The sequence below is a fragment of the Paenibacillus polysaccharolyticus genome, from assembly GCF_023714295.1.
Lineage (GTDB): Bacteria > Bacillota > Bacilli > Paenibacillales > Paenibacillaceae > Paenibacillus > Paenibacillus polysaccharolyticus_A.
In genome coordinates, this window is the sequence record NZ_JAMAUN010000001.1 from 1,384,115 (window position 1) to 1,614,800 (window position 230,686).

Consider the following 230,686-nt stretch of genomic DNA (forward strand, 5'->3'; position numbering starts at 1 on the left):
TGAGGGCGTTCACTTTGAGGGACGGGATTTGCGTTACGGCGAGTTAATTAGCTGTGTGTTCAAGCATTGCACGTTTATGAATGCCTCCATGGAAGAAGTCGAAACAAGCCATTGCCGTTTCATTGAGTGTGATTTCAAAGGGGCATCCATGAATGGTTCCATACATACGGAGTCTGCATTTGAGAATTGCCTGTTTGGGGGTGCCAACCTGTTTGCTTCCAAATTTACAGCTTGCAAGATGACGGGATCGGATTTTTCCGGTGCCCAGATGGACGGCATTACACTTCTCAAAGGAGATTGGTCTTATACCAATCTGAGATATACGCGACTTGGAAAACAGGATTTGCGAGGGATTCGTTTTTTTGAAGCGGATCTAGCTGAATCCGATTTAAGCAAAGCTGATTTGCGTGATTGTGACCTCACGAGAGTATCCATGAGTAAGGTGAAGCTACAGGGTGCGGATTTGCGGGGGGCCATTTTGGATGACATTGATCTGAAATCTCTAGATCTGAAAGGGGTGCGAATGGATCGCGAACAGGCCGTTCTAATTGCACGCTCCCATGGAGCGAAAGTGGACTAGTTTTACCTCTGATTTGAAATTGCCATTCTTCACTTATAATGAATCAGACCGAGGTGCCGTTTGAGATGAAAAATGAGAAGTTAACATTTAAGCAAAATCGAATGCTTGCCATTCTGGATGAAGCCACAAAATTACTGATCGAGAAGCCCAATGCATCGATGAACGACATTGCTGAAGCCGCGAACATCGGAATTGCCACATTACATCGATATGTGGAGAGCCGTGAGCAACTGATGATTCACTTGGCGATGCGTGCAATTGATGTTGTTAACGAGACGTTGCAACACGTCAAGCTCGATGAGGAGCGGGTTGAACACTATATCCCGGAGCTGATTGAAGCGCTAATTCCACTTGGGGATAAGATATATTTTCTGGCTCACGATGCAACCGTCAATTATAATGCCGAGATTGAAGGGGCCGATCAGAAGCTGAGACAACCGGTGCTTTATGCCATTGGTATACTTCAAGAGAAAGGCTTTTTTCGTTCGGATGTGGACAAAACGTGGATTGTAGATGTTCTGTATTCAATTCTTTTCTTGACGTGGCAACAAGTGATCCATGGCAATATCGCCAGAAATGCTGCGCCTGCACTTGTTGTGGACACGTTCTATCACGGTTTTGTTATGAAATGAGCTGAAAAAGAAGCAGAATTTCAAGCATTTTTACGTTGTTGCTTTTATGGAGTGTTAAACAAGTGCACAGCAAAAGCCGCAGATGAATCTGCGGCTTTTTTATTTCGACCTATGGCTATCTGTGGCTATGTTCTATAGAGGTGTTCCGCTTAATTTACAGTGCAATCTTTGCTTTTAATTGTTCAGATGCTGGCATGAGAGGCAGACGCAGCTGTGCAGAAGCGATAATGCCTTGCTGTGCAAGCAGATGTTTCAGCATGGCAGGCGCAGGCTCTTCGAAGAGATTTTTAATGAACGGAAGCAACTGCGTATAGAGACGGTAGGCATCTTCTTTTTCATCAGCCACGAAACGGTTATATACTTCCAGGAAACGCTCTGGATTAATACTAGCCGATGCCATCATGCCGCCGGCTGCACCTCTCGTTAACATATCGAAGAAGAAGGTATCATCTCCACACAAAATGGGCTTCGAGCCGCAACGTACCAGTTCGGTCATAAGATCGAGGTTATTTGTGCTATCCTTAAGACCAATAACACCATCGATGTTCATAATTTTTTTCATCATATCTATGGAAACTCTAACCCCTGTACGGGCTGGAATTTCGTATACCATCACGGGTATGCCCACGCTGGCTGCCATGCGGAAGTGCTCGTAAATGCCCTCTTCCGTGGGTCTGTTATAGTATGGAGTAACGACAAGAACAGCATCGGCTCCGAGTGCGGCAGCTTTCTTTGTTCTTGCCACCGTTGAAGCGGTATCATTGGTTCCAGTTCCAACCATAATGGGTACGGAGGAGTTGATGCTGCTCAGAGTTTCCTTCGCGGCCTTCACAAGCTGTTCCACTTCATCCCATGTCACGGTAGGTGACTCTCCAGTCGTACCATTAATCACCAAGCCATGAATGCCACTGTTAGCCATAACTTTGATGTAGTTTTGGAACGAAGGAAGATCAAGTTCGCGTTCTTTGGTAAAAGGTGTGATTACAGGTATATAAATACCTTGAATCTGTTGTTCGGTTAACATCGTATTACCCCCAAATGTATGTTGGAATTCCATTTCATTCACTTTACCATGGGAAAATGTATCATAGTTAGCTATAATAGATGATAGGTGTTATCAATAATTTCGATGATGTGAGGGAATAAATAATGGATTTGAATTATTTTCAAACCTTTCGTGAGGTGGCATTGAGGCAAAGCTTTACCAAAGCAGCCGAAGAGCTTGGTTACGCGCAGTCAAGTGTAACAACCCAGATTCAAAAGCTGGAGAAAATTTATCAGGTCAAACTATTCGAACGTTTTAATAACAATAAAATCCGGCTGACTTCGGCTGGAGAAGAGCTGTTTAAGTTGTCTGGACAGCTTCTGGAGATATTTGAACATTCTCAGGAGAAGCTGACCAAACAGGGCGGCGGATCACTTACCATTGCTACGATGGACTCGCTTGCTTCTTATTATCTGCCGGTGCCCATTCAAACGACACGTAAACAATATCCCGAGCTCGGCATTCGGCTACAGACCGATCGGGAAGATCTGATTCTACAAAAAGTCAGAGAAGGGGAGGCAGACGTGGGTCTTATTCTGGCCAATGCTTCACCGGAATCCGGATTACAATGGATTACGATTCGCGAGGAACCGCTGGTGCTTATCGTGAATTCAGACCATCCACTTACAGCTAAATCCGAGGTAACATTGAGTGATTTGGCGGACGAAGAATGGATCATGCCGGAGGACTCGTGCAATTACAGGCAGTTGCTGGAGAAAGTACTCCGAACGAATGGAATCCCTTATAAAGTAGGGCTGGAGCTGGGAAGCCCTGAGGCCATTAAACGAAGTATTATGGCTGGTCCGGGCATCTCTCTTTTACCTCGTATGATTGCCATGGATGAGATCCAAAGACAGAAGCTTACGGTACTGCCTCTAGTTCATACTGATTTTACATTGGAAATTCAGTTAGTAATTCATGCCCGCAAATGGATATCACATGCACTGCAACAATTCATCACGAATCTGGGTGCCAAAGAGTCCGATTGGTTGCCTGCAAAGGCATAAAGTTAAGCAATTATTGGCGTATTTAATAAATGAAGAGCAACTTCTAAAAACTCTTGATCGGTTTGTCGCATTAGATGCGAGGGACCCATTGAGAGTTTTTTTGATTTTTAAAGAGATTCAGATATTAATAGAGTTCAGAATTTAAGATTTAAAACTTCCAAAAAATGATATAAATTTCTATTAGGTTCAAATCATTACCAAATTAAGACAAAGTTTGAGTGGAGGAGGACGACAGAGAACAAGTAGTTATATCATGCACATATTCATAATCTTGGCCAAGGGTTCCATCAAAATTAACTTCATGAGGAGGAATAATATGCTTTATACCATTATTGTACCGGTCAATCAGGACTATAACATTCTGAACCTGTTTACAGATTCGCTGCTTCGAACAGTCGTCCCATCAACACAAATTATTTTTATCAACGACGGATCTGGCTCTGCCGTCTTCCAGCACCTGGATAAACTCAAACAAGAGGTTGGAGAAGGTGTGACCATTGATATTCTTCAGCATGACTTTCCACTTGGCTGCGCCGTATCCATTAACAGCGCCCTGAATCTTGCTAAGGGAGAATATATCTTTTTCCTCGACTCCGACACGATATTGCAGCCCCACTGGCAAACGATGATGAAGGAGACGCTCGACACGGATATTACGATCGGTATGATCGGAGGCGTGCTGTTGTATCCGCAGACTGGGGGTGTACAACATTGTGGTATCGCCTTTGCTGACTCGATTGGACGCCATCTTTTTCTGAACGCATCCCCGGATGATATCCCGAAGGAGACGTTCTCCGTGCAGCTTGTTGTATTTGCGATGTTTGGCATGAAACGGGAAGTATATGAGACGATTGGCGGCCTGGATGAAAAGTTTTTCAACGGATATGAAGATTTTGATTATCAGATGCGCGCCAGAGAAGCGGGTTATGATACGGTTATTAATCCTAATATTCAAGCCTATCACTGGGAACGCAGCAGCGGCATTCATCGCAATTTTAACCGCAAGAACAATCTGGCACGATTTTGGAAAAAGTGGGGAAGTCAGATCGAAGCCGATGTATGGCCCTTCGTATTCAGTCATCTAAAGGAGCAATTGCATCATCAACGCGAATACGAGCATCTGCCAATGATCGGTATCGATCTTGCCGAGGTTCGAAGTGATGCGGACACGTTCTGGAGCAAGCTTGACGAGGCAGGTATCGCGCCCCTTGCCGATGTGCGAGACTACTCCAACCGCTTTAACTCGAATGGAGCCATATGGCTACCCCAAGTATTAGGCAAGGAGTTAATTCATAGCGAAAATCGGTTGCTGTTTCTGGTGGACAACTTTACCCGATTGCTGGAGAACCGCTATTGGATCGAAATGAGGCATGCCCATAGAGCCAAGGATCTAATTATTGACCTCTACGGTAACGTGATTACGATGGATCGCATCTATGATGGATGTTGGCCGGGCACGAAAGTGCGATAACTTAATCATTCAGGTTGTGATATACCACTATTAAGCCTTAGGGAGGTACTTCAAAGTGAGCGATGAAAAAAGCACGCTGGATCGTGCCGCAAGATTTACTCAAAATCTGGAGTGGCTGGAGAAGGTTGAAAAAGTTATTCCGAGCGGGTGCAGTACTCTAGCCAAAGCGCCAGAACGCTTATTTCCGGGACATACCCCGGTCTGCTGTGCGGAAGCATATCATTCCCGATTCACAGATATTGACGGTAATGAATGGCTGGATTGTGAGATGGCCATGGGCACGGTTCCTTGGGGGCACGCCAGACGAGAAATTCAGCTTACGGTCATTCATCAGTTGAAAAAAGGGACAGGCTTTTCACTCCCAGCGGATATTGAACTGGAGTGTGCCGAGTTAATTCTGGAGCGATTCGAGGGACGTTATCCGTCCCTGCGCTTCACCAAGAGCGGTGCAGACGCAGTAAGTGGAGCGGTGCGGCTGGCCCGTGCGGGAAGTGGTAAAAGCAAGGTCATTGCAACAGCTTACCACGGGTGGCATGACTGGTCCGCATATGGTTATTACGGCAGCCAGACCAAAGAACGCGGCATTCCGGTGGATATTGAGCGTTCCACGATTTGGGTGAACAAGCCTTCCTATACTAACATTCGGGAACACACTTCATCTATAGATGATATCGCTTGTATTGTCTTGTGCCCCAACGAGTGGAATAAAGAAGAACTGGAGAAGGTGGTGAATTTATGCCGCTCTCTGGACATCATTATTATCTTCGACGAGGTTACTTCGGGAATACGAATGGGCAAACAGGCGACTGCAGGAGAGTATGACATCTGGCCGGACTTGCTCTGCATCTCCAAGGGTATGGCCAACGGACTTCCGCTTGCAGCAGTAATGGGGCCAGAGCACCTCATGTCCCTTGCAGGACAGGTGCGATTTAGCAATGCGCATTCCAGCGAGACAACAGCGCTTGCGGCGGCTATTGCTTGCGAAAGGTTAATTAAAAATGCCAAAGTCTGGCCCACTTGGCGTGAACCCGCTACACGGATCATGAAACGACTGGAATCCGAACTTGTGCTGCTTGGTCTCACGGAACAATTAGTCTTAAAGGGAACCTACGCGAGCTTTTACATCCAATCTTTGGATGAGCAAAATTTTCAGACGGACCCGTTCCGCGAATTTATGGTGAAGAAGATGGCTCATTACGGCATTTTCACCAAAGGTTACTTTATTTTCTCGGATACGCATACGCGGGAGGAATTGATTTGGGTGGAGGATGCACTGCTTCAGATTTTGTCGGACTGGAAAGAAAGGCAGAAGATTGAACATCTGAAATATGCCAATATGTAAAAAATAACATCAAAACTCATTACATGACCAGGAGGAGTTCGCATGAAAGCACTCGTATATCAAGATTTGAAACAGGTGGAGCTACAAGAGATTGAGGAGCCCAGCATTCAAAGACCGAATCAGGTCAAAGTGAAAATCTATGGATCAGGGATCTGTGGAACAGATTTGAACATTGTTAAAGGTAAAGTCTCAGCAAATAAAGGAACCGTTATCGGTCACGAAGGTGTAGGGACTGTGGTCGAGGTGGGAGATGAAGTACGGGGTATTCGCGTAGGAGATCGGGTTCTCGTGGACCCGACGCAATCTTGCGGACACTGCTCGTATTGCCGTGAAGGCTTGTTCATTTACTGTGAAAATTTCGATGACTACCAAGTAGGAATGACCACACACGGAACGTTTGCCGAATACTTTGTGGGAGATGAAAAATATATCTATCCGATTCCCGATTCCATGAGCTGGGAAGCGGCCATGATGATTGAACCTCTGGGTTGTGTGTTGCAAACATTCATGAAAGCAGGCGTGAAGCCAAGTGATTCTGTACTCGTGCTGGGGTCAGGCGCCATTGGTTCGCTGTGCCAGCTGGTGAGCAAACGACTGGCAAGACTTACGGTGGGAACTGAGATTGATCCTTATCGCAAACAATTCGCAGAAGGGATCGCTGACTATGTCTACTATCCGCAGGATCTAACACTGGACAACGTATATGAGATCAACAATAACAAAAAGTTTGATATTGTTGTCGATGCTGTAGGGAATCAGCTTCATGTCGGGTTTGAGATGATTGCTAAAGGCGGCCGGATCATCCCAATGGGGTATGACGACAGTTACGAAGTGACTTTTAAATCAACCCATGTCATTAACGATGGACTCAGTATTATTGGTGCGGTAGCTGTACACTCCATGATCAGCACGGCGTTGAAATTCGCGCAAAGCATTCCTGAGCTAGAGCAGATGGTAACAGCCAAAGAATTTTTGACGGACTATGAGCAAGCTTTCAATGGCACCATCGGTTATGACCTGCGAAGCGGGGAGAAGCTGCCGATGAATTCGGTGAAGACCGCATTGATTCTGTAATAATGTAGATATTGTGGGGTTCTCCGCTGTGACCAGTGAGGTATAAGGCGTTAAGCGCAAGTGAGATGTGTTTTCGATTGGATCTTGCAGGTTACAGCGGAGCGATCCGCAGAGAGAAAGAAGGGATATGGAGTGAAACTGCTTCGGGATTTGCCGAGAAATCCGCGGTATTCTATTTTACTTGAGCCGGTGTGGGCCATTCCGGGAACGATTGTTTTGTTTTACGCTCCTTTGTATATGAAAGAGGCCGGTTTGTCCGACATTGAGATAGGCATCATTAATTCGGTGAATCTGTATTTTGCCTTCATTTTTCAACTATTTGCAGGGTCAGTGACCAATAAGCTGGGACGTAAACGAACGACACTGATCTTTGATTTACTCGCCTGGAGTGTACCCATGTTCATCTGGGCATTTTCACAAAATTTCTGGCTGTTTCTCATGGCTTATTTGCTTAATGCGACATCAAAGTTTGTCACGGTGTCTTTCAATTGTCTGATCATTGAAGACGTAGAAGAACATAAACGATCCAAGGTGTTCGCCATGCTGAACATGATTATTACCGGTGCGGGAGTGCTTACACCGATTGCGGGAGTTGTGATTGCAGATTTTGGCATCGCGCCTACGCTAGCAAGCATTTATTTTGTGGGCGGGCTGTTGATGACAGCGATGTTTTTTATTCGTAATCGCTACACGGAAGAGACTGAGGTTGGCAAGGAATTGATGGGCATACACAGCAAAACGCATGTATTTCGCAGCCTCGTCACCAGCCTTCGTCTGTTTGGAAGGTCGTTCTACAAGCGCAGGTTATTTCCGATCATTTTAATTACGGTATTGTCCAATCTGGTTCTACAGTTAAACTTCTTTCAGGTCATCTATTTTAAAGAGCAGTTAAGCTTTGGTGATCGAGTGATCTCGTTTGTTCCCGTCGTGACAGCGGTTACCGTCATGCTGCTCTATCTAGTTATTCTTCCGCGCTTGAAGCAGAGATCGGAAGAAAAGTATGTTAGCTTCTCCATTGTGCTTAGTACCGCGGGTGCTGTGTTATTTCTTCTGATTCCGGCCGGTAATATAGCGATGCTGTTTCTTACCCTTATTGTACTTGCTGCCGGGAACTTCATTCTGCAAACGTACCGTGATTCATTACTGATGAACCGACTTGGCACACATGAGAAGGCAGACATGTTCTCGGCTGTACAGACGGTTATGACTTTAACAGCAATACCTTCCGGGTATCTAACCGGGTTGCTGTATCATTATCATCCGGTCCTTCTGTTCGGCGTTATTCTTGCACTGTATATTTTCTTGATGATTATTATGTTGTTTTTACATGATCCACAGCAACGCCCCCAAGTGATAGAATCTTACAAAAATATGTAGAAGAAGGGCTTTTCTGTATGTTGCCGAATATATAAAACGGTAAAATGCAGTTAATAGTACAATCCTTGGGAGGTTTTGAATGATGAATGTAATGACAACGGAAGCAAGGGAGAAAATGAGCTGGATCAATGAGCCGCACAACTGGTCATATACGGATCAAGGTGGACTGATCATAGAGGCGCAAGCCGACTCGGATTTTTTCCAAGACCCGGCAGGCAAACATATTCGAGCGACCGCTCCATTCTTGTCGATGCCCGTCGCTGGTGATTTCGAAATGACTGCACAGCTGACGGTAGAGATGAAGCATCAGTATGATTCCGGATGTTTGATGGTGATGGTCGACGAACGTAACTGGTGCAAACTGTGTTTTGAATATGATGGTAAGGCCGCAACGATCGTATCTGTCGTTACACGAGATGGTTCATCCGATGATTGTAACTCGACAGAGGTGCCTGTGTCAGATCCTTACCTGCGTATACGAAAAGTGGAGGGATGTCTGTCCTTCTTTTACTCTCCCGATGGGGAAGAATGGAAGTTAATTCGATACTTTGGCATGCCGATGGATGGAGAGCTTCGAGCTGGAGTTGTTGCTCAGTCACCGACCGGCACGGGTTGCACTTGCCACTTTTTATCCGTAAGCATGACCCAGCCGGATTTGACTGCACGCTTCTGATCCGTTTCTCCAGCGATGGCTGAGAGAGAGGAATAGAACAATGGTACAGAAGTTAAAAGCATTTATATTTGATTTTGACGGCCTGATTGTAGATACAGAAACGCCTTGGTATTATGCTTTTCGTGATATTTATGAAGAGCATGGTGTGGAGCTGGGACTTGAGCTATGGTCTAAAAACGTAGGCACCTCCTTCGAGGAATTTCATCCGTATCGATATCTGGAGCAAATGTTGCAAAAAGAGATCAATCATGAGCAAATCCGCTTGCTTTCTGAACAGAAGTACGAATCATATTTGGGACAAGCAAGCATACTCCCAGGCGTACTTGAATTGCTGGACGCTGCCCGGGAGAGGGGAATTCGGCTTGCGGTTGCTTCGAGCTCCACTCGTGATTGGGTACACGGGTACTTGCAAAAGCTTGGGTTGTTTGATTATTTTGAAGTCATTCATACCTCGGATGATGTGAAGCGGGTGAAACCTGACCCGGAGCTGTACCTGCTCACGCTGCAGAAACTTGGTGTGGAGGCAGATGAGGCGATTGTTTTTGAGGATTCTCCCAATGGACTAAAGGCAGCAAATGCCGCAGGTATCCGTTGTTATATCGTGCCGAACGAGGTAACACGTGGTTTGGAATTCACTATGCATGAACGGCGGTTATCCTCGCTGGCTGAGATGAAGATATGATTTTTTATCTCTGAAACTTCTTGCGCAGTTCAATGGGTGAGATGCCTTCATATTTTTTGAACACGGAACCGAAATAACTGGCACTGTTAAAACCGACGGCTTTTGCAATCTCATGTGCGGTGATATCCTCTTGCTGCACAAGCATCTCCTTTGCCTTAAGCAAGCGATAGCGAACCAGGTAATCGAGTGGAGTCATATGGAACTCTTTTTTAAAGATGCGGTTCAGATGTTGCTCGGTCACATTCATCTGATCCGCGAGTAGGGAGAGGGAGAGATCTTGTTGATAGTTTTCTTTGATAAAAGCAACAAGTTCTGTCAGACGCAGCCGAGCCTCAGAGCGCTCAACCTTGCTGTAGCGTTCACTCTCAATGGTTAAACGAACCAAAAGAGTATAGAGCAGTGTAGAACCATGCCAGATATAATCCTTGTGACGGGACTGTAGCGCCAGTGTGATCTCACGTAACAGAAGGCCAAGTATGCCTTCCGGTTTGAAGGCGCGCAGTTCCCCGATCTGCAAGGAGTGCAGGAAACGCGGCAAAATGTAGCCATTAAATGACAAACAATCAAACTGTAATGTGTTACTTGAATTGTTATAACGGTAGGGAACTTCAGGAAACATGATAAGCGCTGTTCCTTTCCGAACAGAAAGCTCGAGATTTTTGGCAGCGATTCTCCCTGTTCCGCCGATGCATTGTACAATGGTGTAATCCCGTGAATGGTCGCTCCAATCCATTAATTCATTAACGGTTAACCGGTTTTGCCCAGTAATCATGAGAGGCATATCGGGCACTAGCAGATTTCCCATGTTAGGTTTCAGCATCGTTGAATAATTCCTCTTTTCGTTAAAAGGTCTTGTGCAGGTAGCATGATTAGAGCATGAAAGAAACCTGAATAGAATTATATTACATAAATGGAATTATTTTAAATGTGTTGACATCTTAGCTTTGTATTTTACCGAAAACGGTATCCGCGGTATCCAGGTGCCACAGCTTGCCAACAGAATGGCAAAAAGGGTACGCTATATAGATGAATGGACGAAGGAAAGGAATACTCGTATGAAAAAAGTCATCGTAGTCGGAGCGGGCATATTAGGAGCATCAACAGCCTATCATTTAGCAAAATCAGGAGCAGAAGTGCTTCTTATCGATCGGAAAGATGCAGGGCAGGCCACGGATGCGGCTGCTGGTATCATCTGTCCTTGGTTGTCTCAGCGTCGGAATCAGGATTGGTATCAGCTAGCCAAGGCAGGTGCTCGTTATTACCCTGAGCTTATAACTGAATTAGAATGTACTGGGGAAACCGAGACGGGGTATGCACAGACAGGCGCACTCAGCATACATACGGATCAGGAGAAGATTAACAAAATAGCGGAGCGTGCCAAGTTGCGCAGAGAAGATGCGCCTGAGATTGGTACAATCACATGTCTGGATGAAAATGAAACCCGTGAACGGTTCCCTTTACTTGGGGAAGGTTATTCATCTGTACACATCAGCGGTGCTGCGCGTGTGGATGGAAGAGCGCTGCGTGATGCATTGATCCGCTCTGCACAGCGGCACGGCGCTCGTCTGATTGAGGGAGAAGCCAGAGTGCTCTATGAGGATGAGCAAGTAACTGGCGTTGAAGTGCAATCGAAGCATTATGTCGCGGATCGGGTGGTTGTGTGTGCAGGTGCGTGGGCGAATGAGTTAATGAAACCACTGGGGATTCTTTTTAACGTCCATTATCAGAAGGGTCAGATTGTGCATTTGCGTACTTCTAATCAGCAAAATACAGAAGAGTGGCCTGTCATTATGCCGCCTACTGATCAGTATTTACTTGCGTTTGCAGAACAGAAAATAGTTATTGGCGCCACACATGAAAATGATGTTCACGGTTACGATACACGAATTACTGCCGGAGGCATGCAAGAAGTGTTGAACAAAGGACTAGAACTGGCACCTGAGCTTGCAAACAGCACACTTGATGAGGTTCGTATAGGTTTTCGCCCATTCACCCCAGGATTTTTGCCCGTTATGGGACATGTCCCGGGATGGTCAGGTCTGATCACAGCTAATGGATTGGGTGCTTCCGGTCTAACCATGGGGCCTTATATTGGTAGTCAGCTTGCCAAATTGGCGTTAGACATGGCACCGGATATCAATATAGATGCGTATGATGTAAGTAAAGCGATCGAGTCGAACGCAGAATAACAGCTACATGAATGAGGTGAGCAAATGACGTATTCACAGCGTTTATCAGGCGGAGCAAGCCTGTCGGAAGTATTGTATCTGGAACAGCAGATTGATCAAATCAAAGAAGAACATGTCGTAGCTGTTGAAAAACTGAAGCAGTATGAACAAGTCGCAGAGAACGAGCAGACAAAGGTTTTACAGAAAAAGATTGCTGACGCGAAACAACATGTGAATATGCTGTCAGCTCGGCTTGAAGAGCTGGAGAATACATTGGATGAACTAGTGGATTAGGCCGTTTTCAGATGACATGAACTGAACTTCTAAGGAGTAACTTGAGATGAAATATGAGGCGGAACGAATTTATATCAGAGCTTGGACGTTAGAAGATGCTACGTTGCTTCAGGAGTTTCAAATGGGCAATAGAGAAGATATAGAGAGGACTTCGGCTGGTCATCGAGATGAAGCATTTTATAGTCTGGATGGACAGACCCGTCTGATTGAGACATGGCTTGAGCTGAGAAAAGAAGGAAAACGACATTCTTTTGGCATTTTTCTTAAAGATACCGATGAACTGGTGGGCGAAATCTCATTATTTCGAATTGAACTGAACGGTGCAGATAAATGGGTGATAGGTTACGCAACCGATCGGCAACACCACGGTAAAGGATATATGAGCGAAGCGTTAAAACGTGTGCTTCAATATGCCAAACATGAGATGAGCATTACGCATGTTGAAGCTGGTGCTGTTCCAGACAACATCGGCTCCATTCGTGTGCTTTTGAAAGCAGGCTTCCAGGAAAGTGGCACACACGATGTACCTATTCAGGGAGTGATGAAAAAACATACGATGTTCACGATATCTCTGACGGATGTGGAATAAGCAAAGAGGATCGAATGGGATTGCAAAGAACGAGGATTCACTAAATTAACAAACTGGCGATATAAATGCATAACAATTCGTATAATGTTGCCGAAGGAGAAGCATATGGCTACCATATTAGTTGCAGACGATGATGCGAATATTCGTGAGCTGGTCTGTTTGTTTTTGCGAAATGACGGATTCGACACCGTAGAGGCTGTGGACGGCCATCAGGCGCTAACGCTATACAAGGAACGTCACATTGACCTAGTGGTACTGGATATTATGATGCCAGTGATGGACGGGTGGGCTTTGTGCAGAGAATTGAGACAGTTGAACGCAGATCTACCCTTACTTATGTTGACAGCTAGAGGTGAGACATGGGAAAAGGTAAAAGGTTTCGAACTGGGAACAGATGATTATTTAACAAAACCATTTGACCCGTTGGAGTTAACTGTACGTGTGAAAGCTCTGCTAAAACGATACAAGATTGGCTCCACGCATATGATTCAGTTTGGGGACGTGACGCTGGATCGTCAGAGTTACAAAGTTATTCTGGGTACAGAGTCGTTAACTTTGCCACTCAAGGAATTTGAATTGTTATACAAGCTGGCCGGAACACCGGGGCAGGTCTATACACGAGAGCAATTGATCGATCAGATCTGGGGGCTGGATTACACAGGGGATGATCGGACAGTGGACGTACATATCAAACGTTTGCGCGAACGTTTTGTTACGACTTCAGATTTTCAGATTGAAACGGTTCGTGGTTTAGGATATCGGTTAGAGGTCAAGCATGATTAAGTCTTTGTATATCCGGGTTGTTGTGACTTTTCTCATTTCTGTGATTGCCGGGACCGTGATTGCTTTTCTCTTATCCACCTGGATTTTTGAAGATCAGCTCAATGAGAATTCACATATCAACATACGCAATTTCGGTCAGGATGTTGTACAGATATACAAAACGCTTCCACTCTCCGAAGCGGATGCATTCGTCAACAACATGAAGCAGCTCGATTTGTACTATATTCGGATGTATGAGCCATCAGGACAGTTCCAAACGTACGGGAAGGCTATAGATCATAAACCGATTTCAGTGACGGAAGAGCAGCTTCAGAAAGTACTGGGAGGAGCCGTAGTCGAAGCGACTCCGAATGGTCTTGGTACAGTTCTACTGGGATTGCCGGTCCAGACTGCTGGCGGGACTCGAGCCATGTTTCTGGAGACGCTGTCGCCGCCTGCTGCCGCTGCTGTGATTCAATGGGGTACAATCTTTGCCACCTCATCTCTGGCCGCCGGAAGTCTGATCATTCTGATTGCTTCTATGTTCTTGGTTAGACCCATCAAAACATTGACCCAGGCAACCAAACGTATTGCAGCAGGTGATTTCAATGTGAAACTGAATATTAAGCAATCTAGTGAACTGGGCACGCTCGCTCGTAGTTTCGAAGATATGATGAAGGATCTACAGCAACTGGAGCAGATGAGAAGAGAGTTTGTAGCCAACGTCTCACACGAGGTACAATCACCGCTTACTTCCATATCAGGGTATGCCCAAGCATTGAAAAATGTAGAGTTACCAGATCAGGAACGAGGACGGTATCTCGATATTATCATTTCAGAGGCGAAACGCATGTCTAAAATGAGTGATAATTTGCTTAAGCTCAGTATGCTGGAATCACAATCTCATCAGTTGCAACTCGCCACGCGTGATCTTGATGAACAGATCCGAAGGGTTATCGTTGCATTACAGCCCCAATGGTCCGCTCGGGATATTCGTTTTGAGCTGGATTTACAGAAGGTTCAAGTCATCGCAGATCACGATCAGTTGAATCAGGTATGGACGAATATTCTCAGCAATGCGATTAAGTTTTCAGAGAATAAAGGCGTAATTCACGTCAGGATGGAACGGGATGTCAGGGCTGTAACAGCATATATAACGGATGAGGGAATTGGTATTCCTCTCGAAGATCAAAAGCGTGTATTTGAGCGCTTCTTCAAGGCCGATCGTTCCCATAGTCGGAAATATGATGGTAGCGGGATGGGGCTTGCGATCGTGAAACAGATTATTTCGTTACATAAAGGAGATATCGCGGTGGAGAGTAAAATGGGCCAAGGAACAACATTTATAGTAAGCTTGCCAATTAGTCCACCGACGACAGGATAGTCAACTTCTTTTTTGTGGTTCTTTGCTACGTTCATGTACAAGTTCGCTTGTATGTGACGTAGCTTTTTTAGTTTGTTCATGTTCCGTTCATATAGACTTCATGAAGAGTACATCTGAATCAATTAAGCTTGTTTCATATCGAGAGGTGAAGGTCTGACCACAGAACAGGAGGAGATGTGAATGATAATAACCCAAGATATCAAGATCAACAAGGGCATGATCAAAACAATAGTTAAGAAACGGACTTCAATTGTTGCGTTGAGTCTGGTGATAATCATGTTAACATCAGGTACTATTATGGCTGCACCTTCTGTCACTAAGAGCAATGACCTGATGTATGAGACTACCAAGAAAACAGTGGTGGAGAAGGCTAACCTACTTACCGAAACATACGGGGTAACCAGTGTGCAATATGCACTGATGGATCAAGGAGAGATTGTTGTTTCCGGGCAGACAGGCAAAAATGACTCCAAAGGGGAAGTTGCGCTCACATCCGATACCATCTATGGCATAGGCTCGACTAGTAAAATGTTTCTTACAGCATCTGTGATGAAGCTTGTTGACGAAGGCAAGGTAAATCTGGATCAACCAGTGACGCGTTATATTCCAGAATTCAAGATGAAAGATCAACGTTATAAACAGATTACACCACGCATGTTATTGAATCATTCGGCTGGTCTTCTTGGTACTTCAAGTCACAATGCAACCTTGTACGGGGATAATGATACGCTCTCACATGATACGTTCTTGGATCAACTAGCAACGCAGCATCTTAAGGCAGAGCCAGGTGCATATTCGGTATATTCTAACGATGCGTTTACATTAGCTGAACTTCTGGTTGAGAGAGTCAGTGGGTTGAGCTTTACGGCATATATACACCAACATTTTACAGAGCCCTTGAAAATGGAGCGTACGAAAACACCACAGGATGTGGTTAACCCGGCAAATATGGCGGGAGTCTATTCACCGCTATATAAAGGTCAGCTCCCTCAAGAGAATTATAATATCATCGCTACCGGAGGCATATATTCTACCGCTAAGGATCTTGTGAGATTTTCGCAAATCTTCACAGGTGAGGTTGAAGGTATTCTTTCCGAGAAGTCGGTAAAAGCCATGGAGCAAAAAGAATACAAGAGAGGCATGTGGCCAGAAGAGAGTGATTCCTCTATCTCTTATGGATTAGGGTGGGATAGTGTGAACTTGTTCCCATTCAATGATTATGGCATCAAGGCGGTTACAAAAGGTGGAGATACGGTGTCATTCCATTCATCCCTCATCGTGCTTCCAGAGCATAATCTGGCTGCAGCCGTTACTTCTTCAGGAGGTTCGAGCGCAATTGACCAATTGATAGCGAGCGAACTGTTACTTAGCGCACTCGAGACCAAAGGTATCATTCAAGAACGCATACCTGAAAAGTCGTTTGGCATGCCTGTAAAGGCGGATATGCCAAAAGAGATGTCTGAGTATGCGGGAATCTATGGTGGCAACAATTCGGTTATGAAGGTGGATGTAGGTTCTACTGGAGAACTGTCGATTACGCCCCAAATGGTTCCGAATAGTCCTGCGGATCAATACATCTATACGTCGGATGGAACGTTTGTTAATAAGGAAGGCACAAAAAAATTAAAATTTGTTAAAGAGTCAAATGGTCATATCTACTTGTGGTCTCGATCCTATCTGTCCATACCTGGCTTAGGGCAACTTGCTTTCTCGGAATATACGGCACAAAAGCTCGAAAACAATGAATTGCCTAAGGATATTCAGGCGGCATGGGATCAGCGTGATGGGCAGCGGTATTATTTGATGAATGAAAAATATACCTCCACGGCATATCTCCATTCTTCAGCAATCATTCCATTGGATACAGAGAATGGCCTTCCCGGCTATATGATCAACCACAAAATTGTTGGAGCCGACCATGCCCTGAACCAACTCCGGATTCCCGGCATGGCTGGCAGGGATGCGAGGGATATTTACTTTTCCAGAAAAAATGGTGTAGAGTATATTCATTTTACAGGCTATGAATACGCCAGTGAAGAGATTGTCCAGACACTTTACAGTGGCAAGCAATCCAAGATAACGATCCAGCCAGAAGGTTATAACAGATGGTTCTTCGTGCCGTCAGCTGCCGAAGGTCAGGTTATGACAGTGAAGATGCCAGCAAATGCCGCCTTTGCTGTATATGATCAGACAGGCATCTGTGTAAATCATACTGTGGTTAGTGGCAAGAATGAGGTTGTTCTACCTGAAAACGGGCGTATTGTATTCGCGGGTGAGGAAGGTTCTCGATTTGAAGTTTCATTGAAAAAATAGAAAGCATATTCGCACGTATTTACAGAATCAACATGTAAAAAGTCTTCTCTATGATATGGGGGAGGCTTTTTAGCTATCGATCAACGAGAATAGGTTTACATGTTTTGGAAGACTGTATAGAATGGTATACACTGTATAACCGAATATGAATGTGGAGAGTGAGTGTGAATCGAAATGCTTCGTCGTTTTTTTTCGTATTACCGACCGTATAAAAAACTGTTTTTGATCGATTTTGGCTGTGCTGTATTTGCGGGTTTGCTGGAGCTGGCATTTCCGCTTGCGGTTAGTAAATTTATCAATGAACTGCTACCAGGCCAAGACTGGCCGCTGATTTTACTGGCGTGTATCGTGCTGTTATCGATCTATGCATTGAATACCGTATTAAACTACGTTGTTACATACTGGGGGCATATGCTGGGCATCAACATCGAAACGAATATGCGGGAGAAAATGTTCGCTCACCTGCAGAAGCTTTCGTTCCGGTTCTTTGATAATCGTAAAACGGGGCATCTGATTGGTCATCTCACGAATGACCTCAATGATATTGGCGAAGTGGCCCACCACGGACCAGAAGATGTATTCATCGCCGTGATGACGCTGATTGGCTCATTCTGGCTGATGGCCAATATCAATCTGGAGCTGGCTTTGCTAACGTTTATCATCATTCCGATTATGGCGTGGGTGATTATTGTATTCGGCGGTCGGATGACCAAAACGTACCGGAGACTCTTCGGTGACGTCGGTAACTTCAATGCACGTATTGAAGACAACGTAGGCGGTATGCGTGTCGTTCAGTCTTTTGCCAATGAAGATCATGAGAAAAAGCTGTTTGCTGTAGATAATGCCAATTTCCGTCTAACCAAACTGCTCGCGTACAAAACGATGGCGAAAAGCATCTCGGTCAGTTATATGATGATGCGTCTGGTGACCGTGTTTGTGATGATCAGCGGAGCGTGGTTTTACATCGATGGCAGAATCAACATGGGCGATTTCATGGCGTTCCTGCTCTTGTCGAATATTTTCTTCCGCCCGATTGAGAAGATTAATGCCGTGATTGAGAGTTACCCGAAGGGGATCGCGGGGTTCAAACGTTACCTGGAGATCATTGACACCGAGCCTGAGATTGCGGATCGCAAAGAGGCGGTCGAATTGCGTGAGGTGAAGGGAGATATCCGCTTCGAAAATGTGTCGTTTGGTTACGAGTCCAGCCGGCGCATCTTGAATCAGATTAGCTTGTCGGTCCGTCCTGGGGAAACCGTTGCTTTCGTCGGGCCTTCAGGTGCAGGGAAAACGACGATCTGTAGCTTGCTTCCGCGCTTTTATGAAGTAGAAGAAGGCCGAATTACGGTGGACGGGATGGATATTCGAGACATTAAGCTGCAATCTCTACGTAAACAGATTGGGATCGTGCAGCAGGATGTATTTCTGTTCTCGGGTACGATCAAGGAAAATATCGCATATGGCGATCTGACCGCAACCGAGGATCAGATCTGGGAGGCGGCTCGCCGTGCTTCACTGGAAGAACTGATTCTGAGCTTGCCTGACGGCATGGACACAATTATTGGAGAACGTGGGGTGAAGCTGTCTGGAGGGCAAAAACAACGTTTGTCCATCGCCCGCATGTTCCTCAAAAATCCGCCGATTCTAATTTTGGATGAAGCGACATCCGCCCTGGATACGGAAACAGAAGCACTCATTCAGCAATCTCTTGCCGAATTGTCGGTAGGCAGAACAACGTTGGTCATTGCTCACCGACTGACCACGATCAAAAATGCAGATCGAATTATCGTGGTGAACACCGATGGCATCGCTGAACAAGGTAATCACGAAGAGCTGGTTGCTGCCGGAGGTATCTACAGCCGCCTGCATCAAGTTCAACACAATCACTCTTAGGCTGGTGTCTCACCAAGTTCTTTAAATTGTTTGAAGTTGCCGCGCAATGCGCGGCTTTTTTGTGTTCTTATAGAGATCCGATGTCTGGAGATGTTGAACTGGAAGAATAATGTTGACAGTGTCCACAATCCTGATTAATATAATGTTGACAATGTCCACTAAAAGGGAGGTTTCGTAATGAGCTCTCAACATATTCAACCCGAAGTTCTGGCAGACATGCGGCGGTTTAACCGTTTTTATACCAATATTCTCGGGGTGCTTGATAAGCATATTCTCGGAACCGGATATTCTTTTGCCGAGGTACGCGTCATCATCGAGATTGGCATGCGCGGCGAAAGCATTGCGAACAACCTGGTCGATACCCTCACCATTGATCGCAGCTATATGAGCCGCATCGTGAACAAGCTGACGAAGGAAGGGTTACTCATTAAGGTGGATTCCACAGAAGACAGCCGGGTTAGCCTCATTCGCCTGACGGAAAAAGGGCAGGTGCTGTTTGCTGAACTGAATGACCGATCCGACCAGCAGATTATGAAATTAATGCAGAACCTGAATGAAGAAGAGATTCAAGAGGTATATGCCTCTATGATGAACATCCAAGAGAAGCTGAACAAGAAGGCAGGAGAGAGAGCACGATGATACGATTTGAATGTGATTATAACGAAGGTGCGCACGAACGCATTTTGCAGCGATTAATGGAAACCAATATGGAGCAAACGAGTGGTTACGGCACAGATGATCATTGTGAGCGTGCGCGTATGCTGATCCGGCAGGCCTGCGATCAAGAAGAGGCAGATGTACATTTTCTCGTCGGAGGTACACAGACCAACACAACGGTAATTGCATCTATTCTTCGCCCACATCAAGGCGTCATTGCTACGGTATCTGGCCATATTGCTGTTCATGAGACAGGTGCGATCGAGGCGACAGGACACAAGGTGCTGACGGTTCCGAGTCTGGATGGCAAAATTACAGCTGCGCAAGTGAAAGCTGTTTATGATGCACATGCACAGGAATCGTCACCAGAACACAGTGTGCAACCGGGCATGGTATACATATCCCAACCGACCGAGTATGGCACAATGTATAGCAAAGCTGAACTTGAAACGCTGTATGCAGTAAGCAAGGCGTGTGGTCTGCCATTTTTTGTGGATGGAGCACGTCTCGGTTATGCTCTTGCATCCAAAGATTGTGATATGACGATGGCCGATCTTGCTCGACTCTGCGATGTATTTTATATTGGCGGAACCAAAATTGGTGCATTGATGGGTGAGGCGGTTGTTATTCTCAATGATGCGTTGAAACGCGATTTCCGTTATATTATCAAGCAAAAGGGTGGCTTATTGGCGAAAGGAAGACTTCTAGGTATTCAGTTTGAAACGTTGTTTGAAGATGGTCTATATCTCGAAATTTCCCGTCATGCCGTAAATATGGCTTTGAAAATTCATGATACCCTTAAGCAACATGGTGTGCAGTTCTTGTATGATTCTCCAACGAATCAGCAGTTCCCGATTTTGCCGGATTCCTTGTTGGCACAATTGAGCCAAGACTACACATTTACATTTTGGGAAAAGGTTGATCATTCCCGCAGTGCCGTTCGCTTCTGTACCAGTTGGGCCACTCGTCCAGAAAACGTAGAAGCACTAACGCGTGATATTGTATCACTGCTGCAGCAGAAAGAAGCTGAATTGGAAGCCGCTGAATCGGCGGAGAGAGTTGCAGTGTTACAGACAGCAGCCATGGTGTAAGGGAATTGGTGTAATTGACTGCATCAATAACATCGTAGATCGAGTTGCGAGGTGCCCTAATAAGCAGAGAAACGAGGCAATCGTAAAAAGGTGATGTACTACAGCTGGACTGTGCTTGAACTGAATTTGAATTGCATCGGGACTGACTTATTTGAACGGCAGTTGGATTACAATAGAACAGCTCTAGAAGTGCTCTAAATACGCTTTAGAACTGCAGTTGAATGAAGTGGGTTATCCGAATACAAATATGCTGTCTCTAAATTAGAGCACCTTTATGAAAGGTATGAAAGAGAGCTGAGTGAGGGTCCAAATGCTAACGATCATGACAGAGCTTATTCGGGGCATTTTAGCGAAGAAATTTTTCTAACGATCACCACAGACGTTATTTTACTCAGGATCGCGTTTGTTCAGACTAAAATGCTGGTTTATTATAAAATAAGGCTCCTGGTGATCGTTAGAATTTTATATTGCCTGATTTGAGCCAAATAGCGTTTCTCGTGATCGTTAGAAATTTCCAACTCGCCAGGAATAGTCTACTGTTTTCATCATTTAGCGCCCACTATGCAAACATCTAGGACAGAAAACAAATTGTAGGGATGAGATGTGCCTAAGATAGAAATGGAGAGTGTCTTGCAGGTGAGGTCTAACCTGTAGGGCACTTCTTTTTTAATTTTATATGTAAATGATCCAATCTGGATCTGCTAGTCTAGCAGGGGAGAGAATGTGTTAGGCCTCAGTTGTTAGACATTAGGTTGTTAAATCTTAGTTGGTAGATTAGATTGACATCATTCTCTGATTGATTTAAGTTATTATAGATACTTTATATCTTTAATATGAAGGAGAGATGTTATGAAACCGGATAAGCAATCCATTTCAACAAACACTTCACTAGGTGGGAATCAGTCTGCTTTTTCAATAATCGAATCAACTCAAGCGATCCAAGCTCTACAAGCGAAGCTTCCTATACAATCCATGCCTCTCCTAACGATGTTACAGCCCTCCCTCGGAGAACGGATTCTGGATTTGGGATGTGGGAATGGCATACTGACGGCTAAAATTGCGGCAAGCGGGGCGATCACCACCGGAATTGATTTTTCGAAAGAGAGTATTGCGCAGGCTAAGGAGAAACATCCCGGACTGGATTTTCAGATCGCAGACGCTGTTCATTATCGGACAAAGGAACGTTATGACGCTGTATTTTCTCATGCTGCATTTCACTGGATGGCTGATGCTCCAGCTGCCTTGAAAACCGTGCAATTAGCGTTAAAGAAAGGAGGACGTCTTGTTACTGAGTTTGCCGGAAGTGGTAATACGGCGATCCTTCTTCATGCGGTTCGGGACGAGTTGCTCTCAAGAGGATACACATGGGAAGGGCGGAATCCGTGGTATCATCCTACCGTAGGGGAATTTTCAAGCTTACTGGAGCAACATGGATTCCGAGTGTTATTTATACAACATACTGACACGATGAGGCCGCTGAAACAAGGAGTCCGTCAATGGCTGAGCAGCTTTGCATCCTATCTGTTCCATGATATTGAAGCAGCGGAGCAGGAGATGATTATGGGGATCGTCGAAAAGAAAGTAGAACCGCTGCTTTATCATGATGGGCAGTGGAATCTGGATATCACCAGATTGCGAGTTGTCGCTGTAAAAGGTTAACGAACGAGAATAGCCCGGCTGGCATAAACCACACAAAAATCCGAGGAGGCTCGCATGAAAATAGAGAAACCCAAGCTGACCTTGCAGTTGCTTGAATCTGAACCGACCTATACTTTGGATTCGAAGACAGAGTACAAGGACAAACTGTTCGAACATATGACACTGGACATGCTGGAGGTGAGCAAAGCATCATTCGAGAACGTGGTGTTCCGGCATGTAACCATTCTGGAGTCATCACTTGAACATTGTGAGTTTACGGATGTGCGGTTCGAGCACTGCGACTTTTCCAATGTGAATCTGCAAAATACGTTTATGCATCGCACGGAGTGGGCCAATTGCAAACTGGTCGGCACGGACTTTTCCGGTAGCAGGTGGCAGAACGTTAGCATTCTGCAGAGTATATGTGACTATAGCAATTTCCGTTTTACCCATCTTAAACAAGTGGAGTACCTCGAATGTAGTATGATCGGAGCAGATTTTGCCTATCTGAAATTACAAAAGATCGCATTCGGTGCATGTAGACTGGATCAGGTGACGTTTACCGGAACACCAATGAAGGGATTGGACCTGAGTGATAGTGAATTTGATGCCCTTTTCCTTACGCTAGAGGATCTGGCCGGGTGCGCAATCGCACCGCATCAAGCAGCAACGTTTGCCGGATTAATGGGACTGATCATCAAATAACGTTCAAAAAGATATACAGAATCGTGATTTAGTGTTATCCTTAACTGTTACGTGTGACATAAAGATTCGTTTTATGTAGAGATGTGCGTAGATGAAGGAGATAACATGACATTTCAGGAATTAAATATTATCCCTCCGATTTTGGAAGGATTGAAAAAAGCAAATTACAGTAAACCTACTCCGATTCAGGAGCAATCCATACCTGCCGTGCTTGCGGGCAGAGATTTACTTGGTTGTGCGCAGACGGGAACAGGTAAGACAGCGGCATTTTCGGTGCCCATTATCCAGTTGTTGAGTCAAGGCAGCAAGCAGAAACAAGGGTCTCCCGGTAAACAGACAGATCAAAAAGTAAAATCCGTCCGCGCGATTCGCTCACTGATCTTGTCCCCAACAAGGGAGCTAGCCATTCAAATATCCGATAATATTAAAATGTACAGCAGATACACCGACATTCGCTCTGTGGCAATTGTCGGGGGCGTATCTCAAAGAGTACAGGAACGCGCGTTGCAACAAGGAGCAGACATTATCATTGCTACACCTGGACGCCTGATGGATCTGGTGAATCAGAAGCAGATTGATCTGAGCAAAGTAGAGATTCTTGTACTCGATGAAGCTGACCGTATGCTCGATATGGGTTTTATCCACGATGTGAAGCGCATCATCGCCAAGATGCCAAACAAAAAACAGACTTTATTCTTCTCAGCAACTATGCCGCCAGAGATTGTGAAGATGGTGCAAACACTACTGGTGGACCCTGTGAAAGTGGAGATTACCCCGGTATCATCAACGGTAGATCGTATTCAACAGTCTGTATATTTGCTGGAGCAAGGCAAGAAGCAGAACATGTTAAATCATATTTTGCAAGATAAATCGATTGCTACTGCACTGGTGTTTACTCGTACGAAACGCGGAGCAGATCGGGTCACGCGAGATTTGGCCAAAATTAATGTAACGGCGCAAGCGATTCACGGCAACAAGTCACAGAACGAACGCCAACGGGCGCTGAATAATTTTAAAAGTGGTGTAACTCGTGTGCTGGTCGCAACTGATATTGCCGCGAGAGGTATCGACGTGGAGGAGTTGACTCATGTCATCAACTTCAATCTGCCGAACATCCCTGAGACGTATGTCCACCGTATTGGACGGACCGGCCGAGCGGGGAAAAGCGGGATGGCGATCTCGTTCTGTGAGAAGGATGAACTTCCTTTCCTGAAAGATATCGAGAAAGTTATCAAAAAATCGATTCCCGAAGTGAAGGATCATCCTTACCCGATGACGAACATGCCTGTGTTTGTACCAATGAATCAAACGAATCAAGGCAAACGGACAAAACCAAATTCCAGAACAGCTGACAGTAGATCTGGATTTAATCGCGCTACTGCGGATAAACCGGCGAAATCCAAAGCCAATCCGGCGCGTAAGCCAAAGTCCGAATGGTTTACCAAACGAGACAAAGTAGCATCCGGTGGTAGAAGCGAAGAGCGTAGCTCGAATGGTTCACGTTCCGGACGTAGTGACAATCCTCAAGCCAAAGTTAAGGGTGCATCGTCATCTGAGAGAGTGCGTAAAGCAGATCATAGCCGCCAAACAAACAGCCGTTCTTCCTATCAAGGTCAAGAGCGCCGGAACAAAACGCGCCGTGATAAGGTTAATTAATAGACAACAGAACGAAGCCTTCTCCTATCTATAGGAGGAGGCTTTCCATTAAAATAGAAGGTAAACGAGTTCAGTTTAGAGGAGGAAGTATTGTGAAGGATAGCATTATGAATTATTGTCTTGGCAAAAAAGGCGCTGTGAAGGAATTTCCTTTCGGGCCTGAAGCGGCTGTAATTAAGGTAGCGGATAAAATGTTTGCACTTCTGTTTGAGGGCAACGGGGAGAACAGTCGTTTGAATCTGAAATGTGATCCGATCATTGCGGAGAACCTGAGAGAGCAGCATGAGGCTGTTATTCCCGGTTACCACATGAATAAAAAGCACTGGAATACCGTTAAACTGGATGGTTCCCTACCAAATGAGGACATATATGCCATGATTGATCACTCCTATGACTTGATCGTTCAGAAGCTTCCAAAGAGGATTCAGGAGACACTCAGCGAATAGATTTAATGAAGCCAGATACGATTGTAGCATTTTTCGGTATACACAAAGATGATGAAGGAGTGAATGTGAATGGATCAACAGCAGCAGATCGCCATCGTTCAACAAATGCGTCAGCATAACTCGGGAAATGATCAGAGTCTCCAACCAAGTCTTACATATGATGTTACTGTAAAAGAATACATGATTCCTACCTCCGCCGGAGAAACCCGGGTGCTGGTGTATGTGCCGAACCGCAAGAAGAACGAACAACCCTTAACTTGGCCCGTGTTTTTTAACATGCATGGAGGCGGGTTTGTGCTGGGTCAGGCTGACGGGGACGATCCTTGGTGTCGTTTAATTGCAGATCGTGCATCTTGTCTCGTCGTGAACATTGATTACAAGTTAGCACCTGAACACAAATTTCCCACGGCTGTCCATGAGTGTTATGACGTCGTAAAATGGATGCATGCCAATGCAGATCAGTTCTCCGGGAATGCAGCTATGTTCGCTATCGGTGGTCATAGTGCGGGAGGCAATCTGGCAGCGTCGGTATGTTTGCTGAATAGGGAGCGTGGGAACGAATTCCCAGTTCTGCTACAGATTATAGATTATGCTGTGCTGGATTTGGCTACAGAACCCGGAGATAAACCTGACTTTCTGGAAGCTATCCCAGCCCATGTGGCTAGAACGTTTAATGCGATGTATTTATCAAAACCAGAGGATGCCTCGAATCCCTTAGCTTCTCCGGTGCTTGCCGAATCACTTTCTAATTTGCCTGAAGCTTTGATTATTACCGCAGAGAGAGATTCTTTAGCCCAGGAGGCACGTACATACGCAGCAAAGCTGGAAGCAGACGGTGTAAAGGTGACCTACAAAGAGTACACAGGCGCAGCACACGGTTTTACACATCATGGCGATATTGAAACGGCTGAAGATGCTTGGTACTTGATGAGTGACAAACTGAGGGACGTTTTTAGCCGTACAGAAGTTTGATATAGAACGATGAAGTTGAAGCTGCCTATGGGCGGCTTTTTTGGTGTGAAGTTATAAAGTTCCTTAAACGGGGCTTCTGAGCAAGTAATCATCTTAATAAAATATAGAATTCGAGCAGAAAACTCATCATCTTGAAACAGTGAAGTCATATTACGGCTTCAATACATTTTGCAACAAATTTATATGGATCAATATCATTTTCGGGATTACAACTTTTTCATAAAGGGTAAGAGGTGTTAATTGCAGGTAATCATAACCAAAAAACAGGAGGTTCATATGAATTCAAACAATTCTTTGAATGATATCGCCATTCTTGGCATGGGAACGGCTCTCCCTGTACACAAGGTAGCTCAGCCGTACATTGCGGAGCTTATCGCTTCTTCACTGGTTGATCGACCGGATTTGGCGAGGTTCGCCAAGCGTATTTTCAAATCTTGTGGTGTAGAGACACGGTATACCGTAGAGCCGAGTTATCTTGGCACATTGGAAGAATGCCGTTATATCCCCTCAGGTGAACAGCCAGATATTCCAACGACAAGGGAACGCATGGATACATACCAGCGGGAGGCGCTTCCTCTGGCGATCAGAGCAGCGGAAGAAGCGATGCAAGACGCGCAGATCTCTCCCGAAGCGATAACTCATATGATAACGGTTAGCTGCACCGGACAGTATCTGCCAGGACTAGATGTGCAACTGATCCAACATTTCGGACTTTCTGCTCGAGTGAACCGATTACCACTTATTTTCCAGGGTTGTGCAGCAGGATTAAAAGCAATCCAGATGGCTCGTGACGTCGTACAGGGTGCTCCAGGCTCGCAAGTGTTGGTTGTTTGCGTGGAATTATGCACGCTTCATTTCCAGCCGGTGCAAGATCGGGAGGCACTGTTTGCTGCGTCGTTCTTTGGAGATGCCGCTTCTGCATCCATCGTGGGTACGCCAGAAGCGCAGCACAGAGACTACCTGAGTCTGGGAACCGGCTATTCGGTGTTGCTACCGGATTCGACGGAGGACATGACGTGGAAAGTGGCCGATTACGGATATGATTTGCATCTGTCGCCACGCATCCCGAAGTTACTTGGCAATCATTTGCAAGAAGAACTGAGTCTTTTGCTGCAAAGTGAACAGCTCCCCGAACTATGGGCAATACACCCGGGCGGACGAGGGATCGTAGATTCTGTTCAGGAAGTGATGAATTTGAAGTCGGAACAGACGAAGTACAGTCGGGATGTTTTGAGAGATTACGGCAACTTGTCTTCGAATACGATCTTGTTTGTACTGCAAGCGATGCGCATGGATATGAAAAAGCAGGAACAATCATTGACGGAAGGCGTAGCTATGGCTTTTGGTCCCGGACTTACTGCAGAATTAATGAAATTCACGTATGTTCCGGCGTTAACATCGGTCATGGAGGAGCAGGATCATGTCCTTCTTTAGAAGATTAAGCAGTCGTGCCAGAGAAGACGAACTGATGGATGACTTTTCGATGGGTGGAGAAGAACTGCGTGAAGCGTTGCGACATTTACGGCGGTTGAACAAAATATTTGCTGCTCCGGGTCCCACCGTGTCCGGTGTGGAGAAGTTATGGAAATCCGTCGGTAAGCCGGATACCCTAACACTGCTGGACGTTGGTGCGGGTTCAGGAGATGTGAATCAGAAGCTATTACATTGGGCGAAAAAACAAGGGATAGATATGCAAATTACGCTAGTGGATCTGACCGAAGAGGCTTGTGAAGAAGCAAGACAGTTGTTTCAGAGCGAGCCTCGTGTTCGAGTACAGCGTGCCGATCTAACAGCGTTGCCTGATGATTCAGCCGATATTGTTACAGGCTCACAGTTCATTCACCATTTCGAAGGAGAACAGCTTGTGGACATGGTTGGTCATATGCTTCGTGCTTCGAGATATGGTGTGGTTATCAACGATATTCACCGTCATCCGGTGTCTTATAAAGCGGTATGGATTACAACCAGACTTATCTCGCGTAACCGTTATATTCGTCATGACGGGCCGTTGTCAGTAGCCAAGGGATTTACAGATCAGGATTGGCAGGAACTCAAGCAGCGGTTGAACCATGACACGATGACCTATGAGTGGAAACCGTTATTCCGATATTCTGTGGTGATTCCGCGAAAGGGAGGCCTCGTAACATGATGAAATCAACCTATGTAATCATTGTTGGAGCTGGCATTGCGGGCAGTAGTTGTGCGATCGAACTGGCCAGGCAAGGTCATCGAACGTTGTTACTCGATCGGCAACAGTTTCCCAGACATAAAACATGTGGGGAGTTCATGTCACCTGAAACGAAGGAGATGCTGGAGCGTCTTGGCATTCATCTATTGAATCAGGAGAAGAGCCCCAGCAGTATGGATCATGCTCGAATTACGATGCCGGATGGTGGTGAGATTGAAGCACCTTTGCCTGGATCTGCCTATGGAATAAGCCGATATGAGCTGGATCAACTACTGCATCAGCAGGCATATACCGCCGGGGCTGAAATTTTAACGAAAGTGAATATTGCTTCGATCCGGCAACTTGAAAATCAGAGTTATGAAGTCGAGGTGAAGCAGGGCAATGAACGGAGATGTTATCAAGCCAAGGCGGTTATCGGGGCATATGGCAGCAAAAAGTTGAGAGGAACAAGTAGCGAAGAAGGGGTTCGGGACGAGACGATATATGTCGGTGTCAAATCTCATTACAGAGGTATTAACATACCGGCGAGGGTAGAATTATATTTTTGTGATGGTGGTTATGTGGGCATATCCCCGATTGAAAACGACACGGTTAATGTCGCGGCATTGTTAACACTTGATTCTGTACAGGGGAGCGGCAAGTCCGTAACAGAGATTTTGCAGGCAGCCGCGATGACGAATGCAAATCTGGCGGCTCGTTTAGCAGAAGGGGAAGCCATTCAGGGAACCCAAGTCTCTGTTGCGCCTTTGCAACTGTCTAATGTTCCGGAACCGTGGTCCGATTATCCGCATATTGGGGATACGATGATGGTCATTCCACCTCTGTGCGGAGACGGGATGTCCGTTGCCCTTCGTTCTTCGATCGTGTGCGCGCGGTGGACCGATGCATACCTTAAGGACGAGATTGACTATACCACATGGCAAAGCGAGTATACACTCGAAGCGAATCGGGAGTTCGCACCATTGCTTCGAAGAGCCAGAACGATTCAGAATCTTGCCTTCGCCAAAACCAACCGCTTTTATCCTGCTCTAGCTCGAATGTTTCCAGGATTGGCAACCTACGTTGTAAAAGCGACGAGACTGTCTGAGATGAAATAAGCTGCCGAGAGCAGCTTTTTGTCGTTACTACAGGTGTTCAAAACAAGGATTCACAACATTTTGTATGAAAAAGGAGCAGGACTCTTTGGCAAATTGAAAAATGCTCGTATAATAGAGTCTAATGTATCATTAGAGCTAGAACTCAGATAGATTAGAGCCGAGAGGATGTTAGTAAAGATGAATTATACCTTTTCCAACCGGATTGCATCACTGCAACCGTCTATTATTCGTGAGATTTTGAAAGCTTCTTCAGGTCAAAATGTAATCCCATTCTCAGCAGGCAATCCTGCGCCAGAAACGTTCCCGATTGAAGCGATTCGTACCTTTACCCAGTCGATTCTGGAAGAAGACCCGGTTACCGCGTTGCAATATGGCATTACGGAAGGATATGTACCGCTTCGCGAAGCACTCCAGCGGCACCTTGAGCAGAATTTCAACACAGGTAAGCCGTCCGACCAACTCTTTATCGTGTCCGGGGCACAACAAGGGATTGAGCTTGCGTGCAAAGTCCTGTGTAACGAAGGCGATACAATTATCTGCGAAAGTCCCAGCTTTATCGGTTCTCTGAATTCCTTCCGTGCTTCCGGTGCGAAGCTGGCAGGGGTTCCGATGGAGACGGACGGTATGGACATTGATAAACTTGAGCATGCGCTGCAAACAGAGCCGAATGTTAAGATGATCTATGTTATTCCTAGTTTCCAAAATCCTACAGGTATAACCACCAGTCTGGAGAAGCGCCAAGCGATCTATGCACTGGCTAAGAAATATGGTGTTATGATTCTGGAGGATAATCCATACGGAGAGCTTCGATTTAAGGGTGAGGACGTACCAACGATTAAGTCTATGGACGAAGACGGCTTGGTCATCTATGTCGGGTCGTTCTCCAAAATTCTGTCGGCCGGACTGCGAGTAGGCTTTGTACAGGCTCCGCATGAAGTCGTGGAGAAGATGGTTGTAGCCAAGCAGGGAGAAGACGTACATACAGCGATGCTTCCACAGATTCTGGCTCATCGTTTTATGACGGAGTATGATTATGCAGGGCATATCAATCTTATTCGTGATGTCTACCTCCGAAAGGCTACACTGATGATGGACAAGCTACAAGAGCATCTAGGCGATGCTGTGACCTATACTCGTCCAGATGGTGGACTGTTCCTATGGTGTGATCTGCCTGCTCATGTACCGATGGTGGATTATGCCAAAACGGCGGCTGCGCAAGGTGTAGCTGTAGTACCAGGAAATGCGTTCCTCGTGAATGAGCAAGATCCGTGCAATGCCATTCGATTGAATTTTTCAACACCGTCAGACGAGCAAATTGCCAAAGGTGTGGAGATTCTTGGACAAGTGTTAAGGAACTCGTTTTCCTAAACCAATTGAATAAATAACGGAAGCCGCCCTCGGGGGCGGCTTTTTGCATGACTCTTTTTTATTATTTTTGTAGTTAACTAACGAGAGACTATGTCGATCATTTTTCTTTTCAGTTATTATGACATAACATAACCAGCTTAGCCTTTTAATTGTCCACCAGCGCACTCAATTCTGCCCGAAATACATTCTGCCCCTTTTGATTATATGTACTGAGCAATACCGTCACCGTGCCATTCCCGGTTCGTCTCGGACGAAGTTCGGTGACTTCAGCGATAACGTGAAGTTCATCCCCTGGATAGACAGGTTTCAAAAATTGAATATGGTTCATGCCAGTGCCAGCGATAATATGCTCACCGTACACGCCAACATCAATCCATAGTCGGAACGTGACATTCAGGGTCTGCATGCCCGATGCAATCAGACCTCCGAAGCGTCCTTTTTTTGCTTTGTCCTCATCCAGATGCATATATTGTGGATCGTAAAGTTCGGCAAAATGAATAATATCCTCCTTCGTTAAGAGAACCGACCCGGTTTCATAACGTTGTTCTATTTTAAAATCGCTGAATTTCATGTTTGACCACTCCGATTTTTTTGGATTTCCTTAGCATATATTAACATGCTTATGTTCAATCTCCCTAACCATTGAGATCAGAAATTTGGATGTTTGGTCCTATTTTAGATAGAATATGAGAAACGGGAAAGTACATTCAGGCATAAGGATAGAAACATGAGGCAGATGTGTATGGAAAAAAGAGGAGGCAAATGACATGGGTGTACCTACTTTTCTCGAAACAGGTCACATGGCCGAAGGGTTTCCCATTCGGTTAATTTATACAGGTGCAGAATTCAATTATGCGGCACATTGGCATGATGAAGTGGAACTTGTTATCGTGACTGGAAAACATGCACGAATCGGTGTAAATGAGCAAATTTTTGAACTGAACCAAGGGGATATGGTTCTAATCAAGCCGGGGGACGTGCATTATTTTATGCCAGGCACCGGAAGGCTGACGATTTTGCTGTTTCGGCTTGAATTGTTAACCGGGAGCTTCACGAGTGAAGCGGAGATGCAAGAGCTGGGAACACTTTTGAATCAAACGTCCATCATTCCGTCGGGCAGTCAGTCCAACCCGGGTCCTTATATTGATGCGATTGCCGTGGAGAAAACAAATCAGAAACCCGGTTACCGCTGGATTATGGTATCTCGGTTATATGATCTAATCGTCTTGTTACTACGTACCACGCCCCCGGCTTCACAAACGGATTCGTCGCCATGCTGGCCTTGCGTATCTTCCAAAAAGTTCGAGTTTCTCGAATCCGTATGCGAGTATTTGGAAGAGCACTATGCCGAGCCGATTAAGCTGGAGCAGGTGGCAGAACATATGAAGTTCAGTAAGTTCCATATCTGCAAACTATTCAAAGAAATCAAGGGCATAACGTTAATGGAATATTTGAATCATTTTCGCATTATTAAGTCGGAGTGGGCGCTTTTGTTTCGTCAGGAATCCATTTTGGAGATTGCGATCAGTCACGGATTCAACAATGTGAACTCCTATAATCGTCTTTTTAAAAAATACAATAACTGCACGCCGTCCGAATTTCGCAAACGTCATCGTTCCAATATCGCAAAATATCAAGGATGATTGACAATATTTGTGGAGAAAGCCATCGCTCAAATTCTTATACTCAAATAAATTGTAAGCGTTTCCTTTTCAGGGAGGGTACTTTTATGAAGAGATGGTTTAAGCGGTTTGTTGTACCAGTCACGCTGCTTGCAAGTTCAATACTCTTGCTCGTCGGTTGTCAGACAGGTGCATCCAATCAAGCGAAGCAACAGGAGATTACGGTCTGGAGTTTTACGGATGAGGCAGGCTATGCGATTGAGAAATTCGAAGAGAAGTATCCAGATATCAAAGTGAATTTCGTTAATATTCCAGGCAACTTTTACCTGACCAAGCTCAAATCAGCACTTCAGACCAGTTCCAAAGCACCCGACGTGTTTATGATTGAAAATGCAAATATTCGGGAACTCATTGATGTACCATATTTGGAAAATTTATCAGCTGCACCATACAATGCAAACGAGTTAATTAAGGAACAGTACCCTTTTGTTCAGGCTAATGAGCAGGATAGTGAGGGGAACGTTCGCGCCATTGGGTATCAAGGTACACCTGGTGGCATCTATTATCGCCGTGATCTGGCGAAGGAATATCTGGGTACCGATGATCCAGAGAAAGTCAGTGCCCAGATTGATACATGGGAGAAGGTTTTTGCTATCGGAGAAAAGGTACAAGAACAAAGTGGCAACAAGGTACATGCACTGGCGAACTGGAACGGAATAGCCAACTCGTACGGTGGCATTCCTTGGGTGAAAGATGGGAAGCTCGTCATTGATCCTACGTATATGAAGGTGCTTGATCTGGTGCGTGAGGCAAGGGAGCGCCGTGTACTTGGTGAGTACGAGGATGGAAGTGCAGGGTATGCAGCGTCCATGCAAAAAGGTGAAGTGATGTTCTATCCTGCGGCGACTTGGGGATTGCAGTTTACATTCAAAGCGAACGCACCCGATACCGAAGGGTTATGGGGTTTGGCACACGGACCTTCGTCCTTCAGTTCAGGAGGGACTTATATCGCGATGTATAACAAGAGTGATCAGAAGGATGCCGCCTGGAAATTCATTGAATTTTACAATTTTAATCATGAATTTCTGACGGGACTTGCCAAGGAGCAGGATTACTTTACGAGCAACATGGTCGTGAATGACCAGCTTGCAGACTCACTGACTTCAGCCTATCTGGGCGGACAAAAGCATTTTGAATTTTTCTCAGAGGCCGCCAAGCAGGTTCCGGTGTATGAACGCACCAAATATGACGGCATCATCAGCAATGATATCTATCGAAACTTGCTGCAGTTGTATCTGAACGGCGATATTCAGACGAAGGAAGAAGTGGTAAAACGCATCAAACGTGACGTGCGCTTAAGGTTCCCTGAACTAGAGGTGGAGTAAGTTTACTACTCCAGAACCTACGAAGATAACTAAGCGTTTACACAAACAACGGAGAGGAAAGAAGAAAGCTGGAAAAGCGAAGCGTTCGCATTTATCACTGGATTTTCTCCTTTAAAAAGGGATCAGAAAAATCCGGGGATAACAGCGATTGAAAGACTCTTCTGTCATCGGAGTGCTTGTGTAACCATCGTAGTTCGCTTTAGGTCAATTAATGATTGGAGGACAGCGTATGTTTGCCAAAACAATTCGAAAAGACCATTACGGGTACTACTTTATTGCTCCTTTTTTTATCGTGTTTACCATCTTTGGACTGTATCCGATTCTCTACTCGCTATATATCAGTTTCACGAATTTCGACGGGATCACCACGCCTGAGTTCGTCGGGATCGGTAACTATGTCGCGGTGCTTCAAGACCCGCTGTTCTACAAAACATTGTTTAATACACTCTTCATTTGGGGTGTATCGGTAGTACCGCAACTGACGGTCTCCCTTGTACTTGCTTTTATTTTGAACGACAAGTTGTTAAAAGGACGGGATATTTTCCGGGCGGTATACTTCTTCCCTAACATCGTTACGGCTGCTTCGCTCGGTTTGCTTGTCAGTCTGATCTTTGATTGGCAGTCGGGTGGACTGAATCATTTTCTCGTGCAGACAGGGTTAATTCAAGACCCGATCAATTGGAAAGATGACCCTTGGTTTATGCGGCTGATCGTGTCATCCATTCTGTTCTTCCAGTACTTTGGTTATTCAATGGTCATCTATCTGGCTGGATTACAAGGGATAGATCCAGCGCTGCAAGAAGCTGCACAAATCGATGGTGCCAAGAAAAAACATATTTTCCTGCACATCATCGTGCCGATGCTCAAACCCATTATATTGTTTCAGATTATCACCTCGATCATTGGGGGCATTCAGATCTTTGACCAGCCGTTTACGTTGACCAATGGTACAGGAGGGCCGGACCGTGCGGCAATGACCAGCATCATGTACCTATATAATGTAGCGTTCCAAAGTACACGTTTTGGTTATGGAGCTGCCATTGCATTTTGTCTGTTCATCATTATTATTCTGTTATCGGTTGCATCCTTCATCATGACCAAACGGAAGAGCCGTTCATAGAGAGGGAGAGATTGTATGCCAACTGCTAAAGTTGCCGCGCAGCGAGAAGCCGTAGTTCAACATCATGCGCTTCGTCAGCGGCTGACATTGGGGAAAATCCTCATTTATCTGTTTCTGATCGCCCTCGCTGTATTGTGTGTGATTCCGTTTTACCTGATGCTGATCTATTCTACACATAACAATGCGTCGATTGCTTCAAGCTTTACGTTTCTTCCGGGTGCGTTTCTGATAGACAATTATGTGAATATGGCTTCAAAAATCAACATTTGGCGTGGCTTTGCCAACAGTTTCTTTATCGCTGGCAGCTCTACAGTGCTGTCGCTGTATATCGGTGCTTTAACGGCTTATGGTTTTGCCAAGTTTAACTTCAAAGGGCGCACCGGATTGTTTCTGTTTCTGCTCGCCACGATGATGGTTCCGGGTCAACTGGCGCTAATCGGGGTATACCGGTTGTTCAGTACACTTGGCCTACTGGACAGTTATGCGGCGATTATTTTACCTGCGGCGGCGAATGCCTTTAACGTATTTTTTATCAAACAGTTTATGGAGAGCAGTATTCCGGATGAGATCATTGAATCTTCCCGGGTAGACGGTGCGAATGAGTTCAGGACGTTTAATCAGATTGTGCTGCCTATTCTTGGGCCAGCGATCTCGGCTCTGGGGATTTTCACCTTTATCGGGTCATGGAATAACTTCCTGACACCACTCGTACTCTTTTTCTCCCTGGATAAGTATCCGCTACCCGTGTTGGTCGCTCTCGTTCAGGGCTACTACGGTATGGATTACGGTTTGTTGTATCTGGGCGTAGCGATTTCAATATTGCCGATCATTGTTGTGTTCGCCGTATTTTCGAAGCAGATTATCGGAAGTGTTGCACTGGGTGCTGTAAAAGGATAGCTATTGCACACAATCTGCGCAGTGTTAGTGAATGTTAGTTTAGAAGAGAGTCGCTCACGGAGCGGCTCTTTTCGTCGTTCGGATTGCATATTTCTAATGAAGGAAGCAAATGATATCTTTTACTGAGAATACTTGGACGAATCGGTGGAAAGGAGGTGGAGCCCATGAGTCAAAACAGTCAAAATACAAATACCAACTCAGGAACAAACTCAAACACGAATACGAACTCAAGTACCAATACCAACACAAGCACAAATAATAATACAGACTCCAATTCCAACTCAAGCACCACGGAACAACAGGATTCGAAGCAAGAAACAGAGCAGTCAACCGAGCAAAATATGAAACAGGATACAAAAGAAGAACAGAAAGAACAAGAACAAGATCAGCAAGAAAACCAAAACGAAAACGGCGAAACTAGCAAAAAATCAAGACAGAATACGGATCAAAACGCGAAGAAAAATACGGATCAGGATTCAAACGAGAATGAGAAAGAGAAAGAGAACAAAGAGAACAAAGGCAAGTATAAATCGGATCAAGAAGGACAATCGAATCAAGAAAAACAAGAAACGCAGCAGGATTTGCCCTTAACAGGGGATCTAGTCATTGATGAAGAGACTTTACGCGCCGTATTTACGGACTGTTCCGATGTCATATTTCATTCATTCGAGACCGCGGGCTTCACCTCGGCACTATGTGTATATTGTGTGGGTTTATGTGATACGGAGCGGCTTGAGCGTCAGGTGCTAACGCCAGTTCAGGAGATTGGCATGGAGGCTGCTCAGGTTCCTCTATCCTCCGTAAAAACCGTGGAAACGTCGAAAGAGGCCGCAGAGGCGATATTGGAAGGAGAAGCACTTCTGTTACTGGAAGGTTCAAATGTCGCAACAACGTATCCGCTATATAAAGCTGCTAATCGTTCGACAGAAGAGCCTCTAGCTGAATCAACGGTCCGTGGTGCAAGGGACGGATTCACTGAATCGCTCGCAACGAATCTTTCTTTGGTTCGTAAACGGCTCAAAACACCTGCACTCAAATTCCGAACACGCACCGTTGGAGAAAGCTCCAATACCAGCATTGCACTTGCGTACGTGGAAGGTATCATTGATGCCTCACTGGTAAAAGAGGTGGAGCAGCGACTGGATCGGTTAAGAGTTCGCGACATTCTGGAAAGTCAGTATATTGAGGAAGATATCATCGATCAGCGATTCTCTCCTTTTCCTCAAATGATTGCTACAGAACGTCCGGACGTTGTGGCCTCCAATCTGATGGAAGGACGATTTGCCATACTTGTCGACGGAACACCATTCACACTGGTCGCTCCTGTAACGCTGTTTTCCATGCTGCAGTCGCCTGAAGATTACTATCAATATGTGTTTATGAGCGTATTCCTCCGCTGGCTGCGATACGTATTTTATGTTTTATCCTTGTTGTTGCCTTCGGCTTATGTCGCGATCACGACCTATCACCAGGAGATGATCCCTACAGTGCTGCTACTCAGTATCGCTAGAGCCAGAGAGGAGATTCCTTTTCCCGCACTTGTAGAGGCACTGATTATGGAAATCGCCTTTGAAGCGCTCCGGGAAGCCGGTGTTCGCCTGCCGAAACAGGTAGGTTCCGCGGTCAGTATCGTTGGCGCACTGATCATTGGACAAGCTGCAACCACGGCGGGTATCGTCTCCGCTCCGATGATTATCATCGTTGCGATCACAGGGATTGCGTCCTTTATGATTCCACGATATTCCGCAAGCATTTCGACACGATTGCTTCGTTTTCCCATTATGATTTTGGCTGGAACGCTGGGCTTAATCGGGGTTATGTTGGGCATCATTTTGATTGTCATTCATTTGAGCAGTCTTCGCTCTTTTGGTGCGCCGTATCTGTCTCCGGTTGCACCGACGAATGCCAAAGGGTTGAAGGATCTGTGGTGGCGTCCAGCACCTTGGAACAAGCCGCGATAGGGATTAGATTGCATTAATGTTGTAGGAGAGGGCGGGAAGATTCATGTTAACTGACCAAGGAAGAATATCGGAGACACAGCTGGCGTTCATGATCTTCCCGGCTGTGATTGCCACTGCGATCTTGTCTGTACCTGGAATTACAATGCATTATGCCGGACATGATATGTGGTTATCTCCCATTATTGGATCGGTTACTGGACTTGCCGCCATTGGTGTATCACTTGGACTAGCACGGATGTACCCCGGAAAATCGCTCATTGAATCTAGTGTGCTCGTGGCTGGTCTCGTTCCAGGCAAGCTAGTCGGACTTATTTATATTTTGTTCATGCCTCATCTAACCGGGCTGATTATAAGGGAATATGGTGAGTTTATCGCCAATAATGCACTTCCGCGCACACCGATGTTTGTAATCATGGGCACCATGATGCTTGTTTGTGCGATTAATGTCAGACTTGGCATAGAAGTGGTTGGCAGGACAGCACAGGTTTTTGTAACACTGGTCATGGCTATGCTGGGTCTCGTCTTCGTACTGCTCATTGGGGAATTGCACCCATCAGAATTGTTTCCTTTTATGGAAAATGGGCCGATGCCTGCCGTCAAAGGAGCACTCGCTCCTGCCGCCTGGTTCAGTGAATATATCGTAATTGCCTTTCTTCTGCCGTATGTAAATCGCAAAAAAAGAACCGCTCGTGTGATGCTCGGCTCTTTATTGACAACAACGATAGTGATGACCGTTATTAATGTGGTTTGTCTCTTTTTAACTGGAGATCTGACAGATACGTTTGTTTTCCCGGTGATGATCGCTGCCCGGTACATTACGATTGCAGACTTTCTACAACATATTGAATCCCTCATAATTGCCGTGTGGATCTTTGGTATGTTTGTGAAGGTTTCCGTATTTCTATATATATCTGTGACGTCCACAGCGGAATGGTTCGGTCTGAAGGATTACAAGCCCCTAGTGAGCCCGCTTTCCTTTCTCTGTATGATTTTTTCGTTTTGGGTAGCTTCGAGCAGTTCGGGGTTATCCAGTTTGGTAAGTCCTTCAGCCAATTTGTATACGATCGCCGTTTTACTGGTTCTTCCAGGGGTGACTTACGGGATAGCTTGGGTGAAAAAGGGGTGGGCTTATGTGCGAAAAAAACGTACGGATGGCTGATCCCATGAAAAAAAGAATGATCTCTGCATGCAATACTTGGCTTCTTATCTGTTTTTGTTGCACATTACTCACGGGATGCTGGGATCGGATTGAGATTAATGATCTCGCGATAGTACTGGCAACCGGAGTGGATTACAAAAATGATCAGATCGAACTGACATCACAGATCTTTATTCCCCGTAAAGCTGGGGGAGGAGACAGCACGGGGAGTGGAGGCAGCCCAAGCGGGGTAACACTAACTCGATCGGCTGAAGGTCATACCATTGCAGAGGCTTTGAATCGCTTGCAACGGAAAGTGCCGAGAAATATGTTTTGGGGACACTGCGAAGTTGTTGTGATTAGTGAAGACGCTGGAAAACAAGGCATACGTGAATACATCGATTTTTTTCTCCGTTACCCCCAGATCAGGGAACATGCTTACGTGTTTTCGACACCTGAACTTGCCAAGAACATGCTTGCTTTGCTTGATCCGTTGGAACGAAGCTCTGCCGAATCCTTACGTGAGATGGCCAATATGAAACTGGGTACACGGACAACCATTTTGGAACTCGCTCAATCGATTGAAGGCCCTAGCGAATCTGTCATTTTGTCCCGGATGTTGTCTCTTCCACCTGACGAGGGGCAGGATAAATTAACAACGACTCCGTATATCAGAGGACTAAGTCTCTATAAGGGCGATACGTTTAATCGAAGTGTACACGAACCATTAACCATTGGCATTTTGATGCTCGCTAATGAATTGAACAACATCATCATGCCTGTAAATGTAGAGTCGGAGAGAGGTTCTTTTTCGATCCAGCCGTTAGAGGTGAAGACTATATTAAAGCCGAAGATTTCGGCTGGACGGTGGAGCATGCAGGTGGATGTGCAGACACGGGGAGAGGTGGTTTTAAATACAACAGATGGGAACCTCACAGATCCTGCTGTGTTGAAAAAGCTGGAGGAAACCTGGGCGTCACAATTGAAAGATATGGCAGAGTCGGCCCTTCGATTATCCCAGCGAGAGATGCGAACCGATCTGTTCAAGTTCGCGGTGGAGTTCCGCAGATATTATCCGAAACAGTGGAAGGAGCAGGAGAAGAGATGGGAGCAGATCTACTCTGAGCTTGATGTGGACATCCAGATTCATGCGCAGGTTGTACGTACAGGTAAATCTGCTGGACCTCAGGGCATCCCAGATGAGCAGGGGAGATGAGCAATTAACTGTGGAAGTAATGCCATCACTAATGAGGACACGAGATATGATAGACAGAAGGTGATAAATCATGAAAATTGCTTCCATGCTAGGTATTCTGTTGTTAGCCGGAACGATCATCTATGTGGAATGGCAACGTAGCGAAGAAAAAAAAGTCCGGATAATCACAACAGGAGTCAGTGCTATCAGTGCGGTTATTGGCACGATCCTGTTATTTGATCCCCAGTTGCCGGGACCGGGTGTGATCATTAAGCTACTGTTTGGTGGTATAGATAAGGTGATGAAATGAAAAGAAAAGGTGATGGAGTACACAAAAAAGCACGTTCCTTGTACAGTCAGTCAAGGAGCGTGCTTTTTCCTGCTTATTTTGAATTAGATTATGAAGTTTAATATAGCTATGAGGAGGTAGCTTTATTATTCCTTAATTACCGATGCTTGCACAGCAGATTGCATATCAGCGCTGTACGTACGGAATAGGCCAAGCCGCCAGAAGGCTGCACCCTTCAGATCGTAACGCTTGGCAAGTCCGAGCTTATCCCCGACAGATGAAGGTGTCTCACTATTGATGTTGATGCCAAGCAAAATCTTTTCTTTGGGCACTCCTGCCTTGAGTGCGAGTGCAATTGCCTGATTGACCAGACTGTTCGGCTCTGCAACTTGAGCTTTGGTTCCTGCAGGATTATATTGGTAGGCCATAATGATTAGGTCATCCGCCAGCGTAGCCAGTGTTTTGTAATCATACCCTTTGTAGGCGCTATTGAGCGGAGGAACAGCCAGAGAGATGGCGATCTCTTGAGGTAGCGATTCCCTTAGCTGTTTCACATACTGATTCAGCAATTGTTGTTGCTCTACAGCGTCCAGTTTGAAGCCGAGTCCCTCAAAATCAAGCACAACCCCACCAAAGCCATACTCCTGAATGGCTGCTTGAATGCCTTCAATGGATTTTTGCCTTAAAGTGCTGTCACCCAGTACTTTAGTTAGCTCGCCATTTCCATCCAGCGCATACACCATCAAACTGGGCTGGATTTGTTGACTTGCCGCGTCAGCTACAATGGATTTAGGGGTTACTTCACCCGCGGCAGCAGGAACCTGATATTCTTTCCCTTCCAGTGTAAACGTACCATCTCGGTCAATGCGGCTCCATCCAAAAGCAACCGAATTCATAGAAGGTAACAGATCGATTTCATGGTAGGCTTTTACGGCATAGAACGCTCGGAGATGCATTTCACGTTGAGGTGATACCATAGAGACGGTTCGTGTAGCCTGATCCCAGCCTGTACGGACATCGAATTGGCTACTGAATGAACTCAGCGGAATAAGTACACGTCCTTCCCGTTGCACAGGTGCGGCAGGGAGATTCACTTTCTCTCCATTTACAGTAGCTGTCTTGCTTCCAACCTGAAGAACAACTTTCGTTGTTTTTCCTTTGGATGTGTTCACCGCGGTTATGGTCTGTGTTTTGTTGTTCCAGCTAATACCAATGCCGAGTGCTTCTCCGACCGTCCGGAATGGAACATAGGTTACTCCTTTATCAATCCGGGGTGCTGCATCGAAGGTTAAGGGTACATGATCCAATTGAACAGAGATCGCAGGGGCTGCTTGAAGTTTGTGGGATTGAGTTGCAGGTATACTGCCCATCATGGATATTACCATGGCGGCTGCCACAGCGATTTTCCCAGTACGTTGTATAAACATAAATAGGTGTACCTCCAGGCGTTGTGGTTTGGCGTAAATCTACCAAACTAATGAAATTTGGCAAATCTATCATAACAAAATTTTCATATTGTTCCAATACAAGAAAACATAGAATCTGCATAACACAAGCTGAATGGAAAGTATAGTGGAGTATATGGTGTGAAAGGAGTGTGACTCTTTGCCGAACTCTACAGGGTTTATCTACAATCCAACTTCAGGTCCGACACAGTCTACACAAATTATCGTCACTTGCATTAATGATTCACTGAATGCTCCTGTCAGTGTTGAATTGGAGGTATTCAGGTGGGATACAACTCAATTGACTCGGATTCCGATTGGTCATGATTTAGTTGAAATCTTGCCGCAAGCAACAAGGACTTTCATCTATCCGTTGATTAACGCTGCATTTTTTGAAGTTCAAAGTGATTTCTTTAGCGCAACGAGCACCGTTATCCATGTCTATGGCGTGGATTCTACGGGTCAGATTATACAGCGCATTCTTCAATCTGAAATGACGTTAATTGACCGATTCACCAATATCCCTTAGAAGAAAAGAGGTGAAGAGAATGGCCGTTGTAAATATTACTGGTGCTTTGGCGGGAAATCAGTTTGAACCCTCTATTGCAGTAAATATTTTAAATCCTAATATTATGTGTGTTGTTGCTGTGGACACTAGCACAGGACCAACGTTAACGGGATTTTATCGCTCCATCGACGGTGGAACGACATGGTCCACAACCGTTCTTACGCAACCCGCAGGCTATTCAGGCGCGGAAGCACCAACCATTGACTATACGTTTCCGAGCACTTTTATCGTTACGGTGCATGTGTTTAACGGGATCAATGACGGGACTATCGTAAGCTATACTTCATTTGATGATGGGGCTACGTTTCAGCCACCAGTCATTGTACAACTAGGATTTGGAACCATCGTGCATAATGATGAACCTTTCATTGCTGTAGATCGCTCTCCTGGCAGTCCATATCGAGGCCATGCGTATGTAGGTTATACACCGCTTGCAACAACTTCTTCTGCTATTTTTACTCAAAGATCTGTTGATCAAGGAATCTCGTGGGAACCCCCGGATCGCCAATCGAGTCCTCGTGGAATTCATGACCGGGCAGCTTTGGCCGTTGGCTTCTCCGGTGAAGTCTATGCAGGTTATATCATTACAGGGCCAGCCAGCCCTTCGGCATTGCTACGCATATCGTATGATGGCGGAATCAATTATCAACCGCCCATAGAACGGCAGTCTACGTTCATATCTTCCGTTGTTCCGGCGCCATCGCCGCTCCCTGTGCCGAACTATAATTTTCGAGTGCAGACCAATCTGAGCTTGGCAGCTGACATATCCATTGGACCGAACAGCGGCACCGTTTATGCCGTATGGAATGACGCTCGCGCGGGGTATACCGATGTTTTGCTTTGTGAGTCTCCAGATGGGTTGCTTTGGTCAGATCCAATAAGTATTACTAGCGCGCCGCCAGGTACGCAGAACTTTTTTCCTGCCATCACGGTGTCTCCATTTGCTGGAACCATTCGGGTAATCTATTACTCCAATCAAATTGACGGGTTCCTGCTTGATGTTTTTGTTGCCGAGTCCTTTAATGGCGGAGCAAGCTTCAGTAATCGCCGGCTAACAACGACCTCCTTTAATCCGAATGGTGTTTCTCCAGTGCCAACCGTTCTAATCGGCGACTATATTACAGCAGCTACATATGCCCCGGATAACCTGGCTGCCGTGTGGATGGCTACTACACCGCCGACAGGCAAGCTGGATGTTTATTTCGGAAATTGAGCTGGACACATAAAGGCCCCAAACCTGTAATCTACAATAGAGATGCAGATTACAGGTTTGGGGGCGCTAAGCATTACATACGAGACCTTAATCCTAAACGTTAATCCGAAACGATAAATCCGTCGAAGCTTTCAGGACCTACCCGGACCGTACCAAGCAGATTGGTGCTGATAAAAGCGGTGTAGGTGATTTGCGGAGTTACAGGCGGATTATAATCATTGGCGGAAAAAATGATGACTTCAGGTACAAGCAATCCGTTCAGACCATACGTGTGATTGGCTGAATATATGAGAGGATCTGTCGCAACCGTGCCACGGACAATCGTAATTCGGACTTGGAAGAGAGCGAGTGGAAGCTGAACTGTAATCGTTCCTTTCATAGAAACTCTTGGATTAGGACCTGCCCCAGCAGTTAGTAACCCGATTTGTGCAAATAATGTAGGTGTATTGATGACAGGAATAGGAATGGCAATGGAATTAAATGTAGCTGCATTCAATGACACCCTTGCATCAAGTAATTGGGTCATGTGATATTCCTCCTTCACATTCAGATAGAATACTATATTCAATGAGGTCACATTCGCATGGACGAGCGCTCAGGACTAGCCAAATTAGGAAAGTTAGATGGAGTATTAAAGCACTTTTGAACGTATGTTTTGACACATTAAGAACGAAATGAGAAAATACCTTTCTATGATATGAAGAAAAAACAAATAATTTGAAGTTGGAGGCATAACGAGATGAACCAGCGTTTTAAAATAACGAGATCGATGCAGGAAAACAATCCGGAACAACATATTTCTTTGGAGGAGTGCAGCGCATATTTTGCTACCAAGCCGGAGTTTACTTACTCCACAGTGCTAAATATCGTCGGTGCAGAGAGCACGATGACCATTGAGGGTGACTTTTTTATGTGGGAGCATGAAGGACAACAATACCCATTCCGATTGTATATGGGGGAGTTGTACGTTGCTATTTCGAATGAAGCGATTGTTCCGGTTATGATGGAAGCGGCATCGCAGCTGCATGCGGATATTGTAGAGGGATAGTTGTCTCGTGCTCCGAGTCGTGCGATGAGCCAAACTGAAGGAGGAGAACCTCTGTATTTCGACAAAATAATTAGCAGTAAACATCATACTCCATTGGTTAAATGAGACTAAAATACCATTTTATTTACAATTTTTAAATTGTAAAATGTGGATATTCCATTTACAGGAGGATGATCTGATTGAGAAGGTTAAGACCACTGCTAATTGTTTTGATGAGTGCGATTTTTGCTTTTGCTTTACCAGGGATTGGGCAGAGTACGACTGCTTCTGCTGCCACTGCGCGGACACCCATTGTCTTTGTACATGGATTGACAGGCTCGGACAGTAATTTTGCCTTAATTGAAAGGTATCTGCGCGGTGAAGGATGGTCGAGTAATGAGCTATTTGCCATTGATCTCCCGAGCAAAGCTGGGAATCAATTGTTGAATTCTGCGGCGATCAGCCGATTTGTGGACGATGTTCTTCGCCAAACGGGGCATTCCAAAGTTCATATCGTTGCACATAGTATGGGTGGAGCTAACAGCCTGTACTATATATTGAACCGCGGAGGCATAGATAAGGTGGATAAATTGATTACGCTGGGTGGGGCGAATCGGTTGACAACGAACAGCGCACCAAGCGGCATTAAAGTTACCTCAATCTACTCCACCAGCGACACCATTGTTTCGCCTCTTTTATCCAGACTGGACGGGGCAAACAATATTTCCGTTAGTCTGGTAACTCATATCGGATTGCTCTATAACTCAAGGGTAAATGCATTGATTAAGGCTGCACTCATCGAATAGCTGTGGTTGAAGAACTTATATACTCATCCTATATTAGCGGTATTAACAAGACTGACCACTCCTGGTCAGTCGTTTTTTTGTTCAAGAGTAAGGTGGTGCTTACAACCAAGGAAGTGGAAAGATCGAAAAACAACCAAAGGATGGAACAAGGGCGCATCATCACGATGTTGTTCTTTTTACGTTTGCCTGTAATTCAGGGTGCTTTAGATGCACTTCAACCCATTCCTGAACCACTGAGCATGATAAAATAGTATATTAAAACAAAGAGTGAAAGTGCTTGCGTTTAGGAAAGGCGGGATAAAATGTATCAGGTAGCGATATGTGACGACGACGAGCAGCAACGAGAACAGGTGAGGCATATGCTGACGGCGTTCTCGCTCAAAACCAATATCGAGTTTCATATCACCATGTTCGGTTCAGGAGAACAACTCCTGGCTCATTATAAGGATCAGAGAGAGACGTTTCACCTGCTTATTCTGGATGTAGAGATGGGTGGGTTGAATGGCATACAGACGGCACAGGAAATCAGAAAACTCAAGATCATGGATGTGCAGATCATGTTTTTGACCAGTTATCCCGAGTATATGGTTCAAAGTTTCGATGTCATGACGTTCCAATATTTGATCAAACCGATTCAAGAGGCTGTGCTGGAAGAGAAGCTGGTCAAACTGCATCAGTATTATCAAGCTATGGATAAAAAGTATCTGGTGATTAAATCAGATTATGATGATTTGATGTTGAAATATGAAGATATCTTATGGATTGAGGTGATCAAAAGCCTCACGGTTAAAAACAAACTAAAGGTAATTACTCGTGATAACGCTTATGAAACGAAAGGTATTCTATCGGCTTATGCTGCAACGCTGACAGAGCATGGTTTTATGCAAATTCACCGATCCGTGCTTATTAATCTAATGCATGTACACAAGTTCACGGGGGCACAAGTCACGATGCTGGATGGAACCTCTCTGCCGATAGGTCGTTCCAAAATCAAAGAAGTCAAGGATACGTATACCAAATATATGATCATGAGGGTTCAATAAAATGAATGTTTTGCATCTAATACCCGTCATTTTGTTGACCCTGCTCATGACCTTTCAAGCCAATTATTACTTTGATGCTGTGCTGGGCAAATCCAGACGTAAACCTCGCAGAACGATTTATTTTGTTGTGTTTGTCCTGCTCAATTTCTTTTATTTGGCTACGCGATTACCTTCTTTTCTTTCGACCTTGCTTGCATTGATTTTTATCTTCACTCTGGCACAATCCTACCGGGTAGAATTAAAACTGAAGATTATGTTTACGGTTATGTATGCAGCGCTGTTAACCACGGTAAATATCATTTCAGTTTATGTTTTTAGTGTGATTGACGGCATCGACTACCTGAAAGTGCCTGTCTATGGCCCGGAAGCGATATGGTTGTTCTCCAAAGTTCTGCTGCTAGGATGTAGCATTATGTTTGTTGTGATCCCCATTGTTCATCTCATCGCCAAACGCAGGAGTTTTAGGGTGCACCATAGGTCTTATCTTTTATTTTTGATCGTTACTGCGATTACGGTGTACCAGATCAATGTCATTTCAATATATAGCGAAAAAAATATCTTCTATATTTTTTCAGTGCTAGGCTCCCTTTTTCTAAACGTATTTATTGTGTATGTGTTTGATAATATCGTGGAGAAGGCGCATCTCGCTCATGAGAATGAACAATTGCAGCGGCAGATGGATTATCAGGATGCTAACTACGAGAAGACCGTGCACAGTTTCAAAAGCATTAAAAGTATTATCCACGATATCCATCAGCAGTTTCTATATATCGAAGAATGTGTGAAACGCAACGAACTTGCGGCAGCAACAGAGCATATGCATGTTACGATGAACACCATTGAGCATGCGTACCAACGTGTGAATAGCGGTAATCTGGTCATTGATGCTCTCGTTACAAATACGCTAACCGTCGGGCAGGCAAACGGCATTCGAATCGATACCCGCATCAATCTCCATTCTCAACACATAGGCATTGAGCGTTATGATTTGTGCGTGGTGCTCGGAAATATTCTAGACAATGCTGTTGAAGCATCCAAGAAAGTACGGGTCGCCGAGGATCGTTATATCGTAGTATCTATTCATTCTACAGCTTCTGCTCTGGTAATCCAGATTATGAATCACACCGCCCAGCCGGCAACGGATCTGAAAAGTGACAAAACGGATTCAGAATTCCATGGTTTTGGCCTGACCAATATATCCAGAATATGTAGCAAATATGGAGGACATATGACCATTGAGCAAGGACAAGGGTCTTTTAACAATATGGTCGTTCTTCCATACAACAAAAACAACGTCTGAACTGTCGTTCAGGGGTTGTTTTTTTCCATTCGGGGTTCTTTTCCGCAGGCCACGTCTTTGCCAGATATGATGAATTCATTCAAGTATATCGATCTGAAGGAGGAATTCTGAATGAAAAGGATCATTACGGTTTTATGTGCGTTTATGCTTGTCATCATGCCTGTAGCAGATGTTAAAGCTGAGGCGACAGAAAAGCAGACAACCCAAGCGAAAGCTAAACAACTCGCTGACATGCTGGTTCAGAATTATGGCGTCACAAGTATGCAATATGCGATTATGGACAAAGGTGAAATGATTTTATCGGACGGTGCTGGATTTCATGATAAGGCGAGCCAGAAAACCGTGGACAAAGATACCATGTACGGTATAGGCTCCGTAAGCAAAATGGTGGTGACAACTGCGGTCATGATGTTGGTCGATTCTGGTGAGGTTGACCTGGACCAGCCACTTACTACGTATATTACCGATTTCAAAATGGCAGACCCCCGCTATAAAGAAATCACACCGCGTATGTTAATGAATCATTCATCCGGGTTGTACGGTTCGCAGTATGGAAACAGCATTCTTTTTGATGATAACGACACACGCAATCATGATGAACTACTGATCAAACTTCAGGCCGAACGTCTCAAGTCTAAACCCGGGGAATACTCCGTTTATTGCAATGATGGCTTTCAATTGCTGGAGATTCTGGTTGAGCGCGTGAGTGGGCAAAGTTACAGTAAATATGTGGAACAGTTTATCAGCAAGCCGCTGCATCTGAATTCAACGAAGACGCCACTTGATTCGTTCAATAGAGACAAATTAGCTGGAACCTATTGGCCAACTTTTAAAGCAAAGATGCCTGTTGAAAATGCCAATATCATCGGTACGGGTGGCATTTATTCAACGGCTGAGGAGTTAACGCAATTTGCTGAGGTACTGATGGGTAACCGCCCGGATCTTCTATCCAAGGCTTCGGCTAAAGCGATGCAAAGTCCAGAATATCGCAAAGGCATATGGGTGTCTGACGAAATCAATTCGTTCAACTACGGACTCGGCTGGGATGCAGTAGAACTTGCTCCATTCAGTGAGTATGGCATTAAAGCACTGACCAAGGGCGGCGATACGATCATGTATCACGCTTCATTAATTACGATTCCAGAGCACGACATATCCATGGCTGTGTTATCTTCAGGTGGATCTTCTGTTTTTGACCAGATGTTTGCCTCTAAAGTGTTGCTGGAAGTACTGAAGGAACAGGGCATTATTGACAACATTAAACCGGATCGTAGCTTCTCTCCGCCAGTTCAGACCAAGATGCCTGCTGAGTTGCAAGATTACTCCGGTTTGTATGGAACCGTTGGTGCAACAACGGAAATTAATATTCAAGACGGAGCATTCACATTACCAGCTATGCTGGGCGGACTAATTGCTGAACAAAAGTATGTGTATACAGGTGACGGGTATTTTACCAGCAAGGACGGAAGCGTGAAGGTGAGTTTTGTAAAGGAGCGGAATGGCAAGACCTATGTTAAAGTCCAAGGATATCTTAGCTTGCCGGGGCTGGGACAGATGGGCATGAGCACGTACGATTATCAAAAGCTGGAGCCTAACAAGCTGGATGCAGTTACCCAAGAGAAGTGGGCTGCACGGAACGGTGTGAACTATTTTGCGCTGGACGAAAAAATCACATCGCTCTTCTACCTGGTTCCATCACAGCTTATTAAAAATTTTAAGGTCAACGCAGAGCATGGCTATGTAAATGGGACGCAAATCAAGGATTTCAATTATGCCGTTAATGTTGCGGAGATTCCAGTCATGAATGGCCGAGATGCATTCGACTTGGAATTAATGATGAAAAAAGATGCTGAGATTCTCACGCAGAACGGACAGCAGTACATCTCGGAAAAGGCGATTCGGCCTATTTTCAGTGGGAAATCAGGAATTGCGACTATACCAGCTAACGGTCAAGCTCGATGGTATGCGATTGACGGGAAATCAGCTGAAAAAACGATAACGGTGGATTCTCCTAAGCACGGCGGTTATGCGATTTATGATGATCAAGGTCAGGCGCTACAGTTCTCTATCGCGACTGGGGAACAGTCCACGAAGCTACCTAAGAAAGGCTTTATCGTATTTGGAGGTAACGCCGGTGATGTTTTCCACATTCGTCTGAAATAAAGAAATAGAAATGTTTTAATGTTTCAGTACATTTAAATATAAGTATATGGAAAAAGCCGCCGAATGGCGGCTTTTTTGTTCATCCTGATGGCGAATGAAGATCAATGGTGAATTTTCAGGATAGACGATTTAACGGGCATGATTTGACTTCGAGTTTACTCTAGGGTGTAGACTGATTATAGAAGTCCTAACAGGGATAAGTACTATAAGCAGTTACAAGTGCAAATATGAAGGAGCTGAGTCAGATGAACATAAACAAAGAGACAAGAAAAGTTCAGCATAACATACATTCAGGTTTTGACAAGAGCAGTACAGCAGATGAGGTTTTACGCGGAATGGATCTGTCAGGGCGTCTCGCCGTAGTGACAGGTGGATATTCCGGTCTGGGACTGGAAACAACACGTGCATTGGTTCGAGCGGGAGCATATGTTGTTGTGACAGCGCGCAGACCAGATGTTGCGCGTGAGGCTTTGGCCGATCTTGAGAACGTGGAAGTGGATGAGCTTGATTTGGCTGACCTGTCCAGTGTCGCTGCCTTTGCAGAACGTTTTCTGGCAAGTTCACGCAGTATAGATATGTTAATCCTGAATGCAGGTATCATGGCCTGTCCAGAGACCCGGATTGGTCCGGGATGGGAAGCACAGTTTGCTACGAACCATCTGGGACATTTCGCGCTAACCAATCAATTGTGGCCTGCGCTGGTCAGTGAAGGTGGAGCCCGTGTCGTTTCGCTTTCCTCTGCAGGACATCATTTCTCCCCAATCCGCTGGCATGATATTCATTTTGAACAGGGATACGAGAAGTTCCCGGCATACGGTCAGTCCAAAACAGCGATCAGCTTATTCACGGTAGAGCTCGACAGACTTGGCAAGCAGCATGGAGTTCGTGCATTTGCTGTACATCCGGGTGGAATCATGACTCCATTACAGCGTTATATGCCCAAAGATGAGATGGTTGCTCTCGGTTGGATTGATGAATCCGGCAACGTGGCTAATCCGGGCTTCAAATCACCGGAGCAGGGGGCAGCAACCCAGGTGTGGGCTGCGACTTCTCCCAAGCTTGAAGGCATGGGCGGTGTGTACTGCGAAGATTGCAATATCAGTGAGATGGCTCCCGAAGATGGGGGTTTTTACGGCGTGAAGCCATATGCGATTGATGCAGAACAGGCGGAGCGCTTATGGGCGTTATCTGCTGAATTGACGAAGACGGATATTCCAGATAACGATCGTGGATGAAGCGGACTTCTATTTAGAAGATAGAGAATGTTAAGAATATGTGGTAGAATGTTCAGGGCGCTGCGGTTGTTACTTCCGCAGCGCTATTGCTTTTTTTTGATGCCGTACAATCTGAAAATGGTTGTTCATTTATAATTTAACTTGTATTCAAGTATCTATTTAGTAAACAGGCGAATATCATTATAGTAATACATTTGAATTTCATCAGTCTGTAAAGGGAAATATAAGGATAGATTGTCATTGGAGTGTGTTTCGATTTACAATGTAGGAATCATGTTCTTTTTGAAGAACGCAGGGAGAGAAAATCATGAATATTTTTGAAAATCACATACCTAACGAAAAAGTAAAATTTAATGAACCTCTAAAAAATCATACGTTTATCCAAATTGGAGGCAAGGCCGATATTCTCGTTCATCCAACGACGGTGGAGGAGATTACTAAAGTGGTTGAAATTGCGAACAGCCATCAGCTGCCGCTGACCGTTATTGGTAAAGGCTCCAACGTTATTATTAAGGACGGAGGCATCCGGGGAGTCACGATTTCGCTTAGCCGCTTCGATCAGATCGAAGTCAGTGGAACACGCATCATGGCACAGAGCGGCTCCGATATTATTGACGTATCCAGAGCTGCTTTGGCACATAGCCTGAAGGGTATGGAATTCGCCTGTGGCATTCCTGGCAGTACAGGAGGAGCTCTTTACATGAACGCTGGCGCTTACGGTGGTCAGATCGCGGATGTCATTGAAAAGGCGACGGTCATTACCCGTGAAGGCAACGTTGTTGTTATCCCTCGTGAAGAGATGAAGCTGAGCTACCGGAACAGTCTCTTCAAGATGGATCATTATATTATTTTGGATGCCGAGTTTACGCTTAGCGAAGGCAACCAAGAGGAAATCTCCAGCAAGATGAAGGAATTAACGTTCCTGAGAGAATCAAAGCAGCCATTGGAATACCCTTCTTGCGGAAGTGTGTTCAAACGTCCAGAAGGACATTTTGCCGGTAAACTAATTCAGGATTGTCAATTGCAAGGCACTCGCATCGGAGGGGCTGAAATCTCAACCAAACACGCAGGATTTATCGTGAATGTGGATCACGCCACTGCCAAGGATTATGAGGATCTGATTCAGTTTATTCAGAAAAAGGTGTGGGACACGTTCCAGGTGGAATTAGAAACTGAAGTGATTTTCCTTGGAGAATATTAATTCAGTGAAGGCTGGAGCACTAAAGCACGTGTAAGCCATGACTAGAATATGAGTCGTTAATAAGATGGAGCCGCCATATGGCGGCTTTTTTGCTATATCTTATAAGAAGTGAAAAAACGATTATGATAATTTTGGTAATATTAGATGGGTTTATATGTTATATTGTTAATTTATCTGTTTTCAAGAAGGAGGCTCGAACATGAGTAAAGGAAAAGGAATGACTCTCAAGATTATAGTCGCAACGATAGCGCTCTTAGTACTCTCAGTGATATCCGTATACACATATATGTATTTAAAAGAAAAACCGGGTGGTCTGGCGGATCAGACATTGTCCAAAGCTATGGGGCTGGACGAAATCATGTCGATTCCGATCGGCAGTACGCCAGAGGATGCAGTTCAACAATTCAGAGCGTCGAGTCCTAATGTCCGTTTAGTTCATCAGGAGCCTGTGGACGACGGCATGATCGTGTTTACGCAGAGAACGAACAGTGAAGCATCAAGTAATATGCAGCTGGAGTACGTGCGAAAAAATAGTTTTGGGTGGAAGTGGGTATGGGGCGGAGGTTATGGAATCGGAGATGTGGATCCGTCTGAGTATGCATTGTATTATATGAACTTACCGAAGCTTGAAGGGATAGAAACTCCTTTTCCAATGGTGTTTGGTACAATCGAGCATCCGGGTATCCAGCGTGTAACTGCTGAAACAGAACAGAATGGCTCCATGTCCATTACTGAAGCCAAGTTGATCAGAACAGATATGGAAGAGTATATCTGGTTTGTGATGCTGCCTTCATCGGAGGGTACACCCTATACCATTAAAATATATGATGAAGAGGGAAAACAAGTGGGCAGCAAACAAAATGAAATGGTAAATGATAGCGGATCATTGACGCTGGGGAAAAGGTCAGCGTCAATGTGATCCGGACATGTTTTTCTTTAAATTATTTTGCTGTGCGATTGGCTTTCACGTGTTTGAGCTGAGCGACGATGATTACACTGATAATAACCAGCAGAAACCATGAACTGATCTTGCTGAAGCTTACCAGTTGCCAGCTCTCATGTTGATCCGGATATTTCCAGCCATTGAAGAAGGTAGCGATATTTTCTGCCAGCCAGATAAAGAAACCTACAATGATGAAAGCAAGAGACAATGGCATACGGTAGGTTGTATGGCGCACCCGGTAGATAATCCAGGTTTTCCAGAAGACAACAAAGACTAGTGCTGTCAACCACCAGCGAAAATCCGGGATAAAGTGGTGGGTGAAAAAATTAAGATAGATCGCTGCGCCGAGTAACATGGAGGGAACCATGCCCGGCCAGCCGGTCATATCCATACGCAGTCTTCGCCAGATCTGACACATGAAGCTGGCTACACTGGCGTACATAAATCCGCTGTACAGCGGAACGCCAAATATTTTGCTGTATGCGGGCTCCGGGTAAGACCATGATCCCATATGTACTTTGTAAATTTCGAGTAAGAGACCGATTACGTGGAATACACAAATAACCTTGATTTCGTCCAACGTTTCCAGTCCAGTTCGAAACATCAAATATTGAACAGCAAGCAGAATAAGCAGAATGGCATCATAGCGGTGGATATAGGGAAATGGAATGACCGTTGAAAGAGCCAGCGTACCAAAAATGGCTACGGGAAAAATGCAGCTCATGGCCTGATGATAGCCAAAATGCAATAACTGAATGATTGATTTCATAGGAAGTAGCTCCTTTTGACACTTCTGATCTGGAGTAAATTTGAGTGTGCATGATCACTAATATTAATCTAATCGATTTTGTCCCATTTGAAAAATAGAAAAAAATAAAGAAGAAAGTTCATATTTTTGTCTGTCATTTTATGCAACTGAGCAGCTTTAAATGTATATTCTTTGATGCATATGATAAAATGGAGTTCATACTTTACAAGAAACAAGGAGGCCGTCATGCAACTGATACAACCACAAGATATCCAGCTTCGGCTCGATCGCCTTGTTGATCAGGATGTGTATATGCATCTTGAGATGACAACGGGCGCTTACGCTCAACATTACGATAGTTCACGGCATCCGGCTTCAGCTTTTATCACCAATGCCGCCATTCGATATACGCAGGGCTCCATTTCAGGTGAGGGACCTTACCGTGTCGGTCTCAAGACGACAGATGGCTGGGTGTATGCTGAAGGGCTAACCCATATTGATGAGCAGGAACAAGATAGATTGATTATGGCCGGCCATGACACCCAGGGCAAACTGGTTGTGGCTCTGCAGCTGAGCCGAGAGAAGTTCTAATGGAAGTGGAGGAACAACATATGACAAAGAATGCACACGATGAGCATCAACGCATCCTGGTGGTTTATCCTCATCCAGACGACGAAGCATTCTCCGTATCGGGCACGTTAGCCAAATACATTGATTCTGGAGCACACGTTACATATGCTTGTCTGACGCTGGGTGAGATGGGACGTAACATGGGTATTCCGCCGTTCGCGAACCGCGTGACCCTGCCATCTATCCGCAAAGATGAGCTTATTGAAGCAGCTAGTGCGATTGGTATTCAAGATTTAAGGATGCTCGGATTTCATGATAAAATGGTAGAGTTTGAAGATCCTCAATTGCTCGATGGCAGTATTATGGCTCTTCTTGAGGAGATTAAGCCATCACTGATCTTTACATTTTATCCTGGATACAGTGTTCACCCCGATCATGATGCGACAGGAGCTGCGGTGATCAGGGTTGTTAGCCGTCTACCGCTGGAAGAGCGTCCTGTCGTTCACTGCGTAGCTTTTTCTAATAATCATGAGCAGCATATTGGCAAGCCAGATGTAACCGTAGATGTCTCCCAATTTCTGGCGCAAAAGCTGGCTTCGATTCGTGCCCATCGCTCGCAGTTTCAAGCCGCAGAGTTGCTGGGTAACCGTAAGCTGAACGATGAGGAACTTCAAGCACGCTTCGGACGTGAACGATTCTGGACCTATCCATTTGCATAATGGAACATGTCATGTCGAAAGTCGCCAATTTGGCGGCTTTTTTTCATTCAATCACAATTTGGACACAAAAGTAAGCAAGCTATAGCCTAATGGGGCTATATGGGAAATTTATCATTTTCGATACACTGTGTGAAGGACTGGGATAACGCATTAATGTAACACCAAAAAGAAGGAACGGAGGGAAGTGGTGATGAGATGGATGAAAAATGCAGAGGAATTGGGGGCTTATACATTCTGAACGTGAGAGATCGATGGAAGAACAATAACAAAAATACAATCAAAAATATGAACAGTAATAAACGATTCAATATCCGTAGGCTTGCAGCGAATACTCTGATCGTGATCGGACTGGGCCTCCTTCTAGTGTTTCAAACTACCGTGAATGCTACTGGAGTCACTGGAGATCGTGAATCCGTCCTACTTCAGCCCATTATAGACCAAGCGGATGCCGGAGCGGTTATTCATCTTGAACCTGGTCGATATGAAGGCCCCGTTCTCATCTCTAAAGCACTCACTCTAATTGGGGATGATTCGGTTACCATCCATAATGAACAGGAACAAAGTGCGATATCCATTCAGGCGGAAGGTGTGAAATTGGAAGGGTTTACAATCGAACATAACGGTCGTCAACCAGCAGCAGCTGTGCAGATTACGGGCAGCAATAACGAAATATCCGACCTTAAGATTCGTACCAAGGGGGCTGGTTTGCTTCTGCGTGATGCAGCTACTTCTGTAATACGAAATAATACGATTGAATGGGCAGGTGCAAGCACAGCATCCAGCAGTCAAAAAGGCAACGGGATCGATCTCTACAATTCGCATAACAGTAGGATTGAAGGGAATCAGATTGAGGGTGTGCTCGATAGCATCTATGTGGAGAACAGCCGAAACGTAGCGGTGAACAATAATCGTTTCATGCAAACCAGGTACGGTATTCATTGCATGTATATTGATGGATCATCTGTTACGAATAACACAGGAGAAGGTAACATGACAGGTGCCATGATCATGGGGGTTAAAAATACAGTTGTATCAGGCAATACCTTTCGCAAACAAAGTTCAAATGTTCATTCGCAAGGTATCTTGCTCTATGACGTGCATCAGTCCAAGATCCACAGCAATACAGTAGAGGGCAATCGTGTGGGTATGAATATCGCTGAATCCTCGGGCAATGAAATTGATGACAACGGCATAATCCGTAATTTCGTTGGAATTCAGATGGTGCTTGCTGAGGGAAATGAATTTAAGCAAAATCGATTTGTTTCCAACGTTATTGATGCCTCGACAATGGACAGCAAGGATAATATTTTGAAAGAAAACTATTGGGATTCCTTTCAGGGATTGGATCTGAATCAGGATGGAATCAGCGAGCTTTCCTATGCGCTCAACCCGTTTTATGAACAACTGGTGAGCCGAAATGCTGCTTATCAACTGTTTTTTCAATCCCCGGGCATGGTCTTTCTCAGTGAACTGCACTCGGTAGGGAAAAGCAACTGGACAACAGATGAATCACCGCAGATGAGCATTGTGAAAAAGCATACTGAAGTTGCTGCAACATCGGGAACATCCGAGACAGATAGAACAAATGTGGGAACCCGGTCAAGTCCGGTTACGATAATTGGTTTACTTTTACTTGGTTTGTCTGCTAGTACGATGATCTATATGGGGGTATGGAGAAAATGAATAAACGATGGATTTTGGCAATGGTGTTGCTGTTAGGGACTTTGATGTTAACGGCTTGTGGGCAGAAGTATGCGGCTGTGCCCATTAATGAGGACGTGGATATCTGTGCGATCTGTAACATGCAGGTAAAGGATGATGCGTTTGCCACACAGCTTACAACGAAGGACGGTAAAAACTTCAAGTTCGATGACCTTGGCTGCATGAATGAATGGAAAAAAGAAAACGGTACAGACAACATTGGCATGGACTATGTGCGTGATTATAACGATAAGGAATGGATCGAATTCAATAAAGCGACCTATGTATATGACCCTTCACTCAGAACACCCATGGCTTATGGCATTGTTAACTTCAAGGATAAAGCTTCTGCCGAGGCATTCGTGGCCGAGCAGGGAGTAGGAAAGGTTATGACTGCGGATGAACTTGCTTCTCATGATTGGACTCAGAATATGGATAACTTGAATATGGACGGAGACGGGCACGGGCATGGTCACGATGAGGGCGGGACGGATCAAGGCTCGAAGCATGATATGGGAGAAGATATGAGCAGAGATATGCATCAAGAAGGTGGGTCGAAAGAAGGATCAGGCAGCCACTGATGCTGATAGGGGGTGCTGAAGCCGATGTCTGATATGTTACAAATAACAAAACGAGAGTTGAAAACGGGGTTTCGTAACCCCTGGTCATATTCGTTTCTCGTTCTTTTTTGCACATTTAGCTTAAGTTTATTACTACTAAATGCACAGAATCCAGTAGAAGGATACTCGGGCACGACAGGTTCTATGCTGAACCTTATCCTCTATCTTTTGCCGCTAATGACGCTTTTTCTGGGTTCATTCTCATTGACTGCTGAAAAGGAAGACGGAAGCTGGCAGCTTCTATCGACGTATCCCATCGGTACGTTATCGTTCATTACAGGCAAATATCTCGGACTAGCCGCGGTGCTGCTACTCATCGTGACATTTGGCTACGGCCTGATGGGGCTCGTTAGCGGGTTGCTTGGCAATCCGATCGATCTACTGACCTATCTACTGTTTTTAGCGTTTTCTTGTGGACTTGTGCTGTTATTCCTAAGTGTTGCATTGCTGATCGGCTCACTGTCTCGCAATCGCTGGCAAGCTTTAACGATTTCCGTATCGATCTGGTTCTTTGCCGTTATTGGCTGGCCTACATTATTACTTGCGATATTAGGGCTAATGCCGTACCTCTGGATCAAACCGTTGCTGGTGGTGTTAACTTTTCTGAACCCGGCTGAATTGGTACGTCTATTTATTGTGATCAAGCTCGGCGGCGGTTCTATCCTGGGGCCTGAGTATTATCAATGGGTAACGTGGGTGCAACAGCCATGGGGAAGTACCCTATTTATAGGGATATGTCTGTTATGGATAAGCTTCTCCATTCTCATTGTCTACGCTATCTGGGAAAGGGGGCGCTCTCGTGCTTGAACCGGAAGTTATTGTGAACGGACTAGGCAAACAAATTAAAAGTCAAAAAATTGTAGAAGATATATCCTTTCAACTTGGTTCCGGTCAAGTATTTGCAATATGCGGCGGGAACGGTGCGGGGAAAAGTACCTTGCTACGTATGCTGGCAGGCATTCTGCGTCCAACGTCAGGGGAAATTATGGTGAATAACGTACGCTGGTCACAGGATCGCAAGCGGTATGCGAATCAGATTGGGTATATGCCGGATGACTATCAGTTCAGCCAAGGGCTTACGGCCGAGGAAACTTTATTATTCTGGGCCTCTCTGCGTAAACTTCCCCGAGATAGGGTGCAGGAAGTATTAGCGATGGTTGGACTGGACGAGCAAAAACATAAACGGGTAACGACCTTTTCCAAAGGGATGCGGCAACGTGTATTGTTTGCTCAGGCGATGCTTGCAAAGCCTGCTCTTCTGATCATGGACGAGCCTACCAATGGATTAGACCCCTTTTGGATGCAGGAGTTTGTGCATTTGCTGAGAGGGATCAAACAGGAAGGGCATATGGTTGTGTTCTCCACACATCAGCTTGAAGTGGCGAATGATATCGCAGATCAGGTGATGTTTATGAATCAGGGGTGTAATGTCGGGGAAGGCACCGTAGAAGATATTCGGAATCAGTATGGTTCACTTCATGCTGCTTTTCATCAGAGTCTGGGAATAAAGTGAAGGTGATGTGAACATGCAAAACAAGCCGCAAAGTATGGATACGAACAGTGCACAACAGGACGGACAAAAAAAGACAGGGTCGAAAATAAGACGGGTTGTTACGATGTTGATTGCACTGGCAGCATTGGCTACAGGTATATGGGCTGTGCTGACAAATTTATCGGACTCTGTTTCGAAAAGTAGGAATCCAATTCGTACAGGAGTCGAGGCTCCTGATTTTACAGCGGTTAATTCCAAAGGGGAGCAAGTCCAGTTGTCTGATTACCGGGGCAAAGCCGTGATGATTAACTTCTGGGCATCCTGGTGCACGCCATGTGTAAGAGAGATGCCCTTGGTTCACGAGCTAGCGCAGCAAAATCAAAACAACGTGGAGACACTGTTTGTTAATGTGGGGGAGAGCAAGGGCACAATTAACGAGTTTATGAAAAGTCATCAGTTCGATTTTCCAGTGATCATTGACGCAACGGGCAAAGTATCCAAGCTGTACCGTATCACTGGCCTGCCAGCCACAATGGTTATTGACCAAGCGGGACAGTTTAGCCATATTTTGCTCGGTGAAATAACGGAAGATATTCCTTTGCAGCAATGGCTGGAGGAAAGGTTGTGAATGTTGATGATTAGCCAAATGAAGCAAATACAACTCACTCTAAAATCAGCCATTGATTTGAAAGTGAGTTGTTTGCTATTCCAACATGATTTTCTCATTAACCATTTGATAATAATACTCATCCATCTGTTCTGCCGTAATATCTTCTTCAAGATGATATATCCACCACGTCACAAGTAAACTAATGACTCCTGAATGATATTCGGCTAAAAGTTCAATTGGAGCTGAAAGCTGTTTACCTCTTCGTTTTAGTTCGAGAAAATCTCTTCTGGAAATATCTCCGATATAAGTTTTGAAAAAATCAGTAAATCCTTTATCATTCTTCTGATTTTGAACAATCGGTTCTAATAAATTCTCCAACATGAATCTGGATAAGCTTTGCAAGGGCTGCCGTAGCCGATCTTCTATATTCATGTGTAAATAATCCTGAAGCACCCAGGTTAGTGTCGAGTGTAACAGTGCAAATTTATCCTCGAAATGTTTGTAAAATGTGGTACGGTGAACCATCGCTCTGTCGCATATTTCATTAATCGTGATATTACTGAATGATTGTCCTTGCTCGGATAACAGATTTTTAAAGGCAGTGGTTAACAACTTTTTAGTTCGGGCAACTCTTAAATCAACCTTTTTCTCTATAATTTCATCTACACCTCCTCGATATCGTAGTTTAACTATACAGCGTCTTTATATTGATTCTTACATAAGAGAGATTTTGATTATATATTGGTATTATAAGTAATATTTTTAGCGATCTACAACCGTACATTCAATATAATTCTGAAGAAAGGATGAAGTTGAAATGTCTGACATGAAAAAAGCGATAGTCATTGGGGCAGGGATTGCAGGGTTGATTACTGCCAGAATGTTAGCTGACTATTATGACGAGGTATGTGTGATTGAAAGGGATGAGTTCCCTTTGAATCCAGATAACAGGCAGGGTGTTCCTCAATCATTTCATCCACACCGTGTACAACCACGTGGCGCACTTATTATGGAGCATTACTTCCCGGGATACAATGATGAGTTAATCCAGATGGGAGCGATATCTTCGCATGATGAGCAGTTCCAGATTGCTAACCGATACGGCACATTAGTCAACAAGGAGGACTCTTCTTCGTTTGAAATTGCATCGTGTAGCAGAGCTTTGCTGGAATGGGTGCTGCGCAAGCGAATCCAGAATATGTCTCAGATCAGCTTTTTAACAAACAAAGAAGTGACTGGACTAATCGTATCTGAAGATCAGCGTGCCATTACCGGCGTTTATACCAAAGAAAGAAGCGGAGAAAAGAAGGAAGAGCGAATTCCAGCAAATATGGTTATTGATGCTTCTGGACGTTCCTCCAAGATCATCAGATGGCTTAATAAGATCGGATTAACAGTACCAGAGCCTGAAGTGCTTAAGGTATCTCTTGGTTACAGTACCCGGTATTACAAAATAAAAGGCTCCATTCCGAACGAATGGGTGATGTCTGACTCCGATCCTGAGCGAGGTATTCGTGCAGGTATATTTACGCGTATTGAGGATGATATTGTTGGACTCATTCTTTTTAATGCAGGAGGAGATGAATACCCGTCTACTCAGCCGGAGGAGTTTCAAGAACAAATCAAACATCTGTTTGCAGCAGATAAAATCGTCGGACTTATGGAGCAATTAGAGCCCTTGCAAGGGCCTAGAGGATACCGTATTTCCGAGTCTGTTCGTCAGCATTTTGAACTGATGGAGAATTGGCCTTCGGGCTTACTCGTTCTGGGTGACGCATTGTGTGGTTTTGATCCTATTCACGGACAAGGCATAACTGTTGCGGCGATTGAAGCCGAGACGATAGGCAAATGTCTGGAAGAACAGCGCATACAACATGAACCACAGTTTGAGCGTAAGGTGTTACAGCGTATGCAGCAGGCCATCGAACCGGCTTGGTGGCTTAGTTCTGTGGCTGACATGCGTTGGAAAGGGGTGGAACATGGAGGACCTTACGAACTGAAAGGAGTTACTTTTGGTCAGAAATATATCAACTTATTTACGAAGAAAGCGATGGAAAAAGCGGATCAGGAAAAAGACAACTATCTCTTCTCTATGCAATTCCTGATGAATGCGCTGATCCTTCCTCCAAGTGAATATTTTAATTGTGACGTGCTGAATATGATTCTGGACGATAATGGTTCAGAAGAGGAGATGGAATTAAGGGCAGAGCTTGGTGTACATGATTCTGATTTGTTCCAGCAAAGATTGGATGAGATTCTTCCATCATTTGAACTGGAGTATGATGAGCAGATTAAACAACTGCTGGAATCACTTCAGCCTGCGATGAGCTAACCCTTTCATTGTAAAGTATTACTAGCTTCCTTAACCATTGAATATGCTTTTAAGCGGAATTTGACTTATCATTAATAGTGAAAGATGAACTTAGCTTTAACCCCAAAACACAAAAAGAGTCGCTATTAGTAGCTACTTTTTTTGTGTTTTTTTGTATATTTCAAAAAAGATTCCCCTGTTCGTACTGAGAAAATTTATATTATCTCTTTGATCATTTCATGTAACCAAAATGGAAGTTGAGAGTTTTCTTTACGGATGTAATTTAGTCTTTACCAGGTCCGTGATTAAATTTAGTACCTTTTCCAATCGCATAGAATTGACCGCCAGCCACATAGTGTACTGTACGTAATTCATCAGGAGCATCATCAAAAATCCAATGTCCGTTGTTGAATACTCGATCATCACTCCAAGCAGCGACAATTTCACCCATGAAAAGATCAAGTTCTTGTTCATTTTGAGAATTGGGGATAACCTTGCATACTAGCCAGCCAGCGGAACCTTCAACTAGTGGTAAATCAAACTCTTCTTGGTAAAAGATTGGGATATGTTCAAGTTTGTTGTCCATTCCTTTAGCGCTGTGCTCACCAACATACAAGACCGTTTCCATTTGTTGAACAGTTGGAACATGTACTACATAGTAACCACTCTTTTCAACGAGTTCACGTGTGAAAGCTTGTTTGCCGATGTATGCCATCACTTTATTATTTCCCACCAGACCGACCCAAGCGGCTGCCATTACATTTTCTATCCCATCGTGTTTAGCAGAAATCATGGTTGTTGGACCTACTTGCAATAAACGGTATGCTTTCTTTAAATCAACAGGCGTAATTGCCATTATTTATTCACCTTTTCATTATTAGCTTATTTTCTTGTTGAACACTGATGTATAGTATAATGCAAGCATAAAAAAAGAATAGTATGCACTTTTTAGTGAGATACTATCCAAAAGGAGAGTATTAGATGATTCCAAGTAAAACAAAAAATGAAAAAGAAGACAGCAATGAATCATTTGTGTATACCTTATCGCTAATTAGTGGTAAATGGAAATTACATATCTTATTTTTACTACTGAAGGAAGACATTATGCGTTACGGTGAGTTGAAAAGAGCGCTTCAAGGAATTACACACAAAATGCTCAGTAATCAATTAAAAGAGCTGGAGGCTGATTCGCTCATTACACGCCATGAATACTCACAAGTACCGCCTAAAGTTGAGTATTACCTTTCAGAGCGTGGCAAGTCCCTCATCCCTGCTCTGCAAGAGCTATGCAAGTGGGGAGTAGATCATATGGATGATGAACTATAAGTTGCGAGTCATTCTGAATACAGCACTAAATAGTGAGAAACCCGGGTGAATTATAACCTTGGGTTTCTTTCATTTTCAAATGAAAACGTACAAAAAAGAAGAAGAGAAGGCATCTTTTTTAGCTATGTTTGTAGCATTAAGTACCAAACCAATAAGAGAGTGAGCTGAAAAAGTGTTGACTTCTGACTTACTTTAAGTAATATAATATCTTTGCGAATTGAAGGAGTGAATGTCTATGTCTCAACCGAATACCGGAATCAAAACGATAAAGCTAGAAATGGAATATTATGGAGAACCATTTATAGTATATCCAACATTGTTATGGGATGAACAGAATGTAGTGCTCGTTGATACGGGCATTCCTGGGCAATTGCAACAAATCCGTACGTTACTCGAAACAGAAAATTTCGGCTTAGAGAAGCTGACGCATATCATCATTACGCATCAAGATGGGGACCACATTGGCAGTCTGCCGGAACTAGTCCAGGCAAAGGAGAACGAGGTGACGGTACTTGCGCATGAGGAGACTGTACCCTATTTGACCGGAACCATTCCGCTTATCAAAAGTAAAGCTTTCGCACCGTCCGTGCACGTTCATACCGCATTAAAGGATAGAGACATTCTGCCCTTGGCAGGTGGTATTCAAGTTGTCTTTACACCAGGACACACACCAGATCATATGTCGCTATATCATATTCCAACCCAAACGTTAATTGCTGGTGACGCTTTAAATGCGGAAGATGGTCGTCTCTTGTCCTTTAATGACGAGCAAACTTTGGATCATACGACTGCGCTAGAGTCAATTGCCAAACTGTTAGAGCTTGATATTAAAAAAGTGATTACGTATCATGGTCACGAAGTTACGAATCAGATTAAGGAAAGTCTCCAGAACTTTGTAGATATGAAATAACTTATCATGGATGAAGTCGTCATTTTGGCGGCTTTTTTCTATTTTGTTACATAACTATGATGGCGTAGTTGAATGCAGTTACCCTTGAGCTTGCACGCATTAAGCTTCTGAAACGCTGTGTTACTTTTATGTTACAAATGTGAATCTCTGATACCTTGTACTAAATACGAAATAACATGTATTTTATGCACTAATCTATGTAACATAAGTTGTGAAAACAAATACAAGATAAAAAACCGATACAGCGTGATTCGTTTTATATCCAGATCCGCAGAAGGTTTAAAAGAAAGGTGGCTTACCAAATGAGTCAAGCATTTCAATTTCCTAACGGTTTTTTGTGGGGAGGTTCCGTCTCTGCAAACCAAATAGAAGGTGCATATCAAGAAGATGGAAAAGGACTTTCCATTCAGGATATCATGCCAAACGGCATTCAGACACCTCCGACGAATGAACCGACAGAGGATAATATGAAGTTATTTGCGATTGACTTCTATCACCGATATAAAGAGGATATTAAACTCCTTTCCGAAATGGGTTTCAAAGTTTTTCGTACGTCGATAGCTTGGTCCAGAATCTTCCCAAAAGGGGATGAACTTGAGCCAAACGAAAAAGGTCTCCAATTTTACGATGATCTCTTTGACGAGTGCCTGAAATACGGGATTGAACCTTTAGTTACAATCTCTCATTATGAGACTCCGTTACATCTCGTTAGAGAATACGATGGCTGGGCGAACCGAAAAATGGTCGATTTCTATGAACGATATGTGCGAACCATTTTTGAAAGATACAAAAACAAAGTGAAGTATTGGCTCACATTTAACGAGATTAATTCGATTCTTGAACACCCGTTTGCAAGTGGCGGGATTAACACCCCTAAGGATCAACTTAGCAAACAGGCCCTGTACCAAGCGGTTCACCACGAGTTTGTTGCAAGTGCACTGGCGGTTAAAATTGGGCACGAAATTAACCCGGATTTCAAAATTGGTTGTATGGTCATTGCTATGCCGATTTACCCGTTGACTCCTGACCCTAATGATATGATCAAAGTGATGGACGCGGATCATAAGAATACAGGCTTTACGGATGTTCACGTGCGTGGTTATTACCCGGGTTACATGAAACGTTATTTGAAAGATAACGGAATTACCATTCATTTCGAGCCTGGTGACGAAGAAATTTTGAAAAATACCGTTGATTTTATTTCCTTTAGCTATTATCAAAGCAGTTGCGAAACGGCTGATCCTGCCAAGCAAATTAAAGGAGAAGGAAACCTGATTGGTGGTGTTCCTAATCCGCTCTTGACTGCGAGTGATTGGGGTTGGCAGATTGACCCTCAAGGCTTAAGGTACATCATGAATGCGATGTATGATCGTTATCAGAAGCCATTGTTCATCGTTGAAAATGGATTAGGAGCCGTAGATGAACTGATTACGGACGAAAATGGTAACAAAACCGTTATTGATGACTATCGCATTAAATATTTGAAGGAGCACTTGCTTCAAGTCGCTGAAGCCATTAAAGATGGTGTTGAATTAATGGGATATGCATCATGGGGTTGCATTGACTTGGTGAGTGCAACAACTGCAGAAATGAAAAAACGGTACGGATTCATCTATGTAGATCGCCATGATGATGGTTCAGGAACATTGGAACGCTATCGTAAGAAGTCCTTCCACTGGTACAAAGATGTCATTGAAAGCAACGGGAGCAGTTTGTTTCGGGAGTAGAAGATGAGAAAAAAAAGTATATTTTTAATTATTGCATTATTTGTTGCTACATTGAATTTGCGCCCAGCTATTAATTCTATATCTCCACTGCTAGATACGATTCGGGAAGATTTGGGGATGAGCGCTGCACTAGGCAGTTTGCTAACGTCAATACCTGTATTATGTATGGGCGTATTTTCACCTTTTGCCGTCAAAGCAAGTGGGAGATGGGGAATAGAGCGAATCATTGGATATTCCCTGATTGTGGTGGGAATCGGAATAGCCACTCGGCTATTTACACAGTCTACGTCCGTTTTACTTTTATCTGCATTGATCGTAGGTATCGGGATCGCTTCGATTGGCCCGTTAACTTCAGGCTTTATTAAAAAGTATTTTCCCGATCATGTTCCATCTATGATTGCACTCTATAGTATTGCAATCACTGTAGGGGCTGCGGGCAGTTCAATGGTATCCATTCCCTTAGAGGCATATTTCAATTCTTGGCAGATCGCAGTAGGAGGGTGGGCAGTCATTGCCTTTGTAGCAGCGATCATGTGGTGGATCATGGTGAAACCGAAATCTGAATCTGCTCATGTGAGTGGAATAAAAGAACGTCCGCAAATTAAACTTCCCTGGGGAAATAGAAGAGCATGGACGATTACGCTCTCATTTGGATTAATGGCGATGTTGTTTTATTCTTTTACAGCGTGGCTCCCGTTGATGATTCAGGAAATGGGGTATAGCAAATCCTATGCAACGCTTTGTCTGACCATATTTGTTGTCATCCAAATTCCGATTAGCTTTGTACTTCCTGTATTATTGAAGAACTTTCCCTCAAGAAGAGTATGGTTGGTTGGTGAATCTCTGTTCATGATTGTTGGGTTGGTTTTATTGATGATGAATTTCATGCCGATGGTTTCTGTTGTACTCTTTGGAGTTGGGGCAGGGGGCTTGTTCACTTTAAACCTGATGTTACCGATTGATTCTACAACCAATGTGAACGATGCTACTTCCTGGTCAGAGATGCAGCAATCTGCTGGATATGTCATTGGAGCGATAGGTCCAATATTGCTAGGCTGGATTCATGATGCTTCCCATAGCTTCACACCTGCTATGATTGGAATGATGGTGATCATCATTCTAATGATCATGACACAAATTGCAGCAACACGGAAGAAAAAAGGAATGGAAAGAGCTTAAAGTAAGCATTCATTTGAGAACTATAGCAGCGTAAAAGAGAGTCGAAATGACTCTCTTTTTGTTTGCGTAAATTTAGAAAGAATGGATGCTCCACTATAACTCTTATTCTAGTTTTGCAATAAGATTGTAAACCTCTTTACCTAGCCATTCTAATAAGAAAATAACAGGTGTGTGTGTAGTGAGGTCAATACTTCCGAGATACTCTTCTTTTACATAATATGGAATGCATACATCTGAAATTTTAGCCATGGTAGATTGGCGATTATTTGTAATTGCAATAATTTTATGCTTATCCTGCTTGATCCGCTCGAGATAAGGTTGAACATATGGGTTTTCACCTCGTGTAGACAAAGCAATCGTAATACTGTCTTTTTGAATTCTCGTATGAATAGGATAATGAGGATCTTTTATGTACATAGAGAATATCCCTAAATTTGAAAATAACCTAGCTCCATATTCACCCATTACTCCAGAGCTTCCGATACCAATAAAAATGACATTACTAGCTGTAGCAATTAATTTCGCTGCTGCTGAAATTTTTTCCACCAATTCAGGAGATTGAGAATGTTCAAAAAACGCATACACGGCATGATGAGGACTTTTCAACTCTTGCTTCGTTAATTTATCTTTTTGGGAAACGAGCATCTTAAGTTTTACTTTAAATTCGGAAAATCCCTCACATTGATTCTTTCTGCAAAATCGCAGAATGGTGGCTGTAGATACATGAGTTTCATTGGCCAGTTCTCTAATACGCATGTAAGCCACTTTTTCCATGTTCTGAGAAATATAGTTGTATAAAGATAGTTCTAAATCGTTATAGGATGAGATTTGCTCACTGGTGAACATAAATATGCACTCCTTAGACCATAGTCAAAATAATAAGTAGCCTGCTTAGACAGTATATATTACCTACGATTTAGAAACAACGCGTTACACTTTTGTAACAAAAATCATTTCGTGTCAAAGCAAAATAAACACTTAAATCATATATATTTTCTTCCCTGTTCTGAGTAACATGACGTTATAACATATGTTTTGTACTTCCATTATATCTGGCCAGACGCGTCCATGGTCAGAGAATACCTTATTCTACGTCGAAGGAGCCTTACAACATGGATAAACAACAATTGTCCAAAGATATTATCAAACTGGTTGGTGGGGAAAAGAATATCGAACAAGTTACACACTGTATGACTCGACTCAGATTCAATCTGAACGATAACAATCAAGCTGACAAAACTACGTTGAAAAACACACCTGGCGTTATGGGTGTAACGGAAAACGGCGGACAGTTTCAGGTGATTATTGGCAATGAAGTTTCCGAAGTGTACAAAGCACTAATGAACAATATGAGCAATAAGCCTAGCGCAGAGAGTGCTCCAAAAAGCGAAAAGAAACAAAGGAATCCGATTAGCGCATTGTTTGATTTCATCTCGGGCATGTTCACGCCAATCCTGCCAGCCATTGCTGGCGCAGGTATGATCAAAGGGATCATATCCATTCTGGTGGCTGTTGGTTGGATGACGAATACAAGTTCAACCTATATCATTTTATCCGCCGTTGGCGATGGTGCATTCTACTTCCTGCCTATACTTCTAGCCGTTAGTGCTTCGAAGAAAATGGGTAGCAATGTTTATGTAGGAGCTGCCTTAGCTGCTGGTCTTATGCACCCTACCATTGGAGCCTTGTTTCAAGGGGGGAATACATCGTTTGCAGGGATTACAGTTATTGCTACATCCTATGCTTCATCGGTTATTCCCATCGTCATCGCAATCTGGATCACTGCTTACGTGGAGAGAGCGATAGACCGTATTACGCATGCTTCACTCAAAATGATTATTGTACCAACGGTAACGTTACTTATCATGGTACCACTAACCTTGATCGCGATCGGACCACTGGGTGGTATTATTGGAAACGGTTTATCTGGAGGTATCAGATGGTTATTTGATAACGCATCCATTTTTGCAAGTATTTTGATTGGTGGCACAATGTCTGTACTGATTATTACAGGCATGCATTATGCACTGTTGCCGCTTGCAGTGGGTTCGATTGCAACACTTGGTTACGATTTTATCGTTCCGTTGATGTTCGCAGCTAATATGGCCCAGGGTGGTGCTGCATTTGGGGTTGGCTTCAAGTCTAAAAACACCGATACCAAATCACTTTCTTATTCGACAGGACTGACCGCTCTTATGGGGATTACGGAGCCTGCCATGTACGGCATTAACATGAAATTCAAAAAACCATTTATTGCAGCGCTCATTGGGGGCGCAGTCGCTGGAGCGTTTCTGGGAGCCTTTTCGGTTAAAGCCTATTTCATTAGCACAGTAGGTCTTCCGGGAGCTGCCTCATATGTGGGTCCAGACATTAGTAACCTGCTATATGCACTGATTGCTGCTTTAATTGCATTCGTTGTAGCTAGCGTCATTACTTATATTCTGGGCTTCCAGGAAGACGTACCTGCACCATCAGCAACGTCTGGAACTATACCTGTAGTAACTGAAGAGACTAATGTAGTAGCTGAAGATATTAAATTACAGGATGAACAAATATTCAGCCCAATCAGTGGGGAGGTTAAGCCACTTAGCGCGGTTCCAGATCCTGCTTTTTCAGAAGAAATGATGGGTAAAGGATTTGCCATTCAACCTTCAGAAGGACGTGCAGTTTCCCCGGTTAACGGCATAGTATTCTCTGTTTCCAAGAGTGGTCATGCTATTGGTCTCGTAAGTGATCTTGGCGCAGAGATGCTGATTCACATCGGGATTGACACGGTAAAGCTGAAAGGCCAATTTTTCTCGCCAAAGGTACAGGCTGGAGCAAAAGTATCCGTAGGCGACCTATTGATGGAATTTGATCGTGAAGAGATCGAAAAAGCGGGTTACAGCATGATTACGCCGGTCATTATTACAAACATGCATCAATATACCGATGTGGAATCAGCTGGTCGTACCCATATTCTTGAAAAAGAATTGATGTATACAGTCAAAGTTTAATCTGGTTCCTCTGAACAGGGAGAATACTATAAAAAATCGCAATCCTGCATGATCAGGATTGCGGCTTTTTCAGTGTTGCTATTAGAACAAAACAGAGACTATGCAGATTAAGTTTATCTGTTATTAAAACTTCCATACGAATCATCAGTTGTAAGCTTATCTAGTTCAGAACAGGAGTAGCATTGTACTTCGCTCGGGCAATCCGGGTAGCATCTACCATGTTTCTTAGTGAAGCTACGGTTTCTTCCTGTCCACGGGTTTTCAGACCACAGTCCGGATTAATCCAGAACAGCTTCGGATCAAGCACACGCAAGGCACGGTCAATCATGTTGCTCATTTCTTCGACGCTTGGTACACGCGGGCTATGGATGTCGTATACGCCAAGTCCAATACCGAGCTCATACGTATTCTCTTCAAAGCTGTGAATTAACTCCCCATGGCTACGCGATGTTTCAATGGAGATGACGTCGGCATCCATTGCTTCGATAGAATCAATCATATCGTGGAATTCGCAATAGCACATATGGGTATGAATTTGGGTAGTTTCCTGTACGGTGCATGTCGTAATGCGGAACGCTTTGACCGCCGAATCCAGATAATGAGCTTGTTTGTCTTCTTTGAGTGGCAAGCCTTCACGAACGGCAGGTTCATCGACCTGGATCATGCCTATGCCTGCATTTTCAAGCGCTTCAACCTCTTGTCTGAGTGCGTACGCTAATTGATATGCGATGGTTTCCCGTTCAATATCATCCCGTACAAAGGACCAGTTCATGATGGTGATCGGGCCTGTCAGCATGCCTTTAACAGGACGGTTTGTCTTGGACTGTGCGTACTTCGTTTCCTCAACCGTCATTTCACCTACAAATTCAACATCTCCAAAAATAACAGGTGGTTTCACGCAACGTGATCCATAGGACTGTACCCATCCATATTGTGTAAAGGCAAATCCAGCCAGCTTCTCGCCAAAAAATTCAACCATATCGGTGCGTTCAAACTCACCGTGAACCAGCACGTCAATACCAATCTCTTCTTGAATGTTAATCCAGCTGTCAATCTGATCGCGGATAAAGGAATCGTATTGTTCATTGCTCAGCTCGTTTTTACGCCATTGTTGGCGAGCTTTTCTGACCTCCGTTGATTGCGGAAAGCTGCCAATCGTTGTTGTCGGGAACAAAGGCAATTGCCACTTTTCTTGCTGTGCTGCGTGACGTTCTGCAAATGCACGTGAGCGGTTAGGCTCTTGTACACGGATGGAAGCAACGGCTTCCTGCACGGCTTTGCGGTTACGATCTCCGGAGCTTTGCAATGCCTGTAGTTTTTGCTCGGCGTCTTTAATTTTAGCGGTGATGTCCGCATCAGTGCTGCGGATTGCTTGGGTCAAAATAACGATCTCATCCAGCTTTTCATCCGCAAATGCAAGTGCATCTTTGAGCTCAGCAGCAAGTTTAGCTTCACGTGCTGTTGTGACAGGTACATGCAGCAAGCTACAGGAGGATTGCACTATTAACCTTTCAGGGGTAACGAGTGAAGTAAGTGTCTGGAGTAATGTCAGCTTGTCTTGAAGGGATGCTTTCCAGATGCCGCGTCCATCAATGATACCCGCACCCAGCACTTTGTCTGCCGGAAAACCATTCGTTTGAATAGATTGCAAGTTACCTTCCAATCCATGTACGAAATCAAGACCGATACCTTGAACTGGCAAGCTGATGATTTCGTTGTAGTTTTCAACGGATTCGAAGTAGGTTTGTAACAAGATATTTAAGCCAGGAACTGCGGATGCAAAGGCTGCATAAATCTTATTCAGGCGCTGAACATCCGCATCATTCAATTTCGTTACGAGCACCGGCTCATCAATCTGTACCCACTGTACGCCAGCATCTGCAAGTTCTTGCAGCACTTGAGTGTAGAGAGGAAGTAGCTGATCCAGCCAAGTGTCTGTTTCGGAGGCATCATAGCCTTTGGAGAGCTTCAGGAAGGTCAGCGGTCCAACGATGACCGGTTTGCCTTCAATGCCGAGCTTCTCTTTGGCTTCAAGGTATGCGATCAGCGGTTTATTCTCGGTTAAAATCGGCGAAGCATCATTCAATTCAGGTACAATATAGTGATAGTTCGTATTGAACCATTTGGTCATTTCACTGGCTGCGGCATCTTTCGTTCCACGGGCGATGCCGTAATAGGTGGAGAGAGGCACAGCACCTCCGGTATAAGCAAAGCGTTTTGGCACAATACCAAACATCACGGCTGTATCCAGAATATGATCATAATAACTGAAATCGTTCACTGGAATCAGATCGATACCTTTGGCTTGTTGCTTGCGCAAATGATCTAAACGAATCTCTTGTAATCTCGCGTGGAGTTCGTTTTCTTGTAATTTTCCTGACCAGAAGGCCTCAAGTGCTTTTTTCCATTCCCGATCGGCTCCGATTCGCGGGTATCCCAATACGCTGCTTTTTGTCATTTGCCATAACCCCTCTGCAATGTGTTAACAACAAGGTATCACAGAAGTATGGTTATTAAGTAATTCCATTAAATTATATCCAGCTATAGCTATGGACTATAACAGACGGGACTAACAAGATAGAGGAGTGAGGATAAGAGAGTTAATTAGGAAAGGTTTGATAGGGAAGGTGATTTGAAGCAGTGACCTCCATTGAAGGAAGATAATCTGCTATGGAAGTAGACATAGGAGCGTTCCAATGGTTAACTAGGCTTATAGCAAGAAGGAAGGGAAGGCGGCATCCGTGAATCTATTTTATGTGCAGTCGATTGTAGGCGGAGTCAGTAAAGTGAAAAGTTTTCTGGAGGATAACTACATCGGCATCCCGTGGTCGGAGCTTGGCGATCTGGAGCAGGCGTCATCGGAGGAATTACGTGAACTGTTGGAGCAAACCTATGGAATTATTGCGGATAATTCAGGCGACGTTTTGGAGACGATCCAGCTGTTTGCAGACGCGATGAGTGATGGGGATTATGTTGTGATTAAGGATGAGGATTGGATGTATGTCGGAGACCTCGGCGATTACTATTATGACGACTCCATTGGCACAAGCGAAGACTTAATATGCCACCGCAGGGGTGTAACCTGGCTTGGACGGGTACCGCTGGAGGATATTAATGAACACATGCAAACTTTGCTGCAAGAACCCAATGTTGTTGCCCAATTTAAGTTGCCTGTAAAGCAGGCGAGGCTGGATCAAGCTCTTAGGGAGAATAGCGATACAGCGGGGAGTGTTGGGACAGCATTGAACCAAGAAACTCAGCGGGTAGCACCAGAATTATTCAAAACGTTAACACATGATCACACACTTCCACGAGTTGAGCAATCCACGATTGATAGCGCGCTGCAAGTACTTCAAGAGGCATTGCTGAGCAAAGATGAAGGACTGCGAGTACAAGCGGCTATCGCCATTTTGCAATATGCCAAACCGTAAGCTCAGCATCAAAGTGGAGTGTAGAACTAGTAAGAGTAAAAGCTATAACCGAGCGAATGAGAGGAAACCAGCGGATAAAACGAATTACAAGCACAAAGGGACAACCGCCATGGTTGTCCCTTTGCTGTGTATAGAGATCCTTTTTATAAAAAGATAAGTAACAATGTTCCTGCCGCAAAGCAGTAATATGAAAAATACTTCAGATTGCCACGGGCCATAATGCCCATAAACCATCTCATTGAGAAATAGGTAACGACCAGCGTTGTGATAAACGCGATCAGGTAAGGAATAGCCAGCTGTGCACGGTTAGGATCATGCGCTATATCTGAAGCACCCATAATCACACCGCCGATACTGATCGGGATGTAGAGCATAAAGGAGAACTTTAACGCCGTTTCCTGTTTCATACCGACCGCAATGGACGAAATAACGGTAGCACCCGAACGGCTGATGCCCGGAATAAGTGCAACGGCCTGAGCGAGTCCAACCAGCACAGCATCCTTTGTCTTTAAGTCACCGTCCTGTTTGCGGCCTCGCAGATTACGAATAAGCCAGAGCGCCACACCTGTAATTAACAGGGCAACAGCAACTGTATAGACGGATGAGAAAATTTCTTCAATCTGATCCTTGAAAAATACAGCGATAACAGCAGCCGGAATCGTTCCGATCACGATATATAAGCAAAACATAAAGTCTGCTCGATATTCCGGTTTACGAGTGGTTAAGTAACCCCATCCACCGGTAATCAGCTTCATGATGTCTTCCCGAAAAATAAAAACAATGGCAATTAATGAAGCGGTGTTCGTCAAAATTTCAAACGAAAGGCCATTTTGCTTCAGTCCCATTAGTCGCTGGGCAATAATTAAATGACCGCTGGAGGAGACCGGAATCGGCTCCGTTGCCCCTTGAACGATACCCAAAAAAAAGTACTTTAACCACAGTATAATCTGATCCATCTTGTCCTCCTTGAAACATTTCTCTACATTCTCAAAAATCATGTTCTAAAATCATTCTCTTTGTTAAATCTCTCTATCCACTCTAATGATGATAGCCTTTTAACTTACTAGATGGCAAGTTTGGAATGAAATTGTCAGTAGAAATGGGATGTATATTCTCTTTTTTCACTTAATAGACGAAGTTTGGAATGAATATATTAAACTTGTATTGTAAAAAGGCTAAAGTCGTGATATCGTTGATAACGATTATCAATATCATTTGATTTATGGAATCCAATACATTAAAGGTGGGGTTATTTTTGCGTAGTACAAAAAGAAGTTCAATTTGCATCATGATGGCGCTTGTGTTCATGCTGATCTTGAGTGCATGTGGTCAGTCTGCTTCAAATACAGCTAAAGATGGGGCGGAGAAGACTACTGTATCATCCGATGCGGGAAGCAAAACCAGTAACAATTCAGATAGTACGACAGACACAGGAGCAGGTGCAGAAGATGAGATGGTTTCATTCCAGTCTGATGCCGGTGAAGTGCAAGTGCCGAAAAATCCCAAGCGGATTGTGGATCTGACGGCCTTCTCTACGGGATACTTTGTCGCACTGGATGCTCCAGTGGTGGGAGCAACTACAGGTGCGATGAACAACAAATACATCAAAGAGCAGCTTGCTGCACAAGGAACAGCAGATTTAGGTGATCAGCCGCCAACACCGGAGCAACTGCTGGCTCTGAAACCCGAACTGTTTATTGTCTACACAGGTACAGAAGGCATCGACAAGCTGTCACAGATTGCACCTGTGGTTCAGATTGAGTACGGTAAACGTAACTACAAAGACTTAATGCTGGAGATGGGCAAACTTACAAACAGGGAAGATGCAGCTAAAGCCTGGATAAGCAAGTGGGAAACTCAAATTAACGAATTGAAACCAAAGGTAGAAGCATCTGTAGGTAATCGCACCGTATCGATCCTGAATCCGTATGATAAAGGGTTGTATGTCTTCGGTCATAACTATGGCCGCGGGGGAGAGATTATTTACGGCGAGTTTGGACTTAAAGCCCCAGCCAAGGCTCAGGCAGAAGCGATTGACAGCGGCACAGGCTGGGCTTCTATCTCGGTTGAAGTATTGCCTGATTATGCAGGGGACATTATTTTCACCAGCCCTTGGTCAGGGGACACGAGTGATTCCAAAAAGATATATGAAAATAAGTTATGGAAGAACCTCCCAGCTGTCAAAGCCAATCATGTATTTCAGCTAGATCCATCGTCTGATACTTATAACGATCCGGTATCGTTGGAAGGACAGCTTAAATTTATTACGGATAGCTTACTTTCGGCATCCAAGTAGTTTCGGGCAGGCAGACTGTATTTTAGAGCAAATGGAACGAAGAAAAAAAGAGGCTCTCACCGTTTAGGTGTGAGTCTCTTTGCGTGGAACAGGATCATTTTCTGGAGATGAAATTAGTACGTACTGCCTCTCAAACGTTTAATATCCTCCATTGGGGGACAACCAAACATGCGTGAATACTCACGGCTGAATTGTGACGGGCTCTCGTATCCAACCTGATAAGCAGCCTCTGATGCGTCTACAGCTTGAGACATTAACAGACGACGCGCTTCTTGTAGCCGCAGTTGTTTGATGAACTGAAGCGGGCTCATCGCAGTGACTGCTTTAAAATGTCGATGGAAGGAAGCCTGGCTCATATTCGCCAGCTCTGCCAGTTCTTCAATCCGGACGGGCCGACTAACATGTGTCACCATGTGTTCAATCACGTTACGAATACGGTACGCGTGAGATCCTTCTTGTGCCATCTGCTTCAGTGCACTGCCCTGAGGTCCTTTGAGTACTCTGTACAAAATCTCCTTTTTAAACAATGGAAAGAGCATGAAGATATCCTCCGCATCCCCTTCAAGCAACTGAGCTAATCGGATCACGGCATTCAGCAGCTCTGGAGAAGTTTTGCTCACATACATGGCTCGTCTAGTAATATCGTTTGTATCGTTCGAATTAGGGGAGAGACGGGTATGCTGAATTACCTCCCAAATTTCACTGCCTGTGAATTCAAGCTTTAATGCGAGATAAGGAGCGACAGGCGAAGCCTCTATGACTTGGCCGCTTACAGGCAAATCCATCGTAGCTACAATATAGCTGCCAGGTCCGTACTGGAAACGTTCCTGTCCCAGCAACATTTCCTTTTGACCCTGGACGACGATACAAAAAGAAGCTTCGTTCAACCTGAAAATCGGTTCAGTGATGTCAGATTCACGAATCAGAGAAAGGGAGGGAAGTTCGGTTGAATGGACCCCTTCATTGACCGTGTGCTGATGAATAAGTCTGGCAAGTTCATCTAACTGCTGCTGAAATGGCTTAGACATAGGATGAAATCCTTTCGTTTAACTCTAGGAGCTTGCTGCGTGCTCAGGCTTGAGAGCCAGTGTAGTTTTATGAATGTTCTCCGTTCCAGCTTCGATGGCCTGCTGATAATAACTGCGCTTATGCTCAATAACGGCCATTGTTCTTCGGAGTTCTTCCATTTGAGCCTCAACGCTGGCTTTGCGCTCGGTAAACATGTCGTACCTCTGATGCAAGGTTGCATCACCTTCCGAGCACCAGGCTATGAATTCCCGGATATCCTTGATAGGCATTCCGGTAGCTTTCAGACATTGGATTATTTTCAGAAAATCAATATCGGAGTCCTTGAATTGTCTCGTTCCGGTCGAATTACGTTCGACGAAGGGCATAAGTCCCTCTTTGTCATAATAGCGCAATGTATACACAGTCAGATCCAATTTTCTAGCGACTTCACTAATGGAATATGTCATATCGAGTTTGTTCCTTTCAGTTCTAGATCAGATCGAGATTGAACCTTGTATGGTAGAGGGCTTTCGTTGATGCGAGTGAATTCTATCATGCGGTCCGGAGTGATGTCAAAACGAGTAATTTTTTTAGAAAAAGTAAAGCAAAACATTTGACCTAGAGTTAACTATAGGGCGTAAGATAAAGAGGATTCCAAAATCATAAGGAGGTTATCATATTGATTACAGCTAAAGCCAGAGCCGTGGATGGACCCGATCAAGCCTTCCGTTCCGCAGAAATTAACCGCCGTGATCTGGATACCACGGATGTATTAATTGAGATTAAGTTTGCCGGCATCTGCCACTCGGACATTCATACCGCTCATGGGGAGTGGGGACCCGTTAATTATCCACTCGTACCGGGCCACGAAATTGCCGGGATTGTGACTGAAGTAGGCAGTGGTGTAACGAAATATAAAGTAGGCGACCGCGTAGGCGTTGGATGTATGGTCGACTCTTGCGGCGAATGTGAGAATTGCCGTAAAGGAGAAGAGCAATACTGCCTGAAAGGTAACATTCCAACGTATGCAGGAGTAGACAAATACGGTGAGCCAACCCAAGGCGGTTATTCCACACATATCGTGGTAACCGAGGATTTTGTAGTGCGCATTCCTGACAATATTGAGCTGGATGCTGCCGCACCTCTGCTATGCGCTGGAATTACCACCTATTCTCCACTACATCACTGGGGCGTTGGTCCGGGTAAGAAAGTCGCAGTCGTAGGGATGGGTGGTCTCGGTCATATGGCGGTTAAAATCGCACATGCGATGGGAGCTGAGGTTACGGTTCTTTCTCAGTCCCTGAGCAAAAAGCAAGACGGATTGCAGTTTGGCGCAGATCATTACTACGCAACGAGCGACCCGGAAACATTTGAAAAGCTCGCAGGCTCATTAGACCTGATCATTAATACGGTTAGTGCCAGCATTGATATCAATGCTTATTTCTCCCTGCTCAAGTTGGACGGCACACTCGTTAATGTAGGGGCTCCGCCAGAGCCACTGCCCGTCAATGCATTCTCACTGATCGGACATCGTCGTTCATTCGCCGGTTCCATGATTGGCGGCATACGTGAGACACAAGAAATGCTTGATTTCTGTGCCGAGCATGATATTACACCTAGCATTGAAGTCATTTCGGCAGATCAGATTGATGAAGCTTATAAACGTGTGCTCGCTTCAGATGTAAAATATCGCTTTGTTATTGATACAAGCACAATTTAACATAGCAGAGGGGAAGGGAGTTCAGTTAACGCCTTCGCCTTTGAATAAATAAAACTGATGCATCAGCAAATAGCCCCTATTTCCGCATAAGGAAAGGAGGGGCTATTGTTGTTACGATAACATTCAAAAGACCGTAAACCTTACGACCATATCGTTGACAGATCATAAATATGTTTCTTGTGCTCCATCAATGTTGTTTACTGTGCGCCCACGACAGGATGCGGAATATAAGGCTCTTCCAGAAAAGCGACATCCTCTGAATTAAGCTTCACAGACAGTGCGCCCAAGGCAACATCGAGATGTGAATGTTTGGTTGCGCCGATAATCGGAGCAGTCACGGTCTCTTTCTGTAACAGCCATGCCAGAGCAATATGTGTACGAGGCACATCATACTTCTCGGCAATAGCCGCCACCCGTTCGACAACAATGCGATCCGCGTCACTGGTGGCATTGTACTTTGATTTCTGAATCATATCCGTCTTAGAGCGGTGGGTCGTCACCGACCAATCTCTTGTTAACCTGCCGGAAGCGAGTGGGCTGTATGGTGTAACGCCGATCTTTTCCTCTTTGCAAAGTGGTAGCATCTCCCGTTCCTCTTCGCGGTAAATCAGGTTCAAATGGTTCTGCATGGAAACAAATTTGGTCCAGCCATTTTTCTCCGCTGTATATAACGCTTTCTGGAACTGCCATGCGAACATGGCGGAAGCTCCAATATATCTGGCTTTCCCGGACTTCACCACATCATGGAGTGCTTCCATTGTTTCTTCTATAGGCGTGTTATAGTCCCAGCGATGAATGATATATAGATCCACATAATCCGTTTCGAGGCGTTTGAGACTTTTGTCGATTTCACTTAAAATGGCTTTTCTGGACAACCCGGAGCCGTTGGGGCCTTCATGCATTCGTCCATGAACCTTGGTCGCAATCACGACCTGATCACGGTCTGCGTAGTCTTTCAAAGCCCGTCCCAGATATTCCTCGCTCGTACCAAGAGAGTATATATTGGCTGTATCGAAGAAATTAATACCAAGATCCAGTGCCTTGCGAATCACGGATCGGGAGTCTTCTTCGTTCAGCACCCACTCGTGAACCCATTTACTGGCGTCCCCGAATCCCATACAGCCGAGACAGAAGCGCGAGACATCGAGTCCTGTATTACCAAGTTTAACGTATTCCATCGTAATCACATTTCCTTTCTACTCAAAATTGCCACGTGATCCACATATCTAATAGGATGGCTGTTTTCTGTTCTATTATGTCATGATTCTCTAATGAAACTGTAGTTCATTTCAATCAAAAGTTTGCCTGATCCGATCAAAATGGAAGTAGCACTCTTTTACGTATATAAACGTAGAGCACCTAATCAAATAAAGCCCCTTGGAACAGACCAAAGGGCTTTAAAGAGAGTGGAGCTATCGTTTAAAATATTGAAACTTTGATATGCAGAGGTCTCATGACCGTAAATATAATAAAAAAGATTGAACGCAAAAATACGCTGTGATATAATCATAAGCGCAGTTGATTTCGTTGAATATGTAATTGATGTATCATTATTTCTCCTAAATTAATCATACATCGGATTCTTCGGTTTGTCAACGCGCTTTTTTTCTCCAAAAAAAATGGGCTGAGGAGTGTGGTTAACGATATGACAGAAACGAACGAATGGCAATTGGAAAAAGAAAGATTGGCTTACGTGCGAAATGAACTGCAGGCGAGACTTGCTGAACTTGAACCCCAAGTTGAAGGTCTTGCGGATCAGGCTACGGAAATTCGTAAACGTTTCTGGGAAGAAGTCACGATTAATACGGGTTCATACACGGATTTTGAAGAAGCCTTTTATACCATTAATCAGCAAGCGAGAGTGTTGGCTGAACGAGAACGTGGGCATAAGTTATTAGTACAGCAGTGGAAAAATGTAAATCGTTTGTTGCCTTTACCTTACTTCGGACGTATTGATTTTAAGGAAAAGGGTCTTGGTGTTACGGAGCCAATTTACATTGGGGTGTCTTCTTTTACGGACAAGGAAGGCTTGGATTTTCTCATCTATGATTGGCGTACGCCGATCGCGAGTCTCTATTATGACTATGGCTCCGGTACGGCAGATTATGAGACACCTATGGGGAAAATTGAGGGAACCGTTGAACTGAAACGTCAGTTTCAAATTCAGGATGGTCAGTTGCTGGGCATGTTTGATGCTAGTGAAACCATTGGGGATGCCATGCTCCAGGAAGTGCTCTCCAAAGGTGCGAATTCTCAGATGAAAAGCATTGTAGCAACGATACAAAAGGAACAGAATGCCATTATTCGTGATGATCGCAGCCGAATGCTGATTGTGCAAGGAGCAGCAGGTAGCGGGAAGACATCCGCTGCGCTCCAGCGAGTGGCCTATCTATTATACAAACATCGCCAGACGATCAAGGCAGATCAGATGGTTCTTTTTTCGCCAAATCCGATGTTTGCGAGTTATATCTCGACCGTTTTGCCAGAGCTAGGTGAAGAGAACATTCAACAGACGACGTTTCAGGAATACTTGAATTATTGGCTCGGATCGAGCTTGAGTCCGGAAGATCCGCTTGATCAGATCGAGTATGTACTTACTGCTGGTGCGAAACCAGGTTACACTGCTCGTATGGAAGGCATTCGCTATAAAGCATCTGCGGAATTTCTGAAAGCCTTGAAGAACTATGGGGAATGGCTAGGGCATGAAGGGTTAAACTTTATCGGCATTCGGTTCCGTGAACGTGAGTTTATTACTTCAACTCAAATGAAGGCACAATTTTCAACGTATGACGTCCATCTTCCGTTGCCAAACCGCATATTGTTATTGCAGGAATGGTTGCTGAAACAGCTGGCTGTTCTAGAGCAACAGGAACGACAAGCGGGCTGGGTGGAGGAAGAGTTGAATTATCTCGATACGGACGACTACGCAGACGCGTACGGTAAGCTGCACAAGGAAAAGGCTGTGTTCGAAGTGGCGGAGCAGTATGCGGCAAGAGAGAATGCAAGCAAGCGTGCTGATCTGGATGAAGGTGCTTTCGATTTTGGCGAGAGGGAAGAAGAATTGCTACGGCGAAAAATAGTGGAGCAAACGTTCAAGCCTCTAAGGCAGCGTGTTCGAAAGTTCAAATTCGTCAATGTACAGTCAGCCTATGAACAACTATTTGTAGATTCCGCAGCCTATCAAGAACGTACGAATGGAGCGGCAGTTCCACCTCACTGGGATGAAATCTGTATCCAAACCAAAGATATGTTGCGTCAGAACAAGCTGTTCCATGAAGATGCTACCCCGTATTTATATGTAAAAGAAATCATCGAAGGGGTACGAATCAACACGGATATCAGTCATGTGTTCGTCGACGAAGGTCAGGATTACTCGGCATTTCCATATGAATATCTCAAAAAGCTGTTCCCTCGTGCCCGCATGACGGTACTAGGTGATTTCGGGCAAGCGATCTATATGCAGGCGACAGAACTTGCCGCTACTGATTCGCCATTAATTTCGTTATATGGGGACAAAGAAACGACGCTTATTCGGCTAGTACAGAGCTATCGCTCAACTCGTGAAATTGTTGAATTCACGAAGGCGATGCTACCGGGCGGTGATGAGATTGTTGCTTTTGACAGAAGGGACCAGAAGCCGGCTTTAATCCGGGTGGAGGCAGGAGAGAACGAGCGTGATGAGTTCATTCGATCTGACGTTGAGGCGCTTCAAACAGAGGGTTTTCGTTCGATTGCGATCATAACCAAAACGGCAGCCGAGAGTCACCTTGCATATGAATGTTTGCGAGAGGTCGGTGTAGAGGGACTAAGGCTGATTACGAAAGACACGGAGCAGTTTGAAAAAGGCGTGATGGTCATTCCCGTCTACCTCGCCAAGGGTGTAGAATTCGATGCAGTGCTTGTATATGATGCCTCCGCAGTTCGATATGGGGAAGAATATGACCGCAAGCTTCTTTACACGGCTTGTACTCGCGCGATGCATCGGTTGAATCTATATACGTCGAAGGACTGGTCGCCTTTTTTGCAGGCATTGCCTGAGAACTTGTATGATGTGAAAAATGTATAAGAGCCCCTTTTTCCATAGTATAAATCCTTGACCAACGACGCATTCGGGCTTACATGCGGATGTCTATATGCAATAGTTGATTCAATGAGTTTCGTATTTAATAATGTCATAAGAGCTGCATCTAGCGGCTTTTTTTACGTTGAAATCTATTTTTTCACATGCTAACAAAGCATGTAACAGGTAAGGAAATGCAAGGTTTTGTGCATGTTGTAAAGCGGAAACTCTGATAAAATAAAACAAACTTGAATGTAAATGCCGGTACGATATAAACAACGAATGAAGCGCTGAATCCAATATAAATCAGGAGGTGGCTTGAGATGAACAAACCGATGATAGGGGTACTGCCTTTGTACGATACGGACAAAAAAAGTTACTGGATGCTTCCTCACTATATGAAGGCCATTGAAGATTCAGGGGGTATACCGGTCATGCTGCCATTAACGACAGACGAGGGCATGATCACAGCGCTAGCGCACACCTTTGACGGATTTCTGTTTACTGGTGGCCATGATGTTAATCCGGAACTTTATGATGAGCGGATGCAGAGCGTCTGTGGTGAGTTGTGTATGGAGCGGGATCAGATGGAGGTTATTCTGTTTAAAAAAGTGATTGCAATAGATAAACCTGCCTTCGGCATATGCCGCGGATTACAGCTGTTTAACGTAATATTAGGCGGTACGTTATATCAGGATATTCCTACAGATATGGAAGCAGAGCAGAAGATTGTCCATCAGCAAAAACCCCCATACACCAATCTCGTACATTCCGTACATATTAAAAAAGATAATCTGCTTCATGATATCTTGCAGACGGATCAGATTCAGGTTAACAGCTATCACCATCAGGGCATCAAAACGTTATCCGATCAATTAGTGGCTGTTGCCATTGCGGAGGATGGATTAGTTGAATCTGTCGTCATGCCAGGTTATTCGTTTGTACTCGCTGTTCAGTGGCATCCGGAGTATAGTTATGCCGTGGACGGGTACAGTCAGCAGTTATTTGCAGCTTTCGTCAGAGCATGCAGTTCAGCACGATTTAAGAGCCCTGTGCAAGACATTACGGCTTGATTTTAGTTCGATGGATATGAAAGGTTGAACACAAAAATCACTTTCGAGTATAGCTTAGAGCAAACGCTTGAAAGTGATTCTTATTTTTTATTCGAGATAACGTATGAATGGTTACATTTTAATAAAGTTATACTCCAGGGTTGACATTAGATTAAATTTAAAACAAAATATATGCTATAGCATATAGAATGCCAATGGGATTGATGGTTGTTGTTAAATGTGAGAGCTGTCAGTGCAACTAAATAACCTATTTCATAAGCAGAGTCACAGACCATATACATGGTATAGCATGTAATTGATTTGCGATCTATATGTAATAACGAATGAAAGAAGGATAGCGATGTTCATTTTTATTACGGTTTTACAGGTTCTGTTAGGCCTCTTTTTCCTGGTTACAGGAAGCAAAATTATTTCGGGGAAGATGGCCGATGAATTCAAACGTTTTGGATTGCCTTCATTCTTTAATATTTTGACCGGATCGTTTGAGATTGTTGGAGCTATGGGTATGCTTGCTGGAATATGGGTACCTGGTGTTGCATTTTGGGCAGGTTTGCTACTGGGGGGTACAATGCTTGCTGGAGCCTTTACTTTGATTGTTTTAGCTAAAGATCCCATACAAAAAGCCATTCCTGCCATTGTTCTGTTCGTTCTTAGCTTGATTGTATCAATGTATTATTTCTTCTAAGCGCTGAATAAGGAGGAGACCTAAGATGGGACTACAATCCCAACAGATTTTAATTGTTGAAGACGAGCTGAGAATTCGAAATCTTCTACGCTTGTATTTAGAGAGAGAAGGTTTCGAAGTAGATGAAGCTACCACAGGAGAGATTGGTCTGGAAAAAGCACTTCGTTATGACTATGATCTGTTGATCCTTGATGTCATGTTACCCAGCATGGATGGCTTTTTCGTAACTTCAAGAATACGTCAATATAAGACAACTCCCATCTTAATTTTAACTGCAAAAGATAGTGAAGAGGATGTTATTCAAGGTTTTGAGTCAGGAGCGGATGATTATGTCACCAAACCGTTTAGTCCACGTGAAGTCGTTCATCGTATTAGAAGTGTCGTTCGGAGAAGACAAGCGGGGAATCACGAAAACCTTACTTTTTATCGAAGATTGAAATTGCGTGATTTCATTTTGGAAGACGATCACAAATTGTCTTCTAGGGGGAAAGAGATTCATTTAACTCCTAAAGAATACGAATTGTTATTTTATTTAGCGACGTCACCAGATAAGTTGTTTTCGAGAGAGAATATACTTCAAAATGTATGGAACTATGATTATAGTGTGGATTATCGTACCGTAGACACACACATCAAACGAATTCGGGAAAAGCTGGATGACATTTCGGCGGGTTCCTCCTCTATGATCAAAACGATATGGGGATTAGGATATAAATTTGAAATCGATTAATTAAGCAAGCATCTGTTGAAAATCAGTTTAGCCGCCTCATTCCTTGATGAGTGTCGTTTGTAACATTCGTTCAGATCACCTATAATTGGGTGTAAGAAAATGATGAATGAGGGTACAACAATGGACTTATACAGTGTGACTGGTTTTTTAATTCACCGGACAGATCTCAAGCTTACGAATTATTTTATCAAACAATTGAAACCTTACGAGGTCACACCTGAACAATGGAGTATTATTTCTTATATGGATATCGATAAAGCTACGACTCAAAAAGAGTTGGCAGAGGCTATCGATCGGGATCAAACGACTGTCGTTCGAATGATTCATTCACTAGAGCGTAAAGGAATGGTTCGACGTATCGTTAATGATCAAGATAAACGTTCACACCATTTATATTTGTCTCCCAAAGGAGAAGAAGTGAAACAAAAGTTATTGTTAACGGTCCAAGACGCTCATAACTATGTTACACGAGGGATAGAACCCGAGGAACTCGAAAAATTAAAAACAATATTAGAGAAGCTGTATATGAATGTTCGAGAGGATTAAGTGAATTTAAGATAGAGATTTAATGTGCGAGAGTTGTTTGGGTTAGATAGTATTTGTGTTAGATAATAGGCTTAAAGTAGAAGACCTCCTCATGAACTGAGGAGGTCTTCTACTTTAGGATTTGTTATTGAAAGTACTTTATTGAAGATTCATTGTTAAAGGTCCGTTATGACTTGGAACCCGACTGTGATTTAACTTCGTTTTGGGCATTGAGGGAAGCAATCAGTTTTTCGCCTTCCACATCGAGATTAGGCAGGATGCGATCCAGCCATTTCGGAAGAGACCAAGCTTTATCGCCAAACATCGCCATAATGGCCGGAACCAGAGCCATGCGAATGATAAAAGCATCAACTAAAATACCTACCGCGAGTGTGAAACCGATCTGTTTAATCATGACATCATCCGTAAAGATAAAACCAGCGAATACGGAAACCATGATAACCGCAGCGGCAACAACGACACGACTAACCTGATTATAACCATGTATAACGGATTCCGTTCCACGGTGACCATGAACATAGGATTCGCGCATCGAGCTAACCAAGAATACCTGATAATCCATGGCAAGACCGTAGAGAATCCCGGTTACGATGATAGGCATGAAGCTGAGCAACGGGCCGCCTGTATCGAAACCAAAGAGGGAGTGCAACCAGCCCCATTGGAACACTGCGGTTGTCATACCGAATGTGGCTAGAATGCTAAGCAGGAAACCAATCGTTGCTTTGATCGGAACGATGATTGAACGGAACACAAGCAACAAGATGATCAATGAAAGTAGAATGATGATACCTACATAGATCGGGAAAACCTGAGCCAGCTTGGCGGACATATCAATATTTACGGCGGTAAGTCCGGTTACACCAAGTTTGACGTCATAGGTCTTAGCCATATTAGAGTCTGCTGACCGCAGGTCGTTAACCAACGTCTTAGTCAATTGATCGTTAGGACCTGTCTTGGGAATGAGACTGAAAATAGCCAAATCCTCCGTCATCCCTAAAGGAGAGACTTGAGCCACGTTATGCTGGCCCTGCAACTCCATGGCGAGTCCACCCAGAAGTTCTGGTGTCATTTTGGCAGAGGCATTACGTGGTTCAGCCACCAGGATTAGCGGCCCGTTAAAGCCTTCACCAAAACCTTTCGAAATGGCATCATAGCTCTGTCTTGCATCCGTATCCAGGTTTGCTGAGGAAGCTCCCGGAATGCCCATTTCCATTTTAGTAATCGGAGTAGCAGCAAAACCAAGGACAAGGATAATCGCAATAACGGTCGCCCAGCGATGTTTAATAACGAATTTGACCCATCTGTTGGCCACGCCATGGCTTGACGCTTCTGATGAGTTGGTAGCTTTCGCACGAGCTTTCTTCGAGCAGATTCGTTCACCAACAAGGCCGAGCAAGGCTGGCAGTAAGGTTAATGCAACAAATACGTTGATCAGTACCGTTGCCGCTGCGACGAGTGCCATCGTGGACAAGAAAGTGAGTCCGATGACGAGCATACCGCAGAGGGCAATAATGACGGTTAGGCCGGCAAAAAATACAGCACTGCCTGATGTGCCAATTGCCCGCGCTGTAGCTTCCTGTGCGCTTAGGCGCCCGTCAATAATCATCCGGCGCTGACGATTGACGATGAAAAGTGCATAGTCGATGCCGACAGCCAAACCTACCATCAGAGCCAAAACGGATGTCACACTTGGCATATCAACAAATTTGGAGATCGAGAACGCTCCCCCAACCCCAATAGCGACACCAAGAAGGGCTGTGATCAGTGGCAGGCCTGCTGCAACAACGGAACCAAGGGTAATGAGCAGTACGATTACCGCGATAATCAGCCCTACAATTTCGGCGGAACCAACCCCGATGGATACGGATTTAAGCGTTTCACCAGGCAATACCTTAATCTGTGTGCCTTCTTCAACCTTCATGACCGATTGAATAACAGAATCAAACACATCTTGCGTAATAGCAGACTGTTCAATCGTGAATTGGAACTGAAACAGTGCTGTGCTACCATCCGATGAGATTAACAAACCTGGTACGGGAACGTTGTTCACCATGAATGGTCCGTATGGAGGCGGCGAGGCTGTAGCCGACTGGGCCATGTTCATCGCTTGAGCCGCGTCCGCAGATGCCCCTGAGTTATTCGCTTGCGCAGCTGCATAGTCGGCTGGATTAATCACTTTGTCCAGCCCGTATACTTCGCTGACACCTTTCATAATGGCAGCGGTACGTTCAGGTATATCCAGCCGCTCATTGTCCTGCGCTTTGAACACAACGCTTCCTTGACCGCCGGAGGCGGCAGGCAGTTCTTTTGCAAGCTGATCCAAAACTTTCTGTGATTCTGTTCCTTCAATTTTCATTTCCGAGCTGATGTGTACGCCGTTGATACTGATCATGGAGATGACGATCCCCAGAATGATTACCCAGCCTATGATGAAATATCCGGGCTTGCGAAAAGCGGTTTTTCCTATTTTATATAATAAGGTAGACATTTCTCTTTTTTACACTCCTTCTATTATAAGTATGACAATTCTAATGGTGGATTATGATTAAAAGACGATAAAAGAAGGGGCTTAAAATCCTTTTCGCAAATGATCAAACACCGTTTCCATAAACTGCTCAAACGGGACTGCATCTGAACCTGAGCCTGCGGGGATTTGCTTACCGGGCAACAGTACGTTCAGTCTTCCTTCAATTAAGGGCAACACGGTGCCATAAATAGCGCTGATCAACAAGTAAGTATAGATTTCGTCGTTTTGGCCGTTCGACAGGTCGAGCAGGGTTTCCTGCGCCTGAGTCTGCAGCCTGTGCATCGCTGCCAAATAGTGAGGTTCAAGCACGGGATAGGTACGGGACAAGATGACAAGTTGATGCAGTCTGCCAATCAATTCGGACGTGAGTTGCATTTTAACCAGTTCATACATAATTTCCAGCAGTGAGGCATGATCCGGAATCTCTGTGATCAGATGTTCAAGCTCGGCTGTATTTGGCACAGATAGAGCTCCAAGCGCAACAGCTTCTTCCTTGCACGTAAAGTAGTTGGCAAATGTTCTACGAGAGCATCCGACCTGTTGCACGATATCTTCTACCGTAAATCCATCTAGTCCATGCTCCAGCGTCAGATTAAAAGCAACTCCGGCAAGGGCTTTCTCCGTGGCTTCTTTTTTTAAGTGTCGCAACGTTCGTTTCATAATTTATACCGCCTATGCGTTCACCTCCTCAAGATGAATTGAAGGAAAATATCCACAGTATCTCTTTTGTGAAAATAAGCATAACAACAATTTGCCCAATGTGCAAATTTACTCATTGTGCAAATTAATAGTGTGAATGAATATCCAATAATAGTTTATTAATATGCACCTTATTTCAATTTAAAATTTGTACTTAATAGACCCTGTACAAGCTTTGCTACTTTTTGGATTACATTCCCGTAAATTGTTTGAATTGTTCGTAAATCGCCGTCTGAGAACTATATGGACAAATGGAGAAACGTTTTTTCGAAAAAGTATGACTTCATTAGGAGCATATATCGATTAAATCTATACAGAAGGATAGAGGTTGAAGTTAAAATATAACATTCATGACTTTATCTATAATTATGTGAGAAGTGGACTTGAATAAAAGAGGGGGCATATTTATGCAGAAACATTTTATCTCTAGTGGGAATCGCTGAAGATGACTTTAGAGGTTATGACGACCTGTTGATTCCTGATCTAATAAAAATAAAAAATAAATTTTAAAATATCCCTTGATTTTTCGGGAAACGTCTGATAGTGTAATACCTGTGATTTTGGAAAGTTGATTTATCAATATGAATTAGAGCTTTCCAGCAGATAATTTTTGACCACTTCTACCAAGGAGTTAAGGCCATACGGACAGCCGGGTCAAATGCCGATTGGCAACTTCTGTTGCCTTATTGATTGAGTTCAAAGCTCAAATTTTATAAGTTGGTTACTTTACAACCAGTGCATCTGCACATCAACTTGTGAAACGGTCAATAAGAGTGGTAAAGGCGAATTATTTGCTATATAGACTCTGATCCAATATTGATATACATGAAGAAGCTTTCCGCTGAAGGGGTTCTTATGGACTTTTTTGGTCAAGGAGTCTTCACGTCTTTTTTATGATGTATATCGACAAGCAAGTGTGATGGTGTGCGCAAAAGTGCGACATTTTTCACCTTGCTTTTTTTATTGTATCAGGAGCGGGTGGACGTTGCATAATGAAACAATACAACTGCGAACGTCTTGGAATTTTACGAAAAAAACAAAAACAAAAAAACCTGATTATGGGGATAGGAGAATGAGAAAATGGGAAAAGCACTAATCATCGGCGCCGGCGGCGTGGCTTCTGTAGCAGTACACAAATGCGTTCAAAACAGCGAGGTTTTTGAAGAAATCTGTATCGCAAGCCGTACCAAATCCAAATGTGATGATCTGAAAGCAAAATTGGATGGCGGCAAAACAAAAATTACAACAGCTCAAGTGGACGCGGACAATGTAGAAGAGCTGATTGCATTGATCAACGAGTTCCAACCGGATATCGTAATGAACTTGGCATTGCCATACCAGGATCTGACGATCATGGATGCTTGCCTGGCTACGAAAACAAACTACATGGATACAGCAAACTATGAGCCGGAAGATACGGCGAAATTCGAATATAGCTGGCAATGGGATTACAAAGAGCGTTTCGAAAAAGCAGGCATCACTGCATTGCTGGGTAGCGGATTTGACCCTGGCGTAACTGGCGTATTCTCCGCATACGCATTGAAACACTATTTTGACGAGATCGAATATATCGATATCCTCGACTGCAATGGCGGCGACCATGGTTACCCATTTGCTACGAACTTCAACCCTGAGATCAACATTCGTGAAGTTTCTGCGAACGGCAGATACTGGGAGAATGGTGAATGGATCGAAACTAAACCGATGGAAATCAAACGTGTGTACGACTTCAAAGAAGTTGGCGAAAAAGATATGTACCTGTTGTACCATGAAGAGCTGGAGTCTCTGGCGAAAAATATCCCTGGCTTGAAACGTATCCGTTTCTTCATGACATTTGGTCAAAGCTATCTGACTCACCTAAAAGCTCTGGAAAACGTAGGCATGACTTCCATCGAGCCGATCGAGTTCGAAGGAAAACAAATCATTCCTTTGCAATTCCTGAAAGCTGTTCTGCCTGATCCGGCGTCCCTCGGACCTCGTACAGTAGGTAAAACGAACATCGGTTGTATCTTCAAAGGTAAAAAAGACGGTCAAGACAAAACATATTATGTGTACAACATCTGTGATCACCAAGAGTGCTATAAGGAAGTTGGTTCCCAAGCGATCTCTTACACAACTGGTGTACCGGCAATGATCGGTGCGGCTATGGTGATGACAGGAAAATGGAACAAACCAGGCGTATACAACGTGGAAGAGTTCAACCCGGATCCATTCATGGAAGAACTGAACAAATGGGGACTTCCTTGGGTAGAAGACTTCAATCCGGTTCTCGTGGATGAGCTGCCAGAAGAGTCCAAAGCAAAAGAATCGGAGCTTGTTCGCTAACATGCGGTTCGAGCAATTACCGACACCCTGCTTTGTTGTTGACGAAGGTCTGATTGAGAAAAACTTGAAAATCCTGAACGGTGTAATGCAGCGTACAGGAGCGAAAATCGTGCTTGCGCAGAAGGCGTTCTCCATGACGGCGATGTATCCGCTTATTGGAGAATACTTGAGCGGTGCGACTGCGAGCGGTTTGTATGAAGCGCGTCTTGGTCACGAAGAGATGGGCAAAGAGAATCATGTCTTTGCTCCGGCTTTTCGTGAGGAAGAGATGGATGAGATTGTTGCGATCTGTGATCACATCATTTTTAATTCCTTTTCCCAACTGGCAAAATTCAAGGATAAAGCACTGCAAGCGGGCTGTAAGGTTGGTTTGCGTGTAAACCCGGAATGCTCCACTCAGGAAGGACATGAGATCTATGATCCGTGTGCTCCAGGTTCACGTTTCGGCGCGAAGCAGGAGGATTTCCGTGCAGAGTTGCTTGAAGGGGTATCTGGACTGCACTTCCACACGCTGTGCCAGCAAAACTCGGACGACTTGGAAACAACGTTGAATGCATTTGTTGAGAAGTTCGGACAATGGTTGCCGCAGATGGAATGGATTAACTTCGGCGGAGGACACCATATTACCCGTGAAGATTACGACATCCCAAGACTCGAAGCTTGCATTAAACGGATGCAAAATGATTATGGTCTGGAAGTGTACCTGGAGCCGGGAGAAGCGGTTGCACTTAATGCAGGTTATCTGGTGACTTCCGTACTGGACTTCCACAAGAATGGCATGGATATTGCCATTTTGGATACTTCAGCAACTTGTCATATGCCAGATGTTCTGGAGATGCCGTATCGTCCGCCATTGATTGGATCGGGTGAAGTGGGCGAGAAAGCTCACCTGTATCGTCTGGGTGGTCAAACATGTCTGTCTGGTGACGTGATTGGCGACTATTCATTCGATGAGCCTTTGAAAGAAGGCGACCGTCTCGTATTTGAAGACATGGCGATCTACTCCATGGTTAAAACCAATACGTTCAACGGCATGCCGCTTCCTGCCATTGCGGTTAAACGCAAAGATGGAGATTGCGAAGTTGTACGTGAATTCGGATATCAGGATTTTAAAATGCGATTGGCATAATACTTTATTATATATCGGAGCAATATAGAGATATTACAATAGAGAGCAATAATAGTGCAGTACAAGTAAAAAGGCTGTCCAAGGTCACAGGCTTCGTGTGACCAGAGGACAGCCTTTTTTTGGCTACTTCTATTATTCGTTAGAATCGACAGGTTTGCTTGCAGCTCTTGCGGCATAGGGGAAGATTGGGTCTTTCAGTTCGAATTCATACGTTAGACCATTCACAATACCTACAACATGTTTGCTGTCATAGAGATCGAGTAAAAATCCAGCCATTTGCTCGGCTGTATGGAACTTGGGCACACGGCCTTCATACTGGAACTGATCCAGATCAAAGGCACGTTCAGCAAACTCAGTTTCTGTGGCCGCAGGTGCCAGCACTTTGGCTTGCATTGGAGCGCCTTTGCTTTGGAGTTCTTGTGCTAGCCCTTCGGTAAAGGCACTGACATAAAACTTCGTGGCACAATAGGTCACCGCATCTGGAACGATAGTGTAGCCGCCCCCTGAAGAGATGTTGATGATCCGCGTGCCCGGAGTATTGGCATAATCCCGAACATACAGAGTGGAGAGAATCGTCAGTGCTTCAATATTCAGATGAAGCATTTGCTCAATTTTAGGCAAATTTTGCTCACCGACCGAAGCAAAGTTGCCAAAGCCTGCGTTGTTGATCCATGTTTCAATGGAGTAACCTTTCAAGCTTTCATAGAAAGCATGTACATCTGCGGCAATGGACAAATCCACTGTACGAACAACAACATCGAGTTCCGGGTTCAGTTCGTTAATCTTATTTTTTAACAAATCCAAAGCTTCGGTTCTACGCGCAGCTAAAATGAGATGTTTGCCTCTGGCTGCAAAAGCCAAAGCGGCTTCATATCCAATGCCTGAGCTGGCACCGGTAATAACGGTATATTTCATTTGAATTCCTCCTGGGATCAATGCTAAGCATTATTGTGGGATGACCACGAATTGATTATACTGATTAGAGTTTACTCTAAGTCAAGCCATCCGAAGGAGGAGGTGAAACAACCATGCATACGATCGGAGAAGTCGCCGAGATGCTGGGCATCAGTGCACATACGTTGCGTTATTATGAGAAGGAACAAATTATCATCCCATTGCGTGACTCCAGTGGGGACAGGCGTTATAATGAGTCGCATCTTAAATGGCTTCAGTTTGTCATCAAACTAAAAGAAACACAAATGCCAATCGCGAAGATTAAGCAGTATGCTTCTTTATTTCAGGAAGGAGAGCATACCGCTACAGAACGTTTGAAGTTGCTCGAGAACCATAAAAAAGCCGTTGAAGATCAGATGAATACCCTTCATGCGGCGAATGAAATGCTTGAACTTAAAATCACAGCATATCGATCCTTTATCGGGAAATAATGTAACGTAGAAAGAATGCGATCGGAAGACTGAACTAACTTTTGGATTGCCCTTCTATTGCCAAATGTGTGATTTTTGTTATAGACTATTTTTTATGTTTGTTAAAATTTATCGTGTTTATCGTTTATCAAGGGGGAAATGGAATGCATCAACACAAACCACACAAGTCGAACCAGCTCAAAATCCTTTCCAAAGCGCTACTCATCATTATCGGGGGATTCATCACGGCCTATGGTCTGGAGGCCATATTGATTCCTAACCAGGTATCCGATGGTGGCGTAACCGGTCTCAGTATCGTCGGCTCGAATTTGTTCGGCTTGCCACTCGGATTACTCATTGGATTGCTGAACATTCCGTTTGTGTGGCTCGGTTACAAGCAAATTGGTAAAAGCTTTGCACTATACTCCGTCATCGGAATCGCTTCACTGGCGATTAGTGCTAGTCTGATGCATCATGTGCCCACGATTATTAAAGGGGACACGTTGCTGGTAACGGTTGTGGGTGGTATCATTATCGGTTTTGGTATGGGTCTTGCACTACGTAACGGCGGAGCACTTGATGGGATTGATATGCTTGCCGTATTGTTATCTCGTAAGCTTCCGTTCGGAACGAGTGACCTGATTCTATTCCTGAACATGTTTGTATTTATCGTTGTTTCGACCGTATTTGGTCTGCAAGGCGCGATTTTGTCAGGACTCGCTTATTTCATTGCCTCTAAAGTGATACATATTGTCGAAGAAGGTTTGAGCGGTTCGAAGACATTCAAAATTATTACGACACAACCGGAAGTCATGGTGGAGACTATTCGTGATCGACTCGGACGCGGAGCAACGTACACCGAGGCATATGGTGGATACTCCAACGAGCAGTTCAAGGAAATCACTTGTGTCATCAACCGGATGGAAGAGAGTAAAATCAAAGAAATCATTAACGAGATTGACCCTACAGCCTTTGTTGTTGTCTACGATGTAGCCGAAGTGAAGGGCGGAAATTTCAAGAAGAAAGACATTCACTAAGAACAAGCGTTGATAAGAGCAGCCCTCTTGTCGGCGCTTTTTCTTATCTTTTTTTCACAAAACCATAATCATTCCGCTAGCCAGCCTTAATCTTCCGTAAAAACAGTAGCAAAGCTGCTGTCGACGCCTTCGATGTACAGAGGGATCGCGTAGACCCTAGAGATGTGGGAAAGATCCTGATTCAGATTCAGATCTTCAATGACGAGAATGTACTTGCCATCAACCCGACCTTTGCCCAGAATAATCTGGTGAAAAGCAATGGCTTCGTCTGGATGATTCGCTGCACCAGCGGATATCATATCGATACCAATAGCACGCAAGGAGTTGAAAATCATCAGGTACTGTGCTGCCGAGGCGGATAAACCCGGGTTATGATTGGCGTATCTGTCAGGATCAGATGAGCGAATTCTGCCAAATCCCGTGCGAATCAGCAGCAGGTCAGCTCCAGCGATCTGATGCTCATAAGGCTGCAGATCAGCTTTGGTGATCAACCCATCATCACTTTTGGGAATATCAATCACCACGGGGTGTGTAAAAATAAAATCATCTATCGGAATCTCACTGATCTTTTTGCCTTGAGGATTAAAATGCCACGGCGCATCAATATGTGTACCATTATGATTAAGGCTTGAGACAATAAACTGGTTGTAGGCATCACCTTGAGCGATACTGGATTGCTGTTGTATCACGACGGGAGGATTGCCTTTGTACACCGGGGTGTTCACACCCAGCGGATAAGATAAGAGAAGTCGAGCCATGATTAGACCTATCTCCTTTCCTTTGCGTTATCCTGGATTACTTGCATTTACTTGCATAAGCAGAGCTTCTGTATGGAAAGCTTTTGTATATAAGTTGAACTGGATTGGTGTGCACAAAAACGGAGAGGACAGAAAAAACCTGAAAAAGCGAAGCGGTTGCCTAAAAGCTTTCTGCAAGAAAGCTACATCGGAAGCATACGCTTCACCGGATTTTCCCCTCGAGAAAAGGGAATTAAAAAAATCTGGGGGTAATAGCGATTGGAAGGTTATTCTGTCATCGAAGTGTTGTGCAAATTCTCTTTAGTTCGATTTATGTAGTGAAAAGACGTACAAGACATTTCAATATGGAGGTTAGTGCGATGACGAAGCAAGACCCGCAGGAACTTTTGAAACAGAAGCACGAACAGGACGAGCACAAAAGACAATTTACCAATTTCTCCCGCAACGTATCCGGTCATGGTGAGATGGAGGCAGGGCAGGAATTTAGTCAGGATCACGTAACGGATGACCAGAATCGTATGAAATCGGTTGAGAATAGACGATCTTATCCAAATTAGCGTGCGAATATGATATTAAGGTTATTAGCTGGTCCAGTTATGGATCGGCTTTTTGCCATTTGAATTGCAATATCTGGCCTGACGAAATTAACATTTAATCAAACTAGTCAACAGGTTCAAAAGGTCGTATAGTAGTATATGTCGTAGGGAAGAGAAGTATATTTCACGAAGTGCTCTTCGTGGCACGAACAAAACAATTTTACATATAAGGATGGGGAAATATGGACTTTAAACCGGTTGCTTCATTAATTGATCGCTTAACCTCATGGAGAGTTCCATGGGCAGAAGTGCTAATTATGCATCAAAACGAAACCGTTTTCCAGTATCGCAATGGATTCGAAAATTTGGAGGAGAAGACGCCAATTCGCGACAACGCAATCTTTAATCTCTACTCCATGACCAAGATTATGACTTGTGTGGCTGCGTTGCAACTAGTTGAAAAAGGGGATATCCTTTTACTTGACCCGCTGTCTCAGTATTTACCTGAATTTGCAGAAATGCAGGTGAAAAAGGCACTTCCGAATGGCGAGGTGTATTACGAGAAAGCGAAAAGACCAATAACGGTACGTGATCTATTTACGATGACTGCTGGTTTTTCATATGATATCCATTCGCCAAGTATCAAGGAAGCGGTGGAACGTACCAACGGAACACTGCCTACGCGGGAGTTTGCGAGAGCTGTTGCGAAGGAACCGCTGATGTTTGAGCCGGGCACACACTGGAATTACAGCATGTGTCATGATGTACTTGGTGCACTGGTCGAAGTTGTAAGTGGGAAACGATTCGGCACGTATTTGCAAGATGAGATCATTAAACCACTTGGTATGCATGATACCACCTTTGACCTGAATGAAGCTCAACAATCTCGCTTAATTCCGCAATATCTTTTTGATGAGGAGCAAGATAAAGCGGTACGAATGGACGGCAACGGTTTCCGTGTAGGTACAGAACTGGATAGTGGCGGTGCCGGATTGTTATCTACCGTGAACGATTACGCCAAGTTCCTGAATGCACTGACCGGATTTGGAACAAGCCCTGAAGGCGTGCGGATTTTGTCCCGAGCTTCCGTGGAGCTCATGAGAGCCGATCATCTGAATGACATGACACGACCAGACTTTTCATGGGATCATATGTATGGATACGGTTATGGTCTCGGAGTTCGTACACATATCTCCCCAGCAGGCAGTGGATCACTGAGTCCGGTTGGTGAATTTGGATGGGCCGGTGCGGCAGGCTGTATGGCGATTATCGATCCGGATTCTGGACTGACGGTGATGTATGCGCAACATCTGTTGAACAGTCAGGAGCATTATGTGCAGCGCCGCTTGCGTAATGTAGTGTACTCTTGCCTATAAAAAAGCTGTATGCTCGAAAGCTATTCTGATTAATATTAACTTATTTTGGACCCTGCCAAGGAAAAACAGCAGGGTTTTTGTTTGTTTTAATGGTATAAGGAGTGGGCCACGTATTCCTTATTATTTACATTTTTCTGTGGGAGAAAGTGTGTTATTATGGTTTAGGTCATTGGAACTAGAGGGAGATGTTTCCTCCAGATCAAATTATAAGAGAATACGTAAGGAGAGATGAAACACGCGAGAGTTTAGATTAAGTTGGATCCAATTAAAAGCATTAATCTAAAGCAGTCTAAGTTCATAAGAAGTACTCGGGTTGAAAAGAAATAAATTAAATACATAAGGGAGTTCACATCATGACTTATATGAAACATCATACCAAATGGGCATTTCTGATGATTATAACTTTAATTGTCTCTGTACTAAGTTCTTTGTTTTTCGTTTCAAGCACGGCCGGAGCAAGCGGAGAGCAAATTGCTGCCGACCAGCTCAAGCAACAGAGCAGGCTTTCGTTTACACTACGAGATGCGAAACAGAATGCATATACGGTTTATATTTTAGCTGAAGACGAGGAAGTTAGCACACTAACTGAACTTGATAGCTGGGGAGATAACAAAGCAGGAGACGTAATCTACACAGGAACATATCGTGCAGCACTTCTCAAATCGGGAGAAGCATTCGGCTCGGTGCAGCATGTTGATTTGGAACTGGATACAATTATTTTACGTCAAAATTTGAATTTTGTCGTGGACAGCAAGGAGCCTAGTATCCCGGATCTGTTAATGATCACGGAGTGGGGTTCATCAAATGTGAATATGATTAAAACGTTTGTGATTCAATCCGGTGAGTTGAAGCGCGTGAGTTATGTGCTACATGATGGAAAAACCGGTGGGGACTCTACGGTTGCTATGAGGGATCAGGGAATTCGGACATTGTCAGATGGTCGGGTACAATTCAGGTATTATAATAATGTACAGGGTATTTACGAATTCAATACCTTTAAAATGAATGCAAACCAATTACAGATGCGTCTCGATGATACTCGAAATCAAAAGACTGCAGTTTGGCCTAATTCGGGCGATGGGAATCGGGCTTACTTGAAGAGTCTCAAGGATGCTGCCTCCAAAGGACAGTTACCGGGACGGACAGATATTAAAACAGGCCTGACGTTGAAAACAGTGCAAAAGAAACTGGGCAAACCTAAATCCAAATCGAATGGAGAGTGGGGTGCTGTTTACAAATATGCCAACTTTGGTATCGGATTTGATGCCTACCTGCATGAATTGAAGAGCAAATCTCGCGTTTCCGTTATTGAGCTTTACAATGAGAAGCAGTATCTTTCCCCTGATGATATAAAGTTGTGGCTTGGAAAACCGTCTTCGGAATATTACAATGAAGCCGTTGGCGGATACGAGATGATATATAAATGGGGTAAACATGGTATTATGTTCAATACTGAAGAGGAAGATGATCTGATTGACTTCACTGTGATTTACTAATCTAGTCCACAGTACAAGGTAAAATCAACATAGTATCTTATTTTCAAATTCGAGCTTGACTGATCATATTATCGTATTATAAACAACAAAAGCCGCTGATTAGCGGCTTTTTGTCATTCGAAGTGCGTTTACACGGTTGACCAGATAAATGCCAACAGATACCAATATTAACGCAACAAGATTTTTTAGTTCCCAGATCGTTTCTCCAAGAAACAATGCGGATAGCAGGGCACCAAAGATGGGGATTAAGAAATTATAAACCGATACTTTGCCCACTTTGTTGTACTTCAGAAGCAGATTCCACAGGCAAAAGGCCACGGATGACAGCAAAGCCAGATACACCAGATTCAGTGTGGATTCCCATGTAAAATGAGTAACTTGACCTCCGAGTGACAGACCGAGCAGAGTCAGCACCAATCCGCCAACTAGAAGACTCACACCGGTGATCACCATAACATCAATTGTTCCAGTTAAACGCTTCGCGTAAATGGCTGTTACCGAGAAAACGAGAGCGGCCATAATGATAAATCCTTCTCCTGTGAAAGAGAATGAAAAGGTAAGCAAGTCTGCATGAAAGTTGACGATAATGACTCCAATAAACCCGATTACACAGCCGATGATTTTGTTACGGCTCAGCTTATCATTTTTATAGATAAAATGGGCCAATACAACACTGAAAAACGTCGTTGTTGCATTCATGATGGACCCTTTGACACCGGTGGTGTTGGCTACGCCTACATAAAAAAACATATATTGCAGTCCTGTCTGCAGTACGCCGAGCATGCTTAAACCTGCCCATTCACGTCCGTTAAGCTTGGGCTTGCGTCTGAAACCAACGCGATATAGAAGTAGCAGCAATATACCTGCCAAACTGAATCGATACCCGGCAAAAACGTATTTTGAAGCGATGTCTTCGGGCAAAATGTGAAAAGCAACATAGCCGAGTTTGATGGAAGGATAGGCACTCCCCCATAATAAGCAGCATAAGCCTGCAACGAGCATCACAATGAATGGATCGCTTAATTTGCTCCGATGTTCCTGTTCGCCTTTATTTTTGTTTTCTCGTGCTTTACTTTCACTTTGCATATGTTCTGTTGCCTTTGGACTAATGAGTGTTGAATCTCTCTCGATCACGCTTAATCTTCTCCTCGCTTGTTGTGCACATCTGTATGTAAGAATAAACAATCATGCCTTATAGACCATATCATAAAAACCTGCTTTTGTGTTGGAAGAAAAATGGCTTGGAGCAGGCAACCTTGTTATGAGGTGATGAGAGAAATTACAGAGATGATCGCGAGAAAAGCGTGTGTGGATTTTATTTCCAACAAGAGAGCGCTTGCCAAATGAAAAATAATGTGATAATTTATGTCTGTAACCGGTTACACATAAGGAGAACATTCCATGACAACAATTAAAGACGTAGCAAATCTGGCCGGTGTATCCGTAGCCACGGTATCCAGAGTGATTAATGACAGGGGCTATGTGCACGCAGATACTCGCAAGAAAGTTGAAGAGGCTGTCAAGGCACTTCACTTTTCACCGAATGAAGTGGCACGTTCACTATACACACGCAAGTCGAAACTGATTGGTCTACTGCTTCCAGACATTGCGAATCCTTATTTCCCTCAGCTTGCGCGGGGGGTGGAGGATCGGATGCAAGAGCAGGATTACCGCTTAATATTTGGAAACAGTGATGAGGATGAACGGAAGGAGCAGGATTACATCCAGACGTTTATCCAGAATAACGTAGTGGGTGTGATCTCATCCACCAATTACCCTCACTCTTCGATATATGAAAAGCTGAAGATTCCCGTTGTCTTTCTGGACAGAACTTCACTGGATCGACCTTCGGTCTACGCCGATGGCAGAGAAGGCGGAAGGCTTGCTGCCAAAGAAATCATCAAACGGGGCAGTAAAAGAATTACCGTTATGCAAGGACCATCCCATATTCGGCCGTCTCAAGATCGGTTTGAAGGAGCGATTGAAGTCATCCGACAAGCAGGACTGAATCATGAGGTCATTCAAACCACCTCGTTTTCATTTAATGAGGCAGGTGTATGGGCGGAGGAACTGTTCAGAAAATTTCCGGACACGGACGGCGTTATTGCCAGTAATGACATCGCCGCAATGGCGGTTTTGCATGAAGCTTATCGGATTGGGAGGAACGTCCCGAATGATGTACAGGTTATCGGGTTTGACGACATTCCGATGAGTGGTTTATTGTCACCTGCATTGTCTACAATTCGTCAGCCAGCATATGAAATGGGCAGAGAAGCGGCAGGATTACTTATTCAGTTAGTAGAGCAAAATAAGATCGAGAATAAAAACATACAGTTGCCCGTGTCTTTCATTGAACGGGGAACAACGAGAAAGGTGAGATCCGATGGCTAACATTTGTGTGATTGGAAGCAGTTCAATGGACTTGGTTGTGACATCCTCCAGAAGACCGGGCGCGGGAGAAACCGTGCTTGGTGAAAGTTTTAAGACAGTACCGGGCGGGAAAGGCGCCAACCAAGCTGTGGCGGCAGCTCGTTTGGGAGCCGAGGTTGTCATGATCGGCCGTGTTGGAGATGATACATTCGGTACAGACATTTTAGAAAACTTCAAAGCAAATCGTGTAAATACAAGCAATGTGAAACCGGTTACACATTCGGAGAGTGGTACAGCTCATATCATCTTGGCAGAGGGAGATAATAGCATTGTGGTGGTCGAAGCGGCCAATCGCGAAGTGACACCTGCTTATGTGGATGAAGCTGCTGAAGCGATTCGTAACGCGGATATTGTGCTGATCCAGCAAGAGATTCCAGAAGAAACGGTGATTCATGTCAGCCAATTATGTGCCAAATACAAGACACCCTTACTGCTCAATCCGGCTCCTGCCCGTGCGGTTCCGCAAGAGGTGATCGACAATGCATCTTATATTACACCTAATGAGCATGAGGCCGAAATTTTGTTCAAAGGCATGAAGCCTGCGGAAGCGCTACGCCAGCATCCAAACAAATTATTCATTACGGAAGGCAGTAAGGGTGTTCGATATTATGACGGTAATGAAGAGGTACTTGTGCCAACCTATAAAGTTGAAGCTGTAGATACAACCGGAGCTGGCGATACATTTAATGCAGCATTTGCAGTCGCTCTGGCTGAGGGTAAGTCGATTCAGGACAGTGTGCGTTTTGCCAATCGGGCGGCATCGTTATCCGTAACCAAGTTTGGTGCACAGGGCGGTATGCCAACCAGGGACGAAGTAGAGGAGAGCTTGTAATGAAAAGAAACGGCATCTTGAACAGTCACATCTCTAAAATCTTGTCTGATCTGGGTCACACGGATCAAATTGCCATTGCGGATGCGGGCTTGCCCGTTCCGGATGGTGTGCCCAAGATTGATCTGGCACTCAAACTTGGTACACCAAGCTTTCGTGAAGTGCTGGACGTCATTGCGGAAGACATGGTCATTGAAAAAGTGATCATCGCTAGTGAAATCCATGAAGGGAATCCGCAGACACTTGCGTACCTGAATGAGAAATTTGATACGCAGATCATCGATGATAGCCAGAACCATGAGCGGTTTAAAGCGTTAACCCGGCAAGTGAAGGCCGTTATTCGTACAGGCGAGGCTACACCGTATGCCAATTGCATTTTACAATCGGGAGTTCATTTCGGTTAAAAGGAGGCAGCACCATGCACATTCAGATGCATAATATCCATAAAGCGTTTGGCACAAATCAAGTGTTAAGCGGTGTGGATTTCGAATTAAAAGAAGGCGAGGTTCATGCCCTGATGGGGGAGAATGGCGCCGGGAAATCAACGCTGATGAACATTTTGATCGGTCTGCACCAACGGGATCAAGGAACCATAGAGATTGATGGCAAAGAGACGTACTTCGGTAGTCCAAAAGAAGCAGAGCAGCTTGGGCTTACGTTTATTCACCAAGAATTGAATGTCTGGCCTGAGATGACGGTACTGGATAACCTGTTTATCGGTAAAGAGATATCGTCCTCCATGGGGTTGCTGAACACAAAACAAATGAAAGCGCTTGCTAGTGAACAATTCGCCAAACTTTCGGTGGACATTCCGCTAGAACGCCCTGCAGGAGAGTGCTCTGTCGGACAGCAGCAGATGATTGAGATAGCTAAAGCGCTTATGACCGAGGCCAAAGTCATTATTATGGACGAGCCTACAGCGGCTTTGACTGAACGTGAAATTCAGAAATTGTTTGAGGTCATTCGTTCTGTGCAAAAAAATGGCGTATCCGTTGTTTACATCTCTCACCGAATGGAGGAAATTTTCACGATCTGTGATCGCATCACCATCATGCGTGACGGGAGAACCGTGGATACCAAAGCCATTCCCGAGACAAACTTTGATGAAGTTGTACGCAAGATGGTAGGTCGTGAACTGACGGAGCGTTATCCGTCCCGTCATCCGAAATATGGTGAAGTCGTGCTTGAGGTGAGGGAAGCGAATCGGAAGGGATTATTCAAAAATGTCAGCTTTGACGTGAAAGCCGGTGAAGTCCTCGGTTTCTCTGGTCTTATGGGATCAGGGCGTACAGAGATTATGAGAGCGATCTTTGGTCTGGATCGATTGGATAGCGGAGAGATTAAGATACGTGGCAAAAAAGTAAATATTCGCAAACCGGCGGATGCGGTGAAGCACGGCATCGGTTTTATAACAGAAGACCGGAAGGATGAAGGGCTGGTGCTCGACTTTTCCATCCGTGAAAATATGGCACTGACGAACCTATTCAGTTTCTCCAGCAAAGGTTTCATCTCGAATGGGAAAGAACAGGAGTTTGTAGACACACTCATCAAACGGTTGCAGATCAAAACCCAGTCCTCGGAAACCGCAGCCCGGAATTTGTCCGGTGGGAACCAGCAGAAGGTTGTCATTGCCAAATGGGTAGGTATCGGTCCAAACGTGCTCATTCTGGACGAGCCTACACGCGGGGTAGACGTTGGAGCGAAGCGTGAGATCTATCAGCTCATGAACGAACTGACGGATCGCGGGGTTGCGATTATCATGGTTTCATCCGAACTGCCTGAAGTGCTGGGTATGAGCGACCGCATTGCCGTTGTGCATGAAGGTCACATTACCGGCGTTCTACCGAAGGAACAAGCGACACAAGAACACATTATGACTCTAGCTACAGGGGGACAGTAACATGACAACGATGCAGGATACTAAAACAGCCAAAAGCGGGTTCCGCTTGTCTAGCGTAACACAAAAACTCGGCCCACTTCTCGGGTTAATCATTCTAATTGTGATTGTTTCCGTGCTCAATCCAAGCTTTTTGGAACCACTTAATATTCTAAATTTGCTACGTCAGGTTTCCATTAATGCTTTAATTGCATTTGGCATGACGTTTGTTATTCTTACTGGCGGGATTGACTTGTCGGTTGGTTCTATACTTGCGCTATCAAGTGCCTTCGTAGCCAATATGATGTTATCCGGTCTTGATCCAATCCTGTCCATCATCATTGGGGTAGCCCTTGGTGGAGTCATGGGTATGGTGAATGGACTGATGATTACCAAGGGTAACATGGCTCCATTTATCGCAACCCTTGCAACGATGACCATTTTTAGAGGTCTGACACTGGTATATACCAATGGTAATCCGATTACAGGTTTGGGCGATAGCCTGCTGTTCCAATTGTTTGGACGCGGATACTTGCTCGGTATTCCAGTACCAGCAATTACGATGCTGATTACGTTTGTAATTCTGTGGACGATTTTGCATAAAACGGCCTTCGGCCGCAAAACGTACGCCATCGGCGGTAATGAAAAAGCTTCCATCATCTCGGGTATCAAAGTATCCCGCGTCAAAATTATGATCTACTCCCTTGCAGGTATGCTTGCTGCGCTGGCCGGCGCGATTCTGACATCGCGTCTGAACTCCGCTCAACCTACGGCAGGTACATCCTATGAGCTGGATGCCATCGCAGCGGTTGTGCTGGGCGGAACAAGCCTTTCCGGCGGCCGCGGACGCATTGTAGGTACATTGATTGGTGTGCTGATCATTGGTGTGCTGAATAACGGTCTGAACCTGCTCGGTGTGAACTCCTTCTACCAAATGGTTGTGAAGGGTGTCGTTATTGCTATCGCAGTCCTGCTGGACCGCAAGAAAATCGCTTAAGGGAGAGAAAACAACATGAAAAAATGGACACTAACGCTTGTTAGCATGATACTGATCGTTGTTCTAGCCGGATGTTCGCTGGAGCCGCCAGGCTGGGCGAAACCAAAGTCAGCCGGAGGTAAGGAACAGAAGAAAATCGGTTTGTCGATCTCGACACTGAACAACCCGTTCTTCGTTTCACTGAAAGATGGTGTCGTATCCGAAGCACAGAAACAAGGTATTCAGGTTGTTGTCGTAGATGCACAGAACGATTCTGCAAAGCAAACGAATGATGTGGACGATCTGATTCAGCAGGGCGTTGATGCTTTGCTGATTAACCCGGCAGATTCCGCTGCAATCTCTACAGCGGTTCAATCCGCTAATAGTGTGGGCATTCCAGTAATTACGCTTGACCGCTCTGCGGATAAAGGTGAAGTTGCAGCACTTGTTGCTTCCGATAATGCAAAGGGTGGACGCATGGCTGCTGAATATATCGTGAAACAGCTTGGTGAAGGTGCTAAAGTGATTGAACTTGAAGGTGTACCGGGTGCATCAGCTACCCGTGAGCGTGGCAAAGGTTTCCACGAGATTGCAGACCAAAAGCTGGACGTGGTTGCGAAACAATCCGCTGACTTTGACCGCTCCAAAGGGTTGAATGTCATGGAGAACTTATTGCAAGGTAACCCAGGAGTGCAAGCCGTGTTTGCCCATAATGACGAAATGGCTCTTGGTGCCATCGAAGCAATCCAAAGTTCGGGGAAAGATATTCCGGTGATCGGATTTGACGGTAATGATGATGCCATTAAATCGATTCAGGATGGTAAACTAACAGCAACTGTAGCTCAACAACCTGAGTTGATCGGACAGCTCGCATTGCAAGCCGCACTCGATGTGCTGAGCGGTAAACAAGTGGAGAAATCGATCCCGGCTGAGTTGAAGCTGGTAACGAAGGAAAACGTGAATCAATAGATTTATATGAAAAAGGCAACACACGAATCCCGCTCTGGCTAAAAAAGCCGGAACGGGATTTTTTACTAGGCTATAGGTAGGTTGGCCCGCAAAAAAAATCACCTCTTATGTAGTTAGAAGGACTAAGGATTCATCAAGACCATTTCAATGAAATAGACTCGAAGAAAGAATAGGTCTTAGGAGGTAAACTAGACCTACAAACTAGTTAGTCTAAAGTGAATGTACAATACATATCGTATTCCCCCGAAGTATAGACGGAGAGAAATCTATAATTAAAATTTACAGAATTACTTTTTGAAAATGAGATGAAAATCACTTCGGAATATAATTTATTGTTATATATTGTATTAAAATCCATTTATATTTTTATTCAAACAAAAGAGGTGATGGAAGATAAAACGGAACATGCGAAAGTTCCTATATTATTTATCAAACTAAAACGAAGGAGTTGTTAGTCTTGATTAGATCAGGTAAAGTTTTCTTCAAGAGTCTGGTTGTGTTTATTGTATTATTATTTACTGTTACTACGAGTAGTGGAGTTTCTTTTGCTAATCAAGTTACAGTTGTTCCACAAAATTCAAACGAATTAAGCGAAACAACGATAACTGGTCTTACTGATGTTCAAGAGATGTTTGCTCTACCGTTTCATACAGAAAGTTTTACTCCAGCACAATTAGAGAATGCTGATGCTGTAACTCCCCTTAAAATAGTAGGGCCGGTATGGGTTAACAAATCTTTTACAGTGACTAAAAGCGAAAAATCTGTAACTGCTGTGTGGACCATCTCAACAGACTCAATTATAAGATCGGTAAATGCTTCATTTAGTACAGGTGTTGGTTGGACGGAAACGGCGAGTTTTAGTGGACCCAACTCCGGCGGAGTAACTCTTTCTCAAACATGGACATACTCTAAAGCAGGAACTTACTCAATCGGCGGAGTCGCCCAAATTCATACAGATGCTGGTCCTGCATCTTGCTTTGTAGGTCCACGAACAGTGGTCATTTTCGATTGATTTCTTAGGCCTTGGGGTGATAAAAATTGAACATCGTTGAACTAGCAATTGTATTAAGTGACGATCCACGAGCCGAACATGCTGATTTGGTAGCCTTACCTTTTGTTCCAAGAAAAGATGAGTTAATTCTCTGGAATAACAAGCTCTATATTGTAACCAATGTATTGTATGCTTTTGATACTGATCCAGCCAACTACAATAATGACGCTCATCCAGAAAAACAAAGTTTAGTCGCTCTTGATATTTGTTATAAAGTTTTATTAAAGCCTGCAAGATAATGCAGTTCTTTAGGAACTCACCTTGTTGCTATATAAGTTGAATTATTCTTTTACACAATAACGGAGAGGACAGAAATAACCTGGAAAAGCGGAGCTGAAAGCTTTCTGAAAGAAAGCTACATCGGAAGCATAGTCTTCGTCTTTATCACCGGATTTTCCCCTTTGGAAAAGGGAATCAAAAAAATCTGGGGATAACCGCTACTCTCCAGGTTATTCTGTCATTGGAGTGGGCCGTGTAAAATCTTTAGTTCAACTTATATAGTTGGTGATTAAAATCAACCCTTTATACACTGGGTTGAACATTCGTTTTTAATACCCTGAGTCGCCACTGTGCGGCTCTTTTTTATTGGGAATATAAAATACTCAAAGCAAAGATTGTTGTATTCGGATTTTGGATTGCTCAAAAATCATATCTTTGGATATACGTATTCAATCCATAGATTGTTATACTGTCATTCAAATGGTGAGTGGAAAGGGGCATCCGGCTTGGATTATCCGGTTGAAGAAAATTTAAAAATGGTTAGAAAACAAATGGCACTGGCTTGCAAGGCTTCTGGACGAAATGTTAACGATGTGCAGCTGCTTTTAGCCACGAAAACGGTACCGCTGGAGAAGTTACAGATTGCCGTGCAGGCAGGTGAACATCTGTTTGGAGAAAACAAGGTGCAGGAACTGCGAGATAAATATCCTCTTATGGAGCAGTCCAAAGCGGTGGAATGGCATTTTATCGGCCATCTGCAGACAAATAAAGTTAAGGAGGTAGTTAAGTATGTGACAATGATCCATTCGGTGGATCGTCTGAAGCTCGGGCAGGTCTTGCATGACCAGCTTGTCAAAGAACAGCGGACAATGGACATTCTTGTACAAATTAATACGTCCTATGAAGAAAGTAAATTCGGTGCTTCTCCAGAGGATGCAGTGGAACTCGTTGAACAATTGTCTCAATTTGAAACGCTTCATGTAAAAGGATTAATGACGATAGGGAAGCTGCATGCATCAGCTGATGAAACACGCCAATGTTTTCGCTTGTTGAAACGGCTCAGCATGCAGATCAGAGAGAGAAACATCCCACGCGTCGAGATGGAAATGTTATCGATGGGCATGTCCGGTGATTTCAGTATGGCGATTGAAGAGGGAGCGACCATCGTTCGTGTGGGAACCAATGTGTTTGGCCCACGTTATCTGCCCGATGAATATTACTGGAACGAACATAAAAAGATAGAAGATTAGTTGAGGGGCAGGGGTTTAAATTGAAAACAGCATCTAATAAGATTCGCGTGCGCGATCTGATATCACCAGTGACCGCTGCATTAATTTCTGTAATTGTCAATTACGGAGGGACGTTCATTCTTGTGTTTCAAGCGGCCAAAGCAGCTGGATTGAGCCCGGAAATGACCGCATCCTGGATATGGTCCATTTCGATTGGCGTCGGGATCACGGGGATATGGCTTAGTTACCGCTACAAAGAACCTATCATTACTGCGTGGTCTACTCCAGCTGCAGCCTTCCTTGTCTCCATGCTGGCTGTAACTCCTTATTCAGAAGCCGTAGGTGCTTATATGATATCAGCCGTGGGTTTTATCATTTTGGGCATGTCTGGTTTGTTCGAACGGTTCGTGCGATTGATCCCGCCAGGGATCGCTTCGGGTTTACTTGCAGGTATTTTACTCCAGTTTGGTATTTCCGCGTTTGAAGGAGCCAAGGTCGAACCTGTACTGGTTATTCTGTTGTTCACCGCCTATATCGTATTAAAACGGTTTACATCTCGCTATGCCATCGTTGGTATATTGGTTCTCGGTCTGATCTACCTGGTGATTATGGGAAAAACGGATTTCAGTTCCATTCAGATCGCAGTCGCTTTACCTGTATTCACTGCGCCTGAATTCTCAATTCAAGCGTTGCTCGGTGTGACCCTGCCGTTATTTATTATTACGCTGACGGGGCAGTACATGCCAGGTATGCTGGTTCTCCGTAATGACGGTTTTCGAACGAGTGCTAACCCTATATTAACGGTAACCGGACTGGGTTCACTAATCGCTGCACCATTTGGCTCACATGCATTTAACGTGGCAGCCATTACCGCAGCCATATGCACAGGGAAAGATGCGCATGAAGATAAGTCCAAACGTTATATTGCGGGTATTGCCTGCGGAGTCTTCTACATAACTGTCGGAATTTTTGGCGTAACCTTAGCCGCATTATTTTTAATTCTTCCCGCAGCTTTTATCGCCACATTAGCAGGGCTAGCTTTACTTGGAACGATCGGCGGCAGCCTGGCTAACGCTCTGGCGGACCCGAACGGACGGGAGACGGCATTAATTACATTTTTAGCAACAGCGGCTAATGTAACTTTGTTTGGCATCGGCGGTGCATTTTGGGGACTTGTGGCTGGAGTCATGGCGCATCTACTAATTCATTATAAATTTGCCAAAAAACCACTTGGAACAAATGGCTAAGAAACCTGGAAGGGATGATGATCAGAATGTTAAAACATATAGAGAGCCAAGATGAAATTTTGGCAGCAGCAACCCGTCACGAGCTTGCAAGGCAGAGGGATACGATCGAACTGATTGCTTCAGAGAATTTTGTGAGCCAAGCCGTAATGGAGGCCACGGCCAGCGTATTAACCAATAAATATGCAGAGGGTTATTCGGGCAGAAGATATTATGGTGGATGCGAGCATGTGGATACGGTAGAGGATATTGCTAATCATCGCCTGAAACAATTATTTGGTGCTGAACATGCGAATGTGCAGCCTCATTCCGGTTCACAGGCGAATATGGCTGTATATTTTGCCTCAGTCCAGATGGGGGATACGATTCTTGGAATGAATCTTGCTCATGGCGGTCATCTGACACATGGGAATCTTGTTAATTTTTCAGGAAGATTTTATCACTTTGTTCCCTATGGTGTTGATCCACAAACAGGTCTTATTGACTTCGATGAAGTTCGAAAACTGGCTCACAAACATCGTCCACGAATGATCGTTGCAGGCGGAAGTGCATACCCGAGGCGTATTGATTTTGAGATTTTTGCTGAAATTGCTTCCGAAGTGGGAGCGTTACTATTTGTAGATATGGCACACATCGCGGGTATTGTTGCGGCAGGATTACACCCTAACCCCGTACCGCATGCACATATTGTATCAACCACGACACATAAGACGCTGCGAGGTCCGCGTGGAGGTGCTATTTTGTGTAAAGAATCCTGGGCACAGGCTATCGATAAAGCTGTATTTCCGGGAACGCAGGGTGGGCCATTTATGCATATTATCGCTGGAAAAGCAGTCGCTTTTGGAGAAGCAATGCAATCTGATTTCACTGTTTATATGGGAAACGTTCTGAATAATGCGAAAGTAATGGCGGAAACACTAATCAATGAAGGGCTTACTCTAGTTTCTGGAGGGACAGATAATCATCTCATTCTCGTTGATCTGCGCAGCGTTGGCCTCACGGGTAAAGACGCTCAAATCATGCTGGATGAAGTAGGCATCACGGCAAACAAAAATTCGATTCCTCATGATACAGCGAGTCCGTTAGTTACAAGCGGTATTCGGTTTGGAACGCCTGCCATGACAACGAGAGGACTTGGTGCCGGGGAGATGAAAGAAATTGCCGAGCTTATCGCGCTTGCTTTTAAAAATCCAGCGAACACTAAAGTAAAACAGCACATATCAGGTTGTGTGCGCGAGATCACATCACGGTTTCCCCTGTACGAAGCAGGGACATCGTTCACCTCATAAATAGATAGAGCCCGCCTGCATTCTTCTCTAATTATCCATTAACATTGCCGGAGGGCTCTATTCAATTGTTATTATAAGGTGCGAGCAAATCGGGAGATGCCTTCTTCGATTCGTGCCTCATCTACTTTTGCAAAACCTAATACCCACCCCTTACGATCACTCTCCAGGCAGTATCTACTTAGAGGATAAACACAGACACCCTGCTTGCGGGCGGCAGAGGTTATTGCTGCTTCATCACATGGCGCATCGGCTTCAAGAAGAACATGTAATCCCGTTTCTACTCCGCTTAACCTAAAACGCGAACTAAGACCGGAAGAATGGATGGCTTTAGTCATAGCCTCGTGTCTACGACGATAAATGTTACGAACCCTTCTCATATGGCGCATAAATTGCCCACGCTCAATAAAATGATTCAACGTCAGCTGCTCCATTATGGGCAGATGGCGATAAGTCAGTTCATGAATCTGGGTAAGCCGCTCGATCGCTGCTTGAGGTCCTATAATTGCGGATAAACGTATACCGGGCGCAATCATTTTGGAGAAACTCATCATATAAAGCGTATTCTGAGGCAACTGGCTGAACAGAGTAGGAATCGGGTCTCCACGATATCTGAATTCGCTATCGTAATCGTCCTCGATAATCCACATTCCACGTTTTCCGACCAACTGCAACAATTGCTGTCTTCGTGGCTCTGACAAGATGATTCCGGTGGCGCATTGGTGCGAAGGGGTGACAAACACAAGCTTCGAATCCGGATGGATGCAATCTACACATAGTCCCTGCTCATCAACGGGTACTGCATCAATCTGCATATTGCGGTAATTCATGGTGATCCAGGCAGCAGGAAAACCGGGGTCCTCCACGGACACTCTGTCTCCTTCAGTCAGAAGTGCCTGAGCAATCAAATCAATGCTGTGCTGTGCACCTGAAGTTAACAAAATCTGATCAGCTTCAATATGAATTCCTCGTTCTAATGACAAATATCGCTGGATCTGTTCCCGTAGCGGCAGGAAACCTCTGGCATCGCCATACGACCAGATATCAAGGTTGGGTTCAGCAGATACCTGTAAAAATGATTTTCTCCAGGATTGGGTGAACGTCTCATCGATGTAAGGCTCGTGCGGGTTAAAATCAATATCCACCTGCGTTGTATCTCGATCTCCAAACCAGCTCTGTAGTTTGGCAATAGATTCGTGTACTAATGGCAGTGCGGGCGGTACAGGCCCGGAAGGTGGCTCCTCTTCTAAAGAACGGAGCACTTGAATCGAGCTGCTGACTCTTGTTCCACCACGGCGTGAGGTCACCGTGTAACCCCGGCTGAATAATTCTTCGTAAACGATCTGGATTGTAGACCGTGAAACACCGATTCGCCCGGCTAACTCACGTGACGGAAGCAGCAGTTCCCCTGGAGGCCAGTTCCCGGTGATAATGTTGTGAATAGCCTGATCAAGCAGCTGCTGCCAGATCGGACGGTCATCGTTTCGGTTCACTTTTAACATCATAACAACTCCGTTGTTGTTGAATTTATGGATTGCATATTAATAGCAGGTAATGAAAATTTGAGCCTTCCATTGTAGGAAATATTATCATGACAATGGTTCAAGCTGCAATGATGAATCACGATGAATATATTTTTTCCTGTTCATCTCCAGTTCATATTCAGGACGTGGGTAGTTCATTTTCTTTGTTTATACTGCGTTAGGTAACAACTCATACACGACGACCACAGAGCAGAGCAGAAGAGGAGAAGATGAATTTGACACGAAAAAAAAGAATGTCCTTCGTTGCCATGACCTTGGCATTGGCGATGTTAACGCCCACAGCTGCATATGCAGCCGAGCTTCCAGGTAAACTAAACTACGGCTTGACTCAAAAAGCAGTCACGGCGAAAACGAAAACACTAACCGAAACCTATAGAGTTGCGAGTGTACAGTACGCACTTATCGATGGAGGGCAGATTGTTCTCTCTGGACAGACAGGAATGAATGACCCGGAGAATCGTGTGCCAATCACGTCAAACACCATGTATGGCATAGGATCAACAAGTAAAATGTTTCTCACAACCGCTGTTATGAAGCTGGTGGATGAGGGCAAAGTGAAATTGGACGATCCTGTAGTGGGCTATATTCCTGAATTTAAAATGAAGGACAAGCGTTATGCTCAGATTACAGTCCGTATGCTGTTAAATCATTCATCGGGATTGCTTGGCACATCCAGTAACAGCGCGATTCTGTTCGAAGATCCAGATACACACGCACATGATACATTACTGGAACAGCTAGCCTCACAACATTTGAAGGCAGATCCTGGAGCTTACTCGGTTTACAGTAATGACGGGTTTTCATTAGCTGAGATTCTGGTAGAACGAGTTAGCGGGTTGAGTTTTACGGAATTCATGCATCGTCATATCACCACACCTCTTGGCATGAATCATACCAAGACGCCACAAGATCCGCTCGATGTGAAACAAATGGCAACGACATACTCCGCTAAGAAGGAACAACAGCCTTTGGAGACAACCAACATGATTGCTTCAGGTGGCATCTATTCCACAGCCGAAGATTTAGTGAAGCTGTCACAAGTATTCACGAACGAGAAGAATGGTGTTCTTTCCAAAGAATCAGCGAAAGCTACCGGACAGGAAGAGTACAAGAGGGGAATGTGGCCAGAGAACGGTGATTCATCCATTGCCTATGGACTTGGGTGGGACAGCGTGAACTTGTTTCCGTTCAATCGGTATGGGATCAAGGCATGGACTAAAGGCGGAAATACAATCGCCTATCACTCGTCTCTGATTGTATTGCCTGAGTATAATATGGCTGCAGCCGTTACATCTTCGGGAGGTTCAAGTTCAACGAATCAATTGATTGCAACAGAGCTGTTGCTAAGTAGCCTGGAAGAAAAGAAGCTGATTCCGGAGCGTAAACCGGAGAAGTCACATGGAGTACCTGTGAAAGCAGAGATGCCGAAGGAAGAGATGCAACATTCAGGAATCTATGGTGGCGGAGCCAACATGTTGATGAAGCTGGATGTTCAGGAGAATGGGCAACTCACGATGTCGATGTTAGCGACACCAAATAGCCCGAAACAGACGTACACCTATATTGCTGACGGTTCTTTTGTGAATGAGGCAGGTACGGAGAAAGTGAAATTTGTTAAGGAAGATAACGGAAATACGTATCTTTGGACACGTTCGTATCAATCGGCTCCCGGGCTCGGTCAGCTTGCTTCTTCGGAGTATAAAGCTGAAAAGCTTCAAGCCAATCTATTGTCAGACGAAGCCAAAGCTGCGTGGCAAGCGCGTGTGGGTAAAGCGTATGTACTCGTGAATGAGAAACATACCTCGACTCTATATAATACAGCAATGCCGCTGATACCTATTCAGTTGTTAAGTGAGTTACCAGGTTATATTTATACGAATGCTATTACGGATGGGGATCAGGCTGTGAATCAATTGCAGATTCCGGGTGTAGCAGGTCGTGATACGATGGAATTTACCTTTTACAAACAAGACGGTGTGGAGTATGTGTCACAAGGAGGCAATATATATGCCAACCAGGATATCGTGAAACCGATCTATGCAGGTCAGCAATCCAAAACGACGATCCAGTCGAATGGTTATGCCAAATGGTTTTCGATTCCAGCTGCGGCTCGCGGGAAAGAAATGAAAGTGAATTTGCCCTCCGATGGTTCATTTGTTGTGTATGATGCGTCTGGTGCCAGTCTGAATCACAGCGTAGTCAGTGGTCAAACGACAATGGTACTGCCCGAGAGCGGCTACCTTGTCTTTGCTGGTGAAGCAGGATCAGTCTTTGAGATTACGTTAAAATAAAGCATGAACCCATCTTAAGAATTATAGTTTATCGATTGAGAATTAATGCATATCTATAAGATAGCCAAAAAGTCGCATTTTGCGGCTTTTTGGCATTTTAATGTTTCAAATTTAAAATTAAAGTTTCGACAACCTGACCTCCAGGGTAAGTATAAGAGGGCTTTTACAAGTAGATTGAAGAAATGCCATGGAAACAAAAATGAAGGTGGGTAGAAAGAGCATTGATTGGTCAAGAGCTGAGAATAATACCCTTAGCATGATTCGAAACATTCGTAGGCATGACGTCAAGACGAGGAGGACATATGAAGAATAACAGGATTACATTACTTATACTTACCATGGTACTGCTTCTGGTGTCCGGCTTTACAGGTTGGACGGGAAGTGTGCAGGCACAGTCGGATTCGGGGAAAACCTATGTGATCGGTACCGACATTACCTTTGCACCGTTTGAATTCGAGGATATAAACGGAGAACTTGTCGGCATTGACATGGATATCCTTGCTGCGATTGCAAAGGACCAGAATTTCAAATATGAGATCAAAGCGTTAGGTTTTAACGCAGCCGTGCAGGCACTGGAATCCAATCAGGTAGATGGTGTCATTGCAGGTATGAGTATTACGGACGAACGTAAAACCCAATTTGATTTTTCCGATATGTATTTTGAATCAGGCGTTGTTATGGGCATTAAAGCGAGCAATGATACAATAAAGAGCTACGAAGATCTGCGTGGTAAAAAGGTAGCCGTAAAAACGGGGACGGAAGGGTATCGTTTTGCTGAAGCGAACGCATCAAAGTATGGGTTTACCATTGTACCTTTTGATGATTCGGCACTAATGTATGAAGATGTGAAAACCGGAAATTCCGCAGCATGTTTCGACGATTATCCTGTGCTGAAATATGGGGAGAATCAGAACAACGGACTGAAAGTAGTAACTGAACCCGAAAAAGGTGCCCCTTATGGCTTTGCTGTAAGTAAAGGTAAAAACCAGGAGTTGCTGCAGAAGTTTAATGCAGGCCTTGCAAACATCAAGGAAAGCGGAGAATACAAGCGCATTGTAGATAAGTATATAGGTGACAATGCGGAGACTGCTGCAAGCCTAGGACGAATGGAGCTTGTTATCAAGTCTCTTCCGGCCCTGCTAAAAGGTTTGGGTAAAACTCTTTTATACACGATCATGTCTCTATTCTTCGCGTTTATTATCGGTTTGATCTTCGCCTTTATGAAAGTAGGGCGTAACAGAGTTTTGCGCGGCATTGCCACCGTTTTCGTTGATATTTTCCGTGGTATTCCGTTGCTTGTACTCGCGTTCTTCATTTACTTTGGTATTCCTCAGGCATTTGGCTTTACGATGCCGCTGTTCCTTGCAGCGATTCTGACGCTGAGCTTAAATGCCGGAGCATACGTTACCGAGATTATCCGCGGGGGTATTCAATCGATTGATCGCGGGCAGATGGAAGCAGCTCGTTCACTCGGACTTCCGTATCGCAAAGCGATGATGAAAATTGTCATTCCCCAGGCAATTCGTGTGATGATTCCTTCATTTATCAACCAGATGGTTATTACATTGAAGGATACATCGATCTTGTCCGTTATCGGGCTGGTTGAGCTTACGCAGTCTGGTAAAATCATTATTGCCAGATCCTTGGCCTCGTTTGACATTTGGTTAACGGTTGCGATAATGTACTTGATCGTTATTATAATACTGACTAAAATTGCCGATTATCTGGAGGTGAGAATCCGTCGTGGGTAAAATTAGAATAGAAGGTCTGAAGAAAAGTTTTGGTTCCAATCAGGTATTGAAAGGAATAGACGTGACTGTGAACGAAGGAGAGGTTGTATGTGTGATTGGCCCCTCCGGTTCGGGGAAAAGTACATTTCTGCGTTGTGTTAACTGTTTAGAGGATATCACCGCAGGCCGTGTTATTGTCGATGATCATGACTTAAACAGCAAAGATATCGATATCAATAAAGCCCGTGAGAACATTGGCATGGTATTCCAGCACTTTAATCTGTTTCCACACTTCAGCGTGCTGAAAAATATTATGTTCGCGCCAATGGAACTTGGCAAATTAAATCAAGCACAGGCACGGGACACGGCTCTTCGCTTGCTTGACCGTGTCGGTCTGGCAGATAAAGCAGACAGTTTCCCAAGCCAGCTCTCGGGTGGACAGAAGCAGCGTGTAGCTATTGCTCGCGCACTCGCGATGAACCCGGATGTGATGTTGTTCGATGAACCTACATCGGCACTTGACCCGGAGATGGTTGGGGAAGTACTTGGTGTCATGAAGGATCTCGCGAGCGAAGGCATGACGATGATGATCGTTACCCATGAGATGGGTTTTGCCCGCGAAGTTGCGGATCGGGTTATTTTTATGGATGGCGGATATATTGTTGAGGAAGGAAATCCTGAACAGATTTTCGGCAAACCACAGCACGAACGCACAATCAGCTTTTTGGAAAAGGTGCTCTAATCTCATATTAATTGTGGATAAACCAAGAAAGTCGCATATGCGACTTTTTTGGTTTGTACATTGATTCCGTAAGTGACTATAATAGGATTCCTGAAACAGTGAATATATTGTATACAACATCTACATAACACCATTTATAAATTTTATGAAAAGGAGCATTTGCCCATGATTGAATCCGTATTTGAGACTGTACAACGACAATCCATTGAAGCCTTTCAATCAGTGATCCGAAAATCGGAGAACGCTCTGAAGAAAATGGTGGGGAAAGAAGCAAATACATCGGTTATAGAGAAACGACTTCATGCACTAATTGTCAGTTTGTATATATTGGAACACACCTGGAATGGGAGAGATGATCAACATTATAGTAGCCTGGAGATATCCGAGGCACGTCAAGTGATGAATAATCTACTGCCTTCTCTTAAACGAATGATGGATAAATCCGCAGTTGGAACACCACAATATACCTTACTGGAGAGAAGAATTCGAGCTTTCCAACTTGCTGTGCAGGCGATGGAACAGAAATGAGTTGAACTACTTGACAAAGAGTGATTCAAAAGGTAGTCTTCTTTTATGACAGTGATCACTGACATTTGAGTAAAAGGAGAGCTTCATGTCCAATTCAAGTAAACGGAACACAAGAGAGAAGTTAATGTTAACGGCGATTGAGCTGATCTCGGTTAAGGGATATAAAAGTGTTACAACGCAGGAGATTGCATTAACCGCCGGCGTAAGTGAGAAGACGTTATTTCGCCACTTTGGTACGAAACTAAATCTGCTCGAGAGTGCATTTGACGAATATCATTATGCCGAGGAAATGACACGACTTTTTGAGGAAAAAGTTGTGTGGAATCTGCATTCTGACTTATTGTTAGTTAGTAAAACTTATCATGAAATCATGCATAAGAACCGTAAACTATTCATGATCAGTCTGAAGGAAATGAATCATTTGCCTGAGTTAAGAACACGAACGATAAGACATCCCCAGCAGTTACTCGAGCTTTTAACCCGATATCTGCAAACGATGTACCAGCAAGGAAAGGTGGTTCAGATCAACGCTGAATTACAGGCTTTCTCCTTCATGGCATTGAATTATGGCTTGTTTATTAACCATATGGAGGATCATGTACATTTTCCGTGGCTTTCATTAGAAGATGTGATTACCGAAAGTGTGTGGACGTTCACTAGGGCGCTAACGCCCTAGTATTTTAAGTTCTAATATGACAGTAAGTACTGACAGTCAATTTTGCGTGTTTTTTTAGTAACGTAAGGAAAAGAGGGAAACGATGAAGACCACAGAGAGTTTAGAGATCCAGTATACATCTGCAACGGGCAAAGAAACTGCACTACTTCGCGTGCTTGTCTTCACTTTGATCATCTCCGTAATGAACGGAATGATGTTTAATGTTGTCCTACCCGTCATTGGAGATCAATTCGAACGGTCGGCTTCCGAGACAAGCTGGATCGTTACCGGATATTTAATTGTATACGCCGTTGGTACAGTCACTTACGGGAAGCTAACAGATCGATATAGCATTAAACATTTAATCACATTTGGACTCTTATTGTTGGCTGCTGGCTCCGTTATAGGAATTCTTTCTACTTCCTACTTTATGATTATTTTGGCTCGTCTGATTCAGGCCGCAGGGGCTGCCGTCATTCCAGCTCTGGCCATGATTATACCAGTTCGATATTTTCCGCCAAACAAGCGTGGTCAGGCACTCGGTACTTCTGCGATCGGAATCGCCCTGGGATCTGCGTTAGGTCCTATTGTTGCCGGATTCGTATCCAGTGCACTTAATTGGAAGTTTCTATTTGCGATTCCGCTACTTTCGCTGCTGACGCTCCCCTTCTATAGAAAGTATTTGAATGATGAGAGGGGAGGGTATGAAAAGATGGACTATCTCGGAGGCATACTGCTCGCCGTAAGCATTGGAGCCATTTTGCTCGCACTGACTCAATTAAATTTGTGGTATTTGCTAATGGGCATTGTAGTTTTAGCCTTGTTTATCCTTCGTATTCTCCACGCAGCATCACCGTTTGTGCAACCAGCTGTTTTTCGCAACCGCTCCTATACATGGGGAATGATTATTTCATTTGTGTTAGTTGCATGTGGATTTAGCATTCCATTTATTATCCCGCAACTGTTAACCCATGTGTATGATGCTTATCCGGCTCTGACAGGTCTAATTATGTTACCTTCGGCCCTGATTGCAGCATTACTGGGAAGACGAGGAGGAACGTTAGCTGATGATAAAGGCAATGTCTTTTTGATTTATACAGCCTCGACGATGCTTGTTATCGGCTTCATAAGTCTATCGTTTGCTGCCGGCGTGTCATTGTTTTTCGTTTCATCCTTTCTAATCTTGGCGGTTCTTGGTCAATCATATATGCAAATTGCGCTGTCTAATACGATCGCACAGACCCTTTCCAAAGAACAGGTCGGCATTGGTATGGGACTACTGTCGATGTTTAATTTCATCGCGGCTTCTGTATCTACAACCGTTCTTGGCAAGGTCATCGACGGGGGAGCACAGCAGATGCGTTTCAATCCTTTTATCAGCCGATCATCTGCATTTGTATATAGTAATCTATTTATTGTGCTTGCCATGTTGGTTGTGGTAATGACTTTTGTGTATAGATGGCATTTTGATCGTAAGCCCGAAGGACAAATGAATGGATCATCTACATTGTTCTAACAAAGCCGAAAAAATGCTCTTCCAAGCCAATAGTTACAATCCGTTTTTTTAAAATAGAGAAGAAGAGGTCTGTCATAAACGACAGGCCCCTTCTTTATGGAACGCTTCAGGTCAAATGGCTCACGCAAAATGGTACAGGCGCACACCGTGCGAAGGCACATCCGTGCGTAAAATATCCTCGTTAACCTCTGTCACATCGCCACTCCATAACTCAGTTCCATGGCTTGTAGCAGAAAGGGATAAACCAACTGTATTGAGATTAAGTTCCACCGGGAGTGCTGACTGCTCGCCAACATTAAACACAGCTACATAAGTGGAACCATCGACATGAGATGCCGTCCATACGATCAGATCGCCTTGATGTAGCGCTTCTCTAGCACTATGGCTCTCACGATGCATACGCAGAACCTCACGGTTTGTCAGCAAGGACAGCGTCCAGTCATCGTTATCCCGCAACTCACCGCCAAAGATGAGAGGAGAACGGAAGATACTCCACAGAGACATCATCGTCAATTGCTCATCCTTAGTGAATCTTGTCCACCGATCGGCTCCGCCTCCATCCACAGAGCGAATACCAATGTGCCCCAGAGGCAACATATCACAATCCGGCCAACATCCCTCCTTAGGAAGGCCCTGCCACTTACGGCAGCGGTCGAACATATCCAGAAGAAGTGGCCACTGATCCCAGAAATCATCCGTGACCCGCCACATGTTAGCCTGTTCTGCAAAAAATTCAGCGTATTCCACGGGGGCAGGACCGGGAGACAGACTTAATACCATGGGGCGTCTGGCACGTTTGATCGCCTTCGAGATCATCTCAATCTCAGGCTGATGTGTGTCATATAATCTGGAGGCGGCGATATCATCCACTTTGACCAGATCAACACCCCATGAAGCATACAATTCAAACAATGAATCATAGTAGGCTTGCGCGCCTTCTTTGTTGTGATCTACGCCATACATATCCGTGTTCCATGGACAGATGGAGTTCGTGTGAGCGATCTCACGGGCGGTGGAGTTTGTCCCTAATAGAGCTGTGTTGGAATGAACTGCTTGCCTTGGAATTCCGCGCATAATATGAATGCCGAATTTCAGTCCCAGACTGTGAACATAATCAGCAAGCGGTTTGAAACCCTGACCGTCTGCGGCTGAAGGAAAGCGGTTTTCTGCAGGCATCAGACGGGAGTATTCATCCATAACTAGTGGAACGAAAGGGCGGTATTGCGATGAGTTAGCCAGAGGTTCGTACCATTGAATATCAACGGTGATGTAACTCCAACCAAATTCTTTCAAGTGTGTAGCCATATACTCCGCATTACCGCGAATTTCCTTTTCAGTGACGGCAGCCCCGTAGCAATCCCAGCTGTTCCAGCCAAGAGGGGGTGTTGGTGCAACAAGAGTATGATCCATTGAAAAGCTCCTTTACCTGACGTAATTTAAATTATTGCTCCAGTCACATTTATCATAATCAAGTAAAATACAATAATCTACAGTAATGTTAAGTCTTCAATAGCAATATATTGCGGTCAGTCAAAAAACAATCTGCGGTACACGAGGCTCTCGCCGCCGCTTCGGAACTCTCCTGGGGTAAATCCTGTTAACCCTCGAAAAGCTTTGATAAAATAACTTCCACTGGAGTATCCCACTTGGACCGCAATCTGTTCAATGCTTAATGTCGTGCCGCGAAGCAACTCCATCGCTTTCTCGATTCGAACGCGGGTAAGATAGGCACCTGGAGTGAGACCCGTACTAGCCGAGAATCTGCGAATGAAGTGATATTTGGAAAGAGAGACATGCTCTGCAAGCTGATCCACGCTGACCATACTGGCGTAATCGGTTTCAATGTACTTCGTAGCCTGCTGAATATGTTCCGGCCAGTTTTCCCGATTGTGACGTGTTGTCGTCTGTAAACGAACAAGTTCTGTCATGAACTGATACACACTGGATGAGGCAATTAAAGGGTCCGTTAACCTTCCTGCCGCCGCATCCGTTACAATCATTCGCAGCAGACGGATGGGAGCAGAATCCATGGGGAGAAAAGCGACCTCACCTGCTTCTCGCACAAACTTCTGCCAATGAGCCTGAATGAGATCAGGACGGAATAGTAGAAAGATGAAATACCATGGCTCATCAGACTCCGGATGATAGTAATATCGATGAGCGCTCGGGATTTCTGCAAGAAAAGCCTGTCCGGAGGACACACGGTATGTACGGTCATTAGTCTCATAAATACCTTCTCCTGCAAGGGTGTACTGAAATAAAAGAAGAGGGCCATCCATCCGTTCCAGTCCATCCCAGTAATACGACGGATCAGTAATGATATCGCTCCCCGTTGCATAAAGCTTGCATAGCTTAAGTTCACGATCTTCGGCAAATCGAAAACCATAAGTCCCTTTTATAATATCCATCGTTTTCCTCCAATCTTGGATACTCTGCTCAATGTACACTTATGTTCACTATTTAAACATCATTTAAGTTCTGGATCTGAGGGTTTGCGTGCAAACTTGCCTGGCGATGTTCCGACCATCTTGGTAAAACTGCGAATAAAGTTGGCATAATCGCCGAATCCGGAATGATAACAGGTCTCGGTAATACTCATACCTTCCGATAAACAGATTTGGGCGAGCTCGATGCGGCGGTTAAGTATATAGTTTCGAATCGTTAGTCCGGTGTGTTTTTTGAATTGACGGCTGATATAACTGCTGTTGGCAAATAGTTTTTCTGATAAGTGCTGAAGTGTGAGAGACTCGGTCAGATTCGTTTCGATATAGTCCATCGTATTACGAACCAGTTCAGGCATAATGTCGGTGGGCACAAAATCCGTATGTTTAAAAGCCAGATTGGTCATGAGAAGCAGTCGGGCGATCAGCATATTTCTCATAATATCAGCACCGTAGTCTGATGTTAGCAACATTTGCTCCACTTGGGTTGTAAGATTGAGAAATGACTCTAACTCTTCTTCATTCAAATGAATGATATTCCCCTTACCTTTAGGCCGATGATCAAAACAGGCAGAGAGGTTGGTAGATGATGTGGATAATCGATTAAGATATGATTTTTGCAGATTAATTGTGATTCGTTCATATTCATTCTTGTCGAGTGCAAAGGACCGATGCATTTCCTCTGGACTTAAAACAATAAGATCACCTCGCTCCAGATGGTAACATCGATTCTCGATATAGAAATTCACATTGCCACGAAGAAAAATATACAGCTCATACCCATTATGCCGATGGTAGAATGTGCCCATATTGTAGGTCGTGACACGATGCAGATACAGCAGATCCAACTGAATGGGATCATACTGGTACTCCTGCGATTCATTCATATCCTGAAAGCCTCCTAATCGTTTGGCGCAATAAATATCACGATCTAAGCAATGAAATTGCGAACCTGAACCTATAAAATGGTACCATCCTAGCATCTTGGTTTAAAATTTGCAAGCGTTTTCTGAAGGAGTAGGGAAAACAGAAAGGGAGGATTGTATGGGACTGATCTTTACCGCACGAAGTAGAAGGCAGGAAGGGACAGCCTATACCTGTATGAGTACGCATAATCTTCGGGCTGACGTAAATATGACTGCCGGGACAGGCAGTGCAGGTGATCCAAAGCAGGCACAGATTACCATTAAGAATGAAGGCAGTCAACGGTGGAGTGGAGTGATTCATGTAGAACTTGCTTTTGACAAACAGCAGCCCAGATTTTTTCTGCCTGCCTTTATGTATGGTCGTAATCGGGGAGAAGCCCCCCAAAATGTACCTAACGAATTTCCAAGAATTCGTGAAGAAACACCTTCCCGTCCTTCATCCCCGTGGTGGATGGTTCGAAGCGATCGTTTATCGCATCCGGCTGCACTTGTATATGATTCGGGCCGAATTGCCGGGCTCAGCGCAAGCCCATATTGGGTGGAAAGCAAGCATAGTGGACAGAAGCAGCCATGGTATCCAGGTCAAACAGGTACTTTTCTGCAATATGGAGGTTTCACATGTTCGATCGAGAAAGGCACCGTTGGTTATACCTTAGGGTATGAGAATGCTCCGTTGCTGTTTATCAAATCAAGACTTGTGCACGAGCGCTCAGCCTTGGCAGAGAGCGTCTTTGTGTTGGAAGCAGGAGAATCGGTGGCGTTCACCCTTGAATTATATGATTATGAATCCTCTTCGCCCTTGGGTATTAACCCTGCATTAGAACATGTCTACCAAAAGTACCATGAACACCCTAGACAAGGAAGCGACATCCGCACAGCCGTATCCGACATGTCCGCTGCTGTTCGAGACTACGCGTGGCTTCCAGATGACCGTCACTATTCTACTTTTGTGTACGAAGACGCAGAGAGCGGGGAGTATCGATATAACAAAATCATCTCGATCAGTTGGACCAATGGCATGACCATTGCAACCCCCATGCTGCTTGCAGCATTGCGTCAGAACGATGAACCCATGCGTCAGCAGGCTTTGTCCTGTATCACAAACATTATCGAAAATGCGATGAATTCCGAGTCAGGACTTCCGTATGATGCTTATCAGGATGGAAAATGGAGCATTAAAGGCTGGTGGTTTGACGGTATGCGTACACCGGGTCACTCATCCTATCTCGTTGCACAAGCCATGTTTTATATCCTCAAATGTTATGACTATGAATGTCGCATAAGGCAGATTAGACATGATGACTGGCTCGCCTATGTGAAGCAAGTACTTGAATGCCTGGAACGGAGCAAAAATGCGGATGGCGAATATCCGACGATATTATCCGAGCGCACGGGTGCAGGCCTGGAGTATGATGCTTTTAGCGGAGCGTGGTGTCTTGCTGCGAAAGCTTATTACAGCTGGTTGATCCATGATTTATCCGATTTGGAGGAAATGAGACGCAGTGAAACACATTATTACAATGCCTATGTGAAACAGATGGAATGTTACGGTGCTCCGCTTGATGCGGACAAAGCAGTGGATTCGGAAGGCATTCTGGCATATATCAAAGCTCTCCGTTTCCTGCATGCACTCTCCGGTGAGAAGATGTTCCTCCGTCATATGAGAGACGCCATCAGCTACGAGTTCAGTTTTAAATTTTGTTATAACTCGCCAGTGCAGATTCCGCCGCTAAGTACATTGAACTGGTCAAGTTCGGGGGGAAGCGTCACTTCGGTAGCTAATCCGCACATTCATCCCATGTCGAGCAATCTCGTCGATGAGCTTTTATATTATCTTCAGCAACGTGAGGATGACTATATCCGTCAGCGTATGAATGATACGGTCGCTTGGGGCTGTCAAACCTATAATCGTGTTGATGGTGAATATGGTTATGGCAAAAAAGGATGGATGTCCGAGCGCTTTTGTCACTCGCAAGGACTCGTTACGGAGACTTATGCCGATGGTACGCCGGCAAGCACCTGGTTCTGTCTGATGCCGTGGGCCAGCGGCTCCATCATCGAAGGTCTCGTTGGTGACTACTGGGATCAAGTCACCTCCAGCGATTGAATAGATATGATCATGCCTCCAAACGAGTTAGCATTGTGAAGGTTTAGGTTAGTTTTCTTCATTCAACCAAGCTGGGTGAACACAGTAAACTGATTATAAGCCCTTTAAGATGGGTCATAATGAGTCCTGTTCGTCATTCTGCTAGTGCAGCAGTGAATCTTGGCATCTCTCGTTGGAGGTATAATGATGAATACGAATAAAATTTGGTTTGATCACGCCGCGGAGCAGTGGGAAGAAGCATTCCCGATCGGAAACGGAACCCTCGGTGGTATGGTATTTGGAAGAACACATCTAGAGAGAGTGCAGTTAAATGAAGATAGCCTTTGGTACGGCGGACCAATGGAACGGAACAATCCGCAATCCCTTCAATCACTGGACAACATAAGGGAACTTCTGTTTCAAGGCCAGATTCGGCAGGCAGAAGAACTTGCGTTAACTTCATTCGTTGGAGTGCCAGATGGACAGCGGCATTATGAGCCGCTTGGTGATTTCTATGTGGCCATGCATCACGGAGAAGAGGAGACAGCAGACTATCAAAGATATCTTGATTTGGAACAAGGAATCGCTCGCGTTCAGTACACATCAGGCAATACACAATACAAGCGAGAATATTTTTCAAGTTATCCTGATCAGGTCATAGCAGTCCGTCTCTCTAGTAGCGTGCCAGGTGAATTATCATTGACAGCGTTGTTCGGCAGAGGTTCCGTGTTACAATGGTCGCCGTTATCGGGAGCGCTAAGACATCCGGTCGGGTTCCAATCGTTGATCGATCGAATCGAACAGCGCAGCAATGGTGAACTGATCGTCCGAGGAAGAAGCGGGGGAGAAGGTGGGATTCGTTTTTGTTGTGCGATTCGGATCATGAACGAAGCAGGCAAGCTTGAGTATTCGAGCGGTCAAATGTCACTTTTAAATGCTGATTCCGCCACCGTGCTAATCGCAGCATGCACTGATTTTCGCTATGCCAAGGAAGATTTGGAGGCGGAATGTTTACGAAGAATAGATACGGCCTCTGCCAAAACATATGATCAGTTACTTCAGGATCATATCACTGACTATCAGGCGCTGTTCAAACGAATGGATCTGCATCTGGAAGGTGGACACACAGATACCAGTTATATGACTCTGCCGATGAATCAACGACTCGAGCGTCTTAGAGCAGGCGGTGATGATCCTGAACTCGTAAGTTTGTACTTCCAGTTCGGGCGATACTTGCTAATCTCCAGCAGCCGGGCCGGTTCGTTACCTGCCAATCTGCAGGGCATATGGAACAAAGACATGCTTCCGGTATGGGATAGTAAATACACCATTAATATCAATACAGAAATGAACTATTGGCCAGCCGAGAGTTGTAATCTGCCGGAGTGTCACATCCCGTTATTTGATTTTATCGAGCGACTACAGGAACGTGGAAGGGAAACGGCCAGCAAAATGTATGGCTGTAGCGGATTTGTAGCACATCATAATTCTGACATATGGGCAGATCCTGCCCCGCAGGATGTATGTCTAACGTCGACCTTCTGGACGATGGGCGGCGCGTGGTTGTCTCTTCACCTGTGGGATCATTATGAATACGGTAGGGACAAGATTTTTTTGAAAAAAGTATATGGCACGATGAAAGAGGCAGCTTTGTTTATTCTGGATTTCCTTGTACAAGACCCGGAGGGGAATCTCACGATTTGTCCTTCATCCTCGCCGGAGAATATCTATATCCTGGATAATGGCGAGTCAGGTGCGCTTTGTTACGGGGCATCGATGGATAACCAGATTATTCGGGAGCTGTTCACGAGGTGTATTGAAGGTGCACGCATTCTGCAACAAGATCAGGAATTTGCATCACAGTTGCAAGAAGCATTAACTCGCATTCCGGATATCGCTGTGGGAAAACACGGACAGATTCAAGAATGGAGCAGGGATTATGATGAACTTGAACCAGGTCATAGACACATATCACACCTGTTCGCGCTCCATCCGGGATCGCAGATTAACCCGAAAACGACCCCTGAATTAGCAAAGGCCGCTCATGTTACGCTGGATCGCCGACTGCAACATGGTGGGGGACACACGGGCTGGAGCAGGGCTTGGATTCTGAACATGCGGGCCAGACTGGAGCAGGCTGAACAGGCATATGATAACGTTATGGAGCTGCTTCGTTCCTCGACACTGCCTAATTTATTCTGTGATCATCCTCCGTTTCAGATTGATGGAAACTTTGGAGGTACGGCGGGCATAGCCGAAATGTTGCTTCAGAGTCACGGCGGTGAGATCCGTTTACTTCCCGCACTGCCAAAGGCATGGCCAAAAGGTTCAATTCGAGGGATGCGAGCGCGCGGCGGATTTGAAGTGGATATGGAATGGAGCGAAGGGAAGTTGCTGCATGCCAGTATACGTGCAAGCGAGGCTGGTAAAGTTAGCGTTTCTTATCTGGATCAACATATGGAACTGGATTTCCAGAGTGCACAAGATTCAATTATTTTAAAAGGGGAAAAGTGGATATGACGTTCTGTTCGGCAAAAGGAACGTTATTAAAAAGTAAGGCAAGTAGACAGAGGCTTAGCTCTAATCAGAAAAACTGGCGCTGGTATTCTACCAGCGCCAGTCCGTATTCTAGTTGATTCAGGAAGAAGTCTCTTAAGAATTACCTGTGAAAAAATAATATAATATCTTGAGTAATTTGTTTTGTTATCTGTTCATTATCGAATTTGGCTTTAGTGTAATATTCAATTCCTTTATTCAGATCATAAGAAAATAATGTCCCACTAAAAGTACTGAGCGAAACAGAATAACCGATGGAGTCGAAGTTCCCAATATTTTTTTTGAACTCTGAGGGAATAACATTAACAAGATATTTCTGAGTATCATTCATGTTAGTACTGTATTTGCCAATGTAATTGGTGTTTAAGTCTTTAATTGTACTAATTAGATTAGAACTTTTGTCTAATGAACTGAAATCCTGTAGCATATCCATTTCAACTTGTTCTTCCGGGTTGTAAAGTCCTAACTTTGTATAAAAGAATTTTCCAATATTGAGTGCTTTGTCAATGTAAAAGCTCTGATTAATTGTCTGTTTTCCACCAGTAAGGGCTAGAATATAGGCATTCTTAAGATAGATATCTTCATTGTTTAAATTGTAGATGCCATTCGAAATTAAAATTTGATCAATGTAAGATTGTGGGTCATAACTAGCTTCAATATTGAAGGTTGCAAGCCCTTTACCGAGTTCAGGACTTATCCCCATGCTTTGATAATAAAATATGCCGTGATTTATGATACTATCTCTATCTTCTATACCTTCATCATAATAGTTTAAATGAATTGCATAGTCTTTGAGATTGTTCAGTTGATCCGTTGTAAGAGTTTGATTCACAGCTTGATATCCTAGATACTTTTCAATTAAACTGATCGTTGGGGTAACATTATATTGAAAATCGCTATTGTTAATGAAAGGTTTTTGCAGAGGTTCTAGAGTAGAGAGACCAAGATAACTAAAATTATCTGTAAGGAAATCATTTGGCGTAGTCCTGTAATGTGGTCTTACATAAGTTCCATCTTTTCGATAATAACCTTGAACAAAAACTAAATTACTTGTCGATATACTCTTTTCATATGTAGTACCCTTGTAGAGATTAACTACCAACATCTGATTAAAACTAGTACCTGTAACTGGCTCTGTATTTCTTCCTGGACTTGTAGAGTAACTGTAACTTGAACTCGAGGAACCGCTTCCACGCCAATATCCACTTACATAAGTCCCGTCTTTGCGGTAGTATCCTTTTACATATTTCTTTGCATCCACATGATCTGAGCAATAGAGTAGTGCTGGGGATAAGAGCACTAATACTAGTAGTATGGGTATGATTTTCTTAAGATATTTCAAAATGCTAAACCTCCTATTATTTTGTCAGAATTATTCTAACAAATAATATCAAAATTGAATATTAATTTATTTCAATTTTATGGTCTTATTATATTATGTATAAAATAAAACTATTAATTAACGTTACATCATGAAGGATACATAAGCTTAACTATTTTTACACTTGAACGGAGGACAGAAAAAAACTGGAAAAGCGAAGCGTTCGCCTTTATCACCGAATTTTTCCCTTTAGGAAAGGGAATCAAAAAATCTGGGGATAACAGCGATTGGAAGGTTATTCTGTCATCGAAATGCACAGTGTAAAAACTTTAATTCAACTAGTAATGTAAAATTCATATCCATCTCTTAAGCGAAACGTCCGGATTAAACTCGGTTCTGTTTCGCTTTTTTCTATTATGAAGCTATAGGTGGTACTTTCGCGCAATAAAATCAACGATTCGCGCAATGAATTTGCAAACGGCAAACGATAGAATGGAAACAATCTTGTGTAAATAGGTGCAGAAATGTAAGCGGTTTCTAATTATAATTGGAATATACCGTTTCTTTGTTGATTTCATTCAACGATTTTGCTTGATGGGAAGGAGCAGATCATATGTTAAAAGTACTTCTGGTCGATGATGAGATGTATATCCGTAAAGGGATGCACGAACTGATTGATTGGCACAGTCTTGGCATGGAGATTGCGGGAGAAGCAGAGAATGGGTTGGAGGCGCTGAATAAAGCGGAATGTCTACATCCCGATGTCATTATTACCGATATCCGAATGCCTATTTTGGACGGACTCGAGTTAATTCGTGCTATCGACAAGTCACTTACGCTAGATCCTGTAATTATTATCATTAGTGGTTACCATGATTTCAAATATGCACAGCAAGCGATAAGATACGGTGTCCAGGATTATATCCTCAAGCCGATTGATGACGAAGAAATGACTTCGACGTTGCAAAAAGCGGCTAACCTGATCCAGAATAAGCGAAAACATGCATTCTTGGAAGAAGGACAGGCTAGTCGAATCATGTTAAAGGATATGATCAAGGGTCAGATTCGGCAAGAAGATGAGATCCGGTATGCAGAGATGTTAGGTATCGACCATCAGACGTCATTGACCATTGTACTGTTTGAACTACAAACGGGATCAGAGCATCGAAAAGTGACTCTTCATCAGGTTAATGAAATCCTTCATTCATTGGCAGATCATCGGTTCAACCTATACGTCATTGAAGAACAGCTAGGTAGATTTGCTTTAATTGTTCTATTGAAGGAACCCTCACCAAAACAACGTGTAGTCGAGAAAATTCAATGGATTCAAAACATGCTCAGCGACCATCTTGGCGCAGATGTAGGCTTGTATGCAGGTACATTGGTAGATGACATGATTGAAGCACCTCGATCTTATGCGGAAGCAGAGGAAGCATCCAAGCATAAATTCGCGGAACCCGGAAGTGTTGTTCATTATACAGAAGTGAAGGATAGAGAGTTATATGTATTTAACATCAATCAGGAAGAGGTTGACGCTCTGATCCTAAGCCTGGAAGAGCGAAACCGCGGGACTTGTCACGACATTGTAAATGATATGTTCAACAAGTTTCACACGCATCGGTTTTCTATTCAGGCTGTTACTGGTTCTCTGTTACGCTGCATTACGGGCATACTCGCGGTTGTACATGAGATGGGAGGGACGGATGCAGGATTACAGCAACTCAAGGTATTAGCCGAACAAGGTCAGGATGGGTGGAATTTGCGTCTATTGAAAGTTGCATTTTTGTCTGCATTGGAAGAAGCGGAGAACTATATTGCTCGGCTGCGGATGGAACAGTCCAAAGGAGATATTAACAAGATTAAACGATATATTGACGCCCATTATAAAGAGAATATCAGTCTTAAAAGTATTGCAGCCCAGTTTTACATGAATCCGGTTTATCTTGGTCGGCTCTTTCGTAAGAGCTACAATCAATATTTTAATGAATATCTGCTCAATCTCCGCATTCAGGAAGCCCAGAAGCTGCTTCGCCAGACAGATCTGCGAATGTATGAGGTGGCTGCTCGTATCGGATTTCAGAATGCGGATTATTTTGTGACCCAGTTTGAGAAAATCGTCAATATGACGCCAACAACTTACCGTAATCTTCTGAAAGAGCATGAACAGCGGGGAGCGCAATGATGAGGTGGAAGTGGAACTACATGAAGCTTCGGGACAAATTGTTGCTGATGTACGTGTTATCGGTGTTCATACCGATTGTTGTAACCAATGTCGTTTTCTATCAAGTAACCACGGCTAATATCCGTAGCCAGAAAACGCGTGATGCCGGAATGGCGTTAAACAACCTGAAAAACGAATTGCGTGTAACGATTGACCAAGGGGTAGGTCTGTCTTATTCGCTCTATGCTGATCCAGTATTTAATGACACGTTATCTCGTTCGTTTGAAAGTAACTCGGAGTACATAAGGGCGTATAATTCCTATCTCAAAGGAGAGTTCTCCGGTCAACTGAGTCAAGGCATCCGCTGGTACCAAGTGTATACCGATAATCCAACGATTTTGTCCTCGGGATACATTGAACACTTAAATGAAGCGGTTCGCAGCGCGAGCTGGTATAAGCAATTACAGAATAATGTTGTACCTTATCCAACCTTGATTGCAACCGATCAGATGTTAAGCCTCGTACAGCGGTTAAACAATCAGGACACGGCCGGTATCGAACAATTACTCAAAATTGACTTTAATATGGATTTACTTCAAGAGCAATTTCTCAACAGCGGTTTTGATGGCAAAGTGTATTTGGTTGATCCAGGGGGCCACATTCGCTTTTCGAATGATTCGGGCACAGAGCATGTTTCAATTGGACAGCTTTACGGGAAAATGGAATTCCCCAATAAGACCATTCGATTTGATCGTGTTTATTCTGGGATTAACTATTTGGAAGGGTGGTCCCTTCAAGGTGTGATGGATGAGGAAATCGTGTTACAGGAAGTTCGTAAATCACGATCCTTCGTCGTCTGGCTGGCATGTATCAATTTCGTGTTGCCTTCGATTATCATTGCGGCGATGTCCCGATCCATTCATGTCAGATTGGTACGTATTCTCAAACATATGAAAAAAGTAAAAACACAAAATTTCCAGACCATTCCTCCTGAAGATGCAAGGGACGAAATTGGTCAATTGACGACTGAATTCAACCGGATGACGAATACGATTCGAAATCTCATTGATGAAGTATACCTTGCGGATATTCAAAAAAAAGACTTGGAGCTTAAACAACAGCAGGCGCAGCTTCATGCATTACATAGTCAGATTAATCCGCATTTCCTGTTTAACACGCTTGAATCGGTGCGGATGCGTAGCCTGATCAAGGGCGAGAAAGAGACGGCTAAGATTGTGCATCATATGGCAAAAATGTTCCGTAAGTCCATTAGCTGGAATCAGCATAACGTTACTGTGAAGGAGGAATTGGAGCTGATCGACAGCTTTTTGCAAATTCAGAAATATCGCTTCGGTGAAAAACTCCAGTATTACATTGAAGCTGATCCTGCCGCGTTAAAGTACCGTATTCCGAAAATGGTCATCCTGCCATTTGTGGAAAACGCCAGCATACATGGTATTGAATCTACACCGGGCGAAGGGATTATTCGGCTTTTTGTGCAATTGGAGGGTCAAAATCTTCATATCGGGCTGGAGGACAACGGCATTGGTATGTCCGAAGCCAGATTAAAAGAGTTGGTAGGATATCTGGAACAGAATATGGATATGGGTGAGCATGTAGGGATGAAAAATGCCTATAGTCGGTTGAAACTTTGTTACAGAGATCGATTCTCTTTTTCCATTCAATCGGAGGAAGACAAGGGGACGTGTATTCAGATCAGACTCCCGTTAGATGGGGATGAAACGGAAGGGAATTGATGGTTCGATATACTTTTTAAAGAACAATGTACAGTTTCGTGGGTAACTATGAAAGCGTTATCTTGATATATTGGAAATGCTTACATACATCGTTTAACTTAAAAGGGGGAACTAAACACATGTTAAAACCGCTTTTGAAAACGACAGGATTAGCCGTATTGCTGGCCTCCCTGTTGGCTGGGTGCTCATCAGGCAGCCCCTCTCCAGGGGATTCGCCTACAGCTAAAGAAGATGATAATAGCCCGGTTACATTTTCGTATTACATGTTTTCTTCGGGTAAGAAAGATACTTTGGCAAGTGAAACAACGATTGGTAAAGAACTGCAGAAGCAGACCGGCGTAGATTTTAAATTGGAATATCTGGTTGGTGACAGTGCAACGAAGGCTGGCGTTATGATTGCGTCTGGAGATTATCCTGATGTCATCGCCTCCAGTGGAGAGATGTCCAAATTGCTGGATGCTGGAGCTTACATTCCGTTAGATGATCTGATCGAAAAATACGGTCCGAATATTAAGAAAGTGTACGGCCCGTACTTCGATAAAATGAGGAACCCGGAAGACGGTAAAATCTATGCGTTACCATATACGGCTAACCAAGGAGAGTATTCAGGCAGCCCTAACATTGGCGGGGGAGCTTTCTGGATTCAACGTTCTGTATTGAAGGAATTTAATTATCCTAAAATTTCGACGCTGGATGAATATTTTGATCTGATCGAGGACTATAAGGAGAAACACCCTAAAGTGGATGGAGCCGAAACGATCGGGTTTGTATCCCTTGCTGGCGTAGCCAATAACTTCTTCACGCTGCAAAATCCAGCGATGCACCTTGCAGGATATCCAAACGATGGCGGCGTTATGGTAGATATGCAAACCCATGTCGCAAGAACTGTTTCAGGTACAGAAGAACAAAAACGTTGGATCAAAAAGCTGAATGAAATTAACGCAAAAGGCTTGCTTGATCCGGAATCATTCACCATGAACAAAGACCAGTACTTGGCGAAACTGACCTCAGGACGGGTTCTCGGTTATTTTAACTATGCTTGGCAGATTGGAGATGCAACCAAAAACTTGCTCGCAGCAGGGATTGATGAGAAGCGCTATGCACCTCTTCCCATTGTCTTCGACAAAAGCGTCAAAGATCAATACATCGATCCTCCAGGCTTCGTAAACAACTATGCAACCGGTATCACTGTGAATGCGAAAGACCCGGTACGTATTATTAAGTATTTTGATAATTTGCTCAAAGAAGAGAATCAGATCCTGATCCAGTGGGGGATCAAGGATCAGACATATAGTGTAGATGAAAACGGACGTTTTTATTATGCCAACGATGAACAACGGAAAATTCACGACGATGTCGAGCTTGGCCGTAAATTCGGATTTACCTATTTCAGTAATGACTGGCCACGTTATGGCGGAGAATCCACTCTGTCCAATGGGAACGCATTTAATCCAGGCAATCAACCTGAAGTTGTCGCAGCAACGTACACGGAAGGAGACAAAAAATTACTAGATGCCTATGGTGTTAAGACATTCAGTGAGCTATTCAATAAACCAGAGGATCGTCCTTGGTTCCCAGCGTGGTCGATTGCACTTGAACAAGGTTCGCCTGAACAAATTTTCACTACCAAATCGGATGATATTCAGCGTAAATATTTGCCTGAGATGATTCTGAGCGCACCATCCAACTTCGACAATCTGTGGAATGCTTATATGGCTGAATTTAGCAAGTTAGATAAAGCAGGCTACGAGAAAAAGATGACTGAAGTTATTCAAAATCGTGTCGCGGGTAAATGGTAATTTAGCCAATACCTTATAAAAATAAACTGTTACGTGCGCTGGAGAGAAAGGGAGAACGCTTCCTGGTGTATATCTCCGTATTTTTACTCTCTCCGCGCATGAATAACAGATAGGGAAAGGAGTAACTGCATCGTGGAGGAACCCAATGTAACTCTTCAACCGATTCCACCTACTTCGCATCGAAAAGGGAACCGCGAAACCAGCTTTTACAAACGATTGCTACAGCAGCGTACCCTGGCTTTTATGTGTATTCCCTTTGTGATTTGGGCATTTGTATTCAAATATTTGCCGCTATGGGGCTGGACGATGGCTTTCCAGAACTTCAAACCGGCAAGAGCCTTCGCGGATCAGCAGTGGGTGGGGATGAAACATTTCCAAACACTGTTTGAAGATAATACGTTCTATCGAGTGCTTCGAAATACGCTGGTGATGAGTTCTATTAAATTGGTGCTTGGGTTTGTTACAGCGATTACCTTGGCACTTCTTTTGAATGAATTGAAAAATATCATTTTCAAACGTTTTGTGCAAACCGTTAGTTACTTGCCTCACTTCATTTCCTGGGTTGTTGCTTCAAGTATCGTACTCACCGTATTGTCACCTGATGGGATCATTAACTTGATTCTTATGAAACTTCATCTAATTGACAGTCCGGTGTTATGGATGGGAAAAGGGGAGTATTTCTGGGGTATACTGGGGGCCACGGAGGTATGGAAAGACGTCGGATGGAATACGATCATCTATCTGGCGGCGATTACAGCCATCGATCCTGCTCAGTACGAAGCGGCAGAGATTGACGGAGCCAGTCGTTTTAAACGGATGTTGTATATCACATTGCCAGGTTTAAAACCGGTTATCGTCATTTTGCTCATTATGAATATGGGGAGCATTCTGGAATCCGGATTCGAACCTCAATATTTGCTGGGCAACGGAATGAACATGGACTATTCAGAAAACCTGGATATCTTTGTCTTGAAGTATGGTTTGGGAATGGGGAACTTCTCCTTGGGTACAGCAGCAGGGATTTTCAAAACTGTGGTCAGCTTCATCTTCCTCTTCACCGCCAATTATATCGCTAAAAAAATGGGAGAAAGCAGACTATTCTAAGAGGAGGCCTGAGCCATGCCAAAAGCAAAATCATCCCGCTTGCGGAACAGCAGCGCCGGGGATCGGGCGTTTGATGCGATTAATATCACATTTATGATCTGTCTGATGATTGTTACGATCTATCCGTTTATCAATATGATAGCTGTATCTCTCAATGATGCGAATGATGCCATACGTGGAGGGATCTATCTGTGGCCACGGGAGTGGACATTAGATAACTACAAATATATCTTCGGAGAATCCGACATTTACCATGCTACGCTGATCTCGGCACTTCGCACAATCATCGGAACAATTGTCTCCGTTTTCTGTACCGCGATGCTTGCCTATACACTTAGTCGGCAGGAATTCGTACTTCGTAAGTTTGTGACGATGTTTTTTGTCTTCACGATGTACTTCAGCGGAGGACTCATTCCAGGGTACCTGTTGATTCGTGATCTCGGGCTGATTGGATCTTTCTGGGTTTACATCATTCCGGGTGTCATCGGCGTGTTCAATATGATCGTTATTCGTTCTTTCATTGAAGGATTACCTGAGGGGATTCTGGAGTCGGCTCGTATTGACGGAGCGGGAGAATTTACAACGTTTATTCGAGTGGTACTGCCATTAACGATTCCAGCGATGGCAACCGTTTCTCTTTTCGTAGCCGTGGGTCAATGGAATTCCTGGTTTGATGTCTTTCTCTATAACTCATCTAACAAGGAGTTAAGCACGCTTCAATATGAATTGATGAAGATTTTGCAGACGTCAACAACAGCGGCAACATCATCGGCCAGTGATGTGTATCAGTCTGCTGAGAACAGTGGAATTGCCGTGACACCCACTTCTATTCGGGCAACGATGACTATTATTGCAAGTGTTCCAATTCTGATGGTATATCCTTTCCTGCAGAAATACTTCGTCCAAGGTATGACCATTGGAGGCGTGAAGGGATAAAGTTGGGTTAGGGTAAGATTGTTGTGTTCGAATCTGAATGGTCGGGAGATGAGACTTCGTGAATGCTTTGATCAAAAAATCACTCTGTACAATGCTTGCAGCTATGACAGCACTGCCCCTGTTTTACGTACCGGTTTCTTCCAAGGTATCTGCTGCAAACGATGCTGTAATTAATGTAACTTCATCCAAACAAGTGATTCGTGGTTTTGGTGGCATGACGCATTCCGGCTGGATTGGTGATCTCACTGCGTCTGAGCGGGAGACGGCCTTTGGCAATGGTCCTAACCAGCTTGGATTTTCTGTACTACGAATTCCGATTGATGAGAATAAGAACAACTGGCAACGGGAAGTGGATACGGCCAAAAAGGCGATTGAACATGGTGCGATCGTATTTGCATCTCCTTGGAATCCACCAACAGATATGACTGAGTTGGTCACCATCGGCACTACTTCGGGCGGTGGTTCAACGTATGAAGCTGAATCCTTGACAACGTTGACTGGTGCAGTAGCGGGGAGTTCCTTTACAGGTCATACAGGATCAGGTTATGTTTCTTTCCAAAACGCGAGTGGCTCGGCTATTCAGTGGAATACGATTCTGATTGGTAGCACTGGCACGAAAAACATTAAAATTCGATATTCACTTCCATCAGGAACGAGTAACTTGGATGTCTACGTGAACGGCACATTAGCCCTTAGTAATGTACCCTTTGAAGCTACAGGCAGTGGAAACACGTGGAAGGACAAGTCCATTCAGGTGCCAATGGTGAATGGTACAAGCACGTTGAAGCTGGTTACTACGGGAACGGGTGGGCCGAACATTGATAACATCAACGTAACTGCATATACGCAGATTACACAGGCCAAACGACTCAAGTACGACAAGTACGAGGCTTACGCTCAGTATTTGAATGAATTCGATACATTTATGAAAAATAACGGCGTTAACCTGTACGCGATTTCCGTACAAAACGAGCCTGACTACGCACATGACTGGACATGGTGGTCTCCGGAGGAAATGCTTCGTTTCATGAAAGAAAACGCGGGTTCCATCAACAATCGGGTCATTGCCCCGGAATCCTTCTCTTATGTGAAGACGATGTCGGACCCTATTTTGAATGATCCGCAAGCCCTTGCGAATATGGATATTTTGGGTGCACATACGTATGGTACGCAATATAGCGACTTTCCATATCCGCTATTTGAACAAAAGGCAGCAGGAAAAGAGCTTTGGATGACAGAGGTGTACTATCCGAACAGTGAGACCGATTCTGCAGATCGCTGGCCTGAAGCTTTGGGAGTAGCGGAGCATATGTACAATGCGATGGTCGAAGGTAATTTTCAGACGTATGTATGGTGGTATATCCGCAGACATTATGGACCAATCAAAGAGGATGGAACGATAAGTAAACGTGGCTACAGTATGGCGCATTACTCCAAATTCGTACGTCCGGGTGATGTCAGAGTAGATGCTACCAAAAATCCCGCAAACGGCGTGTATGTGTCGGCATACAAGGGAGCGAATAACAAAATCGTTATCGTTGCTATTAACAAAAATACTTCAGGCGTGAATCAGCGATTTACTGTACAGAATGGAACAGCCTCTACTGTATCCTCTTGGGTAACGGACAGCACACGTAATCTGGCGGCTGGCTCTGCGTTACAGATATCCGGCAACGGATTCTCGGCAGACCTCCCAGCCCAAAGTGTAACAACATTTGTTGTGCAACCGTAAGGGCAGATGCGAATGAAGAGAACAGGGCAAGAAGGTAAAAGAACAGGCTGCCTAAGGGCAGCCTGTTCTACTATGACCATAACTCTAATGTGAATTCGTCAACCTCTTGTTCTGCTTCGCGCATTAAATCAACCACCTGATCTGCATAATCACCGAGCTTTTCTCTGCTTATATCAAAATGACACCAGCGGATCGTCAGCGGCATGTTGACTTCACCTGTCAGGGCATCCCATAATGCATCCAGATTGTGACCATAGTGCTCATTCAATTGTAGTTTATCCTGCAACCACTGATGGAGTGATTCCCGATTAAGAAGGTAACGACCGTCGATCTGAATGATATTCATGTGTTCCTCCGTTATTTGATCTGTTGAAAGGTCTTATAATGATCGATGGTTTGATAGATTAGACCGTCACTTGAATATAGAATCCGGTCGCTTCCGCGTTTTCCACCAGTATAATGGATATCCGCCTCATACCAGATCCGACCTTTTTTATTGGGAAGCAACCCTTCACGATTTCGGAATACGTCACCGCCAATGCTCTTCCCTGGAGCCACCTGATCCAGATTGCCTTCACTGGGCTCCCATCCTAGCTTACGAGCCTCTTTTTTCGTAATGTAATTCGTCGGAAGTTCATGATGATCTTTGATATAATCGGCGACCTCCTGAAATCCCATCTCTTTGGCTGGTTGACCAGTGTAAGAACCGGTATTGGTAATGGTCTGAGAGGTACAGCCTACAACCAGCAATACGGAAAGCAAAACGAACAGAGGATACAACCATTTTCTTAAAAGCATGTTTTGATCTCCTTTTAATGATGAAAGTGCTCTTAATGGTAATCGGTTTGGGGCAACAAATCAATTCTAACCTCGGCTTGCCGATGTTTCATATATTTTCCCGGTGAAATACCAACGATTTTGGTAAAGCTTCGAATAAAGTTGGCATAGTCACTAAAGCCGGACTGGAAGCAGACATCAGTGATGCTCTTGCCATCGGTCAGAAGTAATTTGGCTAGTTCGATGCGCCGGCCTAGAATATATGAACGAAGCGTAAGTCCGGTATGTTTTTTAAACTGGCGGCTGACAGAGGTGCTGTTCATATAGAACTCCTCGGCCAGTTTGCCAAGTGTAATATTTTGAGTAATATGATTATCGATATATTCCATCGTTCTGCGTACCAAATCAGGCATAATGTCTTGAGGTACAAAGGAATTATGCTGAAACCACTGGTTGATCAGAACAAGTAGTTGTGCCATAGCAGCATTGGTCTGCACGTCTGCACCATACCTGTTAGAATCAGCGGATTCTTCAATTTGACGGGTCCAATACAGAAGTTGATTTAACTGGTTCTCATTCAAATGAATGATGTTGCCACTTCCGTCAGGGCGATGATCGAAACAAGATAATAAATTCGTCAAAACTGTGGATAGCTGACACACATAGGTTTTCTTGAGGTTAATCGTGATTCGCTCATATTCAGTCTCGTCCACAATAAGTGTCCGATGCATCTCCTCAGGAGAAATGACAAGCAAGTCGCCACGCTGCATGGGATAACAACGATGATCGACATAGAAGTGTACATTTCCTTGCAGGAATAGGTAGATTTCATACGCATTGTGGCGGTGATAACTGGAATCGTACCTGTAGCTTGTGAGGGGGTGACGGTACAAAAGCTCTGGCTGGATTGCATCATAAAAATAATCAGAAGACATATCGTTGAAAGTACCTCCTGTCATTTCACGCAATAAAACATGCAAAATACGCAATGAAATTGGGCTTAGTTTCACTTAAAATGTAATCATCCTATCATGAAAACGTTTGATTTGCAAACGCTTTCTATTTGTTATGCCCTAATATTTAGATGTCTGACTAGATTTGAGATAGTGGTAAGATCCATTCTATTCACAGGGGGAAATGAAATGAATAAAGAAACGATGGCAGAAGCTGGCCAGCAAAAGGTTGAGGCGGGCTTAACGGGTCAATTGCAGCATACACAAAAGGAGATTGGGAAGCTTCGTCCCAACGCTAATCCTCTAATGGCACACAAATTCGGAGCTGATCCATATGCACTCGTGTTTAATAACCGGGTCTACCTCTATATGACCAGTGATAAACTGGAGTATGATGCGAATGGGATTCCTCAGAAAAACAGTTATCAGTCGATTAATAAAATTACAGTTATCTCCTCGGATGATTTGATCAATTGGACAGATCATGGGGAGATCAAGGTAGCAGGTCCAGAAGGGGCGGCTACATGGGCTTCTCAATCATGGGCTCCGGCAGCTGCACATCGCAATTTGAATGGTGAAGATCGTTTTTATTTATATTTTGCCAATAATGCCAGCAGTATTGGTGTCTTGAGCGCACCAACACCTACAGGGCCTTGGACAGATCCAATCGGAAAAGCGTTGGTGACAAGAGAAACGCCGGGTGTTGAAGACGTAACCTGGTTATTTGATCCTGCTGTGCTTGTGGATGATGACCATCAAGCTTATCTTTATTTTGGTGGAGGCGTGCCTGAGGGGAAACCAGAGCGCCCGGATACGGCGCGAGTGATGAGACTTGGAAAGGATATGGTAAGTGTTGAGGGCAAAGCCAAGATTATTCCTGCTCCGTTTATGTTTGAAAATTCGGGGATACATAAATATGATAACATCTATTATTACACCTACTGCTCTAACTTTTTCCAAGTAGAACGCGACGAGGATAGCCCGCCTCCAGGAGAAATTGCGTACATGACAAGTACGCAGCCGATGGGACCATGGACGTATCAAGGAACAATCCTTAAAAACCCGGGTCACTTTTTCGGAATTGGAGGTAACAATCATCATGCCATCTTCCCGCTGGGGAACCAGTGGTATATTGCTTATCATGCTCAGACTTTGTGCCAGGCGATGGATATTCCGGAAGGATATCGTTCGACACATCTGAACAAGGTGCAATATGAAGAGGGTAGTGGAAGAATCAAAGCAATTCAAGCGGACTACGAAGGTGTAGAGCAGCTAAAATCATTCAATCCGTATCAAAAAGTCAACGGGTCAACGATCGCCTGGAATGCGGGAGTGATCACCCGTCAAATAAGTGACTCGGGTTCGGAGCAAGCGGAACAAGGCGAGTCTCCAAAACCAGATGAAGTTGCCAGTGTGATGCATGAAGGAAGCTGGATTGCGATCTCGCGTGTGGATTTTGGTCAAAAAGGGGCGGCAAGCTTCACTGCAACCGTATGCAGTCAAGGTGGATCATGTACTCTTGAACTTCGACTAGGGCGAGAAGACGGTGATTTAATTGGAAAGGTGCATATTCCTGCATCAGCGGAGGTTCAAGAATGGATGGAGGCATCGACTTCAATAACTGGCGCTAAGCATGAACACGACCTGTATCTTGTACTGAAACCTTCAGAACAAAATCAGTGCCTCCTTTTAAATCATTGGATGTTTGAAGAAGCCTAGCATCATAAAAGCATTTATCCCGTTGCTTGGAGAGCTGGAGCCATACTAGTTCGTTCTGATGCAGAACTCCAAAAGAAGAGGTGTTTTAAACGATGCATTCAAATCCGATTATATGGGCCGATTATCCCGATGTGGACGTCATTCGGGTTGAAGATACGTATTATATGGTTAGTACGACTATGCATATGATTCCTGGATGTGTTATCCTGCGCTCATATGACCTGATTCAATGGGAAACCGCTGCGTATATATATGACAGACTGGATAATACACCAGCCCAGCGGCTGGAGAACGGGCAGCAGATCTACGGAAAAGGCATGTGGGCGGCTTCACTCCGTTATCATCAAGGCAAGTTCTACGTCATTTTTGTAGCCAATGATACTCGTAAAACGTATCTGTATACTTCTGAAACGATAACCGGACCTTGGAATAAACAGATTGTAGAAGGATTCTACCATGACTGCTCGTTATTTTTTGATGATGATGAACGGGTGTATCTGGTACATGGTAATCGAGAGATTCACTTAACTGAATTAAAAACCGATCTCTCCGGCCCCAAGCCGGAAGGGAGGCATCGCATCCTAGTGACAGACCTTCAGCCGCACTACTTGGGGTATGAAGGTGCACATTTTTACAAAATTGAAGGTATCTATTATGTCTTCCTGATTCATATGACGAAGGAAGCAGGGCGACGAACGCAAGCTTGTTACAGGGCGGATACGCTGGATGGTACATTTGTTGGCGGAGAAGTGTTCAATGATGATATGGGATACTTTAATTCAGGGGTTGCTCAAGGCGGAATCGTGGATACACCGGATGGTGACTGGTACGCTGTGCTTTTTCAAGACCATGGGGCCGTAGGGCGAATTCCGGTTCTGGTCCCGATGCGTTTCGAGGAAGGCATACCTGTATTTGCAAAAGAGGCTCCGAAACAAATCAATCTGGCCAGCACAAGGCCGGGCTACCGTTACCAACCGCTGGTTGCAAGCGATCGTTTCGAATATACGCTGGATGGTCAGGGTAATGTGCGACTTCGGGATGTTTGGCAGTGGAATCATACACCGCATGATGATCTGTGGTCTGTTACGGAAGTACCGGGAGTGTACCGAATTCGAACGGGTCAACTTAGCCCTAACCTGACGTTTGCAGTGAATACACTCACTCAGCGGGCCATGGGGCCGGCTTGTGTAGCGTCAGTAACATTGGATGGCAGTGGCCTGAACGATGGTGATTATGCAGGTTTATGTTTTTTGATTGGCACGTATGGTTTGATTGCAATGACAAAAAATGAAGGCAAGTACTATCTCGTTATGCAGGCCAGAGTAAGTCAGGATAACAGCATATTTGGCAGTATGATTGACCAGGAGCCTGCCACGGAGTACGCCCGTATACCTGTAACAGGACCTGTAGTGAAGCTGCAAGCCTCAGCCAATTTTGTAGATAATCAAGATGAATGCCGCTTCGCCTATCTGGATGGGGCAGATTGGAAGAGCCTCGGGATTCCGCACAAAATGGTCTACAAGCTGGATCACTTCATGGGCTGTAGAATTGGATTGTTTCTGTTCTCCACACAAGAAATAGGGGGCATGGCCGACTTTTCGAATTTTGAATATCATATCGTTTTTTAAATCCATGCTCAGAGTTGTAAATAAAAGTCGCCAAATGGCGGCTTTTTCGTACTCAGGACAGATCAAATGTTGTACAATGATAACAATTATGGAAAAAAGAAATAGATATGTTCATTCAATCAAAATGGGGGCATGTCACCATGCATAAGCGATGGATGTACAAAACAAGATGGACGATTATTATCTTTCTAACCGTATGTATACCTGCTGGACATACGCAGGGAGACTCCGGTCACATCAACAACTTATCTAAGGATCAGCGGGTCTCATCTTCGGCGGCCTATTCTCCGCCCATTCAAGTTTCTTTTGTCAGAGAAACGGGAGAAGACTTGCAGCGCATGATTGAGCAACTGCCCGGCGAGACACTGGTCGATAACCGCTGGACTCGTTTGTACGAACAGGAGCTTGGTATTCAGATTCGGTATGACTGGATTGCAACGGGCGATGTTTATAATCAAAAGTTAGGGGTTTCCCTTGCTGCCGGCCGTTTCCCGGATGTCGTCAGAGTCAACCCATATCAGTTAAGGCAGCTGAGCAATGCCAATCTAATTGAAGATTTGACGGAAGTATATCGTGATTTCGCCACGCCACTAACCAAAAATATTTTGGAGGCCGAAGGGAAAGGGGCGTTTGATGCAGCTACCATTAACGGCAAGCTAATGGCTATTCCCGAATCTTCTTCTTCCATTGAAACGGCACAGTATTTGTGGATCAGAACAGATTGGCTGGATAAATTGGGTCTACAGGCACCTGAAACGATAGAAGACGTGCTGAAAATTTCGGAAGCGTTTACATCACGTGATCCGGATGGTAATGGAGAACAGGACACCTACGGACTTGCGCTAACGAGTTATCTATGGGACCCGGTTATGGGTGTTTCGGGATTTATGGCCGGGTATGGTGCGTTTCCGAATATCTGGATTAAAGATCCTGAGGGCGGTCTGACCTATGGAGGCATACAGCCTGAGGTACGTAAAGCGTTGGAAGTATTACAGACGATGTATCTTGAGGGTCAACTAGACCCGGACTTTGCGTACAAAAATGGAAGCAAGGAGTACCGCCTCGTTCATGAGGGGAAAATTGGCATGCTTTATGGTGAGCAGTGGACTCCTTTTGTTGTCCAATCTACCCGTGAAGAAGATCCGGAAGCAGAATGGCAAGCATATCCTCTAGTGGCCGAGGCAGGTCGAAAGAATGTCGTGCCGCTTCGTTCCAATACAGGGAATTACTTTGCTGTCAGAAAAGGGTTTGCTCATCCTGAAGTCGTCGTAAAATTAATGAATTTGCATCTGGACAAAAACTGGGGACAGAATGCGGAATATGAAACGTACTATAATGACGACTCACGGGCTGTGTGGATGTTGTCACCGGTAACTCCTTTTCCGGGAACCAAAAATTTAGATGCATATCGTGATATTCGGGATGCACGTAAGACAGGAGACTTCTCTGTACTCGAGAACGAAGCGCTTGCGATCCACAAACGAATTGATGCTTATGAATTAGAAGGCTTGAAGAGTGGATGGGGATGGAAGCAAACCTATGGGCCAACAGGTGCGTTTAGCATCGCAGATGACTACGATATGAATGGACTGCTTCTTTATGATCAATTCACAGGTGGAATTACGGAAACGATGGTAGATCGGCAGATTATCCTTCGCGATCTGCAGCTCGAAGTATTTATGAATATTATTTATGGATCACCTATTGAAGAGTTCGATCGATTTGTAGAAGACTGGCTTGAACTGGGCGGAAAAGAGATTACATCAGAAGTGAACGCATGGTATAGAATCGATGCCACCAGGGATCATCAGGCGTTCGCTTTATCCTATTGAGGCAGGTGTCTTTGATCTGAAATCAGGAGGGGAGTTCGTTGTTCAAGATACCGGCACAGTCGTGGTTTAACAGTATATTTGCACGGCTGATTATGACCTACCTGGTTTTTGTCATACCTTTAATTCTTCTGGGCGTGTATTTGTACCATTGGAGCTATGATACGGCAAGTCAGGAAATCTCTTTATCAACAGAGAGGCGGTTAAGTCAGTATGCAACCGAACTTAACCGGGAGATTGAGTGGATGGAGTTGCAGCAGTTTGACATTGCAGAGGACCGCAAGCTGAATCGGCTGGCGATCCTCTGGAACAATATGGACCAAATTGAAAAACGGGAGATACTAAACTATTTGTCCGAACGGCTTGCCTCTTTCAAAAACAGTAGTGTTTATATTAAGAACGTTTATGTACATATCCCTACAGTCAACAAGAGTATCTCCGCAGTGCAGGGCATTGATGAATTTAATAGTGCCTCATATGATTATTTCAGTTCTTTCGCTCAAGAAGAAAGCATTCGCTTCACTGTTAAAGACGATACCCTGAATCTGAGTGCTGTCCGTTTAACAGGCAGAATGGGAGACGCACCACTGTTTGTTGTTCAGGTGGAACTGGATAATGTTGCTTTTCAGAATGAATTATCTCAACTTAATCTCTACCCTGAAAGTGCTTCGCTTCTTATTGAAGACAAAACAGGCTTTGCTATTTTGGACCGGGAAGAGCGCGAGATCATTCTTGCCAACTACCGTGAATATAGTCAAAAGAACTCCCTTGGAAGCATTCGCGTAAATGTAGAGGATACAGTGTACCATGTGAACCAACATCATATGGAACCTCTTGGTTTATCCATTGCTACATATTTGCCTGAGAAGATGGTAACCAAGCCCTTGAGTAAATTTTATAAATGGGCATGGATATTTGCGATCACATCGTTTATTGCGATTTCAGCTTATCTCTATTCTACGTACAAACTGATTCACATTCCTTTATTGTTGCTGGTCAAAAGGTTCAAAAAGATGGAGGGCGGGGTGCTGGATATCCCGATTGTACATCATCGCAAAGATGAGTTCGGATTCTTGTATGGCCGCTTTAATCATATGATTGAAAATCTGCAATTGCTGATTGACCGTGATTTCAAAAAAACGATGATGATGCAGCGAGCTGAATTAAAGCAGCTTCAATCACAGATTAACCCCCATTTTCTGTACAATAGTTTCTTCATTCTAAACTCGCTTGCGAGAACCGGAGAGACGGAACGGATCGAGCAATTTACCAACATGCTTGGAGAATATTTTCGATTCATTACACGTAATGGGACAGATCATGTGCCACTGAAGGAAGAAGTACACCATTCCCGGATTTATACGGATATCCAGCAACTGCGTTTTTCCAGACGAATCAAGGTTGAATTCGGTGAGGTTCCGCTGGAAATGCAACAGATTCAGGTTCCCAGACTTGTAATCCAGCCGATTATTGAAAATGCCTATGAGCATAGCCTTGAAAAAAATACGACCGCAGGTCTGCTACGTATCCAGTTCCATATGGAGTCATCATGGGCGGAAATTACGGTGGAAGATAACGGGCATGATCTCCAGACAGAAGATATAGAGAAGTTGCAACATAACATGCATCGTGAGACAACGACAGATGACATAACGGGATTAATGAATATCCATAGGCGATTGCTTCTAACATTTGGCGAAGGAAGCGGATTGTTTCTGTCACGAAGTGAGCTACAAGGTTTAAAGGTTGTCATCCGAATCCAGTGGAAAGAGGGGGAACAGGAATGTATCGACTTCTGATTGTAGATGACGAGGAGATTATTACGGATAGTTTGTATGAAACATTTGCGAGACATATGCCGGATCGGCTGGATGTATGCAAAGCATACTCCGCCACAGAAGCACTCTCCTGGATGCGGCGCTCCAGAATTGATATTGTGTTGACGGACATTCGTATGCCGGGCATGAGCGGACTGGAGCTGACGGAAGAGATTCAAAGCCGCTGGCCACAGTGCCGTGTTATTTTTCTGACGGGTCACAGTGATTTTGAATATGCATACAAAGCCTTTCAGATGAACAACGTGCGGTACCTGCTTAAGACAGAAGGGTACGACAAAGTGATGCATATGGTGGAGCAGGTTATGGAAGAGATCAGGGAAAGTCATGATATGCATAATCTTCTGGAACAACAAAGCGAGATTACATCCCGGTTGACTGCATTTAGGCAGGATGAATACATCCGAAGGCTTCTTCAGGAAGGTTCAACTGTTGCTTCATTAATTGAACTTCAGGCTGAACTACTAGAGAGGGAGATTCATCTAAAAGCTGATTGTCCGGTGTTTCTGGTGCTTGCACGATTGAATAAGCTACATGAACCGGCAGAAGTTGAACAAGGGTGTACTGAATCATCTATTCGGATCATTGGAACATCATTGATGAGTGAATATACGGAATGTGTCAGTGCTACGGATCACTATGGTGATACGGTGTGGCTACTTCAGCCTAAAGATGGCCAACAAGATGCAGATCAGCATTTTGCGAGATACATGGAAGGTACCTTAGAGCTTGTCCAGGAGTCGTGTCTTGCTTCACTTGGCGTGTCGATTGCATGCACACTTAGTGGACGGGGGTGTGAGTGGTTTCAACTCCCGCAGCAATACGAGCGTCTGCGCTTGTTACAGTGGATGAAAGTCGGGGATGGCATGTCGATGGTTCTGACAGACAATTACAAGGAGCCTCAAGCGGGTACGCCGAAGGAATCACCGCGGATATCAAGCCGGGTAGAAGCAATGAATGGTTTTCTGGAGACAGGGCGTTTTCAGTCCTTTTATGACATCTTCGAAGAGCTTGTGGGAGAGCTCCTTCAACAGGATATGACGATGGAGCGTGCGATGGAGACATATTATCATCTGGCATTGACCTTTTATGCAGCATTTAATCGTTGGGGGCTCCAGCAGAAAACCCCGGATCAGCGAAGTTTTCTGCATTTGGAGCATTTTCCAAGCATGAAAGATGCCGTTCAATATCTCTATCTGGCAGCCGATGAACTGGTCAACTTCAAACGCTCAAACGAAGAGGAACGTGCGAATATGGTCATCCAGAGTTTGTGTAATTATATCAAAGGTAATCTGGAAAAGGATCTTACGTTGGTGCGCTTGGCGGAACTGCATCACTTTAATCCATCATATCTGTCCAGATTTTTCAAACAGGAGATGGGCATTAATTTATCTGAATTTATTGATGATACCCGAATTCGCAAGGCCAAGGAGCTGCTCATGAACCATGAGCTAATGGTACGGGAAGTTGCACTACAGGTCGGGTATGAATCTGCTCATTCGTTTACGAGGCTGTTTAAAAAACAGACGGGTATGACTCCTCAAGAGTATCGAGAAACTTTACTAACTCGTTCGGCGGGGCGGTAAGTGGTAAGAACGGAATAAAACACGCAGGAATAGCAGCTCCTGCGTGTTTTTCTTTTCATAGATTTTTCTAAACTGAGGATACGTTCCGAATACAACCGGCTCCGTTTATCGATTGTTGAATTATGCCGTGTGAGCTTTTTGCCTGCGGTAGGCATTAGGACTTGATCCAGCATAAGCTTTAAATTTTTTATAAAACCAATCGATATCTCGATATCCAACCTCCAGAGCAATTTCGTAAATCCGCAGATCAGTAGACAGGAGAAGCTGCTTCGCTTTTTTCATTCGTTCCTTCAGCATATAGTCATTAAAGGAAATCTTTTCTTCCATTTTGAACTTTTGGCCAAGATAAGCACAATTAAAATGAAGCATATCGGCAATTTTCTTTAACGTAATTTCTTCATTTAAGTGATCCCTTACATAAGCTTTCACAATCCGGATTACATGGATGGAATCCATCGCTTTGCCATTAAGCTGAATTGTAGGCTTGACGGCAGGTTTTTTTTTCATAGAGACAGGTTCGATTTTGTTCAGAAGTCCACGCAGGCTTTGAAGCAGTGCAGCTGGTCTAACCGGAGAAGGCAAATAATCATTCACTTGATAGGTCATTGCTTTGCGAACGAGTCTGAATTGATCTCTTCCTCCCAGCAAGAGAATGGGTATATCACTTTTTTTTCGAATGTGGTGACACAACCATAATCCTGCGGTATCGCACTGATCTGTGTGCACAACGACAACACTAAAGTCCCGATCAAGCAAAGCGGCGAGAGCAGCGTTGGAAGAGGAAACCGAATCTGTAATTGTAAATGGTAACCTGTTATCTTCCAGAAGCTGTTTAAGCTCTCTACACATCCGGCGACTATAATCAACAAGTAAAACACTGTACATAAAGCATGACCTCACCTTCTCCTGATATTCCGATCAACTGTTCAACTGAAATAAGGTTTAGTTTCATTATGGGAAGAAAAGAAAGCGCATACAATGTGCATTATTTTGCAGAGTGTGCATTTCTTTACCAATTGCAGTTCAAATAACGTAAATCACTCTTCAAATGAACCTGATCTATAATCTGACCGGGTAAATACCTGTATTTAAGCAGGTTGTTTGCGCTTACATTCAAGAGATACACTGTGGTAGCACACGACAATCAGGGGGGAAGACAATGAAGAAAAACAAGTTTATGCTACTGAGTCTTTTGTTTGCGGTCATGTTAATGATCAATGCTTGTAGTTCTGCACCTGCTGCTGAGCCGGCACCCGAAAAACCGGCACCACAAGAGGAGCAAGCACCAGCCGAAACAGAGCCGAAAAATGAAAATTCTACACCTGAGATGGATTTTGACATGGGTGGTAGAACGATTAAGGTTGTGGCGTGGTGGGATATGCAAATTACAGATAACAATCCGGACAATATCAAACGACTCGAGAATCTCGAAGCTTTGAAGAAAAAACACAATTTCAATATCGAATATGTATCCATCGATTTTGGTGAATATCAGGAGAAAGTTGTAGCCTCTTTAATGGCTGGCGAGCCGCTCGGCGACTTTGTTAGACTCGGTAAAAACTATGCTATTCCGGCACTGACCAAACAGGACCTGTTGTGGCCGGTGGATGATTATATCAAGAACGATCAGGTATTCAATCAAAAAACAACCAAGGAATATATGCAATATGAAGGTAAAGGTTACGGATTTACGGAAGATAAGTCTTCGTTTATCAACGGTATTTTCTACAATCGTACTCTGATGCAAGAGCTTGGCCTCAAGCCGCTGCAGGAATATGTTGATGCGGACGAATGGAATTGGGATAACTTCCTGGCTGTAGCCAAACAAGCCAACAAAGACCGGAATAATGACGGCAAGCTGGATACGTGGGGCCTCGCTCAAACGGGTTTGCTTGAACCAATCCTGTATTCCAACGAAGCTTCACTAACCAAAGAGGATAAACAGAACCTCGAAGATCCAAAAACAAAAGAAGCACTTAGTTTCTTGAACAAATTGGCTACAGAGAAAGTGGGCAGACCAACAGAAGGCGGTGACTGGACTGAACCGGCTACCTTCTTCCGTCAAGGAAATACACTCATGTATTCTGGAGCAATGTACGAGATTGAAGGCATCAAAACCGATATGCCTGACTATGATATCGGCTTCCTGCCGTATCCAAAAGGACCAAGCGCTTCGGCCTACCACTCCGGGGAGTCTCGTTATCAAGCGATCACCATCCCTAAAGCGGTAGAAAATCCAGAGCAGCTGATGTACATCTGGGAAAAAATCAACGAGATTGATTCCATCTATGACTATCCGGAACAATCCACGCTTGAAAGACATCTGACCGATGAAGCAGATATTAACAACGCCAGAGAAGTGGCAGCTGGCATGCTTGTTCTCGACCACAATACGTTCCCGTCTCTTCCTTATTGGGATTTTGACGGAGAACTGAAAGAAGGCGTATCCGTATCTACGTTGATTGAGAAATACAAGGCTCCTTTCCAGGCCGCAATTGATGAGGTATACAAATAAGCACTGCTAAATACGGGCAGAACGCGCGGGTAACAAGTGCGGTCTGCCCGGGTTAGTCAATCATTCTTTTGCTGATACGCTTATAGGAAAGGGGATACTTGCAAACATGCGGTCACGTAAGAAAAAGGTACTGATTCTGGCACTTGTTCTGGCTTTGGTGTTCTCGATCATCGTGATCTATCCATCCAAGAATCAGAGCCCCGGGACAGTACATGCACTTGAGGATTTTGAAGCTGTGGCGGGTACAAGGGATTCACGAAGTTATGAACATTATCAGGAAACGTATGCGAGCACTGCCAAACCGGACACTACCGTAAGGATTCAAGGTGAAGCCTATACGGAGGCGGATAACGAAGAGTTCGAGGTGGTGCAAGGATATGAAGGGCTGGATGGCAGTGCTGTTATTACACCCGAATCCGGAACCATTCGCTGGGATGTTCCCGTTGAAGTGAGTGGTTTATATCAGGTTCGCATTCACTATTATCCTGTCGAAGGCAAAAGCTCCGGAATCGAGCGCAAGCTGGAGTTAAACGGGGAAGTCCCTTTCCGTGAAGCAGATGTACTCCTGTTCGACAGGGTATGGGGCAATCGCGAAGATCATGTCCGTCAGGATGATCGCGGCAACGATCTCAGACCAAGACAGGTGGAGAAGCCGGAATGGCAGCTCGCTTCGTTTAGAGATAGTGCCGGATATTTTGAGGAACCGTTCCAGTTTTATTTTGAAAAAGGCAACCAGCAATTATCTTTGACTTCTCTTCGAGAGAGTATGGCGATTGATTACATTGAACTGTATCAGGAAGAGGCCGTTCCCACGTATGCCGAAATCCAGAAGACGTATGATTCGTTAGGTATTAAGGCAGCCAGCCCGATCATGCTGAAGGTGCAAGGCGAAGAAGCGATCACCAAATCTTCACCTACACTTGCGCCCATCTCGGATCGATCCAGTCCATCACTTGAACCCTACGACGTATCCAAAATTCGGATCAATGCCATCGGCGGCGTGAACTGGAAACTTCCGGGGGAATGGGTTGAATGGGAGATTGATGTGCCTGAAGATGGACTGTACCAGATTGCGTTAAAAGTGAAGCAGGATCAGCTTCGAGGCATTTATGCCACACGCAGTCTTACCCTTAACGGCAAAGTTCCGTTTGAAGAGATGAAGCGAATTCGCTTCAATTATAGTCCCTCCTGGCAGACACAAGTGCTTGGGAATGGTGAAGAAGAACCCTATCAGTTCCATCTGGAGAAGGGGAAACACCGCTTACGGATGACCGTCACGCTCGGTGATATTGCCCCGTTACTCCGAACCGTAGAATCAAGCGTACTTGAATTAAATGAGATGTACCGAAAAATTTTGATGATTACCTCCAACAAACCTGATCCACTTCGGGATTATCAGTTGGAGAAACGTATTCCAGAGATGACAGAGATTTTTGAAAAACAAGCTGTGGTACTCACATCTGTCGCTGAGTATCTCGAAAAAGCAACCGGAGAACAGAGTGATAAAGTAGCTATTCTGAATGCCATGGTTGTACAGCTCAAGGATATGGCGGCAAGACCGGAAACCGTCCCGAAACGGTTGGATACGTTCAAAATTAACGTCGGCGGTCTGGGCACGTGGATTCTGACCGTACGTGAGCAACCGATTACGATGGATTATCTAGTTGTCGCTCCTACAGGACAAGAAATTCCAAAGGCCGAAGCGTCGGCGTTCCAACAGGTGAAGCACGAACTTGGTGCTTATGTTGCTTCCTACACGGAAGACTATGACAGCATCGGTAACGTAGAGAAAAAGAAGGACTCAATCACCGTATGGATTACCACCGGACGGGATCAGGCTCAAGTGCTTAAAGGTATGATTGACGACACGTTTACACCGGATACCGATGTGTCTGTACAATTACGGCTTGTGCCGCCGAATATTTTGTTGCCCGCAACGCTGGCCGGAGAAGGTCCTGATGTAGCCATGCAGATGGGTGAAGATATTCCTGTCAACTATGCGATGAGAAATGCGGCAGCGGATCTAAGCAAGTTCCCGGATTTCAAAGAGGTGGCCAGCAGATTCCGGGAAAGCGGAATAACACCTTATGAGTATGACGGTGGAGTGTACGCACTACCGGAGCAACAGCATTTCCCCATGCTTTTTTACCGCAAGGATATATTGAATGAACTGGGTCTGGAGCCGCCAAAAACTTGGCAGGACGTGTATAATGCGATCGCTGTATTGCAAAAGCACAATATGGAGTTCTATCTGCCGATTGAAGATACGCTGAACAACGCCAACATGGTTCCTAACGCAACCTTTGCGATGCTGTTGTATCAAAATGACGGAAATTTCTACACCGAAGATGGGAAAAAAAGTGCACTTGATTCGGAAATTTCGATGGAGGCATTCAAACGGTGGACGCAATTTTATACGAATTACAAATTCCCACTGAAAGCCGATTTCCCGAACCGTTTCCGTACAGGAGAAATGCCGATCGGCATTGCCGATTACACGACCTATAACATGTTGACGGTTTTAGCACCGGAAATCCGCAACCTGTGGGACTTCACGATTGTGCCTGGCACACAGCTTCCGGATGGTTCTATAAGGCATGAGGTAGCTAGCGCGAGTAGTGCGGTCATGATGCTCGAAAATGCCAGCAACAAAGAAGCGGCATGGAAATTCATGAAGTGGTGGACAGATGAGTCAACCCAGATTGAGTACGGACGAGAAATGGAAGGTCTAATGGGGGCAGCTGCTCGTTATCCTACAGCGAACATTGAAGCTTTAGAACAATTACCTTGGCCAGTGAAGGATTACCAGAACCTGGAGAAGCAGTGGGAGTGGGTGCAAGGTATCCCGCAGATGCCAGGGGGGTATTTTACAGGCCGACATCTGGATAACGCCTTCCGCAAAGTGGTTAACGCCAATGAGAATCCGCGTGAAGCCTTGTCAGACTATGTACTGTATATTGACGATGAGATTGAACTGAAACGCAAGGAATTTAATCTGAAATAAAGGAAAGGGAGGGTAACGGTTGCAAGCTAAAACATCCAAGACAGCCGCCGCTCCTGTTATGCATACACGCCAGGTCGGCTGGTGGTCCTTATTGAAAAGGAATCTGTATCTCAGCAGGCATTATTACGTATTAATGGCACCCTTTATGCTGATCTTTTTCATGTTTACGGTTATTCCGGTCGGCATATCGCTCGGTCTCAGCTTTTTTCACTTTAATATGCTTGAATTTCCACGTTTTGTCGGTTGGCAAAACTATTCCCGGTTGTTCCTGAACGACGACGTATTCTTAATTGCACTGAAAAACACGTTGCTGTTTGCAGTGATCACGGGTCCAGTCAGTTATATTGCCTGTTTTTTATTTGCTTGGATTATCAATGAGCTGTCTCCTAAAGTCAGGGCAGTTATGACATTGGTTTTCTATGCGCCATCGATCTCAGGTAATGTATTTTTCATCTGGCTGATCATTTTCTCTGGTGACAGCTACGGATATATGAACGGTTTCCTCATGCGACTTGGCGTGATTCTGGAGCCGATTCAGTGGCTTTCTAACGAGAAGTATGTACTGGGCATCGTTATATTGGTGCAGCTATGGCTTAGTCTCGGAACCAGCTTTTTGGCTTTTATTGCCGGTTTGCAGACAATTGACCGCTCGCTGGTGGAAGCCGGAACGGTGGACGGTATCAAAAACCGCTGGCAGGAGCTCTGGTACATTACACTGCCATCCATGAGACCTCAGTTGATGTTTGGTGCAGTCATGCAGATTACAGCCTCGTTCGCAGTAGCCGAAATTTCGATTGCACTAGCTGGTTTCCCAAGTGTTAACTATGCAGCACATACCGTGGTCACCCATTTGATGGACTTTGGTACGATTCGCTTTGAGATGGGATATGCTTCAGCAATCGCAACCGTCCTGTTTGCACTGATGCTTGGAACGAACATTTTCACGCAAAAAATGCTGAGAAAGATAGGTGAATGACGATGACCAGCAAAGTACGTGCCGTCTTCGGCATGCCGAAGAGACTCAACCGGTCATTTACCGTCAGTTTCATGTTGTTTGCGCTACTGGCTGTGTTCGGATCGTTTATGGTGCTTCCGCTGATTTATGCGGTGAACAATGCCTTTAAGCCGCTGGATGAACTGTTTATCTTCCCGCCGCGCTTCTGGGTGAACAACCCGACGACAGAAAATTTCGCAGATTTGATTAATCTGATGGGTAATTCCTGGGTCCCCTTGTCTCGATATATTGCCAATACACTCCTCATTACACTGGTAGGCACGGCAGGGCACATCCTGCTTGCTTCAGCAGCAGCTTACCCCTTGGCAAAATATCGTTTTCCGGGGTCAAAAATATTATTTACCATTGTTATTCTGTCATTGATGTTCTCGCCTCACGTTACGGCAATTCCGAACTACATGGTGATGTCCTGGCTTGGTTGGATCAACACACACGCTTCCATCATTGTTCCTTCGCTGGCGTTCTCACTCGGGCTGTTTCTAATGAAACAGTTCATGGAACAGATTCCGGATGCGTTGCTGGAAGCAGCGAAGATTGATGGCGCGAATGAATACCGGATTTTCTGGAGCATTGTGATGCCTAATGTGAAGCCAGCATGGCTCACACTTATGATTTTGCAATTCCCTGCACTATGGGGAACAGACGGCGGTAGTTTTATTTACAGTGAAAATCTCAAAACGCTGCATTATGCACTCAGTCAGATCGTACAAGGCGGGATTGCCAGAGCAGGGGTTGGTGCTGCCGTAGCGCTACTGCTCATGATCGTACCGATCACGCTGTTTGTTATCTCTCAGAGCAGTGTGATGCAGACGATGGCTACTTCAGGCATGAAAGAATAGAAAGGAGGCAGCAAAGTGCAGCATAGCACGCGAAAAAGCACATGGAAAGAACGTAAATGGGTCATCATGGGCATGGTCTGCCTCCTGCTGTTCAGTTCAGCAGCACTGCCTGCAAGCGCAGACGGTGATCCAGATGCCTATCACTATTCCTATTACGGAGATACCGTTCCAGCTCCGGCTGCTTATGAAGCCACAACGATTATTACAGGCAAGAAGCTGAATATAACGCCTTTCAAGGAACCGAGTGATATGCATGTTACCGCAGATGAGCGTGTCTATGTGCTTGACTCGGGTAATGGACGAATTGTCGAGATGGATCGCAACTTCAAGCTAGTACGGACAATTGAGTCGTTCCAAAATGACGGCAAAAAAGATCAATTTAAAAACCCGCAAGGATTGTTTGTAACGGAAAAAGGGGATTTACTGGTGGCTGATTCGGATAATCAGCGGGTTGTGCACTTGGATAACAAGGGACAGCTCGTGAAGATTGTAGCTGAACCGAAGTCGGACTTGTTAAACGAGGACTTTCAATTCAAACCGATTCGGATTGTGATGGATCAGGGTGAGCGAATTTACGTAATGGCCTCAGGTGTATTTGACGGCTTCATGGAATTCAGCGCCGATGGCGAGTTTTCCTCTTTCATTGGTGCAAATCGGGTTCAGGTTGATCCGGTTGAATATCTCTGGAAACGATTCGCTACTCGGGAGCAGAGAAGTCAAATGGTCATGTTTACCCCAACCGAGTTCACCAATCTGGATATGGACAAAGAAGGATTTATCTACGCCACCAGCGGTGATCGCGGCAAAGATCCCATTAAGAAATTGAATGCCCAAGGAACAGACATTTTGCGGAGAGAAGGATATTCAGCACCTCAAGGTGATCTGAGATATACCACGGAAGCCGGACCATCACGTCTGATTGATGTCGATGTAGGTGACAGCGATATGTACTCTGTACTCGATTCGAACAGGGGCCGCATCTTTACCTATAATGGCGACGGTTATCTGCTCCATATTTTTGGCGGCATCGGGAACCGGATGGGTTTGTTTAATACACCTGTCGCGCTGGAGCGAGCGGGAGACCGGATGCTTGTACTGGACAAAGCGCTTGGCGAAATTACCGTATTCCAGACGACAGAGTATGGCCGCACACTACATGATGCCGTGCGCAGTTATTACAACGGAGAAGAAGATCAGTCTTCGGAACTGTTTGGCAAGGCTGCCGAGATGAATGCAAATCTGGAATATGCCTATGCTGGTATTGGTAAAGCGCTGCTTCGCCAGAAAGAATATGCCGAGTCGGCGCAATACTTTAAGCAAAGCATGGAGCGTCAAGGGTATTCCAAAGCTTTTCTTCTCTATCGGAAAGAACTGATGCGTGAACACTTTTCATGGGTGATGTCCGGTATATTCCTGGCTGTAGCTGCGTTCGTCACCATCGCCATCGTTCGTAGACAGAAAAGGAGGACAACGAATGCAGGCGTCAAGTAAACAATTGTACCAGTACCCGCTGCATCTTATTTTTCATCCCTTTGACGGGTATTGGGAATTGAAATATGAGCGGAATCAAAAAACGACACTGCTGATCTCTTTGATGATTATGGTGTTGCTCGTCTTCACTAAAATTTTGCAAGCCCAGTACAGCGGCTTTCTGATTAATTTTAACAATCCCAAGTACCTGAACAGCCTGCTTGAGATGGTGTACGTCGTTATTCCCGTGTTGTTCTGGTGTGTGGCCAACTGGTCGCTAACCACTTTGATGGACGGCGAGGGCAAGTTCTCTGAAATTTTCATGTCGACGTGTTTTGCCCTCGTTCCGATGTTTTTGGTGCATTTCCCGTGGATCTGGCTAAGTCTGGCTATTTCTGCGCAGGAAACGGCATTTTATTACTTTTCTAACGCGATTGCGGTTTGCTGGACCGTATACCTGCTGTTTGTGGGTAACATGACCGTGCATCAGTACAGCCCAGCCAAAACGATTCTAACGATGCTACTCACGCTTGTAGCTATGGCATTTATGGCATTTCTATGCCTGTTGTTCTTCAGTCTTGTGCAGCAGATCGTCTCTTTTGTCTACACTATCTATCAGGAATTAGTGCTTCGGGGCTAGGAAGGAGGAAATCACAATGAAATATGCCGCAGCCAAAAAAATAACCGGAATACTGCTGGTGAGTAGCTTACTTCTAAGCGGTTGTCAGTTCTCGCCATCTACGGCGGCTCGCGAGACGGCAGCAGATGTTAGTCAAGTGGAGACTCCTTCCCTGCCTCCCGGAGAAAAACTGAAATCTGCTTTTAGTGATACACGCATTCCCGGCATGATCGGCATCGCCCGAAACAACGCTTTGCAGTTGTTGATCAACGAGGAGACTGCTGAAATTGCCGTTATCCATAGTAAAAGCGGACAAATCTGGCGCAGTAACCCGGAAGAACGCGAGAAGGATGGCATTGCAGCCGGAATTAACAAGGACCTTCTGTCCTCCCAATCCAGACTGAGCTTTTTCAACAGTTCAGGCCAGAGCAGTATGGTGAATTCGTTCACGGACAGTGTTCGGCATAAACAAGTGAGTTACGAAACATTACCGAACGGGGTACGCGTTCACTATCAATTTGGCAACACGGAGCGATCTATTGAAGATCTGCCAGTGAAGATCAGCAAGGAACGTTTCGAACAATATGTGCTGGCGAAGCTCGATAAATCCGGCGAACGGGCCTTGAAAGTAGGATATGCGGAAGATAAAGATGAAGGCGTATACAATCGGATTGACAAAGCTATGCAAGGTCTGCAACTTACCCGTGCACTGAAAGCTTTCGAAGACGCCGGCTACACAGAAGAAGACCTTGCCAAAGATCACGCCGAGCATGGCATTGAGCAGGAACGAAGCGGGCCGCGTCTGTTCATGCTCACGATGGAATATGAACTGGATGGAGATCAACTGAAAGTACGAGTACCAGCATCCGGTATTCATTTTCCAGATGAGTATCCGATAAACACTCTGTCTGTGTTGGAGTATTTCGGAGCCGGTGGGTCGCAGGATGATGGATCAATTCTCGTACCAGACGGGTCAGGAGCACTCATCCACTTTAACAACGGAAAATTGCAGTACCCATCCTACCAGCAGGATATTTACGGTCCGGATTTAACGATGAAGCTACGTGAAGCAAGTTCGAATGAAAGCAAAGCGAGATTGCCTGTTTTTGGCGTGATTCGTCCCGAAGGCGCTTTCCTGGGCATCATCGAAGAAGGGGATGCGGCGGCAGTGGTAAATGCCGATATCAGCGGGAAGCTGAACAGCTACAATAACGTATATCCCAGTTTCTATGTCGTGAACAAAAGTGATATTACACTTCAGTCCAGTGACATGGTTCGCACATTGCCGAAGTTTCAGAATAAACCAACGTCATCTGACTTCGTGGTTCGTTACGCTTTTGTAGGTGCAGAGCAGGCTTCGTATTCGGGTTTGGCCTCACTGTACCGGGAGTACCTGGTACAAACTGGAGGGCTTCCCGAACTGAAAACATCTAATGAGCAGTCTGCTTTTCCGTTTTATCTCAAACTTTTTGGTGGGATGACAACGAGACAACATATGCTCGGTATACCGTATAACTCCACGGAAGCTCTGACGACGTTTGATGAAGGAAAAGAGATTCTCTCGAAGCTGATGGAAAAAAACGTGTCGAACATTCAAGTACGTTATGCCGGATGGTTCAACGATGGATTGCACCATCGATTGCCGGATTCTATTAAGGTCGACGGAGTAATCGGCGGGAAAAAAGGAATGAAAGAGTTCAGCGCTTTTACGAGTGAAGCGGGCATCGGATTTTATCCGGATGTAACCATACTGAACGTACAATCGAAGAAGGGATTCAGTCCATCGAGTGAGGCTTCCCGGTCTTTAACGCAGGAACCAGCGGTCCTGTATCCAATGGATCTGGCTTTGGAGCGACGGACGAAGGATGTATCTATTTCCTATGTCCTCTCACCGAATGAGATTGATGATGTAACAACAGATATGCTCAAGGAGATGAAACCGCTTGAGGTAAAAGGCATTTCTCTGAAAGATATGGCTGAGCAGTTGAATAGCGATATGAATCCGAAGAAATTGCTTGATCGTACGCAGGCACTGGATACGGTTCGAAAAGCTTTTGAGCAGATTAAGCAACAAACAGGCTCCATCGTGGCTGAAGGCGGGAACGCATACGCACTGCCTTATGTTACAGGTCTTACGGATGCTCCGATGAGCAGTAGTCGGTTCAAACTGGAGGACGAAGAAGTTCCGTTCTTCCAGTTGGTCGTGCACGGTAGTATTCCTTATACCGGTTCTCCATACAATCTGTCCACGTATACGGATGCGAGACAGTATGTGCTGAAGCTGATTGAATATGGAGCTAGCCCTTATTTTGCCTGGTTTAATGCTCCGAACCATGTGGTGAAAGAAACGGATTACAACCATCTCTATGCCGCGAATTACGAGCAGTGGATTGATCTGGCAGCAGACATCTATAAGGAAGTAAGCCAGGTGAACCAGTCGTTCACTGGACGTCCAATGATTGCTCATGAATCTCTGAGTGAAGGTGTATTCCGAACAACCTATGAAGGCGGAAGATATGTGATTGTCAATTACAATGACTCTCCTGTTGAAGTAGATAATCATACCGTAGAAGCCCTAAGCTATCTGACTGGTGGTGAGCAGCTCTGAAGACACTCCTGAAATTCAAATGGGGAAGTCGTACGTATGCTCAACAGAAAGCGATGTGGGGTGTTGTCTACGTACTTCCGTGGCTGATCGGATTTGTATTGTTTTTCTTCGTTCCGCTGCTGGCGTCTCTGCGATACAGCATGAGCACCATTCAAGCCAACGCAGAAGGAATTGCGATTCAATTTACGGGGTTCGCCAATTATGTTCAGGCACTTACCGTGAATACAAGCTTTAACCGGGCACTAATTGAGTCCATTACAGATGTACTTGTGAACGTACCGCTTATTGTCATTTTCAGTTTGTTCCTTGCAGTCATTCTGAATCAGAAATTCAGAGGCCGTGCTTTAGCCAGATCGATCTTTTTCTTGCCTGTTATTCTGGCATCTGGCGTTATTATGTCGCTCGAAAGCACGAGTTTGATTGAAGCTGTAAACCAGAACAGCACCGGGGGAAGTACTTTTGGCACATTGGAACTGGAAGGTCTGATGCTCAATGCGGGCGTAAGTGAATGGATTGTTACGTATTTAAGCGGGGCTGTAGACCGAATCTACCAGATCGTCAGTCAATCGGGAGTACAGATTTTGATTTTCCTGGCCGGTATTCAGACCATCTCTCCGCAGCTGTATGAAGCGTCCAAGATGGAGGGGGCGACAGGATACGAGGCATTCTGGAAAATCACGTTTCCGATGGTCAGCCCGCTGATTTTTGTGAACGCGATCTATACGATTATCGACTCCTTTGCGAATAATGCAATGACGGAATTGATCCGTGATACGGGATTTGTCAAATTTGATTTTGGTCTTAGCTCTGCGATGGCTTGGGTATATTTCGTAGCGATTGCCATCATTCTTGTGATCGTATCGATCATTTTCTCAAAACGAGTCTTCTATCAAGATTAGAAAGGAGGGCATTCCGCGTGACAACATCACGATTATTATCGCTTGAGCAATGGAAGAGCTGGCTATGGTCCATCATTCGATTTGTTCTGATCACCGGACTTTCCTTTGTCATTTTATTTCCGATATTCCAAAAAATATCCACATCGATCAAAGCCAAGGGTGATCTCTATTCGGCAGTCGTTGTATGGATTCCTCAGAACTTCTCGATCGACAATTTTAAGCAGGCTATTCGTGTCATGGATTACTGGGCTACGCTGTTCAATACGTTTGCGTTGTCTGCAACAACAACACTGTTGACTACAGCATCATGCGCGCTTGCAGGTTATGGATTCGCCAGATTGAAGTTCAAGGGTAGCAACTGGCTGTTTGCAGGCGTCATTCTGACGATTCTTGTGCCGCCTACAACGATTCTCATTCCGGTGTATTTGAATCTGAAAAGCTTTGATCTGATGGGGCTGATGACGCTGTTTTCCGGAAAACCGGTGAACTTGCTTAATACGTACTGGCCGTTTATTCTGACAGCCGTTACCGCAAATTCACTAAAGGCAGGTTTGTATATCTTCATATTCCGCCAATTCTTCAGAGGCATCCCGAAAGAAGTAGAGGAGGCGGCATACGTGGACGGCGCAGGCATCAGTCGCACATTTACCCGTATCATGCTGCCGAATGCCATCCCATCCATAGTCACCGTCATGCTGTTTTCCTTCGTATGGCAATGGAACGACAGCTTCTACACAACGACGTATCTGACTTCGAGTAAAGTCATGTCAACACAGCTATCGTCGTTGCCGTACAATCTCGCTCAACAGGTTACAGACGGTGCAGCTTCTCAGGCCGATCCGTTTTATCTGAGCATGATTCAGGATACAGGTATTCTGCTTGCGATCCTGCCGTTAATTATCATTTATTTGTTTGTGCAACGATATTTCGTGGAAAGTGTGGAGCGCACAGGTATCGTAGGATAGACGCGTAGAGCGAAGAGGTGTGCCCCTATAAAATATTCAAGTATTCCTATAAGAAAGGAGGAAAATCTCATGAATGATTCTGAGAAATATTTTAAGGACTATACCAAGGAAGCTTACCTTGATGAGGTTAATTGCAGGGAATGGCGTACAGCTAATCTTATGTGTTACAGCCCGCGTTATCATTGGATATGGAATGGCTTAAGGGAGCGCGCGCCAACCGAGTCTAGATGAGATTAAATCTTGATCTTGCTAAATATCAGGTTTGAGGGTAGCTTCCTATCGCAGTAATGTAAGCCAATTTAATCAAACAGGAGGAATAGCAGTGAAAAAGTTCATGATGTCTTGCAAGCTTTTACTCGTTCTGGCATTACTGATTACGATTGCTCAATGGGGCGGTAGCCAAGCGGATGCTTGGGTAGGTATGCCTATGGGGAAACTAAAAGTGAGTGGCAAAAACTTGGTCAACAGCAACAATCAACCTGTACTCCTTAATGGCTGGCATCAACCTTCCGGCGCATACTGGACGTATCAGGACAGCAATTATTACCTCAACCTTCATGGTAACAATCGTCATGCCGCAACATTGGCCTATCTGAAAGACATCACAGACACATTTGCAGATACCAGTCCGAAATATGGCAGCAATCATGGCTGGAAAATGAATCAGGTGCGTCTGTTCATTGACCGTCAAGACATGGGAGATGTGGCGGCAGGTACATACAACTTTGCCGGTGTGCAGACTGTGACGCAGAACGTCATCATTCCTTATATCCAGTATGCAAAAACCAAAGGGGTATATGTCGTTTTGGGACTCGACTTCACCTTGAAGGATGACCAGGCCACAACAGCTGCCAACTTGCAGAAATTCAATCAAATCTGGGGTTATCTTGCCTCCCGTCCAGAGATTAAAAGTGCAGACAACGTTCACTTCGAACTGATTAATGAGCCGGTGAAATCGTATGCCAACGGACACTGGGGTGGTTACAACGGGGAGAATGATTTTGTGGATCACTGGAATGACTTGCGTAATTTCCAAAACTCTATGATCTCCACGATTCGTAATCAGGGCGCAGATAATGTGATCTGGGCTGCGGGTCTAGGTTACAATCAGTTCTACAGCCTGACAGCAAGTCATCCGCTTACTGACCCACTGAACAACTACGGTTATGCTGTACACTGGTATCCAGGATACGGAGCGTATGACAACTTCAACATTTTGCAAGATCAATGGAATACCAACGTCAAGGCGGCTGCCGATAAATATCCAATCAACATCACAGAAGTGACATGGTTCAAAAACAAGCCAGGTGATTCAGCTTATTGGAATCTGTTCAATGGTAGTAATGAAGGTTTCGGAACGAACACCAAAAGAATTTTCAATGCGGCAGGTAATGTTAGTATCGCGGCTCATATGAATGGTTTTATCTTAGAACCTGGCGCACGCAGTTCATTCGCTGATCCAACCGCAGGACTGAAATGGGATGGAGATGCTTCACGCAGTGCGATGGGACGATTCTTGTTCACTTGGTACAATGAGCGCTCCCAGAATTATGGTAGTGGTACTCCAACCAATCCAACGAATCCGTCTACAGGTCTGGTGTCTGGTGCAACGTACAAAATTGTAGCGCGTCATTCCAATAAAGTAATTGATGTTCCTGGTGGTCAAAATCAGAACAACCTCCAATTACAACAATGGAGTGATCTGGGCGGCAATCCTCAGAAGTGGGTGCTGACTTCCATTGGTGGGGGCAACTACACGCTGACGAGTGTCAATTCACCGGATAAAGTAATCGACATTCGTAACGGTACACAGACTAATGGTGAGGCCGTGCAGCTCATGGCTAATCTGAATACAACGGCACAGCATTTTAAAGTGAATGATCTAGGCAATGGCTACTACAGCATTATTAACGTCAACAGTAATAAAGCTATTGAAGTTGAGAACGCTTCCACATCGGATGGAGCCAAACTGCAACAGAACACCTACACCGGTGCAACGAATCAGCAGTGGAAATTTGTTGCCGTTAGTAATTAACTAACATCAACATTCCCATCACTTAATTAGTGGCAACAAATAACCTTTTCAGGTCATCTAATGACTTGAGAAGGTTATTTGTATTGTATTTAGATATGGTTGCAACAAGATAGAATGAGCGAAAAAGGTTGTCATTCATTGCCTTTGTCTCGTGAAGTTGCACATTACGCTGTAGAAATCAAGTATTGTATAGCTACAGGTGTAAATGTACCATAGGGAAGAAGTTGTACCTTCACTGTTCAGAAATGCCCGTTGTATCATGAAATGATGATCATAAACCGTTAAATGTAAGCGCTTGATTAGAAAAAGGGGGGAGTACATTGAAGCTCCTATGGTCCAAATTTTCACCGATGTTCCGTCGTTATTTGATTTCGTATGTAATCATTCTAATGATTCCACAGATCGCCGGATACGCTTCTTACCGCGCATCCATAGAAGCGGCGAGGGCTAGCTCAATTGAAAATAGTCTGAAGTCTCTGAATTTGGGAAAAGAAATCATTGAACGAAATCTGCTACAGGTCGAGGCGTTTACAAGGCAACTAGCCATCAATCAGGATCTGTACCGTTTGATTGCCGATCCCAAACCACTGGATACCTACAATGTTTATGGTATAGGTAAAATGCAGCGAAGTTTATCGATGTACAGCAGTACAAACGAATACTTATCTCACTTTTTTATTTACATTCCAAACTATAACGTCATTATTACACCCAATACGGTCTATTACAGACCAGAACATTACTACGCAGCCAACGCGTTGGAGGGTATGACCTTCGAACAGTGGAGCGAACGTATTTTGAAAAAGCCACACTTTAATGAGATTATTCCACTTCAAAACTACAAACGTGAAATAAGCAGCAACTTGCGAACCACGGCACCAGCAATTACCTTTCTGCAATCCTTACCACTGAATAGTTTCAATAAACCACAGGCTACCATTGGTGTATTAATCGATGAAGATGAGATGGCTAGCCTGACCCAGCATATCGTTGATCAGTATGGCGGCTGGACTTTGGTTCGAGATGCGAACGGCGAAATTATCTTCTCACGCGGTATTGAAGAAGGAGAAGCGCAGCGTTTGGCGCAAAATGTGGGTAACGATTCGAATGAGGTACAGCCTATTGAAGATGGCCGGCTGCTCATATCCATTCATTCAGATCGAAACGGCTGGAGTTACATGGCAGGTATTCCCGAGAAAGCACTTATGACCAATGCGGATCAGATCAAGAAAGTGACATTGGCCTTTACGCTTGCAACATTGACGCTTGGTTTAGGTTTTGGACTGATCCTGGCCTATCGAAATAGTGCCCCCATCTACAAACTGTTGTCTGCCTTCCGAGAACAAGTCAGTGAACCTTCAGGTAAAAGGCGTAATGAGTATGATTTTCTAGCAAGCCATATTCATCATTTAATCGCCAATAATCAATCGCTGGAGAACGCGCTGAATGAACAAATTCCGCTCTTGCGCGATGGATTCATCAAACGTCTGCTTACGGGTGAGTTCTATACTACTCGTGAACTGGAAGCTATTTCTTCTCAGACACAACTATCCATTGAGAACAGCCAGGGGATCACTGGTTTGCTCAAGGTGAACGGTTATGCGAGTCTGGATAGCGAAGAAACGATTCAGGAGCTTGGTGTGGCGAAATTAATTATCAGACAGACAATGACAGAATGGAACGAAAGTCTGCTGATGACGGACTGGGGCACAGATCAGATTGCTTTTATATGTCCCGTAACCGAGATGCCGCTGGAAACAGCAATACGTCATTGTGAGTCTGAACTCAGCAGATTAACCGAACTCATTTATAAGGAATACCGGATATCAACAACAATCGGTACCGGAGCCGCATACGAAGTTTGGAATGATGCAGGCCGTTCATTTGATGAAGCCAAACAGGCCATGGAATATGCGATTCATATGGGAGCAGATGAGCTCGTCCGATTTGAAGATACATTGAAGGAAAATGAAATGTACTATTATCCCATTGAGTCAGAACAGCGTTTGCTGAATACGATCAAGGCAGGAGAACTGGAAGAGGCTCTTCGTATTTTGGATCAGCTGTTTGCACGCAATTTTGAAGAGCGCGAACTTTCCTATGAGATGGCACAACAATTTATTATGGAGTTAAAGGGAACATACCTGAAGCTGGATGAGCCCAAAATCAAACACGATGATTCCTTTGCAGAAGAATACAAAAATGGTGTCACCAGTATCCAGATTACCGATTCCATTGCCGCATTACGTGGTAAATTTAAGCGCTTAACCGAAGATATGTGCAAAGAAGTGCTGCGAAAAAGATCATCCACACATGCGGATACCGTGCAAGAAATTACGTGTTATATTGAAAATCATTATGGCGACGCGAATTTGACGATCTGCCGAATCTCCGAGCATATGGGGAAATCCGAAAAATTCATCTCTCAACTATTCAAGGAGCATACCGGAGAGAATCTTTCCGATTATGTGGAGCGGGTGAGAATCAATGCAGCATCTGAACTGCTTCGGGAAAGTAATCAGACCATCGATGAAATTGCACTTTCTACGGGATATAACAGTGCGCATTCTTTCCGCAGAGCATTCAAGCGTGTACGCGGTATTTCACCAAGTGTATTTCGGAAGATGGATAATTAGGTCGGTGAATGTACGCTGTAGATATAGTATCCATACGTATAATGTACGCTGATTTCCGAGATGTACCTTTACGATTCCCTCAGGCCGAACTTATGATATGAGCACAAAGAAAGCGTTACCAAAACAAGGTGACGCTCACTTCAACCATAGGGTTCACAGACTGGGGGGATGATTCTGAGAACAACAATCACAAGTGAAAGCAAGTCCGGTGTGAAGGAGCGCAAGCGATCAACGTTACAGCATGCGCTAGCCAGAAGTTTCAGGAGGCATTGGCAGTTATATCTGCTTATTTTGCCTCCGGTGGTGTACTTTATCGTTTTCAAATATGTACCCATGGTGAATACGGTCCTGGCATTTAAGGATTACAACGTCATCAAAGGAATTTGGGGTAGCCCTTGGGCTGGCACCAAGTATTTCGACCTGCTTTTCCAGAATCCCGCTTTTATGATGTTAATCAAAAATACGCTTCTCATCTCATTTTACAGTCTCATTGTCGGATTCCCGATCCCGATCTTGCTGGCACTGGCTTTGAATGAAATCAAAAACATGAAGTTTAAGAAAACCGTACAGATGGTAACCTACGCACCTTATTTCATATCCACGGTAGTTATGGTATCGATTATCATGTTATTCCTCTCACCGAGGCTTGGTATTGTCAATACTATAGCAGGCGCACTTGGATTTGAATCGGTGAATTTTCTTGGTAATCCAGATATGTTCCGCTCGATCTATGTCTTTTCCGATGTATGGCAGAGTATGGGATATTCAGCAGTCATCTATCTGGCTGCGCTTGCCGGCATTGACCCTTCATTGTATGAGGCCGCCAAAGTGGATGGAGCTAATCGGCTACAGAAGATCATTAACGTGGATTTGCCCGGCTTGTTGCCGGCAGCCGTCATTATTTTGATTCTAAGTGTCGGAAATATCATGGCGGTAGGATTTGAGAAAATATACCTTCTGCAAAATCCTTTAAACTTATCGGCATCCGAAATTATCTCCACGTATGTGTACAAAATGGGATTACTCAATGCGAACTATAGCTTCGCAACAGCAGTTGGTTTGTTCAACTCTGTCATTAATCTCATCTTATTGTTAACGGTCAATGCAGCCGCAAAACGGCTGTCCAATACAAGCCTATGGTAACCACACGGAGGGGAGGAGACTTGAAGGATGTCTAATTTACAATCACAGGCAGGTCGTTCACGAGCGAACAAAAACCCTGTCATTAGAGAATCGCTTGGGGATCGTCTGTTTATTACGGCAATCTACATCATTCTGTCACTCGTGCTGGTTGCTGTACTGTATCCATTGATCTACATTGTCAGTTCATCACTCAGCAGTCCGTCAGCCGTTTCTTCAGGCAAAGTATGGCTCTGGCCAGTTGATCTCTCATTCGAAGGATACAAAGCTGTATTGCGGAATGAACAAGTGCTGATGGGTTATGCAAACTCATTGTTCTATACAATTTGCGGTACGTTTATCAGCGTAGCGTTAACGATCATGATTGCTTATCCATTGTCCAAAAAGACTTTTGTCGGACGCAGCACGCTAATGATTTTCATTACGTTCACGATGCTCTTTGCTGGTGGTTTGATTCCAACATATCTGGTTGTTAAATCCCTGGGACTCATCGATACACGCTGGGCACTTCTAATTCCGAATGCAATCTGGGTGTGGCAAGTCATTATTGCGCGAACCTTCTTTCAAAATTCCATACCGGATGAGCTTTCAGAGGCGGCTGATATCGATGGGTGCAGTGATATTCGGTTTATCTTCAGTGTCATATTACCACTTGCCAAGCCGATTGTAGCTGTACTGTCGTTGATGTACGCGGTTGGTCAATGGAACGCTTACTTCGACGCACTCATTTATCTGAAATCGCAGTCGCTCTACCCGCTACAGCTGATTTTACGAAGTATTCTTATTCTAGGTAGCTCAGGCAATATGGATGCTTCCGAAATGATCAAACAACAGCAAATGGCTGAACTGATGAAGTACTCCTTGATTGTCATGGCCAGCTTACCGGTTCTGATCATCTATCCTTTTGTACAGCGTTATTTCGTGCAAGGTATGTTGATTGGCTCAGTTAAAGGATAAGTTCAATTACAACTTTCATGAGGGAGAGGATTTTATTGAGGAAAATAAGTGCATCGATACTTGCTTGCGTGTTGCTTCTTACGTTGGTACTTGCAGGCTGCTCGTCTTCGGAAAAAGGCAGTGGTGAAGTGGACGCGAACGGAAAAGTCCCGATGAATGTATTTGTGCACCAAGGGTCGGATATGAACCTGGCTACCAATAAATTTACCAAGAAAATGGAGGAAAAGTTCAATATCAAGTTCAACTGGACGACAGTTCCTTTTGATGGAGCAGCTGAAAAAAGACAGATATCCCTGGCTTCCGGGGACTATCCGGACCTGTACCTGCTCATCCCTTGGGTAGATCGTTTCTCACAGACTGACTTGTTGAAGTTCGGGCAACAGGGTGTGATCCTGCCGCTGAATGATCTGATTGATCAGCATGCGCCTAACATCAAGAAGGTGCTCGATAGCAATGATTACTACAAAGCAATGAATACCGCACCTGACGGTAAAATCTATGGACTGACCGGGCTAAATGAGTGTTTCCACTGTTCGTATCCAAACAAGATGTGGGTGAATACCAAATGGATGGAGCAGCTGAATATCAAAGAACCAACAACGACAGAAGAGTTCCGGGAAATGCTGAAAGCGTTTAAAACGAAAGATCCGAACGGAAACGGCAAGGCAGATGAAGTACCGCTGAGTGGTTCTACGGAGAACTTTGGTGTACACATTATTCCCTATCTGATGAATGGTTTCATCTATGACGATGACCGGAATTACCTCATCCTGAATCAAGGCAAAGTTGAAACGGTAGCGAATAAACCGGAGTGGAAAGAAGGTCTTACGTACATCAAATCCTTATATGATGAAGGGTTGATTGATCCGGGTGCTTTTACGCAGAATGTAGGTGCCTTCAAGAAAATTGGAGACAATGCTGACGCGCAGCTTCTGGGTGCAGGAGCGGCTATGCATCCATCCTTGTTCGTAACCACGGCTGAAGGGTCACCGTACGGCAATGATTACAATCCGATCCCGCCATTAAAAGGGCCAAATGCTGAATATGCTTCGTACAACTATCCGGTCGATCCTGGTGCAACATTTGTACTGACCAACAAAGCCAGTGAGCAAACGCAGATTACAGCCATAAAAATGCTGGATTACTTCTATACCCAAGAAGGAGCTATGGCTTCATATCTGGGCGAAGAAGGCTTAAGCTGGCGCAAACCGGAAGAGGGAGAAGTGGCTCTGAATGATCAGGTACAGCCGCTCTATAAAGCGATTCCGCTTCCATCCGGGGAAGAACCTCGTAATGACAGCTGGGCTGCATTAAGCCAGTACAATCATCACCGGGCATATCGCGATGCAGAAGTACAGGGAACAGACATCTATGCCGATGACGGGTATGAACGTCGTCTGTACGAAGCAACACTGTTGATGGAAGGTAAAGAACCTAAAGAGGTTTTCCCGCATTGGGCATTGTGGGTTGATCCATCCCTTGCGGATGAAACCAGCATGATGCAAACCAATATCAAAGATTATATCGACCAGAATGCACTACAATTCATCACGGGAGCAAAGAGTTTGGATAAAGACTGGGATGAATATGTGAAAGGACTGGAAGGGCTGAATATGAATCGTTATCTGGAAATTATGCAGTCCGCTTATGATGCTTCATCCGTATCATCCAAGTAAAAAACAGAAGCAAGACGGACCTTACTCGTGGAATGCGATGGGGTCCGTCTTTTGTCGTCTTCGCGTCTATATCGCAATCCGAAAGAAAGCCGATGCAGCAATTTTTTTGAAAATACTCTTAATACATCCTGTATCTTCCGCTTAATGCAAGCATGGTGAAGAAATAAAGACAGTTATCATAATAACGACGTTTACCCTGGCGGAGAGGGGTGTTCCAGAATAACCGCACAAAAGCATCGGCATGTGGGCCATCTGCTGCCAGTGAAGCCATTGCGTTCGTGGCCAGCAAACCTATAGGATGCAGTGCGGGTTCGTCAAAAGGCTCCCCTTCAATCGTATACCGGCGATAATCCGCTACGTCGATATCACTGAAAAAAGCCTGTATGCGGTTCGATTGCTGCACTTGCCAAGGGTCTTTACCAAACCATGCCCAGTCTAATGCGATATTGGCTGCTACGCGGTAGGCATCACTGTAAAAATGCCTGAAATCCCCATGCGGCTGAATCGGAGCAGGAGAGCCGTCATAATTCGCATATTCAGGCGAAAGTCCGGTTACCGGATGACAGGCTGTATGCAGATAAGCCCGGCTTGCTTCGGCAGCTTCTTTCCAGAATGTCTGATCTGCTTCATTGGCGTACTTGGCAAACAGTTCGTAGAAATGAGGAAGATGATAGGAAGGATCACTAAAAGGAGTCTCGGGTATGAACTTAATCAACTTGTTGCTCGGCTCCCACATGGGATTACCTTCTCCTTGTTCTCCTTGATGCACACACGCATGAAGGATCTTCCGGGCTTGAAATGCATAGTCATAAGGTGTAGGTCCGTCGCCCCAGCGATTACATGCAAAGAACAGAGCCATAGCAAAAAACTCTTCACCATCAGGAGCTGGTCCTGGAGAGAGCCGTGTACCGTCCGGCTTGCAATGCCATGCAAAATAATCCTTATATCGTCCTTCCGTGTGTTGCATATATGTCACTGCGTAATTCCACAAACGGTCAAATTCCTCTTTCTTGTCCATCTGTACAGCCATCATCATGCCATAGGACATACCTTCGGAACGAACATCGTCGTTACCAGTGTCCAGCATATAAGCTTTGTCTTCGCCAACAGGATAGTAAATTCGTGTATGTTCGTCTCCATAGAACAGATCATTCCAAGTCTGTTCCAGTCTTGCGTTGATTTCTTCTTCGCTATACCCCGATTGTTGAAAAAGATTGACATATGTACCGGTCTCATAAGTGCCTTTTCCTGTGATATTCATGACTTCCTCCTTCAAACATACTTATATATGCAAGTATATCATTCGTAATACTACTCAAATTAAAGCGTTTACATGGAAAATTATAGGTGTGATATACCATCTATTTCCATTTAGCGATATGGATGATATATTTAGTCAAGTCCTATAGTTTATCAGGTTGTTGTTAAATTATGTAAGCGCTACACTCGGAGAGAAGAAACCGCCTGATATCGACATCAGTCAAGTCCAGGTTTCTTCACATGGCAATACTCAGAGTGTAAATTTTCGCTGGAAGGTTGGTGAGGATGTAACATGCTTGGCGATTCAGGAGATGTAGATGAGAATCAAGGAACCCATGCGCCACGTGACCCCGTAGGAGTTACCGTTTCATCATTTGAGGCTGAATTTGATTATAACTCTCCGACTTATCTTGACATGATCGACAGATCACTACTGAATTTAGGGAACAACGTCAGATTAAAGAGAGCAATCGAAAAAGCCAAACGTGGTGAACCTGTTGTCCTTGCTTTTATTGGGGGATCGATTACTCATGGCGCTGGTGCGACACCCATTCATCTCCAAAGTTATGCCTACCACACCTATGAACATTTCAAAGAAATGTTCGCTTCGATGGACAGCGATGCAGTTCAGCTGATCAAGGCGGGTGTAGGCGGGACGCCTTCGCAACTTGGCGTCATTCGTTATGAGCGGGATGTGCTCCGGGATGGCAGCGTGCAGCCAGACATTGTCATTATCGAGTTTGCGGTAAACGATGCTGACGATGAGACACGTGGAAATTGTTACGAAAGCTTAGTGTTGAAAGCGCTTGCTTCGGGTAACGAACCAGCAGTCATCCTGCTTTTCAGTGTGTTTAAAAATGATTGGAATCTTCAGGACCGTCTCGCTCCTGTGGGCATTCATTATGATCTGCCGATGGTGAGCATGAAGGATGCTCTTGTAGAGCAATTTCAGAAGTCGAAAGATGAAGGTGGCGTTATAACTAAAGAGCAGTACTTCCATGATATCTATCATCCCACGAATGTGGGACATCGGATTATGGCGGACGCACTGGGGAATTTGTTTCGTGTTACAGATCGTTCAAATCTCGATCAGAAAGAAGATGAATTAACGGAGTTACCGATTATTGGAAATGATTATATGAATGTCAAACTGTTGGATCGGAAAAACGGGGAACAGATTGCCCGGATTGAATCAGGGAGCTTTTGTCTCATCGATACAGAGCTGCAGATGAGCGAGATGGACGATCATGATTATGGTACACCGATTTTTCCGAATAACTGGATGTATGCTCCTGGTGAAACAGCAGATGACAATGGTTTCAAGCTGCATTTGCGGTGCAGCCGGCTCATCCTGATCTTTAAAGACTCGGACAGTGATAAGTTCGGAACGGCCCACATTAAAGTGGATGGGGAACTTGTCAAAGAGGCTGATCCGCACCAAGTGAACTGGACTCACTGCCATGCCATGCTTCTATTTAGTAACAAAGAAGCGGGGAAACATGTTATCGAGATTGACATGGCGCCTGGACAGAAGGACAAGCAGTTCACGATTTTGGGGTTTGGTTACGTTGATTAGCGGAAATATGATTTGAGGTTTAGAGGACCTTGCTAACCGTGAAGGGAGTAAAACGAATGATAGCTTCAGCATCTGCTGGTTTTGACCAGTATCGTGATAACATAACACGCGGCGTAGTTGAAACGATAGAGTATGATTCCAAGACGGTTGGCAACGTGCGTAAAGCGATGGTATATACGCCGCCTGGCTTTTCTTCGGAGCTTACCTATCCTGTATTCTATCTGCTGCACGGAATTGGAGGGGATGAGAAGGAGTGGCACACCTATGGCTCTCCGGCAATCATCCTGGACAACCTCTATGCCGATCATCTCATCCAGCCAATGATTGTTGTTTGTCCTAATGGGCGTGCAATGTCTAATGATCTTGCAGAAGGCGACCTTTTTGATCCTGAGAAAATTCGGGCATTTGAACACTTTGAATCGGATCTCATTCAGGATCTTATCCCGTACGTGGAGTCCCGTTACCCGGTAGCTCAAACGAGGGACAAAAGAGCCATTGCCGGCTTGTCCATGGGTGGAGGACAGTCTTTAAACATTGGACTACGTAACCTGGATCATTTTGCATGGGTTGGTGCTTTTTCAGCAGCACCGAACACCAAAGCGCCGGATGTTCTTGTTCCAGACCCGGCTAAAGCGACATCACTTCTGTCATTGCTCTGGGTGTCTTGTGGTGATCAGGACAATCTGATTCAGATTAGTGTTGATGTTCATGAGTATATGAAACAGCATGGCGTACCTCATATTTGGTATGAAGAAAGCGGAGGGCACGACTGGCCCGTGTGGAAAAATGATCTGTATCTTTTTTCCCAGCGCCTCTTCAGGTAAGTGAATTACAAAAAATAAAAATATCAGGAGGTTTTTCCCTATGTTCAAATTCAGCAAAAAATTGTTGACGGTTGTTCTTGCAGCTTCTATGAGTTTTGGTGTATTCGCCGCTACGACAGGTGCTACAGATTACTGGCAGAACTGGACAGATGGGGGAGGCACAGTTAATTCCGTGAACGGTGCCGGCGGAAACTACAGTGTCAGCTGGCAGAATACCGGAAACTTTGTTGTAGGTAAAGGCTGGACATACGGCTCACCTAATCGCGTAGTTAACTACAACGCAGGGGTGTTCGCACCGTCCGGTAACGGATACTTGACATTCTATGGTTGGACCCGAAATGCGCTAATTGAGTACTATGTGGTAGATAACTGGGGGACATACCGTCCAACTGGAACATACAAGGGCACAGTGAACAGTGACGGTGGTACCTATGACATCTACACAACGATGAGATACAACGCTCCATCTATTGATGGGTATTCAACATTCCCGCAATACTGGAGTGTGAGACAATCCAAACGTGGAATCGGTGTGAACTCTCAGATTACGTTCAGAAACCACGTTAATGCTTGGGCGAGCAAAGGTATGAATCTGGGTAGCAGCTGGTCCTATCAAGTGATGGCGACTGAAGGATACCAAAGTAGCGGTAACGCCAACGTAACGGTTTGGTAATCGCCATTCCATTTCGTTTTCCATGCTAGATTCAAGCAAGACAGGTCTACGGATCTGTCTTGCTCTCAATTCCCGTCTTAAAGGAGACTTCCAGATGAGAAAGTGGATGGTATTTCTGCTCATCGCAGCTGTTGTTGGATTAAGTGCTTGTTCGACAGGTGGCAGTACAACCGTGAGCGATGATCTTGTATTGGTAGAGGGTGGAGCATTTAAGAGCAGTAAAACCAGTTATAGCGGCAAAGATATCACACTGTCTGACTTTTATATCGGCAAATATGAAGTAACCCAGAAACAATGGGCTGACGTTATGGGAGACAATCCCTCTGGTTTTAAAGGTGAAGACCGGCCTGTTGAAAGGGTGAGCTGGTACGATGCAATCGAATACTGTAATGCACGTAGCATGAAGGAAAATCTCAAACCGTATTACACCATTGATAAAGAAACGATGGATACGAATAATAAGAATGAAAACGATAATGTCAAATGGACTGTAACCATCAATGAAGACGCGAATGGATATCGGCTGCCAACGGCAGAAGAATGGGAATATGCCGCAAGTGGCGGACAAAAGAGTGAGAATTTTACTTATAGCGGAAGCAACAATCCAGACGAAGTGGCGTGGTACTGGATGAATGCCGGTGAAAAACCGTTAACAGGAGACTGGAACTGGCCCGCTATTGAAAACAATCGGAATCAAACCAAGCCAGTCGGTCAGCAGAAGGCCAATGAACTAGGCATTTATGATATGTCTGGTAATGTGAGAGAATGGTGCTGGGACTGGCACAGCCACCCGGAAACCCCGGATAACACTTGGAGAGTCAGCAAGGGAGGCGGCTGGGTCAGCAGTGTAAATACAGAAGAGATTTCATATCCAGGAAAATTCGATGCGAATGGCCTTGGTCCCGATCAGGGATTGCGAGTCGTACGTAGTAAATAACGAGGCCCGTTCATTTAAAATGGGCCTTTAGGCATTTCGCCTGGCAAAGGGAAACAATCTTAAAAAATGAATATGAGTTCTTTAAACTTTGCTATAGTTCGTCCATTATGTAGCATATAAAATGGAAATACCAACCAATGTAAGCGCTTTACAAAATGAGTGAATCGATTAACTGGCTGTTGAATCTAAGAACGAAAAGGAGTTGTGTTCATTTGTTTACATGGTTGGAATCAAAGGTGGAGGTGTATTGATGAAGAGGAAGACATGGTTCACATTAATGGTATCGGGAGTGGTTTCATTATTTGTTTCGGTAAGCGCTTTCGCGGGATGGGTGTTTTGGGAACCACTAACGTATCACAATGCAAGTACCTGGCAGAAGGCGGATGGGTATTCCAACGGTTCCATGTTCAATTGTACGTGGCGGGCGAATAATGCTAATTTTACGAATGATGGCAAGCTGCGGTTGAGTCTGACAAGTCCTTCAAACAACAAGTTTGATTGTGGTGAATATCGGTCAACGAATACTTACGGGTATGGTCTGTACGAAGTAAGCATGAAGCCTGCTAAAAATACAGGAATTGTATCTTCTTTTTTCACCTACACAGGTCCTGCACATGGCACACAATGGGATGAGATAGATATCGAGTTCCTTGGCAAAGACACAACGAAAGTCCAATTCAATTATTATACGAACGGCGTTGGAAATCATGAGAAAATCGTAAATCTGGGCTTTGATGCGTCCCAGGGATTCCACACGTATGCGTTTGATTGGCAGCCAGGTCACATTAAGTGGTATGTCGACGGTGTGCTTAAACATACGGCTACAACCAATATTCCGAAAACACCGGGTAAAATTATGATGAATATCTGGAATGGAACTGGTGTGGATGGCTGGCTGGGGTCATATAATGGTGCTAATCCATTACATGCCGAATATGATTGGGTGAAATATACAAGTAATTAACAGAAGCACACGGACATTTACAACTAGCGCAATAAACTGAATGAAACAGAGGAGCGGATTACTTCCGCATTCCTCTGTTTTTTATGTTTATTTTCATGCTTTACAGAACAAACGAAACGTAAGATGATGAGGGAAAAGGGTGAAAATGAACTCCGCATAGAGAGGGTGGAAAAACATGAACATGAGTAACAACAACGATACCAATAACAATCAATCACCTGAGCAGTTTATCGAACTGTTGGGTCAACCATATGATGCCAAGCAGATACAAGCCTTACTAGAACCCTTCGGTGTAAAAAGAATAGCGAAGCCAGACGGTCCTTTTCAGGATGACATCATCTGGTCTGTTAAAGCATCTGTGCGTATTGATGTGTATCGCTCCCCCAAAATCAATACGTTAACCGGACGTGATGATCTCCCTGCGGATGAGTGGATCATTGGAGCGATTTATTTTCTTGCACCGGGTTCGGACGATCGAATTAAAAAACCGTTTGCCGGGCAATTGCCCAAAGGCATAACGATGAATGCAACACCTGACGAATGGATTGAAGTATATGGTCAACCGGATATCTATGAGCAAGGTGACTGGATTGGCGGCAGTGGCCCTTATCTGGCTTGGCGTAAATCCGACATCAATATTTCAGTTGAATATGAAACGGATGAGGACAGCAGTGTGATCACATGTGTTAAGTATTGCTTAATTGGCTGTATGGGCGCTTGGAAGAGTGATTACCCGGAAGTGTTTTCCCCCTAATTAACAAGAGAGACAGAAGTAAGACATTGTACTAATGCAACATATGTATTCACTTTTTAATATCCTAAATAAATACAATAAATGTTGCAATATTAGTATGGGCATCCATATGGTTCATTCATTATGATGGACTCTGTAGACAACATCACTACATACAGGGGGACACACAAGTTGAGAACAATCAGGAAAAGAAAGATTGGCGGTTTGGCTTTGGCCGGAATGTTGGCGCTTACAGCAGTTCTGAGCGGGTGTAACAGTGGAGCAAGTAAAGAGGTCGCACCGAGCACACCGAGTACTGCACTGGAATTGAAGGACGGGAAGTATGATCCACCCGTAAAACTTACTTATTTACGTCCTTGGGGACCCGAAATCAAATTCAAATCTGGTGAAGATCAGGACAATAACGTGCACACGAAATGGGCAAAAGACAAGCTCGGCATTGAATTGAAAAATCAATGGGTGTCACCATCCACCAACAACGCGTTTGAAACGAAGCTTCGTCTTTCACTGGCTTCCAATGCAGAAATGCCGGACATCATCTCGTATCGCGGTGACTTCAATCTGGCACGTGAGCTGATTGAAACGGGCAAGTTCGTCGATGCTGGAGAATTGTTTGACAAATACGCAAGTGATACCTGGAAAGCTGCCGTGAATGAAGATCCTTCCGTATGGTATCCGTACATGCAGGATGGTAAACGGATTGGTATTCCGATTCTGGATTACTCCTACAACAGTGATCCAGTGATGTGGATTCGCGAGGATTGGATGAAGAAGTTTAATCTGAAAGCACCCGAAACGCTGGCTGATCTTGAAGTGATCATGGAAACGTTTACGAATAAAGACCCAGATGGCAATGGTAAAAAAGACACCTACGGTCTGACCATCGGTTTCAAAAACTGGCTCAGCACATGGATGTCTGATGCTGGTTGGGTCTTCGGAGCCTATGGCACGATGCCAAATCAGTGGAATCTGAACGCAGAAGGCAAACTGGAGTATGGCTCTGTAAATCCAGGAGCAAAACAAGCTTTGGCAACACTGGCTGACTGGATGAAAAAAGGATACATTCCAGAAGAAGCCGGGGTCTATGATGAAACCAAAGCAGCAGAAGAGTTTACAGCAGGTAAAGCAGGAATTGTTGTCGGACCTCACTGGATGCCGTCATGGCCGCTCGAAGATGTGAAGAAAAACAATCCGGAAGCGGAGTACAAAGCTTACCCGATTCCATCTGGACCTGATGGCAAAGCAGGCAGACGCGGTACCGCGAACGACAACGGTGTAATTCTGATTAACAAAGATATGAAGAACCCGGAAGTCTTTTTCACATATCAAAACTATCTCTTTGATCACTATGCAAATCCAAAAGCAGGTGATGAATTCGAACACGGCTTCGCTGAAGGCTACGACTGGGCAATGAAAGACGGCAAAGTAACAACGGATGCTAGTGTGACAGGCGGTTATGCACCTGAGAAATACACATTAACGTTTGACGGTGCACGTATCCCGAGTCTGAACATGACTACGCTTGCGAAGTTTGCTAACGGTGAAGAAGCTACAACACCTTTCGAGAAAAAACTCAAGTCTGGTGTACCAGCACCAATGGTGGAAGCGGCGAAGATTGTTCAGGATCAAAAAGATATCGCATTAAAACAGATGTTCACAGGTGCACCAACGATGTCCATGCAAATGAACAACGACATCTTAACCAAAATGGAGAAGGACCTGTTCTCACAAATCATCTATGGTAAAGCTCCGGTTGATGCTTTTGATACGTTTGTAGAGAAATGGAATTCTTCCGGTGGAGATCAAAATACGAAGGAAGTTAATGAGTGGTACCAATCAGTTACTAGCGGAAAGTAAGTACGAGCGTAGTGACTAAATCTTATCCGTTATTTCATTCTAACGAAGCTGCTAAGGCAGGTAGAAAACTACAAAGAAAAGGCCTTGCTGGAAACATTCCAGCGAGGCCTTTTTGCTTCACACCGGCAGATTCTCTCTATATTCCTGCGGTGTCAGATCGTAAAACTTTTTGAATACCCGAATAAAATACGCCGTGTTGTTGTAGCCCACAAGCTCCGCAATTTCGAATACCTTGGCGCTTGAGGAACGCAAATAGTAAGCTGCTTTTTCCATCCGTAAACGATAGACATAGGCTGTCAGCGCTTCTCCAGTCTCCGCCTTATACACTTTGGAAAGGTACACCGGGTGCAGGTGGACATGTTCGGCAATAGCCGGTAAGGATACATCGGAAGCCAGATGCAAATCCACAAAGCTTTTGACACTGCGAACGATGGTGCTGTGATTATCCTTAAGCTCCTGTTCTGCGTCTTCACTGATGGAATGAAGTGTGCGGATCGACCAGTCTTTCAACTGCTGGGCGGTAGCATAGCTTGGAGACTGAAAGTATTTATACGTTTCGGCAGGAAGGACAGAAGAGATCTGTTTTCCGTTCTTGTGGATGATATAAGCAAAGGCTCCAGCCAAAGCATGATAAACCTCAATCGTTGTTTCCGCGATATCATGATGTTGGGCCGATTCGAGCAATTCTTCGAAAATGATCTCAATCTTCTGTTCCACATCGTCAAAGCGACCAGCTTCGAGAAGACTAATTAGGGTTGGGGGTTTGTACAGAGAGCGGATGGCAGGAAGGGGATGTACATCCTTATCATCTGATGCCGTAATGAACAAGCCCTGAGCATGTCCCATACGCTTCCGCATGGATCTGACAGCACTCTCATAAATCTCTCCAATCTCATTAGGAAACTTGCCCCAGTGAGAGACTGCGATTGAAATAGCCCCTTTTAAGTATAACTGAACGTTTGTCTGAATTTGGGCAGCGTAATGTTCCAGCAAAGCTTGAGGTTTCTCCTCTTTGCTCACATTATGCATACCGCCTTTTTTGACACTAACCAGTACAACCAGATAATCATGGACATCCCGCGTATGCCACATATGAAAATGGTGCTGCGTCACCTCGCTGATAATGTTGCTAATGGCATACTGCATCAGCGAAAGATCATGGTCAGCCATCTCGGATAGATGCTCTTCCATTCGAATGACAAGCATGCCCAGCTCCTCACCGACCGAGTAGGGCAGATTTAGTAATTCCAGCTTGTCCGCGAGTGCGGAGGAGGTATAGGTTTTTCCTGTCAGCAATTCATGAAGCATCGTAGATTGCAATAACGGCAAGTTATCCTGGAATGCATGTAAGGCACGTTGATAGGAGGCCGCCGCTTCCCATTTTTGCTTGATCCGGTCAACGAGTCGCTGTACGGTTTCAATCAGATCTTCATCACTTACAGGTTTCAGCAAATAATCAAAGCTTTCCTGAGCCATCGCTTGTTTGGCGTATTCGAAGTCGGCAAAGCCAGAGAGTAAAATCGTCTGCACATGCGACCATTTTTCGTGAATTGCCGTGATTAATTCAATACCGGACATCTCCGGCATGCGAATGTCAGTGATTACGATATCAATATCATGATTCTCCATAATTTCCAGCGCTACGGCACCTGACAACGCTTCGTGTACAGTGCCGATTCCGCAGCTTTCCCACGGAATGGTCTCCGCCAGCGTTTCTACTACCGAACGTTCATCATCAACTAACAAAATTTGTAACATGTACTTCACCTACTCATTGATATTGTTGTCCCATGTAATGCTTACTTTAACGCCTCCGCCAGGCGTATGTTCATAGCTTAGACCCGCATCTTCACCATACAAAAAAGACAAACGCTGATGAACATTCCAAGTTCCGCATCCCATGTTGCCATCAAGCGGTTTGTTCAGATTATCAACCAATTCTTGCATCTGATTCTTGGTCATACCCAGCCCGCTGTCCTCGACGGTGATCGTACATATTTCATCCGTATGATAACCCGTTATGTTGATATGACCGTCTTCTGTACGGGGTTCAATGCCATGAATGATAGCGTTCTCAACGATAGGTTGTAAGCTTAAACGGGGTAACGTTTTATGCAACATATCTTCCGGTACATCGATGGTAAAATGCATGCGTTCCAGCCGGAGCGCCTGGATTTCCAGGTAATTTTTCACCATGTTCAACTCTTCTTTGATGGTGGCCTGATCATTCTCCGACCTGGTGATGTATCGATAATACTCACCTAAATTAAGCGCCATCGCCACAACGGCTTTCTCATTTTTCATCCTCGCCATATTTTTGATGTAGAAGAGGCAATTGTATAGGAAATGCGGGTTAATCTGTGATTGTAACTGCTTCAGTGTGGCCTCACGTCTTCGGAGTTGTTCTTCGTACACATTCTCAATCAACTCCTGAATTCGCTGTGCCATGATGTTAAATCGTGCAAACAATAAACTGAACTCATTACGTGACGAATGATGTAATCGAACAGAGAAATCTCCGGTCGACAAACGGTTCGTTCCCTTCACCAATTGAAGCAATGGAAGCTGCACACTACGATACAGCACATACAACACAACAACACTCATGGCAATTAGAACGGCTATGGAAGCGTAGAAGAGATTGCGACTATTTGTGATCGGCCCTAGAATTTGCTGCATAGGCACGTAGTCTACATAGTACCATCCCAGACTGCCTGACTCTATGTACGAAACATAGTATTCTGTGCGGTCGAGCGTCGTGGTGAATCCGCCTTTTCCCTGCAACGACATCTCTTTCAGCTTGGACTGAATCGCAGTCAATGTGCCATTTCCACTACTGTTGCTAATTAAGCCAAACTCGGGATGGAACATAAAGGGGTCACCTTTGTTATTCAATTTGTTCTGATCCAGCATATTGATCAAATGATGTACTGGAAAGCTGATCTTGGTAATCAGTCTCGACTTCCCAGGGGTGTCAATCGCTGTCGTTGGATCGGTCGTGTACCACTCGAATTGATTATGCTTATATGCCCATGATTTCGAAAGTGGCTTGGAAAATTCATCCTCCGCATACGGGATATAAGCATAATAATCCGTAGAAATGACTTTTTGCAACCTTGGAAAATAAAGGGTGATGGTGGAATGCCATTTGCTGGCTGCATTATACAGATTCATCTTTTCAAGAATAGAGCTTCCAACTTTGACACGTTCATAAGGCACATCTGTGTAATCCGGCCGCTGATATTCCTGTATGCTCGAATCTTGCCCAATGGACATTCCATAGAGAGATAATTGGTAAATATTGGATTCTACAGAATCGGCAAAAGTGGACAAATGATTCATCGTATTGTTCTGAATTTCGTGTTCGATCACCCGAACACTTTCCCGGTTCGAATAGGTGTACAGAAACAAAACCAGGACAAGCAATGCTACAAATAACAGTGTAATTTTGGTGAAGACATTCAGACGAGCGAACAATGCGTGGCCTCCTCAACTCATTAAAATATTGTTATCGTTGTTGCAATATTAGGATATAGATTGCTAATAACCGTTGCTATAATTTTAATATACAAGTTCATATCCACTTGTAAAATACAAATTTTAGAACATGGGGGATGTAGGGGTGAAGGAACATACGTTAGAAACGCCTCGCAAAGGGCGTGCCATCAAGGCAAGACAGCGCTGGAACATGCAACGGAATTGGTCCTTGCATTTGATGCTCGTACCAGCGGTTTTGCTGGCAATTGTATTTCAGTACATACCAATGGGCGGGATTGTGATTGCTTTCCAGGATTTTAAACCATACCTTGGATTTACCGAATCCAAATGGGTAGGTTGGGATAATTTCAAGTATTTATTTTTATACCCGGACGTAGGTCAGGTCATCTGGAATACACTGGTCATTGCATTTTTCAAAATTATCGCAGGTTTAGTTGCTCCATTTCTGTTTGCGATTTTGTTAAACGAAGTTCGTATATCTGCTTTTAAAAGGGTCAGTCAAACACTGGTGTATCTGCCGCATTTTCTGTCATGGGTTATCCTGGGCGGAATATTGCTCGATATTCTCTCGCCGCAGGGCGGTATGGTGAATAAACTGGTCGTTGCACTAGGCGGAGATCCGATCTTTTTCCTGGGGGATGGAACGTGGTTTCGGATAACACTGATTGTTAGTGATGTGTGGAAAGAATTTGGCTTCGGCACGATTGTATTTCTGGCTTCTCTGTCCGGTATTAACCCGGCATTGTACGAAGCTGCGGAAGTGGACGGCGCAAACCGGTTCAAACAAACACTGCACATTACGATTCCTGCTCTGATGCCGATTACAATCGTACTCATGACACTCTCGATCGGTAACATTTTGAATGCAGGGTTCGATCAGGTGTTCAACCTGTACAACCCGCTCGTTTATGACAAAGGTGATATCATCGATACCTTCGTATACCGTCTTGGTATCCTGAACGGCAAAATGAGTTTTGCAACGGCTGTAGGACTTTTCAAATCGGTCGTGGCAACCATTCTGATCGTTATCTCATATCGCATGGCTTACAAATTGGCGAATTATCGCGTGTTCTAGTAGAGAGGAGAAAAGGGCTTGTATTACAAAACAAAAGGCTATCGAATATTCAGCGTTGCGAACTATATTTTCCTGGGCGTCTTATCACTGCTTTGCATTCTGCCCATCATTCATATTTTGGCCGTTTCGTTCAGTAGCATGGCACCGGCCTCATCCAATCTGGTCGGCTTCTGGCCGATTGGCTTTACGACAGATGCATATGTCAAAACGTTCGGTAATTCCAATTTCATTAATTCCTTGCTGGTTTCAGTTAAACGAACAGTCATTGCTACCGTGATCGGTATGGTAATTATGCTTCTGACAGCTTTTCCGCTGTCGAAGGAAGATCTGAATTTCAAAGGCCGCTCGATCTACACCTGGTTCTTTGTATTTACGATTTTGTTCAGCGGAGGTCTGATTCCAAGTTACATCCTGGTACAGAAGCTGGGTCTGATGGATACGATCTGGGCGCTGGTACTGCCAGGTGCACTGTCCGTGTGGAATGTTATCCTGATGATGAACTTCTTCCGCGGTCTGCCTAAAGAGCTGGAAGAAGCGGCTTACCTGGATGGGGCAGGTCATATTAAAACGCTCGCGCTGGTTTATATACCGTTGTCCATGCCAGCGATTGCAACCTTGTCATTGTTTACCATGGTAGGTCAGTGGAACTCTTGGTTCGACGGCATGATTTATATGTCCGATGTCAAAAATTATCCGCTGGCTTCCTTGCTACAAACCATTATCGTGCAACAAGACCTCAGTAAAATCAACGTGGACCCATCCATGCTGGAGAATGTTTCCCAGCGTACGGTTCGCGCGGCACAGATTTTCATCGGGGCATTGCCGATCTTGGTCATATATCCATTCTTGCAACGCTTTTTCGTTAAAGGTATCGTCATTGGGGCAGTAAAAGAGTAGTACTGCCCTGCAAGTGACCACACATTCTAGGGAGGAATATGAGTGAAAAAAGGGTTGGCTTGTCTCGTAGCAGGAAGCATGATGGTTTCACTAGCAGCTCCGGCAGTAGTCGGGGCAGAACAGATGAAGCAACAAACGGTAACGGAGCAGGGGCAGGCATCAGGCCTGCTTCGGGCGCCGTACAAAGATTTGCAGGGACATTGGGCTGAAAATGCTGTGATGCGTATGCAGGATATGGCGCTAACCAAAGGTTATGCGGATGGCACATTCAGACCGAGTGAACGTATCAGCCGTGCCGAATTTGTTGTGATGCTTGATCGGGTGTTCGGATTCGCAGGAGGCTCAGGAGAGGCATCTTTCACAGATGTTAGTGAAAAAGACTGGTATTATGATGCGGTCACACGGGCAAGCGGATCAGGCATTATTCAGGGAACCGATGCATCACATCTGTCTCCCCAGCTTCCGATTACCCGGCAGGATGCTGTCGTGATGGCAGATCGTGCGTTTCAGTTATCGACAGGCAGTGAGAATAAAGCGCTTGATTCTACATTTAAAGACGAAAAAGATGTAGCTGATTATGCAAGAAATGCGATGAACTACTTCGTAAATAATAAAATTGTAAACGGATACAATGGAAATCTAACACCTGAATCCAACATTACGAGAGCGGAAGCTGCTACGATGATGTCTACTTTGATAGCAGATATTCATAGCAAACCCGGCACCTATGAATCCAATGTAGACGGAAATCTGATTGTCCGCTCAACCGATGTGACGCTGAAAAATACAACAGTTAACGGAAACTTGTTACTTACTGAAGCCATTGGAGAAGGTACAGTGATGCTCGACGGAGTAACGGTCACTGGAAGTGTAATCGTGAAGGGCGGAGGAAACCACTCGATCGATATTCATAACTCTAAGTTGAATCGAGTTGTGGTAGACAAAAACACAAGTCCGGTACATGTAAAGATCACAGGAACAACACAGGTTGAAGAGCTATTTGTCGAACGCAAGGCTACAGTTGAATTGTCTGCCGAGAGTACAATTAATACTTTAAAAGTAAATAGTAAAGCCCGTAATACGATGATTGACAGCAAAGGTAAAATCAAACTGTTGGAAGTAGATGCCACCAACGTATTGCTAAATGGGAAAGCGGTTGCACCCGGTCAATATAAGGATAACATTACGTCTGGGACAGGACAGTCCGAGCAACCAAACACTGCTACACCAGGTACTTCTAACGGTGGCAGTAGTTCTAGCTCAGGCGGGGGCGGCTCTTCCAATTCAGGCGGAACGACACCATCCGTTCCGGGCACTCCTTCAGGTGAAAAACCAATTCCGGCAACGACGATTCCGGATGAGCAGTGGGAAATGGTCTGGAATGATGAATTCAATGCGCCTTCTGTGGATGCATCCAAATGGACCGTTCAGGACACAGAGCTTGTGTACAACAATGAGTTACAATATTACAGCCCGAATAACACACGTATTGTGAAGGATGGCAACCGCAATGTATTGCAGATTGAAGCAAAGCGGGAGCAGAAGGGCAGTAAAAATTATACATCCGGCAAACTGATTACGAAAGAGAAGGGCGACTGGACGTACGGAAAAGTGGTTGTGAGAGCGAAGCTTCCCACTCAGCAAGGCATGTGGCCAGCAATATGGATGATGCCTACGGATGAAGCGCATTATGGTGGATGGCCTGCTTCCGGTGAGATTGACATCATGGAGCTGATCGGCGGCCAAAACAAAGATCATGAAATCTACAGCACGATCCATTACGATTCAAAGAAACCAGACGGCTCTCACGGACATGATCAGGGCAAATTTACATTGCCACAAGTTGAATCATTTGCTGATGAATATCATGATTTTCAGGTGGAATGGTTACCTGGTATGATCCGGTTCTATGTAGATGGCAAACTGCATCATCAGATTAACAACTGGCAGACAACGGCGGCTGGACAGCCGGAAAGCTACACGTTCCCTGCACCGTTTGATCGCCCGTTCTATCTCATTCTCAACCTTGCGGTTGGCGGAGACTGGCCGGGATCACCGGAGAATGATTTTGTTTCCGAGAAGATGAATGTGGATTTTGTACGCGTGTATTCATATAAAAATATGGATCAATGGCCTGACGTGACTTCCAGTCCGATTGAGCCTGAGAAACAGCGCGCACCGCAAGCGGACGGTAACCAGATTTACAATGAACGCTTCACCAAAGGTGCAGATGCAAATGGTGTTCCTGCGGACTGGAAGTTCATTACAAATGCTGGCGGAGAGGGCAAGGTTGAAGTTGTCGATGATCCGATGAAAGACAAAGTTGCCAAAGTAACGATCGCCAAAGCAGGAACGGAAACGTATTCGGTACAGCTCACTCAAATGCCGATGTATATCAAGAAAGACAAAAAATATAAAGTCGAATTTGATGCAAAAGCTTCTGCAAACCGGATTATCCGCTCCAAAGTAACTCAGTTTGAGAAAAGCTGGACGAATTACTCTGAAGAAAAAGCATTTTCAGTCACAACGGATTGGCAGCCGTATGAATACGAATTCAATATGCGTAATGGTTCCGACAACAATGCACGCTTCGAATTTAATCTGGGATTAAACGAAGGCGAAGTATCGGTAACCAACGTGAGACTGACAGAGATTGGGGAGGCTGACCCGCTTCCAGTGGAACGAAAAGCACTCCCGGATGGCAATTACGTATTCAATGGTACATTTGATCAAGGTAAACAACGGCTCGGCTTCTGGAACACTGAAATTCAGTCCGATGCTGAAGCACAGGTATCCGTCAACAACTTCTTGAAATTCCCGATCATGGAGAGACAACTCGTTGTCGATGTGAAGAAAACAAATGGTCAACCTGAGCAGGTAGCTGTTGTTCAGCCAGGTATGAAGTTAGAAGGTAACACGACCTACGGGTTCTCGTTTGATGCCAAGGCAGATACGACAGGCGTTATGGATATCGGTTTATCTACCGAGGAGGGCCATGACGTGCAAGTTAATCAAGGCCAGCAGATTCAGATTGGGTCTGATATAAAAACATACACTGGCGAAATTGTGATCGGAGAAGGTGATGCTACAGCAACATCTACATTAAAGCTTTTATTTGGCGGGGCTACTGGCAAGCTTTATGTAGATAATGTGCGGCTGACGAAACGTGGAAAACCGGTAGCGATTCAGAATTATACTCATATTCCTGCCGCCGATGCTTACGTGATGCAGGGATTACAGCTTGAGAATTCCGATGAAGGCGGCGAGCATGTTAGCTATATGGATGAAGGGGATCTACTTCAATTCAAAATTACTGCAGCGAATGAAGGTGCATATGCCTTCTCCACACGGATGGCAAGTGCAAAAGCCGATGCAAAGGTACGTTTTACAGTCAAAGATGAAGAAGGCCATACCGTTGCAAGTTCTAATCTTACGTTAGGAGATACCGGCGGCTGGCAAACATATAAAACGGTATATTTTCCGTCGGTATCTTTGAAAGCAGGAACAACGTATTACGTGAATTTTGAAGGAAACGAGTACAACACACGCTGGCTGGACATCTCTCGTAGTATAGTAAAGAATGGCGAGCTAAGTACAGCAACATCGGATTGGATGGTACCTGCTAGTGTCACTACGGCGACATATAGTAACGACCAAGGCATTAGCTTAACTGTACCTGGTACAACCCAGAATTGGTGGGATGCTATATTACAGCAAGGACAGCTAGCGCTTGAAGCAGGGAAAACGTATCGTCTAAGCTTTGATGCTTCGGCTACAGTACCGAAACCAATGCAAGTGGTTGTGTCACAAACGGGAACTGATGATGTGAAGTATTTGGAGCAGGCAGCTGAACTGGCCACAACGAAACAGCCATATGCCTATACCTTTACGATGGGAGATACTGCGGATGAGGCGGGTTTATTAAACTTCGGCCTGGGTAATTCACTGGAGCCGGCAGCCGAACATGTGGTATCCATTCAAAATGTAATGCTGTTTGAGGTCAATCCCGGCGCAGACAAGGGTGGGCAGCCTGTACATGTCAATCTGATTAAAAATGGTGACTTTACGCAAGGAACAACTGGATGGTTCCCGTATGCGGCCAGCAATAAGCCGGAAGACTTGATGCTTAGCGCGGACAATCAGAAGTTGCAAGCACGGGTTGGTCAAGTCGGAGAGAATGCGTGGGATCGGCAATTGATCCAGGAAGGCTTTGCCATGCAGCAGGGATACACATATAAACTGACGTTCAAAGCAAAAGCGGATAAAGCACGCAAGCTGGGTGTTGGGATTGGATGGGTAGACATTCCTGCAAATTATAAGTGGACTGGATTCTATGGCAATCAAATGAATCTGACGACGGAAGAACAACAATTTACGTTTACGTTCCAGGCGAGCGAGGCGAGCTATGCGAACAGCCGAATTGTGTTTGACATGGGTAAGATCGATGGTACTGAGCAAGCCGATACCACGATTACACTGTCTGATGTAAATCTGGTTAATATGGGGAAAACGCAATAAAACAGTTGCTGGACAAAGGGACGGGGCAGATTCATTCTGCCTCGTCCTTTTTTTGTACGTCCGGTTAGGGCGTCAGTGATAGGGGCTGTTATTGCTTCACTAATATGTCTGCAGCCGATCAAGGCGATGTAATGCGTACATCATCAATAAAGGCTGTATTGTCACCTTGTGTGGTTGTTGCTACAAACTTAATCGTATGCTTTCCACCGTTCGTCTCAAAAGCAGCAGTTGTGAATGTTTCGAAGCTGCCCGATTCGGGCTGATAGGAGCCGATAACTTGATCATCAAAATAAACATCAAAGGACTGAGTACCCCCGAAACTGGTTCTCTTCGCTGCTTTGAACGACATATGATATGTGCCAGGCTTGAAATGAATAGACTGGCTCAATGTACCGGACACACCGCCATCCGTTTTCAGATAACCGGTCTGTACTCCTTGAGGAGCTGTAGGTGCTTGAAACGGGCCATTATTATGCTGTACACCGGAACGGCTATCAAATACCCAACCGTTAGTCATCGGTCCCGGTTTGGCTGACGTAGTAGCGGGTTTCTCAAAACCAGCGTTGAACAATGTGACCACCGGAAGCTCAGCCGGAATAACTGGATTTACGAAGCAGCGTTTGTTTACACCTGGGATCGGATCACCCAAGAGGGCACTTGTACAAGCTATACCGTTTTCCTGAACCGAATAATTATACAATCCGTCTGCACCATAAGCAACGACCGCTTTTCCTTGGAAGTAACAGTCTCCGCCATTTTCAATCATACATAACTTATATCCGTCGGGTGCACTGCTGATCTGACCAATCTGATACAGTGAAGATACCGTGCCTGAAGGCTGCATGCCTGACTTGAAGGCTTTGGATTTGTAGAGAGCAAGAGAACCTTCGTTCAAAATGATTGGCCGGACATACAGTGTAGACTGTGCCGTTGGTTCGCTGCCGTCTGTTGTGTAGCGGATCTGAGCTCCGCTTGTCGTGCTCTCCAGATAGAGCACCTCAGAGCTTGGGAATACATGCTGATTCAGACTGAATGTTGGAACATCAACCTTACCTGTTTGTAAAGCGGGGAGCACCCTCACAAGAGCAACGCCGTATGCAGATGGATCCGCAGTACTTGTGGCACGAACCGCGATTAACTTTTCGTTGGTTACCTGAGGTGGCATATATACGCCGCTACTGTTAATGGAACCATTGTTTTGTCCAACAACGCTCCAAGTCACACCTTCGGTATGATCAATGACATTAGCAGCAAGAGTAATGGACTCGCCCGAGCGAACGGTTGGATTCACTTCGTCCAGTTTTACTTGGGTTTGCGCAGGCTGGGTGGTGTATATGATGACATTGTAGTTCCCGTCAACTTCATGATCAGTAAGTGAAGTGCCACCAGGGAACGTTGAGGTAACTGGAGGAAGCACCGCATTGCTTTCTGGCGTTACGTCATTTTGGTAAACCAGTTTGCGAAACGTTTTATTCACTGGGGTATTCCCAAAATCTAGTCTAATTTCTTTGTTAGAGCCTGCTTTGGATTCGACGAGCACCGTATAATTACCGTCCGCACCTCGGAAGGCCGCAGCACGAACATCGGCGGAACGGCCTGTATTAACCGCCAGGACTTCACTATGTTCCGGAATATAACGGTTCAGCATGCCTGCAATATAAAAGGTTTTGCGGGGGGTGAGCCCGAGTACGACCGCATCCCACATCGTATAGGTTCCATTGGTTCCTCCTGTAGGATCGTTCGTCCAGACTCCGTTTAGCTGCCACATCAAAGCTGATTTCACACCCATATTGGCCGTTTGAATCACCGAGTTGGCATAACCGGCATCCCAGTTGCTTGCCTGATCGTCCGCCCAGCCGAATTCCGTCAGATGAAGCGGTTTATTACCGACATAACCTTTGCGCAGGGTAAAAGCATTACCAAGACCTTCGTATGATTCACCATACACATGGAAACTGTATCCATCGATAGCATCATCGGCATGTTGCTTCATATATTCAATCCAGACCGGGGCGCCTGTTTCCTCAGGACCCCAAATTTCAATCCGATTGCGAAGACCGTCCGCGGTTAATCGGGCGCTAACTTTATTAACCATTTCTGCGTAGTATGCCTTCTGATCTCCCGGAGCTTCAAAGTCCCAACTGCCGTTCGGCTCATTATAAAAGGTAAGGTACTTGACGTTGTCATAACCTCTGTTCAAAATCAACTCCTCCAGCAGGGCAGAAGCAGAGACTGCATAAGCATCCAGATCCGCAGGTGCACTTGTCCAAGGATCGATGCCAGGTATGGAGAACCAATTATGTACAGAGGAGCCAACCTTCCAGCCGAAGTTCAGCTCGATTTCGGTTCCCGCTGCCTTAAACGCGTCAAGGTATTTGTAGAAAGCTTTCATTTTTGCACTGTCCCATGTATAAGTTCCTTTGGAGGGCTCCATCCAGTCGATCTGAAACCAGACTCTGGCTACTTTGGGCTGAATGGTTTGAATACGTTGTTTATCAATTTCCCAATGGGCTTCGGTATACCCGTACTGCATCTGTCCGGGCATGAGTGCTGTTGGAATGGTGTTCACACCCACGCCAAGAAAATCATCCTGAATGACGCTGTTCGTATCAATTGAAATTGTGTGACTTGTGCTAGTACTGCTTTTATTCTGGCTTTGTTCCGCGTGGACCAGGGCAGGGGTGGGGATAAGCGATGCCAGCATGGCGCTGATGAGTACAGGTAACCCCCAGCGTGAAGCAAAACGTTCGGATTTACTTTTCATCTCAGCTCTCCTTTAGAGTAGTTTACCGCCCAAAGTATTAGCGGCACCTCAAATGATAGCGTTTACAATATAATACAGAATTGAAATATCCTTCGAATCGGTTGAAAAAATGAAGATGAGGTTGAACAAAACCAAGCACGGTTGAACAATTATACGGTAAAACAGTCTTTACGAAAGCAAAAGGGCATTTTATGCTTTTCATAAGGGAACAGATCGTAAACAAACATAAGGAAAATTTCATTGTAGATTCACTTCGAGCAAAATCTTCACCACTAAGGGGGGTTCAAAATGATGTGTGCGAGTTCGCCAAATACTAATCCTGGAACAGAAATAGGAACAGAAACAAGTGATCAACCAAACCTTCATGTAAACGTCAAAAAAAATCATAATCTTACAGCTCTTCGTGTGTCTGCGAATGGACGATATCTGGAAACATCGCAGGGTGTTGCTTTTTTCTGGCTTGGGGATACAGCATGGGAGCTTTTGCATCGTTTGAACCGGGAAGAAAGCGAACATTATTTGCGTACAAGAGCTGAACAGCGTTTCACGGTCATCCAGACGGTTCTACTGGCTGAATTCAGCGGAATTACAACCGAAAATGCTTATGGCAGGCTGCCTTTTTATATGGATGAACAGGGTCTACCTGATTCAACCCGGCCGGATAGCGATGGGGTCTATTCTTACTGGCATCATGTGGATGCCATACTCGAGCTTGCTGCCAGTCAAGGGCTATATGTTGCGTTACTGCCGACTTGGGGTGACAAGTTCAATCAAAAGTGGGGGAAAGGGCCTGAAATTTTCACGCCAGAAAATGCATTTTCGTATGGAAAATGGCTAGGTGAACGATATGGCTCACACCCACAAGTCATTTGGGTGCTTGGAGGAGATCGCCCGCTGGAGACTAAGAGTCACTTTGACGTTGTTACTTCAATGGCGAGAGGATTAAAAGAAGGTGGTGCGATGCAACTGATGACCTTTCATCCACCTGGATGTGATTCATCCTCGAGACAGCTCCATGATGAGCCATGGCTAGACTTCAATATGATCCAATCGGGTCACGGCGAACGAGAGATCACCAACGATTGGCGTGTACGGCAGGACTATGAACGAAAGCCTGTGAAGCCAACACTTGATGCCGAGCCATGTTATGAAGACATTCCTATCGGATTTCGTGGAGAGCAGGGTTATTTTGATGCCACAGATGTGAGAAAGGCCGCATACTATGCGCTATTATCAGGGGCATTCGGTCACACCTACGGTCATCATTCCATATGGTCAATGTATCAGGGTACGAATGATCTTGTAGACTCCAATCGTCAAGGAGATTATTTCATAATGACTTGGCGAGAGGCGTTACATCGTCCCGGAGCAGCTCAGATGAAGCATGTACGTACGCTGCTTGAGCAGGAACTTAGCTCGGATCTGCGCCCTAACCTGGATCTGATTCATCAGAATCGGGCAGGGGAGAATCGAGCAGTGAGTCTACAGAACAAATATAGCGCTTACATTTATCTGCCCAATGGCTTGTATGTGGACGTGGTCATGGGGTATATTGAGGGCAAGCATGTGAAAGCAACATGGTTCTGTCCGAGAACAGGAGAAACCATAGAGGTTTCTTCCGATTTAGCAATACTGAATCAAGGCATTGAACGTTTTACAGCCCCAACAAGCGGAAGAGGGAATGACTGGATTTTGATATTGAAGGGGGTTTAATGCATGTATAAGGTGATGATCGTCGAAGATGAAATGCTGGTTCGGATCGGACTGAAAAATTCCGTTGAATGGAGCAAATTCGGGTTAGAGGTTACCGCCGATTTCCCCGATGGTCTTGCCGCATGGGATTATTATGAACGTGAGAAACCCGACGTGGTCATTACCGATATCAGTATGCCCAGAATGGATGGCATGGAGCTGATTACCAACATTCGTAACTTAGATAAACATACACGTATCGTTGTGCTCTCTTGTCTGGAAGAGTTTGAACTGGCCCGCAAGGCGCTCACACTGGATGTATCCAGCTATATATTAAAGTTAACGATGACGGAAGAAGAGATTGAGCAAGTACTGACGAGTGTCAGGGAAGAACTGGATCAGAAGCAGAGCCAGGTGCAGGGAAGAGTAAGTTCAACTTCACCGGATATAGAACTTATAAAAGAAAAGATGTTCAAGGACTTTATGTTTTATCGTATCTTCTCCACAGAAGAGTTCTCCCGGTTTGTGACGGAGAGTGGCCTACGTCTTTCTCCTGTTCGGCTCGTGGTCTGCGTTATGGAAGTGGATCGTTATTTTTCGCTGAAGGAACGTTTTCATGATGAGCACGGTCATCTGGTCAAGATGTCGTTGCTGAACATTTTGGGAGAGATCATGACGAGTTACAAACGGGGGGAAGCCGTTCAGATTAACGACCAGCACTACGCCCTCGTGCTGCATTTTGGCGATATATTGTCTGAGCAGGCGATCGTTCAGGAGATTCACCAATTGCTTGAACATGTGCAGGACACGATCCGTCATTATTTTAACTGTACGGTATCCTTTGGAATCAGTAGTGTGAATGGAGGATATGATTCACTTCCCAGACAATATGCTGAAGCAAAGCGTGCATTGCAACGCAAATTCATTACCGGCCCGGGCCAGCAACATCAGGGAACCGGACGTGCGGATCGTTCGAGCGTACTTGTACGAATTGAACAAATAAGAAACCATAAGGCGATAAGGGAGCTGCTCCCACCACTAAAACAAAAAGAATATGACCAGTTTTTAGAAGAGATCGAAGGCGGTTTATGTGAAGAGCGTAAAACGCTGGAGCTGACAATCTATCAATTTATCCAATGGGTTAACACACATGTATATGATCATAACAATGAGAAGACACTGCTGGTCAGCATGACGGAAGAGCTGGAAACCTGTGATACCCTGCCTGATATGCTTGATCGAATCCTCGTCTATATGAGCACACTTGTCGAGTTGATTCGCAATCGCTTACAAATGAGTGATGAAATCACCCGTGCCATCGAGTACATTAAGCGCCATTACACAGAAAATATCAGCCTTCAGATGGTCGCGGACCATGTGGGGCTAAGTCCAGGTTATCTCAGTAACCTGTTTCGTAAAGAACTGCAGATTACCTATATTGATTACGTAAACCGATATCGTATTGAGCGTGCAAAAGAACTGCTTGCGCAGAGTCAGATGCGTTCTTTTGATGTACCGGCTCTGGTCGGTTTTTCGCCCGAGTATACCTATTTCAGCAAAGTGTTCAAAAAAATTACCGGCCTGAATCCAAACGAATATCGCAGACAAACCACGCTCCGTGACAAAAGGGTGCAATAAGATGAAGAACGTCTTGCAAGCGCTGTTTGTATCCCGACAACTCAGAACCCAGCTCATTCTGTATATTATGATCATCAGCCTCGCCGTCATGGCGGGGGCTTCTTATTTTATTTATTCTTTTATGCAAAATATGGTCAAGATTCAGAATGAACGGCTACTCTACCAACAATTCCAGCAGCTGGATCACAACATTGGCGGATTGGTTAAAGAGATAGATCGGTTATCGATGCTGTTTCTGCGTGATGATCATATTCAGCAGTTTTTGTACAAAATTTCGGAGAAAACGGAAGAAGAATTTCTGGAATCCAAAAATGATGTACAGCGAGTCATTGCCGATTTCATTGATAACTACAATTACATTGATTCGATCTATATCACGGCGGACAATCTGGGCGCTGTAGGCGGAAGTCAGAAGCGGACACTTGTCTATGACCGGGAGGCATGGCAGCAGAGCTTTTTCACCTCTGAGCCTTTTCATCAGACGATTGAACAGTATCCACACCTGATCATTCATTCTGGAATCAAAAAATCATTCTACAATCCGTATCTCACGGGTAAAGATGACGGTTATTTAATCAGCCTGATGCGGGGAACACGAGCGATTTATGATCCAAACACAAGTGCTACTTTAATTTTTAATATCGATGAACGTTATCTATCCTCCATTTACGCGACTGCACTGAACCGCGAAGAAGGTGACATGTACATCGCGAGCCCTGACGGAATGGTAGTATCAGCGAGTGAAGCGGATCGGGTAGGAACTCGCAGTCACTTCAAGCCAGGGGAGGACCTTGAGAACGGTGCTTACGGAAGTCTGGATGATGAAAAGACAGGACGCAGCATGCAGGTGGTCTATTACAAGCTCCATGACGGGGGCTGGTATCTGCTCAAAGAGATCCCGCTCAGTCAGTATGCGGACCAGATTCTTGGCGTTCAACGAATGCTTATGCTGGTGTTTACCATAAGTGTACTGGCGATCTTTATCGCTTCCTACTTCTGGCTGCGCAAAATTATTAAACCACTGAACCAATTATCTGGCAAAATGAAGGACATGAGTCGCGGTGAACTTGGCGTTACCGTTGATCATGTTCCCAATAACGAACTTGGCACGGTGATCCGCCGTTTTAATGAGATGTCGCTTAGTATGGTGGAGCTTGTAGAGAAAAATAACGAGATACAAGAGAAGAAAAGAGAGCTGGAGCTAGAGGCTTTGCAGTACCAGATCAATCCGCATTTCCTCTACAATACATTGAACATGATTCGCTGGATGGCGGTCATTGTCAAGGCAGACAACATCGTGAATACGATTGTTGCTTTAGGCAATATTTTGCGTCCGGTGTTCTCCAGTAAAGATTCGATGTGCACGCTGCGTGATGAACTGTCGTATGTGGACAACTATTTAAAGATCATTAACATGCGATTTAACAATAACATTACCTTCACTATGGATGTACACGAACAATGGATGGATTGTCAGGTTCCGCGCTTTATTCTTCAGCCGCTACTGGAAAATTCGATTGCTTCTGGCAGACAGAGCGAGGAGTTTGCTATACAAATTCGCATTGAGGCTACTGGAGATGAGAATCATCTAATATTGAGCGTTACCGATTCCGGGGGAGGCATGGACACGCATGCGCTTGAAGCGTTAAATGAAAAGTTAGCCAGGGGAGAATCACCCAAGTCCACGGCTGGAGGCAGCGGTATCGGTCTGAACAATGTCAATAAACGGATTCGTTTATATTATGGGACTGAATATGGCATTCAATTTGTTCCAGCTGATCAGGGCGCAAAAGTTATGATTACTTTGCCAGCACGTCGATAAAAAGTGTTACTTATTCACTGGCTTTAGGATAATGGAACTGAAATAAGGTAGCTTCTTGGCTTCTTCGTAAAAGCTCTCATGTTCTCGCCCGAAAGGCGACTCATGAGAGCTTTTTTCAATTATATTTTTCTCATTTGTTCAAGAAACATCTTAAGATTGTTCAAGTTGACTTGAGAGACGGCATTATTTTTTTCAAGCAGATCGAGGGAAGTTTCATTCAAGCGTCTTTAAGAAAGCGCTATCATATGAATAAGCCAAAACGAAAGCACACGCACAAAGGAGAAATTCATATGCAACGAACCGAAACGCTGAAAAGCTCTGTCACCAAAAAAGCCGGCAAGCTGAATCGCAAAGACAGCATTCATCTGTTGTTGCTAGCCGCACCCTTTGTTCTATTCACACTTGCATTCAGTTACGTACCTTTATTCGGATGGATTTATGCGTTTTTTGATTACAAACCAGGCATTCCGTTGCAACAAACCCCGTTTCTGGGGCTCGAAAACTTCCGGAACATGTTTGATGATCCACGAATGGGTCCTGTACTGGCAAACACACTAGCGCTCAGCTTATTGTCCATCGCAACAGCACCGGTGCCGATGCTGCTAGCCATTTTAATCTCGGAGGTACGTGCTGGCTGGTTCAAACGGCTAGTACAGACGGTGTCCACATTACCGAATTACATCAGCTGGATCATCGTGTTTTCATTAGCCTTCAGTATGTTCAGCACGGAGGGTGCAGTCAATTCCATCATGATGAAAACAGGCATCGGCAATCCGCCCGTGGATATTCTCGGGAATTATGACCGGGTATGGACGGTGCAGACTTTGCTGTTGCTGTGGAAATCCGCAGGATGGAGTGCCATTATCTATCTGGCAGCCATCGTGGGTATAGACAGCGAGCAATACGATGCAGCAAAGGTGGATGGTGCGGGACGAATGCGTACCATCTGGCATATTACACTGCCCAGCATCATGCCTACGTTTATCGTGCTTTTACTCCTCTCCGTTAGTAACCTGCTCTCGGCAGGATTTGAACAATATCTGGTGTTCAGCAACGTCATGATCGCGGATCGAATTGAAGTATTAGATCTGTATGTATACCGGCTTGGTCTCGTAACCGGAGACTACTCATACTCCACAGCTGTGGGGATTTTCAAAACGGTGATCAGTGTTCTGCTGCTGTTCAGTGTTAACATTTTATCCAAGAAAGTTCGCGGTCAAGGCATTGTCTGACTCGCAGGGAAAGGAGCAAAACCGATATGCGAACACAACCCGCAGGACAGACGCTTCGTCCCGTCCACCATACCGATTGGAAAGACCTTACCTTCACGCTGTTTAACTACATCGTGCTGTCACTGCTAGTGATCATCACGATCTATCCGTTCTATTACATCTTCATCTATTCCATCAGTGACCCGATCGAGGTTCAGAAAGGTGTATATTTCTGGCCAGCAGGATTCTCTCTTGAAGCCTATAAAGCAACGATACAATTGCCGGGTATTATGGATGCTGCATTGGTAAGTATCTCCCGAACGGTGCTGGGTACATTGATTACCGTATTTAGCTGTTCCTTTTTTGCCTATCTGATTACCAAAGAAGAGATGCCGTATCGTAAAATCATTTACCGTTTTGTTCTTATTACCATGTATTTTAACGCTGGTTTCATCCCGTGGTATTTAACGATGAAAGCATACGGCTTACAAAATAATTTTCTGCTTTACATCATTCCTGGTGCGATGTCGGGCTTTAACATTATTTTGATCAAAACGTTCATTGAACAGCTTCCGGCTTCACTGGAGGAATCGGCGAAGATTGACGGAGCAGGATATTTCCGGATCTATCGCAGTATTATTTTCCCGCTCTCGATGCCGATCATTGCCACCATTGCCGTGTTCTCTGCCGTTGGTCAATGGAATACCTGGTTCGATAACTTTTTTCTCGTCGAAAACCCGAAGCTGCAAACGTTACAATTGGTGCTCTATAACTTCTTGAATCAATCTAGCAACCTGTCCAATATGACCACAGAGGAATTAACCCGGGGAGATGTCGTTCGAACACTCACACCTCAGTCCATCCGCATGACAATCACGATGCTGGTTACGTTGCCGATTGTTCTGGTGTATCCGATGTTGCAACGGTACTTCGTGAAAGGAATCATGATGGGGGCAGTTAAGGGATAAGGCTTGTTGGCTAAAAGGTGTTGCTACGAGGTTGGATTATCCGGCATAATGCCGATAATTATAGAAGAATAAACAGGAGGGTTATGACATGAGAACTAAAAAAACGTTCCGCCGAGTAATGGCCATGCTCATGATGACGTCTTTACTGCTTGCAGCCTGTACGAGTGGAGGAGCAGGGCAGACGGGTACTGGCGAATCGGGTTCCCCAGACAATGGCTCGAACAAAGATCTTGTTACGCTGCGTGTACTGATTATGGAGACCGGCTCCAAATGGAATACACAGCAAAATAACGAGGTCGCTAAGGCGATTGCCGAAAAAATCGGAGTTAAGATTGAATACGTTGAAGCAGACGAGAATAAATTCAATGTATTGCTTGCCGGCGGTGATCTGCCCGATCTGGTACGTACAAATGTGAATAAATATCAGAAGCAATTGATTGAAGGGGATCTGATTGTTCCGCTTGACGATATGCTCGCCAAATCCGGCCAGGATATAACAGCCAACATTCCTACCGTTGTAGACTACAGCAAAAAGAACTGGAGCAACGGAACCGGTAAACTGTATTTCCTTCCACCACAAGTACAATCCAAACCGGGGACATCCATTGCACCAATTACCATTGGCCCAACGATTCGTTGGGACTGGTACAAAGAGATTGGTACCCCTGAAATTGCAACGATGGATGATCTGCTCGACGTTGTAGGTCAAATCGTAGAAAAACATCCACAGACGGAAGACGGAAAGAAAGTATACGGCGTGTCCATGTGGCAGGATTGGGGACTGTGGCCTTATACGATTCCGCCAATTATCTTCAATGAAAGTGTCAGTGCTACAAGTGACCTGACGGCATCCAAAGTTGGCGGCAGCGAGTTCATCAGCAATCTGACCGATGAATCCTCTAACTTCTGGACAGCCCTTGACTTCTACAATAAAGCGCAGCGCAGAGGATTGCTTGATCCGGACTCTTTGACGATGAAAAACAATGATTACATGGCTAAAGCAACAGCAGGACAGATCGTTGTTGGTCCAGCGACCTGGGCAATGGGGGATTTCAATGCACAGCATGCAAGCGAAGGTAAAGGATATCTGGTTGTACCCGCAGGCAAACTGGCTTGGACAGGCGCAGTGAACCCGCTTGGCTGGCAGGATAAAGCCTACAGTATCTCCAAAACATCCAAAAATCCTGAAAAAGCGATGGAATTCCTGAATTATATTTACTCTTATGAAGGTGCACGCACCATGTACAACGGTGTTGAAGGTAAACACTGGAAAGTGGTTGACGGTAAACCGGCACTGACGGACGAAACCTTGGCTTTGAAAGCCGCAGGCGGTGCACCATACGAAGCAACAGGACTTTCACTCGATCGGAATATCATCGGTCTCGGCGGAGATATGGTTAATCCAAATGACAAAATGCCCGTTGACCTTTTTACCTCCGAGGAGTCCTTGTCAAAAGCAGCCACAACGCTTGAAAAAGACTTCGCTGAGCATTACGGCGCTTCATACTCAGGGGAGGTATTCAAAAAGCTGATTGATGAAGGCAAACTGAATACGTTCACGAGCTGGATGAATGGCATGACAGACGAGGAAATCATTAAGCGTAACACCATCCCAGGTGTAACACTGGATGACAAACTGAAAAAACAGGAGGCTGAGCTGAAAGAGCTGGCAGCGCGCGAGGCAGCCAAGATTATTCTTTCCAAGGATGAGCAAGCCTTTGAAGCAAACAAACAGGCTGCACTGGCCGCATTCAAAAAAGCCGGAGCAGACGAATTTACAGCTTGGTACAACAGTGAATACCAACGGCTTCGTCAAGCTCACGGTCTGTAAACCGACTTGACCGAAAAAGAAAGGGCAAGAAGGAGGAGCTAAAGCTATGAAGTTTTAGCTCCTTTTGTTTTGCAACCTGGAGTGTTGGGAATGGAGACGTACGTATAGCTTCAACTCAATAGTGATGGAACGGGAGTTGATTTAGATATGGATCAGACGTTACCAGCTGGCGGCTCCATCTGGAAAGCTTCCTGGATCTGGGGAGGCGATGAGGATTGGCCGCGTAATGAATGGCGAACTCTTCGAAAACAATTTATGATGCAGCATTGGAATTACGCGAGCGCAGAGGTCACAATTACGGCAGATGCCCGGTACGTGTTGTATGTAAACGGCGTCTTGTGTGGAAGAGGACCTAATCGCTCTTGGCCGTTCGAACTGAACTACCATGTACACGAAGTTGGACATTTGCTTCGCTCAGGCCATAACACGATTGCCGTTCTGGTCATCAGTTATGGGGTGGCTACGTTCAACTATTTGCCAGGTCAAGGGGGACTGCTGGCTCAACTGGAGCTGGTCTCTCCGCATACGGAAGCGCTTACCCGGCAGAGGCAGTTGATTGTTGCTACGGATGATACATGGCATACCGCTCCATATGCGGGATACGAGCGGAGGGCTTCACGTATGTCCTGTCAGCTTGGTTTTAGCGAACAGGTGGATGCAAGCCGCTCACAAGTCGATTGGTTTGGAACAAAAACAGACAACGATTTTGCTAAGGAGCACGGTTGGACTAATGCCCGGATCATCGGGAGGCCAGGTGATGCACCTTGGAAGCAGTTGATCCCGAGCGATATTCCTGAATTGACAGAGCAAGAGGTTTGGCCGGTCCGGGTCGAGTCTCTGAAAGAGGTATCTCTTGTCTCGTGGACACATGTGCTGGATGTACGTGAAGCGATGGAGCCAGGCAGCAAAATGCATGCCAACCCGGTATCCTTTGCCGGTTATGCGGTAGCAGTCATTCGTGCAAGCAGCGAAGCAGACGCTGTGATCGGATTTTTCAGTGCCTTCCATGCGCTGCGCGGAATTACTCTCAACGGAACCTATTACACTTTAGAAGAAATGGAAGGAGAACATCCGCGCCGTCTACAACGAGTCAGGCTCCAAGCCGGAGACAATCTGCTGTTGATTGAACTCGCTGGACCTGATCATGGCGGTGGCTTGCATCTTGGCATCGACTGTGACGTTTCATTTACGGTTGTTTCGCCGCTTCTCCATGAAGATCTGGTAAAAGAATCACCTTTTATGCTGATAGGCCCGTTCGCTACCCTGGTGCATATCGATCATCAGCCGAGTTCAGACCCACTGCGTGCGTACTGTGGCTTTGGCGGTAATCAGCCCCTGGATAGGAAGGCGTTTCAGGACGCCGATGTGTATGAGCAATGTCGCAGACTCGCTTCGGTTTCAGAATTGATTGCTTATCAAAAGTGGATGCGTGCTTTTCCTGCGAAGTTAAGCTCGGATGCTTCCGTCTTTACCTTCAGTATATGGAAGCGAACAGAGCGGAACTTGGCTGTACCCGCAACATTGCAGCAAGTATGTTTTGCCAATCGCAGGCCGGCCATAATACCGGCAACGGTTGAAGGTCAAGGGCTTGAGCTGATTCTGGACTTTGGACGTGAATGGTCTGGTTATTTGCGATTTGAAGTTGAGGCACCGGAAGGGACAGTCATCGACGCCTATGGATTCGAATACATGGATGGCGGATGGAGACAGGATACCTTTGGCGTAGATAACACGCTACGTTATGTATGCCTTGAAGGCAGACAAAGCTATGAATCTCCTGTGCGGCGTGGACTACGCTATCTGATGCTCACAATTCACGGGAATAGAGTGCCTGTTCGACTGTTCGGTGTGACGCTTGTGCAGAGCAATTATCCAGTGGCAGAGATCGGCCGCTTCCATAGCTCGGATTCACTCTTGAATGATATCTGGGAGATTAGCAAACATACAACCCGGTTGTGCATGGAGGATACATTTGTGGATTGTCCGACCTATGAACAGGTGTTCTGGGTAGGTGACAGCCGTAATGAAGCGCTTGTGAACTACTACGTCTTTGGTGCAACGGATATTGTAAGGCATAGCCTAGAACTGGTGCCTGGCTCAGGTCAGCAGACACCACTTTATGTAAATCAAGTGCCGAGCGGCTGGAGCAGTGTTATTCCAAACTGGACTTTTTTTTGGGTAACGGCCTGTCTTGAATATGCCCGGCATACCGGAAACAGGGAGTTTGCATCAACGATCTGGCCGAAGGTCAGGTTCACGCTGGATCATTATCTCAAAAATATAGATGATCAAGGGCTATTAACCGTTCATGCCTGGAACCTGCTCGACTGGGCACCGATTGAGCAACCGAACGACGGGACAGTTACCCATCAAAACGCCATTTTTGCACGCACGCTGGCAGATGCGGCACGTTTGTCTGAACTGGCAGGGTGCGCAGAGGAAGGCGTTTACTACGACTCTAAGTCACATCTTTTAATTCAGTCTATCAACAAGCATTTATGGAGTAGTGAGCGGCAGGCCTTCGTTGACTGTATTCATGCCAATGGTTCTTTGTCCAGCACATTTAGCATGCAGACTCAAGTGATAGCATTGATTACCAGAGTTGCAGCAGATGAGCGTGAGGAGAAGCTAACTGCCTATTTAACATCTCCGCCAGAGGACTTTGTTGCGATCGGCAGTCCGTTCATGACGTTTTTTTATTATGAAGCGCTGATGATGCACGGAGAGATTGATACGATGCTACAGGATATGCGAACGAAGTTCGGAGAGATGGTGAGACATGATGCCACAACCTGCTGGGAGATGTACCCGGGATTTACCGAGAACAGACCTAATCCGAAGGATCTGACACGTAGTCATTGCCATGCCTGGTCGGCTGCACCGGGATACTTTTTAGGAGCTGTGGTACTCGGAGTACGCCCCACGGCAGACGGCTGGACGAAGGTTCGGGTTGCGCCCCAACCTGGGGATCTGCAATGGGCCAAAGGTGCGGTGCCTCTTCCCGGGGATGGAAGAATCGATGTGCGCTGGGAGATTAGGAAGGAAGGAGACGAATCAGTATTTCAATTGGAAGTGGTTGCTCCAAAAGCAGTCTCGGTTTCAATGGAGGTACCGGAAGGTTATCGGCCCGTGCTCATTCACAGAACATGTTGAATAGACCCAAACAGAGCAAACAAAGTAAACAGAGTAAACAGAATTACAGAAATTCACCGAGACTGAATGGAGTGTTAGCGTGATGACAAACATCTCATATTACCGTTCCGAGAAAGGAAAGCGTTATCTGGACGAAGTTCAGGATGAAGCTTATTCACGTTCTTCGCTTCACGGAGACGCTTGGGTGGACGCGGACAGTCGTATTCCAATTGTCCCTTTAACGCACGAAATGAAACCGGTGATGGATCACCAGGAGTCCGAACTAGTTTACTCAGCAGCAGCTCCCACATCCGATTCGCTGTTACTATCTGGCGTATGGCGTATGAAGGGCGGAGAAGCAGCTGATCCCGGTTCCCCGGCCCCTGCCACAGGATGGTTTGGACGAAAAGCTCTCCCTAGCGAAGGTATGCGAGAGCGTTGGTACGACCCTGAGCATCCTCGCAAGGACTGGCTTGAAATGCATGTTCCTGCAACAGTACAGCAAGCTTTATTGGATCTGGGGTTAATGGATGACCCGCACTGGAACACCAATTCAATTGATGAACTTGAACAGTATGGTTCACCTCAAGACATACCTGTCTGGTTCCGGCGAACACGTGTGGAGTGTACGGAGTGGTGGTTTGCTACCACATTTGAAGTACCGCAGGAGTGGGATGGAAGGCGGATTTCTCTGGAGTTTGACGGCATTGAATACTCCGGTACCGTATTTCTCAACGGTGTTTCGCTTGGTCATCATCAAGGCATGTTTGGCGGTCCGCATCATGACGTTACACATCTGGTTCGCTGGAATGAAGCCAATGTACTCGTTGTTCGAATTGATCCGGCACCTCAGAGCTGGAATGGTCTGATGAAACCAAGTCCAGGCTTTGGCTGGCATTATGGACACCTCATCTCCCTTGGCATCTGGAAAGATGTGCGCTTAACGAGCGAACCAGACCTTGCTTTACTTGATCCTTATGTCATAACAAAGTCTGTCACTCCAGGGGAGGCGCTGCTCCAGATTGAATTTACTGTAGATAACACCCTAGTTGAGCAAGTTTCTATAACCATTGAAGGTCTGATCCGGCTGAAAACCGAGAAGGCGTGCAGGGAGTCATCAAGTAAAAACGACCCAGTCGATAGTACGAAACAAGACTCTGTTCGCTGCGAGCAGAGCCGATTTACAGCTGTTATTACAGTACCCTATGGAAAAAGCAAATTCTGTACCGATGTCAGATTGAACAATCCACAAATCTGGTGGCCTTCAGGGTATGGGGATCAGTCTCTCTACGAGCTAGTGCTGCGAGCAGTCTCTACTGAACATACTGATCCAAAAGCGAATGATATGGCACATGAGTTAATCAGCACATTGAACTCAGCTTGGACAGCGGAATCAAAACCAGTTCATACAGGTGCAGTCTTTACTTCTTTCGCTATCCGTACGATTGAGATGAGACCCTTGGTAGATACCAGACCTGTAACAGACTATCGCTGGCAGTTCGTCATCAATGGAGAAGCGATCTTCATCAAAGGGGCAAATTGGTGCTGGCCGGATGTCATGCTCACACACAAGGAAGGGCAATATGAACGTTTACTAGAGCTAGCGCGGAGAGGCCATGTTCAGATGCTCCGGGCTTGGGGCGGTGGCATTGTGGAAAGTGATGAGTTCTATACCTTGTGTGATGAAAAAGGCATCATGGTGTATCAAGAGTTCCCCCTCTGTTGGGGGCCGCCTGATGCACCACTGACCGATCTAGGTGTGATTGATCGTCAGACGGTACTCTCCATTAAACGGCTACGGAACCATCCTTCATTGATTATGTGGGGCGGTGGCAACGAAAATGGTCCGCATGGCGGGGCAGACGAGGGTCTTTTTCTAGTCGGGAAGCGATGCCGCGAGTATGATCCATCACGTCCTTTTCATCGAACCGATCCTTGGGGAGGCAGTGCTCATAACTGGAATGTGTATCATGGCGGTGAATCGCTCGATCAAGCCACGTTAGAGTTGCCTTCCGTTTTTTACGGCGAATTCGGTATTCCAAGCCAGACGAATGTTTCCAGCTGTTTGCGATATATGCCGGAAGAAGCATTGTCTTCTTTTCCACCGACCGAGGAAAGCAGAGGATGGAAAGCTCATTTTCATCAGTTTAGCTTGAAAGATATCGTTAAAGTGATGCGGTATGCAGCGTATGGACCTATTCGCAATTGGCATGACTATATCACCTATTCGCAGACTGCACAGGGCGATGCCATACGGTTTACCGCTGATATCCAACGAGCAGGTACGGGGAAGAACAAGAGTGGATACTGGTATTACAAATTCACCGATTGCTTCCCGGGACACTCATGGGCAGTCGTCGATTACTATGGGACAGCTAAGCTTTCTTATTATCGTGCCAAGCAGGCTTGCCGTCCGCAAAATGCGTTTATCACAACCCACAAAATGGACGGATGGCAGCAGGGTGAAATGTTTCACGCTGATCTACATCTTGTCAATGATTCGCGTGAGATACTTACAGACGTCATGGTACAAGTCAGACTGTACAGCAGCCAATTAACCGAAATAATGACATGGGAGTACCCAGCTTTAACAGCGAATCCAGGACTAGCGTATTGCATAGATACGTTGGAAATCGAGCTGCCTGAAGCCTCATGCATTGATCCTTTTCTTATGGCGGTTACACTTCATGCCCACAATGGAAGTCTGATTTCTGATCAATGGTATTGGTTCAATGCCCAGCCGAAGACCGCGGAACTTCTCGCTTTTGAGAGAGAACACCGGCACGATGCCAACGAATACCAAGGTAAAGACGCTGAGCATGCATTCATGCTGTATGGGAGCCTTCCCAATGCACCGCTACGTGAACTTCCTTGTACTTCAATGGAAGCGTCTACTGTCTATACAGATGATAATAGCGGCGTGATTATTATCCGTAACATCGGGAGTATGCCTGCGATTCGGATAATGATTCACGATTTTCCCGAGGATTGGAGTTGCTATCTGGATGACAATGATTTTGGCCTTTTGCCGGGAGAAGAGAGACGCATTTCGTTTGAAATAGGATCTGAAATCCGGTTAAGTGGGATAACTGTGGGTGCCTGGAACGCCTCAAAAGTGACGATCATACATGAGAATTTTTTAGAGGAAAAACAGACGAATGGGTGAGGAGGCAGAAAAAAATGTCGGACGCATGGCTAGCCGAATGGATTACTCGCCAGACAAGTGCTATTGATGAGTGGACTTCTTATCAAGCAGAAGTGGTAATCGAGGTTGCAACAGGTGGTGCATCATTTTTGTTTGGTTATCAGAATGAGAACGATCACTGCGGGATTGAAATTCGGGAGAGCGAGCAACAAAAGACCGGGCACCCGGAACATACACAAGCTTCTTCAGATGGGAATCTATTTGTTGCTTACATTTTCCGCACGGAAGAAGGTGCGAAGCATGTGATAGGAAGCATCAAACTACCTTCATTCCTGTCGAAAGAGTTTACGAAAATATCGCTTAAAGTATGCACAGAAAACGGAGAATGGAAAGTCACGATAAATGAACAATTTTTTTGTCATTGCCAAGCAACAGAATATCACGGAACAGTCGGATTTCGGACAAAAGAAGGGCAAAAAGCGGTCTTTCGCGACCTGAAACTCACCGGAAGCGATGGACGTGTGCTGTACTCCAACCGTTTTTATGATCCGCTAACCACGCATTGTACAGCAGGTACGATTCATGCTTCAGGCAATGGACTGGTGTTGGAAGGACAAATGCTATCGGTTTGTGAGGCAGAGTTTCCAGTAGACAGTCCGCTGTTCCGCAAAACATTTAATATATCCACACCCCCGTTTGAAGCCAGACTACGCATCTATTCGATTGGCTGGTATGAGCTTCTTATTAATGGAAAGCGGGCGGACCGCCGTGTACTTGCTCCAGCCAATACACCTTATCATCGTAGAATGCTATATGACACATATGATGTGACTCCTATGTTGCAAGAAGGTGATAACGTACTGGGGGTTTGGTTGGGGAATGGATATCATTACAATTATTCGCGTTGGGGATGGAAATGGAATCGGGATAAGGCCCTTCTTCTGCAACTGGATCTACGCTTTGAGGATGGCAGCACAGAGACCATTATCTCAGACGAATCCTGGTCATCGGCACCAAGCCCGATTCTGTTCAATGATATTTATGACGGGGAGTCCTATGATGCACGCCTGCAGCACAGCGGATGGGATTGTCCCGGTTTTATCGAAGACAACAGCTGGACAAGAGCTGTAGCTGCAGAGCCGCCAAAAGGTGAACTCAAGGAAAATAAACAGCCTCCTATTCTGCCATTCGAATCGTTGCAGCCTATTGCTGTGTTTCATCCACGTCCTGGAGTGAATGTTTACGACTTTGGACAAAACATCGCAGGTTGGGTTCGTATTCGGATGAAAGGACGGGCAGGCCATGAGATACGGCTGCGATACAGCGAGCTTGTGGATGGACAAGGCAATATTGACTCTTGGACGAATCGGAATGCGAAGGCTACAGATACTTACATCCTCCGCGGTGATAATGAAGAATGTTACGAGCCACGTTTCACATATCATGGATTTCGGTATGTAGAAGTCTGTGCCGGATCAAGCTGGATTTCCATTCAGGCTGTTCCGATCCATGCCGCAGTTGAACCGACAGGCACATTTGAATGTTCGGATGAACTGCTTAATCAGCTTTACAGCAACATTCGTTGGTCTTACCTTAACAATCTGGTGAGCATTCCAACGGACTGTTGCCAGCGTGACGAGCGAACACCTTGCCTGATGGATTCCGCTGTCGTTGAGGAATCAGGAATGCACCATTTTGATATGCAGAGCTATTATCGTAAATGGCTTGAAGATATTGAAGACAGCCAGACGAATCCCGACTGGAGTGGAGACAAGGTTTCTCTCCCATGGCATCTTTATCAACATTACAACGATCTGGATGTACTGCGCCAAAGTTATCCTTCCATGAAGACATATATCGATCATCTACATGAGAAATGGCCTGAACATGAAGTGAAGGATGGGTTTGGGGATTGGTGCCCTCCGAATGAAGATGGTTGGGAAAATTACTTTCATGAAGTTGAATTAGTCAATATCAGTGTCTACTACAGGATTACTTCCATGGTTGCCGAATCGGCAGGCATTTTGGGAAAACCCGCAGACCATGAATGTTACAGCCAATTGGCCGATGACATTAACCGTACCTTTCAACGCCGCTTTCATACAGGAGACGGGGTCTATGCCGGTGGTTCACAGACGGCTCAGCTTTTGCCGCTTGCTTATGGAATGGTGCCTGTCAAACAACGTGCTCCCGCCGCAGAACGGCTTGTGCAGGCTATTGCCGAAAAAGGAGGACATCTTCACACAGGTATTTACGGGACGAGATACCTGTTAGATGTACTTGCTGATCACGGGTATATCGATATCGCATATGAGCTTCTAACCAAAAAGGAATACCCAGGCTTCGTCTATCAGATTGCACAAGGAGCAACTACACTTTGGGAGCAGTGGAGCGAGAAAGGGGGGATGCATTCTCATGATCACGCCATGTTTGGGGGTATCAGTGTTTCTTTTTACACACGACTTGCAGGAATTAGAGCGGATTCACCAGGATACGAAAAAATATGGATCGAACCCTGCATTCCTTCCAAGCTGGCCCAGGTTAGTGCATCAATCCGAACTGCACACGGAAGAATCACTACAGCTTGGAAAAAAGATCAAGCAGGACTGCGCATCGACGTTGAAATTCCCGAGAATACCTCAGCTACACTAGTCATGCCTTCTGCTATTGTTGCAGCAGCGAAACTTCCCCGTGTTCAAGAGCTGAAGCCAGGTCGACACAGCTTTACTTTTCCTGTTGAGACAGTGCGATAAAATTAAAGGAGGGTTCGTGATGAATGAAGATGATTCACATCGTTATGAAGGAGGCTTTCCCAAAATCGGTATTCGTCCGATCGTGGACCGCCGTAAACTTGTAAAGGAAGCCTTGGCAGAAAGCACGATGGAACTTGCGCGTGAAGCCGCCGCTGAAATTACAGCCGTTCTTCGTTATCCGAATGGATCTCCGGTAGAGGTTGTTATCTTTGAGCCATGCATCTCCGGTATAACAGAAGCCGCACGATGTGCCGAGCAATTCCGCAAGGAAGGTGTCGGTGTGCTGCTCACCGTAGCTAGTGGCTGGTGTTATCCTTTAGAAACGATAGAGACAGACCCTACGCTGCCGCATGCAGTCTGGGGATTTAACGGCACGGAGCGCCCCGGTGCAGTCTATCTGGCTGCGCTTCACGCAGCGCATAACCAGAAAGGATTGCCCCTCTTTAAAATTTATGGCAGACATATTCAGGATCAGAACGAATGCAAGTTGCCTGAGGATGTTCGGGATCAGTTAATTCGTTTTACCCGTGCAGCTATGGCGGTGGCGTTGCTTCGAGGCAAATCATATCTGTCCATCGGCTCTGTCTCGATGGGAATTGCAGGCTGCATTGTTGATGAAAATTTCTATCAGCGCTATCTGGGTATGAGAAATGCGTACGTGGATATGACGGAGGTTAACCGCAGACTCCAACAGCATATCTATGATCAGGAAGAATTTCAGAATGCTCTGGCTTGGGTAACACGCTATTGCCAGGAAGGAACTGATCCTAATCCTGAATCTGTTCGAATTAGTCCACAGGACAAATCAAAAACGTGGGAAACCTCGATTCGCATGGCGATAATTGTACGAGATTTAATGATAGGCAATCCCAAACTTGCTGTAATGGGACATGAGGAAGAAGCTTACGGTTATAACGCCATTGCTTCAGGTTTTCAGGGACAGCGGGAATGGACAGATTATCAGTCAAGTGCGGATGTGCTTGAAGCCGTTCTATGCAGTTCTTTTGACTGGAATGGCATACGGGAGCCTTACATGGTCGCCACAGAGAACGACAATTTAAACGCAGTCACGATGTTACTCAATCATTATGTATCACACACCGCTCAAATATTTGCAGATGTTCGTGCCTATTGGAGTCCCGAAGCTGTAGAACGGGTTACCGGATGGCAGCCTGAGGGCCTTGCAGCATCAGGTTTTATACATCTGATTAATTCTGGACCTGCTTCACTGGATGGAACAGGGGAGCAGCAACGTGACGGCAAACCAGTAATGAAACCGCATTGGGAGATTGAAGAGCAGGAGGTTCAAGCCTGTCTGGATGCTGTCCGTTGGAGACCCACTTATATGGATCAATTTGCCGGAGGCGGATATTCAACAGATTATACGACAAGAGGAGGCATGCCTGTGACGATGGCGCGCATCAACCTCGTTGCAGGAGTCGGTCCTGTGCTTCAGCTAGCTGAAGGTTACACTGTGGAATTACCGGATGAAGTACATGAACAGTTGGATATGCGAACAACACCAACATGGCCTACGACATGGTTTGTGCCGAAGTTAGTAGAGGATGATCCGGTATTCAGAGATGTGTACAGCGTTATGGCAGCCTGGGGTTCAAACCACTGTGCGGTTAGTTATGGTCATATCGGAGCTGATTTAATTACCTTGGCGAGCATATTGCGCATTCCAGTTAACATGCACAACATTGATGACAAGCTTATTTTCCGCCCCAGTGCCTGGTCTGCGTTTGGAACCAAAGACTTGGAGAATGCGGATTACCGAGCTTGCGCTGCATATGGTCCGCTATATCGCTGACTTGCTATATGATTTGGTTAATATGAAAAGGACGAAGCAGGATATCATTGAAATGTGAGTTGGCATTTCATGATTTGCTTCGTCCTTTTACATGTTTACAGGAATTTTAGCGTCCGCCGGTATTGGAATCCCAAACAGGATTATATTTCCATGGAACTTATCGCTTTGCGTATCCTTGGGATTTCCCTTCCATTGACAAATGAATACGTTTTAATTTATTTTTAAATATTGTTGACAATCTATTTTTCTAGTAACTATAATTTATATTGTTTTGCCTAATTTATTCGTCAGTCACTTTTAAGGGGTTCCACCTGTGCGCGAAGCTCCTTCACAAGAAACTGTCTACAGCGCCTGATATCTTTGCGCCCTTAAAACTTTATCAAGGAGACTGAGTAGAATCATGAAAGTATTAATTGTGGAAGACTCGATTTTTGTGCAGAAATTGATGAGCAAGTTGATTAGTGATCATATTCCGGATTGCGAAATTCGAACGGCCACCAACGGAGAAGACGGTTACCAACTCTATCAAGATTACAAACCTGATTTGATAACAACAGATCTTTTGATGCCAGGACTGAATGGTCAGGATATGTTGCGTTTGATTCGAGAGAATGATCAGAATGTCAAAATTATTATTTTGTCTGCCGATATTCAGAAGGCTACCCGTGAGGAAGTGGAGGAGCTGGGCATTTCAGGATTCCTGAATAAACCTTTAACTGCAGAAAGAGCAGGTACATTGCTCCAAATGATTCAGGTGGCACGTTATGCTGAATGAGCTACAAAAAGATCTGCTTACTGAACTTGTCAATGTTTACGTCGGACAAGCTGCTAATATGTTATCGGAAATTGTAGACAAACATATTGTACTCAATATCCCCGAGGTTGAGCTAATCTCCATTAAAGAAGTAGACCCCGAGGATCGCAGGTACAACATTTTATTTGCGGAAGGCCATCTCTTTCGGTCATCGTTGCAGTTCGGGTATCAGTTCCAAGGCAAAGCTTTCCTGATGTTTCCTGCCGAGCAGGCAAAAGTGTTAGCGAATATGTGTCTCGGAGAATTGACAGAGAACGTGGATGCAAACGATTCTCTATTAATGGACACGGATCTCGATGTGTTGCAGGAAATCAGCAATGTGCTGCTCAATGCCATTATTGGCGAATTCGGAAATTTTCTCGAAATAAAGCTGGAGTATGTACTGCCTGATATTGAGCTGCTTCATGTTACACGAACTGACCCGCAAATTTTGCTTCAGAATGAAGTGTACATATTGGTGTTGCATACCTCCTTTTTGCTTGCGGATACAGATATAAAAGGAATTATCGTTATTGCATTGAGCATGGATTCCATCTCCAGTCTGCTGGATAAGATAAATGCTCTACTGGGAGGATAACCATGGATAATCTCATTGTACAGGCGCTGAACAAAACCAAAATGGGCATTATGATTGTCGACAAACAATTGAAAATTCTCGTGTGGAATGGCTGGTTGGAACGTTTAACAGGTATGCTCGCTGGAGACGTGCTGGGTAAAAACCTGCTCGAGATTTGCCCCAGATTCAAGGCTAATATGTATATGAACATCATACAAAATGCGCTGTATCACGGGCAGAGCAGGTTCTGCTCCAGCGCTTTACATAAATCTTTTGTCCTTCCGAAGGATGGAGGAGATGAGAGTTTTTACAGACAGAATCTGCATGTTGAACCCCTTTATGAAAATGATCACAGTTATGCACTGCTACAGATTAGCGACACAACCAATACGAGCACTCGCGTGTACAAACTCAAAAACCTGATTAAGGAACTGGATACGGAGTATACCAAGATCAAAGTTTCCGAGAAAATCAGCAAACATCTTTCATTGCATGATTCCTTGACAGGTCTTCCTAATCGTTTAGCCTTTAAAGATCGTCTTGCATGGGCTGTCAGCAATGCGCTAAGAAGTGAGTCGCGGTTTGCAGTAATGTATATCGATACGGACGGGTTCAAACAGATTAATGATACCTATGGTCACGATATAGGTGATCAGGTGTTAATGGAAGTTTCCCGTCGATTGAAGGGCAATATTCGTAGTACGGATTGCGTAGCAAGACTGGGAGGTGACGAATTCAGCATTATCCTGAACCAGCTTAAGGATGACAATGATGCGGAGATCGTTGCCAAAAATCTCACGAATGCGTTTGAAGCGCCGATTCATGTGAATGCCATTGAGATCCATCTATCTGCCAGTATTGGCATCAGTTTGTTTCCCAAGCATGGACAAGATCCAACGGAACTTCTCAAACTTGCGGATATGGCCATGTACAGAATCAAGAAAAATGGAAAGTGTGGTTATGCCTTCTTTCATCCTGAGCTGGATCAAGTCTGGTAATATATTGTTCGTTTATAAGCATCTACTTCCCATCCTTATAAAATCTATGCTCGACTTCTCAAAGTTGCTATTCTGGCAACTTTTTTTGTTAGGCTTCATAGAGAAGCTGTTCATTAGCTCGCTTGTTAGCAGGAGTCCTTAAATAACTGACGAAGTGAAGAAAGGTAGGGTCGATACATGGGTAGAATCACGAAATAACAGACAGAGAGGATGACAATGATTGATGACGAAGCTAGAGATAGAAGAGTTGTTTACTGTGCACGTTAGGATTGAAAATTCAATTGAGCTAAAGAGCGCAGAGGGAGACTCAGTAGTGATGATTACGTTTACTGGACATGTCACCGGAACCTGTTTCGAAGGCTTCGTTCGTGAGGGAGGCGTGGATACACAAATTATTGGAAAAGCGGGAGGACGTCACAGCTTGTCAGCCAGATATATGTTACAGGGACAAGATTATACGGGGCAAGCTTGTGAGATGTACATCGAAAATAATGGGTATATCGGAGAAGTGAAGGGTGACATGTTGTTTCGCACCTCTCCTCGCATTATAACCAACAGTCAGGCACTATCCAATCTGAACGTGGATGCGCTTATTGGTGAGGGTTATCCGGCGGAGGGCGGTGTAGATATTAAGATTTTCAAGGTGAAGTCATAAGTTAGCGAAGGGATCAGAGGTGTGTCAAAGCATCTTTCAAAATTGGATGAGACACTTTATATCTCGAAAGCGTTGTTATGGCAAACAACGCTTTCTTCATGTTTAACAGCATGTATTCACGGAAGTAACCCGTGTTAATAAAGTTTTTTTTCTTATCGTTTCAATATTCTCCGAATCAGCATAATCACTAGAATCAGAAAGACTATTGCAAATAACATACCTGGAAATCCCACACTGCTCATCATTTAAAACCTCCTAAAATAAACCATTAATATAACGTCTATAGTATAACATATTCATTTGGAAGCAACATACAATTTGAAATGTCAAAAAATATGTTGACTGTTCGACCAAACAGTTTTAAGATAAGGACATAAATTGACTGTTCAACCAAACAGTATTGGAGTTGAAACCAAATGTCTAAGCAACAATCCGAAAATCAAGATGAGCGCAGAAACGCCATTTTACAAGCGGCCTTTACATTGTTCGGTCAGGTAGGCTATTCCAAAGCTACCATGAAGGAAATTGCGGCTAAAGCCGGGGTGGCACAGGGATTGATCGGCTACCATTTTAATACGAAGGAAACACTTCTGGTGGAAGTTGTGCGGGAATGGATGATTAACCGCGGGATGAAGGAAGCACTGCAACAATTGGATATGTCAGCACAACCTGCAGCATTGCTCCAGCAAGCGTTACAACACGTCGTTGAATTTCGTAAAACAAACCCAGAGTGGTTTACATTGTTAATCAGCCTCTGGACGGAAAGTGTCAGTAATGAGAAACTCGCGCACGAGTTAATAAAGCTCTATCAAGAGATGAAATCGGGTATTCGATTAATCATTGATCGGTTGGATCTGCCTCTGGACGAAGGTGAAAAAGAAACCTTCGCAGTCTTAATTCAAGCTGTGTTCGACGGATTAACGTTACAATCCCCTGTATTGCTGTCCGCCCAGCCGCTCTCACACGAACAGGTATCCCGGGGCATCGGGTGGATGCTGAGCGGAATAAAATCTCCCAATGGAGAACATGAGAATCAAAATAAATTACATTCAAACAAAGGAGATCAAACCAAATGACTAGATTATGGATTCGATTAGAAGGGTTGCTGGTGCTCGCAGCAGCGACAACGTTATACTTTTATAATGATTATTCCTGGTGGCTCTTCCTGCTGTTGCTTCTCGTCCCGGATGTGTTCATGATTGGCTACGTAGCTAACAATAAACTGGGAGCACTAATCTACAATGTGGGACATACGTACATTATTCCTATGGTATTTTTGGCAGCGGGTTACGTGTTGAAAATGGACGTTCTGACGTTGATCAGCTTCATCTGGATCGCTCACATTGGTATGGATCGCATGTTTGGTTTTGGTTTGAAATATGAAACGGAGTTTAAGGATACCCATCTCCAGCGCGTATAATCTAATAGGGTATCTATGATAGATTAGTATTTTTACTTTAAAAATAGACACCCGAAAAAGGATGTCTCTCACATCATTGAGATGTTAGGGGACATCCCTTTTTAATTGAACAATGAACTTCCTCGTTACATCTAGCACCCCTTACACAGAACGCTTCAAGAAAGTCACAGCCATAATATAGTTGCTCCAATCATCGGGGTCACGACCATACTCACTTTCAGCCATAGTGCGGGTACACGTTTCGTGAATTTTGCTCCAACGTAAGACCCGGTCATTGTGCCGATTACAACCAGCAATAACAATTGTAAATCCAGATAACCAATTCTCATATATCCGGCTCCACCCGCCAAGGCTATGGGAATGATGACCAACATCGTTGTTCCAGCAGCATATCTCATAGGCATATTTAACAACAGCATGAGCCCTAATTGGATAAAGGGTGTGGAGCCAATACCGAATAGTCCGGATAACATTCCTGTAACTACCCCAATGAGTAACGTATATGCCCAGTAACGCAGACCGTCTCCAAGTATAACAGTCTGTAACTCAGAACCAGCAGGACGCCTTGAAACAAGAATCAAGCGAAGCCACAGCGCGAGCCCTGATGCAAAAAGCATGAATGAAGTCAGCATGCCAAGCCGATCCTCTGGAATATAGGATGACCATCCTGAGCTGACCCAGGCTCCTGCTGCCCCTGCCAGACCCACGATCACACCGGTTTTGAGCACTGCATTTCCCTCTCGGTAATGACTGATTGAACCGGAGAGCGAGGAGAAAAACATCGCTGCAAGCGCCGTTCCGAGAGCAACATGAATGGGGTATCCGAATGCAACCGTCAGGATCGAGATAATGAAACCGGAACCGCCTGCGCCAACAAAACCAAGAAGGAGACCTAGCAGAAACATAACAAGCACAATATTTATCATTAACATGAAACGACTCCAAACTCTTATTCCTCCGAAAACCATATCAGACGTTTTCTTGACGAATAGTAATATGCATTCAATTATATCATGCATGATCAGTGCTCTCTACTTGTGAGAAGTGCTTAAGACCATAAGAGCAACAAAAGCGGATAATCCGCGTCTAACCCTTCATGAACAAGCCAATCGAGCAGGGAGTGAAATGAAGTGCGTTTAACGTATAAAACCATTATAGCCGCAGCTTTCGGTTCCATGTTGATCTGGGCGGGCAGTGCCAACGCGGAAACCACCTTTGTTGACCTCCAGCATACGCAATGGGCCAAAGATGGTATTCAGTATATGGCTAAAAGAGGTACAGTCGCAGGTTACGGCAATGGCAAGTTCCAGCCGCAGACATCCGTAACCCGAGGACAGGCCATTACCTTCTTGGTGCGTGAACTTTATCCGGATCAGCTTGAACAACCAGTGGAAAAGCTGAAGTACACGGATGTGCCGAACACGCATCCTTTTTACCGTGAGATCGCGATCGCTGAGCAGCATGGGCTGGCTGGTGGATTTCCAGATGGCTCGTTTCGACCCAATATACCGATTAGTCGGGCCGAAACAGCAGCTTTTTTGACGCGCGCTTATCCGCTTCAACAAGGGACTCTGACCGCTCAGTGGAGCGATGCAGAGAAACATTGGGGTGCAGCGCCGATCCAGATCATGAGTTCAAACGGACTGGTTGGAGGTTATCCCGATGGGACGTACCAACCGGATCGGACGGTGACACGAGCGGAATATGCTGTATTTATGGCGCGTGTCATTCAGTTTGAACGTGAAGCGGCGATTCAGGCGAAGGATTGGGACAAGCTCATTTCGTATATGACGGTTAGCGAGCAGGTAGGCCAGATGCTTATGCCGGATATCAGGCAATGGAACGGAAAAGCGACAACGACTGTAAACGAAGGAGTGAAACGTAACCTTCAAGATCAGCATGTGGGCGGACTTATCCTTTTTGAAAAAAATACCGTGGATGCACAGCAAGTTACAACGTTTACGCATCAAATCCAAAACCAGACTGGCGATATCCCGCTATTTATTGGCATCGATCAGGAGGGAGGGGTGATCCGCCGTATTCCTGGCGGCACGAATCTCCCTGGACAAATGGCGCTAGGCGCAACGGGTGATCTGGCACTAGCAGAAGCAGCCGGACGACTGACGGGAGAAGAGTTAAAAGCACTTGGGGTCCAGGTTAATTTTGCGCCTGTGCTTGATGTGAACAGCAATCCAGACAATCCTATTATCGGTATGCGATCCTTTAGCTCAAATGCGGATCTGGTTACCCAGCTCGGTCTAGCTATGATCAAGGGACTGCACCAGTCGGGTGTTATCGCAGGCGTGAAGCATTTTCCAGGGCATGGGGATACATCCGTTGACTCTCACCTGGGATTGCCTGTGCTTACACATGGACATGAGCGACTGGACGCGGTGGAGTTAAAACCGTTCAAGGCGGCCATGAAGGAAGGTGTCGATATGATAATGACGGCACATATTGCCTTTCCGGCGATAGATAACGAGCAAGTAACCTCACGCAAGGACGGTACACCGGTTCCGCTTCCAGCTACACTATCTCGTAAGGTGTTAACCGGCTTGCTTCGTGAAGAGTTGCAGTATAAAGGTCTGATTATATCCGATGCTTTCACGATGAAGGGGATTAGTGAGCATTTTGGTGAAACGGAAGCCGTTAGACGTGCTGCCGCAGCAGGAGTAGACATCATACTCATGCCACAAGACGTATCCACTGCACATCAGGCACTGATTCAAGCTGTGAATAACGGAACACTTTCTAAAGAACGGGTGCATGAGGCTGTAAAACGTATTTTGACGGTGAAATCGAAATATCATCTGTTTGAGTCTGGTCCATCTCTGACACAAAAGTTAAATAAGTTGAAAAGCATCATCGGATCTGATGCTCACCTTCAGGTGGAGCGTAGCATTGCGGAGCGGGCGGTTACTGTTTTGGCTGGAGCGGACGGCAAGAGCGTAGAGACAATTCGAGCCAGTGATCGAGTCGTCATCGTGGCTTCTGATGCCGATCAGGCTGAGCAGTTGCAAAAACAACTCAAGCAAACCGCTGGTAATGCTTCCATTGAAACGGTGACGGTTGTTTTGAATTCGAATAATATGAAAACAGTGCTCCAGACCGTAAACAAGGCCGACTATCTTCTTATGGCTTCGTATCAATTCCGCAACGTAGCAAGTCAGTTTCGTTGGGAAGAGATGCAGTTATTCATCAACGAACTGAACCAACGCCAAGTGCGTTATACGTTGCTGTCTCTTGGCAATCCCTATGAGATGCTTCATTTGCACAATGTACGTTCAGCCCTTGCTGTGTATGGTAAACAGGAGCCCAACACGCTAGCTGCTATCAAGGTACTGCTAGGAAAACTTGAGGCAAAAGGCAAACTTCCAATCGATTCCGGACAGTCCGGCGAATAAACCGAATCGGATCACATTAGAAAAGATCAAGTTTCAATTTTGCATGGTGTTTGTACACCGATTCGAAATGAAAAATGAAGTGTTGCGTCGTACGCTTCTGCAAAACGTCGAAAAACCTTGCCCCTGACTAGAATCAGGTAGCAAGGTTTTTTACGCTTTACAGTGTGGCAACCAACCGCTGAAGTTATCCACGCGTTGCCTTATTCATATCTTTGCTCTCGTAGACGCCATTTACCAGGCGCGATCCAATTATTCCGTACCACGAACGATGGGATTCTCCAATTCCACATGCCCCATCAGGCTCTCGCTTTGTTTTCCATCTACCAGAAGCTGAATGCTTTGGATGTCTTTAAACTGAAACATGGTTTGTTTCAACGTATCCAGGAAAAGAAGTTCGCCGCCAGAACCGAGTCTGGCTTCGTCGGGAATGTGAATGTTTAATGTAAGTGCGCCATCTGCTTCGTGAAACTCAAGTGATTCCAGCCCGATGTCACTCCACAACGAGATATACTCCGGGTCATCCGAGCGCTGCATCACATTAAACGCTTGTGTATATTTCTCATTATTGTTTGAAAATTCAATTTGAGCTTTTTTGGTTTTGACTTGCGTCAGTTCCGAGTCCACATAACCCACTTCAATTTCCTGTGATTCTTTTTTCTCGGCATCTGGTGCAGAGGGGGAAGAGCCGTTAGATGGAGTCGTATTAGGTGCAGGCTCCGCATTTTCAGGGGCTGTCGCCGGTTTATTGCCGCAACCGGCAAGGATGAGCAATACAGCCGTAAGGTAGAGCAGGAGCATAATATTTGTCTTTTTTTTCATCAAAGCACATCCTTATCTTCACATTCAGTTCTCGATTACATTCACTGTTCATTGCGATTGGTGTAAAAACTCCTTGATTCCGTCCACGATAGCCTGAGCTGCTTTATTTTGAACACTGTCGGAAAGCATTGCTTGCTCTTCAACGAGATTGCTTAGGAATCCAATTTCAAGCAGTACAGCGGGCATCGTTGTATTGCGAAGCACTTCCAAATTGCCGTTCTTAACCTTGCGATCCTTAAAGCCTAACGCTTCTATGAGATGTCTGTGTACGATATCTGCCAGTTCTTTACTGCTGCTTCGTTTGTAATAGTACGTCTCGGTGCCTGTGGTCTGTGGTGAGGCTTTCACGCTGTTTCCATGGATGGATACAAACACATCCGCGTTTAACGTGTTAGCCAGCTGCACCCGCTCTGGGCGGGTAGGGTAAACGTCTGTGTCACGTGTCATTACAACTTCAATATCCGGCTCCTGGATTAGAAGAGCTTGAACTTTGAGAGCTAGCGGCAACGTGAAATCTTTTTCTTGTGTGTTGGAGATGCCGATGGTGCCTGGGTCTTTGCCACCATGCCCGGGATCAATGACAACGATTTTTTTGCCACCTTCATTTCCAACGGGGCTGATTGGAACGCCGATCGTAGGTGTAAGCGCTAAGTCAAGAATTAGTTTGCCACTGACATATTGAGAATTGACCTGCACATCGCTCAAATTATTCAACTCAATGACAACTCTAACTTGAGCCGGATCATTTTTGAAAAGGGCATATCGAACTTCTGTTACATTTGCAATACCGCTAACATCAAGCTTACCCATCGTACCCTGTTGTAATGTTGACCCGATATCTCCAAAGGTGGTATTCGGCAGATCAACCACGATACGATCAGGATTGGATAGTCTGGTGATCTGTGGCGTAACCTCTTTGTCAACAGATACAACAAGCTGCTGATTAGCAAAGCTGAGATCATTAACTTTGCCCCATACGATGTTATTTCCTACGCCTGGAACAGTGGGTGCAGGGGATGGCTCAGCAACAGGAGGAACGTCAGTGCTTGTCAGGCCAACAATTTTTTCTTTGTTATTCCAGCTTACGGACAGTCCCATCTCTTCACTGACGAAACGAAGGGGAACAACGACCGTATTTTTGATTAATTTCGGTGCCGTGTTCAGAGTTACTTTTTCATTCTGAACCCTAGCTTCTTTCTTGCCAACGTTGAGAGACAGGATCTTGGCATTTTGTTCAATGCTCACATTCTGACTCTTCTGATCCCATTTTACGTTGAATTTCAAGTTCTCAGCAACGACACGAATGGGAATCATGACATTGTTGTTTACATTGACAACTTCGACATCTGACGGCAACACAAGCTCCTGACCGTCCAATATAATTTTAGTTTGCGGGGCAGCTTGTCCCACATTGGGCAGGACAATCAGAAAAAATAAACTGAACAAGAGTACACTTACGAATTTTCTCATTTCACACCTCAATTTAATTATGCTTGTGACAATATTCTACATTTATGCGAATTGTTCCTGCTACGTGCTTCATTCTTTTTTAATAAATTACATCCTATTTTGACGTAGCAAGGGAAGACGTGGAGACCAAGCTACGACAGGAATTATGAGTTAAATACCGGCTTCTAGCGATGCGAATATTAATGGATTTGGATGAAAATGACATTGACAGTCAACCATTTTTCCAAAATAATAGAATGTAATTGAATACTGGTACCTTTAATTCAGTCCAGAGAGGCTGGCAAGGGCAGCGGATTTTGTAATCACGCGAGAATCAGAGCATTTCCTGCACAGGAATGTTCTGTGTCTTCGCGCGGGTTATGATGCATAAAGAGGCTACTTGTCAGCGTATAAGCGTGACAAGTAGCCTCTTTTTCTGCTTTTTTTATGGTATCAGAACACTTTTAACTGGAGGGTTTCTGATGAGCAAACAAGATCAAGAGTTTTCATGGCAAGAGGTTCCGAAGGCACAACGCAATCATTTCTGGAAGACGTTATCCGTCATGCTTGGATTCACGTTTTTCTCGGCTAGCATGCTGGCTGGTGGGACACTTGGTGTCAGCCTCACCTTTATGGAATTTATGGCGATCGTGCTGGCAGGTAATCTGGTGCTTGGCATCTACACCGGGGCGCTGGCGCATATCGCTGCCAAGACAGGATTGTCCACCCATTTGCTGGCGAAATATTCGTTTGGTGAAAAAGGATCTTATCTGCCTTCCTTCTTGCTCGGTTTTACACAGGTTGGATGGTTCGGGGTTGGGGTGGCGATGTTTGCCATTCCGGTTGCCAAAGCGATGGACTGGAACGTATACTTGCTGATCGTTGTATTTGGTCTGGCAATGACCGCATCCGCGATCTTCGGTATGAAGTCTCTTGTTATTCTTGGTTACATTGCGGTACCTGCCATAGCGATTCTCGGAGGGTACTCCATGTTTGAGGGAGCTGGCTCGCTCGGCGGGCTACAAGGGCTGCTGGATTACACGCCAACGCAGACGCTTACCGCGGCCGCAGCGCTCACCATCTGTATCGGTTCTTTCATAAGCGGCGGGACGCTCACGCCAGACTTTGCACGGTTCTCCCGGACGTCGCGGCAGGCGGTTACGGCGACGGTGATTGCATTTTTCCTCGGTAACTCACTCATGTTCTTGTTCGGGGCTGTCGGCGCGATGGCGTACAATCTGGCTGACATCTCAGAAGTTATGTTCCTGCAAGGGCTAATTATTCCTGCAATTATCGTACTGGGCCTCAACATCTGGACAACCAACGACAATGCTTTATATGCTTCGGGTCTTGGTTTTGCCAACATTACGAAAATATCGAAAAAATTCTTTGTTATCGTTAACGGGATCATCGGGACCGTATTTGCGATGTGGATGTACAACAACTTCGTGGGTTTCCTGAATGTGCTCGGCGCAGCAATTCCATCGATTGGAGCAATCATCATTGCGGACTATTTCATTGTAAAACGCAGATCGTATGCACCATTTGCCGACATGAATTTCAAAAAAGTAAACTGGGTTGCTATGGTTGCATGGGCTATAGGTGTAGCATTTGCGCAACTGGCTCCCGGTGTAACACCGCTTAATGCGCTGATCGGTACAGCCGTAGCGTATGTAATTCTCATGGCTATCGTGTCCATGACATCATCCAAAGAAAAGGGGAAAACACATGATTATACAGAACGCAAAATTGCGGGGTAAAGAAGGCCTATGGAATATCGTCGTCAGAGACGGGAAGTTTGAGCAGATTACGCAAGAGCAACAGCCAGCTACGGATACCAATGAAGAGACACTGGATGTTGGCGGAGCACTGGTGCTGCCACCATTCATTGAACCACATATTCACCTGGATACAACGCTGACAGCAGGGGAGCCGGAGTGGAATCTGAGCGGTACGTTGTTCGAAGGTATCCAGCGCTGGTCGGAGCGAAAAGCATTTCTGACCCATGAGGACGTGAAAACACGTTCCAAAACAACTTTGAAATGGCAGATGGCGCAAGGCATTCAGCATGTGAGAACACATGTAGATGTGACAGATCCAAGCCTGATCGCCGTTAAAGCGATGCTTGAAGTAAAGGAAGAATTGGCACCGTATATCGATATTCAATTGGTTGCTTTCCCGCAGGAAGGCATTCACTCTTATCCAAACGGTGTGGAGCTGCTGGAAGAATCACTTAAAATGGGCGTGGACGTTGTCGGCGGCATTCCGCACTTTGAGTTTACGCGTGAGTATGGCGTTGATTCCATGAGAGTGGCCTTTGACCTGGCTGAAAAATACGACCGTCTCATCGATATTCACTGTGATGAAATTGATGATGAGCAATCCCGTTTCATCGAAGTTGTTGCCAAGGAAGCATATGAACGCGGACTAGGCTCCCGCACAACGGCAAGTCACACAACAGCAATGGGATCTTACAACGATGCGTACACATACAAGCTGTTCCGTCTGCTGAAGATGGCCAATCTGAACTTTGTGTCCAATCCGCTGGTGAACATCCACCTGCAGGGACGTTTCGACACGTATCCGAAGAGAAGAGGACTGACTCGGGTGAAGGAACTGCAAGAAGCGGGCCTGAACGTTTGCTTCGGCCATGATGATATCTTCGATCCATGGTATCCGCTCGGTACGGGCAATATGATGCAAGTACTACACATGGGCATTCATGCTTCACAGTTGCTGGGATACGACCAGATTGTGAATTCCATCGACCTGATTACGAAAAATAGTGCCAAAACACTGCACATTGAGGATCGTTACGGTGTTGAAGAAGGCAAGCCAGCAAACTTCGTCATTTTGGAAGCGGAGAATGAATACGAGGCGGTTCGCAAACAGGCAGCGGTTCTGTACTCTTTCAGAGAAGGACGTAAAATTGCGGAAACAAAACCGCGTGATACATCCATTATGTTGGATGGTAGCCTTGAAAAGGTTACCTTTAACAAATAAATAGTCACAGGATGCCTCTCTAATTGTGTTCCGTCCAACACAATAAAAAATGTGAATTCGACCGATTTTTACAGAGAAAGTGATCTCCTTGATACAGGTCTAAACCCTCGATATTCTACGTGGTGTTAACTCTGTATCAAGGTTTTTCTTTATTTTGGATACAACATTAGAAAGAGGCTAGTAGAATGTAATGAGAACATGCCGGAAAATAAATAGGATATATTGTAATAATTTGAATTTACTTCAATTAAATGATCGTTTATACTAGATTCAACCCGCGCAAAGTGCTAGAAACATCATAATGATAGATTAAAACTATCCTTTTATGTAAGCGCTTTTATCGGGAATGATTTTGGTTAAAGAGAAGGGGGGAAAAGCGAAGTACAGCAGTAAGTCATCCCAATTGAACCAGAATAAATATTATGTTAACCAATTAACTGGAGGTGTATTCATGTTTAAATCCAAGCTCATTAAAGCTGCCATGTCTGTTGCCCTTTTAGGTTCGTTATTCGCTATTCCGCCGCTGCCTTCTGCGACTGCAGCCGATGCCCGTTGTCCTAATGGTTATGTAGGTCTGACCTTTGATGACGGCCCTTCCAACAATACCAACAATATACTTAATGCATTGAAACAGTCAGGTCTGCGCGCAACCATGTTTAATACCGGACAAAACTCGCAAAACAATCAGGCTTTGGTTCGTGCGCAGGTATCCGCCGGCATGTGGATTGCCAACCATTCCTATACGCATGCGGATATGACGAAGCTGAATACTTCTCAGATGGCATCTGAGATTACACGTACACAGCAGACCATTCGTTCCATTACCGGTTCATCGCCTTCACTCTTCAGACCCCCCTATGGTGCTACTAACGCAACGGTGAAATCGGTCATCAGCCAGAACGGTTTGAGAGAAGTGTTGTGGAATGTCGATTCGCAGGATTGGAATGGTGCGAGTGCCTCCCAGATAGTAGCTGCGGTGAATCGTATGGCAAGTGGAGATGTTATTCTGATGCATGATCAGTACCAGACAACACTTCAGGCTATTCCTCAGATTGCTCAAAATCTGAAAAACCGAGGCCTGTGTGCCGGTATGATCTCTCCATCCACCGGACGAGCTGTTGCACCGGATGGGGCAACCAATAATCCACCCGCAACGACGGTAAGAATCGAAACAGAAAATATGACCAAGAGCGGACAGTATACCGGCAATATCAGCTCTCCGTTCAACGGTGTTGTCTTGTATGCGAACAATGACGCTGTGCGGACGACGCATAACTTCTCAAGCGGGACGCATTCATTCGCATTGCGAGGTGCGTCGAATAATGCCAATATGGCCAGAGTGGATCTAAAGATTGGCGGGCAGACGAAAGGTACGTTTTATTTTGGAGGCAGCAGTCCCGCAGTGTATACGCTGAATAATATCAGTCATGGCACCGGAAATCAGGTGATTGAGCTGATCGTAACAGCAGATGACGGTACATGGGACGCATATCTCGATTATTTGGAAATAAGTTAGTTTGTGAATCAACCCATTTAAAGCGGGGCATTTTACCGTTAATTTTAATACGAAATGGGCTATTTCAATGACACGCACTTGGTAGTGTGTCGTCAGCGAAATAGCCTTTTTTGCGTGTTTTGCAAGCGGAGATAAAAAAAGTGAAAACAAAATGTGACCAAATGTCGTCCGTAAGAGTGTTTAGGGTATAAAGGAGGGCACAACAACCATGCAGCAAACCATATCCCAACCAAGTGATGAAGTCACGAACATCTATGATACATACGCGGATACGCTGTTCCGGATTGCAATGGTTCACCTCGGCAGGCGGGAAGACGCGGAAGAAGCCACTCAGGATACGTTCATTAAATGGATGGAAAAAGCGCCTGCGTTCAACGATGCGGAACATCAAAAAGCATGGTTGATCCGAGTGATTACCAATCATTGCAAATCCCTGCTCCGTAAAGGCTGGCGTAAACGGGAAGTCAAGCTGGAAACCGTGGAACCCGTCATGATGGATAATCCTGAAGATCAGGCTTTGATTGAACTGGTGTTGTCTCTGCCCGTGAAATATAGATCGGTAGTTCATCTCTATTATTACGAAGACTATGGCATCCGGGACATTAGCCAGATTTTAGAGATTAGTGAATCAGCTGTGAAGATGAGATTGCAACGGGGGAGACAACTATTAAAACTGGAGCTTGAGGGGGAGGAATAACCATGAACGAACAACAATTCAAACAACGATATAAGAAAGCGGTGGATCAGATGAAACCAGATGACCAGATGAAAAAAAGAATTGACCAGAACGTGAATGTCCAGCGTCAATCAACGAAACGTCCTCGTAAATCGCTGTACATCGCAGCGAGTGTTGTGGTCGCAGCAGGTATTGGGCTGGCAGCACCGACAGTTTGGCAACAATGGGGTGGAACGACTGCACCTGCAAATGAGACAGCGTTAAAGACTGGAGAGGTTATCAAAGGCTCGATTTCCGATGGTCAGACCGTGATCAAGACTGAGAATTCAAACATAGTTCCTGTAGAGATTCCGAAGATTGAGATGCCGAGTGGGGATAACCAGAATGTTAAGGCAGACATGCTTGGATTGGTTGTTTATGATGGTAATGTCTATACCGAATCTGCGACAACAGTGGAAGGTGCAGATGCCTTGGCGCTACGAGGTGAGAAACTGGGCAAAACGACTGGTGGCATCCATGAGCTAAGTGGTAAGGATGATTACAAAGAGCTGGCCTCGACGATTGGTACAGCAGATATTTACACCGTGAACGGATACGATTCTGATTTTCGGATTATGTCTTATACGGAAATAGACGGACAAGTTTACGCCCAATTGTTCGATAAAACCAATGGTATGTCGATTAGCAGCGGCACCGATCTAATTGGCAAGCTTAACATCGAGGGTCATGTGACTGCAGCGCAGGGGGAGAGCTTTGATAGCTGGAATAATGGGCTGGGGCAGCTACAGCAGCTTCCGGCAGACGAGTCACTGAACCGTTTTATTGAAGCATTGTACAAAGCAACACCGGTTGCAACAAGTTCTGAACTGGAAGAACGTCTCTATGGCAAAGAAGATCGCAAAATGATTTATTTGACCCTGAAAGATAAAACAAAGGTTCAGCTTGTGTTGTTCGGTGAGGAAGGCATGGTGCGTTACGGTCATGTACCTGTATTTTTTGAAGTAGAGCAGGGGGCATTTAAGCAATTATGGAAAAGTTTGAGTAAATAAAAGGATTATCAAAATTCATCCATAAATTGATGAGGGCAGCCGTAGCCGGGTGCCCTTTTTAATACATGAATTGTCAGAAAGAGAAATTCAGCTTATACTGTCTCGGTTTTCCCTGTGCCTGCATTCATATTTCTTTGACCCCATAACACCATCGATTCAATTAAAGGAACCAGTTCTTTACCTGATGGTGTGAGTGAATATTCGACTCTTGGCGGAATTTCGTTATATTGCTCCCGATGCACGATTCCGTATTGAATCAAATCTTTCAAACAATTGGTTAACATCGTTGGTGTGATGCCCGGCAGTCTTCTTTTTAATTCGTTATATCGAATAGCGTCATCTTCACTTAGAATCGCCAGAATTGGCAGATTCCACTTGCCGCCAATCACTTGAAATGCATAAGTAGCCGGACAGAGTTGCTCAAAATTAAAATCATATTTCACACAAAAACCTCCAAGCCAAAGTTGTTGTTCCGGTCCATTAGTATACTTTTTGATACTTAGTCAGAAAAAGAATCGTACTTGTTCTGTAGATTGTAGACATTATAATCATACTAACACAAAGTCAATTCAATAGATAAGATCAAAAAGGATGGGATAATGATGAGTAATGAATCCATGATGTGTGATTTGGAAACGGGTGTATGTGGTGTAAGTGATGAAGAAGAAATGCAAGTGATTAATCTAAAGCAGGAAGAGAAAAAAATAACACTTTATTATGCTACAG

The 230,686-nt window shown here is 44.9% G+C and carries 187 protein-coding genes and 2 pseudogenes (2 of these 189 cut by a window edge); 152 read left to right on the forward strand and 37 right to left on the reverse strand.

Annotation, left to right across the window (positions count from 1 at the left end; genetic code table 11):
• Together M3629_RS06515 and M3629_RS06520 are read left to right on the forward strand one after the other, a co-directional pair.
• Positions 1-580, forward strand: the 3' portion of a protein-coding gene (locus M3629_RS06515) for a pentapeptide repeat-containing protein (RefSeq protein WP_251503365.1). It extends 26 nt beyond the left edge of the window; 580 of the gene's 606 nt are visible here — the last part of the coding sequence; its start codon lies beyond the left edge, outside the window; the stop codon is at positions 578-580.
• A gap of 65 nt (positions 581-645) precedes the next feature.
• Positions 646-1,212 (forward strand): TetR/AcrR family transcriptional regulator, encoded by a 567-nt coding sequence (locus tag M3629_RS06520; protein ID WP_251503366.1) that lies wholly within the window; start codon positions 646-648, stop codon positions 1,210-1,212.
• Between the two features lie 154 nt (positions 1,213-1,366).
• Here the strand turns inward: M3629_RS06520 and dapA are convergent, their stop codons facing one another.
• Positions 1,367-2,236, reverse strand: a complete 870-nt coding sequence (gene dapA / locus M3629_RS06525; RefSeq protein WP_090915753.1) for a 4-hydroxy-tetrahydrodipicolinate synthase — start codon at positions 2,234-2,236, stop codon at positions 1,367-1,369.
• A 125-nt stretch (positions 2,237-2,361) separates the two neighbouring features.
• Between dapA and M3629_RS06530 the strand changes: the two genes are divergently transcribed.
• From M3629_RS06530 to M3629_RS06560, 7 genes are all read left to right on the forward strand, one after another.
• Positions 2,362-3,264: a LysR family transcriptional regulator gene (locus M3629_RS06530; protein ID WP_154889573.1), complete on the forward strand. Its 903-nt coding sequence runs from the start codon at positions 2,362-2,364 to the stop codon at positions 3,262-3,264.
• A 316-nt stretch (positions 3,265-3,580) separates the two neighbouring features.
• Positions 3,581-4,735, forward strand: coding sequence for a glycosyltransferase family 2 protein (locus tag M3629_RS06535; RefSeq protein ID WP_186809670.1), 1,155 nt, complete (start codon positions 3,581-3,583; stop codon positions 4,733-4,735).
• Between the two features lie 55 nt (positions 4,736-4,790).
• Entirely contained in the window at positions 4,791-6,077 is a 1,287-nt protein-coding gene (locus tag M3629_RS06540; protein ID WP_251503367.1) for an aminotransferase class III-fold pyridoxal phosphate-dependent enzyme, read from the forward strand.
• Between the two features lie 42 nt (positions 6,078-6,119).
• Positions 6,120-7,151 (forward strand): zinc-dependent alcohol dehydrogenase, encoded by a 1,032-nt coding sequence (locus M3629_RS06545; RefSeq protein ID WP_251503368.1) that lies wholly within the window; start codon positions 6,120-6,122, stop codon positions 7,149-7,151.
• A gap of 132 nt (positions 7,152-7,283) precedes the next feature.
• Positions 7,284-8,528, forward strand: a complete 1,245-nt coding sequence (locus M3629_RS06550) for an MFS transporter (protein WP_251503369.1) — start codon at positions 7,284-7,286, stop codon at positions 8,526-8,528.
• Positions 8,529-8,607: 79 nt separating this feature from the next.
• Positions 8,608-9,201, forward strand: a complete 594-nt coding sequence (locus M3629_RS06555) for a DUF1349 domain-containing protein (RefSeq protein WP_186812302.1) — start codon at positions 8,608-8,610, stop codon at positions 9,199-9,201.
• Positions 9,202-9,241: 40 nt separating this feature from the next.
• Complete coding sequence (locus M3629_RS06560; RefSeq protein WP_251503370.1) at positions 9,242-9,883, forward strand: HAD family hydrolase; 642 nt, start codon at positions 9,242-9,244, stop codon at positions 9,881-9,883.
• 4 nt (positions 9,884-9,887) lie between these two features.
• Here M3629_RS06560 and M3629_RS06565 read toward each other — a convergent pair whose 3' ends face one another.
• On the reverse strand, positions 9,888-10,703 hold the full coding sequence (locus M3629_RS06565; RefSeq protein ID WP_154889302.1) for a helix-turn-helix domain-containing protein: 816 nt from the start codon (positions 10,701-10,703) through the stop codon (positions 9,888-9,890).
• 235 nt (positions 10,704-10,938) lie between these two features.
• Here M3629_RS06565 and M3629_RS06570 point away from each other — a divergent pair, with 235 nt between their 5' ends.
• The 18 genes from M3629_RS06570 to M3629_RS06655 all read left to right on the forward strand — a co-directional run bounded on the left by M3629_RS06570 (position 10,939) and on the right by M3629_RS06655 (position 31,104).
• Positions 10,939-12,072, forward strand: coding sequence for an NAD(P)/FAD-dependent oxidoreductase (locus tag M3629_RS06570; RefSeq protein WP_251503371.1), 1,134 nt, complete (start codon positions 10,939-10,941; stop codon positions 12,070-12,072).
• Positions 12,073-12,096: 24 nt separating this feature from the next.
• Positions 12,097-12,345, forward strand: coding sequence for a hypothetical protein (locus M3629_RS06575; RefSeq protein WP_251503372.1), 249 nt, complete (start codon positions 12,097-12,099; stop codon positions 12,343-12,345).
• 46 nt (positions 12,346-12,391) lie between these two features.
• Positions 12,392-12,934: a GNAT family N-acetyltransferase gene (locus M3629_RS06580; protein WP_221788660.1), complete on the forward strand. Its 543-nt coding sequence runs from the start codon at positions 12,392-12,394 to the stop codon at positions 12,932-12,934.
• A 105-nt stretch (positions 12,935-13,039) separates the two neighbouring features.
• Positions 13,040-13,717, forward strand: a complete 678-nt coding sequence (locus M3629_RS06585) for a response regulator transcription factor (protein WP_251503373.1) — start codon at positions 13,040-13,042, stop codon at positions 13,715-13,717.
• A complete protein-coding gene (locus M3629_RS06590; RefSeq protein WP_251503374.1) occupies positions 13,710-15,080 on the forward strand; it encodes a sensor histidine kinase in 1,371 nt (456 codons plus the stop codon). The genes M3629_RS06585 and M3629_RS06590 overlap by 8 nt, the downstream gene beginning before the upstream one ends.
• Positions 15,081-15,260: 180 nt before the next feature.
• Positions 15,261-17,393 carry a serine hydrolase domain-containing protein gene (locus M3629_RS06595; RefSeq protein ID WP_251503375.1) on the forward strand — a complete coding sequence of 711 codons (2,133 nt, stop codon included), beginning with the start codon at positions 15,261-15,263 and terminating at the stop codon, positions 17,391-17,393.
• A 174-nt stretch (positions 17,394-17,567) separates the two neighbouring features.
• Positions 17,568-19,286 (forward strand): ABC transporter ATP-binding protein, encoded by a 1,719-nt coding sequence (locus tag M3629_RS06600; protein ID WP_251503376.1) that lies wholly within the window; start codon positions 17,568-17,570, stop codon positions 19,284-19,286.
• A 177-nt stretch (positions 19,287-19,463) separates the two neighbouring features.
• A complete protein-coding gene (locus tag M3629_RS06605) occupies positions 19,464-19,925 on the forward strand; it encodes a MarR family winged helix-turn-helix transcriptional regulator (RefSeq protein WP_167375624.1) in 462 nt (153 codons plus the stop codon).
• The gene (locus M3629_RS06610; RefSeq protein WP_251503377.1) at positions 19,922-21,034 is read left to right on the forward strand and encodes a threonine aldolase family protein; all 1,113 of its coding nucleotides are present in this window, start codon (positions 19,922-19,924) and stop codon (positions 21,032-21,034) included. Before M3629_RS06605 ends, M3629_RS06610 begins: the two co-directional genes overlap by 4 nt.
• Before the next feature lie 849 nt (positions 21,035-21,883).
• Entirely contained in the window at positions 21,884-22,693 is an 810-nt protein-coding gene (locus tag M3629_RS06615) for a class I SAM-dependent methyltransferase (RefSeq protein WP_251503378.1), read from the forward strand.
• Between the two features lie 54 nt (positions 22,694-22,747).
• Positions 22,748-23,377, forward strand: coding sequence for a pentapeptide repeat-containing protein (locus tag M3629_RS06620; protein ID WP_154984101.1), 630 nt, complete (start codon positions 22,748-22,750; stop codon positions 23,375-23,377).
• Positions 23,378-23,482: 105 nt separating this feature from the next.
• The gene (locus M3629_RS06625; protein ID WP_251503379.1) at positions 23,483-25,033 is read left to right on the forward strand and encodes a DEAD/DEAH box helicase; all 1,551 of its coding nucleotides are present in this window, start codon (positions 23,483-23,485) and stop codon (positions 25,031-25,033) included.
• 92 nt (positions 25,034-25,125) lie between these two features.
• Positions 25,126-25,479: an MmcQ/YjbR family DNA-binding protein gene (locus M3629_RS06630; protein WP_251503380.1), complete on the forward strand. Its 354-nt coding sequence runs from the start codon at positions 25,126-25,128 to the stop codon at positions 25,477-25,479.
• A gap of 69 nt (positions 25,480-25,548) precedes the next feature.
• Positions 25,549-26,451, forward strand: coding sequence for an alpha/beta hydrolase (locus M3629_RS06635; RefSeq protein WP_251503381.1), 903 nt, complete (start codon positions 25,549-25,551; stop codon positions 26,449-26,451).
• Positions 26,452-26,727: 276 nt separating this feature from the next.
• Positions 26,728-27,885, forward strand: a complete 1,158-nt coding sequence (locus M3629_RS06640) for a type III polyketide synthase (protein ID WP_251503382.1) — start codon at positions 26,728-26,730, stop codon at positions 27,883-27,885.
• Positions 27,872-28,600 (forward strand): SAM-dependent methyltransferase, encoded by a 729-nt coding sequence (locus tag M3629_RS06645; RefSeq protein WP_154984096.1) that lies wholly within the window; start codon positions 27,872-27,874, stop codon positions 28,598-28,600. Before M3629_RS06640 ends, M3629_RS06645 begins: the two co-directional genes overlap by 14 nt.
• Positions 28,597-29,736, forward strand: a complete 1,140-nt coding sequence (locus tag M3629_RS06650) for an NAD(P)/FAD-dependent oxidoreductase (RefSeq protein ID WP_251503383.1) — start codon at positions 28,597-28,599, stop codon at positions 29,734-29,736. The genes M3629_RS06645 and M3629_RS06650 overlap by 4 nt, the downstream gene beginning before the upstream one ends.
• Positions 29,737-29,913: 177 nt before the next feature.
• Entirely contained in the window at positions 29,914-31,104 is a 1,191-nt protein-coding gene (locus M3629_RS06655; RefSeq protein ID WP_251503384.1) for a PLP-dependent aminotransferase family protein, read from the forward strand.
• Positions 31,105-31,249: 145 nt separating this feature from the next.
• Here M3629_RS06655 and M3629_RS06660 read toward each other — a convergent pair whose 3' ends face one another.
• A complete protein-coding gene (locus M3629_RS06660; protein ID WP_251503385.1) occupies positions 31,250-31,675 on the reverse strand; it encodes a MaoC family dehydratase in 426 nt (141 codons plus the stop codon).
• Between the two features lie 196 nt (positions 31,676-31,871).
• Between M3629_RS06660 and M3629_RS06665 the strand changes: the two genes are divergently transcribed.
• The 8 genes from M3629_RS06665 (at position 31,872) to M3629_RS06700 (ending at position 40,732) form a co-directional block, all read left to right on the forward strand.
• A complete protein-coding gene (locus M3629_RS06665; protein ID WP_090915779.1) occupies positions 31,872-32,747 on the forward strand; it encodes an AraC family transcriptional regulator in 876 nt (291 codons plus the stop codon).
• Positions 32,748-32,833: 86 nt separating this feature from the next.
• Positions 32,834-34,111 (forward strand): ABC transporter substrate-binding protein, encoded by a 1,278-nt coding sequence (locus M3629_RS06670; RefSeq protein WP_251503386.1) that lies wholly within the window; start codon positions 32,834-32,836, stop codon positions 34,109-34,111.
• 229 nt (positions 34,112-34,340) lie between these two features.
• Positions 34,341-35,231 carry a carbohydrate ABC transporter permease gene (locus M3629_RS06675; RefSeq protein WP_251503387.1) on the forward strand — a complete coding sequence of 297 codons (891 nt, stop codon included), beginning with the start codon at positions 34,341-34,343 and terminating at the stop codon, positions 35,229-35,231.
• A 15-nt stretch (positions 35,232-35,246) separates the two neighbouring features.
• Positions 35,247-36,128 carry a carbohydrate ABC transporter permease gene (locus tag M3629_RS06680; protein WP_251503388.1) on the forward strand — a complete coding sequence of 294 codons (882 nt, stop codon included), beginning with the start codon at positions 35,247-35,249 and terminating at the stop codon, positions 36,126-36,128.
• A gap of 164 nt (positions 36,129-36,292) precedes the next feature.
• The gene (locus M3629_RS06685) at positions 36,293-38,089 is read left to right on the forward strand and encodes a spore germination protein (protein WP_251503389.1); all 1,797 of its coding nucleotides are present in this window, start codon (positions 36,293-36,295) and stop codon (positions 38,087-38,089) included.
• Between the two features lie 43 nt (positions 38,090-38,132).
• A complete protein-coding gene (locus tag M3629_RS06690; protein ID WP_251503390.1) occupies positions 38,133-39,248 on the forward strand; it encodes a GerAB/ArcD/ProY family transporter in 1,116 nt (371 codons plus the stop codon).
• 4 nt (positions 39,249-39,252) lie between these two features.
• Entirely contained in the window at positions 39,253-40,443 is a 1,191-nt protein-coding gene (locus M3629_RS06695; protein ID WP_251503391.1) for a Ger(x)C family spore germination protein, read from the forward strand.
• A gap of 70 nt (positions 40,444-40,513) precedes the next feature.
• Entirely contained in the window at positions 40,514-40,732 is a 219-nt protein-coding gene (locus M3629_RS06700) for a hypothetical protein (protein WP_251503392.1), read from the forward strand.
• Between the two features lie 125 nt (positions 40,733-40,857).
• On the opposite strand, the gene M3629_RS06705 is transcribed toward M3629_RS06700, so the two are convergent.
• Positions 40,858-42,138, reverse strand: coding sequence for a stalk domain-containing protein (locus tag M3629_RS06705; protein ID WP_251503393.1), 1,281 nt, complete (start codon positions 42,136-42,138; stop codon positions 40,858-40,860).
• A gap of 178 nt (positions 42,139-42,316) precedes the next feature.
• On the opposite strand from M3629_RS06705, the gene M3629_RS06710 reads away from it, so the two are divergent.
• Together M3629_RS06710 and M3629_RS06715 are read left to right on the forward strand one after the other, a co-directional pair.
• Positions 42,317-42,685 (forward strand): hypothetical protein, encoded by a 369-nt coding sequence (locus M3629_RS06710; RefSeq protein WP_154889250.1) that lies wholly within the window; start codon positions 42,317-42,319, stop codon positions 42,683-42,685.
• Positions 42,686-42,704: 19 nt separating this feature from the next.
• A complete protein-coding gene (locus M3629_RS06715) occupies positions 42,705-43,937 on the forward strand; it encodes an exo-alpha-sialidase (protein ID WP_251503394.1) in 1,233 nt (410 codons plus the stop codon).
• Positions 43,938-44,037: 100 nt separating this feature from the next.
• Here the strand turns inward: M3629_RS06715 and M3629_RS06720 are convergent, their stop codons facing one another.
• A complete protein-coding gene (locus M3629_RS06720; protein ID WP_154889245.1) occupies positions 44,038-44,463 on the reverse strand; it encodes a hypothetical protein in 426 nt (141 codons plus the stop codon).
• Positions 44,464-44,676: 213 nt separating this feature from the next.
• On the opposite strand from M3629_RS06720, the gene M3629_RS06725 reads away from it, so the two are divergent.
• From M3629_RS06725 to M3629_RS06760, 8 genes are all read left to right on the forward strand, one after another.
• Positions 44,677-44,985 (forward strand): hypothetical protein, encoded by a 309-nt coding sequence (locus M3629_RS06725; protein ID WP_251503395.1) that lies wholly within the window; start codon positions 44,677-44,679, stop codon positions 44,983-44,985.
• 212 nt (positions 44,986-45,197) lie between these two features.
• On the forward strand, positions 45,198-45,770 hold the full coding sequence (locus M3629_RS06730) for an esterase/lipase family protein (RefSeq protein WP_435368196.1): 573 nt from the start codon (positions 45,198-45,200) through the stop codon (positions 45,768-45,770).
• Between the two features lie 302 nt (positions 45,771-46,072).
• The gene (locus tag M3629_RS06735) at positions 46,073-46,813 is read left to right on the forward strand and encodes a LytR/AlgR family response regulator transcription factor (protein ID WP_251503397.1); all 741 of its coding nucleotides are present in this window, start codon (positions 46,073-46,075) and stop codon (positions 46,811-46,813) included.
• Position 46,814: 1 nt separating this feature from the next.
• Positions 46,815-48,113, forward strand: a complete 1,299-nt coding sequence (locus M3629_RS06740; protein ID WP_251503398.1) for a sensor histidine kinase — start codon at positions 46,815-46,817, stop codon at positions 48,111-48,113.
• A gap of 111 nt (positions 48,114-48,224) precedes the next feature.
• Positions 48,225-50,276: a serine hydrolase domain-containing protein gene (locus M3629_RS06745; protein ID WP_251503399.1), complete on the forward strand. Its 2,052-nt coding sequence runs from the start codon at positions 48,225-48,227 to the stop codon at positions 50,274-50,276.
• A gap of 245 nt (positions 50,277-50,521) precedes the next feature.
• Positions 50,522-51,511, forward strand: a complete 990-nt coding sequence (locus M3629_RS06750; protein ID WP_251503400.1) for an SDR family NAD(P)-dependent oxidoreductase — start codon at positions 50,522-50,524, stop codon at positions 51,509-51,511.
• A 307-nt stretch (positions 51,512-51,818) separates the two neighbouring features.
• Positions 51,819-52,712 (forward strand): UDP-N-acetylmuramate dehydrogenase, encoded by an 894-nt coding sequence (murB, locus tag M3629_RS06755; RefSeq protein WP_251503401.1) that lies wholly within the window; start codon positions 51,819-51,821, stop codon positions 52,710-52,712.
• A gap of 199 nt (positions 52,713-52,911) precedes the next feature.
• The gene (locus M3629_RS06760; protein WP_251503402.1) at positions 52,912-53,631 is read left to right on the forward strand and encodes a hypothetical protein; all 720 of its coding nucleotides are present in this window, start codon (positions 52,912-52,914) and stop codon (positions 53,629-53,631) included.
• A gap of 22 nt (positions 53,632-53,653) precedes the next feature.
• On the opposite strand, the gene M3629_RS06765 is transcribed toward M3629_RS06760, so the two are convergent.
• On the reverse strand, positions 53,654-54,424 hold the full coding sequence (locus tag M3629_RS06765) for a DUF817 domain-containing protein (RefSeq protein WP_251503403.1): 771 nt from the start codon (positions 54,422-54,424) through the stop codon (positions 53,654-53,656).
• A 225-nt stretch (positions 54,425-54,649) separates the two neighbouring features.
• Between M3629_RS06765 and M3629_RS06770 the strand changes: the two genes are divergently transcribed.
• The 7 genes from M3629_RS06770 (at position 54,650) to M3629_RS06800 (ending at position 60,133) form a co-directional block, all read left to right on the forward strand.
• The gene (locus M3629_RS06770) at positions 54,650-54,994 is read left to right on the forward strand and encodes a YojF family protein (protein ID WP_090915805.1); all 345 of its coding nucleotides are present in this window, start codon (positions 54,650-54,652) and stop codon (positions 54,992-54,994) included.
• A 20-nt stretch (positions 54,995-55,014) separates the two neighbouring features.
• The gene (gene bshB2 / locus M3629_RS06775; protein WP_251503404.1) at positions 55,015-55,692 is read left to right on the forward strand and encodes a bacillithiol biosynthesis deacetylase BshB2; all 678 of its coding nucleotides are present in this window, start codon (positions 55,015-55,017) and stop codon (positions 55,690-55,692) included.
• Positions 55,693-55,887: 195 nt separating this feature from the next.
• On the forward strand, positions 55,888-57,375 hold the full coding sequence (locus M3629_RS06780) for a right-handed parallel beta-helix repeat-containing protein (RefSeq protein ID WP_251503405.1): 1,488 nt from the start codon (positions 55,888-55,890) through the stop codon (positions 57,373-57,375).
• Complete coding sequence (locus M3629_RS06785) at positions 57,372-57,974, forward strand: nitrous oxide reductase accessory protein NosL (RefSeq protein ID WP_251503406.1); 603 nt, start codon at positions 57,372-57,374, stop codon at positions 57,972-57,974. The genes M3629_RS06780 and M3629_RS06785 overlap by 4 nt, the downstream gene beginning before the upstream one ends.
• A gap of 24 nt (positions 57,975-57,998) precedes the next feature.
• On the forward strand, positions 57,999-58,820 hold the full coding sequence (locus M3629_RS06790; protein WP_251503407.1) for an ABC transporter permease: 822 nt from the start codon (positions 57,999-58,001) through the stop codon (positions 58,818-58,820).
• Positions 58,813-59,526 carry a heme ABC exporter ATP-binding protein CcmA gene (gene ccmA / locus M3629_RS06795; RefSeq protein ID WP_251503408.1) on the forward strand — a complete coding sequence of 238 codons (714 nt, stop codon included), beginning with the start codon at positions 58,813-58,815 and terminating at the stop codon, positions 59,524-59,526. Before M3629_RS06790 ends, ccmA begins: the two co-directional genes overlap by 8 nt.
• 13 nt (positions 59,527-59,539) lie before the next feature.
• The gene (locus M3629_RS06800; protein ID WP_251503409.1) at positions 59,540-60,133 is read left to right on the forward strand and encodes a redoxin domain-containing protein; all 594 of its coding nucleotides are present in this window, start codon (positions 59,540-59,542) and stop codon (positions 60,131-60,133) included.
• A 75-nt stretch (positions 60,134-60,208) separates the two neighbouring features.
• On the opposite strand, the gene M3629_RS06805 is transcribed toward M3629_RS06800, so the two are convergent.
• Together M3629_RS06805 and M3629_RS28625 are read right to left on the reverse strand one after the other, a co-directional pair.
• Positions 60,209-60,547: a hypothetical protein gene (locus M3629_RS06805; RefSeq protein WP_244159198.1), complete on the reverse strand. Its 339-nt coding sequence runs from the start codon at positions 60,545-60,547 to the stop codon at positions 60,209-60,211.
• Between the two features lie 48 nt (positions 60,548-60,595).
• Positions 60,596-60,727: pseudogene (locus tag M3629_RS28625) on the reverse strand (TetR/AcrR family transcriptional regulator); the annotation flags it as partial.
• 205 nt (positions 60,728-60,932) lie between these two features.
• Here M3629_RS28625 and M3629_RS06810 point away from each other — a divergent pair.
• Entirely contained in the window at positions 60,933-62,447 is a 1,515-nt protein-coding gene (locus tag M3629_RS06810) for an NAD(P)/FAD-dependent oxidoreductase (RefSeq protein ID WP_251503410.1), read from the forward strand.
• Positions 62,448-62,709: 262 nt separating this feature from the next.
• Here M3629_RS06810 and M3629_RS06815 read toward each other — a convergent pair whose 3' ends face one another.
• A complete protein-coding gene (locus tag M3629_RS06815) occupies positions 62,710-63,282 on the reverse strand; it encodes a flavin reductase family protein (RefSeq protein WP_251503411.1) in 573 nt (190 codons plus the stop codon).
• A gap of 125 nt (positions 63,283-63,407) precedes the next feature.
• On the opposite strand from M3629_RS06815, the gene M3629_RS06820 reads away from it, so the two are divergent.
• The 4 genes from M3629_RS06820 to M3629_RS06835 all read left to right on the forward strand — a co-directional run bounded on the left by M3629_RS06820 (position 63,408) and on the right by M3629_RS06835 (position 67,568).
• On the forward strand, positions 63,408-63,752 hold the full coding sequence (locus M3629_RS06820; protein WP_154889219.1) for a winged helix-turn-helix transcriptional regulator: 345 nt from the start codon (positions 63,408-63,410) through the stop codon (positions 63,750-63,752).
• A gap of 235 nt (positions 63,753-63,987) precedes the next feature.
• A complete protein-coding gene (locus M3629_RS06825; RefSeq protein WP_251503412.1) occupies positions 63,988-64,662 on the forward strand; it encodes an MBL fold metallo-hydrolase in 675 nt (224 codons plus the stop codon).
• A 302-nt stretch (positions 64,663-64,964) separates the two neighbouring features.
• Complete coding sequence (locus M3629_RS06830; RefSeq protein ID WP_251503413.1) at positions 64,965-66,389, forward strand: glycoside hydrolase family 1 protein; 1,425 nt, start codon at positions 64,965-64,967, stop codon at positions 66,387-66,389.
• A gap of 3 nt (positions 66,390-66,392) precedes the next feature.
• Positions 66,393-67,568, forward strand: a complete 1,176-nt coding sequence (locus M3629_RS06835) for an MFS transporter (RefSeq protein ID WP_251503414.1) — start codon at positions 66,393-66,395, stop codon at positions 67,566-67,568.
• Between the two features lie 102 nt (positions 67,569-67,670).
• On the opposite strand, the gene M3629_RS06840 is transcribed toward M3629_RS06835, so the two are convergent.
• The gene (locus tag M3629_RS06840) at positions 67,671-68,414 is read right to left on the reverse strand and encodes a MurR/RpiR family transcriptional regulator (protein ID WP_154889211.1); all 744 of its coding nucleotides are present in this window, start codon (positions 68,412-68,414) and stop codon (positions 67,671-67,673) included.
• Positions 68,415-68,680: 266 nt separating this feature from the next.
• On the opposite strand from M3629_RS06840, the gene M3629_RS06845 reads away from it, so the two are divergent.
• Complete coding sequence (locus tag M3629_RS06845) at positions 68,681-70,564, forward strand: beta-glucoside-specific PTS transporter subunit IIABC (protein WP_251503416.1); 1,884 nt, start codon at positions 68,681-68,683, stop codon at positions 70,562-70,564.
• A gap of 160 nt (positions 70,565-70,724) precedes the next feature.
• On the opposite strand, the gene metE is transcribed toward M3629_RS06845, so the two are convergent.
• Positions 70,725-73,022, reverse strand: coding sequence for a 5-methyltetrahydropteroyltriglutamate--homocysteine S-methyltransferase (gene metE, locus M3629_RS06850; RefSeq protein WP_251503418.1), 2,298 nt, complete (start codon positions 73,020-73,022; stop codon positions 70,725-70,727).
• Positions 73,023-73,305: 283 nt separating this feature from the next.
• Here metE and M3629_RS06855 point away from each other — a divergent pair, with 283 nt between their 5' ends.
• A complete protein-coding gene (locus M3629_RS06855) occupies positions 73,306-73,995 on the forward strand; it encodes a hypothetical protein (RefSeq protein ID WP_251503420.1) in 690 nt (229 codons plus the stop codon).
• Positions 73,996-74,138: 143 nt separating this feature from the next.
• Here M3629_RS06855 and M3629_RS06860 read toward each other — a convergent pair whose 3' ends face one another.
• A complete protein-coding gene (locus tag M3629_RS06860) occupies positions 74,139-74,951 on the reverse strand; it encodes an undecaprenyl-diphosphate phosphatase (protein WP_154889202.1) in 813 nt (270 codons plus the stop codon).
• Positions 74,952-75,250: 299 nt separating this feature from the next.
• Between M3629_RS06860 and M3629_RS06865 the strand changes: the two genes are divergently transcribed.
• Positions 75,251-76,291, forward strand: coding sequence for an ABC transporter substrate-binding protein (locus M3629_RS06865; protein WP_251503422.1), 1,041 nt, complete (start codon positions 75,251-75,253; stop codon positions 76,289-76,291).
• A 113-nt stretch (positions 76,292-76,404) separates the two neighbouring features.
• On the opposite strand, the gene M3629_RS06870 is transcribed toward M3629_RS06865, so the two are convergent.
• On the reverse strand, positions 76,405-77,319 hold the full coding sequence (locus tag M3629_RS06870; protein WP_251503424.1) for an AraC family transcriptional regulator: 915 nt from the start codon (positions 77,317-77,319) through the stop codon (positions 76,405-76,407).
• Positions 77,320-77,343: 24 nt separating this feature from the next.
• The gene (locus M3629_RS06875) at positions 77,344-77,766 is read right to left on the reverse strand and encodes a MerR family transcriptional regulator (RefSeq protein ID WP_251503426.1); all 423 of its coding nucleotides are present in this window, start codon (positions 77,764-77,766) and stop codon (positions 77,344-77,346) included.
• Positions 77,767-77,978: 212 nt separating this feature from the next.
• Between M3629_RS06875 and M3629_RS06880 the strand changes: the two genes are divergently transcribed.
• On the forward strand, positions 77,979-79,019 hold the full coding sequence (locus M3629_RS06880) for an NAD(P)-dependent alcohol dehydrogenase (protein WP_251503429.1): 1,041 nt from the start codon (positions 77,979-77,981) through the stop codon (positions 79,017-79,019).
• 197 nt (positions 79,020-79,216) lie between these two features.
• Here the strand turns inward: M3629_RS06880 and M3629_RS06885 are convergent, their stop codons facing one another.
• Complete coding sequence (locus tag M3629_RS06885; RefSeq protein WP_251503431.1) at positions 79,217-80,197, reverse strand: aldo/keto reductase; 981 nt, start codon at positions 80,195-80,197, stop codon at positions 79,217-79,219.
• A gap of 467 nt (positions 80,198-80,664) precedes the next feature.
• Here M3629_RS06885 and helD point away from each other — a divergent pair, with 467 nt between their 5' ends.
• The 5 genes from helD (at position 80,665) to M3629_RS06910 (ending at position 86,113) form a co-directional block, all read left to right on the forward strand.
• Complete coding sequence (gene helD / locus M3629_RS06890; protein WP_251503433.1) at positions 80,665-83,085, forward strand: RNA polymerase recycling motor HelD; 2,421 nt, start codon at positions 80,665-80,667, stop codon at positions 83,083-83,085.
• Positions 83,086-83,402: 317 nt separating this feature from the next.
• Positions 83,403-84,152, forward strand: coding sequence for a gamma-glutamyl-gamma-aminobutyrate hydrolase family protein (locus M3629_RS06895; protein ID WP_251503435.1), 750 nt, complete (start codon positions 83,403-83,405; stop codon positions 84,150-84,152).
• 334 nt (positions 84,153-84,486) lie between these two features.
• Positions 84,487-84,837, forward strand: a complete 351-nt coding sequence (locus M3629_RS06900; protein ID WP_251504612.1) for a DoxX family protein — start codon at positions 84,487-84,489, stop codon at positions 84,835-84,837.
• A 25-nt stretch (positions 84,838-84,862) separates the two neighbouring features.
• The gene (locus M3629_RS06905) at positions 84,863-85,567 is read left to right on the forward strand and encodes a response regulator transcription factor (RefSeq protein ID WP_251503436.1); all 705 of its coding nucleotides are present in this window, start codon (positions 84,863-84,865) and stop codon (positions 85,565-85,567) included.
• 120 nt (positions 85,568-85,687) lie between these two features.
• A complete protein-coding gene (locus tag M3629_RS06910; protein ID WP_251503438.1) occupies positions 85,688-86,113 on the forward strand; it encodes a MarR family winged helix-turn-helix transcriptional regulator in 426 nt (141 codons plus the stop codon).
• Positions 86,114-86,279: 166 nt separating this feature from the next.
• Here M3629_RS06910 and M3629_RS06915 read toward each other — a convergent pair whose 3' ends face one another.
• Both M3629_RS06915 and M3629_RS06920 read right to left on the reverse strand, forming a co-directional pair.
• The gene (locus M3629_RS06915; protein WP_251503440.1) at positions 86,280-88,601 is read right to left on the reverse strand and encodes an MMPL family transporter; all 2,322 of its coding nucleotides are present in this window, start codon (positions 88,599-88,601) and stop codon (positions 86,280-86,282) included.
• Between the two features lie 81 nt (positions 88,602-88,682).
• Positions 88,683-89,300, reverse strand: coding sequence for a TetR/AcrR family transcriptional regulator (locus tag M3629_RS06920; protein ID WP_244159200.1), 618 nt, complete (start codon positions 89,298-89,300; stop codon positions 88,683-88,685).
• A gap of 1,119 nt (positions 89,301-90,419) precedes the next feature.
• Between M3629_RS06920 and M3629_RS06925 the strand changes: the two genes are divergently transcribed.
• A complete protein-coding gene (locus tag M3629_RS06925) occupies positions 90,420-91,664 on the forward strand; it encodes a saccharopine dehydrogenase family protein (protein ID WP_090915856.1) in 1,245 nt (414 codons plus the stop codon).
• 1 nt (position 91,665) lies between these two features.
• Complete coding sequence (gene nspC, locus M3629_RS06930; RefSeq protein ID WP_090915858.1) at positions 91,666-92,793, forward strand: carboxynorspermidine decarboxylase; 1,128 nt, start codon at positions 91,666-91,668, stop codon at positions 92,791-92,793.
• Positions 92,794-92,925: 132 nt separating this feature from the next.
• Here nspC and M3629_RS06935 read toward each other — a convergent pair whose 3' ends face one another.
• Positions 92,926-93,708 (reverse strand): SDR family NAD(P)-dependent oxidoreductase, encoded by a 783-nt coding sequence (locus M3629_RS06935; protein ID WP_251503442.1) that lies wholly within the window; start codon positions 93,706-93,708, stop codon positions 92,926-92,928.
• Positions 93,709-93,821: 113 nt separating this feature from the next.
• Here M3629_RS06935 and M3629_RS06940 point away from each other — a divergent pair, with 113 nt between their 5' ends.
• Complete coding sequence (locus M3629_RS06940) at positions 93,822-94,178, forward strand: MerR family transcriptional regulator (RefSeq protein WP_251503443.1); 357 nt, start codon at positions 93,822-93,824, stop codon at positions 94,176-94,178.
• 143 nt (positions 94,179-94,321) lie between these two features.
• Positions 94,322-95,194: a YitT family protein gene (locus M3629_RS06945; protein ID WP_090915864.1), complete on the forward strand. Its 873-nt coding sequence runs from the start codon at positions 94,322-94,324 to the stop codon at positions 95,192-95,194.
• A gap of 86 nt (positions 95,195-95,280) precedes the next feature.
• On the opposite strand, the gene M3629_RS06950 is transcribed toward M3629_RS06945, so the two are convergent.
• Positions 95,281-95,952 carry a cyclase family protein gene (locus M3629_RS06950; protein ID WP_251503444.1) on the reverse strand — a complete coding sequence of 224 codons (672 nt, stop codon included), beginning with the start codon at positions 95,950-95,952 and terminating at the stop codon, positions 95,281-95,283.
• Positions 95,953-96,311: 359 nt separating this feature from the next.
• On the opposite strand from M3629_RS06950, the gene M3629_RS06955 reads away from it, so the two are divergent.
• The 3 genes from M3629_RS06955 (at position 96,312) to M3629_RS06965 (ending at position 99,360) form a co-directional block, all read left to right on the forward strand.
• Positions 96,312-96,509, forward strand: coding sequence for a hypothetical protein (locus M3629_RS06955; RefSeq protein WP_145330658.1), 198 nt, complete (start codon positions 96,312-96,314; stop codon positions 96,507-96,509).
• 221 nt (positions 96,510-96,730) lie between these two features.
• Positions 96,731-97,864: a serine hydrolase domain-containing protein gene (locus tag M3629_RS06960; RefSeq protein ID WP_251503445.1), complete on the forward strand. Its 1,134-nt coding sequence runs from the start codon at positions 96,731-96,733 to the stop codon at positions 97,862-97,864.
• Between the two features lie 353 nt (positions 97,865-98,217).
• Positions 98,218-99,360: a DUF4309 domain-containing protein gene (locus tag M3629_RS06965; protein ID WP_251503446.1), complete on the forward strand. Its 1,143-nt coding sequence runs from the start codon at positions 98,218-98,220 to the stop codon at positions 99,358-99,360.
• Between the two features lie 99 nt (positions 99,361-99,459).
• On the opposite strand, the gene M3629_RS06970 is transcribed toward M3629_RS06965, so the two are convergent.
• The gene (locus M3629_RS06970) at positions 99,460-100,494 is read right to left on the reverse strand and encodes a DMT family transporter (protein ID WP_251503447.1); all 1,035 of its coding nucleotides are present in this window, start codon (positions 100,492-100,494) and stop codon (positions 99,460-99,462) included.
• A 267-nt stretch (positions 100,495-100,761) separates the two neighbouring features.
• On the opposite strand from M3629_RS06970, the gene M3629_RS06975 reads away from it, so the two are divergent.
• From M3629_RS06975 to glyA, 11 genes are all read left to right on the forward strand, one after another.
• Positions 100,762-101,751, forward strand: a complete 990-nt coding sequence (locus M3629_RS06975) for a LacI family DNA-binding transcriptional regulator (RefSeq protein WP_251503448.1) — start codon at positions 100,762-100,764, stop codon at positions 101,749-101,751.
• A complete protein-coding gene (gene rbsK, locus M3629_RS06980) occupies positions 101,744-102,622 on the forward strand; it encodes a ribokinase (RefSeq protein ID WP_221788718.1) in 879 nt (292 codons plus the stop codon). The genes M3629_RS06975 and rbsK overlap by 8 nt, the downstream gene beginning before the upstream one ends.
• Positions 102,622-103,023: a D-ribose pyranase gene (gene rbsD / locus M3629_RS06985; protein WP_251503450.1), complete on the forward strand. Its 402-nt coding sequence runs from the start codon at positions 102,622-102,624 to the stop codon at positions 103,021-103,023. Before rbsK ends, rbsD begins: the two co-directional genes overlap by 1 nt.
• Positions 103,024-103,037: 14 nt before the next feature.
• Complete coding sequence (locus tag M3629_RS06990; protein ID WP_251503452.1) at positions 103,038-104,519, forward strand: sugar ABC transporter ATP-binding protein; 1,482 nt, start codon at positions 103,038-103,040, stop codon at positions 104,517-104,519.
• A 1-nt stretch (position 104,520) separates the two neighbouring features.
• A complete protein-coding gene (locus tag M3629_RS06995) occupies positions 104,521-105,492 on the forward strand; it encodes an ABC transporter permease subunit (RefSeq protein ID WP_251503454.1) in 972 nt (323 codons plus the stop codon).
• Between the two features lie 15 nt (positions 105,493-105,507).
• Positions 105,508-106,440 (forward strand): ribose ABC transporter substrate-binding protein RbsB, encoded by a 933-nt coding sequence (rbsB, locus tag M3629_RS07000; protein WP_251503457.1) that lies wholly within the window; start codon positions 105,508-105,510, stop codon positions 106,438-106,440.
• Positions 106,441-106,897: 457 nt separating this feature from the next.
• Positions 106,898-107,452 (forward strand): hypothetical protein, encoded by a 555-nt coding sequence (locus M3629_RS07005; RefSeq protein WP_251503458.1) that lies wholly within the window; start codon positions 106,898-106,900, stop codon positions 107,450-107,452.
• A 26-nt stretch (positions 107,453-107,478) separates the two neighbouring features.
• Positions 107,479-107,730, forward strand: coding sequence for a hypothetical protein (locus M3629_RS07010; protein ID WP_090915887.1), 252 nt, complete (start codon positions 107,479-107,481; stop codon positions 107,728-107,730).
• A gap of 486 nt (positions 107,731-108,216) precedes the next feature.
• Positions 108,217-108,960 (forward strand): YggS family pyridoxal phosphate-dependent enzyme, encoded by a 744-nt coding sequence (locus tag M3629_RS07015; RefSeq protein WP_251503460.1) that lies wholly within the window; start codon positions 108,217-108,219, stop codon positions 108,958-108,960.
• Between the two features lie 20 nt (positions 108,961-108,980).
• Positions 108,981-110,186: a benzoate/H(+) symporter BenE family transporter gene (locus tag M3629_RS07020; protein ID WP_251503462.1), complete on the forward strand. Its 1,206-nt coding sequence runs from the start codon at positions 108,981-108,983 to the stop codon at positions 110,184-110,186.
• Positions 110,187-110,212: 26 nt separating this feature from the next.
• The gene (gene glyA, locus M3629_RS07025; protein ID WP_251503464.1) at positions 110,213-111,472 is read left to right on the forward strand and encodes a serine hydroxymethyltransferase; all 1,260 of its coding nucleotides are present in this window, start codon (positions 110,213-110,215) and stop codon (positions 111,470-111,472) included.
• A gap of 71 nt (positions 111,473-111,543) precedes the next feature.
• Here glyA and M3629_RS07030 read toward each other — a convergent pair whose 3' ends face one another.
• Complete coding sequence (locus tag M3629_RS07030; protein WP_251504615.1) at positions 111,544-112,971, reverse strand: PLP-dependent aminotransferase family protein; 1,428 nt, start codon at positions 112,969-112,971, stop codon at positions 111,544-111,546.
• A gap of 251 nt (positions 112,972-113,222) precedes the next feature.
• Between M3629_RS07030 and M3629_RS07035 the strand changes: the two genes are divergently transcribed.
• The 6 genes from M3629_RS07035 (at position 113,223) to M3629_RS07060 (ending at position 120,475) form a co-directional block, all read left to right on the forward strand.
• On the forward strand, positions 113,223-115,304 hold the full coding sequence (locus M3629_RS07035; RefSeq protein WP_251503466.1) for a serine hydrolase domain-containing protein: 2,082 nt from the start codon (positions 113,223-113,225) through the stop codon (positions 115,302-115,304).
• 302 nt (positions 115,305-115,606) lie between these two features.
• Positions 115,607-117,055, forward strand: a complete 1,449-nt coding sequence (locus tag M3629_RS07040) for an amino acid ABC transporter substrate-binding protein/permease (protein WP_251503468.1) — start codon at positions 115,607-115,609, stop codon at positions 117,053-117,055.
• Positions 117,048-117,776, forward strand: coding sequence for an amino acid ABC transporter ATP-binding protein (locus M3629_RS07045; protein WP_251503470.1), 729 nt, complete (start codon positions 117,048-117,050; stop codon positions 117,774-117,776). Before M3629_RS07040 ends, M3629_RS07045 begins: the two co-directional genes overlap by 8 nt.
• A gap of 165 nt (positions 117,777-117,941) precedes the next feature.
• Positions 117,942-118,304 carry a hypothetical protein gene (locus tag M3629_RS07050; protein WP_251503475.1) on the forward strand — a complete coding sequence of 121 codons (363 nt, stop codon included), beginning with the start codon at positions 117,942-117,944 and terminating at the stop codon, positions 118,302-118,304.
• A gap of 85 nt (positions 118,305-118,389) precedes the next feature.
• Entirely contained in the window at positions 118,390-118,980 is a 591-nt protein-coding gene (locus tag M3629_RS07055) for a TetR/AcrR family transcriptional regulator (protein ID WP_251503477.1), read from the forward strand.
• An 82-nt stretch (positions 118,981-119,062) separates the two neighbouring features.
• Entirely contained in the window at positions 119,063-120,475 is a 1,413-nt protein-coding gene (locus M3629_RS07060) for an MFS transporter (protein ID WP_251503478.1), read from the forward strand.
• A 120-nt stretch (positions 120,476-120,595) separates the two neighbouring features.
• Here the strand turns inward: M3629_RS07060 and M3629_RS07065 are convergent, their stop codons facing one another.
• From M3629_RS07065 to M3629_RS07075, 3 genes are all read right to left on the reverse strand, one after another.
• Entirely contained in the window at positions 120,596-121,885 is a 1,290-nt protein-coding gene (locus M3629_RS07065; protein WP_251503480.1) for a glycoside hydrolase family 27 protein, read from the reverse strand.
• A gap of 116 nt (positions 121,886-122,001) precedes the next feature.
• A complete protein-coding gene (locus M3629_RS07070; RefSeq protein ID WP_251503482.1) occupies positions 122,002-122,883 on the reverse strand; it encodes an AraC family transcriptional regulator in 882 nt (293 codons plus the stop codon).
• Positions 122,884-122,942: 59 nt separating this feature from the next.
• Positions 122,943-123,803 (reverse strand): helix-turn-helix domain-containing protein, encoded by an 861-nt coding sequence (locus M3629_RS07075; protein ID WP_251503484.1) that lies wholly within the window; start codon positions 123,801-123,803, stop codon positions 122,943-122,945.
• A gap of 157 nt (positions 123,804-123,960) precedes the next feature.
• Here M3629_RS07075 and M3629_RS07080 point away from each other — a divergent pair, with 157 nt between their 5' ends.
• Positions 123,961-125,949, forward strand: a complete 1,989-nt coding sequence (locus M3629_RS07080; RefSeq protein WP_251503486.1) for a hypothetical protein — start codon at positions 123,961-123,963, stop codon at positions 125,947-125,949.
• Positions 125,950-126,135: 186 nt separating this feature from the next.
• Positions 126,136-128,448 carry a glycoside hydrolase family 95 protein gene (locus M3629_RS07085; protein WP_435368197.1) on the forward strand — a complete coding sequence of 771 codons (2,313 nt, stop codon included), beginning with the start codon at positions 126,136-126,138 and terminating at the stop codon, positions 128,446-128,448.
• A gap of 139 nt (positions 128,449-128,587) precedes the next feature.
• On the opposite strand, the gene M3629_RS07090 is transcribed toward M3629_RS07085, so the two are convergent.
• Positions 128,588-129,826 carry a hypothetical protein gene (locus M3629_RS07090; RefSeq protein WP_251503491.1) on the reverse strand — a complete coding sequence of 413 codons (1,239 nt, stop codon included), beginning with the start codon at positions 129,824-129,826 and terminating at the stop codon, positions 128,588-128,590.
• Positions 129,827-130,418: 592 nt separating this feature from the next.
• Between M3629_RS07090 and M3629_RS07095 the strand changes: the two genes are divergently transcribed.
• The 7 genes and pseudogenes from M3629_RS07095 to M3629_RS07130 all read left to right on the forward strand — a co-directional run bounded on the left by M3629_RS07095 (position 130,419) and on the right by M3629_RS07130 (position 139,294).
• Positions 130,419-131,987 carry a response regulator gene (locus tag M3629_RS07095; protein ID WP_251503494.1) on the forward strand — a complete coding sequence of 523 codons (1,569 nt, stop codon included), beginning with the start codon at positions 130,419-130,421 and terminating at the stop codon, positions 131,985-131,987.
• On the forward strand, positions 131,984-133,723 hold the full coding sequence (locus M3629_RS07100; protein ID WP_251503497.1) for a sensor histidine kinase: 1,740 nt from the start codon (positions 131,984-131,986) through the stop codon (positions 133,721-133,723). The genes M3629_RS07095 and M3629_RS07100 overlap by 4 nt, the downstream gene beginning before the upstream one ends.
• A gap of 119 nt (positions 133,724-133,842) precedes the next feature.
• Entirely contained in the window at positions 133,843-135,522 is a 1,680-nt protein-coding gene (locus M3629_RS07105; protein WP_251503500.1) for an ABC transporter substrate-binding protein, read from the forward strand.
• A gap of 132 nt (positions 135,523-135,654) precedes the next feature.
• Positions 135,655-136,626 carry an ABC transporter permease gene (locus M3629_RS07110; protein ID WP_090915925.1) on the forward strand — a complete coding sequence of 324 codons (972 nt, stop codon included), beginning with the start codon at positions 135,655-135,657 and terminating at the stop codon, positions 136,624-136,626.
• Positions 136,627-136,641: 15 nt separating this feature from the next.
• Positions 136,642-137,562, forward strand: a complete 921-nt coding sequence (locus M3629_RS07115) for a carbohydrate ABC transporter permease (protein ID WP_251503503.1) — start codon at positions 136,642-136,644, stop codon at positions 137,560-137,562.
• 91 nt (positions 137,563-137,653) lie between these two features.
• A pseudogene (locus M3629_RS28815) lies at positions 137,654-137,992 on the forward strand (hypothetical protein); the annotation flags it as partial.
• Positions 137,984-139,294 (forward strand): carbohydrate-binding protein, encoded by a 1,311-nt coding sequence (locus M3629_RS07130; protein ID WP_435368198.1) that lies wholly within the window; start codon positions 137,984-137,986, stop codon positions 139,292-139,294. The pseudogene M3629_RS28815 and the gene M3629_RS07130, both read left to right, overlap by 9 nt.
• Positions 139,295-139,364: 70 nt before the next feature.
• Here the strand turns inward: M3629_RS07130 and M3629_RS07135 are convergent, their stop codons facing one another.
• The 3 genes from M3629_RS07135 to M3629_RS07145 are packed head-to-tail and all read right to left on the reverse strand — an operon-like array spanning position 139,365 to position 141,006.
• Positions 139,365-139,640: a barstar family protein gene (locus tag M3629_RS07135; RefSeq protein ID WP_251503506.1), complete on the reverse strand. Its 276-nt coding sequence runs from the start codon at positions 139,638-139,640 to the stop codon at positions 139,365-139,367.
• A gap of 11 nt (positions 139,641-139,651) precedes the next feature.
• Entirely contained in the window at positions 139,652-140,092 is a 441-nt protein-coding gene (locus M3629_RS07140) for a ribonuclease domain-containing protein (RefSeq protein WP_251503509.1), read from the reverse strand.
• A gap of 32 nt (positions 140,093-140,124) precedes the next feature.
• Positions 140,125-141,006, reverse strand: coding sequence for an AraC family transcriptional regulator (locus M3629_RS07145; protein WP_251503511.1), 882 nt, complete (start codon positions 141,004-141,006; stop codon positions 140,125-140,127).
• Between the two features lie 207 nt (positions 141,007-141,213).
• Between M3629_RS07145 and M3629_RS07150 the strand changes: the two genes are divergently transcribed.
• The 5 genes from M3629_RS07150 (at position 141,214) to M3629_RS07170 (ending at position 149,621) form a co-directional block, all read left to right on the forward strand.
• Positions 141,214-142,743 (forward strand): glycoside hydrolase family 43 protein, encoded by a 1,530-nt coding sequence (locus M3629_RS07150; protein WP_251503514.1) that lies wholly within the window; start codon positions 141,214-141,216, stop codon positions 142,741-142,743.
• Between the two features lie 92 nt (positions 142,744-142,835).
• Positions 142,836-144,371, forward strand: coding sequence for a glycoside hydrolase family 43 protein (locus M3629_RS07155; protein ID WP_251503516.1), 1,536 nt, complete (start codon positions 142,836-142,838; stop codon positions 144,369-144,371).
• 140 nt (positions 144,372-144,511) lie between these two features.
• Positions 144,512-146,203, forward strand: coding sequence for an extracellular solute-binding protein (locus tag M3629_RS07160; RefSeq protein WP_251503519.1), 1,692 nt, complete (start codon positions 144,512-144,514; stop codon positions 146,201-146,203).
• A 38-nt stretch (positions 146,204-146,241) separates the two neighbouring features.
• Positions 146,242-147,999, forward strand: coding sequence for a sensor histidine kinase (locus M3629_RS07165; protein ID WP_251503522.1), 1,758 nt, complete (start codon positions 146,242-146,244; stop codon positions 147,997-147,999).
• On the forward strand, positions 147,984-149,621 hold the full coding sequence (locus tag M3629_RS07170) for a response regulator (protein WP_251503525.1): 1,638 nt from the start codon (positions 147,984-147,986) through the stop codon (positions 149,619-149,621). Before M3629_RS07165 ends, M3629_RS07170 begins: the two co-directional genes overlap by 16 nt.
• A 120-nt stretch (positions 149,622-149,741) precedes the next feature.
• Here M3629_RS07170 and M3629_RS07175 read toward each other — a convergent pair whose 3' ends face one another.
• Positions 149,742-150,506: a helix-turn-helix domain-containing protein gene (locus M3629_RS07175; protein WP_251503528.1), complete on the reverse strand. Its 765-nt coding sequence runs from the start codon at positions 150,504-150,506 to the stop codon at positions 149,742-149,744.
• Positions 150,507-150,780: 274 nt separating this feature from the next.
• Here M3629_RS07175 and M3629_RS07180 point away from each other — a divergent pair, with 274 nt between their 5' ends.
• The 15 genes from M3629_RS07180 to M3629_RS07250 all read left to right on the forward strand — a co-directional run bounded on the left by M3629_RS07180 (position 150,781) and on the right by M3629_RS07250 (position 171,999).
• Positions 150,781-152,136, forward strand: coding sequence for an extracellular solute-binding protein (locus M3629_RS07180; protein ID WP_251503531.1), 1,356 nt, complete (start codon positions 150,781-150,783; stop codon positions 152,134-152,136).
• A 106-nt stretch (positions 152,137-152,242) separates the two neighbouring features.
• Complete coding sequence (locus tag M3629_RS07185; protein WP_251503534.1) at positions 152,243-155,140, forward strand: extracellular solute-binding protein; 2,898 nt, start codon at positions 152,243-152,245, stop codon at positions 155,138-155,140.
• Positions 155,141-155,198: 58 nt separating this feature from the next.
• On the forward strand, positions 155,199-156,116 hold the full coding sequence (locus M3629_RS07190) for a carbohydrate ABC transporter permease (RefSeq protein WP_423246135.1): 918 nt from the start codon (positions 155,199-155,201) through the stop codon (positions 156,114-156,116).
• 2 nt (positions 156,117-156,118) lie between these two features.
• Positions 156,119-156,994 carry a carbohydrate ABC transporter permease gene (locus M3629_RS07195; protein ID WP_090915952.1) on the forward strand — a complete coding sequence of 292 codons (876 nt, stop codon included), beginning with the start codon at positions 156,119-156,121 and terminating at the stop codon, positions 156,992-156,994.
• Positions 156,995-157,060: 66 nt separating this feature from the next.
• Positions 157,061-158,485: a hypothetical protein gene (locus tag M3629_RS07200; protein ID WP_251504618.1), complete on the forward strand. Its 1,425-nt coding sequence runs from the start codon at positions 157,061-157,063 to the stop codon at positions 158,483-158,485.
• Positions 158,469-159,104, forward strand: a complete 636-nt coding sequence (locus M3629_RS07205) for a YIP1 family protein (RefSeq protein ID WP_251503538.1) — start codon at positions 158,469-158,471, stop codon at positions 159,102-159,104. The genes M3629_RS07200 and M3629_RS07205 overlap by 17 nt, the downstream gene beginning before the upstream one ends.
• 16 nt (positions 159,105-159,120) lie before the next feature.
• Positions 159,121-161,691 carry a DUF5696 domain-containing protein gene (locus tag M3629_RS07210; RefSeq protein WP_251503541.1) on the forward strand — a complete coding sequence of 857 codons (2,571 nt, stop codon included), beginning with the start codon at positions 159,121-159,123 and terminating at the stop codon, positions 161,689-161,691.
• A 53-nt stretch (positions 161,692-161,744) separates the two neighbouring features.
• A complete protein-coding gene (locus M3629_RS07215; protein ID WP_251503544.1) occupies positions 161,745-162,590 on the forward strand; it encodes a carbohydrate ABC transporter permease in 846 nt (281 codons plus the stop codon).
• A 17-nt stretch (positions 162,591-162,607) separates the two neighbouring features.
• Positions 162,608-163,555 (forward strand): carbohydrate ABC transporter permease, encoded by a 948-nt coding sequence (locus M3629_RS07220; RefSeq protein WP_251503547.1) that lies wholly within the window; start codon positions 162,608-162,610, stop codon positions 163,553-163,555.
• Between the two features lie 69 nt (positions 163,556-163,624).
• Positions 163,625-163,786, forward strand: a complete 162-nt coding sequence (locus M3629_RS07225; protein WP_251503550.1) for a hypothetical protein — start codon at positions 163,625-163,627, stop codon at positions 163,784-163,786.
• A gap of 91 nt (positions 163,787-163,877) precedes the next feature.
• Positions 163,878-165,590, forward strand: a complete 1,713-nt coding sequence (locus M3629_RS07230; RefSeq protein ID WP_251503552.1) for an RICIN domain-containing protein — start codon at positions 163,878-163,880, stop codon at positions 165,588-165,590.
• A gap of 320 nt (positions 165,591-165,910) precedes the next feature.
• Positions 165,911-168,226, forward strand: coding sequence for a helix-turn-helix domain-containing protein (locus M3629_RS07235; protein ID WP_251503555.1), 2,316 nt, complete (start codon positions 165,911-165,913; stop codon positions 168,224-168,226).
• Positions 168,227-168,514: 288 nt separating this feature from the next.
• Positions 168,515-169,369, forward strand: coding sequence for an ABC transporter permease (locus tag M3629_RS07240; RefSeq protein ID WP_123063785.1), 855 nt, complete (start codon positions 168,515-168,517; stop codon positions 169,367-169,369).
• A gap of 27 nt (positions 169,370-169,396) precedes the next feature.
• Positions 169,397-170,323 (forward strand): carbohydrate ABC transporter permease, encoded by a 927-nt coding sequence (locus M3629_RS07245; RefSeq protein ID WP_251503561.1) that lies wholly within the window; start codon positions 169,397-169,399, stop codon positions 170,321-170,323.
• Positions 170,324-170,340: 17 nt separating this feature from the next.
• The gene (locus M3629_RS07250) at positions 170,341-171,999 is read left to right on the forward strand and encodes an ABC transporter substrate-binding protein (RefSeq protein WP_251503564.1); all 1,659 of its coding nucleotides are present in this window, start codon (positions 170,341-170,343) and stop codon (positions 171,997-171,999) included.
• A gap of 118 nt (positions 172,000-172,117) precedes the next feature.
• On the opposite strand, the gene M3629_RS07255 is transcribed toward M3629_RS07250, so the two are convergent.
• Positions 172,118-173,260, reverse strand: coding sequence for a glycosyl hydrolase family 8 (locus M3629_RS07255; RefSeq protein WP_251503567.1), 1,143 nt, complete (start codon positions 173,258-173,260; stop codon positions 172,118-172,120).
• Positions 173,261-173,551: 291 nt separating this feature from the next.
• Between M3629_RS07255 and M3629_RS07260 the strand changes: the two genes are divergently transcribed.
• The 7 genes from M3629_RS07260 to M3629_RS07290 all read left to right on the forward strand — a co-directional run bounded on the left by M3629_RS07260 (position 173,552) and on the right by M3629_RS07290 (position 180,844).
• Entirely contained in the window at positions 173,552-174,835 is a 1,284-nt protein-coding gene (locus tag M3629_RS07260) for an SGNH/GDSL hydrolase family protein (protein WP_251503570.1), read from the forward strand.
• A gap of 56 nt (positions 174,836-174,891) precedes the next feature.
• Positions 174,892-175,659: an alpha/beta hydrolase gene (locus M3629_RS07265; RefSeq protein WP_251503573.1), complete on the forward strand. Its 768-nt coding sequence runs from the start codon at positions 174,892-174,894 to the stop codon at positions 175,657-175,659.
• Between the two features lie 40 nt (positions 175,660-175,699).
• Positions 175,700-176,332 carry a glycoside hydrolase family 11 protein gene (locus M3629_RS07270; RefSeq protein ID WP_090915975.1) on the forward strand — a complete coding sequence of 211 codons (633 nt, stop codon included), beginning with the start codon at positions 175,700-175,702 and terminating at the stop codon, positions 176,330-176,332.
• A 94-nt stretch (positions 176,333-176,426) separates the two neighbouring features.
• Positions 176,427-177,269: a formylglycine-generating enzyme family protein gene (locus M3629_RS07275; RefSeq protein WP_251503576.1), complete on the forward strand. Its 843-nt coding sequence runs from the start codon at positions 176,427-176,429 to the stop codon at positions 177,267-177,269.
• A gap of 250 nt (positions 177,270-177,519) precedes the next feature.
• Positions 177,520-178,233, forward strand: coding sequence for a beta-glucanase (gene bglS / locus M3629_RS07280; RefSeq protein ID WP_251503579.1), 714 nt, complete (start codon positions 177,520-177,522; stop codon positions 178,231-178,233).
• A gap of 181 nt (positions 178,234-178,414) precedes the next feature.
• Positions 178,415-178,987 carry a hypothetical protein gene (locus tag M3629_RS07285; RefSeq protein WP_251503582.1) on the forward strand — a complete coding sequence of 191 codons (573 nt, stop codon included), beginning with the start codon at positions 178,415-178,417 and terminating at the stop codon, positions 178,985-178,987.
• A 219-nt stretch (positions 178,988-179,206) separates the two neighbouring features.
• A complete protein-coding gene (locus M3629_RS07290) occupies positions 179,207-180,844 on the forward strand; it encodes an extracellular solute-binding protein (RefSeq protein WP_251504621.1) in 1,638 nt (545 codons plus the stop codon).
• 117 nt (positions 180,845-180,961) lie between these two features.
• Here the strand turns inward: M3629_RS07290 and M3629_RS07295 are convergent, their stop codons facing one another.
• Both M3629_RS07295 and M3629_RS07300 read right to left on the reverse strand, forming a co-directional pair.
• Complete coding sequence (locus tag M3629_RS07295; protein WP_251503605.1) at positions 180,962-182,602, reverse strand: response regulator; 1,641 nt, start codon at positions 182,600-182,602, stop codon at positions 180,962-180,964.
• A gap of 9 nt (positions 182,603-182,611) precedes the next feature.
• Positions 182,612-184,321, reverse strand: a complete 1,710-nt coding sequence (locus M3629_RS07300) for a sensor histidine kinase (RefSeq protein WP_251503608.1) — start codon at positions 184,319-184,321, stop codon at positions 182,612-182,614.
• Positions 184,322-184,466: 145 nt separating this feature from the next.
• Between M3629_RS07300 and M3629_RS07305 the strand changes: the two genes are divergently transcribed.
• From M3629_RS07305 to M3629_RS07315, 3 genes are read left to right on the forward strand one after another with little or no spacing between them, the layout of a single operon-like run.
• The gene (locus M3629_RS07305; protein WP_435368184.1) at positions 184,467-185,417 is read left to right on the forward strand and encodes an ABC transporter permease; all 951 of its coding nucleotides are present in this window, start codon (positions 184,467-184,469) and stop codon (positions 185,415-185,417) included.
• An 18-nt stretch (positions 185,418-185,435) separates the two neighbouring features.
• A complete protein-coding gene (locus M3629_RS07310) occupies positions 185,436-186,314 on the forward strand; it encodes a carbohydrate ABC transporter permease (RefSeq protein WP_090915988.1) in 879 nt (292 codons plus the stop codon).
• A 42-nt stretch (positions 186,315-186,356) separates the two neighbouring features.
• Positions 186,357-190,832, forward strand: coding sequence for a carbohydrate binding domain-containing protein (locus M3629_RS07315; protein WP_251503614.1), 4,476 nt, complete (start codon positions 186,357-186,359; stop codon positions 190,830-190,832).
• 118 nt (positions 190,833-190,950) lie between these two features.
• Here M3629_RS07315 and M3629_RS07320 read toward each other — a convergent pair whose 3' ends face one another.
• Positions 190,951-193,596: a chitobiase/beta-hexosaminidase C-terminal domain-containing protein gene (locus M3629_RS07320; protein WP_251503617.1), complete on the reverse strand. Its 2,646-nt coding sequence runs from the start codon at positions 193,594-193,596 to the stop codon at positions 190,951-190,953.
• A 288-nt stretch (positions 193,597-193,884) separates the two neighbouring features.
• Between M3629_RS07320 and M3629_RS07325 the strand changes: the two genes are divergently transcribed.
• From M3629_RS07325 to M3629_RS07400, 16 genes are all read left to right on the forward strand, one after another.
• Entirely contained in the window at positions 193,885-195,309 is a 1,425-nt protein-coding gene (locus M3629_RS07325) for a glycoside hydrolase family 140 protein (RefSeq protein ID WP_251503620.1), read from the forward strand.
• Positions 195,310-195,312: 3 nt separating this feature from the next.
• Positions 195,313-196,926: a response regulator gene (locus M3629_RS07330; RefSeq protein WP_251503623.1), complete on the forward strand. Its 1,614-nt coding sequence runs from the start codon at positions 195,313-195,315 to the stop codon at positions 196,924-196,926.
• 1 nt (position 196,927) lies between these two features.
• Positions 196,928-198,748, forward strand: coding sequence for a cache domain-containing sensor histidine kinase (locus M3629_RS07335; protein ID WP_251503626.1), 1,821 nt, complete (start codon positions 196,928-196,930; stop codon positions 198,746-198,748).
• A 290-nt stretch (positions 198,749-199,038) separates the two neighbouring features.
• Positions 199,039-199,980 (forward strand): ABC transporter permease, encoded by a 942-nt coding sequence (locus tag M3629_RS07340; RefSeq protein ID WP_154959076.1) that lies wholly within the window; start codon positions 199,039-199,041, stop codon positions 199,978-199,980.
• A 26-nt stretch (positions 199,981-200,006) separates the two neighbouring features.
• Entirely contained in the window at positions 200,007-200,927 is a 921-nt protein-coding gene (locus M3629_RS07345) for a carbohydrate ABC transporter permease (protein ID WP_251503628.1), read from the forward strand.
• A gap of 88 nt (positions 200,928-201,015) precedes the next feature.
• Positions 201,016-202,758, forward strand: a complete 1,743-nt coding sequence (locus M3629_RS07350) for an extracellular solute-binding protein (RefSeq protein ID WP_251503631.1) — start codon at positions 201,016-201,018, stop codon at positions 202,756-202,758.
• Positions 202,759-202,905: 147 nt separating this feature from the next.
• Positions 202,906-205,911 (forward strand): family 78 glycoside hydrolase catalytic domain, encoded by a 3,006-nt coding sequence (locus tag M3629_RS07355; RefSeq protein ID WP_251503633.1) that lies wholly within the window; start codon positions 202,906-202,908, stop codon positions 205,909-205,911.
• 82 nt (positions 205,912-205,993) lie between these two features.
• Positions 205,994-209,056, forward strand: coding sequence for a glycoside hydrolase family 2 protein (locus M3629_RS07360; RefSeq protein WP_251503636.1), 3,063 nt, complete (start codon positions 205,994-205,996; stop codon positions 209,054-209,056).
• Between the two features lie 14 nt (positions 209,057-209,070).
• The gene (locus tag M3629_RS07365; protein WP_251503638.1) at positions 209,071-211,788 is read left to right on the forward strand and encodes an alpha-L-rhamnosidase; all 2,718 of its coding nucleotides are present in this window, start codon (positions 209,071-209,073) and stop codon (positions 211,786-211,788) included.
• Between the two features lie 19 nt (positions 211,789-211,807).
• A complete protein-coding gene (locus M3629_RS07370) occupies positions 211,808-213,601 on the forward strand; it encodes an L-fucose isomerase (protein WP_251503641.1) in 1,794 nt (597 codons plus the stop codon).
• A 400-nt stretch (positions 213,602-214,001) separates the two neighbouring features.
• A complete protein-coding gene (locus M3629_RS07375) occupies positions 214,002-214,376 on the forward strand; it encodes a response regulator transcription factor (RefSeq protein ID WP_090915992.1) in 375 nt (124 codons plus the stop codon).
• Positions 214,366-214,992 (forward strand): chemotaxis protein CheC, encoded by a 627-nt coding sequence (locus M3629_RS07380; RefSeq protein ID WP_154984037.1) that lies wholly within the window; start codon positions 214,366-214,368, stop codon positions 214,990-214,992. Before M3629_RS07375 ends, M3629_RS07380 begins: the two co-directional genes overlap by 11 nt.
• A gap of 2 nt (positions 214,993-214,994) precedes the next feature.
• On the forward strand, positions 214,995-215,969 hold the full coding sequence (locus M3629_RS07385; RefSeq protein WP_251503645.1) for a sensor domain-containing protein: 975 nt from the start codon (positions 214,995-214,997) through the stop codon (positions 215,967-215,969).
• A 223-nt stretch (positions 215,970-216,192) separates the two neighbouring features.
• Positions 216,193-216,624: a DUF3237 family protein gene (locus M3629_RS07390; RefSeq protein WP_251503647.1), complete on the forward strand. Its 432-nt coding sequence runs from the start codon at positions 216,193-216,195 to the stop codon at positions 216,622-216,624.
• A 416-nt stretch (positions 216,625-217,040) separates the two neighbouring features.
• Positions 217,041-217,700 (forward strand): TetR/AcrR family transcriptional regulator, encoded by a 660-nt coding sequence (locus M3629_RS07395; protein ID WP_251503650.1) that lies wholly within the window; start codon positions 217,041-217,043, stop codon positions 217,698-217,700.
• Complete coding sequence (locus tag M3629_RS07400; protein ID WP_090916002.1) at positions 217,697-218,044, forward strand: DUF4260 domain-containing protein; 348 nt, start codon at positions 217,697-217,699, stop codon at positions 218,042-218,044. Before M3629_RS07395 ends, M3629_RS07400 begins: the two co-directional genes overlap by 4 nt.
• Before the next feature lie 164 nt (positions 218,045-218,208).
• Here the strand turns inward: M3629_RS07400 and M3629_RS07405 are convergent, their stop codons facing one another.
• The gene (locus M3629_RS07405; RefSeq protein WP_251503653.1) at positions 218,209-218,976 is read right to left on the reverse strand and encodes a sulfite exporter TauE/SafE family protein; all 768 of its coding nucleotides are present in this window, start codon (positions 218,974-218,976) and stop codon (positions 218,209-218,211) included.
• A 198-nt stretch (positions 218,977-219,174) separates the two neighbouring features.
• Here M3629_RS07405 and nagZ point away from each other — a divergent pair, with 198 nt between their 5' ends.
• Positions 219,175-221,448, forward strand: coding sequence for a beta-N-acetylhexosaminidase (gene nagZ, locus M3629_RS07410; RefSeq protein ID WP_251503656.1), 2,274 nt, complete (start codon positions 219,175-219,177; stop codon positions 221,446-221,448).
• Positions 221,449-221,697: 249 nt separating this feature from the next.
• On the opposite strand, the gene M3629_RS07415 is transcribed toward nagZ, so the two are convergent.
• Positions 221,698-222,267 (reverse strand): GerMN domain-containing protein, encoded by a 570-nt coding sequence (locus M3629_RS07415; RefSeq protein ID WP_251503659.1) that lies wholly within the window; start codon positions 222,265-222,267, stop codon positions 221,698-221,700.
• A 48-nt stretch (positions 222,268-222,315) separates the two neighbouring features.
• The gene (locus tag M3629_RS07420) at positions 222,316-223,737 is read right to left on the reverse strand and encodes an N-acetylmuramoyl-L-alanine amidase family protein (RefSeq protein WP_251503661.1); all 1,422 of its coding nucleotides are present in this window, start codon (positions 223,735-223,737) and stop codon (positions 222,316-222,318) included.
• 461 nt (positions 223,738-224,198) lie between these two features.
• On the opposite strand from M3629_RS07420, the gene codB reads away from it, so the two are divergent.
• From codB to M3629_RS07445, 5 genes are all read left to right on the forward strand, one after another.
• The gene (gene codB / locus M3629_RS07425; protein WP_251503666.1) at positions 224,199-225,476 is read left to right on the forward strand and encodes a cytosine permease; all 1,278 of its coding nucleotides are present in this window, start codon (positions 224,199-224,201) and stop codon (positions 225,474-225,476) included.
• Positions 225,445-226,719 carry a cytosine deaminase gene (locus M3629_RS07430; protein ID WP_251503669.1) on the forward strand — a complete coding sequence of 425 codons (1,275 nt, stop codon included), beginning with the start codon at positions 225,445-225,447 and terminating at the stop codon, positions 226,717-226,719. Before codB ends, M3629_RS07430 begins: the two co-directional genes overlap by 32 nt.
• 451 nt (positions 226,720-227,170) lie before the next feature.
• Positions 227,171-228,235 carry a polysaccharide deacetylase family protein gene (locus tag M3629_RS07435; RefSeq protein WP_154889021.1) on the forward strand — a complete coding sequence of 355 codons (1,065 nt, stop codon included), beginning with the start codon at positions 227,171-227,173 and terminating at the stop codon, positions 228,233-228,235.
• A gap of 208 nt (positions 228,236-228,443) precedes the next feature.
• A complete protein-coding gene (locus M3629_RS07440; protein ID WP_251503672.1) occupies positions 228,444-228,932 on the forward strand; it encodes an RNA polymerase sigma factor in 489 nt (162 codons plus the stop codon).
• Positions 228,933-228,934: 2 nt separating this feature from the next.
• Positions 228,935-229,960: a hypothetical protein gene (locus M3629_RS07445; protein WP_251503675.1), complete on the forward strand. Its 1,026-nt coding sequence runs from the start codon at positions 228,935-228,937 to the stop codon at positions 229,958-229,960.
• A 92-nt stretch (positions 229,961-230,052) separates the two neighbouring features.
• Here the strand turns inward: M3629_RS07445 and M3629_RS07450 are convergent, their stop codons facing one another.
• Positions 230,053-230,403: a winged helix-turn-helix transcriptional regulator gene (locus tag M3629_RS07450; protein WP_251503678.1), complete on the reverse strand. Its 351-nt coding sequence runs from the start codon at positions 230,401-230,403 to the stop codon at positions 230,053-230,055.
• A 159-nt stretch (positions 230,404-230,562) separates the two neighbouring features.
• Here M3629_RS07450 and M3629_RS07455 point away from each other — a divergent pair, with 159 nt between their 5' ends.
• Positions 230,563-230,686: the start of a DsbA family oxidoreductase gene (locus tag M3629_RS07455; protein ID WP_251504624.1), read on the forward strand. It continues 791 nt past the right edge of the window; the window shows 124 of its 915 coding nt (coding positions 1-124); the start codon lies at positions 230,563-230,565; its stop codon lies off the right edge, out of view.

Coding starts and splice junctions, on each gene's coding strand:
- M3629_RS06740 (WP_251503398.1), top strand. CDS start 46,815: ATGAATGTTTTGCATCTAATACCCGTCATTTTGTTGACCCTGCTCATG.
- M3629_RS06955 (WP_145330658.1), top strand. CDS start 96,312: ATGACGAAGCAAGACCCGCAGGAACTTTTGAAACAGAAGCACGAACAG.
- M3629_RS07130 (WP_435368198.1), top strand. CDS start 137,984: ATGACTGAGTTGGTCACCATCGGCACTACTTCGGGCGGTGGTTCAACG.
- M3629_RS06575 (WP_251503372.1), top strand. CDS start 12,097: ATGACGTATTCACAGCGTTTATCAGGCGGAGCAAGCCTGTCGGAAGTA.
- M3629_RS07170 (WP_251503525.1), top strand. CDS start 147,984: ATGTATCGACTTCTGATTGTAGATGACGAGGAGATTATTACGGATAGT.
- M3629_RS06535 (WP_186809670.1), top strand. CDS start 3,581: ATGCTTTATACCATTATTGTACCGGTCAATCAGGACTATAACATTCTG.
- M3629_RS07070 (WP_251503482.1), bottom strand. CDS start 122,883: ATGGATATTATAAAAGGGACTTATGGTTTTCGATTTGCCGAAGATCGT.
- M3629_RS06560 (WP_251503370.1), top strand. CDS start 9,242: ATGGTACAGAAGTTAAAAGCATTTATATTTGATTTTGACGGCCTGATT.
- M3629_RS06555 (WP_186812302.1), top strand. CDS start 8,608: ATGATGAATGTAATGACAACGGAAGCAAGGGAGAAAATGAGCTGGATC.
- M3629_RS06600 (WP_251503376.1), top strand. CDS start 17,568: ATGCTTCGTCGTTTTTTTTCGTATTACCGACCGTATAAAAAACTGTTT.
- M3629_RS06845 (WP_251503416.1), top strand. CDS start 68,681: ATGGATAAACAACAATTGTCCAAAGATATTATCAAACTGGTTGGTGGG.
- M3629_RS06785 (WP_251503406.1), top strand. CDS start 57,372: ATGAATAAACGATGGATTTTGGCAATGGTGTTGCTGTTAGGGACTTTG.
- M3629_RS06605 (WP_167375624.1), top strand. CDS start 19,464: ATGAGCTCTCAACATATTCAACCCGAAGTTCTGGCAGACATGCGGCGG.
- M3629_RS06895 (WP_251503435.1), top strand. CDS start 83,403: ATGAACAAACCGATGATAGGGGTACTGCCTTTGTACGATACGGACAAA.
- M3629_RS06520 (WP_251503366.1), top strand. CDS start 646: ATGAAAAATGAGAAGTTAACATTTAAGCAAAATCGAATGCTTGCCATT.
- M3629_RS06770 (WP_090915805.1), top strand. CDS start 54,650: ATGCAACTGATACAACCACAAGATATCCAGCTTCGGCTCGATCGCCTT.
- M3629_RS07160 (WP_251503519.1), top strand. CDS start 144,512: ATGCATAAGCGATGGATGTACAAAACAAGATGGACGATTATTATCTTT.
- M3629_RS06870 (WP_251503424.1), bottom strand. CDS start 77,319: ATGTCTAAGCCATTTCAGCAGCAGTTAGATGAACTTGCCAGACTTATT.
- M3629_RS07340 (WP_154959076.1), top strand. CDS start 199,039: ATGCAACGAACCGAAACGCTGAAAAGCTCTGTCACCAAAAAAGCCGGC.
- M3629_RS07210 (WP_251503541.1), top strand. CDS start 159,121: ATGAAATATGCCGCAGCCAAAAAAATAACCGGAATACTGCTGGTGAGT.
- M3629_RS06645 (WP_154984096.1), top strand. CDS start 27,872: ATGTCCTTCTTTAGAAGATTAAGCAGTCGTGCCAGAGAAGACGAACTG.
- M3629_RS07430 (WP_251503669.1), top strand. CDS start 225,445: ATGATTATACAGAACGCAAAATTGCGGGGTAAAGAAGGCCTATGGAAT.
- M3629_RS06925 (WP_090915856.1), top strand. CDS start 90,420: ATGGGAAAAGCACTAATCATCGGCGCCGGCGGCGTGGCTTCTGTAGCA.
- M3629_RS07370 (WP_251503641.1), top strand. CDS start 211,808: ATGAATGAAGATGATTCACATCGTTATGAAGGAGGCTTTCCCAAAATC.
- bglS (WP_251503579.1), top strand. CDS start 177,520: ATGAAGAGGAAGACATGGTTCACATTAATGGTATCGGGAGTGGTTTCA.
- M3629_RS06935 (WP_251503442.1), bottom strand. CDS start 93,708: ATGAAATATACCGTTATTACCGGTGCCAGCTCAGGCATTGGATATGAA.
- M3629_RS06975 (WP_251503448.1), top strand. CDS start 100,762: ATGACAACAATTAAAGACGTAGCAAATCTGGCCGGTGTATCCGTAGCC.
- M3629_RS06650 (WP_251503383.1), top strand. CDS start 28,597: ATGATGAAATCAACCTATGTAATCATTGTTGGAGCTGGCATTGCGGGC.
- M3629_RS06640 (WP_251503382.1), top strand. CDS start 26,728: ATGAATTCAAACAATTCTTTGAATGATATCGCCATTCTTGGCATGGGA.
- M3629_RS06680 (WP_251503388.1), top strand. CDS start 35,247: ATGCCAACTGCTAAAGTTGCCGCGCAGCGAGAAGCCGTAGTTCAACAT.
- M3629_RS07270 (WP_090915975.1), top strand. CDS start 175,700: ATGTTCAAATTCAGCAAAAAATTGTTGACGGTTGTTCTTGCAGCTTCT.
- M3629_RS06790 (WP_251503407.1), top strand. CDS start 57,999: ATGTCTGATATGTTACAAATAACAAAACGAGAGTTGAAAACGGGGTTT.
- M3629_RS07325 (WP_251503620.1), top strand. CDS start 193,885: ATGATGTGTGCGAGTTCGCCAAATACTAATCCTGGAACAGAAATAGGA.
- rbsD (WP_251503450.1), top strand. CDS start 102,622: ATGAAAAGAAACGGCATCTTGAACAGTCACATCTCTAAAATCTTGTCT.
- M3629_RS06665 (WP_090915779.1), top strand. CDS start 31,872: ATGGGTGTACCTACTTTTCTCGAAACAGGTCACATGGCCGAAGGGTTT.
- M3629_RS06565 (WP_154889302.1), bottom strand. CDS start 10,703: ATGCTGAAACCTAACATGGGAAATCTGCTAGTGCCCGATATGCCTCTC.
- M3629_RS07395 (WP_251503650.1), top strand. CDS start 217,041: ATGTCTAAGCAACAATCCGAAAATCAAGATGAGCGCAGAAACGCCATT.
- M3629_RS06960 (WP_251503445.1), top strand. CDS start 96,731: ATGGACTTTAAACCGGTTGCTTCATTAATTGATCGCTTAACCTCATGG.
- M3629_RS06725 (WP_251503395.1), top strand. CDS start 44,677: ATGAACCAGCGTTTTAAAATAACGAGATCGATGCAGGAAAACAATCCG.
- M3629_RS06530 (WP_154889573.1), top strand. CDS start 2,362: ATGGATTTGAATTATTTTCAAACCTTTCGTGAGGTGGCATTGAGGCAA.
- M3629_RS06570 (WP_251503371.1), top strand. CDS start 10,939: ATGAAAAAAGTCATCGTAGTCGGAGCGGGCATATTAGGAGCATCAACA.
- M3629_RS06745 (WP_251503399.1), top strand. CDS start 48,225: ATGAAAAGGATCATTACGGTTTTATGTGCGTTTATGCTTGTCATCATG.
- M3629_RS07200 (WP_251504618.1), top strand. CDS start 157,061: ATGGGCATGGTCTGCCTCCTGCTGTTCAGTTCAGCAGCACTGCCTGCA.
- M3629_RS07115 (WP_251503503.1), top strand. CDS start 136,642: ATGCCAAAAGCAAAATCATCCCGCTTGCGGAACAGCAGCGCCGGGGAT.
- M3629_RS07415 (WP_251503659.1), bottom strand. CDS start 222,267: ATGAAAAAAAAGACAAATATTATGCTCCTGCTCTACCTTACGGCTGTA.
- M3629_RS06860 (WP_154889202.1), bottom strand. CDS start 74,951: ATGGATCAGATTATACTGTGGTTAAAGTACTTTTTTTTGGGTATCGTT.
- M3629_RS07360 (WP_251503636.1), top strand. CDS start 205,994: ATGACAAACATCTCATATTACCGTTCCGAGAAAGGAAAGCGTTATCTG.
- M3629_RS06615 (WP_251503378.1), top strand. CDS start 21,884: ATGAAACCGGATAAGCAATCCATTTCAACAAACACTTCACTAGGTGGG.
- M3629_RS07040 (WP_251503468.1), top strand. CDS start 115,607: ATGAAGAATAACAGGATTACATTACTTATACTTACCATGGTACTGCTT.
- M3629_RS07330 (WP_251503623.1), top strand. CDS start 195,313: ATGTATAAGGTGATGATCGTCGAAGATGAAATGCTGGTTCGGATCGGA.
- M3629_RS07185 (WP_251503534.1), top strand. CDS start 152,243: ATGCGGTCACGTAAGAAAAAGGTACTGATTCTGGCACTTGTTCTGGCT.
- M3629_RS06825 (WP_251503412.1), top strand. CDS start 63,988: ATGTCTCAACCGAATACCGGAATCAAAACGATAAAGCTAGAAATGGAA.
- M3629_RS07065 (WP_251503480.1), bottom strand. CDS start 121,885: ATGGATCATACTCTTGTTGCACCAACACCCCCTCTTGGCTGGAACAGC.
- M3629_RS07420 (WP_251503661.1), bottom strand. CDS start 223,737: ATGAGAAAATTCGTAAGTGTACTCTTGTTCAGTTTATTTTTTCTGATT.
- M3629_RS07400 (WP_090916002.1), top strand. CDS start 217,697: ATGACTAGATTATGGATTCGATTAGAAGGGTTGCTGGTGCTCGCAGCA.
- M3629_RS06820 (WP_154889219.1), top strand. CDS start 63,408: ATGATTCCAAGTAAAACAAAAAATGAAAAAGAAGACAGCAATGAATCA.
- M3629_RS07405 (WP_251503653.1), bottom strand. CDS start 218,976: ATGTTAATGATAAATATTGTGCTTGTTATGTTTCTGCTAGGTCTCCTT.
- M3629_RS06750 (WP_251503400.1), top strand. CDS start 50,522: ATGAACATAAACAAAGAGACAAGAAAAGTTCAGCATAACATACATTCA.
- M3629_RS07080 (WP_251503486.1), top strand. CDS start 123,961: ATGGGACTGATCTTTACCGCACGAAGTAGAAGGCAGGAAGGGACAGCC.
- M3629_RS07225 (WP_251503550.1), top strand. CDS start 163,625: ATGAATGATTCTGAGAAATATTTTAAGGACTATACCAAGGAAGCTTAC.
- M3629_RS07050 (WP_251503475.1), top strand. CDS start 117,942: ATGATTGAATCCGTATTTGAGACTGTACAACGACAATCCATTGAAGCC.
- M3629_RS06835 (WP_251503414.1), top strand. CDS start 66,393: ATGAGAAAAAAAAGTATATTTTTAATTATTGCATTATTTGTTGCTACA.
- rbsB (WP_251503457.1), top strand. CDS start 105,508: ATGAAAAAATGGACACTAACGCTTGTTAGCATGATACTGATCGTTGTT.
- M3629_RS07245 (WP_251503561.1), top strand. CDS start 169,397: ATGTCTAATTTACAATCACAGGCAGGTCGTTCACGAGCGAACAAAAAC.
- M3629_RS07190 (WP_423246135.1), top strand. CDS start 155,199: ATGCATACACGCCAGGTCGGCTGGTGGTCCTTATTGAAAAGGAATCTG.
- M3629_RS06730 (WP_435368196.1), top strand. CDS start 45,198: ATGAGTGCGATTTTTGCTTTTGCTTTACCAGGGATTGGGCAGAGTACG.
- M3629_RS06585 (WP_251503373.1), top strand. CDS start 13,040: ATGGCTACCATATTAGTTGCAGACGATGATGCGAATATTCGTGAGCTG.
- M3629_RS06910 (WP_251503438.1), top strand. CDS start 85,688: ATGGACTTATACAGTGTGACTGGTTTTTTAATTCACCGGACAGATCTC.
- M3629_RS07095 (WP_251503494.1), top strand. CDS start 130,419: ATGTTAAAAGTACTTCTGGTCGATGATGAGATGTATATCCGTAAAGGG.
- M3629_RS07250 (WP_251503564.1), top strand. CDS start 170,341: ATGAGGGAGAGGATTTTATTGAGGAAAATAAGTGCATCGATACTTGCT.
- M3629_RS07265 (WP_251503573.1), top strand. CDS start 174,892: ATGATAGCTTCAGCATCTGCTGGTTTTGACCAGTATCGTGATAACATA.
- M3629_RS07295 (WP_251503605.1), bottom strand. CDS start 182,602: ATGTTACAAATTTTGTTAGTTGATGATGAACGTTCGGTAGTAGAAACG.
- M3629_RS06655 (WP_251503384.1), top strand. CDS start 29,914: ATGAATTATACCTTTTCCAACCGGATTGCATCACTGCAACCGTCTATT.
- M3629_RS07035 (WP_251503466.1), top strand. CDS start 113,223: ATGAATTTGACACGAAAAAAAAGAATGTCCTTCGTTGCCATGACCTTG.
- M3629_RS06660 (WP_251503385.1), bottom strand. CDS start 31,675: ATGAAATTCAGCGATTTTAAAATAGAACAACGTTATGAAACCGGGTCG.
- M3629_RS06545 (WP_251503368.1), top strand. CDS start 6,120: ATGAAAGCACTCGTATATCAAGATTTGAAACAGGTGGAGCTACAAGAG.
- M3629_RS07380 (WP_154984037.1), top strand. CDS start 214,366: ATGCTGAATGAGCTACAAAAAGATCTGCTTACTGAACTTGTCAATGTT.
- M3629_RS06635 (WP_251503381.1), top strand. CDS start 25,549: ATGGATCAACAGCAGCAGATCGCCATCGTTCAACAAATGCGTCAGCAT.
- M3629_RS07180 (WP_251503531.1), top strand. CDS start 150,781: ATGAAGAAAAACAAGTTTATGCTACTGAGTCTTTTGTTTGCGGTCATG.
- M3629_RS06595 (WP_251503375.1), top strand. CDS start 15,261: ATGATAATAACCCAAGATATCAAGATCAACAAGGGCATGATCAAAACA.
- rbsK (WP_221788718.1), top strand. CDS start 101,744: ATGGCTAACATTTGTGTGATTGGAAGCAGTTCAATGGACTTGGTTGTG.
- dapA (WP_090915753.1), bottom strand. CDS start 2,236: ATGTTAACCGAACAACAGATTCAAGGTATTTATATACCTGTAATCACA.
- M3629_RS06945 (WP_090915864.1), top strand. CDS start 94,322: ATGCATCAACACAAACCACACAAGTCGAACCAGCTCAAAATCCTTTCC.
- M3629_RS07155 (WP_251503516.1), top strand. CDS start 142,836: ATGCATTCAAATCCGATTATATGGGCCGATTATCCCGATGTGGACGTC.
- M3629_RS06920 (WP_244159200.1), bottom strand. CDS start 89,300: ATGAAACGAACGTTGCGACACTTAAAAAAAGAAGCCACGGAGAAAGCC.
- M3629_RS07445 (WP_251503675.1), top strand. CDS start 228,935: ATGAACGAACAACAATTCAAACAACGATATAAGAAAGCGGTGGATCAG.
- M3629_RS07145 (WP_251503511.1), bottom strand. CDS start 141,006: ATGTCTTCTGATTATTTTTATGATGCAATCCAGCCAGAGCTTTTGTAC.
- M3629_RS06885 (WP_251503431.1), bottom strand. CDS start 80,197: ATGGAATACGTTAAACTTGGTAATACAGGACTCGATGTCTCGCGCTTC.
- M3629_RS07055 (WP_251503477.1), top strand. CDS start 118,390: ATGTCCAATTCAAGTAAACGGAACACAAGAGAGAAGTTAATGTTAACG.
- M3629_RS07030 (WP_251504615.1), bottom strand. CDS start 112,971: ATGTTAAAAGTGAACCGAAACGATGACCGTCCGATCTGGCAGCAGCTG.
- glyA (WP_251503464.1), top strand. CDS start 110,213: ATGTTAAAACATATAGAGAGCCAAGATGAAATTTTGGCAGCAGCAACC.
- M3629_RS07100 (WP_251503497.1), top strand. CDS start 131,984: ATGATGAGGTGGAAGTGGAACTACATGAAGCTTCGGGACAAATTGTTG.
- codB (WP_251503666.1), top strand. CDS start 224,199: ATGAGCAAACAAGATCAAGAGTTTTCATGGCAAGAGGTTCCGAAGGCA.
- M3629_RS06780 (WP_251503405.1), top strand. CDS start 55,888: ATGGATGAAAAATGCAGAGGAATTGGGGGCTTATACATTCTGAACGTG.
- M3629_RS07350 (WP_251503631.1), top strand. CDS start 201,016: ATGAGAACTAAAAAAACGTTCCGCCGAGTAATGGCCATGCTCATGATG.
- M3629_RS07075 (WP_251503484.1), bottom strand. CDS start 123,803: ATGAATGAATCGCAGGAGTACCAGTATGATCCCATTCAGTTGGATCTG.
- M3629_RS06915 (WP_251503440.1), bottom strand. CDS start 88,601: ATGTCTACCTTATTATATAAAATAGGAAAAACCGCTTTTCGCAAGCCC.
- M3629_RS07335 (WP_251503626.1), top strand. CDS start 196,928: ATGAAGAACGTCTTGCAAGCGCTGTTTGTATCCCGACAACTCAGAACC.
- M3629_RS06625 (WP_251503379.1), top strand. CDS start 23,483: ATGACATTTCAGGAATTAAATATTATCCCTCCGATTTTGGAAGGATTG.
- M3629_RS07320 (WP_251503617.1), bottom strand. CDS start 193,596: ATGAAAAGTAAATCCGAACGTTTTGCTTCACGCTGGGGGTTACCTGTA.
- M3629_RS06700 (WP_251503392.1), top strand. CDS start 40,514: ATGAAAATTGCTTCCATGCTAGGTATTCTGTTGTTAGCCGGAACGATC.
- M3629_RS07385 (WP_251503645.1), top strand. CDS start 214,995: ATGGATAATCTCATTGTACAGGCGCTGAACAAAACCAAAATGGGCATT.
- M3629_RS07290 (WP_251504621.1), top strand. CDS start 179,207: ATGTTGGCGCTTACAGCAGTTCTGAGCGGGTGTAACAGTGGAGCAAGT.
- M3629_RS07105 (WP_251503500.1), top strand. CDS start 133,843: ATGTTAAAACCGCTTTTGAAAACGACAGGATTAGCCGTATTGCTGGCC.
- M3629_RS07435 (WP_154889021.1), top strand. CDS start 227,171: ATGTTTAAATCCAAGCTCATTAAAGCTGCCATGTCTGTTGCCCTTTTA.
- murB (WP_251503401.1), top strand. CDS start 51,819: ATGAATATTTTTGAAAATCACATACCTAACGAAAAAGTAAAATTTAAT.
- M3629_RS07260 (WP_251503570.1), top strand. CDS start 173,552: ATGCTTGGCGATTCAGGAGATGTAGATGAGAATCAAGGAACCCATGCG.
- M3629_RS07135 (WP_251503506.1), bottom strand. CDS start 139,640: ATGAATATCATTCAGATCGACGGTCGTTACCTTCTTAATCGGGAATCA.
- M3629_RS06685 (WP_251503389.1), top strand. CDS start 36,293: ATGAGTCAAAACAGTCAAAATACAAATACCAACTCAGGAACAAACTCA.
- M3629_RS06810 (WP_251503410.1), top strand. CDS start 60,933: ATGTCTGACATGAAAAAAGCGATAGTCATTGGGGCAGGGATTGCAGGG.
- M3629_RS07440 (WP_251503672.1), top strand. CDS start 228,444: ATGCAGCAAACCATATCCCAACCAAGTGATGAAGTCACGAACATCTAT.
- bshB2 (WP_251503404.1), top strand. CDS start 55,015: ATGACAAAGAATGCACACGATGAGCATCAACGCATCCTGGTGGTTTAT.
- M3629_RS06705 (WP_251503393.1), bottom strand. CDS start 42,138: ATGTTTATACAACGTACTGGGAAAATCGCTGTGGCAGCCGCCATGGTA.
- M3629_RS07285 (WP_251503582.1), top strand. CDS start 178,415: ATGAGTAACAACAACGATACCAATAACAATCAATCACCTGAGCAGTTT.
- M3629_RS07150 (WP_251503514.1), top strand. CDS start 141,214: ATGAATAAAGAAACGATGGCAGAAGCTGGCCAGCAAAAGGTTGAGGCG.
- M3629_RS06840 (WP_154889211.1), bottom strand. CDS start 68,414: ATGTTCACCAGTGAGCAAATCTCATCCTATAACGATTTAGAACTATCT.
- M3629_RS06965 (WP_251503446.1), top strand. CDS start 98,218: ATGACTTATATGAAACATCATACCAAATGGGCATTTCTGATGATTATA.
- M3629_RS06815 (WP_251503411.1), bottom strand. CDS start 63,282: ATGGCAATTACGCCTGTTGATTTAAAGAAAGCATACCGTTTATTGCAA.
- M3629_RS07390 (WP_251503647.1), top strand. CDS start 216,193: ATGACGAAGCTAGAGATAGAAGAGTTGTTTACTGTGCACGTTAGGATT.
- M3629_RS07175 (WP_251503528.1), bottom strand. CDS start 150,506: ATGTACAGTGTTTTACTTGTTGATTATAGTCGCCGGATGTGTAGAGAG.
- M3629_RS06905 (WP_251503436.1), top strand. CDS start 84,863: ATGGGACTACAATCCCAACAGATTTTAATTGTTGAAGACGAGCTGAGA.
- M3629_RS06620 (WP_154984101.1), top strand. CDS start 22,748: ATGAAAATAGAGAAACCCAAGCTGACCTTGCAGTTGCTTGAATCTGAA.
- M3629_RS06800 (WP_251503409.1), top strand. CDS start 59,540: ATGCAAAACAAGCCGCAAAGTATGGATACGAACAGTGCACAACAGGAC.
- M3629_RS06765 (WP_251503403.1), bottom strand. CDS start 54,424: ATGAAATCAATCATTCAGTTATTGCATTTTGGCTATCATCAGGCCATG.
- M3629_RS06695 (WP_251503391.1), top strand. CDS start 39,253: ATGAAAAAAAGAATGATCTCTGCATGCAATACTTGGCTTCTTATCTGT.
- M3629_RS07275 (WP_251503576.1), top strand. CDS start 176,427: ATGAGAAAGTGGATGGTATTTCTGCTCATCGCAGCTGTTGTTGGATTA.
- M3629_RS06760 (WP_251503402.1), top strand. CDS start 52,912: ATGAGTAAAGGAAAAGGAATGACTCTCAAGATTATAGTCGCAACGATA.
- M3629_RS07365 (WP_251503638.1), top strand. CDS start 209,071: ATGTCGGACGCATGGCTAGCCGAATGGATTACTCGCCAGACAAGTGCT.
- M3629_RS07345 (WP_251503628.1), top strand. CDS start 200,007: ATGCGAACACAACCCGCAGGACAGACGCTTCGTCCCGTCCACCATACC.
- M3629_RS07195 (WP_090915952.1), top strand. CDS start 156,119: ATGACCAGCAAAGTACGTGCCGTCTTCGGCATGCCGAAGAGACTCAAC.
- nspC (WP_090915858.1), top strand. CDS start 91,666: ATGCGGTTCGAGCAATTACCGACACCCTGCTTTGTTGTTGACGAAGGT.
- metE (WP_251503418.1), bottom strand. CDS start 73,022: ATGACAAAAAGCAGCGTATTGGGATACCCGCGAATCGGAGCCGATCGG.
- M3629_RS07085 (WP_435368197.1), top strand. CDS start 126,136: ATGAATACGAATAAAATTTGGTTTGATCACGCCGCGGAGCAGTGGGAA.
- M3629_RS07140 (WP_251503509.1), bottom strand. CDS start 140,092: ATGCTTTTAAGAAAATGGTTGTATCCTCTGTTCGTTTTGCTTTCCGTA.
- M3629_RS06940 (WP_251503443.1), top strand. CDS start 93,822: ATGCATACGATCGGAGAAGTCGCCGAGATGCTGGGCATCAGTGCACAT.
- M3629_RS06875 (WP_251503426.1), bottom strand. CDS start 77,766: ATGACATATTCCATTAGTGAAGTCGCTAGAAAATTGGATCTGACTGTG.
- M3629_RS06950 (WP_251503444.1), bottom strand. CDS start 95,952: ATGGCTCGACTTCTCTTATCTTATCCGCTGGGTGTGAACACCCCGGTG.
- M3629_RS06830 (WP_251503413.1), top strand. CDS start 64,965: ATGAGTCAAGCATTTCAATTTCCTAACGGTTTTTTGTGGGGAGGTTCC.
- M3629_RS06735 (WP_251503397.1), top strand. CDS start 46,073: ATGTATCAGGTAGCGATATGTGACGACGACGAGCAGCAACGAGAACAG.
- M3629_RS06715 (WP_251503394.1), top strand. CDS start 42,705: ATGGCCGTTGTAAATATTACTGGTGCTTTGGCGGGAAATCAGTTTGAA.
- M3629_RS06610 (WP_251503377.1), top strand. CDS start 19,922: ATGATACGATTTGAATGTGATTATAACGAAGGTGCGCACGAACGCATT.
- M3629_RS06995 (WP_251503454.1), top strand. CDS start 104,521: ATGACAACGATGCAGGATACTAAAACAGCCAAAAGCGGGTTCCGCTTG.
- helD (WP_251503433.1), top strand. CDS start 80,665: ATGACAGAAACGAACGAATGGCAATTGGAAAAAGAAAGATTGGCTTAC.
- M3629_RS06720 (WP_154889245.1), bottom strand. CDS start 44,463: ATGACCCAATTACTTGATGCAAGGGTGTCATTGAATGCAGCTACATTT.
- M3629_RS07375 (WP_090915992.1), top strand. CDS start 214,002: ATGAAAGTATTAATTGTGGAAGACTCGATTTTTGTGCAGAAATTGATG.
- M3629_RS07060 (WP_251503478.1), top strand. CDS start 119,063: ATGAAGACCACAGAGAGTTTAGAGATCCAGTATACATCTGCAACGGGC.
- M3629_RS06580 (WP_221788660.1), top strand. CDS start 12,392: ATGAAATATGAGGCGGAACGAATTTATATCAGAGCTTGGACGTTAGAA.
- M3629_RS06670 (WP_251503386.1), top strand. CDS start 32,834: ATGAAGAGATGGTTTAAGCGGTTTGTTGTACCAGTCACGCTGCTTGCA.
- M3629_RS07215 (WP_251503544.1), top strand. CDS start 161,745: ATGTGGGGTGTTGTCTACGTACTTCCGTGGCTGATCGGATTTGTATTG.
- M3629_RS07355 (WP_251503633.1), top strand. CDS start 202,906: ATGGATCAGACGTTACCAGCTGGCGGCTCCATCTGGAAAGCTTCCTGG.
- M3629_RS06990 (WP_251503452.1), top strand. CDS start 103,038: ATGCACATTCAGATGCATAATATCCATAAAGCGTTTGGCACAAATCAA.
- M3629_RS06805 (WP_244159198.1), bottom strand. CDS start 60,547: ATGAATATAGAAGATCGGCTACGGCAGCCCTTGCAAAGCTTATCCAGA.
- M3629_RS07255 (WP_251503567.1), bottom strand. CDS start 173,260: ATGAATATCACAGGAAAAGGCACTTATGAGACCGGTACATATGTCAAT.
- M3629_RS06675 (WP_251503387.1), top strand. CDS start 34,341: ATGTTTGCCAAAACAATTCGAAAAGACCATTACGGGTACTACTTTATT.
- M3629_RS06590 (WP_251503374.1), top strand. CDS start 13,710: ATGATTAAGTCTTTGTATATCCGGGTTGTTGTGACTTTTCTCATTTCT.
- M3629_RS07205 (WP_251503538.1), top strand. CDS start 158,469: ATGCAGGCGTCAAGTAAACAATTGTACCAGTACCCGCTGCATCTTATT.
- M3629_RS06690 (WP_251503390.1), top strand. CDS start 38,133: ATGTTAACTGACCAAGGAAGAATATCGGAGACACAGCTGGCGTTCATG.